The sequence below is a fragment of the Delftia sp. HK171 genome (assembly GCF_001886655.1).
Taxonomy (GTDB): Bacteria; Pseudomonadota; Gammaproteobacteria; order Burkholderiales; family Burkholderiaceae_C; genus Comamonas; species Comamonas acidovorans.
The window spans coordinates 5,744,796-5,974,206 of record NZ_CP018101.1 but is presented as its reverse complement, the minus strand read 5'-3'; the positions used below and the strand labels follow the sequence as shown (position 1 = coordinate 5,974,206).

Here is a 229,411-nt window from a genome sequence, read left to right as displayed (position 1 = left end):
GCTGCGCAGCGGCCGGTCTCCGTCGGCCGCAACGGCAACCTCAGCCGTGGCCTGGGACGGGCAGTGAGCACGGTCATGGCGTCCGACCACGCCCTGCAGGCCGGCCGGCTCTGGGACCTGTGGTGCGCCCTGGCGCTGCGCCATGTCGCGCTGGGCGGTGCCTGCGCCTGCGGGGCGGGCGGCATCAGCCTGCGGCTGGAGGACTTCGAGCTGGACATCGTGGACTACCTGCAGGACGGGGGCGAGCGCTGCGAGCAGCCCGAGGTGGCGGCCTGGTTCCGTGCCCGGCCCGCACCCGAGCAGGGCGCGCAGCCGCTGCGCGGCCTGCTCGATGCGCTGGGCTCGGACGAAGTGCCGCAGGCCGTGGCGCAGTGGGCGCTGGCGCGGCTGGAGCGCACGCTGCGCTCGTTCGCCGAGGTGCATGGTGGGGTGCAGGGCGGGGTGGCGTCATGAGCGGGCATTTCTCCAGCCTGCTGGCCCTGCCCGAAGCGGCGGGCCAGCGCATTCCGGTCACCGTGCTCACGGGATTTCTGGGCAGCGGCAAGACCACGCTGCTCAACCGGCTGCTGGCACTGCCGGACCTGCACGGGACGGCCGTCATCGTCAACGAGTTCGGTGCGGTCGGCATCGACCAGGACCTGACCAGCCTGGCCTGCGAGGACACGGTGCTGCTGGCCAATGGCTGCCTGTGCTGCAGCGTGCGCGGCGATCTGGTGGAGGCGCTGGAGCGCCTGGCCCTGCGCGAACAGGGCGCGCCGCGCCGCGTGCTGATCGAAACCAGCGGCCTGGCGGACCCGGGGCCGATACTGCGCTCCTTCCTGGGCGAGCCCGCCGTGCGGGCGCGCTATGCGCTGGCCGGCGTGGCCTGCACGGTCGATGCCGTGCTGGGCAGCGCCACGCTGGCAGGCTATCCCGAAGCCGTGCGGCAACTGGCTGTGGCTGACCTGGTGCTGCTGACCAAGACAGATTTGCTGGGCGGCGCACAGCCCGCTGCGCAACTGCTGGCCCAGGTGCAGGCCATCAACTGCGAGGCGCCGCAAGGCATGGACCCCTGCCACCATGTGGCGCTGCTGCAGCGGCTGATGTCGGAAGGCGCGACGGGGCAGCAGGACGCCGCTGCGGGCATGCTCCAGACGCCCGGCTACCGGGCCATGGCTCCGGTGACAGCTCCGGTGACAGCGCCGGCAGGCACGCACCGCGACGGCATCTCGTCCTTTGTGCTGCAGCGCGACGAGCCCCTGCCCGCGCAGGCGTTCGGCGAATGGATGGACTGGGTCACGGCCATGCGCGGCGATGACCTGCTGCGCGTCAAAGGCATCGTGCACCTGCAGGAGCACCCGGACCAGCCCCTGGTCATCCATGGCGTGCAGCACCTGTTCGCCCCGCCGCAGACGCTGCCCCGCTGGCCGGGTGCCGACCGGCGCACGCGCATCGTCTTCATCACGCGGGGGCTGGATGCCCAGGCCCTGGACGACACGCTGAGCGTGCTCGTGCGCAGGCACAGGCGGCGCGCGCCGAACCAGGACCCGGGCTGAGCCACGCAACGGCCGGCCCATTTTCAAAAGAAACAGGAGACAAAGCATGAAAACTCTGACACGGCTGAAGGGGCCGGTGCTGGGCGCCTTACTGGGTGCGCTGGCTGCCTTGCCCATCGCCAGCATGGCCTCGTCCAGTGCGCCCGCCGCCTTTCCCGAGCCGGGCAAGATGGTCAAGGTCATCGTCCCGTTCGTGGCGGGCGGCGGCGTGGACAGCGCCGCGCGCCTGTTCGCCGAGCAGTTGCGCAAGCAGCTGGGCACGACGGTCATCGTCGAGAACCGCGTGGGCGGCAGTGGCGTGGTGGGCGGCCGCGCGGTGCTGGCGGCTGCCCCCGATGGCTACACCTTGCTGTTCTCGGCCGCCACGCATGTGCTGGCCAAGCAGGTGCTGGCCCATCCGCCCTATGACCCGCAGACCGACTTTGTCCCCGTGGCGCGCGTGGGCGAGGCGCCGCTGATGCTGGTGATCTCGCCGCAGCTGCCCCATAGCAAGCTGGGCGAGGTGCTGGCCGCAGGCGCCAAGAGCACGTGGACGGCGGCCATTCCCGCCGTGGGCGCACCCAGCCACCTGGCCACGCTGCTGCTGGCCCAGCAGGGCCGCATGCGCCTCGAGTACGTGCCCTACAAGGGCACGCAGCCCGCGCTGGTGGATGTGGGCGGCGGCCATGTGGACCTGCTGCTCGACTCCATGGTCTCCGTGCTGCCGCTGGCCAAGGCCGGCAAGGTGCGGCCGATTGCGATCACCTCCGGCAAGCGCAGCCCGCTGGCGCCCGAGGTGCCCACCATGCAGGAAAGCGGCCTGCCGCGGTTTGCCTACACCTCCTGGTACGGACTGTGGGCGCCCAAGGACACGCCTGCCGACCGGGTGCAGCGGCTGAACCAGGCCTCCAACGCGGCGGTGGCCGAGCTGGCCAGGTCCGGCGCCTTCGCGAGCCTGGGCATCGACACGGTTTCGGAGAGCACCGAGCAGTTCAAGCGCTTCATCGCCGCCGATGTGGCGCAGAGCGCCGCGCTGCTCAAGGGCGCGGGCTTCAAGCCCGAGTAGCCGGGCAGACACCGGCCCACGCCCGAAAAAAAAGAGCAAAGAGCAAAGAGCAAAGCAAAAAACCACAAGGAGACAACATGCAGGTTTTCATACGCCAGGCCCTGGCCGCCTCGCTGGGGCTGGCCGCCGCGCATGCGGGCGCGCAGTCCTCGGTATCGATCTCGGGCACCGTCGATGTGAGCGTCAGGCAGGTGCGCAACCAGGGCCTGGGCACGGTCACCTCGCAGGCCAGCGGCGCCAACTCCACCAGCAAGCTGGTATTGCGGGGGCAGGAGGACCTGGGCGACGGCCTGAGCGCGGGCTTCTACCTGGACGGCAGCCTGCTGGCCGACACCGGCGCCATGGGCGCCAGCGGCCCGTTCTGGGACCGGCGCTCCACGGTCAGCCTGGCCTCGCGGCAATGGGGCGAGCTGCGGCTGGGGCGTGACTGGGTGCCCACGCACTTGGTGTGGAGCGGCTTCGATCCGTTTGCCACGCTGGGCATCGGCAGCGCCAATGGCTTTCGCTCGTTCACGGCATCCCGCGCGCTGGGCCAGGCCTTCGGCACGGCGCCGGAGTCGCAGGCTGCCAATCCCACGCTGCGCGTGAGCAATGCGGTGGAGTATTTCCTGCCGGCCGGCCTGGGCGGGCTGCAGGGCGTGTCGGGCAGCCTGATCGCCACCCTGGGCGAGAAGGGCGCCACGGCGGCAGGCCAGACGCGCGGCAACGGCTTTCGGCTGGGCTGGGCGGGCGCGGGCTGGAACGTGGCGGGCGCGCAGTTCACCACGCGCAACACCCTGAGCGGCATCCATTTCAAGGACCAGAGCTACGGCGTCTCCTACGACTTCGGCTGGCTCAAGGCCAGCCTGGCCCAGCGCCGCTGGGTGCATGGCGTGGACCGCACGGTCAACACCCTGGTGGGCATGAGCGTTCCCGTGGGCAGCGGGGTGGTCAAGCTCAGCTATGTCAAGGCCGACCAGAAGGGCGCAACGGCGGCGCAAAGCGCCAGTGATGCCGACCTGTGGGCGCTGGGCTATGTGCACTCGCTGTCGCGGCGCACGGCGCTGTACGCGCATGCGGCCCGCATGTCCAACCGCAATGGGGCGGCCTTCGCCATTGCCGGGGGTGCGGCAGTCAGCGGCAATCCGGCCGCGGCCAATTACTTTGGCGGGCGCGCCTCCACGGCCTTCGAGCTGGGCATCCGGCACGACTTCTGACGGGGGGCGTGGGCAGCGTGCGCGCTGGTTCGTGGTCATTGCTGCACCCCATGCAGCAGTGAACTGCACGCCGGCCTATTGCTGCCGTCAATCGCTTCTTCTACGCTGCACCCATTTCACGGAGCAGCGAGATGAATCCATTGATCAAGGTCCGCATGGACGCCGCAGGCACCCCCGACACCATGCGCCTGGAGCCGGTCGAGGTGCAGGCGCCCGGCCCCGGCCAGGTCTGGCTGGAGCAGACGGCCATCGGCGTGAACCCGCTGGACGTGAGCCAGCGCAAGGGCGCTGTCGCCATCGCCTTTCCCTCGGGCCTGGGGCTGGAGGGCGCGGGGCGGGTGGTCGCCGTGGGCGAGGGCGTGACGAATGTGGCCGTGGGCGAGCGCGTGGGCTACGCCACGGGGCCGCTGGGCGCCTATGCCAGCGCCCGCCTGTATCCGGCCGAGCGCCTGGTGAAGCTGCCCGATGCGCTGCCTGACGATGCGGCGGCGGCCGTGCTGTTCAAGGGCATCACGGCGCAGTACCTGCTCAAGACCACCCATGCCGTGGGCCCCGGCAGCCGCATCGTGATCTATGGCGCCGCCGGTGCGCTGGGCCAGTTGATGTGCGCCTGGGCCAGGCACCTGGGCGCCCTGGTGATCGGCGTGGTGTCCAAGGCGGCCAGCGTGGAGCGCGCGCGGGCGGCCGGCTGCGACGAGGTCTTCGTGTTCGATGCGGCCACGCTGCCGGGCCAGGTGCTGCAGGCCACCGGGGGCCTGAAGGCCGACGTGGTCTACGACCCCATCGGCCGCACGACGCTGGGCGCCGCGCTGGACTGCCTGCGCCCGCGCGGCCTGCTGGTGTCCTTCGGCGCGACCTCCGGCCTGCCCGATCCCATCTCGGTGGCCACGCTCAATGCCAAGGGCTCGCTGTTCCTCACGCGCCCCTCGCTGGCCGCGCACACGGCCACGGCGGCCGAGTACCAGGAGCGCGCACGGGACGTGCTGGCCGCCGTGGCGGCCGGCATCATCGTGCCCGGCGTCTGGCGCCGGTATGCGCTGGCGGAGGTGGCGCAGGCGCATGGCGATCTGGAGCAGGGACGCTCCCAAGGTGCGATCATCCTGACCCCATGAACCTTCTGGACAGCCAGCACGCCGATGAACTGGCGGCCTTGGTGGCGCTGCATGAACAAGGCTCCTTCGCTGCGGCGGGGCGGGCCTTGCTGCGCCATCCGTCCGTGCTGTCCAAACGCCTGAACGCGCTGGAGACCCGGCTGGGCGTGCGGCTGGTGGAGCGCAGCACACGCCATCTGCACCTGACCGACGAGGGCCTGCGCCTGGTGGACAAGGTGCGCCAGGCGGCCGGCCTGATCGCCGATGCCCAGAAGGAGGCGGCCCAGGGCGCCTCGCAGGCGCGGGGCCGGCTGCGGCTGTCGCTGCCGGCCGCCATGGGACGGCGCTGGCTCAGCCCGCTGCTGGCCGAGTTTGCGCTGGCCCATCCGCAGATCGTGCTGGAGGTGGAGTATGCGGACCGCTTCGTGGACATCGTGGGCGAGCGCTTCGACGCGGCGGTGCGCATAGGCCGGCTGGCGGACAGCCGGCTGGTGGCGCTGCGGCTGGGCGGGCACCAGCGCATTCTGGGCGCCGCGCCCGCCTATCTGCAGGCCCACGGCACGCCGGTGCACCCCGAGGACCTGGCGGCGCACCGCTGCCTGGGCTTCACGGGACTGCAGTCGTTTCCGCAATGGGAGCTGGTGCACGGTGGCGCATCGGGCGATGTACCGCAGGGCCAGGCCCGGCACACCGTGCTGGTGCGCGGCCCCATGGTCAGCAATGACAGCGAGGCACTGCTCACGGCCGCCGTCATGGGGGTGGGCATTCTGGCCGGCGGCGACTGGCTGATGAGCGAGCACATGGCCGCAGGCCGGCTGGTGCGGGTGCTGCCGCAATGGCGCCTGGATGGCGCCTCGGGCATCTACTTCGTGCGGCCCTCGGCGGCGTTCAGCAGCGCGGCCATGACGGCGCTGCGCGACTGCCTGGTGCGGTGGTTTGCCACGCGCAGCCCCTGGCGCACGGGGCATGACACACTGGCGCCGCCCCTATCGTCTTGCGCATCCGCTCCATGACCCAAAAAACCTCGCCGCCCGCCATGGCGGCCGCCTTGCTTCCCTGGCTGTTCGTGCTGCTGTGGAGCACGGGCTTCATCGGCGCCAAGTTCGGCCTGCCCTATGTGGAGCCGCTGACCTTTCTGACGCTGCGCTATGCCATCGTCCTGGTGCTGATGGCGGCGGTGGCCCTGGTGCTGCGCGCGCCCTGGCCGCGTTCGGCACGGCAGTGGCTGCACATTGGCGTGTCAGGGCTGTTCGTGCATGGCGTGTACCTGGCCGGGGTGTTCACGGCCATCGCCCATGGCCTGCCTTCGGGCGTGACGGCCCTGGTGGTGGGGCTGCAGCCGCTGATCACGGCCCTGGTGGCTGGCACCTTGCTGGGCGAGTCCGTGCGGCCCCGGCAGTGGGCCGGGCTGGCGCTGGGCTTCACGGGCGTGGCCCTGGTGGTGGCGGGCAAGATCGCCTCGGTTCCGGTCCATGCCCTGCTGGCCATGCTGGTGCCGGCCGTGGTGGCGCTGGCCGGCATCACGGCCGGCACGTTGTACCAGAAGCGGTTCTGTCCATCGTTTGATCTGCGCACGGGCTCGGTCATCCAGTACCTGCCCTGCCTGGTGGCGACGGGGGCGCTGGCCCTGGCCACCGAAACCATGCAGGTGCGCTGGAGCGGCGAGTTCCTGTTCGCGCTGGGCTGGCTGGTGCTGGTGCTGTCCGTGGGCGCGGTCAGCCTGCTCAACCTGCTGATACGCCGCGGCGGCGCCGTACACGTGGCCAGCCTGTTCTACCTGACGCCACCGGCCACGGCCCTGATCGCCTGGGCCATGTTCGGCGAGACGCTGGGCGGCCTGGCGCTGGCAGGCATGGCCTTGACGGCAGCCGGCGTGTGGCTGGCGCGCCAGGGGCGCTAGCTTGCCCCACAAGCCGCGGGCAGGGCATGCGCAAAGGCGGGATACTGCGGCACTGTCAGCCCACGAATACCGGATTTCCGCACCATGCCCATCAATGAACTGCGCGCCATCGCCACCTTTGCCAAGGCGGTCGAGCTGGGCAGCCTGCGCCAGGCGGCGCTGTCCCAGGGCGTAAGCCCCCAGGCCGCCAGCCAGGCGGTGGCCCATCTGGAGCAGCACCTGGGCGTGCGCCTGCTGCACCGGACCACGCGCAGCCTGGCGCTGACCGAGGAGGGCCAGCGTTTCCTGCAGGACACCCAGCCGGCGCTGGCCGCGCTGGACCGCGCACTGAACCTGGCACGCGACAGCCGCGAGGGCATTGCGGGGCCGTTGCGCATCGTGGGCCCCAAGTCCTGCTTTGCGCCCGTGCTGATGCCGCTGCTCGATGAGTTCTGCCGCCTGCACCCGGGCATCGTCCCCGATGTGCGGCTGGACGACGGCATAGGCAACTGGGTGCTGGACCGGGTCGATGCGGGGTTTCGCATCGGCGCCTCGCCCGATGAAAGCGTGATCGGGCGGCGGTTGTTTCCCGTGCAGCTCATCGTCTGCGCGGCGCCGCAGTACCTGCAGCGCCATGGCGTGCCCCGGTCGCTGGACGAGCTGGCCGCGCATCGCTGCAGCATGTTCCGCCATGCGGCCACGGACACGGTGATGCCCTGGTACCTGCCGGTCGATGGCGAGCTCACGCACCGCTACCTGCAGCCGGCCCTGTCCACCAACGATGCCGAGCTGGAGCTGCATGCCGTGCTGGCCGGCCAGGTGCTGGGCCAGCTGTCCAACATCTGCGCGGCCGCGCACATCCGCGCGGGGCGCCTGGTGCCCGTGCTGCTGGCGCATGTCAGCGAGCACATCGGACTGCATGTCTACTACGGCAGCCGCGACGCGCTGCCCCGGCGCGTGCGTGCCTTCATCGACCTGGCCGTGCAGCGGCTGCAGGACTGCCCGGACTATGTGCTGACCATGGAAGAACTGGAAAGGGCGGCGGCCGCAGGTGCCGCCGCCCTTTCCGGGGGCTGACCGGGATCAGGTCCGGTCGTTCAGGCCAGATCGATCACGCCAGATCGATCACGCCAGGTCGAACGGCAGCTTGCGCACGGGCTTGCCCGTGAGCTGCGCCACGGCGTTGGCGAAGGCCGGTGCCAGCGGCGGCAGGCCGGGCTCGCCCATGCCCGTCGGCGGCTCGGCGCTGGGCACGACGTGGACGGCGATCTCGGGCATGTCGGTGATGCGCGGCACGGCGAAGTCGCCGAAGTTGCTCTGCTCCACCACACCGTCCTTGAGCGTGATCGCCGCGCCGGGCAGGCACATGGACAGGCCCATCAGCGCCGCGCCCTGCACCTGCGCCTCGATGGTGCGCGGGTTCACGGCCAGGTTGCAGTGCACGCCGGCCGTGGCCTTGTGCAGCACCGGGCGGCCGTCCTTGACCGAGGCCTCCACCACATAGGCCACCACCGTGTCGAAGGACTCGTGCACGGCCACGCCCCAGGCGCGGCCCGCGCGCAGCTGGCGCTTGCCGTAGCCGCTCTTGTCCACGGCCAGCTGCAGGGCCAGGCGATGGCGCGGGTGCTTGTCGCCGAACATCTGCATGCGGTAGGCCACGGGGTCCTGGCGGCTGCTGCGCGCGATCTCGTCGATCAGCGTTTCCATGACGAAGGCCGTGTGGGTCGATCCCACGCTGCGCCACCACAGCACGGGCACGTTGACCTTGGGGTGGTGCACGGTCAGGCGCATGGGCAGCGGATAGGGCTCGCGCATGCCCTCCACGGCCGTGGCGTCGATGCCGTTCTTGATCATGCCGCCCTCGAACATGGTGCCCGCCGTGATGGACTGGCCCACGATGGCGTGGTCCCAGGCCAGCACCTTGCCGCGTTCGTCGAAGCCGATCCTGGCGCGGTGCAGGTGCATGGGGCGGTAGTAGCCGCCCTTGATGTCGTCCTCGCGGCTCCAGACCATGCGCACGGGGGCGTTCAGGCCGGCGCGGCGCGCGGCCAGCGCCACCTGGCAGGCCTCGACCACGTAGTCGCTGGTGCCCACGCCCCGGCGGCCAAAGCCGCCGCCGGCCATCTGCACGTGCACGCGCACCTGTTCGGGCTTGAGGCCCAGCACACGCGCGGCGGCCATGCCGTCCACGCCCGCGAACTGCGTGCCCAGGTAGAGGTCGGCTCCCGCCTCGCCGGTCGCGCCCATCTGCACCGTGCAGTTGAGCGGCTCCATGGGCGCATGGGCCAGGTAGGGGAAACTGAACTCGGCCTCGATATGGCGCGGCGCCTTGTCCAGCGCCGAGATATCGGCGTCGAAGTGGCGCGCGCCGGGCTGCGCGGCCAGTTCGCGGTACTGGGCCAACTGGCGTTCGCTGTCCACCTTCTCCACGGCGTCGGTGTTCCATTGCGCCTTGAGCGCCTCGCGGCCCTTGCGCGCAGGCCAGTAGCCGGTGGCGATCACGGCCACGCCTTCGCCGCCACCGTCCACGGGCACGCGCAGCACGGCCTTGACGCCGGGCACGGCACGCGCCGCAGCGTCGTCCAGCGAGGCCAGCTGTGCCTTGAACACGGGCGGATGTGCAATCACCGCCGTCAGCTGGCCCGGCAGGTGCATGTCGATGCCGAAGCTCTGCTGGCCGCTGCTCTTGGCCCGGGCGTCGATGCGGCCCGTGGGCTTGCCGATCAGGCGGAAGTCCTTGGGATTCTTCAGCACGACGGTGGCGGGCACGGGCTGGGCCATGGCGGCCTGGGCCAGCTCGCCATACGACAGCTTCTTGCCGTTGGGGCCGAGCACGAAGCCCTCGCGCGTGCGCAGCGTGGCGGCGTCCACCTTCCACTGCGCGGCGGCGGCGGCCACCAGCATGGCGCGCGCACGGGCGCCCAGCTCGCGGTACTGGGTGTAGCTGTGCTTGAGGGCGGTGGAGCCGCCCGTCATCTGGATGCCGTAGCGCGGATCGGCATAGGCCGCATCGTTGCCGCCCAGGCGGGCGCGGACCTTGCTCCAGTCGGCGTCCAGCTCCTCGGCCAGCACCAGGGGCAGGGCGGTGTGCACACCCTGGCCGAACTCCAGGCGGTTGATGGCCACGGTGACTTCGCCGCTGGGCGAGATCTCCACGAAGGAGGCGGGCTGCTCGGTGGGCTTGAGGCCGGCGGCCTCGCCCTTGGCCGGCGCCTGCGCCATGGCGGGAAACACGCCCAGGGCCAGCGAACCGGCACCGGCGATCTTGAGGAAGCTGCGGCGGGGTATCTGTGCAAGGGTGGGCGCGTCGGCGATGGCCGCAGTGGCCTCGTCACGGTCCAGGATGTGCTGCAGGGCGCGCGGCAGTTCGGCGGGGTTGAAGGTGGTCAGCATGCGGCGTTCTCCGTTCAGCCCAGGGTGCGCGCGGCATCGGCCACGGCCGTGCGGATGCGCGCATAGGTTCCACAGCGGCAGATGTTGCCGGCCATGGCCGCGTCTATCTCCTCGCCGCTGGGCTTCTTGCCCTTGGGCAGCGACTTGAGGAAGGCCGTGGCGCTCATGATCTGCCCGCTCTGGCAGTAGCCGCACTGGGCCACGTCGTGGCGAACCCAGGCATCGCGCACGGCGGTGCCCACGCGGTCGGAGCCTGAGGTCATGGCCTCGATGGTGGTGATCTTCTGGCCCGCGGCCGCCGAGATCGGCGTCACGCAGGAACGTATGGCCTGGCCATTCATGTGCACCGTGCAGGCGCCGCACAGCGCCGCGCCGCAGCCGAACTTGGTGCCGGTCATCTCCAGCGTGTCGCGCAGGGCCCACAGAATGGGCGTCTCGGGGTCCAGGTCCATGGAAACGGTCTTGCCGTTGATGGTGAGATCGGTCATCGCAGTCTCTCCTTGTTGTGGGTCAGTCAGGCAGGGGTGGGGTCCCCGCAGTAGTGTCGTGCGCAGCTGCGGCCCATGGAAGCCGGGCGCCGTCGAGGCGCGAATATAGAAAGAGGCCTTGCTTGCAACTAGTCCTGATTTGCTTGATGCATTGGCAAGTGCAAGTTGCGAATGGGATGGCGATGGTCCATCCCGGTCCGGGGCCAAGGGGCGAGCGCCTGCAATGGCGGGATCATTGGTCGTATGATTTGAGAATAATTCTCATTCATATATTCGCAACGTGTTCCAGTGGAATTCCAGATTCGACAACCAGCTGTGCCTTGCGGCCGGCTGCCGCATGACGCAGGAGCCTGTGGAGGTCCGCGCGCCGGTGTTCCAGGGCCTGCAGATCATCGTGGCCCTCAACAGCAAGGTGCAGGCCGGGGTCAACGGCCGTCTGATGGAGGTGTCCGATGCCGGGGTCTACCTGGTGCTGGCCACGGGCCTGCATGAGGGACTGGACCGCTATGAATCCCACAGCCTTCAGCGCTATGTGCGCATAGGCTTTGACGCCGAGGCGGCGGAGCGCCAGGGCTTCGGGCTCGATCTCATCGCGCGCAGCGGCCACCACTGCTTCAACGACAACGATCTGCTGGTATTGCGCCAGGGGCTGTCGGCCACGGCGCGTGCGCTGGCCACACAGATTCTGGTCTGCCCCTATCAGGGGCCCATGCGTGATCTGTTCCTCAATGCCAAGAGCCTGGAACTGTCGGCTGCCGTGCTCCAGCAGTGCCTGCCGGCGGCGGGCGCGCAGGGGGCTGGCGCCGAGCTGTCACGCGCCGATGTGGAGCGGCTTTGGCATGCGCGCGAGGTGGCCACGGCGCACGCTCGCAGTCCCCTGTCGCTGGCCGAGCTGGCGCGCGAGGCCGGCATCAACGAGCGCAAGCTCACGGCCGGCTTTCGCCAGCTGTTCGGCATGAGCGTGTTCGAGCACCTGCAGCAGCACAGGCTGGAGCAGGCCTACGGCCTGCTGACTTCGGGCGGCTGCTCGGTCACGCAGGTGGCGCTGGAGGTGGGCTACAGCATTGCGCATTTCTCGACGGCCTTTCGCAAGCGCTTCGGCATCGCGCCCAGCGAGTTGCTGCGCTGAGCCGTCTCCGGCTAGCGAAAGCCAAACTCCGGCCAGCGAAAGCGGCGAGCCTTCCTCTTGCCTACAGTCGAATGCAATTGATTTTCATTTGCTTCGAGAGGGTTGAATGTCGCTGCCAGATTCTGCGGACCGGGATGCCGGCCCGCCCCGTTTTTCCATCACATCGATCGCGCTGGCCGTCTGCGTCCTGGGCCAGTGCGCCCTGGCCCGGGCGGCCGAGGAAAGGCTGCCCGAGGTGCAGGTCACGGGCCAGGCGGTCAAGGACCGGCCCACCGAGCTGACGGGTGGCTACGCGGCCCCGGGCGTCTCGGTGGGAACCAAGCTGCCTGCCACGCTCAGGGAGACGCCGCATTCGGTCTCCGTCATCACGCGCCAGCAGATCGAGGACCAGAACCTGCACACGCTGGACGAGATCATGGCGCAGACCCCCGGCGTGACTGTGGACCTGTCGGGCACGGGCGTCATTCCGGCCTTCTATGCGCGCGGCTATCCCATCGAGTACTTCCAGTACGACGGCCTTCCCGTGCAGACAGGCGGCGCTTCCTGGAGCCAGCCTGACATGGTGATGTTCGACCATGTGGAGACGCTGCGCGGCGCCGCGGGCCTGTTCAATGGCGCGGGCCAGCCCGGCGGCGTGATCAATCTGGTGCGCAAGCGTCCCACGGGCGACCGGCGCTTCACGGGCTCGCTGGGCCTGGGCTCCTGGAATGCGGCCCGTGCCGAGATCGACTACAGCACCCCGCTGAACGCCGATGGGTCGGTGCGTGCCCGCCTGGCGGCCGCGCACGACCAGCGCGACTCCCATGTGCGCTATGCCAGCAGCCGGCGCGATTCGCTGTACGGCATCGTCGAGGCCGACCTGGGATCGGCCACCACCGTCTCCTTGGGCGCCGGCCACCAGACGCGCGACTGGGTGCCGCCCATGATGGGCGTGCCGCGCTACGCCGACGGCGGCGACCTGGGGCTGGCACGCAGCACCTTCCTGAGCACGCCCTGGACGCACTGGGACTTCGAGACCACCCAGGTCTTCGCCGACCTCAGCCATTCCATCAATGCAGACTGGCAGTTCAAGCTGGCGGCGGTCTCCGACCGCGAGTCCAGCGCGCTCAAGTACGCCTATGTCTCGGGCGCGGTGGACCGCGCCACGGGCCTGGGTCCCCGCCTGATGGGTGGCGCCAATGACTACGACAACGAACAACTGTCGCTGGACGCCATGCTCAGCGGGGCCTGGCAGGCCTGGGGCCGGCGCCACGAGGTGGTGCTGGGCGCCAACTGGTACGACCGCGACGCGCGCTCGCAAGGCGGCAGCCTCCCGGGCTTTGGCGGCATTCCCGTCAATGTGTTCGACTTCGACCCCGCTGCCTACGCCGATCCGGGCGCCGTGCAGTGGACATCGGACTCGCGATCGCGCACGCGCCAGTACGGCATCTATGGCGCCGCGCGGCTGAAGCTGGCCGATCCGCTGACCCTGCTGCTGGGGGGGCGCTGGAGCTGGTGGCGCACCGACTCCGTTAACCAGCGCACGGGCGCGCAGACGGCGGACTACCGGCAGGACGGCCGCTTCACGCCCTACGCGGGCCTGGTCTTCGATCTGGACTCCCGCTGGTCGCTCTACACCAGCTATGCCGACATCTTCCGCGTGCAGAGCAACTACCGGGGCGAGGATGGCGGCGGACTGCCGCCCGTGGTCGGCGCCAACTACGAGGCCGGCATCAAGGGCTCGCTCAACGATGGCCGGCTGCAGGTGGCGCTGGCGGCCTTCCGCATCGTGGAGAGCAACCGCGCCGTGGCCGTGTCGCCCGTCATCGTGGACAGCTGCTGCTACGCCGCGCAGGGCAAGGTGCAGAGCCAGGGCTTCGACGCCGAGCTGGCGGGACAGATCGCCCCGGGCTGGCAGGCCATGGCCGGCTACACCTACAACACCAGCGAATACAAGCGCGATCCCAGCTATCAGGGCCAGTCCTTCAGGACCTTCAGTCCCCGGCATCTGCTGCGGCTGTGGACCACATACCGGCTGCCGGGCGCGCTCAACGCCTGGGATGTGGGCGGCGGCATCAACGTCCAAAGCGGCACCTACAGCGAGGGCGGCAAGCCCCTTGTTCGAGCCACCCAGGGCGGCTACGCCACGGCCAGCCTGCGCGTGGGCTACCGCATCAGCCCGCAGTGGAGTGCGGCGCTGAACGTCAGCAACCTGTTCGACCGCAGCTACTACATGCGCCTGGGCAGCGGTGGATTCGGGCCGGCCAACTTCGGCAATGTCTATGGCGAGCCACGCAATGTGCAGGTGAGCTTGCGCGGCCGGTTTTGACCCCCTGAGCCGCTTTGCGGCGTCTCCCTGAGGGAGACGGCAGCCTCGCTGCGGGGCGTTGCGGCCGGCTCAGGCCCTTGCTTGCTGTCCCAGGCTTTGGGGCGCGTCGGTTGCATTGGATATGCCGGTAACGACTGAGAGAAGAAAACAGATGCAAATACGGACAGGAATGCGGCGCGGGTTGCGCGCTGCGGTGGCGGCGCTGGCGCTTTGGAGTGGGCTGGCCCAGGCCTTGACCGTGACGGACATGGCGGGGCGCAGCGTGCAGGTGCCGGACCGCGTGCAGCGCGTGCTGTTGGGCGAGGGACGCATGGTCTACACCATGGCCCTGCTGGAAGGCCGGCAGGCCGTGGAGCGCGTGGCGGGTTGGCAGGGGGATTTCCGCCTGCTCGATACCCAGGGCTATGCAGCTTTCTCCAAGGCCTTTCCTGCCATGGAGAAACTGCCGCTGGTCGGCGGTGCCACGCCCGAAAGTTTCAACGTGGAACAGGCCCTGGCCGTGCGTCCCGATGTGGCCTTCATGGCCGTCTCGGGCGGTCACGGGCCCGCGCCCGACAGCGAGGCCGTGCGCCAGCTGCAGGCGGCGGGCGTGCCCGTGGTCTTTGTGGATTTCAGCCAGCATCCGCTGACCCATACCGTGCCCAGCCTGCGCCTGATGGGCCAGGTGCTGGGCCGCCAGCAGCGCGCCGAGGACTTCATCGCCTTCTACGAGCAGCGCATCGAGCGCGTGCGCCAGCGTGTCGCGGCGGCGCGCAAGAAGGAAGGGTTCCAGCGGCCCGCCATCTTCATCGACATGCTGGCCGGTCTGCGCGACTGCTGTGGCTCGCCGGGCAAGGGCAATTTCGGGGAAATGGTGGAGCTGGCCGGTGGCGACAACATCGGCGCCGGCCGCATTCCCGGTCCCATCGGTACGCTGAACCTCGAATATGTGCTGTCGCGCGATCCTGCCGTCTATGTGGCCACGGGCGTCTTCGCCAGCGGCCATGGCGGCGTGACGCTGGGCTACCAGGCCACGCCTGCCCAGGCGCAGGCCAGCCTGGCGACGGTGGCGCAGCGTGCCCAAACGCGCGAGCTGTCCGCCGTCCGAAAGGGGCGCGTGCACGGCCTGTGGCACATCTTCTACGACTCGCCGGAGCATGTGATTGCCGTCGAGGCGCTTGCCAAGTGGCTGCATCCCGAACTCTTTGCCGACATCGACCCGCTGCGCACGCGGCGTGAGCTGTACGAGCGCTTCATGCCGATTCCGATGACCGGCGTGCTGCTGACCGACCTGCCTTCCGGGGCCGGCCGATGAGCGCGGCCATTGAGGCCAGTGCCGTGGCGGCAGAGACGGGCGCTGCGGCGGCCGGTGCCGCGCAGCGCTACCGCCGCCGCCATGCCCGCCACGGGCTGGTGCTGGCGCTGCTGGCCCTGGCGCTGCTGGCCAGCCTGGCACTGGACGTGGCCACCGGCCCGTCGGGCATGGGGCTGGCACGGCTGTGGCAGGTGCTGGGAGATCCGGGCAGCGTGTCGCGCGTGGAGGCCGTCATCGTCTGGAACGTGCGCCTGCCCTATGCGCTGATGGCCGTGCTGGTGGGTGCGGCGCTGGCGCTGGCTGGCGCGGAGATGCAGACCGTGCTGGCCAATGCGCTGGCCAGCCCGTTCACGCTGGGCGTGTCGGCGGCCGCCGCCTTTGGCGCGGCCCTGGCCATCGTGCTGGGACTGGGCGTGCCGGGCGTGCCGGCGCAGTACGTGGTGTCTCTCAACGCCTTCCTCTTCGCGCTGCTGTCGGTGGGCCTGCTGTACGGGCTGGCCATGTGGCGCGGATTTGGCGTGCAAAGCCTGGTGCTGTTCGGCATCGCCCTGGTGTTCAGCTTCAACGCCCTGGTGGCACTGCTGCAGTTCGTGGCCGACCAGAACACCTTGCAGCAACTGGTCTTCTGGACCCTGGGCAGCCTGGCACGCGCCTCCTGGGACCGGATTGCCGTCATGGCCGCCGTGCTGGCGCTGTGCCTGCCCTGGTCCTGGAGCCAGAGCTGGTCGCTGACCGCGCTCACGCTGGGCGAGGACCGCGCGCGCAGCCTGGGCGTGCCGGTCACGGCGCTGAGAGGCTGGGCGCTGCTGCGCATCAGCCTGCTGTCGGGCGTGGCCGTCTCCTTCGTGGGCACCATAGGATTCGTGGGGCTGATCGCACCACACATCGCGCGCATGCTGGTGGGCGACGATCACCGCGTGCTGCTGCCGGCCTCGGCGCTGGCGGGGGCACTGATCCTGTCCATGGCCTCGGTGGCCAGCAAGACGCTGATCGAGGGCGTGCTGGTGCCCGTGGGCATCGTGACCTCGCTGGTGGGCATTCCCTTTTTCATGGCCATCGTTGCCCGCACGGGCCGGCAGGAGCGCTGAGCATGCCATTCCGCAACGCGCTGCATGTCAGCGATGTGCACATGGGCTATGGCGCAGCACCCGTGCTGCGCGGTGCCACTCTGGGGCCCTTGGCTGCGGGTTCGGTCAACGCGCTGGTGGGGCCCAATGGCGCAGGCAAATCCACGCTGCTGCGCGGCATTGCAGGCTTGCAGCGCATGCGCGGCGAGGTGCGCCTGGGCACGGCGCTGCTGTCTTCCCAGCCGCCGGTGCAGCGCGCGCGCCAGGTGGTCTATGTACCGCAAAGCCTGCCCGAACGCTCGCGACTGGCGGTGTTCGAGTCCGTGCTCAGCGCGGCCATGGCCGGCGAGCCCGCACAGGCGGCCCGTGGCTGGCCGTTGGCCGGCACGCATGAGGCCGAGACCGCCGTGGAGCAGGTGCTGCAGCGCCTGGAGCTGACGGCCCTGGCCGACCGGCCGCTGGCTGCGCTGTCGGGTGGCCAGCGCCAGATGGTGGGTCTGGCCCAGGCCCTGGTGCGCCGTCCGCGCCTGCTGTTGCTCGACGAGCCGACCAGCGCCCTGGACCTCTACCACCAGCACCGCGTGCTGGACGTGGTGACCGAGATCGCACACGAGCGGCAACTGGTGGTGCTGGCCGTGCTGCACGACATCAACCTGGCCATGGGCTGGGCAGACCGGATCATGGTGCTGGACCAGGGCCGCGTGGTGCGTGCCGGCAGCCCTGTCGAGGTGGTGGACAGCGCCCTGCTGCACGAGGTCTACCGCGTGCAGGCTGTCGTGGAAACGGTCAACGGCCGGCGTCTGGTCGCCGTGAGGCACGCGCTGGGCGGCCGTGGGCAGGAGCCGTCATGAGCACCTCGCTGGAACGTTGGATGGTGTCGCGCTCGCGCGCGCAGCTGGCGGCCACGGTGGCCTGCGGGCTGCTGGCCCAGGCCATGCTGGTGGTTCACGCGCTGTGCCTTGCTCGACTGCTGGCCCAGGCCATGGAGGGGGCGTCGCTGCATCCCTGGCTGGCGATCGGTCTGGCGGCCCTGGTGCTGCGCGGCGTCCTGGTGTGGCTGGAAGAGTGGTGGGCGCAGCAGGTGGGCATGCGCACGCGCGCCGTGCTGCGCGAACGCCTGCTGGCCCGGTTGATGCGCCTGGGGCCGGCCTGGGCTGCGGCCCGCCCCACGGGTGAGCTGCAGGCCACGCTGGTTGCGGCTGTCGATGCCGTGCAGGTCCATGCCAGCCGCCATGTTCCCAGCCTGCTGGGAGCCGTGCTCGGCTGCGCGCTGGCGCTGGGCGCCCTGGCCTGGGTGGACGCGGGCTGCGCGCTGCTGCTGGCCGTGTTCGTGCTGGGCCAGCCGCTGCTGGACCGGCTGTGGCTGCGCCGGCACATGCCCGGGGCCAGCGGCGTCATGGCGGCCCTGGCTGCCTTTGGGGCGCAGCTGCTGGACAGCCTGCGCGGTATGGAGACCCTTTGGGCCTTTGGCGCCGCGGCGCGCTGGCGCATGCGTCTGGCCGAACGGGCCGCCCGCCTGCGTGCCGAGTCCATGCACACGCTGCGCGCCACCTTGCTGCGCACCGGCCTGACGCGTTTCGTTGGCCTGGCCGGCATGGCCAGTGTCCTGGGGTGGGGCAGCTGGCAACTGGGCCAGGGCCGGCTGGATGCGGCATCGCTGCTCGCCGTGCTGCTGCTGTCGCGTGAGGCCTTCAGGCCGCTGGAGAGGCTGGAGAGAGCCTTTCATGCGGCCTGGGCCGCGCGCGACGGCCTGCATGCCATCGACGCGCTGCTGCACGCGCCGCTGCCCGTGCCTGAGCCGCAGCGGCCCGGACCTGCTCCTGCAGACGGCCGCATCTCGCTGAGCGGGGTGTGCTTTTCCCATGACCGGGGGCAGGAACCGGGGCGGCCCGAGGTGCTGCACGGACTGGACCTGGATATCGCCGATGGTGAATGGGTGGCGCTGGTGGGGCCTTCGGGCGTCGGCAAGTCCACGCTGCTGTCGCTGCTGTGGCGCGCCGCCGATCCCCGGCGCGGCATGGTCTGCCTGGGCGGCCGGGACCTGCGGGAGCTGAGCCTGGCGCAGTTGCGCTCCAGGGTCGCCCTGGTCGCCCAGGACACACTGCTGTTCAGCGGCAGCCTGGAGGACAACCTGCGCATGGCCAGCCCCCAGGCCTGCCTCCGCGACATCGAGGCTGTCCTGCGTGATGTGCAACTGGCCGATCTGGTGGACAGCCTGCCCCAAGGCCTGCAGACCGAGGTGGGCGAATTCGGCGCGCACCTGTCGGGCGGGCAGCGCCAGCGGCTGGCCCTGGCGCGTGCCCTGCTCAGGCGTGCGGCCGTGCTGCTGCTGGACGAGCCCACCTCCAGCGCAGATCCACGCACGGAGCAGGCCTTGCTGCAGGTGTTGCGGCCATTGCGGGGCCGCCGCACTCTCGTCATGGCCGCGCACCGCCTGGAGACGGCGCGCGAGGCGGATCGCATCGTGGTATTGGAAAACGGCCGGGTGGCCGAACAGGGCACGCACGATGATCTGCTGCGCCGCGGCGGCCGCTATGCACGGCTCTGGGCGGCGTCGCAGGCCAACAGGACGACGGAGGAGGCCGCATGATCCGCGATGAACCCCGCAGCTGGGCCGGCTTGCTGGCGCCGGTGGCGTCGCACAAGCGCCTGCTGGCAGCGGCGTTGCTGGCCGCCGCGCTGGCGCAGGCTACCGTGGTCGGCGCCTGGGTGCTGGCTGCCTGGATTGCCGGACAGGCCGCCATGGGCGCGCCGTGGACTGCGCTGCAACCGGCACTGGGTGCATTGGCCTTGACGGCGCTGGTGGCCGCGCTCAGCCAATGGTGGCAGACCCATGCCTCCCATGCGCTGGCGTTTGCGTTGATAGAAACACTGCAGCTGGGCATCTACGACGGGCTGGAGCGGGGCGCAGGCAATGCGGCCGGCCCGCAGCGCAGCGGCGACATCGCCGCCACCGCCACGGCCGACGCCGAGCTGATGGAGCACTTCTACGCCCACATGCTGGGCGAGCTGTCCGGCGCCCTGTGCGTGCCGCTGGCGGCGCTGGGCCTGCTGGCCTGGCTGCATCCGCTGCTCGCCCTGGCCTGGCTGCCCTTTGTTGCCTTGCCAGTGCTGCTGTCCTGGTGGCTGGCCGGCAAGGCGCAGCGGCAGGCCAGGGCGCTGGCAGCGGCCCAGGGGGAACTCAATGCCGATGTGGTGGAAGGCCTGCGCGGGCTGCGTGAACTGGCGCTGCTGGAGGCCGGCCCGCGCTGGCTGGCACGCATGCGTGACAAGGCTGCGGCGCTGTCCCCGCAGGTGCGCAGGCATGCGTCGCTTGCTGCGGGCCAACTGGCCACCGCGGACCCGCTGCCGGCCGTGTCGGCCCTGGCCATGGCTGCCGTGGCCGCCTGGCTGCTGGACCAGGGGCATATCGATGCCGCTTGGCTGCCGGCCGTGGTGGTGCTGGCCGGCATGGCGCTGGCGCCGCTGGCCGAAGTGGCGCAGGCCGCGCGCAGGCTGGGCGATGTGAAGGCTGGTGCCGACCGCATCGTGCAACTGCTGCGCCAGCCCCGGCGCATTGCGGACAGTGGAACCCGTGAGGCGCCGGCCACGGCGTCGCTGGACTTCTGCGGTGTGCATTGGCAGCGTGGCGGCGTACCCGTGCTGCGCGGACTGGACCTGTCCCTGCGGCCTGGCGAAATGGTGGCCCTGGCCGGCGCGTCCGGCGCCGGCAAAAGCAGCTGCGTGCAGCTGTTGCAACGCCTGGGCGAGCCTGACGCCGGCAGCCTGCGCATGGGCGGCATGGACATTCGTGAATTGCCGCTGGCCGTGCTGCGGCAGCAACTTGCCGTGGTCCGCCAGGAGGTGCATTTGTTCGACATCTCCATCGCCGACAACATCCGCCTGGGCCGGCCTGACGCCAGCGACGACGAGGTACAGCAGGCCGCCATGCTGGCGCAGGCCCATGGCTTCATCAGCGGGCTGCCGCAAGGCCATGCCACGCGCTGTGGCGAACAAGGCATGCGCCTGTCGGGTGGCCAGCGCCAGCGCATCGCCCTGGCGCGCGCGCTGCTGACCGGTGCTCCCGTGCTGGTGCTGGACGAGGCTTCCTCCCATCTCGACAGCGAAAGCGAGCAAGCCCTGCTGCGTGCGCTGGACGCCTTGCGCGAGCACCGTACCGTGCTGCTCATCGCCCACCGGCCCGCCATGCTGGCCCGCGCCGACCGCGTGGTCCTGCTGGAGGGCGGCCGCATCGTGGAGCAGGGCACCCACCGGGAGTTGCTCGCGCTCCAGGGCGCCTATGCCAGCCTCATGGCGGCGGATGCCTGATTCCTCAGTGCACAAACCCACCCTTGATGAACCGCACGGGTTCGGCATCCATGCGAGCGATCAGGGCCCCGAGGCCATCGGATGAGCCATCGGACGGGCCGGCGGTTGCCGCAGCGGCCGTCGTCGCCTCGACCGTCGTCCTCGCGGGCGTGTCCGTGCGGCAGACCAGGTCGTCCTCCGACCAGCCCTGGGCGCCCGGACGCGATAGCGCGCGCAGCCAGCCGCTGCGGTCGCCCAGCCATTGCATGCCCTGCAGCTGCTCCGAGCCGCTGAGCAGGGCCATGGCCTGCCAGGCGCGCGGGTCGTTGACGGTGCAGTCCAGGGCGCTGGCGGCGCGGTTGCCACCATCGGGCGACAGCTGCAGGCTGACCAGGCGCGGGTCTTCCTGCACCGGGCCGCTGCCTGCCACCACCCTCAGCCGCTGCTGGCGGCTTTGCCAGGTGCTCAGGCGGCGTGCGGGCTGGCCTGCGCACTGAACGGCCATGTCGGGAAGGCCCACGGGATAGGGCCAGTTGCCGGCGATCTGCAGCATCTGGCCTGCGGCGCGGGCCTTCATGAAGTCGATCAGGGCCCAGGCGTCGTCGCTGGACAGCCGGTCGGCCTGGCCGTGTGCCCGTGCGCCGTCGCCAGACTCCACGGGGCGGCGGTCATGAAGAATGGCCCAGAGCAATTCCCCATCGGCGCGGCGCCACAACAGCGGGCTGGTGAAGTTGGGGGGCCAGACCGGCTGGCTGGCGGCCAGCGGGCCGTGGCCCCGGCCATCGGCACCGTGGCAGGCCGTGCAGTGCTGGGCATAGACCGCGCTGCCGCGCGCAATGCTCTCCACGCTGAAGCCCGTGGGCGAGGCATGGAAGCTGGTGGCATGCGCGGGCACCAGGATCAGGTCGGCACGCGGCCAGGGGGCCAGCAGCAGGGCGAGCGCGGCCAGCGCGGTCAGCACCAGGGCCGGCAGGCGGATGCGACGCAGAACCAGTATCAGCGCCAGGGCCAGCACCAGCAAAACGATGGCGGTGGCCACGGCCGCCAGCGACCACAGCAGGCCCCGGGCCTGGCCCAGGTCGATCACCAGGTTTTCGCCGGACAGGCGCAGGGCCCAAGGCCAGGCGGGCTGCCCATCCACCATGCCGGCCAGGCCCAGGCCATGCAGCAGCTGCAGCAGGCCGACCTGGGCCTGCTGCATGGCGCCGATCAAGGGGTTGAGCCAGTCGGGGGAGTCGCTGCGTTGCATCGGAGGCGGGCGCTACCAGGTCTGGTCCAGGCCCAGGTGGCGCAGGGCCTCGTGGCGCAGCTCGGACAGGCGGGCGTGGCCGCGCTGGCGCGGGTAGGGCAGGTCCACATCGATCTCGGCCACGATGCGGGCGGGCCGCTGGCTGAAGACCAGCACACGGTGGGCCAGGAAGAGGGCCTCTTCCACATCGTGGGTGACCAGCAGCACGGAAAAGCCTGCGCGCTGCCAGATCTTGAGGATCTCGCTTTGCATGGCCAGCCGCGTCAGCGAGTCGAGCTTGCCCAGCGGCTCGTCCAGGATCAGCAGGCGCGGGTCGTTGACCAGGGCGCGCGCCAGGGCCGCGCGCTGGGCCATGCCGCCCGACAGCTGGTGGGGATGGCTGTCCGCGAAATCCTCCAGTCCCACCAGGCGCAGGGCCTCGTCGATGCGGTGGGCCTGGCTGTCCAGCAGTCCGCGTGCCTGCAGGCCCAGGGCCACGTTGCCGCGCACCGTGCGCCAGGGAAACAGCGTGGGGTCCTGGAAGACGACGATGCGCGAGGGATCGGGCTCGGTGATGGCCGTGCCGTCCTGCGCCACGGCGCCGGCCGTGGGCGCGTCCAGCCCGGCCACCAGGCGCAGCAGCGTGGACTTGCCGCAGCCGCTGGGGCCCAGCAGGGCGACGAACTCGCCGGGCCGCACCTGCAGGCTGACCTCGTCGAGCACCTGCAGCGCGCCCTGCCCCTGGCCGAACCAGTGGCTGACGGCCTGCACATCGATGGCCGCGCCGGCTAGGGCCGCCCCGGCGATGGCGGGCGTGGCTGCGGCGTTGGCGGCGTGTTCTGCGGCAATCACCATTTGACGGTTCCCTTCTGCCACGACAGCGTGCGGTCGCGCACGGTGAACAGCAGCGTGATCAGGCCCGAGCACAGCACGGCCATCACCAGCAGCGCCGTGTACATGTTGGCGTAGGCTGCCCAGCCCTGGGCCCACTGCAGATACCAGCCCAGGCCGGCCTTGACGCCCATCATCTCGGCCGTGATCAGCACCGAGAACGAGGCGCCCAGCCCCATGAACAGGCCCACGAAGACCTGGGGCAGGGCGGCCGGGATGGCCACGCGCAGCACCAGGAACCAGGGCGATGCGCCCAGCGTGCGCGCCACGTCGTAGTAGCTCTTGCTGACCGATGCCACGCCCGACCAGGTCAGCACGGCCACCGGAAAGAACGTGGCCAGCGCCACCAGGAACACGGCTGCCGAGTAGCTCGACGGCGCGAAGAAAAAGGCCAGCGGCAGCAGGGCCGAGGCCGGCACCGGCCCCAGGAAGCGCAGCAGCGGATGCACCCAGTAGCCCGCGATGCGCGACCAGCCTATCCACACGCCCGTGAGAAACCCGATCACCGCGCCGAACACGATGCCGTTGAGCAGCAGCCGCAGCGAATACAGCGTGGACAGGCCCAGGCGCTGCCAGTCCTCGTGCACCACGTCGATCAGGCTTTGCGGTGGCGCGAAGAACGGCGGCGGCAGCGCGCCGAGCTTGGCCGTCAGCGTCTCCCACAGCGCCAGCAGCAGCGGCGCGGCCACCAGCCAGGCACCGGCCGGGCGCAGCCAGCGGTCGATGCGCCGTGCTGCCCGTACGGGTCGCACAGGCAGCGCGGCCGAGGCCAGCAGCAAAAGGGACACGGCCAGGGCGGCAATGCCGAACTCCTGCGTGAACGCCCATTCGCTGAAGCCGATCTCCTTGTTGGGCCACAGCAGGGTCAGCATGCCCAGGCCGGCCCAGGCGGCGGCGGCCAGCAGGCCGGTGCGCCAGGGGCCTGCCTTGCGCGTGCCCTGCGCCTGTTCCCGCTCCAGGCCGGGTGCGGCATCCGTGGCGCCCAGGCGCCAGCGTGGTCTTGCGGTGCTCATGCGAGGACGTCCAGCGTGATGTGGCTGGCAAAGCGGCCAGGGTCGGTCTGCTTCTTGAGCACGCCGGCCGTGCGGAAGTCGGCCGCAAAGGCCTGGACCTCGTCGCGCAGCGGCTTGCCGTGCGGATGGTGCTTGAAGGTCAGCTCGGCCAGCAGGCGTTGCAGGTCCTCGACAGGCACCTTGGGCGAGTACTTGGCAAAGATCTTCGCCGTTTCGTTGGGGTTCTCGGCGATGTAGTCCGAGGCCTGGGTCAGCGCGCGCACCACGCTGGCCGCTGCGGGCTTGTTGGCCCGGGCGAACTTTGCGCCTGCGCCGATCACGCAGCAAATGCTTTCGGCGTACTCGTTCTTGGCGCTGTTGCCCAGTTCGAGGAAGGTGCCGGGGTTGCGTTTCTCGATCAGGTAGAGATTCGGGTCGCCGTCGGCAATGGCCTGGATCTCGCCCTTCTTGGCGGCCACATCCAGCAGGTCGGCCGGGTAGACGCGCCATTCGATGTCCTTGTCCACATCCAGGCCGCGCTTGGCCAGGTGGATGGAATAGAACTGCTTGGCCGGGCTGTTGAGATCGGCCACGCCGATGGTCTTGCCCTTGAGCGTGCTGGGGTCCAGCGTGACGCCGGCCGACTTCAGGCCGACCAGGCGCAGGCAGCCGCCGTGCACGCTGCCGATGAGCTTGACATCCAGCCCCGCCTCCAGCGGCTTGATCCAGCGGTGGATCAGGCCCGCGCCCGCATCGGCCTTGCCCGTGGCCAGCGCCTCCAGCAACTGGTCGGCCGAGCCGCCCCAGTTCAGCAGTTCCACGTCCAGGCCGTTGCGCTCGAAGAAGCCGCGCTCCAGCGCCACGGGAATGGGCGAATGGCAGAAGCTGGCCTGGCTCCAGGCAAAGGTGATCTTCTGGCGCGGCTGCGCCCCGGCGCGGCCGCTGAACCAGGCGGCCGAGCCCAGCGCGCCGGCTGCGGCGCCGGCGCGGATCAGGGTGCGGCGCGAGAGCGAGGGCTCGGCCGCCTCGGGAGCATCGAGCGCTCCGAAAGCACCGCAATCGGCGCCATGGGCGCAGCGGCTGTCCTGGGTCCTGTCGATCTCGGTCTGGGTCTTGCGGGTCATGGAACTCCCTCCAAAGCAGTTTCGGGACTGCCGATGCTGTCCGCTGAGTGCCGTGTTTCCAACGACGCAAAACGCGCATCCATATGTGCGTGGCAACTAGGAAGGGCGCGGCCCGGCGACATGCGCAAACCGAATAAGCGAACGCGTTTTTCTTCGTAGTGCGCAGGGCGCGGGCTTCGAATAATGGGCTGCATCGACCACTCATACGGAGTCCATGCATGACCTCAGCGACCGGCACCGAGTCCGCCCCGCACGACGCAGCCAGCGATGCGCTGTGGCAGCAGGACACCCAGGCCCTGCACGCCGGCTACCGGGGGCGAGAGCAGCAGCGCAGCGCGGCCGTGCCCATCTACCAGAGCACCTCCTTCGTGTTCGACAGCGCCCAGCACGGCGCCAACCTGTTCGGCCTGGTGGAGGAGGGCGATGTGTACTCGCGCACGGCCAACCCCACGCTGGCGGTGCTGGAGCAGCGCATTGCGGCTCTCGAAGGCGGCGTGGCCGCGCTGGCCCTGGCCTCGGGCATGGCCGCCATCGATGTGGCGCTGGCCACGCTGGCCAGTGCGGGCGACCATGTGGTCGTGGCCTCGCAGCTGTATGGCGGCACGCACAACTTCATCGCCCATGTGCTGGCCTCGCGCGGTGTGCAGAGCACGGCCGTGGCCAAGGATGATTTCCAGGCGTTGCGCCGGGCGATAGGGCCGCGCACCAAGGCCGTGTTCGTGGAGTCCGTGGGCAATCCATCGGGCGGCATTGCCGACCTGCGCCAGCTGGCCGATATCAGCCATGCGGCGGGCGTGGCCCTGGTGGTGGACAACACCGTGGCTTCGCCGCTGCTGCTGCGGCCCTTCGACTGGGGCGCCGACATCGTCGTGCATTCGGCCACCAAGGCCATCGGCGGACACGGCAATGTGCTGGGCGGGCTGATCGTGGACAGCGGCCGCTTCGACTGGGTGGCGCACGCGGGGCGCTACCCGCAGTTCAGCGCGCCTGAGCCGGCCTACCAGGGCTTTGTCTTCACCGAGAAATTTCCCGACCGGGCCTTCATCGCGCGGGCCCGTGCCGTGCTGCTGCGCAACTGCGGCGCGGCGCTGGCGCCGCACAGCGCCTTCCTGCTGCTGCAGGGCCTGGAGACACTGGGCCTGCGCCAGGAGCGCGCCAGCCGCAACACGCTGGCCGTGATCGATTTCCTGCAGCGCCATCCGCTGGTGGAGCGCATACACCACGCCAGCCAGAGCAGCCACGCCGACCACGCGCTGGCCCTGCGCCAGCTGCGCGGCGGGCATGTGCCGGCGCTGCTGGGCTTCGAGCTGCGCGGTGGCCGCCCGGCGGCGCGCGCCTTCTATGACGCGCTGCGCCTGTTCCTGCGCCTGGTCAACATCGGCGACAGCAAGTCGCTGGCCGCCATTCCTGCCGAGACCACGCACAGCCTGCTCAGCGACGACGAACTGGCGCGCGTGGGCATTGCGCCCGGGCTGGTGCGCCTGTCCATCGGCATAGAGCACCCGCAGGACCTGCTGGCCGACCTGGCGCAGGCGCTGGAGCAGGCGCAGGGCCAGGCGGTGTCGGCTGCCGAACGCGAACAAGACCGCAAACAAAACCGCGAGCAAGACCGCGATCAGCGCCTGGCGGCCTGAGCGCCCCTTCCTTCCCACTTCCCTGGCAGCACAGCATGAGCACCTTGACAGCATCCACCCTCGACGCGCCCGCCGCCACAGCGGCAACCGCGGCCCTGCCCGTCATCGATCTGCAGGCCCTGCGCGACCCGGCCACGCAGGCCCAGGCGCTGCGCCAGCTGGCGCGCACGGCGCGCGACACCGGCTTCTTCTACCTGGAAGGGCACGGCATAGGCCGGGAGGCATGGCAGGGCATACAGCGGCGCGCGCGTGAATTCTTTGCGCAGCCGCTGGCGGACAAGCAGGCGCTGGCCATTGCCAACACGCGGCACTTCCGGGGCTATACGGCCGTGGGCATGGAGATCACGCGCCAGCGGCCCGACCAGCGCGAGCAGATCGACCTGGGCGAGGAGTCGCCCGAGATTCCTGCAGGCCCCGGCGTGCCGGACTGGAAGGGGCTGCAAGGCCCCAACCAGTGGCCGCAGGCCTTGCCCGGGTTCCGCGAGGAGGTGCTGGCCTGGCAGGCGGCAGCGCATGGCGTGGCGCTGGAGCTGCTGCGCCACTTCGTGGCCGCGCTGCAGTTGCCCGAGGGCGCGCTGGACGCCCTGGTCAGCGGCCTGCCTGCGCACCGCATCAAGATCATCCACTACCCGGGCAGCGAGCTGGGCGCAGCAGGCCAGGGCGTGGGCGCGCACAAGGACGGCGGCCTGCTGACCCTGCTGCTGCAGGACGAGGTGGGCGGGCTGCAGGTGGAGACGCCGGCCGGCTGGGTCGATGTGCCGCCGCGCGACGGGGCCTTCGTCATCAACATCGGCGAGATGCTGGAGCTGGCCACCAACGGCTATCTGCGCGCCAACGTGCATCGCGTGCTGGTGCCGCGCGCGGGCGTGCAGCGCTACTCCATCGCCTACTTCCTGGCGCCGCGCCTGGACCTGGGCCAGGTCCCGCTGCTGACCCTGCCGCCCGAGCTGGCCGTGCTGGCCACGGGGCCGCAGAGCGACCCGGACAACCCGCTGTTCAGCCATGTGGGCGAGAACGCGCTCAAGGGCCGCGTGCGCTCCCACCTGGATGTGGCCCAGCGCTTCTATCCCGAGCATTTCGCCCGCCTGCAGGCCCAGGCCCGCGCGGCCGGCCGTGAGTTGCACCCCGGTACCTATTGATCGATTCCTATTGATCGGTGCCTGTTGATCGGTGCCTGTTGATTCTTGAAAGGACTGTGCGATGGACAAGCGAGTATTTCTGCGGGGACTGGCGGCGGGGGCCTCGGTGGCGGCGATGTCAGGCGCCATCCGGGCCGCGCAGGCCGGCCCGCTGCGCGTGGGCGTGCGCGGCGGCGTGGACGAGGAAATCTGGGAGGTGGTGACGCGCGTGGCGCGCGAGCAGGGGCTGCAGGTCAAGCCCGTGGTCATCAGCGGCGCGGCCAGCCCCAACGAGGCGCTGAACAACGGCGACATTGAGGCCAACTCCTTCCAGCATGTGCCGTTCCTGCGCGACCAGAACCAGCAGCGCGGCTACAGGCTGGTGGCGGCCGGCGATACCTACATCTCGCCCATCGCCTTCTATTCGAAAAAACACAAACGCCTGGCCGACCTGCCCGCTGGCGCGCGCCTGGGCATTCCCAACGATCCCAGCAACCAGACGCGCGCGCTGGTGGTGCTGCAGGACCAGGGCATCCTGAAGCTGCGCGAGGGGTTCGACCCCTTCAAGGGCACGGCGGGCCTGGCCGACATCGCCAGCTACCAGAAGAAGGTGCAGCTGGTGGAGGCGGCCTCGGTGGTGCTGGCGCGCTCGCTGGACGATCTCGATGCCTCGGCCATCGTCAACAGCTTTGCCTACCAGGCGGGGCTGATCGCCACGCGCGATGGCATTGCCGTCGAAAGGCGCGAGCGCAATCCCTACGTGAACATCATTGCCGTGCACGAGCGCGACCGCGCTGCACCCTGGGTCGCGGCCCTGCTGCGCGCCTACCAGTCCGAGCCCGTGCGCCAGTTCATCGTGAGCAGGTACCAGGGCTCGGTGCTGCCGGCCTTCTGAGGCGTGTAAGGCAATGAAGGTGGAACAGGCGGCGGCCGGCGAGCCCCATGCAATTGATGCGCTGCAGCGGCCGCACATCGTCTTCGAGGGCGTGCGCAAGCACTACCCGGGCACGGGCACGGGAAGGAGCGCGGGCGAGCCCGTGCACGCACTGCAGGCGCTGAGCTTCGAAGTGGCGCGTGCCGAGGTGTTCGGCATCATCGGCCGCAGCGGCGCCGGCAAATCCACGTTGCTGCGCACCATCAATGCGCTGGAGCGGCCCAGCAGCGGCCGCGTGCTGGTGGACGGCACCGATGTCGCCACGCTGGGCGAGGACGCGCTGGTGGCGCTGCGCCGGCGCATCGGCATGATCTTCCAGCACTTCAACCTCCTGTCCTCGCGCACGGTGTACGAGAACGTGGCCCTGCCGCTGCAGGCCGCGGGCTGGCGGCCCGCGCTCGTGCGCGCGCGGGTGGACGAGCTGCTGGCCCTGGTGGGGCTGGCGGACAAGAGCGGCGCCTATCCGGCCCAGCTCTCGGGCGGGCAAAAGCAGCGCGTGGGCATTGCGCGCGCGCTGGTGCACGAGCCCGAAATCCTGCTGTGCGACGAGGCCACCTCGGCCCTGGACCCCGAGACCACGCAGTCCATCCTGGAGCTGCTGCGCGAGATCAACCGCAAGCTGCAGCTGACCATCGTGCTCATCACGCACGACATGGCCGTGATCCGCGAGGTCTGCGACCGCGTGCTGGTGCTGGACCAGGGCCGGCTGCAGGAGATCGGCGAGGTCTGGAAGCTGTTTGCGGCACCGCGCTCGGAGGCTGCGCGTGCGCTGCTGCGGCCGCTGCGGCAGGCCTTGGCGGCGGACCTGGAACTGGTGGCGGCGGCCGATGGCCTGGAGGCCATCGCCGTGCTGGCCATCGGATGGGCCGACGGCGGCAGCCAGCAGGGCCTGCCGCTGGCGCAGCTTCAGGTGCTGGGCCCGCGTGCCCGTTTGCTGCAGGGTGGGCTGGACTGCATGCGCGGGCGTTCGCAGGGCCGCCTGCTGGTGGGCGTGCCGGTGCAGGATCTGCCGTCGTCGCTCTCCCCGCTCTCGCCGGCCGCGCTGTCTTCCCTTCAACAGGCGCTGGGCGCCGATTCACTGCAACTGCTTGGCCATGTCCCTGCCCCCGCTCGATAAATACCTGCAGGCCTTTCTGGAAACCTTGCTGATGGCGGGCGCGTCCTCGCTGATCGCCATCGTTGCCGGGTTGGCGCTGGCCATCGTGCTGCACACCACGGCGCCGGGCGGGCTCTACGCCAGGCCGCGCCTGTACCGGGGGCTGTCGGCGGCGGTGAACATCGGCCGGGCCATTCCCTTCATCATCCTGCTGGTGGCCCTGCTGCCGGTGACGCGCGCCATCGTGGGCACCACGCTGGGCACCTGGGCGGCGGTGGTGCCGCTGTCGGCCAACCTGATTCCGTTCTTTGCGCGCATCGCCCAGGTGAGCCTGGGCGAGGTGGACGGCGGCCTGGTGGAGGCGGCGCGCGCCATGGGCCTGCGCCGCCCGCAGATCGTGCGCCAGGTGCTGCTGCCCGAGGCGCTGCCGGGCCTGATCGGCGGCATGACCGTGAGCGTGATCGCCATGGTCAATGCCTCGGCCATGGCGGGCGCCGTGGGGGCGGGCGGCCTGGGCGACCTGGCCATCCGCTACGGCTACGAGCGCTATGAGACGCGCGTGATGTTTGAGGTCATCGTCATCCTGGTGGCCCTGGTGTCGGTGCTGCAGTTCGGCGGCGAGTGGCTGGCGCGCCGTGCCGACCACCGGCGTTCGATTTCTTGAGATGATTTGGAAATAACAGACTGAATTTTTATTATTTTTGGTTTTTTCGACTTGTCTCGACAATGGCCTGCAGCAGCATTCGGGCTGCTGATTCTTTTCCGAGACGCTTCGATGACCCACACCACACGCCCCGCCTGGCCTTCCCCTCTTGCCGGCCGCACTGCCATGAAGCCGGGCGTGGCCATCGTCTGTGGCGTCCACCATGTCCAGCTGTCCTTCCCGGCGCGCGCCCAGGCGGCCATGGAGCGCTTTTATGGCGAAGTGCTGGGCCTGTCTGCCCTGACCGTTGCCGGGCGTCCGGGCCTGAGCTTTCTGGCCGGCGGGCAGCGCATTGATCTGGTGCCCTACAAGGGGCAGTCCGGCGGCACCGAGCGCGCGGCGGGCAACCTGGTGCACCTGGCGCTGACGGTCAGCGACGTGGATGCGCTGCGCCAGCAGTTGCTGGTGCACGGCGGCCTGGCGCTGGAGGTGGCGCCCGTGAGCGAGGGCCGGCGCTGCTATGCGCGCGACCCTGCAGGCAATCTGATCGAGCTGCTGGAGCTGCCCCGCGAGGCAGCGGCCGATGCCCCGGATGAGCCGGCCGTGGCCTGCCCGGCCTGAAAGCCTCTCGCCGTCCCCCTCTCTCTTTCCTTTCTGCTTTTGCCTTCCACAGGCCCGGGCCGCACCGGCCCCGGGCGGAGCCTTGCCCATGAACTTCCAGCAACTGCGCTATGTGCGCGAAACCGTGCGCCGCGGCTACAGCCTGACCGAGGTGGCCCACACGCTGCACACCTCCCAGCCTGGCGTGAGCCGGCAGATCCGCGAACTGGAGGAAGAGCTGGGCGTGGAGATCTTCATCCGCGCAGGCAAGCGGCTGACCGGGCTGACGCCGCCCGGCGAGGCGCTGCTGCCCATCGTCGAGCGCCTGATGCTGGAGGCCGACAACCTGCGCCGCGTGGGCGCCGACTTCAGCGCCAGCGAGCAGGGCCGGCTGTCGATTGCCGCCACCCACTCCCAGGCTCGCTATGCACTGCCCCATGTGGTGCGCGACTTCCGCCAGCGCTATCCGCAGGTGCGCCTGCACCTGCACCAGGGCTCGCCCGAGCAGGTGGCGCAGATGCTGCGCAGCGGCGAGGCCGACATCGGCGTGGCCACCGAGGCGCTGGCCGGCTATGAAGGCCTGGTGGCGCTGCCCTGCTACCGCTGGACGCACGGCGTGGTCGTGCCGCCCGGCCACCCGCTGCTGCAGTCGCAGCAGGCGCTGACGCTGGAGGCGCTGTCGCGCTTTCCCATCATCACCTACGAACAGGGCTATACGGGCCGCGCCCACATCGACGAGGCCTTTGCGCGCGAGGGCCTGGAGCCCGACGTGGTGCTCACGGCCATGGATGCCGACGTGATCAAGACCTATGTGGAGCTGGACATGGGCGTGGGCATCGTCGCCTCGGTGGCACTGGATGCCGAGCGCGACCAGGGGCTGCGCACCCTGGACGCCGGCCACCTGTTCGAGGTCAACACCACGCGGCTGGGCCTGCGCAAGGGCGCCTGGCTGCGCGGCTATGCCTATGCCTTCATCGAGACCTTCGTGCCCACGCTGACGCGCGAGGTGGTCGAGCAGGCCGTGCGCCAGGGCGTGGAGCCCGAGTAGGCAGACGAAGGGGGCCGGCCTCAGCCCGGCTCGCGCGCCATCTCCAGCAGGGTGTCGCCGGTCACGCGGTAGCGGATCCACTCGGTCTGGGGCAGGGCGCCCAGGCGGTCGTAGAACTCGATGGAGGGCAGGTTCCAGTCGAGCACGCTCCACTCGAAGCGGCCGCAGTCCTTCTCGACGGCGATCTGCGCCAGGCGGCGCAGCAGCGCCGTGCCCGCGCCCAGGCCGCGCGCCTCGGGCGTGACGTAGAGGTCTTCGAGGTACAGGCCGTGGCGGCCCTGCCAGGTCGAGTAATTGAAGAAGTAGACCGCAAAGCCCACGGGCTGGTCGCCATGCAGGCAGATCAGGCCGAAGACGGCGGGGTTGTCGCTGAACAGGGTGCGCTTCACATGCTCTGGCGTGGCCAGGACTTCATGCTCGGCTTTTTCATAGACGGCGAGTTCGCGCACGAAGCGGACGATGAGCTCGGCGTCATCGGGGGTGGCGGGTCGGATCTGTAGGGTGGTAGTCATTCAAACGCGGGGGAACACGGGAAACACGGTATTGCGGCGCAAGATGGCGCCGCAATCTCCGGTTTTAGCCGATTTTCACGCCCGTGTCCGCCAGGGGCTGTTGCACCGGAAGGGGCAGGAACTGGCGCAGGATCTGGAAATGGTCCTCGAAGAACGCGCTTTCCATGGCGGGCAGGTCGCAGACGGCCACCCAGCGCGCCAGTGCCGCATCGTCGCCGCCCTGCACGGGCGGCAGCGAGGGCAGCACGCCCAGGTCCAGATAGTGCACATGGGTGATGGTGCGCCCGCGCAGGCTGCGGTCGGGGTGGTCGAAGACCTGCACGGACTGCAGGGCGGCCTGCAGGTCGGCCTCGCTGAGCGTGGAGCAGGTCTCCTCGCGCAGCTCGCGCAGGCAGGACTGCCACAGCGTGTCGCGCGGCTCCAGGAAGCCGCCCGGCAGCGCCCACAGGCCCAGGCCCGGGGCATGGCCGCGGCGTATCAGCAGGATGTGGTCCTGTTGCGCGTCTTCGTGCGGCACACGGCAGCGCAGCAGCGCATCCACGGTCACGAAGACGGGCGGGTAGGGCGCCGCAGCCCAGGCCTTGCGGTACCGGGCCAGCATGCGCCATTCCTCGCACATCTGCGCATGGACGGGCGTGGTGGCCCATTGGCGCAGGAACTGCAGGGTGGCGGGCGGCACCTGGGCGGCCAGGGCCTCGAAGTCCACGCCGGATTCGCCGAAGTAGATGTCGCGCAGCGGCGTGGCGTCGAACTGGCCCAGGCGCGGCAGGCTGATCAGCTGCCAGCGCGGAAAGCGCGCAAGGTAGCCGCTGGTCGCGTCCTTGAAATGGCCGACCAGGGCCACGCTGGCGCCTTCGGGCACGCAGGACTGCACGGCCTGCTGCACGGCCTGTACCCACAGCGGCTCGTTGTAGTAGTCGCGCACGGGCACGCAGTGCAGGCGGGCCGCGTCGGCCGGCGGCAGCGCCTCGCGCAGCATCTGCGCGCGCTCCTGCCAGCTGAAGGGGTTCTTGGGATTGGGCGCCTGGCAGGCGCTACCCAGCACGACGACGATCTGCTCGGCACGCTCCAGCGCCGCACGCAGCAGTGCCATGTGGCCGTTGTGCAGCGGCTGGAAGCGCCCGATCAGCACGGCGGTGTGCACGCGCTCGCTGGTGGCCGGGGTTTCGGTGGGGGCGTCCATGGCGGCAGTCTCTTGCATAAACAGGCTCGGTGGCTTCACTCTGGCTTCATTCGTAGTGGGCGGCAATGGGCATCTGGCGGCCCGTGCCGAAGGCGCGCGGGCGCACGCGCAGTATGGGCGGGGCCTGGCGGCGCTTGTACTCGCTGCGGAAGATCATGCGCTTGACGCGGTCAACCAGCTCGGCCCCGCCGGGTTGGCCCAGCAGCTGGGTCACAAAGCGCTCGGCCGTACCGTATTCGGCGGTGGACAGGTGCCGGCCCTCGATGGCGTATTTGAGGATTTCGTCCAGCACAGCATAGGGCGGCAGGCTGTCCTCGTCCTTCTGGTCGGGCGCCAGCTCGGCCGACGGCGGCTTGTCGATGATGGCCTGGGGAATCAGCTCTCGGCCTGCACTGCGGTTGATGTGGCGCGACAGCTCGAAGACCTCGGTCTTGTACAGATCGCCCAGCAGGCCCAGGCCGCCGTTGGTGTCGCCATACAGCGTGCAGTAGCCCACCGAGATCTCGGACTTGTTGCCCGTGGTCAGCAGCAGGTGGCCGAAGGCGTTGGAGTACTCCATCAGCGTGGTGCCGCGGATGCGTGCCTGCAGGTTCTCCAGCGGCAGGCCCTGCAGCGGCTGGCCGAAGCTGGCCTCGAACTGGCGCGCATAGCCGTCGACCAGCTCGCGGATCGGGTGCTCATGCAGCGTGATGCCCAGGTTGCGGCACAGGATCACCGAGTCATCGACCGAGCCGCTCGACGAAAAGCGCGAGGGCATGGTGACTGCCACCACGTTGTCCGCGCCCAGGGCCTCGGCCGCCAGGGCCAGGGTCAGCGCGCTGTCGATGCCGCCCGAGCTGCCGACGACGGCGCGCGTGAAGCCGCAACGGCGCGCATAGTCGCGCAGGCCCAGCACGATCTGGCGGCGGTAGAACTCCATGGTGGGCAGGCCTTCGGCCGTCACGCTCATGCAGGGCTGGCCGGCTGCGTCGAGGAAGCGCCCGTCGTCGAACTGCAGCGTGCGCAGGTCTTCGACAAAGCGCTCGGCCTCGAAGACCACGCCGCGCCCGGGCTCCACCGCGAACGAGGCGCCGTCGAACACGATCTGGTCCTGGCCGCCGATCTGGTTCACGTAGAGGATGGGCAGGCCGTGGCGCGTGGCCGCCTGGCCGAAGATCTCGTGGCGCTGCTCGCGCTTGCCCAGGTGGCTGGGGCTGGCGTTGATGCTGACCACCAGGTCGGGCGCGGCGTCGGCCATGCGCGCGAAGGGGTTGGTGGCGTAGTCGGCACCGGCGTCGTTCCAGCCGTCCTCGCACACCAGAAAGCCCACCTGGGCCTGGCCTATGCGCAGCACCTTGGCCGCGTCGGGACCGGGCTCGAAGTGGCGGCGTTCGTCGAAGATGTTGTAGGTCGGCAGCAGCTGCTTGTCGTAGCGCAGGCGCACCGCGCCGTCCTTGAGCACCAGCAGGCTGTTGTGCAGCGGCTTGCCCGGCCCGCTGGCGCGCGTGGGCGCGCCGATGACCCAGTGCAATTGCGGCCACTGGCGCGTGGCCTGCAGCAGCTGATGCAAGCCTTGCTCCAGGCGCTCGCGAAAGGCGGGCTCGTCCAGCAGGTCGCCAGGGTAGTAGCCGCACAGCGACAGCTCGGGAAAGACCAGCAGGTCGGCCTGCGCGTGCGCGGCGCGGGCAGCGGCCTCGGCCATGCGGGCCACGTTGCCGGCGATGTCGCCGACGGTGGGGTTGAGTTGGGCGATGGTGATGCGCAGCATGAATGGAGCCTTGGCGGTGTCAGGCGGTGTCAGACGGCGACAGGCTGGGCCAGGCCGAAGACCTGGCGCAGATAGGCCAGATAGGTTTCGTCGTTGCACAGCGTCTTGCCCGGCGAGTCCGAGATCTTGGCCACGGGCTGGCCGTTGGCATGGGTGAGCTTCATCACGATGTTGATGGTCTCCAGCCCCATGTCGTTGGTCAGCCGCGTGCCGATGCCGAAGCCCAGCTGTATGCGGTCGGCAAAGCGCTGGTACAGGGCCAGGGCCGTGTCCAGGTCCAGTCCGTCGGAGAACACCAGGCGCTTGGCCTGGGGGTCTATGCGCAGCTTCTGGTAGTGGGCGATGGCCTTCTCGCCCCAGGCATACGGGTCGCCCGAATCGTGCCGCAGCCCGTCGAAGAGCTTGGCGAAGTACATGTCGAAATCGGCCAGGAAGGCATCCATGCCCACGGTGTCGGTCAGGGCCACGCCCAGGTCGCCCCGGTACTCCTGCACCCAGTCCTCCAGCGCGGCGATCTGGAAGTCGCGCAGGCGCACGCCCTGGGCCTGGTAGCTCTGCAGGTACTCATGGGCCATGGTGCCGATGGGCACGATGCCGAAGTCGCGCGCCAGCAGCACGTTGGACGTGCCCTTGAACCACTGCGCCGTCTGCGTGGCAAAGGCCTGGACCACCTCGCGCTGCCAGGCGCCCGAGAAGCGCCGGCGCACGCCGAAGTCGAACAGCTCGAACGGGTTGCGCAGCCTGGCCTCGCAGGCCAGGTGGCGCAGGCGCTCGATCTTGCCGGCCAGGCGCCTGCGGCCTTCGGCCAGTGCCGCATCGGCGTCGAAGCGCCGGAAATACAGCTCGTTGACGATGGCCAGCACATAGATCTCGAAGCCCATCACATGGACCTGGGGGCCCTTGGCCTCGATGTGCAGGGTGTCGCCATCGGCCCAGGCACGGATGAAGGCGCGCTGGAACTGGAAGATGCGCAGAAAGTCGATGAAGTCGCTCTTCATGAAGCGCAGCCCGCCCAGGTAGGCCAGGTCTTCGGGCGTGAAGCGCAGCGCGCACAGGGCGTCCAGCTCGCGCTCCACCTCGGGCAGCAGCTCGGCCAGCGGGAAGGCCGTCTTCGTGCGGCAGACGAATTCGTACTCGGCCTCGGTCTGGGGATTGCGGTGCAGCATGGCCTGCCACATCGTGAATTTGTAGAGATCGGTGTCGAGCAGGCTGGTGATGATGGGAGCCATGGTGCGATGCTGGGGAAACAGGAAAGGGGGCTGCGCGCGGGAAGGCGGTCGGGCCCCTACAGGTGGAGTTCTTGGCTGGAGGCCAGCCGCAATCCGCGGGCCTGCATGGCTGCAAGGAAATCATGGTGCGCGGACTCGAAGCCCGGCACCGGGCTCATGGCGTCGTGCATCAGCACGATGCGCTCAGGATGGGGAAGGTGCTCGACCAGATGCTCGACCGTGGAGCGCACGCAGTGACTGCTCGCCTCGCCCGCGACCACCAGCAGCCCGGCGCGGTCCAGCCGCTCCAGCAAACCGGTGTTCAGCAGGGTCGCCGGATCGGCAGGGTCCGGCACCTCGGCCTGCAGGGCGCTGTAATGCTCGGTCCAGGGATTGAGCCCCTTGAAAACGTTGTACACGGCGCGCTGGCGCTGCTGCTGCCAGTCGCCGCAGGCCGCCAGCACATCGGCATGGATACCGTGGCCCCAACTGCCCACTTCGCAGTGCACGGGCCAGACCATCAGCGTGTAGCGGCTGTTGGCTTCGAGTGCATCCAGATAGTCCAGGCTGCGCTGCAGCGCCTCGGCGTTGCACGGCCGGAACACCCCCGCCCGCACCTGCGCAGCCGTGATCGCGGTGAACGGCGCCACATCGCCGCCGTCACCCTGTTGCCAGAAGGCGGGGTGGGCAATGTCATAGCGCTGGTGCGAGTCCAGCGTCACCGTGATCTCGTCGATCCGCGCTCCCTCGCGCCGTATCCAATCGGCAAGCCGCTGCATGTCGGCATGGGCGCCCGCCACGGGAAGGCTGGGGCGTAGTCCGCCAGGACACCAGCCCTCAGGCAGATCGCAGAAGTCGTTCTGGGGGTCTATGACCAGGAGGTGGGTGGTGGCAGATGGCATGGGTGAGTGCACGAAAGCAACAGCGCGGACATGTATCAGGTGAGTGCTTCAGTGTAGTGCTGCCAGAACCCCGTCTGCATTCAAGGCTGTGATCCTGGATGTCTGGTTTTTTGGCGAAGGAATGCCGCGATTCCCTGTCATGGGGCAAGGCGGGGCAAGCAGGGCCCGTTTGTTCCGAACATGATGCAGAGAGCTGCAATAGGAGGTTTCACGTATTTCGCGAATGGTTTGGCTTGTCTCAGACCGCCACTGCGCTGCTTTCAGGCGTGCCCTGCTTCAACCGAACAGACTCATTCGGTGGCTCTTGATTATCAATATGGCATCCCTTCAGGTAACAACAACTTTTATGGGTATGGGTTTGGCTGCGCTGATTCTGTACCTGATCCGGCGCGACCATCTCTACCTCATGCACGGGCTGCTCTGGGTGATCGTTGCCGTGGCTGCCGTCGTGCTGGGCGTCTGGCCCGGGATGATCAACCGCCTGGCAGCGGTGCTGGGCATCAGCTATCCACCAGCCATGCTGCTGCTGCTGGTCAGCATCGTCCTGCTCATCAAGGCCCTGCATGCCGACATGGTCAACACCCGCATTGAGCGCGATGTGCGGCGGTTGAATCAGCGGTTGGCGATGGTGGAGGCTGATGCTGAGGATTTGCACCAGTCTCTTTCCAACAAGACCCCGTCATGAGCACACCCTTGCTTCCCGTCATCTTTTGTGGCGGATCTGGAACCCGCCTGTGGCCACTGTCCCGTGAGAGCCACCCAAAGCAATATCTGGCGCTCCACGGGGACGGAATCTCCATGTTGCAGAAAACTGCCAGGCGCTTGGATGGCATGGCCGAACATATCCCGAAGGCTGCTCCCGTCGTGATATGCAATAACGAGCACCGCTTTTTGGCGGCGCAACAGCTGCAGGAGGCCGGAATAGAAGGCTCCAAGCTGGTGTTGGAGCCCGTTGGTCGAAACACTGCCCCGGCCTTGACCCTGGCGGCACTGGTCGCAGAGCCTGAAACCGTCATGCTGGCCATGCCTGTAGATCACGTCATTACCAGGCTATCGGACTTTCACAAGGCCGTGGCTGTGGCTTGGCAACTTGCCAAGGATGGCGCCATGGTCACGTTTGGCATTACACCCAGCCGTCCAGAGACTGGGTATGGCTATATACAGAAAGCAGAAGCCGTCGATTGCGGCGCGTTCGCGATACGCAGCTTTACTGAAAAGCCCAGCCGTGAATTGGCCGAAAATTATCTGCGAAGCGGCGACTATCTTTGGAACAGCGGCCTTTTCATGGTGCGGGCAGACCAATGGCTCAAGGCTGTCGCAGAGCTGCAGCCGCAGATGCTGCATGCTTGCCAAGCCTCGTTAATCCAGAGCAGCCAAGATATGGACTTCATCCGTCCCCATGGCGAGCTCTTCGCCAGTTGCCCTTCCAAATCGATCGACTACGCAGTAATGGAACATCTACCAGGCAACAAAGCTCTGGGAATTCTTGCTTCGGTGGTTCCGATGGATGCGGGCTGGTCCGACCTGGGGGCCTGGGACTCTCTTTGGGACGTGTTGCCGCGTGATGCATTTGGCAATGCCCATGTAGGCCACACGCTGGCCATTGATACTAATGACAGCCTTCTCTTCTCGGAGAACTGCCTCGTGACTACCGTTGGAGTGGACAACCTTATCGTTGTAGAAACTCCAGATGCCATCCTAGTGGCTGACAAGCGCAGGAGTCAGGATGTGAAAAAGATAGCCACAGAATTGAAGGCCCAAAGGCGTGAACTCGGCGCCTCGCGTCGCAAGGTGCATCGTCCTTGGGGTTGGTACGGCAACATAGACCGCGGTGAGCGTTTTCAAGTCAAGCGCATTGTTGTCAACCCAGGAGCCAGGCTCAGTCTGCAGATGCACTATCACCGGGCTGAGCATTGGATCGTAGTGAAGGGCACTGCCGAAGTGACCAATGGAGACAGGACTTTCTTGCTGGGAGAAAACGAGTCCACCTTCATCCCTCTTGGCAAGGTTCACCTTTTAGCAAATCCAGGGAAATTACCGCTTGAGATCATCGAAGTGCAATCGGGCGCCTATTTGGATGAGGACGATATTGTTCGTATTCAAAGCGAATATTAGCCTTGCAAGAGTCAATCATGTATGCGTAAAGACAGTATCGATATGCTCGCTCCCCTAAAAATATTATTGAATTATCGATTGCTTATCGTAGATCTGGCTAAGAGGGAAGTGGTCAGTCGTTACAAAGGGTCGATTGCAGGCTTGCTTTGGTCTTTTCTAAATCCACTATTAATGCTGGCTGTCTACACGTTTGTATTTGGCATGGTATTTCAATCCCAATGGCCAGGTGGTAGTGGATCAAAAGCAGAGTTTGCATTGGTGTTGTTTGCTGGGTTAATAATATTTGGCTTATTCTCGGAAGTGATCAGTCGTGCACCGGTGCTTATTGTAGGTAATATTAATTACGTCAAGAAGATAATTTTCCCAATTGAAATATTTCCATATATCGCTTTGGCCTCAGCTTTTTTTCAATTTTTGGTGAGTACTTTGGTGTGGCTGATATTTTATATGTTGTTCTTTGGAGTTCCGCACGCAAGTATTGTGTTGTTGCCAATTACTCTTTTGCCATTGATGTTGCTCACTTTGGGGGTCTCGTGGACGCTTGCATCACTAGGGGTCTACATACGAGACATGCCGCAGTTTGTTGTCGTCATGGTTACAGTATTAATGTTCCTGTCCCCTGTTTTTTATTCGACTGCTTCAATTCCTGTTGAGTACCGGAAATTGCTAGAAATAAATCCGCTGACATTCTCAATAGAAACTGCTCGTGACGTGATGCTGTGGGGTAAATCCATTAAATGGGTGGCATGGATTCAGCAAACTTTCGTGTCCGCATTTGTGTTCTGGATGGGATTTGCTTGGTTTCAAAAAACCAAGGGGGGATTCTCTGATGTCCTTTAAATCCATCATCGAAATTGAAAATGTCAGCAAGTGCTACGAGATTTATAAAAAGCCGATTGATCGATTGAAGCAATATGCCGCATTGGGAATGGAGGCTATTAATCAATGTCCTGCCAAAAAACATTATCGTGAGTTTTGGGCGCTGAAAAATGTTTCTTTTAAAATTGGCAAAGGTGAAACGGTTGGTATTATTGGCCAGAATGGCAGTGGAAAATCCACCTTGTTGCAAATTATTTGCGGCACATTAAAACCAACCAGTGGTCGCATTAAAGTGAATGGCCGCATTGCTGCGCTGTTGGAACTGGGTGCTGGATTCAATCCGGAGTTTACTGGGCGCGAGAATGCGTATTTGAATGCGGCAATTCTAGGGATTCCTCGTGAGGCCATGGAGTCGCGAATGCAAGATGTTCTGGAATTTTCGGAGTTAGGGGATTTCCTTGAGCAACCAGTCAAAACCTATTCCAGCGGCATGTACGCACGCTTGGCCTTTGCAGTTGCTATTCATGTGGATCCTGAGATCTTGATTGTCGACGAGGCATTGGCTGTTGGAGATGCCCGCTTCATTGCTAAATGCATTCGTCGCATCAAGGATATACAAGCGCAAGGCGCTTCCATCTTGTTCGTGAGCCACGATGTTGGCTCTGTCCGAACCTTGTGCCAGCGAGCTATTTGGATCAATCAGGGTAAGCTGATTGATGATGGAGATGTTTTTCCAGTTACTGGCCAGTATATGGCCTATATGTTTCGCGATGATGTGACTGAAGAGCAAGAAAAAATGCAGGATGAAGGTATTGCTGCAGGCATACCTAAATTATCAAATAAAATAGCCTTTCCTTGTTTCAATAAAGATGATTGTCTAAAGCCCATCAACCATTGGGGTTCTGAGGTCGGTATTGTGAAATACGCAGAGCTTCTAGATGACAGTCACGTAAGAAAGAATGTTTATACTTGGGGCGAGTCACTAAAGGTTGTTATAGAAATAGCACTACCTTCTCATTTGCCTAAAGAGAATATCAGCTTGGCATTTTCGATCAAAGATCTAAAAGGAACAGATTTGATCGTGTCTACCACGCATGATTTCACCAAGCTTGATTTCTCAACAGGAGAGCACTTTAGGGTATCTTTTGATTTTACCAATCACCTTACAGCGGGAAAATATCTCTTGGTTGTGGCTGTGGAAAATAGGGAAAACAGAGATATTCACTACTATGAATATATAGAGGGAGTACAGTACTTTGCCTCCGAATCAGATCGGCGCCTATTTGGGGTATTTCAGCCATCTGTCACACAATCGTCCATCCAGCTAGCACCATGACTACAGATGAGAAAATCAATTCTCAACATTATTGGGATATGCGTTTTTCCACTGATTGGGAGAAAATGAGTGGCCCTGCCCAATCAAGAGAATTTTCTTGGCTTGCTGTAAAACAATTGCCGGAATGGATTTTTCTAACCCTGCAGCGAGATGCTCTGACATTGGTAGATTGGGGGTGCGCACAAGGAGATGGTGCCGACGTATGGGCGAGCCATATGCCAGTCGAAAATATCTGTGGAGTGGATTTTTCTGCTACAGCGATAGAACAGGCGTGCAAGAGATATCCTGCCATCAATTTCAAGTGCCAGAACTGGCTCGGCTCAAGCCAAGACTCTTTTGAGACTTACGATATCGTTTTTTCATCGAATACGCTGGAGCATTTCTCCAGTCCCTATGACGTATTGCGGCGTCTAACTGAGCGAGCCAGAAAAGCTGTGGTGCTGTTACTTCCTTACCAGGAGGTCCATAGAATTGATGAGCATGAGTTCACTTTTCTCGCGAAAAATATCCCAAATAAACTGCCCAACGATTTCTCGCTGGTATGGAGTAAGGTTTCTGGACCTCATCAATTTTGGGCAGGGGAGCAAATACTATTAATTTACGGGCAAGACCAATGGATTGCCGAGCAGAAGCTGACGCTACATGATGTTTTTATAGATAAGAATAATGTAAATAATCCAAGCGATGAAATATACCGCCACTACCAAGAAATTGCTGAACTGAAGCAGCGTTTAAAAAATCTTGAAGAAAGTAGCCAACGCGCACAGGCCGAAGCTGAAAGGCGATTGGCTGATGTCATCCACATCAGTCAAGAAGCACAAGCTGAACTTGAGAGGCGGTTAATGAATGCGACCCATACCAGTAAAAGTGCACAAGCTACTATCGAAATACTTGAAAAATCCATCGTTGAACACTTAGATCAATCTGAGAAATATCAAAAAATAGTTGCGAATCATGAAATAGAGATAAATTCCACAGCCTTAGCTGCAGAGGAGACGCATCAAGCGATGCGCCAAGCCAATGATGAATTGCAAAAGTGTCTTGTTTCATGTGATGCCGAAATTGAGAAACTGCAAAAGGAACTCCGAAATTTCAGGACATCTGCTTCTTGGCGTATCACCCGGCCATTACGAGCGACTTATTCACATATTAGCAAACTAGGGACGCCATTTTTTCTCAAGTTACCTCCGGATATCAGGCGCAATATCTTGCATAAGATCAATCCAACAGCACACCCTATTGATCTACAGCAGCAGATATCGTTGGCAACGGCATCCACGTCAGTTCTTTCAAGATATCCAAAGCAGAACCATAAGGGGTGTTATATAGCAGATCAAGCCCTTTTAGAGGATGATTTGGTTATCATTGCTGGGGTACCTTTTGATGATATCGGTGGTGGGCAGCGTTCAGCACAACTGGCTCGCTGTGCTTTGAAAACTGGGCGCCGAGTCACCTATATATATATCCATAAGAAGTTTGATTTCGAATTCAATGCCTATGTTGAATCCGATATTTCTCTTTATGGATTGAATCATGTGCATATAGAAGAAATTTCTCCAGATGCACTGCTTAAAAATATTTCCAGTAATGCAACTCTTTTGGTGGAGTTGCCTCATTATGCTGCTTTGGGATATCTTGATATATTCAACATCTGCGGTATGCGCACTGTATTTGAATTAATAGATGATTGGGAGACAAGTCTTGGCGGTGATTGGTTTAATAGGGATGTTTACTGCGAGTTTGTAAATAAATCTCAAATTGTGGTTGGTACTGCAAAGCTCTTGGTTTATCGCCTCAATAATTTAGGTCGTGACGATGCCTTGTATCTGCCCAACGCTGCGAATGAGTATCTTTTCGATCGGTATAAAAATTATGCATGCCCTGATGATCTTCCGAGAAATGGAGGTGTAGGACTATATTTTGGATCGCTTTATGGTGAGTGGTTTGCTTGGGATTTCCTTGAAGAAGCTGCGCGCAAAAATCCCAGTATCAACTTTGTGCTGATCGGTGATCGTCCACAAAGAGAGAATCTTCCAGAAAACATTTGCCTTTTGGGCTCTAAGCGCATTGAGGATTTGCCTGCGTATTTGGCGTACTCGGATTTCTGCTTGCTTCCATTTACTCCGGGGAAGATCTCTGATGCTGTATCTCCCATTAAAGTCTTTGAATATTTGTTTGCCGGTAAGCCTGTCATTTCCACTGATTTACCGGAAATAAATGGATACCCTGGATTGATGATTGAGAAAAATCCAGAAGATTTTGCCCTGGCTTGCGCTAAGGTCATGCATCTGGATGATCGTGTGTTCAAAGAACATGGGGATCGGTTTGTTTGGGAGAATTCATGGTTTTCTCGGCTCGATGCCATCACTGCAAAGCCGGAATTTTCAAATTTTCGACATTCAGTTAGCGTTGTCGTTCTTATACATAACAATCGAAAAATTATCGAGCGGACACTAACTTCTTTGCTATACCATTGCTCTGCATATATCAAAGAATTGATTGTTGTAGACAACTGCAGTACTGACAATGGAGCTGAATTTGTTCGAGAAAAATTCCCCTCGATACGAGTCATTCCGAACCCCGTAAATGGTTGTGCATCCGGACGTAATTTGGGAGTCGCGGCTGCGACCGGAAAATATATTTCCTTCTTTGATTCTGATCAGTGGTTTACGTCGTCAAGCTGCTTTGAAGAGGCGCTCTCTATTCTGAATCGTGACGCCAATATCGGTGCTGTTGGATGGGCTGCAGGTTGGTTCGATGCTAATCGAACGGATTTTGGTGGAATGATCACAGACTACTGCCCAAATCGTGCCATGAATGAGAAGGCTATTCGTGAAGGCTATCGATCAGATATTGCATATTTGGGTACTGGAGGATTTTTTACGCGAACGGCAGTGATTAGATCTACCCAAGGGTTTGATACCGCTTACGACCCAACTTGCTTTGAAGATACAGACATTTCACTCCAAATAAAGCAACTGGGTCTGGATATTTGTTATCGCGACCTGACCGGCATTCGCCATCAACCCCATCAAACTACAAACGCCAGTGCTGGCTCTGATTATTATGCAAATCTCTTTAAAAGAAATGCTGACTATTTCAGAGAGAAGTGGAAGCATCGAAGCGATTTTTTTATTGATTACACCGAGTGAAATTGTCTAATATTGATGCGTCGAAAAAGAATATTCTTTGTGTCGTAGGAACTCGTCCGGAAGCTATTAAGATGGCCCCAGTTATCATTGCTCTTAAAAAAGAGCCGTGGGCACGGGTCCGCGTATTAGCTACGGCACAGCACCGCCAGATGCTAGATCAGGTATTGGACTTTTTCGGGGTGAAGCCTGATATCGATTTGAATATTATGCGGCCAAATCAAGCGCTGACAGAACTCACGGGGCGTTTGCTCTTGGAGTTGGATGTGGTGCTAAAAGAAGAGAAGCCTGACGTCGTATTGGTTCAAGGGGATACGACTACGGTAATGACTGTTGCCTTGGCTTGTTTTTATCATGGAATTTCAATTGGGCATGTTGAGGCCGGTCTACGTACATGGGATATACGGAACCCTTTCCCAGAAGAAGCAAATCGTATAATTGCTGGAAAACTTGCCCGCTGGCATTTCGCTCCAACAGAAGAATCAAGAAAGAATCTTCTTAGGGACGGGATCGCGGATAACGATATTATCGTGACAGGCAATACGGTCATCGATGCACTGTTGGAGACCGCTGAAAAGAAATTGGAGATGGGTTTACCTGTAGATCCTGAGAAACGTGTTGTGCTTGTTACTTCGCATCGCAGAGAAAATTTTGGTGAACCATTTAGGAGTATTTGTCGTGCCTTGAAGATATTGGCTCGAAGAAATCCTGAGGTTCAATTCCTTTTTCCTGTTCATCCAAATCCAAACGTAAAAGATATTGCTTACGAGTTTTTGAGTCAAGAACCCAACTTCCTTCTTTGCGAGCCATTGGATTACGCGCCTTTTATTGCAGCAATGAAGAGATCGATCCTAATCTTGACTGATTCCGGAGGAGTTCAGGAAGAGGCTCCTGCACTTGGAAAGCCTGTGCTTGTGTTGCGTGAGGAAACAGAGCGCCCTGAAGCCGTTGCTGAAGGAGTTGTGGAATTGGTGGGATCTGATAGTGAGCATATTGTTCAAAGAGTGCAGTGCTTGCTAGATGATGAAACGGAATACAAGAAAATGGCACGAGGTGTTTCTCCATACGGAGATGGAAAGGCCGCTCAAAGAATAGTTGCCGTTCTGAGAGAGCAAGCTTAGTGAAAGTATTGCTTATTGCATATGAGTTTCCTCCAATATTGGCTGCCCAGGCATTGCGTTGGTTTTATTTGTCTAATGAGCTAGTCGATATTGGTGTAGACATCCATGTCGTATGTCCAGATATTTCGACAGAAAACGCGTTTCCCATGGATATGGATGCGCGTATTACTATCCATCGAGTCTGGCCGGGGCCTTTTATCGGATTTAGCCAGAGATTGGCAGGAAATGTCTGGAGAAATAGTAAAGCTGGGAATGGCCGAAATGCGTCAAAGCCATCTCGGCTATTTCAGGTTTATCGAATAGTCCGATCGATTTTGAATGCTATTTTTTATCCGGATGTGAGGTCTGAATGGTATCCTTTCGCACTTCGAAAGATAAAGAAGTTGTTGAGGGATGAGAAATTCGATGCCGTAATAAGCTCACATGAGCCGGGTGTTGATATTTTTGTTGGAAATTATGCCCGTAAATTGGGGATTCCTTGGGTTATTGACATGGGTGATCCATTGCTAACCCCATACTCGCCAAAATGGAGGCGAGGAATTGATCTGAAAGTGGAGCGAAAGGTTATTCACTCAGCCTCTTCCATCTGGGTCACGGCTGGCAGTGTGTTGGACTTGTTGATAAGTCGTCATGGTGCCAGTGTCGAGAGAAAAATATCGGTATTGCCTCAAGGTTTTTCGTATAGGCGAGTAGGTCGGAAAACTAAAGAGGATGAACAACGCTTTCTTCTGGTGTTTACAGGAAATTTCTACAGAGATTTCAGGAATCCGATAGAGTTGGCAAAGGCACTTGTTGGATTACAGGATCTGGCAATATCTTTTGTAATTGCTGGGGATAATTCTGAATTTGAGCCCATGTTTCAAAGAATTTCCGGTGTTGAATTTGCCGGGAAAAAAAGTCATTTTGAGTGTCTTGAGTTGCAAAGACAGGCAGATGTACTAGTGAATATTGGGAATGTCCAAAGCTACCAGATTCCAGGAAAAATATATGAATATCTGGGTGCTGAGAAGGCCATACTACACATAAAGACTGCTGAAGATTTTGACCCTGGTGTCGAACTTTTGGAAGAGACAGGTTCAGGGATTGTTGTGAAAAATTGCAGCAGACAAATTGAGGCTGTGCTAAGAGATATGTATAGGCAATGGACAGATAATCCAGAGCAACTGACTGATGGGCGAAAAGAAGATTTTATTAAGGCTCATTCTTGGAGTCATCGAGCTCGCACTTGTGAGGAACTATTGAAAGAAATATTGCATTGACACTGATTGCTCTGATGGGGTAATAGATTTTTAATATATTCTGGCGTCAGATAATGCTCTTATGAGACTTGATGTAATTTTTGCTGCTGATGCGCTTCGCCCGCCACTGACTGGTATAGGGCGATATACCTATGAGCTGGCGAAGCGGCTGAGTTGTCATGAGGGTATTGATAGATTACGGTATTTTTCTTCCGGGCGGTGGGTTGATGATCCCATGGCCGCTTTGGAAACCCCCGCCCCTTTGAAATTATCCTTGATTAAGACCAAAGCGGCGCTGCGGGATAGGGTTGCGGGAAGTAGATTGGCTGTTCGTTTATACAAAAGGATCACTCCTGCCCTTTTTGGATGGCGGCTGCGTGGAAATGAAGGGTGTGTATATCATTCGCCTAATTATATTGTTCCGAATTTCAGTGGTAGGACTGTAAGCACGATACACGATCTATCTCATATCCTTTATCCGAATTTTCATCCCCAGGCTCGTGTTGAATATATGAATATGGCTTTGGGTGAAAGCTTGGCGAGGACAGATCATGTAATTACGGTATCCGAGACTGTTCGCCAGGAAGTGCTGGCGCATGGACTGATGTCACCAGAACAAGTGACCGCTATACATTTGGCGGCGGGTAGTGATTTTCGACCTTATACATCAGAGATGCTAGAATCTGTAATGAATGCGTTGGGGCTTAGGTCTGGGAGGTATAGCCTATTTGTCGGGACCATAGAGCCACGGAAAAATATCCAACGCCTTGTTGAGGCGTATGGAATGCTACCCAAAGAGGTGCGGCACAATTGGCCTTTGGTGATTGCGGGGGGCAGTGGCTGGAACTCTAATGCGATTCACTTGTGCCTTGCAAAAGCACGGGCCCAGGGTTGGTTGCAATACATATCCTATGTTGACCAAAGTTGGCTTCCGGCATTGTATGCTGGGGCGCGATTGATGGTCTATCCATCACTTTATGAAGGTTTTGGATTACCTATTGTGGAGGCAATGGCGAGTGGCACCCCAGTGCTCACATCCAACGTTTCCTGCATGCCAGAGATTGCCGGAGGTGCCGCTAGACTGGTGAATCCCTTGAATCTGGAAGAAATATTATTTGGCCTTCAGGGCTGCCTGACTGATGAACACTGGCAAAGGCAGGCGCGAACCTTAGGGTTGGCGCGATCTGGTCAAATGTCTTGGGCTCAATGCTCTGAGCGAACAATAGAAATTTATGCCAAGGTGGCTCAATTGGTTCAATAAATCAGCGGGAGGGATGAAGTGGATTTCACGTATCCCTGCCATGTGCAATACTCAGTAATGAAGATACAGCTACATATCTCACTGCATTGCCCCATGATCTGAAGATTTTCGACCGATTGATTTTTGCAGTATGTAGTGGCAGTGCAACCTCTGCAACCTGTAGTCCCTGTCTGCGCATAAGCAGCAGCGCGCCGATGTCTTGATAGTCAAGCATCGTGGCCTCCGTAGAGGCTGCTACCTCCAATGCTGGACGGTTGTACAACCGGAACCCGGACACAAAATCGCGCAGGCCCAAACCCGTCAACCAGCGAAACCATTGCCACGCGATGCGGCGCGCAAGGCTGTTTTGTTCAGCAAAGTAGGCAACGACCATGTCTGCCTTCTGGCGCATGGCCAGAAGTGCGGGAAGTTCCTCCACCTCGTAGCGGCCCTCGGCGTCGATGGTGACGACGGTCTGGAAGCCATGGGTCTGCGCATAGCGCAATCCTGTCTGCAAACTGCCCCAATTGGTCATGGCCAGCAAAGGGCGCAGCACCCGGGCGCCGCATTGCTCGGCTTCATGGCAGGTGGCATCGGTGCTGCGGTTGTCCACGACAAGCACGGTTGCATCGACCAGGGCATGGACCCTGCGGATGAGATGGGTTATTTCGGCCTCGTTGTTGCGCGTGGAAATGACGACCAGCAGGTCCTGGCCCACTCTGGCCGGGCGGTTGTCGGGTGCCAGGCTGCGATAGTGACGCGCCACACTGCGCTCACAGGGGCCAATGCTGAAAAACCGATGCAAGGCCTTGTGGCCTGATTGGCCCAGTCGCTGCCTCAGCTCTTTGTCGTGCTGCAGGCGAGCAATGCTGCTGCGCCAGGCATCGATGTCTTCAAAGGGCACATGCAGGCCGGCGTGGGCATGGCCGACCACCCAGGGCATGCCGGAACCGGGAAGGTCTGTGACCAGGCAGGGTTTGGCGTGCAGCATGGCCTCCAGCAACACGATGCCGAAAGCTTCCGTGCGTTCGCGTGAGGCAAGGCAGAAGATGTCGCACTCTGCAAACAAGGCATGTTTTTCCTCGTCTGACACCGAGCCCACCAGTCGCACACAGGCCTGTCTGCCCTCGGGAGTGCGTTGGCGTATCAGGTTTTCCAGGGATGCACGTAGTTCGCCTTCTCCCGCAATCAGCAGTTCCACGCCGGGCATGGCCGAGGCGGCTAGGATCAGGGTCTCGAAGCCTTTGTAGTACGTCAACCGTCCTATGGACAACAGGCGCAACCGGGTGTCGGGCCGCCAGCCTTGACCGTGTTGCAGCGGTGCTGGTTCAGGAATGGTTTCGAGGTTCAGGCCCAGCGGAACGATCTCGCATTTGCTGCGCCAGGTGCGCAGGGCATTGCTGGCCTCAAGATAGGGCGGCGACGTGGCAAACACCTGCTGAGCGCGCTCCAGCAGGGCCTGTTCGAACGGCCTGTATAGCATGTAGGCCAGGGCCACGGACCACTTGATGTTGGAAACCACCACATCGGAGTGCCAGTGAATGACCCAGGGAACGCGCCTGGCTATCGGCAAGGTGAGGGCCCATAGCGCCGAGTTGTTGGGCAGGTGCAGGTGCAGTACGTCGGGCTGAATGCGTTCGATGGCGCGGCCCAGTGCGCGCCGGAATCCGATGGCCATGGGGGCGTAGACCAGATTGAATTGAACCGGCACGCGTTCCAGCCAGAGGGGATCATCTGGCTCCGGATCACCATGGACCAGGGCATGGGCATCTATGCCCTGAGACCGCTGCTCCTGGATCAAGTCGGCAAGAAAGACCTCCATGCCGCCCCGATAGGGCGGGAAGAATTTGCCGACGTGGAGTATGCGCAAAGCCATGGCGGAAGGTTTCTACTTCGCAGCCTGAGGTTTGGCCGTTGGTTGCGGATTGAGCTGGCTGCGGATTTGCCTGTATTGAGGATTCTGAGGCTCCCGACGAATGGCTTGGTCGAGGTACTTCAGCGCTTCCGCCATGTTTCCTTGACCGTGGTAGGCCATTGCAAGCCCGTACAGCGCGGGTGCACTGGGGTTTCGAGCGACCAACGGTGTCAGCAACTCCTTGGCTCTGACACTTTCTCCCTTGCCAACAAGGGCCAGGCCCAGCCCGACGATCAGGCGTGGTAGATCGGGCGAGGCATTCAGCAGAATCTGAAAATCGTCAACAGCCACTTGATATTGCTGAGCAGCGATGGCAGTTTCCGCGCGCTTGAGGCGCAAGGTTTGCTCCATCTGCTTGGCGTTTTCGGGGTCTTCCGCCGGAGCGGTGAGCGCGATGGTGTATTCCTTGAGCGCTTCACTAGGCTGGCCCATGGCCAAAAGCGCTTCGGCTTTCTGGTAATTCAGGGCCTGGCCCTTGAAACCCTTGGCCTCTGCCGCCCAGAAGGCATTCATCGCCTCGGCAAATTTCTTTTGCTGGGACAGAACGGCACCCATATTGAACAGTGCATTGCCTCCCAAGTCTCCAAGGGCGTTGGCCGTGGCGAAGTCCTGCAGCGCCTGGTCGAGCATGCCCTTGTCTGCATGTGCCGTTCCGACGTTCAGGAAGGCACGGCCGCGTCCCACGGCATTGGCGGGGGCTTTTTTGTCGATTTTTTCGACAGCATCGGCCCAGGATGTGCCTACATCCTGAAGAGAGAGCACGCGTTCGAAAGCGAGGGCTCCGAACACCACGCCGATGACGATGCCGGCGATGTAGATGGTGCGTGGTTTGACCCCCGTCAGCGCAATGGCCGCCAATCCCGGGATGGCCACAGCCCACAGATAGCTGCGATATAGAACGAAGGGGTCCTGCAGCCAGACCGTGGCGAATTCGGTCGCATACCAGAGCAGGGGAAACAGGAGGCAGAGCGCGACCAGGCCAATGACACCGGGACGCCTGAGCACGGCCCAGATTGAGCAGGCCAGCAGGGCCAGGTAACCGAGCGCGCCGGCTAGGTGCCAGATCGAGCCGAAGCCGAGAGGAAATGCCGGTCGCAGATCGATGGACATCCAGCCCGCATAGGGAACGATCCACAGAAAGCCGTAGGCAAAAAACAGGGCGGCTTCATTGAGGATGCTCAGGGGATAGATCCGAGAGGTGATGCCGGGTTGAAGGGCTTCCAATTGCCTTGCATAGCCCTGGGATTGCTCATCGAAAATCTGGCCCACCAGACTGCCGAAGAAATGAAAGACTGCCGCCGAGGCAACGGCCAGCAGCAGCAAGGCCATGCCCACAATGACCATGGCAGCCTTCAGGCCGGGGCGCCGCACAAAGATATAGAGCGGCACCACCATGGCGACTGTCAGAAAAGCATGCTCCTTGGACAGTACGGCAAGCACATAGCAGATGAATGCCGCGACATGCCACAGGGCGCGCCCGCTCTGAAGCCCGCGCACAAAGGCCCAGCATGCCAGCACCGCGAACAGCGTTGCCATGACGATGGAGCGCTGCACTAGGTATCCAACGGCGTAGACCGCGACAGGGTTCAGTGCAAAAAGGATCAGGCCCAACTGCAGGGCTGCATCGCGCGACGCGCGGAAGTGGGGCTGCTCCTCAATGTCCTGCGGAAAGCGGGTATGCGTCAGCAGGGCTTTGAACAGGGCATACAGAGCCGTCACGGTTGCGAGATGCAAGGCGATATTGAAGGCACGCTGCTTCCACCAGCCGGCTCCGAAAATCTGCTCGATCCAGACGAAGCTGCCATACGACAGCGTGCGCTGTTTGAAGTCCAGCAGGCTGCCGTAGTTGCCGAAAATGGTTGCATCCGCCAGACGCATATCGTCAAACAGCAGCCCGTTGTTCAGGCCGGGCAGATAAACCCCCAATATGGCCAGCGCAAGAAGGGCACTGAAGCAGTAAATCGCTTTGTAGGAGGCAGCCATCGCTTTTTGCCTTGTCTTGTCTTGGATGTGGCAGAGCTTGAGGTTGCCTTGCAGATTGCCTCTCTTGTGGAAAGGTGCAGTCAGTTTATCGGCCGTTAAACCCGATTACTTTGCCTGTTGCGCCAGTTTGGTGCGAGTATTGCGAGAAGGCCTGCGATGAAAAAAGCCCCATGTGCGGCACAGCGCAACATGGGGCCAAAGGCCATCCGTTAGATGGGCGCACGAGCGCCCCTGGCATTTTGCTTACAGGCCGGCTGCAGCGCGCAGCACGGCTGCCTTGTCCGTCCGCTCCCAGGTGAATTCGGGCTCTTCACGGCCGAAGTGGCCGTAGGCGGCGGTCTTGCTGTAGATGGGGCGCAGCAGGTCCAGCATCTGGATGATGCCCTTGGGACGCAGGTCAAAGTGGGCGGCCACCAGCTTGGCGATCTCGGCGTCGGGGATGACGCCCGTGCCTTCGGTGTAGACCGTGATGTTCATCGGGCGTGCCACGCCGATGGCGTAGGCCACCTGGATCTGGCACTGGCGTGCCAGGCCGGCGGCCACGATGTTCTTGGCCACGTAGCGCGCGGCGTAGGCGGCGCTGCGGTCCACCTTGGTCGGGTCCTTGCCGCTGAAGGCGCCGCCACCATGGGGGCAGGCACCGCCGTAGGTGTCGACGATGATCTTGCGGCCGGTCAGGCCGCAATCGCCCTGGGGGCCGCCGACAACGAAGCGTCCCGTGGGGTTGATCAGGTACTTGGTGTCCTGCAGCCACTCGGAGGGCAGCACGGGCTTGATGATTTCCTCGATGATGGCTTCGGTGAAGCTGGCCTTCATCTTGGTGGCGGTTTCCGACTGGTCGGGGCTGTGCTGGGTGGACAGCACCACGGTGTCGATGCTGTGGGGCTTGCCGTCCACATAGCGCATGGTCACCTGGCTCTTGGCGTCGGGGCGCAGGAAGGGCAGACGGCCGTCCTTGCGCAGCTGGGCCTGTCGCTCGACGAGGCGGTGCGCGTAGTAGATGGGCGCGGGCATCAGCTCGGGCGTCTCGTCGCAGGCGTAGCCGAACATCAGGCCCTGGTCGCCGGCGCCGGTGTTGAGCTCGTCATCGCTGGCCTTGTCCACGCCCTGGGCGATGTCCTGGCTTTGCTTGTCGTAGGCCACGAGCACGGCGCAGCCCTTGTAGTCGATGCCGTAGTCGGTGTTGTCGTAGCCGATGCGCTTGATGGTGTCGCGTGCGACCTGGATGTAGTCGACGTTTGCGCCGGTGGTGATCTCACCTGCCAAAACCACCAGACCCGTGTTGGTCAGCGTCTCGGCCGCAACGCGGCTGTACGGGTCTTGGGCGAAAATGGCGTCCAGGATCGCGTCAGAGATCTGGTCAGCCACCTTGTCCGGATGGCCTTCAGAGACGGATTCCGAGGTGAAAAGAAAATCGTTCGCCATATGAATAAACTCCTTGGTTGCAGCTTTTTTGCTGGGCGCTGCCCAAGCTGCAGGAGCTCTGGCGAACGCTTTAGCAGAAATTGTTTAACGTCGCTCTGCAAGTTGCTCAGTTAACTCAGCGACACCCATCATTTTAATGCCATCCCTGTTCCGACTGTTTGCTGCACTGCCTTTGTGGCTATTGCACCCCCTTGGCGCGCTGATGGGCTGGGTGGCGTTCGCCGCTTCGGCCACGTACCGGCGCCGCTTTCTGGCCAACGCCCGGCAGGCCGGCTACGGCCTCGGCGCCGTGGCGCCGGCCGTGGGACACGCGGGGCGCATGGTGGCGGAGCTGCCGCGCATGTGGATGGGCAGGCAGCCGAGCTGCGAGATGCTCAACGAGGAATGCGTGCGCCGGGCCTACGCGGCCGGGCGCGGCATCATCTTTCTGACGCCGCATCTGGGCTGCTTCGAGCTGTCGGTGCAGCATGCAGCGCGGCAATGGTCGGCCGAGCATGGCGAGATCACCATTCTCTACCGCCCCGCGCGCCAGCCCTGGCTGGCCCGCGTCATGGAGACGGCGCGCAACCGCCCCGGCGTGCAGGCTGTGCCTACCACGCTGGCTGGCGTGCGCCAGATGATCAAGGCGCTGCGCAAGGGCGCGGCTGTGGGGCTGCTGCCAGACCAGGTTCCGCCCGAGGGGCAGGGCGTCTGGTCGCCGTTCTTCGGCCGTGATGCCTATACGATGACGCTGGCGGCGCGCCTGGCGTTGCAGACGGGGGCCGCGGTGATCGTGGCCCGTTGTGAGCGCTTGTCCTGGGGGCGGGGCTATGCGCTGTATCTTGAGGAGTTGCCCGTGCCCTTGTCCGAGAATCTGGAAGCTGCGGTGCAGCAGATCAACGAGGCGATGGAACACACCATCCGCCAATGCCCGCAGCAGTACCTGTGGGGCTATGCGCGCTACAAGCAGCCGCGCCGTGAAGCAGCTGCCGGCGAGGTGGGTGCATGAGCGGGCGCATCGGCGTGTGGCTGATGCGGTCGCTGGCTTGGATGCCGCTGCCGTGGCTGCGGGGGCTGGGTGCGTTTCTGGGGCGTGTGCTGTTCGTGCTGGCGGCGCCGCGCCGCAAGGTGGCGCTGCGCAATCTGGAACTGTGCTTTCCAGAGCTGACCGAGGCGCAGCGCGTGGAGCTGGCGCGCAGCAACTTCATCGTTTTTTGCCAGACCTGGCTGGACCGCAGCTGGCTGTGGGCCGCGCCGCGCGAGGTGGTGGCCGAGCGCGTGAAGCTGCAGGGCGCCGTGCATGAGCTCGACGGCGATACGCCCACCATCCTGTTCGCGCCGCATTTCTACAGCATGGACGCGGGTGGCCTGGCGCTGCCGCTGCACACCACGCGGCCCTTCACCTCGATTTTCTCCACCCACCCGGACCCTGCGGTCGATGAGTGGTTCATGTCGGGGCGCCAGCGCTTTGGCGACGTGCGCATGCTCAACCGCGCCGACGGGGTCAAGCCCATTATCTCCAGCCTGCGCAAGGGCGGGCTGCTGTACCTTTTGCCCGACATGGACTTCGGCCGCAACGACTCGGTCTTCGTGCCCTTCTTCGGCGTGAACGCGGCCACCATCCCCTCGCTGTCGCGCTTTGCACGCCTGGGCCGGGCCAAGGTGCTGGGCATGTATACGCGCATGACGCCCACGGGCTACGTGGCCGAGATCACGCCGGCCTGGACGGACTTTCCCACCGACGATGCCGAGGCCGACACGGCACGCATGAACCGCGAGTTGGAAGCGGCGATTCGCACCATGCCCGACCAGTACTACTGGGTGCACAGGCGCTTCAAGACCCGGCCCGAGGGCGAGCTTTCGGTCTACTGAACGGGGCGGGACAGGAACTGCTCCAGCGCTTGCCGCACCGCATCGGGCTGCTCGTGCACGACCCAGTGCGAAGTGCCTGCCAGGTGCTGCACCGTCAGGCGCGGCACCCACGGCTCCAGACCTTCGACCAAGGCAGGCTGCAGCGCCGGGTCGCTGTCGCCCCAGAGCACATGCGTGGGCACGCCGATGTCCAGCATCTCGGGCGGCAGCCTCAGGTTGCGCAGTGCGTCGGCTGAGTCCGGATCTTCGGGCCGGGGCGGCACCAGGGGACTGGCGCCGTAGTAGTGGCAGGAGCCTTGCACGCCCAGGTCCCAGTGCTCGCGGTAGCGCTGCTTCAACTGCGGCGTGAGCCATCCGGGCAACTCGCCCTGCGGTGTGCGGAAAAATCCCAGCATGCGCTGCCAGCCGTTGTCGGCCAGCAGGGCGGGCGCGTCGGGGCGGCGCAGGAAATGCATGTACTGGCTTGCGGCCTGCTGCACGGGGTTGTCCAGCAACTCGCGCAGAAAGGCGCCTGGATGCGGGGCGTTGAGGATCATCAGCCGCTGCATCAGCCCGGGATGGCGATTGGCCAGACCCCAGGCCAGGGCACCGCCCCAGTCGTGGGCGATCACGCAGGCTGCGGGTGCGCCAGGGCTTTCGATGGCGATCAGCGCCGCCAGATCCTGCAGCAGGTGCTTGGCCTTGTACTGCTCCACGCCGGCGGGCTGGCTGGAATGGCCAAAGCCCCGCAGATCGGGGGCGACGCAACGCCATTGCGTGCCGAACTGCTCCAGCATGCCTTCCCAGATGAAGCTGCCCTCGGGAAAGCCGTGCAGGAACAGCAGCAACGGCCGGCCGGGTTCGCCGCTGACGCGGCAGTGCAGATGGATGCCGTGAGGCAGCTCACGAATGCAGGTGGTCACCATGTTGCGCTCCTTGCGGGGCGCTGGCTACACGAGCGCCTCCGGGCGCTAATCTTGGGGGCTGTCGCTCTCGCCGGGCGTCGCGGCTGCGACGTCCGCCTGCGGTGCAGCAGCGGCCGGCTGGGCCAGCCCTTCGGGATGGCTCCAGTGCCACAGCAGCTGGGCCACCTCGTCCACACCCTGCTTCTTCAGCGCGGAGAACATGCGCACCTCGCCACCGCCGGCATTGAGCCGCGTGATGGACAGCACCTTGGCCTGCTCGGCGCGCGTGAGCTTGTCGGCCTTGGTCAGCAGCACGAGGAACTTCAGGCCCTCCTGCACGCGCGGGCGCAGGGCATCGAGCAAGGCTTCGTCGAGTTCGGTCAGGCCCAGTCGCGGATCGCACAGCAGCACGATGCCCGTCAGGCTCTCGCGGCTGACCAGATAGTTCAGCATCACGCGCTGCCAGCGCTGCTTGTCCGTGCGCGACACGGCGGCGTAGCCGTAGCCGGGCAGATCGGCCAGCACGGCGTCGGTCACGCCCTGCTTGCCCAGGGAGAACAGGTTGATGTGCTGCGTGCGGCCGGGCTTCTTCGAGGCGAAGGCCAGCTGCTTTTGCTGCGTCAGCGTGTTGATGCAGGTGGACTTGCCGGCATTGGAGCGGCCCACGAACGCGATCTCGGGCACATCGACTTTGGGAAGATGGTGCAGTTGCGCAGCCGTCGTCAAAAAGCGCGTCGTGTGCATCCATCCCATGGCGAGCTTGGGATCGATCAGGGAGGAAGTGGGGGCGGCATCGGCAGCCGGCGCAGCAGGATTCATGGTGTGGTCAGTCTCTCGGGGCCTCATTGTAGGTTCCCCCATGATCCAGCGTTTCTCACGGGCCATATGCCAACTGCGTGGAACCATATGCAGGCGCGGCGCAGGAAGCTGGCGCTGTCAGGCGAGAGACGCCGAGCAAGAGCCGCCTCGCGGCGAGGGCGTCGTTCCCCTCCCTCGCGTAGCGAGTAGAGAGGGGGAAGGCGCGAAGCGCCTCAGGGGGTGCCTAAACCTCCTCGCTCCAACAAAACCCATCCCGCGCAATCATCGCGCTGGCCGCGCTGGGCCCCCAGCCGCCAGCCGCATAGCCGCGCGGCCCCGAGAGATCGTTGCGCCAGTGCTGCAGTATGGGTTCCACCCAGCGCCAGGCCTGTTCCTGCTCGTCGCTGCGCACGAACAGGTTCAGCCGCCCGGCGATCACGTCCAGCAGCAGGCGTTCGTAGGCGCCCACGCGCTTGGCGCCGAAACGCTGGTCGAAGTCCAGGTTCAGGTGCACGGGAGCCAGCGAAGGCTCGGCCTGCTGCTGGGTGGCGCCCTGGGCCAGCAGATGCAGCTCCAGGCCGTCCTTGGGCTGCAGGTTGATGACCAGCCGGTTGGCTTCGGACAGGGGCGAGCGGAAGATGGGATGGGGCACGGGCCGGAAGTTCACGACGATGCGCGCATCCCGTCCTGCCAGCCGCTTGCCGGTGCGGATGTAGAAGGGCACGCCGGCCCAGCGCCAGTTGCAGATCTCGGTGCGCAGGGCGACGAAGGTCTCGGTCTGGCTGCCGGCCGCCACGCCTTTCTCTTGCTGGTAGGCGGGCACGGGCTGGCCCTGGCTGGCGCCGGCCAGATACTGGCCGCGCACCACGTGCTGGCTCAGGGTTTCCGGCGTCCAGGGCTTGAGCGACTGCAGCACCTTGAGCTTTTCGTCGCGGATGGCGTGGGCCGAGGCGTTGATCGGCGGCTCCATGCCGATGGCGCACAGCAGTTGCAGGGCATGGTTTTGCACCATGTCGCGCAGCGCGCCGGTCTGGTCGTAGAAGGCGCCCCGGCTTTCCACGCCCAGTTCCTCGGCAATGGTGATCTGGATGTTGGCAATGGTCTCGCGCCGCCACAGCGGCTCGAACAGTGCGTTGCCGAAGCGCAGTGCCAGCAGGTTCTGGACCGAGGGCTTGCCCAGGTAGTGGTCTATGCGAAACACCTGCTCTTCGCGCAGGACCTTGCGCAGCGTGGCGTTGATGGCCTGGTTGGAGGCCAGGTCGTGGCCCAGCGGCTTTTCCAGCACCACGCGCGTCTGCGGGCCATTCAGGCCCACGGCGGCGATCTGCTCGCAGACCGTGGTGAACAGGCTGGGCGCAGTGGCCAGGTACATCACCACCGTCTCGGCACCGCGCGTGTTCAGCGCCGTGGCCAGGCGCTCGTAGTCGGCGGGTTGCGACAGGTCCATGCGCAGGTAGTGCAGCAAGGCCGCGAAACGCGAGAACTCCTCCGGACTGGGGCGCTTGGACAGTTCCACCTTTTCGAAGCGGCCCTGGATGAGAGCGCGGTACTGGTCGTCACTCAGATCATCGCGACCCACGCACAGGATGCGTCCCCCCTCGGGGAGGGTGCCGTGGCGGAACGCCTGGAACAGCGCGGGCATCAGCTTGCGCCATGCGAGATCACCCGTGCCACCGAACAAAACCAGATCGAAACCCATGCTGTCTCCACAAGTTGATGTGTCTATTTTTTGGTAACTTGGTTACCAAAATTTTGAAGAATCGGATAAATTATAGGAAGGTATTGAGGTTTTGTTCCAGAGATGTGTTGTCGATTTGGTAATCAGATTACTTTCATCCCATGCTGTCCGTCATTCCCCAGCCCCCGCGCTGCGACCATGCCACTGTCTGGCCTGCACTGCACCACCATGCCTTGGCCCTGCGCAAGGGCTTCGATCTGCGCCACGCCTTTGCCGATGATCCCGGCCGGTTCGCGCACTTCAGCCAGGAGGCGCCACACTGTTTTGCAGACCTGTCCAAGAACCTCTGGGATGCCCCGGCCGAGGCGCTGCTGTTGCGTCTGGCGCGCGAGTGCGCAGTGGAGCAGCAGCGCGATGCCATGTTCGCCGGCGAGCACGTCAACGGCAGCGAGGGCCGCGCCGTGCTGCATGCGCTGCTGCGCTGCCCGCGCGGCGAGTCGCCGCCGGGCCTTGCATGGGCCCTGGCCCAGGTGCACGAAACGCTGGATGCCATGCTGGCCTATGCCGAGCGCGTGAGGGCCGATGCCGGCATCACCGATGTGGTGTGCATGGGCATCGGCGGATCGGGCCTGGGGCAGCAGATGGCCGTGCAGGCGCTGCAGGGAATGTGCGATGCACGGCGGCGCATGCACTTCGTCTCCAACGTGGATGGGCATGAGCTGCAATCGGTGCTCGATGGGCTGCAGCCGCGCAGCACGCTGTTCATCGTGGCCTCCAAGGTCTTCAACACGCAGGAGACGCTGACCAATGCGCGCAGCGCACTGCAATGGTTCCATGCGCAGGGCGGTGAAGATGTGGCGCGGCATTTCGTGGCGCTGACGACCAATGCCTCGGCGGCTGCGCAGATGGGCATCACCACCACTTTCGGTTTCTGGGACTGGGTGGGCGGGCGCTATTCGCTGTGGTCGGCGATCGGGCTGCCCGTGGCCCTCGCCGTGGGAGCTGCGGCATTCCGCGACCTGCTGGCTGGCGCGCATGCCATGGACCACCATTTCCGCACGGCACCGCTGCAGGCCAACCTGCCCGTGCGCCTGGGCCTGCTCGATGTCTGGAACCGCAATCTGCTGGGCTTTGCCAGCCGCTGCATTGCGCCCTACCACGCAGGCCTGCGGCGCCTGCCGGCCTATCTGCAGCAACTGGAGATGGAGAGCAATGGCAAGCGCGTGGACCGCCAGGGCCGGCCGCTGGCGCTGGGCTCAGCCCCCGTGCTCTGGGGCGAGCCTGGTACGGATGGGCAGCATGCCTTCTTCCAGATGCTGCACCAGGGGACGGACATCGTGCCGCTGGAGATCATCGCCGTGCAGCGGCCGTCGCACGGCCTGCAGGGCCACCATGAGCAACTGCTGGCCAACGCCCTGGCCCAGGCCCAGGCCTTGATGCAGGGGCGTTCCTGCGATGATGGCCATCGCCACTTCCCGGGCAACCGGCCCAGTACCTTCGTACTGCTGGATGCGCTCACGCCGGCGGCGCTGGGTGCGCTGATCGCCTTGCAGGAGCACCGCGTGTTCGTGGCGGGCGCGCTGTGGGGCCTCAACAGCTTCGACCAGTGGGGGGTGGAACTGGGCAAGCTGCTGGCGAGGGACCTGCAGCAGCGCCTGGCCAGCGGCGATGTGGCGCAGCTCGATGCATCGACCGCAGGACTGCTGCAGCGCATGCGGGCCTGATGCCCCTGGCAACACGTTGCCGGGGTTGTGCAGGCTCAGGCTTCGTGGAAGCTGTTCACCGGCAGGCCCGGCACATCGACACGGCACTCCATCAGTGCGCCGGCAGGCACCTGCGCCGATCGCTCCGGATCGGGCCGGCCGTGTCCGGCCGAGGTGATGTACAGCGTGCGCAGGTCCTCCCCCCCAAAGCAGACCATGGTGGGGCAGCGCACGGGCGTGTCCAGGCGCTGCAGCACATCGCCCTCGGGACTCAGTTGCAGCACGCAGCCGCCTTCGTACATGGCCACCCAGTAGTTGCCCCGGACGTCGACGCTGGCGCCGTCGGGGCGGCCGCCATAGAGCCTGCCCTCGGCCTTGGGGGCGAAGGCCTTCCACAGAGAGCGCGTGCCCAGCGTGCCGGAGTCCAGGTCGAAGGCAAAGCGGTCTATGCGGTGGGCTGGCGTGTCTGCCCAGTACATCCAGTCGTCATCGGGGCTGAAGGCCAGGCCATTGGCCGTGGTGCAGTCGCCTGCCATGCGCTGAACGGCGTAGCCTCCGGCGCCGTCCGCGCGAAGGCACCACAGCGCGGCATCGGGCGCCGTCTTGGGCGAGAACAGTGACCCCGCCCACAGCCGCCCGGCGCGGTCGCAGCGCCCGTCGTTGAGCCGCAGCTGCTGCGGATCATGGTCCAGGCGGGCGATCATTTCGGTGTGTCCCGTGGCGGTGTCCAGCAGGCCGAAGCCGTCGCGCAGCCCCACCACGATGCGGCCCCGGTCCGTGGGAGCGCAGCAGCCCGGTTCGCTGGGCGTGGCCCAGCTGCGGTGCAGGCCTGTGGCGGGCTCCCAGGAATGGATGTGCCGGTCCTGGATATCGCACCAGTAGAGCCGGTGTTCCTGCGGGTGCCAGAAGGGGGACTCGCCGAGTGCACTCGGTGGAACAGGGATGCGCTGCACGGCCATGGTCTGCCTCGGAGATGCGGATGAGCGGAATTCTAGGAGTTCGGGACGCACCGCAGCAGCGGCAAATGGTTTGATGCATCGGCTAAGGGATATCACCGGCTTGGCTGCGCATAAAAGTATCGAAAGGCGCATCTGTCGTACCAGTCCAGGCACGAGGCCGTCGCCACAATGCCTCATCCGCAGCCGGGATGGGAGGCGCGGTGATCCAGCATTCGAAGACCAGGGAACAAGGAGACAAAAATGCACAGCTTGCTCAAGGCCAGCCTCACATGGGCCATGGCCACTGCCGCAGTGGGCGCACTCGCCGGCACCGAACTCGTGATCGCCACCGTGAACAACGGCCACATGATCGAGATGCAAAAGCTCACCCCCCGGTTCGAGAAGGCCCACCCCGACATCACGCTCAAATGGGTGACGCTGGAAGAAGGCGTGCTGCGCCAGCGCGTGACCACCGACATCGCCACCAAGGGCGGCCAGTTCGATGTGATGACCGTGGGCATCTACGAGGTGCCGATCTGGTCGAAGAAGGGCTGGCTGCAGCCCATTGCCACCGATGCCGCCTATGACGCGGCCGATTTGCTGCCCACCATCCGCGAAGGCCTGTCCTACGAAGGCAAGCTCTATGCCTCGCCCTTCTATGGCGAAGGCTCCATGCTCATGTACCGCAAGGACCTGGCCGACAAGGCGGGTTTTCAGATGCCGGACAAGCCCACCTGGGAGCAGGTCCGGGAGTTCGCCTCCAAGGTCCACGATCCCAAGGCCGGGGTCTACGGCATCTGCCTGCGCGGCAAGCCGGGCTGGGGGGACAACATGGCCCTGATCACCACCATGGCCAATACCTTCGGCGGCCAATGGTTCGACATGCAGTGGAAGCCGCAGATCGATACACCCGCCTGGAAGAAGGCCGTGGGTTTCTATGTGGACCTGATGAAGGCCTATGGCCCCCCGGGCGCCTCGGCCAACAGCTTCAATGAGAACCTGGCGCTGTTCAACGAGGGCAAGTGCGGCGCCTGGGTGGATGCGAGCATCGCCGCCTCCTTCGTGAGCGACCCCAAGCAATCCAAGGTGGCCGACAAGGTGGCCTATGCGGCCGCACCCATGGCCAGCACGCCCAAGGGATCGACCTGGCTGTGGACCTGGAACCTGGCCATTCCCTCCAGCTCGAAGAAGGCCGATGCGGCCCAGGTCTTCGTGAAGTGGGCCACCTCCAGGGAGTATGTGCAGTTGGTCGCGCAGGAGCACGGCTGGCGTGCCGTGCCCACAGGAACGCGCCAGTCCACCTATGCCAATGCCGAGTTCCAGAAGGTGGCGGGCTTTGCCGCAGCCGAGAAGCGGGCCATCGACAGCGTGAGCCTTACCGATGCGACCGAGCCCAAGTCGCCCTATGCCGGCGTGCAGTACGTCGCGATTCCAGAGTTCCAGGCCATTGGCATTGCAGTGGGCCAGCAGATGAGCGCCGCACTGTCGGGCAAGGTCACGGTGGAGCAGGCACTCAGTACCTCGCAGACGCTGGCCGAACGCGAGATGAGGAAAAGCGGCTACTACAAATGAGGGCCGATAGGACTCCCGACAGGGCAGCGTCCGCCAGGCGCCTGCTGCCCCGCGCCCTGATGGCGCCCGCCGTGGCCGTGCTGCTGTGCTGGATGCTCGTGCCCTTGTTGATGACGATTTATTTCTCGCTCGTCAACTACAACCTCATGCAGCCGGGCGAGCACCGCTTCGCCGGCTGGGACAACTACGTCTTCTTCATCACCGATCCGGACTTCCTGCCCGCCGTGTGGAACACGCTGAACTTCCTGGCCAGCGTGGTTCTGATCACCCTGGTGCTGGGCGTGCTGATCGCTTTGCTGATCAACGAGCCGTTTCCGGGGCGCGGCATCGTGCGGGTGATGCTGATCTCGCCGTTCTTCGTGATGTCCACGGTCAATGCGCTGCTGTGGAAGCACATGATGATGAACCCGATCTATGGCGTGCTGGCCAGCCTGTGGAGGGCCGTCGGACTGCAGCCCGTGGACTGGCTCACCGAGATGCCGCTGCTGTCCGTCATCGTCATGGTGTCCTGGCAATGGCTGCCCTTCGCCTGCCTGATCTTCATCACCTCGCTGCAGTCGCTGGACCGAGAACAGATGGAGGCGGCGCGCATGGATGGCGCCAACGCCCTGCAGCGCTTTTACTACCTCACGCTGCCCCATCTGGCGCGGCCCATGGCGGTGGTGGTGATGATCGAGATGATCTTCCTGCTCAGCGTGTTCGCCGAGATCGCCATCACCACGGCGGGCGGGCCCGGCAACGAGAGCACCAACCTGACCTACCTGATCTACAAGCAGTCGCTGATGAACTTCGACGTGGGCGTGGCCTCGGCCGGTGCACTGTTTGCCGTGGTGCTGGCCAACATCGTCTCCCTCTTCCTGATCCGCATCGTCGGCAAGAGCCTGGACTGAGGGCATGATGAAAACAAGTTCCTCCACCCTGGTGCGCGCCGCTGCCGCATGGGCCGTGGCACTGCTGCTGTTCTTTCCGCTGGCCTGGCTGTTCCTGACGGCCTTCAAGACGGAACTGCAGGCCATTGCCGTACCGCCGCTGTTCGTGTTCGAGCCCACGCTGGCCAACTTCGGCGAAGTGCAGCAGCGCAGCGACTACCTGCTGTATGCGCGCAATTCGCTGATCACCAGCCTGGCCTCGACCCTGATCGGCCTGGCCATCGCCGTGCCTGCTGCCTACTCCATGGCGTTCTTCCGCAGCCGCCACACGCGCGACGTGCTCATGTGGATGCTCTCGACCAAGATGATGCCGGCCGTGGGGGCCCTGCTGCCCATCTATGTGCTGGCGCAAGGGGCGGGCTTGCTGGATTCGCTCACCGTGCTGGTCATCGTCTTCACGCTGTCCAACCTGCCCATCATGGTCTGGATGCTCTACAGCGCGCTCAAGGACATCCCCAACGAGATCCTGGAAGCGGCGCGCATGGATGGCGCAGGCCTGTGGGCCGAGTTCCGCCATGTGGTGCTGCCGCTGGCGGTGGGCGGCATTGCCTCCACCGGGCTGCTGTGCCTGGTGCTGAGCTGGAACGAGGCCTTCTGGTCGCTGAACCTGAGCAGCGCCCGGGCCGGCACGCTGGCCACGCTGATCGCCTCGTATGCCAGCCCCGAAGGGCTGTTCTGGGCCAAGCTCTCGGCCGCTTCGCTGATCGCCATCGCCCCCATCGTGGTGTTTGGCTGGTTCAGCCAGAAGCAACTGGTGCAGGGCATGACCTTTGGCGCCGTCAAGTAGCCGTCCGGCATCCATTTCGCGGCTTTGTGCTGCACGAGGAAAACCATGGCCTATCTGCAACTTCAGGACATACGCAAGCGCTTCGGAGAGGCGCAGATCATCCGCGGCGTGGACCTCGCCATCGAGCGCGGCGAATTCATCGTCTTCGTCGGGCCTTCGGGCTGCGGCAAGTCCACGCTGCTGCGCCTGATCGCCGGGCTGGAGAGCATCACTTCGGGGCAGTTGCTGCTCGACGGGCGCGACATCACGCATGCGCCCTCGGGCGAGCGCGACCTGGCAATGGTGTTCCAGAGCTATGCGCTGTATCCGCACATGAGCGTGTACGACAACATGTCCTTCGCGCTGCGCCTGGCCGGCGTGCCGAAAGAGGAGATACGCCGAAAGGTCGGGCAGGCGGCCGAGACGCTCAACCTCACGCCCTATCTGGAACGCAAGCCGCGCGACCTGTCGGGCGGCCAGCGCCAGCGCGTGGCCATAGGCCGGGCCATCGTGCGTGCGCCCAAGGTGTTCCTGTTCGACGAGCCGCTGTCCAACCTCGATGCGGCTCTGCGCGGCAACACGCGGGTGGAAATCCACAAGCTGCACAAGGCGCTGGGCGCCACCACCATCTATGTCACCCATGACCAGGTCGAGGCCATGACCCTGGCCGACCGCGTGGTGGTGTTGCGCGATGGCTGCATCGAACAGGTGGGTGCACCCCTGGCGCTCTACGACCATCCGGCCAACCAGTTCGTTGCGCAGTTCATCGGCATGCCATCGATGAACCTGATCGCCGCCGGGGCACTGCCCGTGTTCTCCGGGGCCACGCAGGGCCGCCTGCCCGCCGACGGCACGCTGGGCATACGCCCCGAGGCCTTGCGCGTGGCCAGAGCGCAGGTCGCACCCGATGCCGCTGCACAGAGACAGGTCATGGGCCGCGTGGACCTGATCGAGGCCTTGGGTGCCGACACGCTGATCCATGTCAGCGTGGGCGGTGCGCAGCTCATCGCGCGCCAGGCCGAGCGCACGCCGCTGGCCGTGGGCGACGCGGTGTCCGTCGCGCTGGACACCGGCTGCGCACTGCACCTGTTCGACCGCCAGGGACGCACGCTGGCAGGCGCCTGAGCGCTTCGCTCCGAGAGGCTGCCCGGCGCAGTCATCCTTTCTTCCTCATCTCCCTCTGGTCACCATGAACGCGATTGTTCCGCATCTTTCCAGACCCACGGTGCTGCACCTGGGCCTGGGTTCCTTTCACCGTGCGCACCAGGCCGCCTATCAACAGCGGCTGATCGATGCAGGGGACACGCAATGGGAGCTGGTGGGGGCCAACCTGCGCTCCGACATGGCGCAGACGCTGGAGGCGCTGGCGCGCCAGGGAGGGGCTTACACACTGGAGACGATTGCGCCTGGCGGATCGGTGCGCTACCAACGCATCGAGGCCCTGCGCGAAGTGATCCCCCATGCGCCCGGGCTGGCCGCCGTGATTGCGCGCGGAGCCAGCCCCTGCACACGTGTCATCTCCCTCACCGTGACCGAGGCTGGCTACTACCTCGATGGCAGCGGCGTGCTGGACACCGGCAGCCCGGAGCTTGCAGCCGACATCGGCCGCATGCGCCAGGGGCAGGTCGGAGAGACGATCTATGGCGTGCTGTGCGCCATCCTGCAGTTGCGCCGCTGTGCACATGCCGGCCCGGTCACACTGCTGAGCTGCGACAACCTGCGCCACAACGGCGATCGCCTGTTGGCCGGCCTGCTGGCCTTCATGCAACTGGCGCAACTGCAGGAACTGGCCGAGTGGGCCGAGCACAACATCAGCTGCCCGAATGCCATGGTCGACCGCATCACCCCGCGCCCGCCGCCGGAGCTGCGCGAGCGCGTGCAGGCCGCGACGGGCTGGGACGATGCGGCCGCCGTGACGGCCGAAAGCTTTTCACAGTGGGTGATAGAGGACCGCTTCGTCGCAGGCCGCCCATCCTGGGAGCGCGTGGGCGTGGAGATGGTGCCCTCCGTGGCTCCCTACGAGGAGGCCAAGATCCGCATCCTCAACGCCAGCCACAGCTGCATTGCCTGGGCCGGCACGCTGGCGGGCCTGCGCTTCATCCACGAAGGCAGTGCCGTGCCGGCGATACGTCAGATGGCATGGGACTATGTGACGCAGGACGTGATTCCCTGCCTTGCAACACCCGGCAAGGCATCGGCCCTGGACCTGCCGGCCTACCGCGACACCGTGCTGGAACGCTTCGGCAACCCTGCGATACGCGACACCAACCAGCGCGTGGCGGCCGACGGCTTTGCCAAGATCCCGGGCTTCATCGCGCCCACGGTGCGCGAGCGCATCGCGCAGGGCGCGTCCATGGATGCCGTGGCCATGCTGCCGGCGCTGTTCCTGGTTTTTCTGCAGCGCTGGCACCATGACACATTGCCCTATGCCTACCAGGATCAGGCCATGGACCCCGCAGTGGCACACGCCATCTGCGCCGCCATCGACCCCGTGGCCGCGCTGTGTGCCGAAGTGCCCTTGTGGGGTGAGGCCGCGGGCCATCCGCATCTGGTGGAGGCGGTCCGCCGTGCCACAGACCGTGTCCATGCTTTTGTCCAACAGGCAGCGAGGTAGAACGCATGCGCATAGCCATCGCGGGCGAAGCCCTGATCGATTTCACCGCCACGGGCGGCCTTGCCTTCCAGGGCCATGAAGGAGGCGCGCCCGCCAACTGCGCCGTGGCCGCCGCGCGGCTCGGGCAGGCCACGGGCTTTGTCTCGCAACTGTCGCGCGATCTCTTCGGCGAGCGCCTTTTCGCGCACCTGCAGGGCAACGGCGTGGACATGCGCCTGGTGCAGCGCTGCGATGCGCCCAGCACGCTGGCCTTTGTCGAGCATGCGCAAGGCACCAACCGCTATGCCTTCTACACGCAGGCAACGGCGGACACGCTGTGGGCACCTGCCGAGCTGCCCGAGTTGCCGCCCGAATGCCGCTATCTGCAGTTCGGCTCCATCGCATTGCTGCACACCCCTGTCGGGCCGCGCATCCTGGACCTGGTGGCGGCTGAGCGCGGGCGGCGCATCATCGTCTTCGACCCGAACGTGCGGCCCACGCTGATCCGCGATGCCCAGGCCTTCCGGCGCGACTGCCTGGGCTGGCTGGCCCAGGCAGACCTGGTCAAGCTCAGCGATGAGGACCTGGCCTTTATCGCGCCCGGCGTTCCGGCGCTGGAGGCCGCCGCGCGCTGGCTGGCGCTGGGTCCCCGGGCCGTGGTGCTCACGCGCGGAGCGGCCGGCGCGACCTTGCTGCGTGCAGGACAGGCGCCTTTGTCGGTGCAGCCGCCGGCCGTGCAACTGGTGGATACCATCGGCGCGGGCGACACCTTTGGCGCGGCGCTGTCGGTTGCGCTGCTGGAGCAGGGTGTCGAGCAGCCGGGCCAGTTGCAGGAACTGCCCGAGAGCGCGTGGCGCCAGGTGCTGCGCTTTGCCGCAACGGCCGCAGCGCTCAACTGCACGCGCGCCGGTGCCCAGCCGCCCCGGCGCGCGGAACTCGATGCCGCGCTGGCAGCCCATTGCGGTGGATAGCCGCCGCTGGTGATACTGTTTGCCCATGGCCTCTCCAGAAACCTTCACGCCGCCATGACCAGCCCACGCCGCCGCACACCCCGCCAGCGTCACCCTGAACTGGAGCGCGATTTCGTGCGAACGCCCGCGCTGGGCTATGAGGATATGGAGGGCAGCGGCCTGGTGCGCTGCCTGGCACATGGTTTCCCAAGCCCCCTGGTGCGCTGGCATTTCCATGAGGAGTACGAGCTGCACCTCATCACCGACACCTCGGGCCGCGCCTTCGTGGGAGACTGGATAGGCCCCTTCGAGCCCGGCCACCTCGTGCTGTGCGGCCCGCGCCTGCCGCACAACTGGATCTCGTTCGATGCGCCCGATGGGGGCTCGCCTGCACGCGATTACGTGATCCTTTTCAACCACGACCCCATCGCCCGTGCGGCTGAGCAGATCCCGGAGATGCGCGAGGTGCTTCAACTGCTGGACCGTGCGCGCCATGGCATCGAGTTCTTCGGCTTGGCGCAGACGGCGCGCGCGCACTGGGATGCGGTCAGGAGTGCGCGCGGAATGCGCCGCTTCACGGCCTTTTGCGCGCTGCTGTCCGATCTGGCCGAGTGCACCGATTACCGGCTGCTGTCAGCCGTGCAGATGCAGGGCGCCCAGGGCGAGGCTCAGGTGGATCAGATCAACGAGGTGGTCAACCGCATCATGGCGCGCGTGAGCGAGCCGCTGAGCCTGGCCGACGTGGCGGCCGAGCTGGGCATGAGCGAGAGCCGCTTCAGCCGCTTCTTCCGCCGGGCCACGGGCAACAGCTTCACCGACTTCGTCAGCCGTGTACGCATCAACAGCGCATGCCACCTGCTCATGCAGACCGACAGCTTCATCGCCGACATCTGCTACCAGGTGGGCTTCAACAACGTGGCCAACTTCAACAGGCGCTTCCTGGAGATCAAGGGCATGACGCCCTCGGAGTTCCGCCGCCAGGCGGACAGCCGCTTCGGCGCGGGTTGAAGCGACGGGGAAGCGGAATCTGGCGCGCACGGGTGTGGTATTGCGCGCCACATGGGTAGAGCCCTTATTGCCGCGCTGGCACAGATCGATATGCTGGGCTGCGAAAAACATATGTTCAGCACCGAATCCGTGGCCAGTTTGTGACCACGATCAAGGAATATGTTTTCCTCTGTGCGCAGTGGCGAAACCAGGGTTCCTGACGATATCAATCACAGGGGACCCCATTGTAGAATCCGCCGAATTTTGCGCTTTCAACAACAGAACCACGCCCTCGATATGAAGTTGCTTGCCTCTTTGCTGACGGCTGCCATTCTTGCTGCAGCCCCCGCCTTTCCCGCTTTCTCCGCTGGCGAGGCACCTGCTGCCTCGGCACAGCCGAAGGCGGCCAAGGCCGACCTGGCGAAGGGCGAGGCCAGCTACACCGCCGTCTGCGCGGCATGCCATGCGGCCGACGGCAATTCCACCATCCCGCTGCAGCCCAAGCTGGCCGGCCAGCATCCCGAGTACCTGGTCAAGCAGTTGCTGGAGTTCAAGGGCGACAAGCGCAAGGACCCGGTGATGAAGGGCTTTGCCAGCATGCTCAGCGAGCCTGACATGAAGAACATCGCCGCCTGGCTGCACACGCAAAAGCCCAAGGACGGCTTTGCCAAGGACAAGGACCTGGTGGCCATGGGCGAGCGCATCTACCGCGGCGGCATCCAGGAGCGCAACATTGCTGCCTGCGCGGGCTGCCACAGCCCCAACGGCGCCGGCATTCCAGCCCAGTACCCGCGCCTGGCGGGCCAGCATGCCGACTACACCACGACCCAGCTCACGGCCTTCCGTGACGGCAAGCGCGGCAATAGCATTCAGATGACGCAGGTTGCTGCCAAGCTTAACGATCGCGAAATCAAGGCCGTGGCAGACTACATCGCTGGCCTGCGTTGATGCGATCCCGGGGCCGACGCGGTTCCCAGGGTAATCACCGGGAACCTATTGCTTTATAGACACCCCAAGCCAGGCGGGTCCATCGCATGAATGCAGATGGTCCCGCTTTTTTCATTCGGGTTTTGGCTTTTCGTTCTTCATGTCAGACAACTCTTCCGGTGCCGCTCTTGCTCCCTCCCGCCCGCAGGCCGCGCGCGCGACCCTGGAGCTGCTGGCATCGATGCGCTTCGCGATCTCGCTGCTGACGGTCATCTGCATTGCCTCGGTGATCGGCACCGTGCTCAAGCAGCATGAGCCGGTGGGCAACTACGTCAACCAGTTCGGGCCTTTCTGGGCCCAGCTGTTCCTCGCGCTCAAGCTCAATGCGGTCTACAGCGCCTGGTGGTTCCTGCTGATCCTGGCCTTTCTGGTGATCAGCACCTCGCTGTGCGTGGCACGCCATGCGCCCAAGTACCTGGCCGATCTGCGCAGCTACAAGGAAAACGTTCGCGAACAAAGCCTCAAGGCCTTCGGCCACCGTGCGCAGAACGTGGTGCCCGGCAGCACCGAAGAGGCCGCCAGGCGCCTGGGCCAGCAGCTGGTGTCGGGGGGCTGGAAGGTGCGGCTGCAGCAGCGCGATACGGCGGCCGGTCCCGGCACGGGCTGGATGCTGGCTGCCAAGGCGGGCGCGGCCCACAAGCTGGGCTATATCGCGGCCCACAGCGCCATCGTGCTGATCTGCCTGGGCGGGCTGTTCGATGGCGACCTCGTCGTGCGCGCTCAGATGTGGCTGGGAGGCAAAACACCTTATACCGGCGGTGGCCTGATCTCCGAGGTGTCCGAGCAGCACCGGCTGAGCGAGCGCAACCCCACCTTCCGAGGCAACCTGCTGGTGACCGAAGGCGGCACGGCAGGCACGGCCATCCTGTCGCAGTCCGACGGCGTGCTGCTGCAGGAGCTGCCCTTTGCGGTGGAGCTCAAGAAATTCATCGTGGAGTACTACTCCACGGGCATGCCCAAGCTGTTTGCCAGCGAGGTCGTCATCCACGACAAGGCCACGGGCGAGAAGGTGGAAAAACGCATCGAGGTCAACCACCCGGCCAGCTACCGTGGCATCGAGATCTACCAGTCCAGCTTTGACGACGGCGGCTCGTCGGTGAAGCTGCGCGCCGTGCCGCTGGAGGCGGGAGCCAAGCCCTTTGATGTCGAGGGCGTGATAGGCGGATCGGACCAGTTCGTGCGCAAGCTCCCGGACGGCAAGGACGAGACAGTGACGCTGGAGTTTGCCGAACTGCGCACCATCAACGTGGAGAACTTCGGCGGTGGCGGCGGGGCCAATGGCAGCGGCACCGATGTGCGCAAGGTGGACCTGAAGCAGGCCATCGACGAGCGCCTGGGCGCGGCACACAAGACCGTGACCAAGAAGGAGCTGCGCAACATCGGCCCCAGCATCCGCTACAAGCTGCGCGATGCCTCGGGCCAGGCGCGCGAGTTCCAGAACTACATGCTGCCCGTGGACACGGGCGACGGCCAGCGCGTGTTCCTGCTGGGCGTGCGCGACAACCAGGCCGATGCCATGCGCTACCTGCGCATTCCCGCCGATCCCGAAAGCGAGATGGACACCTTCCTGCGCCTGCGCAGCGCGCTGCAGGACCCAAGGCTGCGCGAGCAGGCGGCCAAGGCCTATGTGGCCAAGGCCATCGACTCCTCGCGTTCCGAGCTGAGCGGCGCGCTGGCGCAGTCGGCCACCAAGGCGCTGGAATTGTTCGCGGGCCAGACCGACAAGAAGGGGCCGGACGGCAAGCCGCTGGGCGGGCTGCAGGCCATCTCGGACTTCATGGAAAGCAATGTGCCTGCCGCCGAGCGCGAACGTGCGGGCGAGGTGCTGGTGCGCATTCTCAACGGCGTGCTGTTCGAGCTGGCCCAGATCGTGCGCACGCAGGCGGGCCAGGCGCCCCTGGAGCCCAGCGAGCAGACGCAGTCCTTCATGACCCAGGCCGTGTTCTCGCTCAGCGATGCGCAGTTCTACCCCATGCCCATGGTCTTCATGCTGCAGGACTTCAAGCAGGTGCAGGCCAGCGTCTTCCAGGTGGCGCGCGCCCCGGGCAAGAACGTGGTGTATCTGGGCTGCCTGTTCCTCATCATCGGCGTGTTCTGCATGCTGTACGTGCGCGACCGCCGCCTCTGGATCTGGCTCACGCCCCGCGATGGGGAAAGCCATGCCGAAATGGCCTTGTCCACCAATCGCAAGACACTCGATGGTGATAGAGAATTCGCCATGCTGGCCGGCAAGCTGATAGGCGCCGAGCCCATCCACAAGAAATCCCCCGGAGGTTCCGCATGAACACCGCCACTACCACGACGACTTTGACGCTCAACGAGGGCTTCTTCGCCCGCCGCAACTGGTTCGACTGGGTGTTCGCGGCCCTGGTGGCGGCGGGACTGCTGTATGCGCTGCAGCGCTATGGCGAGTACATGGATGTCTACGAAAAGTGCATCCTGGTCGGCACCATTCCCTCGGCCATCTGGCTGGGCTGGTTCTGGCGCCCGCTGCGCGGGCTGATGCTGGTGGTGGCCGGGCTGTCGCTGCTGGCCATCGGGCTCTACCAGGGGCCTGAAGGGGCGCAACTGGCGCGCTCGGACACGGTGTTCGGCCTCAAGTACTTCCTGTCCAGCCAGTCGGCCATCCTCTGGATGAGCATGGTGTTCTTCATGAGCACCGTCTTCTACTGGATCGGCATGTTTGCGCGGGGCGAGGGCACGGCGCTGTCGCTGCTGGGCTCGCGCCTGGCCTGGCTGGCCGTGACGCTGGCGCTGGTGGGCACCATGGTGCGCTGGTACGAGAGCTACCTGATCGGCCCCGATGTGGGCCACATCCCTGTCAGCAATCTCTATGAAGTGTTCGTCATGTTCTGCTGGATGACGGCGCTTTTCTATCTCTACTACGAACAGCACTACGACACGCGCGCCCTGGGCGGCTTCGTGATGCTGGTGGTCAGCGCGGCCGTGGGCTTTTTGCTGTGGTACACGCTGGTGCGCGAGGCGCACGAGATCCAGCCGCTGGTACCGGCACTCAAGAGCTGGTGGATGAAGCTGCACGTGCCGGCCAACTTCATCGGCTACGGCACCTTTGCGCTGGCAGCCATGGTCTCCTTTGCCTACCTGATCAAGCAGCAGGCCACGGAGACCCGCTGGTACAAGCTCGCACCGCTGTGGATGCTGGGTGTGGTGCTGTGCTTCGAGCCCATCGTCTTCCGCCAGGGCGCGACCCAGAACGGCGGCAGCTACTGGATGGTCTACTTCGGCATCTCGGCGCTGATCGTGGCCGGCATCCTGCTGGCGCGCAAGCGCATCGCCGAGCGCCTGCCCAGCTTCGAGCTGCTGGACGATGTGATGTACAAATCCATCGCCGTGGGCTTTGCCTTCTTCACCATCGCCACCGTGCTGGGCGCGCTGTGGGCGGCCGAGGCCTGGGGCGGCTACTGGAGCTGGGACCCCAAGGAAACCTGGGCGCTGATCGTCTGGCTCAACTACGCGGCCTGGCTGCACATGCGCCTGGTCAAGGGCCTGCGCGGCACGGTGTCCGCCTGGTGGGCACTGGGTGGACTGGCCATCACCACCTTCGCCTTCCTGGGGGTGAACATGTTCCTGTCGGGGCTGCACAGCTACGGCGAGCTTTGAGCCACGGCAGTGGCAGTGACAGTGGCAAGATAAGGACAGCGGCATGCGTTCAGGCGCATGCCGCTTTTTCGTGCACCATCGCATCGGTGCCGCAGGGAACTTGCACGCGCCTGCGAGGCTCCCAATCGCCATATCGCCAGCAATAGCGCCCCGTGCCCGCCGGCACACCAGGAGATTCCCATGCTGATCCGCTCCCACGACAACGGCTTCCAACACCCGCAAGGCAGCGATATCACGCCCCGGGCCGGCTACCTCAAGCGCCGTGCCTGGCTGCAGTACCTGGCCGCAGGCTCGGCGGGCGCGGCCTTGCCCGGCTGGGCGGCGGGCGTGCAGCGCCCCGGCAAGCTGGCGGCACTGGCCACCGTGCCTTCCCAGGTAGTGGGCGCAAACACCATGGACCGTGTCACGGCCTATGCCGATGTGTCCCAGTACAACAATTTCTACGAATTCGGGCTGGACAAGGACGATCCTGCCAAGAACGCCCACACGCTCAAGACCCGCCCCTGGACGGTGAAGATCGAGGGCCTGGTCCAGCAGCCGCAGACGCTGGACCTGGATGCGCTGCTCAAGCTCGCGCCACAGGAAGAGCGCATCTACCGGCTGCGCTGCGTGGAGGGCTGGTCCATGGTGATTCCCTGGGTGGGCTATTCCCTGGCCGAGCTGCTGCGCAAGGTGCAGCCGCTGGGCAGTGCCAAGTATGTGGAATTCGTGACCCTGGCCGACAAGGCGCAGATGCCGGGCCTGCGCAGCGGCGTGCTGGACTGGCCTTACACCGAGGGGCTGCGCCTTGATGAAGCCATGCACCCGCTGACGCTGCTGGCCTTTGGCATGTATGGCGAGGTGCTGCCCAACCAGAATGGCGCGCCCGTGCGGCTGGTGGTGCCGTGGAAGTACGGCTTCAAGAGCGCCAAGAGCATCGTCGCCATCCGCCTGACCGACAAGGAGCCGGGCACGGCCTGGAACAAGGCGGCGCGCACCGAGTACGGCTTTTATTCCAATGTGAACCCCGACGTGCCGCACCCGCGCTGGAGCCAGGCCACGGAGCGGCGCATTGGCGAAGACGGCCTGTTCGCCAAGAAGCGCAAGACGCAGCTGTTCAACGGCTACGAAGCCCAGGTGGGCCAGCTTTACGCGGGCATGGACCTCAAGAAGTTCTATTGATGTGGCCCATGCAATGACGGCGGTGCAGCGTTTTTTGCTGCACCGGACGGCCAAGCCGCTGGTGTTTCTTGTGTGCCTGCTGCCGTTTGCGTGGCTGCTGGCTGGAGCCATTCTGAACACGCTTGGCGCCAATCCGGCCGAGGCCTTGCTGCGCTCCACCGGCGACTGGACCTTGCGCTTTCTGTGCGTGGTGCTGGCCGTGACACCGCTGCGCCAGGCGCTGGGACTGGCGGCGCTGGCGTGCTTCAGGCGCATGCTGGGTCTGTATGTGTTCTTCTACGCGCTGCTGCACCTGCTGTGCTATGCATGGTTCGACATGGGGCTGGACTGGGGCGAGATCGTGCTCGACATCCCGAAGCGCCCATTCATCCTGGTGGGCTTTGCGGCGCTGCTCTTGCTGACCGCTCTGGCGGTGACTTCACCGCACCGTGTCATGCGCGCCATGGGCGGCAGGCGCTGGCAGTGGCTGCACCGCTGTATCTATGCGGTCGCGCCGCTGGCCCTGTTGCATTTCTTCTGGATGCGCGCAGGCAAGAACAACTTTGCGGAGGTCGGCGTGTACGCCGCCATTCTTGCGCTGCTGCTGGCCTGGCGCGTGGTCCAGGCACTGCGCCGCCGGCGCGCCAGAAGCTAGCCGGCCACGGCGCGCAGGGCAGGGCGCAGCTGGCGGGTCACGGGGTCGATGTCCGCCATGGGCAGCTGGTAGTTGCGCTGGTCGAACAGGTCGATGCCGCACTGCAGTCCTTCGAGCCAGTTGAACAGGTCGGCAATCGCCTTGGCGCCCATGATGGGCGCGCCATGCTGGGGCACGATCATGTCGATAGGCAGCTGGCGCGCCATCTGCACCCACAGCCGCAGGATCTTGTTGGAGACCATGTATCGACGGTGAAAACCTTCCATGCGGGCGATGTGCGGCACGAGGTCGGTCACGGGCACCTGCGCCTCGATGCCGTTCATCAGGGACACGCCCAGATCGCCCGTGAAGAGGATGCGGCTGACCGGGTCGTAGAAGTGGAAGTTGCCTTCGGCATGCAGGAAGTGAGCGGGCAGCAGGTGCAGTTCATGGCGGCCCAGCGGCAGCCGGCCACCGGCGTCCGGCACGCCGATCACGCGGTTTTCAGTCTTGCCGACCTTGGTGAAGTGGGGCGCGAAGCGCTCCCAGATGCGCGAGATCACCAGCTGTGCCTTGGTGCTGGTCATCCAGCGATCCAGCGAGGCAATGATGTCTGGATCGGCGTGGGAAGCGATCAGATAGGACAGCTTGTGCGGCGCGAAATGCCGCGACATGCCCATGAACAGCTCGTTGAATGCGAGATTGCCGCCCGGGTCGATGATGGCGCCCGTGTCGTCATCGACGATGAGGAACTGATTGGCCTGTATGGCCTGTCCATCTTCCTCGATGAGGTCGGTGAACATCAGGCAGGCGTGGTTTTTGTCTCGGTAGAGCTCTACGGGCATGGCGGGTTGTCGAGGGACAAGAGAAAGTCACTCTAAGCGCCATGCCTGGCAGCGGTGTTGATGTGTATCAAGCCGCAGCGCGGCCACCGGCTCAGTCGGCCTGCTGCTTGCGGGAGTCCGTGGCGCCGGTGGGCGTCGAGCTTTCCTCGACGGCGGCACTTGACGGGCCTGCGGGCAAGGTGGTGGGTGCAGGCGCGGGCGTTGCACGCTCGGCCGGGCTGGAAATGCCCAGGGTCTGCGGCAGCGTGGCGCGGTGGCTGGCCGCAGGCGAGCTGGGCAGAAACAGCGGGCCTTTCTGGCCGCAGGCGGCCAGGGACGCCGCACAGGCGCCAAGGGCAATGCACCTGACTAGAATTTGCGAGGCTTTCAACATAAGCGAATTGTAATGACCGACCAAGAATTTCTGGACCTTGCCGAACGACTGCTGCTGGCGGTGGAGCAGGACTGCGATCGCATCAACGATGAAACCGATGCCGACCTCGATGCCCAGCGCGTGGGTGGCATGGTGACCCTGGTCTTTGCCAACCGCAGCCAGATCGTGATCAACCAGCAAAAACCGCTGCACGAGATCTGGCTGGCGGCCAAGGCCGGTGGCTTTCACTACCGCTACGACGCGGCGCAGGGCGCCTGGCTCGATACCAAGGGCGCGGGCGAATTCTTCGCCAACCTGAGCCGCTACGCCACCGAGCAGTCGGGCCTGGCGCTGCAGTTCTCGGCACGCTGATCCGCCGTTATCGGCAGGCTCCATGAAGAAAGCCCGGCATGGCCGGGCTTTCTTGCGTGGTCAACCGCTTGTGTGGCGGTCAGTTGCGGAAGAGGTCGAGGATGCGGTTGCGCTCCTCGGTGGCGGGCGGGGGCGTGGCGCCTGCAGCGCCGCCCGTGGAAGCGCTGTCCATGCCCAGGCTGCTGACGCCGCCGTTGCGCGCGTTTTCCTCGTAGTACCACTCGCCGCCCATGTTCACGACGCCAGGGGGCACAGGCATCTCTGCCACCGGCACGCCCTTGAGGGCATGCTGCATGAAGCCGATCCAGATGGGCAGGCTCAGGCCGCCGCCCGTCTCGCGGCTGCCCAGGTTGCGCGGCGTGTCGTAGCCGATCCAGGACACGGCGGCCAGCGTGGGCTGAAAGCCTGCGAACCAGGCATCCACCGAGTCGTTGGTCGTGCCCGTCTTGCCGTACAGGTCGGGACGCTTGAGCGTGGACTGCGCGCGTGCTGCCGTGCCCACGCGCGCCACGTCCTGCAGCAGGCTGTCCATGATGAAGGCGTTGCGCGCGTCGATGGCCTGGGGCAGTTCCTGCACCGGGGGCGGCGTGAATTCAGACAGGATGCGGCCCTTGTGATCAGTGACACGGGCAATCAGCCAGGGGTTGACGCGGTGGCCGCCATTGGCGAACACGGAGTAGCCAGCTGCCAACTGCAGCGGCGTGACCGCTCCGGCACCGAGCGCCATGGTCAGGTAGGCCGGATGCTTGGCGGCGTCAAAGCCGAAGCGCGTGACCCACTCCTGGCCCTGCTTGGGTCCCACGGCCTGAAGCAGGCGGATGGAGATCATGTTCTTGGACTTGTTCAAGCCCGTGCGCATGGTCATCGGCCCGTCGTAGCGGCTGTCGTAGTTCTTGGGCTCCCATGGCTGGCCACCCGTCACGCCGGCGCTGAAGAACAGCGGCGCGTCATTGATCATGGTGGAAGGCGAGAAGCCTTTTTCCAGTGCCGCAGAGTAGATGAAGGGCTTGAAGGCCGAGCCGGGCTGGCGCCAGGCCTGGGTCACATGGTTGAACTTGTTCTTCTGGAAGTCGAAGCCGCCGATCAGGGCGCGCAAGGCGCCTGTCTGGGGGACCAGGGCCACGAAGGCACCTTCCACCTCGGGCAGCTGCGTGATTTCCCAGGTGTTCTTGGGCGTCTTGACCACGCGGATCACGGCGCCGGGACGGATCTTGATGTTGGGCGGTGCCTTGGGGTTCAGGCCCGATTCGGCGGGTTTCAGGCCTTCACCCGTGATCTCGATCTGTTCGCCGTCGGCGCGTGCCGCCAGGATCTTGCGCGGATTGGCATCCAGCACCACGGCGGCGAGCACATCACCGTTGTCGGGGTGGTTGGCCAGGGTGTCGTCGATGGCGTCTTCACGGTCTTCGGCGTCGGCCGGCAGGGCCACGAACTTTTCGGGGCCGCGGTATTTCTGGCGGCGCTCGTAGTCCATGATGCCGCGGCGCAGCGAGGCGTAGGCGGCTTCCTGTTCGCCGGCATTGATGGTGGTGTAGACGTTCAGGCCGCGCGTATAGGCTTCGTTGCCGTACTGGGCAAAGATCAGCTGGCGTGCCATCTCGGCCACGTATTCGGCATGCACGCGGGTGTTGAAGGAGCCCGTGCGGATCTTCAGCGGCTCGGCCTTGGCTTCAGTGGCCTGGGCGGAGGTGATGAAGCCGTTTTCCTCCATGCGCTCGATGATGTAGAGCTGGCGCGAGCGGGCGCGCTTGGGGTTGCTGATCGGGTTGTAGGCCGATGGTGCCTTGGGCAGGCCTGCCAGCATGGCGGCCTCGGCCACCGTGATGTCCTTCAGTGGCTTGCCGAAATAGGCTTCACAGGCAGCAGCAAAGCCATAGGCCCGATTTCCCAGATAAATCTGGTTCATGTAGATCTCGAGAATCTGGTTTTTGCTCAACAGATGCTCTAGCTTAAAAGTCAGTAAGACTTCGTAAATTTTGCGTGTAAAGGTTTTCTCGGAAGACAGATAGACGTTGCGCGCCACCTGCATGGTGATAGTCGATGCGCCCTGGCTTTTCACGCGGCCCAGATTGGCCAGCGCGGCGCGGGCCATTCCCTTGTAGTCCACGCCGCCATGCTCGAAAAAGCGAGTGTCTTCAATGGCCAGCACGGCGTCGGTCATCACCTTGGGGATGTCCTGGATGGGGGTCAGCGTGCGCCGCTCCTCGCCGAATTCACCCAGCAGGGCGCCTTCGCTGGAGTACACGCGCAGCGGCAGCTTGGGCCGGTAGTCGGCCAGCTCGGACACGTCGGGCAGGTTGGGATAGGCCATGGCCAGGGCCACGGCCACGGTCAGCATCAAGGCCAGCGCGCCGGCGACGGCGATGCCCGCCAGCCATAGCAAGGCCTTGGGAAACCAGTGCATGGGCTTGGATGGGGCGGAGCGAGGCTTTGCAGCCTGGGGTTCTCGGGAGTCTGAAGACGGCATGTCGCAGGGAGTGCTGAGGAGTGCCGCATTATAAAAATGCGTGCCCCAGAAGGTCGGTAGGAGACGGCTGCACACGGTTGCCAGCATGGCCGCAAGCCACGCATCCTAAGCCAGGCGTGCAGGCCGACATGCAAGCAGGGGTGCATTCATGTCGCATTTGATGGCCCGCAATAATGTCTGTTTTTGGCCACTAGCGCCTAGCGTGCTCCGGTTGGCATGGTGAGCTGCGCGCAGTCTTGCTGATAGCATTCAACCTATATGTGAAGGTTTGTTGCGTTCTTTACATACACAAGAAGAGGGAGGGCAAGTTGATTGCTATGGGATCCTTATTCAGTCGCCAGCCCGCACCTTTGCTAGGCATCGACATCAGTTCTTCGAGCGCCAAGCTCGTTGAGTTGTCTCGTGCCAAGTCGGGCGAACTGTTGCTGGAGCGCTGTGCCATCGAACCGCTGGAGCGGGGATGGATCACGGACGGCAACATCGAAAAGTTCGATGAAGTGGCAGAGGCTGTACGGCGACTGGTCAAAAAAAGCGGCACGCGGACCAAGAACGTGGCCATGGCCTTGCCGGCCTCGGCCGTGATCACCAAGAAGATTTCGCTGCCGGACGGCATGAGCGAGCAGGAATTGGAGGTCCAGGTCGAATCCGAGGCCAATCAGTACATTCCTTTCTCGCTCGATGAAGTGAGTCTGGACTTCTGCGTCATAGGCCCGTCATCGAATTCACCCGGCGATGTGGACGTGCTCATTGCCGCATCGCGCCGCGAGAAGGTCCAGGACCGCCAGGGCCTGGCCGAGGCGGCCGGCCTCAAGCCGACGGTCATCGACATTGAGCCCCACGCCTCCCGCATGGCGGCTGCACGGCTGATCGAGCGTCTGCCCAATCAGGGCAACAACGCCCTTGTGGCCTTGTTCGAGTTGGGCGCCATGACGACCAGCATGCAGATCCTGCGCGATGACGAGGTGCTGTATGACCGGGACCAGGCCTTTGGCGGCGCACAGTTGACGCAACTGATCGCGCGCCAATATGGTTTCTCGCTCGAAGAGGCCGAGTCCAAGAAGCGCAGCGGTGAACTTCCGGAGGACTACGCGTCCGCCGTGCTCAAGCCCTTTGTACAAAGCATGACGCAGGAAGTGTCGCGCGCACTGCAGTTCTTTTTCACCAGTACGCCCCACAACCGCATAGACCACATCCTGCTGGCAGGCGGCTCGGCCCCACTTTCCGGCCTGTCCGAGGCCATCACGCAGCAAACGGGTTTTGCCTGCAGCCTTGCCAATCCCTTTGATGGAATGGAAGTCGGCAGCGGCGTACGCCTCAAGCGCATGTCGCGCGAGGCCCCCGCCTACCTGACCGCCTGCGGACTGGCCATGCGGAGGTTTGTCTCGTGATCCTGATCAATCTGCTTCCTCACAGAGAAGCAACACGCAAGCGCCGCAAGGAAGCATTCCAGGCCACCATGGTCCTGTCTGCCCTGGTGGGGCTTTTGATCATTGGCGCGGTCTACTGGTGGTACCAGATGATGATCGAGGCCCAGCAGGCAAAGAACACCATGCTGCGCGCCGAGATCACCGTCCTTGAGTCCCAGATCAAGGAAATCGCCGGGCTGGAAAATGAGATCACGGCCCTGCGTGCACGCCAGAAGGCCGTGGAGGATCTGCAGTCCGACCGCAATCTTCCGGTGCACATGCTCAACGAGCTGGTGGCGCAGTTGCCCGATGGTGTCTACATCACCAGCATCAAGCAGGAAGGTCTGGCCGTGACCATGCTGGGCACGGCACAGTCCAATGAGCGGGTGTCTGAAATGCTGCGCAATCTCTCGGAGGGGACACCCTGGATTTCAAAGCCTGAACTGGTGGAAATCGTGGCCAAGACGGTCAATGTCACGCCCAAGGACCAGCGCCGCGCCGCTGCGTTCAATCTGCGCTTTCAACTGACGCGTGCCAGCGTGGCGGAGAAGAGCCTTTCGACGGCGGCCAACCCAGGAAAGTCCCAGTGATGGCCAAGAAGAAAAAGAACGACATCGACTTCTCCGCGCTGCAGGAGAACATACAGCGCCAGTTCCGTGGTCTGGATCCCAATGATCCGTCGCGGTGGCCTGTGCTGCCGCGGACACTGTTGTGCGTGGCCATTGCGCTGGCTGTGGCTGCCGTGCTTTGGTATGTGCTGATCAAGGACTACGAAGACACCCTGGAGCAGGAGCGCAATACCGAGGTCACGCTGCGGCAGGACTTCAGCCAGAAGCTGTCCAAGGCCGTCAGCCTGGATGGCCTGAAGAAACAGCGAGAACAGGTGCAGCAGTATGTGACGCAGCTGGAAAAGCAATTGCCCAGCAAGGCGGAAATGGCAGCCCTGCTCTCGGACATCAATCAGGCCGGCCTGGGCCGCAGCCTGCAGTTTGAAACCTTCCGGCCTGGTGCGATGGTGGTCAAGGAGTACTACGCCGAACTGCCCATTGCGTTGAAGGTCACGGGCCGCTTCCATGACATCGGATCCTTTGCTTCCGACGTGGCCTACCTGTCACGCATCGTGACCTTGAACAATCTGTCGATCGTCCCCGTGGGCAAGGATGGCAGCGAGGTCTTGAGCATGGAGGCGACGGCACGGACCTTCCGCTACCTGGATGCGGACGAGGTGCAGGCGCAACGCGCAGCTGCAGGGAAGGGCAAGAAGTAATGAGACACATGCGTTTCAGCGGCTGGCTCATGCTGGCAGCCTGCCTGGCCGCTTCGGGCTGCTCTTCCTCTGATCAAGAGGAACTGCAGACCTGGATGGCGCAAGAGAAAGCCAATGCAAAGCCCCGTGTCAAGCCTTTGGAGGAGCCCAAAGCTTTTACGCCCCAAGCCTACCTGGGAGCTGATGGCATGGATCCTTTCAATCCCTTGAAGCTGATGCAGGTGCTGCGCAAGGAATCCGCGCAGACCAATGCGAATACCACCCTGATCGCCTCCGAGCTCAATCGCCGCAAGGAACCCCTGGAGGCCGAGCCTCTGGATGCGATGACCATGGTGGGCAGCCTGGACAAGAAGGGTGTGCCCACGGCGCTGATCAAGGTAGGGGCCCTGTTGTACCAAGTTCGCTCAGGAAATTACCTGGGACAGAACTACGGAAAGATCACCCGGATCACGGAGACTTCCATCCAGTTGCGGGAAATCGTCCAGGATGGCAGCGGCGACTGGATAGAGAGAACTAGCACACTGGAGTTGCAGGAGGGAAGGAAATGATGGGCACACATCGAAGCATGTTGCACAAGGCTCGCTGGGGAATCGCCGTAGGCGGTTGGCTGCTGGGCTCCTTGGCATGGGCGCAGTCCGCGATAGAGTCGGTCTCCGGCTCGATTCAAGGGGGCACCGAGGTGGTGCGCATCGAGCTTTCCGAAGCGCTGGCCGCCGATCCTACGGGATTTGCGATCCAGTCTCCGGCGCGCATCGCACTGGATTTTCCTGGCGCCACCAATGGCACGGGCAAATCGGTGGTCGAGCTCAATCAGGGCAACCTGCGCTCCATCAATATCGTCGAGGCTTCAGGCCGCGCACGCCTGGTGCTGAACCTGAAGATGGCGACCTCCTACCGTACTGAACGCCAAGGCAAGGCGCTGCTGATCCTGCTGGATCCGGTGGCGGCCGCATCTGCAAGCGCAAAGCCTTCCGCACAGCAAGGCGTGTTTGAGAACAAAGCGGCCACCAATAGCGATAGCCAGCCGATACGCAATGTCGACTTTCGCCGTGGAAGCGACGGCTCGGGCCGTATCGTCGTGGGCCTGAGCAATAGCCAGGTCGGCGTGGATCTGCGCCGCGAAGGCAAGGAACTGGTGGTCGATTTCCTGCGCTCTTCTTTGCCTGAAGGGCTGCGGCGCAAGCTGGATGTTGCTGATTTCGGTACGCCGGTACAGACAATCTCTTCGTTGCAGCAGGGTGAGTCAGTCCGCATGCGCATTGCGCCCACGGGTGATTGGGAGCACAGTGCCTATCAAAGTGACAGCCAGTTTGTGATTGAAGTTCGCCAGAAAAAGGTGGACGTGAGCAAACTGACTCAGGGCCCTGGCTACAGCGGTGAGAAACTCTCCCTGAATTTCCAGAATATCGAAGTGCGATCTCTGCTTCAGGTGATTGCCGATTTCACGAACTTCAATATCGTGACTTCGGACACGGTTTCCGGGGCACTGACCCTGCGCCTGAAGGATGTTCCCTGGGATCAGGCGCTGCAAATCATCATGGATGCCAAGGGCCTGGGCATGCGCAAGTCCGGATCTGTGCTCTGGATTGCGCCCAGAGATGAAATCGATGCGCGCACCAAGCGGGACTATGAGGCCGCAATGGAGATTCAGAAACTGGAGCCTCTGAGAACTCAGGGCTTCCAGCTGAATTATGCGAAGGCGGCCGATATTCTTCAACAGATCAGTGCAAGCTCAGGTGGCGGTGGCTCGGGTGGAGCTTCGACCAGGTTCCTGTCGGAGCGTGGGTCTGCGATTTCGGAGCCTCGCACCAATCAGTTGTTCGTGACCGATACATCCACGAAGCTGGAGGAGATGAAGGCGCTGCTGGCGACACTGGATGTACCTGTTCGTCAAGTGCTGATTGAAGCCCGCATTGTGGAAGCTCGCGACACGTTTGGCCGGGCTCTGGGTGTGCGACTTGGCGGTGGGGATTTACGTGCTCAGCGCGGTGGAGATGGAGGATACAGCATCGGTGGAGACAACCGTGTTGCCATCGGAACGGGATTTGACAATGCCAATGCTTCCGCAGGAGCGAGCGGGCAGGCAGTCAATACCTCTGGGAGTTTTGTCAATCTGCCTGGAAAACTGTCGAATGTCGCAAACTCCGGCACGTTTGCCATGTCGATCTTCAATGCTGCTGCGAACCGATTCCTGACCCTTGAACTTTCTGCGATGGAATCCGACGGTCAGGGCAAGATCATTTCCAGCCCGAGGTTGGTGACGGCCGATCAGACCAAGGCATTGATTGAGCAAGGTACTGAGTATCCGTATTCTGTGACGGCGCCTAATGGTGCGACGACCATTGCCTTCAAAAAGGCCGTTTTGAAGCTGGAGGTTACGCCTCAGATCACTCCTGAAGGCGATATCATCCTGGACCTGGATGTCAACAAGGATTCGCGTGGCGAGAGCACGCTGCAAGGTGTCGCTATCGATACCAAGCATGTGCGTACCCAGGTTCTTGTTCAGAATGGCGGAACTGTTGTGATTGGCGGCATCTTCGAGATGGAGGAGACCAACACGGAAAACAAGATTCCATTGTTGGGTGATGTTCCTGTGCTGGGATACCTCTTCAAAAGTCGTGTGAGAGAGTCCCAAAAGCGGGAGATGCTGGTATTTATTACACCGAAGATGTTGGCTGACATCCGAAGTGCTCGTTGAATGTAGTAGGAGATTGATAATCATGCAAAAAATCATGTTCGGTGCCATGCTGGCACTCGGTCTGGCCGGGTGTGGTGGTGGTGGAGGGAGTGCTGGTGAGACAAATCAGCCGTATACCATTTCGCTGCGCGCAGATAAGACGCAGCTTCCCGTGAATATTGGAAATGCCGGCCCTGGTATTGGTGCGAATGCGGCATATACGACAACAATGTATGTCGAGGCGCGTCAAGGGAATATGCCTATTCCTGGTGGAGACGGTATTTTTCAATGTGCCGTGACTGCAGGCCTTGATTCGGCAGTTCTGTATTATCTGGACGGAACAGATAAGAAAGACGATCAAGGAAATATATCGGCCAGCCGTTCCATTGTGTTGGGCTCCAATTCTGGCAGTGCCACTTTCCATTTGCACGCAATCGACAAGGCTGGTGTGGCGAGCGTGACCTGCACGGTAACCGATCCTCGCGATAAGCGTCAGGTGAGCGCTGTTGCCAGTGTCAATGTCGGCGGTGCAGCGCAGGGAATTCCCGCAAGCACGCTGGCCGTGACCCAGACGCCTGGCTATCTGGGTTCCCGAGACAACCTCTCCAATCTGCGAAACAACGTCGCACTGGAAGTGAAGGTGGTCGACGACCGCAATCAGCCGGTCACTGGCACCAGTCCCAATGTGCAGGTTCGGATTTTGCCCAGCTCGGCTTATGAAGGTGCGCGCCTGATCTCTGGATCCAAGGCTGGCTCTTCGTTGCAAGTCAATTCGCTCAACGGCATTGCACAGCTGTCGCTTTCCAGTGGCCCCGATAGCGGCGCCATCGTGCTGGAAACGACCGTGGACCGACGGGACAATGATGTCAGCAATGGCATTCAGGATCCCATCAGGGCCTATACCGTCGTCGGTGTCTATCACGAGATCGCCAAGACTCCTCTGGCCCTGCCTGATGGCTTGAGCATCACGGGTGCCAAGGACCAGCCACTGGTGTACGGCTTTGCAGCAACAGGCGGCATTCCTCCTTATCGCTGGTCGACACTGGGTGGTGTTCCAGACGGTATGCGCCTGAGCAGCGACGGCGTGCTTTCCGGTACGCCGACGGTGGTCGGAACCTTCAACATGCTGGTACGTGTGCAGGACGCACAGGGCGCCGTGGTCGACAAGACCGTGACCGTGACCATTGCGGCCAAGGCACCTCTGGCCTTCACTGCACCGACCATCTCTGGCGTCCGTGGTGTGGCCCTGGCGTATGCATTGTCGGCAACCGGCGGTACTGCTCCCTACACGTGGGTGAGTCTGGGTGGCACACCCGAAGGGCTGGCGTTGTCCAGCGACGGCATCTTGTCGGGTACTCCGACAGCGGATGGCACCTTCAACATGATCGTGCGCGTCACGGATGCCGACAACACGGTGATCACGAGGAACATGACCATCACGGTGGCCAAGCCGGCAACCACGACGCCGTAAAGGCGATGCCGTTCGCGGCCATGGGAGATAATTTTGGTTTCCCATGGCCCGTGCGGTAACAGCAAATGGATGTTTCAGGCTTGGTAACCCGGGTGGCCCTGATCGGCCTGCCCGGCTCCGGCAAATCGACCATAGGGCGCCAGCTGGCGCGCCTGTGGTCGATGCGTTTTGTGGATTCGGACCATGTGATCGAGCAGCGTCTGGGCTGCAGCATCCGGGAGTTTTTCGAGCGCGAGGGCGAGCAGGCTTTTCGAGACATGGAGTCGCAGGTCATTGATGAGCTGTCGGCCTCCACATCCAGCCTGCTGCTGTCCACGGGTGGTGGCGTCGTGCTGCGCGAGCAAAACCGACGCCATCTGCATGCGCGCACCCAGGTCTTCTATCTGGACTGCACGCCAGAGGCCATCGCCGCGCGGCTGCGCAACGATGTGACGCGGCCCTTGCTGCAGGTGGAAGACCCGGCGCTGCGCCTGCGGGAGCTGCTGCTGCAACGCGAGCCGCTTTATCTGGAGACGGCTCACTTCGTGATCCAGACATCGGGTCTGTCTGTGGCGCAGGCCGCCCAGCGCATACGCATGCAGGCGGAACTGGCCTGAGCGGCAGCCCGCTGGAACACCAAAGGCCTCGGCACTTGCCGGGGCCTTTTTCTTTAAGATTGGCGGTTGCCGGGCGCGCTGCCGTGTCGCGCAATTCCTTTCACTCTTTCTGCCTTGGAGCGACACCATCTTGCCCACCGCTTCCTCCTTGCCTGCCGCCCAGGTCGTGACCATCGACCTGGGTGACCGTTCCTACCCGATCACCATCGGCACCGGCCTGCTGGACCAGGCCGCGACCTATGCCGCCCTGCCTTCTGCGGCCCAGGCAGTGATCGTCAGCAATGATGTGGTCGCACCGCTCTATGAGCCTGCACTGCGCCGCGTGCTGGAACAACGCTACCGCAGCGTGCGTACCGTGGTGCTGCCCGATGGCGAGGCCCACAAGGACTGGCAGACGCTGAACCTGATCTTTGACGACCTGCTGTCCGGCGGCTGCGACCGCAAGACCGTGCTGTTCGCGCTGGGTGGCGGCGTCATCGGCGACATGACCGGCTTTGCCGCTGCCAGCTACATGCGTGGCGTGCCGTTCGTGCAGGTGCCCACCACGCTGCTGTCGCAGGTGGACTCGTCGGTGGGCGGCAAGACCGCCATCAACCATCCGCTGGGCAAGAACATGATCGGCGCCTTCTACCAGCCGCAGCTGGTGGTTTGCGACCTGGCCTCGCTGGACACGCTGCCCGTGCGCGAGCTGAGCGCCGGCCTGGCCGAGGTCATCAAGTACGGGCCGATCGCTGACATGGACTTCCTGGCCTGGCTGGAGGAGAACATGGATGCCTTGCTTGCCCGTGACCGCACTGCACTGGCGCACGCGATCAAGCGCAGCGTGGAGATCAAGGCCTGGGTCGTGGGGCAGGACGAGAAAGAGGCTGGGCTGCGCGCCATTCTCAATTTCGGCCATACCTTCGGGCATGCGATTGAGGCCGGCATGGGCTATGGCAACTGGCTGCACGGCGAAGGCGTGGGTGCCGGCATGGTCATGGCGGCCGAGCTGTCGCAGCGCCTTGGCCTGGTGGATGCTGCCTTCGTGCAGAGGTTGCGTGTGCTGATCGCGCGTGCGGGCCTGCCCGTGCGTGGCGCCGTCCTGGACGAAGCCGACAATGCCGGGCGCTATCTGGAACTGATGCGCGTGGACAAGAAGTCCGAGGCGGGCGAGATCCGCTTCGTTCTCATCGACGGGCCGGGAAAGGCCGTCATGCGCTCGGCGCCCGATGCCTTGGTGCGCGAAGTCATAGACGCCTGCTGCGCCTGACGCGCGGCGCTGGGGGCAAGCCGGAACTGCTAGAGTGCCCTTGTCAGCATGATGAGGCGATCGAATGCAGAAACAGGCCCTGGCCCCCTATGCCTGCAACCCGGCGTTCAGCCGGGGGCGGCGTTTCCCGGAGGCGCCTGCGCCCACGCGCAGCGACTTCCAGCGCGACCGGGACCGCATTGTTCATTCATCGGCCTTTCGGCGCCTGGTCTACAAGACCCAGGTCTTCGTCAACCATGAAGGCGACCTGTTCCGCACACGGCTGACGCACTCGCTGGAAGTCGCCCAGCTGGGCCGCTCGGTGGCCCGGTCGCTGCAACTGGACGAGGATCTGGTCGAAGCCATCTGCCTGGCCCACGACCTGGGCCACACCCCCTTCGGCCATGCGGGCCAGGACGCACTCAATGCCTGCATGCAGCCGCATGGCGGCTTCGAGCACAACCTGCAAAGCCTGCGCGTGGTGGACCGGCTGGAGGAGCGCTATCCGGCCTTTGACGGGCTCAACCTTAGCTTCGAGACGCGTGAGGGCATTCTCAAGCACTGCTCGCGCACCAATGCCGAGCACATGGAAGCGCGGGAGCCCGGCGGTGTGGCCCAGCGCTTTTTGCTGGGCCGGCAGCCTTCGCTGGAGGCCCAGCTGTGCAATCTGGCCGATGCCATTGCCTACAACGCCCATGACGTGGACGATGGCGTGCGCTCCGGCCTGATCACCATGGCCCAGCTGTGCGAGGCCGTTCCCCTGTTCGCGCGCTATCACGACGCAACGCTGGCCGAGCATCCTCAGTTGGGCATGCCCCTGGCCGAGCGGCGCCTGCTGTACGAAAGCATCCGCCGCATGCTCAGCGACCAGGTCTATGACGTGATCGCCGCCACGCAGCAACGCATTGCTCAGGCGCGGCCCTGTTCGGTCGATGAGGTGCGCGCACAGGCTGGCCCCCTGGTGGGCTTCAGCGATACCATGAGGCAGCAGTCGCTGCAGCTCAAGCAGTTCCTGTTCCGCAATCTCTATCGCCATGAGCAGGTGAAGAAGACCATGGACGGCGCGCAGCAGGTGGTGGCCGAGCTGTTTGCGGCCTACATGGTGGAGCCCGATCGCATGAAGCCGCGCTTTGTGCAGCGGGCCATGCTGGCCGAGGACGTATCGGCGCGTGCGCGGGTGGTGGCCGACTTCATCGCCGGGATGACGGATCGCTACGCGGCCCGGGAGCATGAGCTGCTGACAGGCCTGCGCCTGCTGGGCTGAGAAATCCGAGCACCGGCATCGCCCGGGCGGCGCGGCTAGAATGCGGACCCTGCGTGACAGGGCAGGGAAGGGTTCCTGGACGGTTTCGCAATGTCTGGGGGCGCATTGCCCCCGTTCGCATTTTTGAAGGGCACAGCCATGACCGATACCAACCACGAGATTCGCGCGGCCGAGTTTCCGCCTGTCACCGTGATCGAGGATACGGTGCACTGGCTCGAAAAGGCCGTGATCGGCCTGAACCTGTGCCCCTTCGCCAAGGGCGTGCACATCAAGGGCCAGATCCACTACACGGTCAGCCAGGCCACCGACGCCGAGGGCGTGGCGGCGGATCTGCACCGCGAGCTGGAGGCGCTGGCCGAGGCCTCGCCCGAGAAGCGCGACACCACGCTGCTGATCCTGCCCCATGCGCTGCAGGAGTTCCTGGATTTCAACGACTTCCTCGAAGTGGCCGACGCCATGGTCGAGGAGCTGGACCTGGGAGGCATCCTGCAGGTGGCCTCGTTCCACCCGCAGTTCCAGTTCGAGGGCACCGAAGCCGACGACGTCACCAACTGCACCAACCGCTCGCCCTATCCCACGCTGCACCTGCTGCGCGAGGACAGCATAGACAAGGCGGTCGAAGCGTTCCCCGAGGCGGAGTCCATCTACGAGCGCAACATGGAGACGCTGGAGAAGATCGGCATCGAAGGCTGGCTGGACATGGGCGTGGGCGCGCGCTGCCCCGTGGCGCATGCAGCCAAGCCGGGCGCAGCCGAATGAAGGCGCGCCAAGGCAAGCCTGCCGCGAAACCCGAGCAGGATGTGACCGAGCAACTGGGCCTCAAGCCCGGCCAGTCCATCGAACTGCTCAAGGCGCTGCACATCCTCACGCGCGAAGGCAAGATCAACCAGGACTCGCGGCGCAAGCTCAAGCAGGTCTACCACCTGTACCAGTTCATCGCCCCCATCCTCGAAGAACTGTCGGCCGACGACCATGCAGTCACCCTGGCCGACCACGGCGCCGGCAAGTCCTATCTGGGCTTCATCCTCTACGACCTGTATTTCAAGCCGCTGGGGCGCGGCCACATCTACGGCATAGAAACGCGCGCGCCGCTGGTGGACGCTTCGCAGAAGCTGGCTGCCGAGCTGGGCTTCGAGCGCATGGGCTTCCTGAACATGTCGGTGGCCGAATCCACGCATGCCGACTTCATGCCTGCGCAATTCGACGTGGTCACGGCCCTGCACGCCTGCGACACCGCCACCGACGATGCCATCGCCTTCGGCCTGGAGAAAAAGGCCAAGGCCATGGTGCTGGTGCCCTGCTGCCAGGCCGAGGTCGCTGCCTGCCTGCGCCAGACCAAGGCGCTGAGCCTGACGCGCACGCCCCTGGCCGAACTGTGGCGCCATCCCATACACACTCGCGAAATGGGCAGCCAGCTCACCAACGTGCTGCGCTGCCTGTACCTGGAAGCCTGTGGCTACCAGGTCACCGTGACCGAGCTGGTCGGCTGGGAGCACAGCATGAAGAACGAGCTGATCATTGCGCGTTACACGGGGCAGAAAAAGCGCAGTGCGGTCGAGCGCATGCGCGCCATCCTGGCGGAGTTCGGCCTGCAGGATGCGATGGCACAGCGCTATCCGCTGCTGCAGGCAGCCTGAGCCGGCTGCCTGCAGCAGTCTCAGGCCCCCGCCACGGCGTGGTACCAGGCGATGCCATCGGCATCGATGCTGCGCTCTACCTGCCCTGCATGCATCAGGTGGTTGAGGCAGGCCAGGCTTTCGCCCGTGGCCATGCCCAGCAGGGCGGGGCTGGATTCGCTGATGGGGCGTGAGAACAGGGCGCCGAAGACATCGACGGCGCGACGCGGTTCGGCCAGTGCGGCCAGCAAGCGGGCGTTGGCGCGCTCCTGGCCTGCGGCCAGTGAATCGATTCGTGCATGCAGGCCGCGAAAGCAATCGCCATGCGCGGGCAGGACGAGCACATCGTCGGGCACTTCGCGCCTGACCTTTTCCAGAGAATCCATCCAGTCGGCCATGGGGTTGGCGTCTGGCTCCATGGCATGGACCGAGACGTTGGACGAGATGCGCGGCAGCACCTGGTCGCCCGAGATCAACAGCTTGAGATCGGGGCAGTAGAGGCTGGCGTGCTCGGGCGAGTGGCCGCTGCCGACCACCACGCGCCACAGGTGTTTTCCTATGCGCAGTTCCTCGCCGTCGTGCAGGCGGCGGTAACTGTCGGGCAGGGCGTGGATGTGCTTGCCGAAGTTGCCGAAGCGGGCGCGGTAGGACTCCAGCGCGCTGTCACTCCAGCCTGCGCGGCGGTAGAAGGCGATGGCGTCGGGCGGCGCCTCGCGGCTGCAGTCCGAGACCACGACGCGGCAGTTCAGATATTCCAGGCGCGTCATGTACAGCGGCACATGGAACTTGCGTGTCAGCCATCCGGCCAGGCCCACATGGTCGGGGTGCATGTGGGTGACCAGCACGCGCGTCAGCGAGCGGCCGTCGGTGGATTGGGAGAACAGCGCGCGCCAGGTGGCCACGCCTTCGTCGGTGCGCGCACCGGTGTCGACGATGGCCCAGCCCTGGCCGTCATCGATGGCCCAGAGATTGATGTGGTCCAGCGCATAGGGCAGGGGCATGCGTATCCAGAGCACGCCGGGTGCGACCTCCAGCGTCTGCCCGCGCTGCGGTGGCGCATCGAACGGGTAGTCGAGCACCGGCTTGGGCGGCGCATCCGTAGCGTGCGAGGCGTTCGGGGCTTGGGCTTTCTGGTCCATGGGGTTCCTTGTTCAGTCGCGGGGGTGGCCGGGTGCTCCCCGGCTGGCAGCGCATCCCCGCAACGATACGCCTGCCGCTGCTGCCTTGCTGTCACGGGCTCGTCACAGGTCGCTCCTACAGTGCACGGGTCAATCAACAGGGGGAGGGCGCGGCCGTGCTGCGGGGTCCCCTGCCTACAGAGGGATATCCGCATGAAATTGAAGATGTTGTGCAGCGCGCTGGCTGGTGCCTCGCTGCTGTTGAGCGCCTGTGGCGGTAGCGACGGTTCGTCCGCAGCCGCTCCGACCAAGAACGTGCTGTTCTTCCTGGGCGATGGCATGGGCATCACCACCATGACGGCCGCACGCATCTACAGCGTGGGCGAAGACGGTGAGCTGACCATGGACAAGCTGCCCGAGACGGCCTTCGTCCACACCTTCTCGAACGACGCCCAGGTGACGGACAGCGCGCCCTCGATGGCCGCCTACATGACCGGCGTGAAGATGAACAACGAAGTCATCTCCATGACGCCCGACACCAAGGCCACGGACGCTGCGGGCAAGGCCTATCACACCAACTACGACAGCACCTGCCCCAGCGGCAACGGCCAGGCCGTTCCCACGCTGCTCGAGCAGATGAAGTCCGCCGGCTACGGCACGGGCGTGGTCTCCACCGCGCGCATCACGCATGCCACGCCGGCAACCACCTATTCGCACGTCTGCCACCGCGATGCGGAGAACACCATCGCCGCGGCCCTGGTGCCCGGCGGCTCCGGCTACAACAGCAAGCTCGGTGACGGCGTGGACGTGATCCTGGGTGGCGGCTCCTACTACTTCACGCCCAAGGCCGACGGCGGCCGCCGCAACGACAGCCGCAACCTGATCGCCGAGTTCAAGACGCAAAAGTACAGCTACGCCGCCAACAAGAGCGAGTTCGACAAGCTGCCCGTGGACGGCAGCAAGATCGCCGGCCTGTTCACCAAGGACCACATGGCCTATGACTTGGACCGCGATGCGACCAAGGAGCCGAGCCTGGCCGAGATGACGGGCAAGGCCATCGACGCACTGTCGGCCAAGAAGAAGGGCTTCTTCCTGATGGTGGAAGGCGGCCGCATCGACCATGCGCTGCACGCCACCAACGCGCGCCGCGCGCTGCAGGACACCGTGGCCTTCGACAACGCCATCCAGACCGCGCTGGACAAGATGGCCAAGCTCGATCCGGGCCTGAAGAACACGCTGATCGTCGTCACCGCCGACCATGACCACACGCTGCACCTGAATGGCTATGCCGCGCGCACCGGCAAGACCGAGGCCGGCAAGCCCGGCGTGCTGGGCTTGGTCAAGAACTACGTGGACGGCAAGGCCTCCACCGATGTGGATGGCAATCCCTACACCATCCTGGGCTTCGGCAACGGTCCCAAGCGCCTGGCCACGCGGGGTCCCATCGACGCGGCCTCGCTGGAGAGCCCCGACTACCTGCAGGAGGCCGTGGTGCCCCTGGCCTCCGAAACCCACGGCGGCGGCGACGTGTTCCTGGGCGCGCAAGGCATGGGTGCCGATACGTTCTCGGGCGTGATCGACAACACCACCGTCTTCACGCTGATCAAGAAGAGCATCGGCTTGCAATGAAACACCCCCTGAGCGACTGCGTCGCTTCCCCCTCTCTCGCTTCGCGGGAGGGGGACGACGCCCTCGCTGCGGGGCGGCCCTTGCTCGGCGTCCGCCGCCTGGGCCACGCCGGTTTCATGCGGTCCTAGCACGCTGTACGACCAGGGTCTTGTACCGCAATCAAGGCATTCAAAGTATTCAAGGAATTCCACATGCATCCGATCCTCCAAAAGACCTCCCTCGCCCTGGCTGCGGCCGGCGCGCTGGCGCTGCTGGCACCTGCCGCCCATGCGGCTGGCGAGGCCAAGAACGTCATCTTCTTCCTCGGCGACGGCATGGGTCCGGTCACCGTGACCGCCGCGCGCATCTACAAGGGTGAGAAGCAGCTGGCTGCCAATCCCACGGCACTGACCAGCAGCGAGCGCGCCACGCTGACCATGCAGTCCCTGCCTTACGCCAGCCGCGTCAAGACCTTCTCGCGCGATGGCCAGACCACGGACAGCGCGCCTTCGATGGCGGCCTACATGACCGGCGTGAAGATGAACAACGAAGTCATCTCCATGTCGGCCGAGACCATGGCCTACGCGGCCAACGGCCAGCAATACATCAACGGCGAGGACACCACCTGCCCGGCCGGCAACGGCCAGCCCGCGCAGACCCTGCTGGAGTTGTCCAAGGCCAAGGGCCGTGCCGTGGGCGCCATCTCCACCACGCGCGTGGGCCATGCGACGCCTGCGGCCACCTACGCCCACATCTGCAACCGCAATGGCTACAACAGCATTGCCGAGCAGTCCGTGCCCGGCCATGCCAACTACAACGCCAGGCTGGGCGACGGCATCGACGTGCTCATGGGCGGCGGCCAGCGCAACTACCTGCCCAAGTCGGTCAACCCCAGCAGCAAGCGCACGGACACGGCCAACCTCGTGGACATGATGAAGGCCAAGGGCTACGCCTATGTCGCCAAGGGCAGCGAGCTGTCGGCTCTGGACGCGACCAAGGCCCCCAAGCTGCTGGGCCTGTTCACGCAAAGCGAAATGGCCTACGAGCTGGACCGTGTCAAGCAAAAGCTGGATGAGCCCAGCCTGTCCGACATGACTGGCAAGGCGCTGGACGTGCTCAGCCGCAATGACAAGGGCTTCTTCCTGATGGTGGAAGGCGGCCGCATCGACCACGCACTGCACGGCACCAATGCCAAGCGCGCGCTGGAAGACACGCTGGCGTTCGACCGCGCCATCGAGACCGCAATGGCCTACATGGAAAAGAAGGACCCGGGCCTGAAGAACACGCTGATCGTGGTCACGGCCGATCACGACCACAACATGGTGTTCAACGGCTACTCCAAGATCGGCAACCCGATCCTGGGCAAGGTGCAGGACTACCAGACCGGCCAGATGGCCAAGGCCCAGGACGGCAAGCCCTACACCACGCTGGCCTTCGGCAACGGCGGACGTCCCAACGCCACGGCCTCCAGCCAGGTCAATGCCGAAGATGGCAACAAGCCCTGGATCGCTCCCACGCGCGGCGCCTCGCGCGACGACGTGACGGCAGTGGACACCACGGACGACAACTACCTGCAGGAAGTCGGCCTGAACCTGGGCACGCCGGGCTCCGAGACCCATGGCGGCGGCGACGTGATGCTGTTCGCCGGCGGCGCGGGCGCCAAGATCTTCAAGGGCACGATGGACAACACCAAGGTGTTCTCCAAGGTCCGCGAAGCCGCTGGCCTGTAATTGTTTCTTCCTTCGTTGGCTGCTTGCCAACCCCTGGCCGGAGCCGTGGCACATGCGTGTGCCCGGCCCCGGTTTTTTCGCATTGGCTGGATTCCATGACGCTTTCCCTTCCGGCGCCGCGCGCGGCGCGCCACATCTACGCGGCCGCGCTGCTGGCCTGTTCCGTCTCCGCAGCATGGGCCGCCGAGCCGGCCAAGGCGGCGGCATCCGCACCCACGGCCGCAGTCCCCGCTGATTCCGTGGCGCGCACCACGGCCGCCGTGCAGGCCACGCCCGAAGCCGACCTGCGCATCACCTACGAAGCCATGAGCGTGGGCAGCGACGGCGTGCAGCGCAGCAGCGTCTATACCAACCGCGTCTACCGCCGCAAGGCCCAGCTGTGGATAGAGCGCGAAATGCCCGCCGCCCTGCGCCAGAGCCAGGAGCACGGCCACGACCATGCCCACGGCCCGCACGCCGGCCACGCCCATGACGAGGCCCGCGCCGCGCCCCTGTCCATCCGCCGTGCCGATGACGGCAAGGTCAGCGTGGAAGTCATCCTGGCCAAGCTGCGGCGCGTCATCAGCGTGGACCTGGCCCACCACGGCAACGTGGGCTACGGCGGCTCCTTCGATAACGTGTACTGGATCGTGCCTCCCACCGCGCTGCAAGGCATGGAACGCGTGGGCAAGCCGCACAACGGCGTGCAGCGCTACCGCGGCACGGCAGGCGAACAAACCACCGTCATCGACTGGGACGTGGCCAACCAGTTCGCCCGCCGCGTGGAGCGCAGCGACTCCCACGGCACCGAGCGCATCGTCGTCACCGCCACCAAGCTCCCCGCCCCGCTGGCCCAGCCCTGGAAGGCCATCGAAGGCTACGACAAGGGCGACTACTCCGATCTGCTGGATTGAGCACCTGACACCCCAATGCAAAGAGCTGCCCGGAGGCAGCTCTTTTTTATTCCCCATTTCAATGCTCAAACGCATGGCGCTGGAAACCGGCGCAGCCTGACACCAGGGGCGCCGAGCAAGAGCCGCCTCGCGGCGATGGCGCCGTCCCCCCTCAGGGGGAAGCCGCGCAGCGGCTCAGGGGGAGGCCAGTTACACCTGCGCTCCAGAGTCTTTTACGACCTTGCTCCACTTCGTCGATTCGGCCTTGATGTAGGCGAGGAATTCGGCCGGCGTGTCGATCACGACATCACCGCCCTGGTCGTTGATCTTCTTAACCACGGCCGGGTCCTTGAGCACCTTGGCAATGGCCGTGTACAGGCGCTGCTGCACGGCGGCGGGCGTCTTGGCCTGGGTCCACAGGCCGAACCACGAAGTGGCCTCGTAGCCGGGCACGCCGGCTTCAGCCACGGTGGGCACATCGGGCAGTTCGGGCGAGCGCTTGGCCGTGGTCACGGCGATGGGGCGCAGCTTGCCCGAGCGCACGTGCTGGATGGCCGAGGGCATGTTGTCGAACATGATGGCGATCTGGTTGCCCAGCAGATCGGTGATGGCCGGGGCGCTGCCCTTGTAGGGCACGTGCACCATGTCCAGGCCCGTCATGGAGCGGAACAGCTCGCCCGACAGGTGGATGGAGCTGCCGCTGCCCGAGGAGCCGTAGTTCAGCTTGCCGGGATTGGCGCGCGCGTAGGCGATCATTTCCTTGACGGTCTTGAACGGCTGGCTGGGGTGGGCCACCAGCAGGTTGGGCACGTTGGCCACGCGCGTCAGGGGCGAGAAGTCCTTGATGGGGTCGAAGCCGGGCTTGGCGTAGAGCGCGGCATTGATGGCATGCGTGCCCACGGTGCCCATGAACAGCGTGTAGCCGTCGGCCGGCGCACGCGCGGCGGCCACGGCGCCGATGTTGCCGCCCGCGCCGGGCTTGTTGTCCACGATCACGGTCTGGCCCAGTTCCTGCTGCAGCGCCTGGGCGACGATGCGCGCCAGGATGTCGGTGGTGCCGCCAGCGGCGAAGGGCACGAGGATGGTGATGGGCTTGCTGGGGAAGCTGTCCTGGGCCAGGGCGGCGGTGCCGGACAGGGCACCGAGGGCGGTCAGGGATGCGGCGGCCAGCGCCTGCAGGCCACGGCGGCGGGTGAAGTGGGTGGTTTGATCGGACATCGAGAGGTCTCCTGATTCGGCAATAAGGTGGATGGCCCAGCCCGGCAGCGCCGGGCTGGGCCAGGGCAAGGCCCTGTGTGGCGCCCGCCTGTGCAGGCGGGCGCTTCCAGTGGTTCTTCTTGAAGGGTGTTGTGCCTGGGAAGGCGTTCGGTCAGACGGGTGGTCAGACGGGCGCCACGCCCAGCGTGGTGCCGCCGCAGATGTAGAGCACCTGGCCGGTGACGAAGCCGTTGTCGGGCGACAGGAAGAACAGCGCGGCACGGGCCACGTCTTCCGGTGTGCCCATGCGGCCCACGGCAATGCTGTTGAGGATGCGCTGGGTCTGCGGCGCGCCCTCGGGGTTGCTCTTGGTGAACAGCTCGGTGGCGATAGGGCCGGGGCCCAGGGCGTTGACCGTGATGCGGTCGCGGCCCAGTTCCATGGCCAGGGTGCGCGTCAGGCCGATCAGGCCGGCCTTGGTCGCCGAGTAGACGATGCGGTCAGGCTTGCCCAGCGCGGCGCGCGAGGACATGTTCACAATGCGCCCCTCGCCGCAGGCACGCAGCGTGGGCAGGAAGGCCTGCACCAGCAGCATGGGCGCGCGCAGGTGCAGTCCCACCACGTCGTCGAGATGCTGGGTGCTGGCGTTGTCGATGGTGCCGGGGCGCGTGGCGCCCGCGTTGTTGACCAGGGCCACCACGTTGTGCGCGGCGGCAATGCGGGCCGCCGCCTCGGCGGTGGCCTGCTCGCTGGTCAGGTCGGCCTGGTAGCTCACCAGCAGAGGGTGGCTCCATCCGGGCAGCACATAGTCGAGGTTGACCACGGCGCGGCCCTGTGCCAGCAGGGCCTCGGCGATGGCGCGGCCGATGCCGTTGCTGGCGCCGCTGACCACGGTGACGGGTGTCTTGTTATCCACGGTGCTCATCGCAGTCTCAGACCTTTTCCAGGATCACGGCAATGCCCTGGCCCACGCCGATGCACATGGTGCACAGCGCGTAGCGGCCGCCCAGCGTGTGCAGCTGGTTCACGGCCGTGGTGGCCAGGCGGGCACCGGAGGCGCCCAGCGGATGGCCCAGCGCAATGGCGCCGCCCCATTGGTTGACGCGGCGGTCGTCGTCGGCAATGCCCAGATCGCGCAGCACGGCCAGGCCCTGCGCGGCGAAGGCTTCGTTCAGCTCGATCACGTCCATCTGCTCCAGCGTCAGGCCGGTCAGGGCCAGCACCTTGCGCACGGCGGGCGCGGGGCCGAAGCCCATGATGCGCGGGGCCACGCCGGCCACGGCCATGCCGACCACGCGGGCGCGCGGCACCAGGTTGTATTGCCTGGCGGCTTCCTCGTTGGCCAGCAGCAGGGCGCAGGCGCCATCATTCACGCCGCTGGCATTGCCGGCCGTCACCGTGCCATCCGGGCGCACCACGCCCTTGAGCTTGGCCAGCGCCTCGATGGTGGTGGCGCGCGGATGTTCGTCCTGGTTCACCACGATGGCGTCGCCCTTCTTCTGGGCAATGGACACGGACACGATTTCCTTGGCCAGGTAGCCGGCCGCGATGGCGGCGGCGGCCTTTTGCTGGCTGGCCAGGGCCATGCGGTCCTGGGCTTCGCGCTCGATCTTGAAGTCGTCGGCCACGTTCTCGGCCGTCTCGGGCATGGAGTCCACGCCGTACTGCTGCTTCATCAGCTTGTTGACGAAGCGCCAGCCGATGGTGGTGTCGTACACGGCGTTGCTGCGGCTGAAGGCGCTTTCTGCCTTGGGCATGACGAAGGGCGCGCGGCTCATGCTTTCCACGCCGCCTGCGATCATCAGGCGGGCCTCGCCCGCCTTGATGGCGCGCGCGGCCGTGCCCACGGCGTCCAGGCCCGAACCGCACAGGCGGTTGATGGTGGCGCCCGGCACATCGATGGGCAGGCCGGCCAGCAGGGCGGACATGCGTGCCACGTTGCGGTTGTCTTCGCCGGCCTGGTTGGCGCAGCCGTAGAGCACGTCGGCCACGGCTGTCCAGTCCACGCCGGGGTTGCGCTCCATCAGCGCCTTGATCGGCACGGCGCCGAGGTCATCGGCACGCACCGGGGACAGGGCGCCACCGTAGCGGCCGAAGGGGGTGCGGATGGCGTCGCAGATGAAGGCCTGGTTGGACTGGCTCATGGTGTCTCCTGGAAAAAGAATGAAGAGGTGCCGGGGTGCGCCGCAGCGCACCCACTGGGGGGAGCTGAGGGATCAGGCCGTGGCCGTCGCGTCCTTGATGGGCAGGCCCACGATGGACTGCAGCTCGGCGTGCGAGAGGCCGGGCACGGTGTCGATCAGGCGCAGGCCCTCGGGCGTGCATTCCAGCGTGCACAGGTCGGTGTAGATGCGCTTGACGCAGGACAGGCCCGTGAGCGGGTAGCTGCAGGCCTCGACGACCTTGCATTCGCCGGTCTTGGTCAGCAGGTCCATCATCACCCAGGTCTGGCGTGCACCCACGGCCAGGTCCATGGCGCCGCCCACGGCGGGAATGGCTCCGGCCTCGCCTGTGCTCCAGTTGGCCAGGTCGCCCGTGGCCGAGACCTGGAAGGCGCCCAGCACGCAGATGTCCAGGTGGCCGCCGCGCATCATGGCGAAGCTGTCGGCATGGTGGAAGTAGCAGCCGCCCGGCAGCAGGGTGACGGGCTGCTTGCCGGCATTGGTCAGGTCATAGTCCTCCTGGCCTTCGGCGGGCGCCGGGCCCATGCCCAGGATGCCGTTCTCGCTTTGCAGGATGACCTCGCGGCCGGTCGGGATGTGGTTGGCCACCTGGGTGGGCATGCCGATGCCCAGGTTGACATAGGCGCCGTCGAAGATGTCTTCGGCCACGCGCCGGGCCAGCTCTTGCTTGCTGCGTTTCTGGTAGCTGCTCATGCTCTTGCTTTCGGCGGTTGGGGCGCTCATGCGGTTTTCTTGAAGCCGCCGGCCTGGGTGGCCACGCGGTCGATCTTCACGATCTGGCTCACGTAGATGCCGGGCGTGACCACGGCCTCGGGGTCCAGCGCGCCCAGCTCCACGATCTCGTGCACGGTGGCGATCGTGTGCTTGGCCGCCGTGGCCATCACGGGCCCGAAGTTGCGGGCCGACATGCGGTAGGTCAGGTTGCCCCAGCGGTCGCCCTTCTCGGCCTTGACCAGTGCCACGTCGCCGTGGATGGGATGCTCCAGCACATAGTGCTTGCCGTTGATCTCGCGCGTTTCCTTGCCGTTGGCCAGCTCCGTGCCATAGGCCGTGGGGCAGAAGAAGCCGCCGATGCCGGCGCCGGCGGCGCGCAGGCGCTCGGCCAAGTTGCCCTGGGGCACGAGTTCCAGCTCGATCTTGCCGCTGCGGTACAGGTCGTCGAACACCCAGCTGTCCACCTGGCGGGGGAAGCTGCAGATGATCTTGCGCACCTGGCCGCTCTTGAGCAGCGCGGCCAGGCCCTGGTCTCCGTTGCCCGCGTTGTTGTTGACCACGGTCAGCTCGCGTGCGCCCTGGGCGATCAGGCCGTCGATGAGTTCGGTGGGATTGCCCGAGGTGCCGAAGCCCCCGATCAGCACGGTGGAGCCGTCCTGGACGCCCGACAACGCCTCGGCGATGGTGTCGGTGATTTTGTTGATCACTTGCTTGTCTCCGGTATGCAGGCCGCTGGCGCTGCGCTAAAATGTTCGTATGTAGAACAAAAGTTCGCAGAAAGAATTATAGAGCCATGGAAAAAAATGCCGCTTCCGTAATTTCCACAGGTGGGGTTGAAGAAGAGGGCGGCACGCCGCGCCCCGGCGACAGCTATGTGCAGTCCTTCGCGCGCGGCCTGGGCGTGATCCGCTCGTTCAGCGCCGAGGCGCCTGCGCAGACGCTCAGCGAGGTGGCGGCGCGCACGGGGCTCACGCGCGCCGGGGCCCGGCGCATCCTGCTGACGCTGCAGACGCTGGGCTATGTGAAGAGCGACGGCAAGCTGTTCCAGCTCACGCCGCGCATCATGGAACTGGGCTTTGCCTACCTCAGCTCCACCCCGGTCTGGAACCTGGCCGAGCCCGTGATGGAAAACCTGGTCGACGAGGTCAAGGAGTCCTGCTCGGCCGCCGTGCTCGATGGCGGCGACATCGTCTATGTGCTGCGCGTGCACACCCACAAGATCATGAGCACCAACCTCGGCGTGGGCTCGCGCCTGCCGGCCTGCTGGACCTCGATGGGTCGCGTGCTGCTGGCCGGCGAGAGCGATGAATCCCTGCAGGCCCTGTTGGATGCGCGCGAGCGCCGGCAGTTCACGGCCCTGACCGAGCAGGATGATGACCGCCTGCGCCAGCGCATTCTGGAGGTGCGCGCCCAGGGCTGGGCCCTGGTGGACCAGGAACTGGCCGAAGGCCTGATCTCCATCGCGGCGCCCGTGAAGAACGCGGCCGGGCGCACCGTGGCTGCGCTCAACATCAGTGGCCAGGCCAACCGCAACAGCGCCGAGATGATGCGCGGGCAACTGCTGCCCCGGCTGCTGGCCGCCACGCAGCTGGTGAGCCAGCTGCTGCGGGCCTCATCGCGGCTTTCCCTCTAGGGCGGCGGGCGGCGCAGCGCTCCATAATTGCCGATCCACGCCCCGCACTCGCACCATGGCCCGCCTGCCCCGACTCACCCTTGCGGATCTGCCGCACCACATCATCCAGCTTGGCAACAACGGCGGGGACATCTTCATCGATGCCCAGGACCGGGAAACCATGCTGGGGCTGCTGCGCGAGATGGCGCGCAGCTGCGAGCTGGCCGTGCATGCCTACGTGCTGCTGCCCAGCCAGTTCCACCTGCTGGCCACGCCCCGCACCAGCGATGGCCTGCCCAAGTTCATGCAGGCCGTGGGCCGGCGCTATGTGCGCTACTTCAACGACCGACACGGCCGCAGCGGCACGCTGTGGGAAGGCCGCTATCGCGGCACGGTGCTGCAGCCCAGCTGGCTGCTGCCCACCATGGTCTTCATGGACGACAGCCCCGTGCGCGCCGGCCTGGTCCAGCGGCCGGCCGACTGGCCCTGGTCCAGCTACGCGCACAACGCCGGCCTGCGCAGCGACGCGCTGATCCAGCCGCATGCCGTGTTCTGGGAGCTGGGCAACACCCCGTTTGCGCGGGATGCGGCCTATGTGGAAGCCGTGGAAGAGGGGGTTGGCGCCGATGACGCCGAACGCATCAGCCAGTCGGCACTGCGGGGCTGGGCGCTGGGCGATGAGCAATTCATTGCCGATTTACAACAGCGCACCGAGCGCCGTGTGACCCGCCAGCGCGCCGGCCGTCCGCCCGGACGGACCAATGAGCGCACCACAACAGTGCGTTAGTACCCACTGATAGCTTGCAAGTGCTTGATTCCTCACTGCAGGCCTTTGTGAAATAAATGTGTCCCTTATTAATTTCCGATTTTTTTGTTCTGGAATTAATTGGGATCTGACCCTTATATAAATTTATTGCATGAGGTGATGCCTTGCCTTAATCTTGCGTTCCCTGCGAAAAATTTGAGGATTCCGCCATGACGACGGCTGCCGAGATCAAGCATCTCCAAGACCACGGTCTGTACTCCAAGAGCAACGAGCACGACGCCTGCGGCCTCGGCTTTGTTGCACATATCAAGGGCGTCAAGCGCCATGACATCGTCACCGGCGCGCTCAAGATCCTCGAAAACATCGACCATCGCGGCGCCGTGGGCGCCGACAAGCTCATGGGCGATGGCGCGGGCATTCTGATCCAGATTCCCGACCAGCTCTACCGCGAAGAGATGGCAAAGCAGGGCGTGGCCCTGCCGCCGGCGGGCGAGTACGGTGTGGGCATGATCTTCCTGCCCAAGGAACACGCCTCGCGCCTGGCCTGCGAGCAGGAGATGGAACGCGCCATCAAGGCCGAAGGCCAGGTCCTGCTGGGCTGGCGCGATGTGCCCGTGAACCGCGACATGCCCATGTCGCCCACGGTCCAGGAAAAGGAACCCATCCTGCGCCAGGTCTTCATCGGCCGCGGCGCCGACGTGATCGTGCAGGACGCGCTGGAGCGCAAGCTGTACGTGATCCGCAAGACGGCCAGCGCCGCCATCCAGAACCTCAAGCTCAAGCACAGCAAGGAATACTACGTTCCCAGCATGAGCAGCCGCACCGTGGTCTACAAGGGCCTGCTGCTGGCCGACCAGGTGGGCGTGTACTACAACGACCTGTCCGACGAGCGCTGCGTCTCGGCCATCGGCCTGGTGCACCAGCGCTTCTCGACCAACACCTTCCCCGAGTGGCCGCTGGCCCACCCCTACCGCTACGTGGCCCACAACGGTGAAATCAACACCGTGCGCGGCAACTACAACTGGATGCTGGCGCGCGAGGGCGTGATGGCCTCGCCCGTGCTGGCCGAGGACCTCAAGAAGCTCTATCCCATCAGCTTTGCAGGCCAGTCCGACACGGCAACGTTCGACAACTGCCTGGAACTGCTGACCATGGCCGGCTACCCCATCAGCCAGGCCGTGATGATGATGATTCCCGAGCCCTGGGAGCAGCACGAGTCCATGGACGAGCGCCGCCGCGCCTTCTATGAATACCATGCCGCCATGATGGAGCCCTGGGACGGCCCGGCCTCCATCGTGTTCACCGACGGCCGCCAGATCGGCGCCACGCTGGACCGCAACGGCCTGCGCCCCTCGCGCTACGTGATCACCGATGACGACCTGGTCATCCTGGCTTCAGAGGCCGGCGTGCTGCCCGTGCCCGACAGCTCCATCGTGCGCAAGTGGCGCCTGCAGCCCGGCAAGATGCTGCTGATCGACCTGGAGCAGGGCCGCCTGATCGAGGACGACGAGCTCAAGGCCAACATCGTCAACACCAAGCCCTACAAGCAGTGGATCGAGAACCTGCGCATCAAGCTGGGCAGCGTGGGCGGTGACACCCATGCCGGCCCCGAGGCCGCCAGCCTGCCGCTGCTCGAGCGCCAGCAGGCCTTCGGCTTCACGCAGGAAGACATCAAGTTCCTGCTGGCCCCCATGGCCAAGAACGGCGAGGAAGGCATCGGCTCCATGGGCAACGACAGCCCGCTGGCCGTGCTGTCGGACAAGAACAAGCCGCTGTACAACTACTTCCGCCAGATGTTCGCGCAGGTGACCAACCCGCCGATCGACCCCATCCGCGAAGCCATCGTGATGTCGCTGGTGTCCTTCATCGGACCCAAGCCCAACCTGCTGGACATCAACCAGGTCAACCCGCCCATGCGCCTCGAAGTGCACCAGCCCGTGCTGGACTTCGCCGACATGGCCAAGCTGCGCGACATCGAACGCCACACGCAGGGCAAGTTCAAGAGCGCCACCATCGACATCACCTACCCGCTGTCCTGGGGCAAGCAGGGCGTGGAAGCCAAGCTGGCATCGCTGTGCGCGCAGGCCGTGGACGCCATCAAGGGCGGCGCCAACATCCTGATCATCAGTGACCGCCATGTGAGCGCCACCCAGGTGGCCATCCCCGCGCTGCTGGCGCTGTCGGCCATCCACCAGCACCTGGTGCGCGAGGGCCTGCGCACCACGGCCGGCCTGGTCGTGGAAACGGGCACGGCGCGCGAAGTGCACCACTTCGCCGTGCTGGCGGGCTACGGCGCCGAGGCCGTGCATCCCTACCTGGCCATGGAAACCCTGGCCGACATGCACAAGGAGCTGGGCGGCGACCTGTCGGCCGACAAGGCCATCTACAACTACGTCAAGGCCATCGGCAAGGGCCTGTCCAAGATCATGTCCAAGATGGGCGTGTCCACCTACATGTCCTATTGCGGCGCCCAGCTGTTCGAGGTGATCGGCCTGAACAGCGACACCGTGGACAAGTACTTCACCGGCACGGCCAGCCGCGTCGAGGGCATCGGCGTCTTCGAGATCGCCGAGGAAACCATCCGCAACCACCGCGCGGCCTTCGGTGACGATCCCGTGCTGGAGACCATGCTGGACGCCGGCGGCGAATACGCCTGGCGCGCCCGTGGCGAAGAGCACATGTGGTCGCCCGATGCCATCGCCAAGCTGCAGCATTCCACGCGCTCCAACAACTGGAGCACGTACAAGGAATACGCCCAGCTGATCAACGACCAGAGCAAGCGCCACATGACGCTGCGCGGCCTGTTCGAGTTCAAGTTCGACCCGGCCAAGGCCATTGCGCTGGACCAGGTCGAATCGGCCAAGGACATCGTCAAGCGCTTTGCCACGGGCGCCATGTCCCTGGGCTCGATCAGCACCGAGGCCCATGCCACGCTGGCCGTGGCCATGAACCGCATCGGCGGCAAGAGCAACACCGGCGAAGGCGGGGAAGATCCCCAGCGCTACCGCAACGAGCTCAAGGGCATCCCGATCAAGAAGGGTGAGACCCTGGGCTCCATCATCGGCGCCGACAAGGTCGAGGCCGACATCGAGCTGCAGGACGGCGACTCGTTGCGCTCCAGGATCAAGCAGGTGGCATCGGGCCGTTTCGGCGTCACGGCCGAGTACCTGTCGTCCTCGGACCAGGTGCAGATCAAGATGGCCCAGGGCGCCAAGCCCGGCGAAGGCGGCCAGCTGCCCGGCGGCAAGGTGTCCGACTACATCGGCAAGCTGCGCCACTCCGTGCCCGGCGTCGGCCTGATCTCGCCCCCGCCCCACCACGACATCTACTCCATCGAGGATCTGGCCCAGCTGATCCACGACCTGAAGAACGTGGCGCCGCACGCCGACATCTCGGTCAAGCTCGTGTCCGAAGTGGGCGTGGGCACCATCGCGGCCGGCGTGGCCAAGTGCAAGAGCGACCACGTGGTGATCGCGGGGCACGACGGCGGCACGGGCGCATCGCCCTGGTCGTCCATCAAGCATGCGGGCTCGCCCTGGGAAATCGGCCTGGCCGAGACCCAGCAGACCCTGGTGCTCAACCGCCTGCGCGGCCGCATCCGCGTGCAGGCCGACGGCCAGATGAAGACCGGCCGCGACGTCGTCATCGGCGCGCTGCTGGGCGCCGACGAGTTCGGCTTCGCCACGGCGCCCCTGGTCGTCGAGGGCTGCATCATGATGCGCAAGTGCCACCTGAACACCTGCCCCGTGGGCGTGGCCACGCAGGACCCGGTGCTGCGCGCCAAGTTCTCGGGCAAGCCCGAGCATGTGGTGAACTACTTCTTCTTCATCGCCGAAGAAGTGCGCCAGATCATGGCCCAGCTGGGCGTGGCCAAGTTCGACGACCTGATCGGCCGTGCCGACCTGCTGGACACCCGCAAGGGCCTGCAGCACTGGAAGGCCCAGGGCCTGGACTTCTCGCGCCTGTTCGCCCAGCCCGAAGTGCCTGCCGACGTGGCGCGCTTCCATGTCGAAAAGCAGGACCACCTGCTGGACAAGGCGCTGGACGTGAAGCTCATCGAGCGCTGCAAGCCGGCCATCGAGAACGGCGAGCGCGTGCGCATCATGGAAGTGGCGCGCAACGTGAACCGCTCCGTGGGCGCCATGCTCTCCGGTGCCGTGACGCGCGTGCATCCCGAAGGCCTGCCGGATGACACCATCCGCATCCACTTCGAGGGAACCGGCGGCCAGTCCTTCGGCGCCTTCCTGTGCAACGGCATCACGCTGAACCTGCGCGGCGATGCCAACGACTACACGGGCAAGGGCCTGTCCGGCGGCCGCGTGGTGGTGCATGCCAGCCATGAATTCCGCGGCGACACGACGACCAACACCATCGTCGGCAACACCGTGATGTTCGGCGCCACCAGCGGCGAGGCCTTCTTCGGCGGCGTGGCCGGCGAGCGTTTCGCGGTCCGCCTGTCGGGCGCCACGGCCGTGGTCGAAGGCGTGGGCGACCACGGCTGCGAATACATGACCGGCGGCACCGTGGTGGTGCTGGGCAAGACGGGGCGCAACTTCGCGGCCGGCATGAGTGGCGGCGTGGCCTATGTGTATGACGAGGATGGCCGCTTCGCCGAGCGCTGCAACAAGGCGTCCGTCTCGCTGGACCAGGTGCTGCCCCACGACGAGCACCTGGCCCAGGTCTCGCCCGCCGTCTGGCACCGCCGCGAAACCGACGAACGCCAGCTGCGCGCACTGATCGAGGCGCACAGCCGCTGGACGGGCTCCAAGCGCGCCCGCGACCTGCTGGACAACTGGGCGGCGGCCCGCTCCAAGTTCGTCAAGGTCTTCCCCAGCGAGTACAAGCGTGCCCTGTCCGAGATGTACGAGCGCCAGGTGATGGAAGAGCCCGCCACGCCCGAGGTCGAGGAACACGCCAAGGAAGCCGTGGCCGCCAAATAACAAGGAAGCGAAGGATGCGGGCAGCAGCCCGCATCCATCCCTGCACCCCACACATCAGGACAACGAATCATGGGAAAGACCACCGGCTTCATGGAATATGAACGCCTCGAGGAGGGCTACGCGCCCGTCGTCGAGCGCGTGAAGCACTACAAGGAATTCGTCATCGGCCTCGATGACAGCCAGGCCAAGATCCAGGGCGCGCGCTGCATGGACTGCGGCACGCCGTTCTGCAACAGCGGCTGCCCGGTCAACAACATCATTCCGGACTTCAACGACCTGGTCTTCCACGGCGGCTGGAAGAGCGCCAGCGCCGTGCTGCACAGCACCAACAACTTTCCCGAGTTCACCGGCCGCATCTGCCCCGCACCCTGCGAGGCCGCCTGCACCCTGAACATCAACGACGACGCCGTGGGCATCAAGTCCATCGAGCACGCCATCATCGACCGTGCCTGGGCCGAAGGCTGGGTCAAGCCCCTGCCCAGCAGCCGCAAGACCGGCAAGAAGGTCGCCGTGGTCGGCGCAGGCCCCGCAGGCCTGGCCGCATCGCAGCAACTGGCGCGCGCCGGCCACGATGTCACGCTGTTCGAGAAGAACGACCGCGTGGGCGGCCTGCTGCGCTACGGCATTCCCGACTTCAAGATGGAGAAGTCGCACATCGACCGCCGCGTCGAGCAGCTCGTGGCCGAAGGCGTCAAGATCCGTACCGGCGTGCTGGTGGCGGGCAAGGACGGCCTGGGCGAAGACTCCAAGGTCACCAACTGGGCCAAGGAAACCGTCAGCCCCGAGCAGCTCATGGCCGAGTTCGACGCCGTGCTGCTGACAGGCGGTGCCGAGCAGTCGCGCGACCTGCCCGTGCCCGGCCGTGAACTCAAGGGCATCCATTTCGCCATGGAGTTCCTGCCGCAGCAAAACAAGGTCAACGCGGGCGACAAGCTCAAGGGCCAGCTGCGGGCCGATGGCAAGCACGTCATCGTCATCGGTGGCGGCGACACCGGCTCCGACTGCGTGGGCACCAGCAACCGCCACGGCGCCGTCAGCGTGACCCAGTTCGAGCTGATGCCCATGCCGCCCGAGCAGGAGAACAAGCCCCTGGTCTGGCCCTACTGGCCGATCAAGCTGCGCACCAGCTCCAGCCACGAGGAAGGCTGCGAGCGCGAGTTCGCCATCGCCACCAAGGAGTTCATCGGCGAGAAGGGCCAGGTCACGGCCGTCAAGACCGTGCGCATCGAAATGAAGGACGGCAAGATGGTCGAGGTGCCCGGCAGCGAGCAGGTGCTCAAGGCCGACCTGGTGCTGCTGGCCATGGGCTTCGTCAGCCCCGTGCAGGCCGTGCTCGACGCCTTTGGCGTGGACAAGGACGCACGCGGCAACGCCAAGGCCACCACCGACTTCACAGGCGGCTACGCCACCAGCGTGCCCAAGCTGTTCGCCGCCGGCGACGTGCGCCGCGGCCAGTCCCTGGTGGTCTGGGCCATCCGCGAAGGCCGCCAGGCCGCTCGCTCCATCGATGAGTTCCTCATGGGCACGTCCGACCTGCCTCGGTGAGATGCCAACCCCGGAAGGGGCTTGGCCATAGACAAAGAAAAAGCCCTTGGTGATGAACCAAGGGCTTTTTATTACAGATTCCTCGTGTTTCAGCGTAGGCTCTTGAAACTGGCGCGCCCTAAAGCGAGGGACACCGAGGAAGGGCCTGGGCCGGCCGCGCCGCCCCGCACCGAGGGTGTCGTCCCCCTCTGGGGGAAGGCGCGAAGCGACTCAGGGGGAGGGTTTATCCTCTGCCGGCTTGTCCACTGCGGTGCCGGGTTCGGCTTCTTCTTCCGGCGCCTTGGAGACGCGGCTGAACCAGCCGGCGCCCAGGATGCCGATCTCGTAAAGAATGCACATGGGCACGGCCAGGGCAAGTTGGGAGATCACGTCGGGCGGCGTGACCACGGCGGCGATGATGAAGGCCACCACGATGAAGTAGCCACGGAAGGACTTGAGCTTGGCGATGTCCACCAGGCCGAAGCGCACCAGCAGCATGACCACGATGGGAACCTGGAAGGCCAGGCCAAAGGCCAGATACAGCGACAGGATGGCCTCCACATACGAGGCGATGTCCGGCGTGGCCGCCACGCTGTCCGGGGTGAAGCCCTGGATGAAGGCGAACATCTTGTCGAGCACGAAGAACTGCACGAAGGCGATGCCGATATAGGCCAGCAGGCTGCCGAAGATGATCAGCGGCAGCGCAAAGCGCTTTTCATGGCTGTACAGGCCGGGCGCCACGAAGGCCCACATCTGGTACATGATCCAGGGCAGCACGGCCAGCACGCCCACCATCATCAGCACCTTGAGCGGTACGAAGAAGGGCGTGAACACGCCCACCGCGATGAGCTTGGCATCGGGCGGCATGTGGGCCTTGATCGGATGGGCGATGAAGTCGATCAGCCCGTTGGGGCCGGGCCACACGGCCAGCACGGCGATCGCCAGACCGATGCCGTAGATGCAATAGAGCAGGCGGTCGCGCAGCTCCATCAGGTGCTGGACGAAAGGCTGCTCGGTGCCTGCCAGCTCGTCGTCTTTAGGTGGAATGTCGGACATGGTGCGAAACCGCGGCGGGCCGCAAGGGCATCCACGGACCTGGGGTGAAAAGCAGAAAGCCCGACGGATCGGGCAGGATTCGGCAATGGCGGGTGCCCGGGTGGCAGAGGCTGGGCTGGTTGCCTCGTGGCCCGCGGCGCGCCGGCATCTTCAGCGGGACTTCTGGGGGCGAAAGCGCGCCACGCGCGCCGCGCCCGACTGCGCCTTGGTGCGCACGCCGGCGCGGGCCTTGTACCACTGGGGCACGGCGGCACGCTTGAGGCGCCAGTTCTTGCCCGGGTGGCGGTAGGCCGGCGCCACGGCGCTGTACGTATCGCTGTCGGAGCCGTAGGAAGAGGAGTCGTACGAGGAAGACGTGCCGTTGAGCGATGCCGTGGACTCGTTCCAGTCCTTCTCGAAGTTGGCGGCCGAAGTGTGGATGGATTGCTCGACGTCTCGCGCCGCGCCTTCCACCGTGTCCTTCATCTTGCGCAACTCGTCGAGTTCCATCGAACGGTTGACCTCGGCCTTCACATCGGAGACATAGCGCTGGGCCTTGCCCAGCAGGGTGCCGACGGTACGCGCCACGCGCGGCAGCTTCTCGGGACCGATGACCACGAGGGCCACGGCACCGATGAGCGCCATCTTGGAAAGGCCAATATCAAACATGGAAGCTTGGCGTGCGGGCCATCAGCTCTTTTGCTTGGCTTCGACGTCGATGGTGGTCTTGTCGGCAGCCGTCTGGCCGGCGACCTGGCCGGGAGCGGCTGCGGGAGTGTCGGTGGAGGTCGAACCGTCCTTCACGCCGTCCTTGAAGCCCTTGACGGCGCCGCCGAGGTCGGAACCGATGTTCTTCAGCTTCTTGGTGCCGAACACCAGAACCACGATGGCCAGGACGATCAGCCAATGCCAGATGGAAAACGAGCCCATGAGAATCTCTCCTAAGAATTGCAGGTCATTTTAGACGCCGGGCCATGGCGGCAGTTCGCAAGGCCCCACAAAAGCCGTTTGGCCGACGCAAGAAACAGGGGGTGCCTCAAGCAAGAGACGGGCCACCTTGTGCCGGACGGCAGACGTCTGCTGCAGGCAGCGTGGCCGCTGCGGTGTTTTCAGCCCTTGAGTTTCAGCCCTTGAGCCAGGGGCGGGGGCCGCCCATGACGTGGATGTGCAGGTGGTGGACTTCCTGGCCGCCTTCGGTGCCCGTGTTGACCACCAGGCGAAAGCCGCCGTCGGGATACGGGTTGCAGCCTTGCTCGGCGGCCAGGCGGGGCGCCAGCGCCATCAGGCGGCCCAGCAGCGGGGCGTCCTCGGCCTGGACCTGGGCCATGGAGGGGATGTGCTTCTTGGGCACCATCAGGAAGTGGATGGGCGCGCCGGGATGGATGTCGTGGAAGGCGAAGACGTCTTCGTCCTCATAGACCTTGCGGGAAGGGATCTCGCCTTTGGTGATGCGGCAAAACAGGCAGTTCGGGTCGTGGTCGTGCATGGCGCTACAGGAATCCTGGGAAGCTGGCGGTAGGTTGGAAATCAGGCCGGATTGTCGTTGATGCGCAGCGTCTGGCGCACGCCGATGTCGCTGCGGTGCTGCTGGAGCCACTGCTGGCCCTGCTCGCGTCCGAGCTCGAACAGCTCGCGCACGAAGCGCATGTCGGAGCGCGTCTTGGTCGAGGCGCCATAGCCCTTGAGCACGGAGCCGCCGTCCACGCGGTGCAGCAGCACCTTTTTGTAGCGTGTCGGGTCCAGCTTGCCCTGCTCGAGCAGGCGCTTGACGAACTCGATGGCGCGCAGCTCGGCCAGCAGGCCGGCGTTGAATGTGACCTCGTTCATGCGGTCCATGATGTCGGCCGCCGTGTTGGGCAGATCGGTGTGCTCGATGGGGTTGATCTGCACCAGCAGGATGTCGCTGGACGCCGTGCCGTAGATCAGCGGGTACAGCGCCGGGTTGCCCGAAAAGCCGCCATCCCAGTACGGCTCGCCATCGATTTCCACGGCCTTGAACAGCTGGGGCAGGCAGGCCGAGGCCATGACCGCGTCGGCACTGAGTTTTCTGCCCGAAAAGATGCTTCCCCGGCCTGTGCGCACATTGGTGGCGCAGACAAAGACCTTGGGCACCACGCCTTCCACGGGCGGATGCGTCAGCGCCTCGAAATCCACGACCCGTTCGAGCAGCTTGCGCAGGGGGTTGATGTCCAGCGGGTTGGTCTGGTAGGGCGAGAAGAACTGGTTGAGCACGCCCATGAAGGGGCTGCCCGGCAGGGGCGCGCCCCACATCAGGCTGCCCATGGTGCCCACGCCTTCCCACAGTTCGGTCAGCGTGGCGCGGGCCAGCTCGGCCCCCAGCGCCTGGGCGGCCACCGGATCGCTTTCCTGGCGTGCAGCCTTGGCAAAGCCCTGGGCCAGGGCCACTGCATTCATGGCACCGGCGCTGGTGCCGCTGATGCCGTCGAAGACAAAGCTGCCGTCTTCCAGCAACGCATCGAGCACGCCCCAGGTCAGGGCACCGTGCGAGCCCCCGCCCTGCAGGGCGAGGTTGATCTTGCAGGTCGGGGTCGGAGTCATGGCGGTTTGCCCGGGACCGTCAGCGGTCCACGGCCTGGTTGCGGTTCATGGCGACCATGCCGCGCACGATGCGGTAGAGGAACCAGATGGAGATGACGGTCCAGGCGATCCAGCCGGGCACGAAGAACAGCAGCCACAGCGGCGCCGTGACCAGGTACAGGATGCCGGCCCAGATCACGCTGCGGATGCGCCACGAGAAGTGGTTGGCCATCCAGCTGCCTTCGGCGTCGCCGCGCTTGACCAGATCGATGATCAGGGCGATCACCAGCAGCGCAATGCTGGGCTGTGCGCCCGGCACGACGGCGGCCACGGCCACCACCAGGTGCAGCAGGTAGCTGACCCAGCCCCAGGCCTTGAGGCCCTCGATGCGGGACTGGTCCAGGGCACGGACTTCGATGTAATCGTCATTCATGGCAGCGGTCCTTTCTCGTTCACATCACGTTCCTGGGCCTTGCGCAGCGCCTTTTCCTCGATGCCGCTGGTGCCTTCGCGGCGTTCCAGCTCGGCAACGACCTGGGCGGGCGTCAGGCCATAGTGGGCCAGGGCGATCATGCTATGGAACCACAGATCGGCCACTTCGTAGAGGATTTTGCCGGCGTCTCCGCCATGGTCTGCGTCCTTGGCGGCCATGACCACTTCGGTGGCCTCTTCGCCGATCTTCTTCAGAAAGGCATCCGGGCCCTTGTGCAGCAGGCGGGCGACGTAGCTCTTGTCGGGGTCGCCGCCGTTGGCGGGCTTGCGGCTTTCGATGACGGCGGCCAGACGCGCCAGGGCGTCCAGCGAGGAAGTGTTTGCGGTGTCGTTCATGGTCGTGGAATTCATTTGTAGATCGATTCGGGGTCTTTCAAGACCGGATCGACGGCCTGCCACTGGCCGTTCTGCAGCACGCTGTAAAAGCAGCTGTGGCGCCCCGTGTGGCAGGCAATGCCGGGCTCGTGGCCGGTCTGGGTGATCTTGAGCAGGACCACGTCGTTGTCGCAGTCGATGCGCACCTCGTGCACGGTCTGCACGTGGCCCGATTCCTCGCCCTTGAACCACAGCTTGTTGCGCGAGCGGCTGAAGTAGACGGCGCGGCCGAGCTCGGCCGTCTTGGCCAGGGCCTCGCGGTTCATCCAGGCGAACATCATCACGTCGCCCGTGTCCTTTTCCTGCGCGATCACGGGCACCAGGCCCTGCGCATCCCATTTGACTTGATCTAGCCAGTTCATTGCCTGCATTGTGAATATCCTGGGTGGGCATCCCTGTGACAGGATTGTCAGGAATTGCCTGGATTGAAAATACACCCCCTGAGTCGCTTCGCGCCTTCCCCCTCTCTCGCTGCGCGGGAGGGAGACGACAGCCTTGCTGCGGGGCGGCCCTTGCTCGCTGTCCCTGGTCCCTTGGGCCGCGCCGGTTTCATGGGTTGTGGGCGGCGCGAGCGCCATGGAAAACTGAAATGAAGGAGTCCGCCGACGCGCCGTATCAGAGGCGCACGGGCACGCCGCGCTCGGCCATGCGCTGCTTGGCCTGGCCCACGGTGAATTCGCCGTAGTGGAAGATGCTGGCGGCCAGCACCGCGTCGGCGCCGCCCAGGGTCACGCCATCGGCCAGGTCGTCCAGCGAGCCCACGCCGCCCGAGGCGATCACGGGCACGGGCACGGCGTCGCTGACGGCGCGCGTGAGCTTCAGGTCGAACCCGGACTTGGTGCCGTCGCGGTCCATGCTGGTCAGCAGGATCTCGCCCGCGCCGCGGCGCGCCATTTCGGCGGCCCACTGCACGGCATCCAGGCCGGTGTTCTTGCGTCCACCGTGGCTGTACACGTCCCAGCCGGGGCCGGCAGCGCGGCCATCGGCGCCGATGCGCTGCTCGTCCTCGGCGGTGCGCCGCTTGGCATCGATGGCCACGACGATGCATTGCGCGCCGTACTTGTCCGAGGCCGCATTGATCACATCGGGATTGGCGATGGCGGCCGAGTTGAAGCTGGTCTTGTCGGCGCCCGCGTTGAGCAGGCGGCGCACGTCCTCGACGGTGCGCACACCGCCGCCGACGGTCAGGGGAATGAAGACCTGGCTGGCCACGGACTCGATGATGGGCAGGATCAGGTCGCGCCCGTCGCTGGTGGCCGTGATGTCCAGGAAGGTCAGCTCGTCCGCGCCCTGGGCGTTGTAGCGCGCGGCGATCTCCACCGGGTCGCCCGCATCGCGCAGTTCCACGAAGTTCACGCCTTTGACGACGCGCCCTCCCGTGACGTCAAGACAGGGGATGATGCGTTTGGCAAGCATGGGCAGACTCGTGGCTAGGGCGTGAAACAAGGGCGAAAAGATACCACGCCCTCGGCGCCCGCAGGCGCTGCGGGGTTCAGCGCTTGAGGCCTGCGGCCTGGCTTTGCCAACGCCATGCGTCCTCGCACATGCGATCGATATCCAGCGCAGCCTTCCAGCCCAGCAGCCGCTCGGCCTCGGCGGGGTCGGCCCAGCACTGGGCCACGTCGCCGGGGCGGCGCGCCACGATCTGGTAGGGCACGGGGCGGCCGCTGGCGCGCTCGAAGGCCTTGACCATCTCCAGCACCGAGACCGGGCGCCCCGTGCCCAGGTTCACGGTCAGCAGGCCCTGCTGCTCGCGCAGATAGCGCAGCGCCGCCAGGTGGCCGCGCGCCAGGTCGGTGACGTGGATGTAGTCGCGCACGCCCGTGCCGTCCGGCGTCGCATAGTCATCGCCATAGACACTGAGCTGCTGGCGCTGGCCGATGGCGACCTGCGACACATAGGGCATGAGGTTGTTGGGGATGTCGCGCGGGTCCTCGCCGATCAGGCCGCTTTCATGGGCGCCCACGGGGTTGAAGTAGCGCAGCCGTGCCAGGCTCCACTGGCCGGGCTCGGCGCGGTCCAGGTCGGCCAGCATTTCCTCGATCCACAGCTTGCTGCGGCCGTAGGGGTTGGTGGCGGACAGCGGAAAGTCTTCGCGGATCGGCAGGCTGGCCGGATCGCCGTAGACCGTGGCCGAGGAGGAGAACACCAGGCTGCGCACGCCCGCCGTTCGCATGGCCTGCAGCAGGGCCACCGTGCCGCCCACGTTGTGTTCGTAGTAGCGCAGCGGCTGGGCCACGGACTCGCCCACGGCCTTGAGCGCGGCGAAGTGGATCACCTCGCGGATGGAGTGCTCGGCAAACAGCCGCTCCAGCGCGGCGCGGTCGCGCACGTCGCCCTCGACGCACAGCGGGCGCCGGCCCGTGATGCGTTCCATGCGTTCGAGCACATCGGGGCTGCTGTTGCTGAAGTTGTCGTAGATCAGGTAGGGCTCGCCCGCAGCGGCGAGTTCCACGCAGGTATGCGAGCCGATGAAGCCGGCGCCGCCTGTGACCAGAATCATGAATACCTTTCATTGGTGATTTTTCTGCCTGCCTAGTATCGCCATAACCCAGCTTCCCCCGTGCTTCAAGGGCGCCGAGCACAAAAGTAGGGAGAAGACACGTTTGCAGACAAAAACCGGTATGCTCGCGCCCGCATTTCGTCGGACTGACGATAGCTTTTATCAAATCGACTAGAAATTTGATGTACAAAAACTATGAATTGACCGCGCGTGGCCACACCCCAAGGAGAAGGCCGTGAACGCTTTCCTGCGAACCTGCATGTTTTGCTGGGGGCTGTTGTGCGGCTGGGCGGTGCAGGCCGCCGAGCCAGCGGTTGCCGTCTATTACGGGAACAAGGCCTCGCTCAGTGAACTGAGCCTCTACGACATCGCTGTCGTGGAGCCGGGCCACGGCTACGACCCCGTTCAATTCCGCAAGCAGGCTCCGGGCAGCGAGCTCTACGCATATGCCTCCGTGGCCGAGGTGCTGCCCGAGCGCGCCTACTTCAGCAAGATTCCCGAGGCCTGGAAGATGGCGCGCAACGGCGCCTGGCAGTCCATCGTCCTGGACCAGACGCCTGCCCAGTGGCCCGCCTTCTTCGCCGACGAGGTGATCGCACCGCTGTGGAAGCAGGGCTTTCGCGGCTTCTTCCTGGACACGCTGGACTCCTACCGCCTGGCCGCGAATTTCGACGAAAAGGCCCAGCAGGACGGCCTGGTGCGCGTCATCGAGACGCTGCACCAGCGCTACCCCGGCATCCGCCTGATCCTGAACCGGGGCTTCGAGATCGTGCCGCGCGTGAGGGACAAGGTACAGATGGTGGCGGCCGAGTCGCTGTTGCGGGGCTGGGATGCCAGCCTCAAGCGCTATGTGAACGTGCCCGAGAAAGACCGCGAATGGCTGCTGCAGCAACTGCAGACCATCCGTGAGCGTGACCGCCTGCCGGTGCTGTCCATCGACTACGTGGCCCCGCACGACCGGGATGCCACGCGCGAGACGGCCCGCCGCATTGCGCAGCTGGGCGTCATTCCGTGGGTGTCGGATGCAGGCCTGCAGACCCTGGGCATAGGCCAGGTGGAGGCGGTGGCGCGCAGGGTGTTGATTCTCTACAACGGTGCCGACTATCCGTCCATCAACGGCGCATCGGCGCACCGCTTTCTGGAAATGCCCATCAACTACATGGGCTACGTTGCCGACTACGCCGATGTACGCGAGCCCCTGCCCGAAGGCGTGGCGCGCGACCGCTATGCCGGCGTGGTGAGCTGGTTCGGCGGCGCTGTGCCCGAGATGCGGGCCAAAAGCGTGCGGCAGTGGCTGGCGAATCAGGTGCAGCAGGGCATGCCGCTGCTGGTGCTCAATACGCTGGGCCTGTCCCAGGACCGCACCATGTCGGCCGCCCTGGGCACGCGCAGCACGGAAGCGGCACCCGTGTTCCCGCTGCGGCGCGCCGAAAAGGCGCCGCTCATGGGGTTCGAGATACAGCCGGCCGAGCCCGCGCACGACTACGAAGGCTGGGAGTTCACGCCGCAGATGGCCAAGGGCAGCCGCGAGCTGCTGTCCTTCGACGACAAGCGGGGGCGCCGCTTCGTCTCTGCCGCCATCACGCCCTGGGGCGGCTTTGCGCTCATGCCCTATGTGGTGGTGAGCATGCCGGGCACCGACCAGTCGCGCTGGGTGATCGATCCCTTCGCGCTGCTGCGCGAGGCGCTGCGCCTGAAGGATTTCCCCGCGCCCGATGTCTCCACGGAGAACGGCCGCCGCCTGTTGCTGGCCCATGTGGATGGGGACGGCTTTCCCTCCAGGGCCGAGCTGCCGGGCACGCCCTTCGCGGGCGAAGTGCTGCGCCGCGAGATCCTGGAGCGCTACAAGATCCCGCACACCATCTCGGTCATCGAGGCCGAGGTCTCGCCGCAGGGCCTGTATCCGCAGTGGGCCGACCAGCTGGAGGGCATTGCCAAGCGCATCTTCGCCATGCCCCATGTCGAGATCGCCAGCCATTCCTACTCGCACCCCTTCTTCTGGGAGCCCGGGGCAGCGCCCGACGGGGATGACAGCAAGGAGGTGAACCTCAACCTCCACATCCCCGGCTACCAGATGGACATGAACCGGGAGATCAATGGCTCGGTCGACTACATCCGCAAGCGCCTGGCGCCGCCCGGCAAGCCGGTGGACGTGTTCCTGTGGACCGGCAACACGGCGCCCAGCGCCGAGGCCCTGGCCATCTCCGATGCCGCCGGCCTGCTCAACATGAATGGTGGCGACACGGCCATCACGCGCAGCAATCCTTCGCTGACCGAGGTGCGCAGCTGGGGTCTGCGCAAGGGCGGCCACCTGCAGATCTATGCGCCCGTCACCAACGAGAACATCTACACCAACCTCTGGCACGGGCCGTTCTACGGCTTCGAGCGGGTCATCGAGACCTTCGAGATGACCGAGGCTCCCCGGCGCCTGAAGGCCGTGGACATCTACTACCACTCCTACTCCGCCAGCAAGCAGGCCAGCATCAAGGCGTTGCACAGGATCTACCAGTGGGCGCTGGCGCAGCGGCTGAACCCGGTCTACAGCTCCGAGTACATCCGCAAGGTGCAGGATTTCTACGAATTCGCCATAGGCCGCGACGCGCAGGGCTGGCGCCTGCGGGGTCCGGGCCAGCTGCGCACGCTGCGCATGCCGCCCGGCATGGCCCTGCCTTCAATGGCTGCCAGCAGCGGCATTGCCGGCTATGCCAAGGGGGCAGACGGCAGCTACCTGCACCTGGCCGGCAGCGCCGGATACCTGGTGCAACAGACGCAACAGGACGCTGCAGGCGCGGCCGCCCACGCGGCGCACCCCTATCTGGTGGATGCCAATGCCCGGCTCACGCAATGGCAGCCCCAGGCCGACGGCGGCGTGCGCTTCGCCCTGCAGGGCCATGTGCCGCTGGAGCTGCGCATGTACCTGCCTGCCGGCTGTTCGCTGAGTTCCGCGAACGCCGCCACGCCCCTCCTTGCCGTGGCGGGTGCCGATACCGGCAACGCCAACCTCCGTTCCTTCAGAAGTACCCAAAACAGTGTCGAACTCCAAGCGCAATGCCGGGGGCTCTGAGCGCCCCATCACGGTTCCCTTCTGGCTGATCGCGCTGCTGGCGGTACTGATCGGTGGCGCCCTGTGGATGCTGTTTCCCAAGCAGGATCTGGAGCGCCGGCTCTCCGTCACCGGAGATGACTCCGAGCTGTCCTACAACTACCTGAGCAACCTGCTCAAGAGCGATCCCGGCAACGAGAACCTGCGCGCCCTGCTCAAGGCCAAGGAAGAGCGCCTGCAGGCCATCAAGCTGGCGCGGGAAGAGGCGGCCAAGCAGGCACTGCCCAGCGCAGCCGTCCAGGCCTGGGACCACTGGCAGGCCGCCTACCAGGGCTATCTGGAGGCGCAAAAGCAGGACCACCGCGCGGGCGGCCAGGCCGAGGCGCTGGCGCCGCAGGTGATGCAGGCGTTGAAGGACGTGCCGCTGCAGGGGCTGACCCAGGAGCAGGCGCTGTACCTGGCCTCGTCGGCGCTGGTGCTCAAGGACGCACCGCTGGCCCTGGGCATCTACGACGACGTGGCAGAGCGTCAGGCCGATCCCGCGCGCAAGGCGCAGGTCTATGAATCCGCAGCGCGGCAGGCGCTGGGCATGTCCCTGTACGAGGAATCGGCCCGGCTGCTGCGCCAGGCCAGCGCCACGACTGAAGACGTCCAGCAGTCGCGCACCTACCTCTGGCAGGCCCTGCAGGTGCTGCAGTCCGGCAACCGTGCCAACGAAGCGCTGGCGCTGGCGCGCCAGCAGGAAGAGCTGCTGGGCAGCGACCCCGAGACGCTGCGAAAGCTCATCGGCCTGGCGCGCGCGGCCGGCAACCGGGCCGAGGCCGAGCGCTATGCCAAGCGGCTGCTGCAGCTGTCGCTGATGCAGCAATGGCAGACGCAGGTGGCCGGGGCTTCGGGCGCCGGTCCGGACCCGGTTGCCGACGACGGCGCCTGGGCGCTGCAGCCCGTGGCCTGGACCGCGCCGGGCTGGCGCATGCTGCGCACGGCCGATCCCGTGCGCAAGCCGCCGCCGGGCCTGCCCTTTGACGACAAGACTTACCTGCTGGGCTACGAGGTATTCCTCGAAAACCGCAACCTGGAAGATGCCTGGCGCGTGGCCACGGCTGCCGTGCGCCAGGCGCCGCAGGACATGGCCTGGCGCGAACGCCTGGCCCAGGTGTCCGAATGGATGGGACAGCAGCAGCAGGCCCTGGACAACTGGCTGGTCATTGCGCAGAACACGGGGCGCGAGGATGCCTGGAAGACGGTGATGCGCCTGGCGCCGGGCCTGTTCGACGACCGCGCCCTGATTGCCGGCCTGCGCCACCAGTTGAGCCGCCGTCCCCAGGATGCCGCGCTGCAGCAGGCGCTGGTCCAGGCCTACGAGCGCCAGGCCGAGCCCGGCGAGGCCATCGACTATCTGCAAAAGCACGGCAGCACGCCGCAGTCGCAGATTCTGCTGGCCCAGCTGGCCGAGCGCGCAGGCCGTTCGCCGCTGGCGCTGCAGGCATGGAAACGCGTGCTCAGCGATCCCGAGCAGCGCACGCCGGCCCATGTCATGCCCGCCGCCGTGCTCGCGCTGCTGCAGGGCGAGCCGGCCCTGGGCCTGCACTGGCTGGAGGATGCGCAGACGCGCATTCCCGCCGGCATGCAGGACGAGGGCGAGTACTGGCGCCTGCTGGGCGACCTGGCCCAGGACCAGCGCCAGGAAGCACTGACGCTGAAGGCCTACCGCCGCCTGCTGCAGACGCCGCACGCCGGCATCAGCGACTACGACGAGGTGATACGCCTGCTGCAGCGCGCCGATCGGCGCGAGGCGGCCCGGATGTCCCTGCACGCCTGGGAGCAGTTCCATGACGTGCGCCATCTGACGCAGGCCTTCTACCTGCTGGAGGACCTGGAGGACTGGACGCAGATCGGCAGCCAGGTCGAACGCATCTTGGCCGACCCGGCCCTGATCAAGCGCCTGCAGGGCCAGCCCACCTTCTTCCAGATACTGGGCGCCTACTACCAGCGCACGGCGCAATCGAAAAAAGCCATGGAGGCATTCGAGAAGGGCCTGGCGCTGGACCCCGGCTCCACGCCGCTGCGCCAGGGCCTGATGTGGCTGCTGATCGACACGCAGAATGCGGCGGCCCTCAAGCTGCTGCTGGCGGCTGCCGAGCCTGTCTGGGCGCGCGATGCCGACATGCACGGCGCCCTGGCGGCGGCCTACATGACGCTGTCGCGCCCGGCCGTTGCGCTGGAACGCTATCTGAAGCCGCACCGCGCCGAGCATGCCGACGACTTCCTGTGGATGATGCAGTACGCCGACGCGCTGGAGCAGAACCAGCAGGCCGATCGGGCCTGGAGCCTGAGGCAGCAGCTGTGGACGCGCGAGAAGGTGCGGGCACGCGCCCAGGACGGCGCAGCGGCCCTGGCCGCCCGCAAATGGCTGACGGCCGAGGGACTGGACGAGGTTCAGCGCCAGGCCCGCAGCCGGCTCATGCTCTTTCATACGCAGGGCGATGCCGAATTCGCCCTGATGCGCGAGCTGCTGCGCATGGACCTGGAAGGCGGGCGCCGCGAGCATTCCGCCGCGGCGGCCGAGTTGGCCATTGCCTGGCTGCAGGAGCGCGGCGAGTACCAGGCCGAGCGTGGCTACCTGTGGCAGCAGTACGCGCGCAGCCGCAGCAAGAGCACCAGCTCGCCGCTGTGGGCCGAGATCACGGTGGCTCTGGCGGAAAAGGATGTGGCCCAGGCCGGGCACCTGCTGCAGCGCCATGACGAGGCGCTGCCGCGCTATGACCGCATCAACGCGGCAGCCATGGTCGGCGATGTGCGGCTGGCGCAGACGGCGGCCTTCGAGAACATGGCCGACCAACCCGACGACGATCCCCTGCACCTGGCGCTGACCGAGCAGCTGCTGGCCTTCAGCGACTACGGCGGCCTGCAACTGCGCAACCGCCGCATGGACGCCATCGACGAGCAGGTCTCCCGACTGCGCTGGCATGTGGGCCTGAACCCCCGCTGGGCGCTGGACCTGGATGCCGAGGACGTGCGCCGCACGGTCAACAAAAACACCCTGGTGCGCGGCCCCTCGCAGGAGCGGGGCATCGGCCTGCGCCTGACGCGCAAGACGCAGTCGGCCTCCAGCGAATTCATGCTGGGCCGGCGCGAAAGCCTGGAGGACTACACGCCCATGCAGTTCACGCAGACCTACAACGTGGACAGCCGCTGGAGCCTGCAGGCGTCACTGGGCCGGCACCTGGCCACGCAGGAAACGCTGGCCATGCGCATGGGCGGCATGAAAGACCGCGTGTCGCTGGGCAGCAGCTACCAGCTCTCGCGCCTGGACCAGATCACGCTGGAGCTGGCATCGGAGCGCTACCGCGTGCAAAGCGGCGCACGCGTGGGCTCCGGCAACCATGCGACGCTGCAATACCTGCACACCTACCGCAGCGAGGCGCCCACCCTGCAGTTCGGCGCCTTCACCTCCTGGCACCGCTACAGCCGCAACGACCCGGCGCTGCTGCAGGGCCGGGATGCGGCCATCCTGGGTTACCTGCCGCCGTTCAACGATCCCACCATCGACTATCTGCTGCCGCGCAGTTTCCGCTTCTCGGGCCTGCAGATGATGTTCAACACGGGCTACGAGCAGCAGTACACGCGTGCGCTGCGGCCCTACGCCAGCCTGGCCCTGACGCACCACAGCGTCAACGGCGCGGGCTACGAGCTGGGCATGGGCCTGGCCACCAGCCTGTTCGGCGCGGACCACCTCGCGCTGGGCCTGAATCTGTCCAAGTCGGGCATCAACACCGTGGGCAATACCCGCGAGCTGTTGCTGACCTACCGCCTCCACTACTGATCCGAAGACTTCAAGGAGCCTCTCCATGACACACCGCACCACTTTCGCCTCCCGCCTTCGCGTGCTCACGGGTATTGCCCTTGTCGGCCTGCTGTCTGCCTGCTCGACCATCGACCGGGGCACGGCGCCCGCGCTGGAGACGAACGCCAGCTGGGCGGTGCTGCCCTTCGAGAACCACACCGAAACGCCCATGGCCGGCAACCGCGCCGCCGCCATTGCCACGGCGCTGATCAATGCGCGTGGCGTGGGCCAGGTCAAGCGCTACACGGGCGATGCACTGCAGGAAACCCTGTTCGACGGCCGCGAAGCCAAGCGCCGCGACGACGCCCTGGCCTGGGCGCGCGGCGAAGGCGTGCGCTATGCGCTGACGGGCGCGGTGGACGAATGGCGCTACAAGGTGGGCGTGGATGGCGAGCCGGCCGTGGGCGTGACCTTGGAGATCGTGGACGTGGGCACCGGCGCCACCGTGTGGAGCGGCGCGGGCGCGCAAAGCGGCTGGAGCCGCGAGGCCCTGGCCGCCGTGGGCCAGAAGCTGATCCGCAACCTGCTGGGCACAGGCCTGGCCAACGCCCGATAAGCGCATCCAGGGAACGACTCTTCATGCCAGACCAAGCCAGCACGCCCAAGGCGGCACCGCATTCCGCTGCACCGCGCCGCGCCGGCATTGCCGCGGAATTCAGAGGCTCGCCGCTGGGCCTGCTCGTGCAGACGAGCGCCAAACCCTGGGTGGTGGTGGGCGAGACGCTGCTGCTGCCGGTGCTGGCCGTTTTGATCGGCATGTGGGCCAACCCGGACAACCCCCTGTGGGTGGAGTCCGAGTTCCCCTGGGCCTGGCTGGCGCCCGTGGTGGTGGCTCTGCGCTACGGGCCGGTGGCCGGCCTGTCGGCGGCCGGCGTGCTGCTGCTGGCCTGGCTGGGGGTCAACCAGCGCGATCTGTCGCTGTTCCCGGAACAGTACTTTCTGGGCGGCCTGATCCTGGTCATGGTCGTGGGCGAGATCTCCAGCCTCTGGCGCGCACGCATACGCCGCGCGCGCACGGCGCAGAACTACATGGACCAGCGCACCGAACAGCTGATCCGCCAGCATTACCTGCTGCGCCTGTCGCATGACCGGCTGGAGCAGGAGCTCATAGGCCGCCCCGTGTCCATGCGCGATGCCATCAACGTGCTCAGCGGCCTCAGTGGCGCCGAGGGCGATGCGCAAAGCCTGCTCAACCTGCTGTCGCGCTTCAGCCAGATCAGCGTGGCCAGCCTGGTGCCCGTGCGCAATGAGGTGCTGGACCCCACGCCCATTGCCCAGCTGGGGGGCGAGCGGCCCATCCATGTCCACGATCCGCTGGTGCGCCAGGCGCTGGACAGCCATGTGCTGTGCCATGTTTCGCAAAGCATGGCGGAGGGCCAGCAGACGCAGTACATCGTCGTGGCGCCCATGCTGGACCTGGAGGGCGAGATCTACGGCCTGCTGCTGGTCGAGGAAATGCCTTTCTTCGCATTGCAGGAAGAGGCGCTGCAGACCATCAACCTGCTGCTGGGCTACTACACGGACAGCGTGGCCGCCAACAGCCTGGCTGCGCCGCTGCTGCAGGCCTATCCCGATTGCCCGCCGCATTTCGCGTTCGAGCTGCAGCGCATGCAGCATGTGAACCGCAGCGCGCGCCTGAGCAGCGTGGTGGTGGCGCTGGAGCTGTCGCCCTCGGCTGTGCAGGCCCAGATGGCCCAGCAGATCATGCGGCTGGAGCGCATGCTGGACCGCTCCTGGCTGCAGGAAAGCGATGGCCGGCAGCTGCTGGCCATCTTCATGCCGCTGGGCACCAACGCCACGGCCGAGGGCTACCTGAACCGCATCGAGGGCTGGCTGGCCCAGCGCGGCGTGGCCTCGCTGGCCGATGCGGGCATCTTCCCGCGCACCATCTTGCTGGACCGCTGCTCGGCCAGCAGCGTGCTGGAGCGGCTCCATCAGATGGGGCAGGGCCATGCTTAACCTCAAGCTGGCCCTGGGCGCGCTGGCCGCGGAAATCGCTTCCTGGAGCAGCCTGTGGCTGCTGCGCAGCCAATCGGACGCGGCCCTGCTGGGCTATCTCACGGCCCACGGGCTGGCCAGCGGCCTGCTGGCGCTGTGCCTGACGCCGTTCCTGGCCACCTCGGCCAAGTCGGTGCGCCAGCGGCTGGCGCTGGTGGTGCTGATGGGTTTGTTTGCCTATGCCGTGCCGGTGGCCGGCATTTTGGGCGCCGTGGTCGCCACCATTGCGCTGCACACCCAGCGCGGCCCGCGTGGCGGCCCGCGTTTCCCGGTGATGCCCCTGCCTGATTTCGACCCGCACCAGCAGGCCAGCACCAGCCGCCGCCAGGCGGGCCTGCAGTCCTTCCTGGCCAATCCCAATGTGCCGGTCGCCTCGCGCATGCGGGCCATGGTGGCGCTGGGCAGCGTGCCGGGGCGCATTGCCTCGCCCATGCTGCGCACGGCGCTGGGCGATTCCAGCGAAGACCTGCGCCTGCTGGCCTACAGCATGCTGGACGCCAAAGAGCGCGAGATCAGCAAGACCATCCACCAGGAGCTGCAGCTGTTCGAGCATGCCCGCCAGTCCGAGGGCGATGCGCCCTACGGGCCGCGTGGCCTTCAGGCGGCGCGGGCGCTGACCGACCTCTACGCGGAGCTGGTCTACCAGGGCGTGGCGCAGGGCGATGTGCGTGACCACGCCATCAAGCAATCCCTGCACTACTGCGACCTGGTGCTCGCACAGCGGCCCGACAACGCCTTGCTGCTGCTGCGCCGTGGCCGGCTGCTGCACATGCAGGGCAGGGCGGTGGAGTCGCTGGCCTGCTATGAGCGCTCGCTGGCGCTGGGCATGGAGCCGGCACGCGTCGTGCCCTACCAGGCCGAGCTGCTGTTCGATCGGCGCGAATTCGCCAAGGCGCAGGCCCTGATGCGTTCGCTGGACATCGAGCAAGCCCTGCCGCGCCTGAAGCCCAGCATCCGCTACTGGAGTGCCTCATGAGCCGTGCGAGCCAGTTCCCCACGGCGGCCGATGCGGACATCGCGCTGCTGCTGGAAGGCACTTTCCCTTATGTCAGCGGTGGTGTGTCCAGCTGGGTCAACCAGATCCTGCAGGCCTATCCCGAGCACCGCTTTGCCATCGTCTTCCTGGGCAGCCGGCGCGAGGACTATGGCGATTTCCGCTACGCACTGCCGCCCAACGTGGTGCACTTCGAGCAGCACTACCTGTTTGACGCGCTGCACTCCAATATCCAGCCCGCCCCTTCGCGCGGCCATCCCGAAGCCCTGGCCAAGGCCCAGGAATTCCTGGGTGCGCTGGAGGCGCATGACGGCAGTGCCGAAAGCCGGGCCAAGGTGCTGGCGGCCATGCGCTCCATTGCGCTGGAGCTGCAGCCCGGCGGCAGCCTGCCGCTGGAGGATTTCCTGCACAGCGAATTCGCCTGGGACCTGATCCGCGACAGCTACCGGCGCCACTGCACCGACCCGTCGTTCGTGGACTTCTTCTGGACCGTGCGCATCATGCTGCAGCCGCTGTGGCTGATGGCGCGCATCGCCCATGGGCTGATCCCGGTGCGCGTGCTGCATACCGTCTCGACCGGCTATGCTGGATTTCTGGGAGGCCTGCTGCACCATGCACGCGGCCTGCCGCTGGTGCTGTCCGAGCATGGCATCTACACGAAAGAGCGCCAGATCGACCTGCTGCAAAGCTCCTGGATCCGCGACAACCGCAACATCTTTCAGCGCGACCCCATGGAGGTGTCGTTCTTCCGGCAGATGTGGATACGGTTTTTCGACTGGATGGGGCGCTTTTGCTATGGCGCGGCCGATCCCATCATTGCGCTGTACGAGAACAACCGCCTGCGCCAGGTGGCCGATGGCGCGGCCGCCGAGCGTACGGTCAGCATCCCCAACGGCATCCGCATAGAACGCTTTGCGCCGCTGCGCACCCAGCGGCCCGCCGAGACGCCGCCCGTGCTGTGCCTGATCGGCCGCGTGGTGCCCATCAAGGACATCAAGACCTTCATCCGCGCCATGCGCCGCGTGGTCAACCGGATGCCCCAGGCCCAGGCCTGGGTGGCCGGCCCCACGGCCGAGGACCCGGCCTATGCCGAGGAATGCCAGAACCTCGTGGACAGCCTGGGCCTGCAGGCCAACGTCCGATTTCTGGGCATGCAGAAGGTGGAGGAGCTGCTGCCCAAGGTGGGCGTGGTCGTGCTGTCTTCCATCAGCGAGGCGCTGCCGCTGGTGATTCTCGAAGCACAGGCCGCCGGCGTGCCCGTGGTCAGCACCGACGTGGGCTCCTGCCGCCAGCTCATCGACGGGCTGGAGCCGCAAGACCAGGCCCTGGGCTCGTGCGGGCGCGTGGTCGGCATTGCCAACCCCGAGGCGCTGGCCGACGCCTGCCTGGAGCTGCTGAGCTCGCCCGCGCAGTGGCAGGCCGCCAGCGCGGCCGGGATTGCGCGCGTGGAGCGCTACTACTCCGACCGGCTGCTGTTCGAGCGCTACAGGCAGGTCTACGACAGGGCGCTGCAACAGTCCGAGGAAAAACACTGATGGCCGGCATTGGATTCGAACTGCGCCACCTGCTGCGCAAGAACACGCTGACCAGCGTGCTCCAGGCCTACGCCTATGCGGGCGTCATCGGCTCGGGGCCGTGGGTGTTCTCCATCATCGGCATCCTGCTGGTGGGGGTGTTCAGCGTCAGCGTGGTGGCGCCGCCGCTGCTGGTCACGCAGTTCCAGACCTCGGTGACCTATCTGGTGGCCAGCAGCCTGATCCTGACCGGGGCGGCGCAGCTGGCCTTCACGCGCTTTGTGTCGGACCAGCTGTTCCTCAAGAAGGACGAGAGCATCCTGCCCAACCTGCATGGCCTGCTGCTGGTGGTCGTGGCCACGGCCAGCGCGCTGGGCACGCTGGCGCTGTTCGTGGTGCTGCCGGGCCAGGGCCTGCTGTACCGCGTGCTGATGCTGGCCGGCTTCACGCTGATGTGCGTGGTCTGGGTCATGACCGTGCTGCTGTCGGGCCTCAAGCACTACCGGGCCATTGCCGGGCTGTTCGGCGCCACCTACCTGCTCATCGTGCTGCTGGCGCTGCCGCTGCGCTACTGGGGGCTGGAAGGGCTGCTGGCCAGCTTCGTGATCGGCCACGTGCTGCTGCTGGCCGGCATGTGGATGATCGTGCTGCGCAGCTTTCCGCTGCAGCAGCGCTGGATCGCCTTCGACTTCACGCAGCGCTCGCTGATCTTTCCGGCGCTGATCGGCATCGGCGTGCTCTACAACCTGGGCATCTGGATCGACAAGTTCATGTTCTGGTACTACCCGCCGACCTCGCAGCAGATCATCGGCGGACTCAGGGCCTCGCTGATCTACGACCTGCCGGTGTTCCTGTCGTACCTGTCCATCATTCCGGGCATGGCGGTCTTCCTGGTGCGCATCGAGACCGACTTCGTCGAGTACTACGACAAGTTCTTCGACGCCGTGCGCGGCGGCGGATCGCTGGAATACATCGAGTCCATGCGCAACGAGATGGTCTACGCCATCCAGGCGGGCCTGGGCGAGATCGCCAAGGTGCAGACGCTGGCCGTCCTCGTCACCCTGGTGGCCGGGCCGGCCATCCTGCAGTTGCTGGGCATCTCCCAGCTGTACCTGCCGCTGCTGCACGTGCAGGTGGTGGGCGCCGGCTTGCAGGTGGGTGTGATGGCCGTGCTCAACGTGTTCTTCTACCTGGACGAGCGGCGCATCGTGTTCATGCTCTGCCTGCTGCTGGTGGCGCTGAACATCGCCTTCACGGGCATCTCGCTGGCGCTGGGCGCCGCGTTCTATGGCTACGGCTTTTGCCTGGCCATGCTGGTGACGCTGTGCGTGGGGCTGTACCTGCTCTCGCGCGAGCTCAACCGGCTCGAATACAAGACCTTCATGCTGCAGTGACCGGCAGGCATCTCTCGCCATTTGCCGATTTGCACGGTCTTGATCCAGCGTGTTGGCGGGGGGCGCCGGTCTGCGCGACAATACGGGATTCGGCGCCGGCACCCAACCGAGACAAAGGTTCCGCCGAGGAACCATTCATTACAACGATTGCGCACCTTGCGTGCAGCGGCCGCCGCCTTTCGCTTTTTCCACTCCAAAGCTTTAAGCCATGAAAAAACGCACCCTCTTGGCCATGGTGGCCCTGTCTGCACTGCTGGCAGCCTGCGGCAAGAACGAGTCCGCATCGACCGCCGCCGCGCCGGTTGCCGCCCCCGTGCCGGCAGCCATGACCAAGTTGGTGATCGGCCTGGACGACAACTTCCCCCCCATGGGCTTTCGTGACGACAAGAACGAGATCGTCGGCTTCGACATCGACATGGCGCGTGAAGCCGCCAAGCGCATGAACGTGGAAGTGGACTTCAAGCCCATCGACTGGAGCGCCAAGGAGGCCGAGCTGGTCGGCAAGCGCGTCGACGCGCTGTGGAACGGCCTGACCATCACCGAAGAGCGCAAGAAGAACATCGCCTTCACCGCGCCCTACATGGAGAACCACCAGATCATCATCGTGCGCGCCAACTCCGACATCAAGGACAAGGCCGGCCTGGCAGGCAAGGTCGTGGGCGCGCAGGATGGCAGCTCGGCCGTGGACGCCATCAAGAAGGACGCCGCCGTGGCCGCCAGCTTCAAGGACCTGAAGACCTTCGGCGACAACATCACCGCGCTGATGGACCTGTCGGCCGGCCGCCTGGACGCCGTCGTGGTCGACGAGGTCGTGGGGCGTTTCCACGTGGCCAAGAAGGCTGGCGAGTACCTGGTGCTCGAGGACAACTTCGGCACCGAGGACTACGGCGTGGGCCTGCGCAAGGAAGACACCGAAGTTCTGGGCAAGCTCGAAGCCGCGCTGGCCGAGATGAAGAAGGACGGCAAGGCCGCCGAAATCGCCTCCAAGTGGTTCGGCAAGGACATCATCAAGTAAATCCGGCACACCATGCGACCGGCAAGGCCAGCCTGGCATTGCCGGTCTTTTGCGTTCTGGGACGCACGCGCCCGTGGCTGCCCGGATCCTGCCGATGCCGGCGGGGCCGCGCACCGCACTGAGGCCATTCGATGGAATATGTAATCTCGCTCATGGGGCCGCTGTCCGCCGGCGCCCTGGTCACCCTCAAGCTCTTCGTCATCACCCTGGCGCTGTCCATTCCCCTGGGACTGTCGCTGGCGCTGATGCGCATCTCCCGCTTTCCCGCCCTGAGCCGGCTGGTAGGCGGCTACATCTGGCTGATGCGCGGCACGCCGCTGATGCTGCAGATGCTGTTCATCTACTTCGCGCTGCCCTTCGTGCCCGTGATCGGCGTGCGCCTGCCCGATTTTCCTGCCGCCGTCGTCGCCTTCGCGCTGAACTACGCCGCCTACTTCGCCGAAATCTTCCGCGCGGGCATCCAGTCCGTGGACCGCGGTCAGTACGAGGGTGCCAAGGTGCTGGGCATGAGCTACGGCCAGACCATGCGCCGCATCATCCTGCCGCAGATGTGGGCGCGCATCATCCCGCCTGTGAGCAACGAGACCATCACCCTGGTCAAGGACACCTCGCTCATCTACGTGCTGGCCCTGAACGACCTGCTGCGCGCCGCGCGCGGCATCGTGCAGCGCGACTTCACCATCACGCCCTTCGTGGTGGCCGCAGGCTTCTATCTGGTCATGACGCTGGTGCTGACCTGGATCTTCCAATACCTAGAAAAACGCCATGCCAAATACGACGCGTGATAACGCGCCCGAGACCATGATCTCGGCGCAGAACATCTGCAAGGGCTTTGGCGGCGTGCCGGTGCTGCGCGGCGTTTCGCTGGAGCTGGCGCGCGGCGAGGTGGTGGCCGTCATCGGTCCTTCGGGATCGGGCAAGAGCACGTTCCTGCGCTGCCTCAACCACCTGGAAACCATTGACAGCGGCCGTGTCGCCGTCGAGGGCGAGGTGCTGGTCGACAGCGGCGCGGACGGCCGCGCCCACTACGTGCCCGAGGCGCAGATCCGCCAGATCGGCCGCAAGATGGGCATGGTGTTCCAGTCCTTCAACCTGTTCCCGCACCTCACGGTGCTGGAGAACATCATCGAGGCGCCGATCGTCGTCAAGGGCCTCAAGCGCGAGCAGATCGTGCCCAAGGCCGAGGCGCTGCTCCACAAGGTGGGCCTGCTGGAAAAGCGCGATGCCTATCCCAACCGGCTGTCGGGCGGGCAAAAGCAGCGCGTGGCCATCGCCCGGGCACTGGCCATGGAGCCGGACATCCTGCTGTTCGACGAGCCCACCTCCGCGCTGGACCCGGAGCTGACCGGCGAAGTGCTGCGCACCATGCGCGAGCTGGCCCAGGAGCACATGACCATGCTGGTCGTGACGCACGAGATGGGTTTTGCCCGCGAAGTGGCCAATCGCGTGATCTTCATGGACAAGGGCGAGATCGTCGAGCAAGGCCCGGCGGAAGCCTTTTTTGCAGCGCCGCAGCACGCCCGGACCCAGGCATTTCTGCAGAACATGTTGTAAAAAAACATCTGTCCAGTCCGGACTTTCCCCAGGTCCAGAGAGCGTGCAACGCTTGTGTAGCAAGCGAAGCATGCTCTTTTTTTTATGGCGTTTTCTGCCATGACTTTTTGAGAAACATACACGGATGTATGTTTATCTCAGGGGGTGATGAGCAGGCATCGGCACCTGTCTGCACAATAGCGGGCTTGCCTGCGAACATTTATCGACCGCACCACAGCATGATCCCAACCGCCTCTTTCGTGGAGTTGCGCAACGTCACCTTCGGCTATGGCGAACGTGTGATCCTGCGCGACTTGTCGCTGCAGGTGCCGCGCGGCAAGGTCACGGCCCTGATGGGGGCATCGGGCGGCGGCAAGACCACCGTGCTTCGCCTGATCGGCGGCCAGCAGCATGCCCAGCAGGGGCAGGTGCTGTTCGATGGCAAGGACGTCACCACCATGGACGCCGCAGGCCTGTACGCCGCGCGCCGGCGCATGGGCATGCTGTTCCAGTTCGGAGCGCTGTTCACCGACATGAGCGTGTTCGACAACGTGGCCTTCCCGCTGCGCGAGCACACCGATCTCCCCGACGAACTGGTTCGCGACATCGTGCTCATGAAGCTGCATGCCGTGGGCCTGCGCGGTGCGCGCGACCTCATGCCCAGCGAGATCTCGGGCGGCATGGCCCGCCGCGTGGCGCTGGCGCGGGCCATTGCGCTGGACCCCGAACTGATCATGTACGACGAGCCCTTCGCCGGGCTGGACCCCATCTCCCTGGGCACGGCCGCCCAGCTGATCCGCGAGCTCAACGATGCCATGGGACTTACCTCCATCCTGGTGTCCCATGACGTGGAGGAAACCTTCCACGTGGCCGACCATGTGGTCATCCTGGGCAACGGCGGCGTCGCCGCCCAGGGCTCGCCAGATGAGGTGCGGGCCAATCCCGACCCGCTGGTGCAGCAGTTCATCCACGCACGGGCCACCGGCCCCGTGCCTTTCCACTACCCCGGCGTGAGCGCCGAGGAAGATTTCGGCAACCCCGCAAGCTCCGGCAAGAGCAACGGCAGGAGGCACGCATGAACCGGCTGCATCCTGCGCGCATTGGCGCGGCGGTTCGCCAACAGCTGACGCAGCTGGGCATGGGCACGCGCCTGTTCGGCCGCCTGCTCGCCCTCATGGGGCCTGCGCTGGGCCGCCCGCGGCTGATCGGCGACCAGATCCATTTCCTGGGCAACTATTCGCTGGCCATCATTGGCGTGTCCGGCCTGTTCGTCGGTTTCGTGCTGGGCCTGCAGGGCTACTACACGCTGCAGCGCTACGGCTCGGCCGAGGCGCTGGGCCTGCTGGTGGCGCTGTCGCTGGTGCGCGAACTCGGCCCCGTCGTCACGGCGCTGCTGTTTGCCGGGCGTGCCGGCACGGCGCTGACGGCCGAGATCGGCCTGATGAAGGCCGGCGAGCAGTTGTCGGCCATGGAGATGATGGCCGTTGACCCGGTGCGCCGCATCCTGGCGCCGCGCTTCGTGGCCGGCCTGATCGCCATGCCGCTGCTGGCGGCCGTTTTCAGTGCCGTCGGCGTGATCGGCGGCTGGCTGGTGGGCGTGGTCATGATCGGCGTCGATGGCGGCGCCTTCTGGGGCCAGATGCAAAACGGCGTGGACTGGTGGTATGACCTGGGCAACGGCGTTCTCAAGAGCCTGGTGTTCGGCGTGGCGGTGACCTTCATCGCGCTGCTGCAGGGCTATGCAGCCAAGCCCACGCCCGAAGGCGTGTCCCGCGCGACCACGCGCACGGTGGTGATGGCCTCGCTGGCCGTGCTGGGGCTGGACTTCCTGCTCACGGCCACGATGTTCAGCCTTTGACCCGGCACCGGTGCCACCTCTCGCAAATCAAGGAAAAACAAACCATGCAGCAATCCAAGAGTGATGTCTGGGTCGGACTGTTCGTGCTGATCGGCGCTGCGGCGCTGGTGTTCCTGGCGCTGCAGTCGGCCAACCTGCTGAGCCTGAACTTCCAGAAGACCTATACGCTGACCGCGCGCTTCGACAACATCGGCGGACTCAAGCCCAAGGCAGCCGTGCGCAGCGCGGGCGTTGTCGTGGGCCGCGTGGAATCCATCACCTTCGACGACAAGGTCTTTCAGGCCAGCGTGACCATGGCCCTGGAAAACCGCTACGCCTTTCCCAAGGACAGCTCCCTGAAGATCCTGACCAGCGGCCTGCTCGGCGACCAGTACATCGGCATCGAAGCCGGTGCAGATGACCACAATCTCAAGGATGGCGACCGCGTCGTCGCAACCCAGTCGGCCGTTGTGCTGGAAAATCTGATCGGACAGTTCCTCTACGGCAAGGCCGAGCAGGGTGGCAGCTCCGGTGCAGGAGGCAAAGAATGACAACCAACCACCATGAACAGGCGACCGCGGGTCGCCCTGCCGCCCAGGCAGCCTCCTGGCAGCGCGCCGCCATGCTCGGCACGCTGGCCGCCGCTTCGCTGCTCGCCGGCTGCGCCACCGCCCCGGGCGAGGCCCGCAATCCCCAGGACCCGTTCGAGCCGTTCAACCGCAGCGTCTACTCGTTCAACGACGGCCTGGACCGTGCCGTCCTGAAGCCGGTGGCCACGGCCTACCGCGACGTCACTCCGCGTCTGGCCCGCGATGGCGTGAGCAATTTCTTCTCCAACCTCAGCGATGTCTGGTCCTTCGTGAACAACGCGCTGCAGGGCCAGGCCGAAGGCGCCTACAACTCCGTCGTGCGGTTCTCGGTCAATACGGTCTTCGGCCTGGGCGGCTTGCTCGACATCGCCAGCGAGGCCGGCATCGAGCGCCAAAAGCAGGACTTCGGCCAGACGCTGGGCCGCTGGGGCGTGCCCACGGGGCCGTACCTGGTGCTGCCGCTGCTCGGCCCGTCCACGGTGCGTGACACGGCGGCTCTGCCTGTGGATGCCTGGGGCAACCCCCTGACGGCGATCAACGACATCCCGGTGCGCAACAGCCTGTATGTGCTGCGACTGGTGGATACGCGTGCACGCCTGCTCAATGCCTCGGACACGCTGGACTCCGTCGCCCTTGACCGCTACAGCCTGACGCGTGACGTCTACCTGAACCTGCGGCGTGGCAAGTCCGGCGACGACGGCCGCATCGAGGACTACGACGAAGATGCCGGCAAACTGCCGCCCGAAGACGGCGCAAAGTAAGCAGTTCGTAACATCCCGAGATGAAAAACGGTCCGCGCCTGACACGGCGCGGCCGGAAAAATGTGCAATATCAACCCGGTCCGGGGCATTGAGGCCCTGCTGGGAAAGGAAGAGTGATGATCAATCGACGTGCCTGGAGCGCTGCCGCGGCAGCCGTGCTGGCCATGGGAACCTGGGGCGCTGCGCTGCCCGTCCACGCGGCCGACGAAACCCCTGATGCGCTGATCAAGCGTGTCTCCACCGACGTGCTGGAAACCATCAAGAAGGACCCCTCGCTGCGCGAGGGCGATGTCTCCAAGGTCAATGCGCTGGTCAATGACAAGGTCATGCCCTATGTGAATTTCCGCCGCATGACCTCGGCTTCGGTGGGCCCGGCCTGGCGCCAGGCCACGCCTGCACAGCGCGAGAAGCTGGAGACCGAGTTCAAGGCCCTGCTGATCCGCACCTATTCGGGCGCGCTGACCCAGGTCAGCAACCAGACCATCAATGTCAAGCCGGTGCGCGCTGCGCCCGGCGACATCGATGTGCTGGTACGCACCGAAGTGCTGGGCCGCGGCGAGCCCGTGCAGCTGGACTACCGGCTCGAGAAGTCCGGCGACGGCTGGAAGATCTACAACCTGAACGTGCTGGGCGTGTGGCTGGTGGAAACCTACCGCAACCAGTTCAGCCAGGAAATCAATGCCCGTGGCATCGACGGCCTGATCGAGACCCTGGCCACGCGCAGCAAGATGCCGGCCACGCCGCCCTCCAAGGGCTGACAGCCGCTGACGCACGCGCCATGTTGCAGCTCCCCCGTGAACTGACCTACCGCCAGGCGCGCAGCTGCCTTGTGCAGCTGCGGCCCCAGGTGCAGGCCTTCGATGGCGCCCAGGTGCGCGTCGATGCCAGCGGCGTCGAGGTCTTCGACTCGGCCGCCCTGGCCGTGCTGCTGGCCTGCCGCCGCACCGCGAAGGCGGCCGACAAGCAATTGGTGGTCGTGGGCCTGCCGCAGGGCCTGCAGTCCATGGCGGCGCTGTACGGCGTCGACGGGCTGCTGACCGACGCATCCTCCCCCTCCTGAGCCGGCGCAGCGCGCCGCTGCAAAGAGCCCTGCAAGGCAGGTTTGGCTGCAAGGGCCTAGAATCGCGCCTCGCATGTCTGCCGTCTCATTCCAATCCATCTCCAAGACCTACCAGACCCCCAAGGGGGCCTTCCAGGCGCTCAACCACGTGAGTCTGGACATCGAGGAGGGCGAGTTCTTCGGCCTGCTCGGTCCCAATGGCGCTGGCAAGACCACGATGATCAGCATCCTGGCCGGCCTGTCGCGCGCCACCAGCGGCCGCGTGCTGGTCCAGGGCAGCGACGTGCATGCCGACTACTCGGCTGCCCGGCGCAAGCTGGGCATCGTGCCGCAGGAGCTGGTCTTCGATCCCTTCTTCAACGTGCGCGAGGCGCTGCGCTTTCAGTCCGGCTATTTCGGCGTCAAGAACAATGACGACTGGATCGACGAGCTGCTGCACAGTCTGGGGCTGACCGACAAGGCCAACTCCAACATGCGCCAGCTGTCCGGCGGCATGAAGCGCCGCGTGCTGGTGGCCCAGGCCCTGGTGCACAAGCCGCCCATCATCGTGCTGGACGAGCCCACGGCCGGCGTGGACGTGGAGCTGCGCCAGACGCTGTGGCATTTCATCGCGCGCCTGAACCGCGAAGGCCATACCGTGCTGCTCACCACCCATTACCTGGAAGAGGCCGAGGCGCTGTGCAGCCGCGTGGCCATGCTCAAGCAGGGCAACATCGTCAAGCTCTCGACCATGTCGGATCTGCTCAAGTCCGCCTCCTCCAACGTGCTGCAGTTCAAGACCGATACCGCCTTGCCGCCGGCCCTGGCCGCGCGGGCACGGGTGACTGGCCGCATCGTGCAGATACCCGCCAACGACGCCAGCGATGTGGAGCGCCTGCTCGCCGCGCTGCGCGAGGGCTCCGTCGTCCCCGAGGACGTGGAAATCCGCCGTGCCGATCTGGAGGATGTCTTCATCCACGTGATGAACGAGCAAGGCCAGACCTCGCAGGGAGCCTCGGCATGAACGGCTGGCAGACCCTGCTCAAGAAGGAAGTGCTGCGTTTCTGGAAGGTCAGCTTCCAGACCGTGGCCGCACCCGTGCTCACGGCCGTGCTCTATCTGCTGATCTTCGGCCATGTGCTCGAAGGCCGGGTGCTGGTCTACGACCGCATCAGCTACACGGCCTTCCTGATCCCCGGCCTGGTGATGATGAGCGTGTTGCAGAACGCCTTCGCCAACAGCTCCTCCAGCCTGGTGCAGAGCAAGATCATGGGCTCCATGGTCTTCGTGCTGCTCACGCCGCTGTCGCACTGGGCGTGGTTTGGCGCCTACGTGGGCGCTTCGGTGCTGCGTGGGCTGCTGGTGGGCGTGGGCGTTTTCATCGTCACGCTGTACTTCGCCATTCCCGAATTCACGGCGCCGCTGTGGATTCTGGTCTTCGGCCTGCTGGGCGCGGCGCTGCTGGGCACGCTGGGCGTGATCGCCGGCCTGTGGGCGGACAAGTTCGACCAGATGGCGGCCTTCCAGAACTTCCTGATCATGCCCATGACGTTCCTGTCGGGCGTGTTCTATTCCATCCAGTCGCTGCCGCCTTTTTGGCAAAAAGTCAGCCATCTGAACCCGTTTTTCTACATGATTGACGGCTTTCGCTACGGCTTCTTCGGCCAGAGCGACGTGTCGCCCTGGGTCAGCCTGGCCATCGTTGGCTCGGCCTGGCTGGCGGTGAGCGCCCTGGCCGTGCACCTGCTGCGCATCGGCTACAAGATCCGCGGCTGAGGTTTTTCCACAGGCTGCGGCGGGCGCTGTGCCCGCATTGTTGAATCCACCCATGAACAGGCGGCCGGCGCCCGGCGCCGCCGCCAACCAAGGCCATGCCACGATGCATGGCAGGAAAGCTTCCCCCATGACTGCAGACCAACTCAAGGAACTGATCGCCACCGGCCTGCCTTGCGAACACATTGCGCTGGAAGGTGATGGACGGCACTGGTTTGCCACCATCGTCTCGGCCCAATTCGAGGGCCAGCGACTGCTGCAGCGCCAGCGCCTGGTCTACGCCACGCTGGGCCAGCGCATGCACACCGACGAGGTCCATGCCCTGTCCATGAAGACCTATACGCCCGCCGAGTGGGCTGCCCAGGCCGGCCAGGCCTGAGCCGGCGGTCAGGCACTTCAGACTCCTGCTGCACCGGTCGCCACGGCCCGTGCGGCATCTTCTTTTCCCCGATTTCCAGATTCAAGGCTGTCAGCCATGGACAAACTCCTGATTCGCGGTGGCCGAGCGCTGCATGGCGAGGTGACGGTCTCCGGCGCCAAGAATGCCGCCTTGCCCGAGCTGTGCGCCGCGCTGCTGTCGTCCGAGCCCGTCACCCTGCGCAACGTGCCGCGCCTGCAGGACGTGGCCACCATGCTCAAGCTCATCCGCAACATGGGTGTCAGCGCCGAGCACGATGACAGCGGCACCGTGCGCATCAACGCCGGCTCTCTGTCCAACCCCGAGGCACCCTACGAACTGGTCAAGACCATGCGCGCCTCGGTCCTGGCCCTGGGCCCGCTGCTGGCCCGATTCGGCCAGGCCCGCGTGTCGCTGCCCGGCGGCTGCGCCATCGGCTCGCGCCCCGTGGACCAGCACATCAAGGGCCTGCAGGCCATGGGCGCCGAGATCGTTGTCGAGAACGGCTACATGAACGCGTGCCTGCCCGGGCATCTCAAGCGCCTGCAGGGCGCCCGCATCACCACCGACATGGTGACCGTCACGGGCACCGAGAACTTCCTGATGGCCGCCGTGCTGGCCGAAGGCGAGACCGTGCTGGAAAACGCCGCCATGGAGCCCGAGATCGGCGACCTGGCCGAAATGCTCATCAAGATGGGCGCAAGAATCGAAGGCCATGGCACCGGCCGCATCGTCATCCAGGGCGTGGAGCGCCTGAGCGGCTGCGAGCACCAGGTGGTGGCCGACCGCATCGAGGCCGGCACCTTTCTGTGCGCCGTGGCCGCCACGGGCGGCAATGCGCTGCTGCGCAATGGCCGCGCCGACCATCTGGGCGCCGTCATCGACAAGCTCAAGGATGCGGGCGCCGAGGTGTCCGCCGAGGACGGCGGCATCCGCGTGCGCGCGGCCGGCAAGCTCAAGGCCCAGAGCTTTCGCACCACCGAATACCCGGGCTTTCCCACCGACATGCAGGCGCAGTTCATGGCGCTGAACCTGGTGGCCGAAGGCTGCAGCATGGTCACCGAGACCATCTTCGAGAACCGCTTCATGCACGTGGATGAAATGCTGCGCCTGGGCGCGCAGATCACCACCGACGGGCGCGTTGCCACCATCACCGGCAGCCAGTCGCTGTCGGGCGCGGCCGTCATGGCCACCGACCTGCGCGCTTCGGCCAGCCTGGTCATCGCCGGCCTCGTGGCCAAGGGCGAGACCCTGGTCGATCGCATCTATCATCTGGACCGCGGCTACGATCGCATGGAAGACAAGCTGCGCGGCCTGGGTGCCGACATCGAAAGAGTTTCCCAATGACCATCACGATTGCCCTGTCCAAGGGCCGCATCTACGACGAAACCGTGCCGCTGCTGGCCGCTGCCGGCATCTCGGTCAGCGAAGACATTGAAAAGTCGCGCAAGCTGATCTTCGAGACCAACAAGAGCGACGTGCGCGTGGTGCTGGTGCGCGCCTCCGACGTGCCGGTCTATGTGCAGTACGGCGGCGCCGATCTCGGCGTGGCCGGACTGGACTCGCTGATCGAGCATGGTGCCCAGGGCCTGTACCAGCCCCTGGACCTGAAGATCGCGCGTTGCCGCGTCAGCGTGGCCGTGCGCAACGGCTTCGACTATGCGCTGGCCGTCAAGCAAGGCGCCCGCCTGCGCATCGCCACCAAGTACCCCGAGATCGCGCGCAACTTCTTTGCCACCAAGGGCGTGCACGTGGACATGGTCAAGCTCTACGGCTCCATGGAACTGGCCCCGCTGACCGGCATGGCCGACGCCATCGTCGACTTGGTGTCCACCGGCAACACGCTCAAGGCCAATGACCTGGTCGAGGTCGAGCCCATCATGGAGATCAGCTCGCGCCTGGTGGTCAACCAGGCGGCGCTCAAGCTCAAGCGCGAGCCGCTGCGCCACATCATCGATGCCTTCGCCGAGGCGGTAAATGGCCCCAGGGGCTGAGCCCGGCGATCCGGCGAAGGAGGCGCTTGCGCTGTGTTTCGCCGCGCATGGCCTGCCCTGCGAGGAATACAACGGCTGGCTGCTGCCTGGCGGCCAGGCACCGGGCGTGCTGGCTGATTGGCGCGGTGCCTACCTCGGCCATCCCCTGGTCGGTTCCCTGGCCGTGGTGGTCCGCCTGCCGGACGGGCACGAGATCATCGAGAATTTCACGGGCCTGGGTGAAGGCCTGCAGGGAATGCACGACGCATTCGGCCACTTCGCTGTCAGCGACCTGCATGTGATGCTCTCCGCCCTGTGGACGGCGCGCGATGAGGATGCCGTGCCAGCCGAGGCCTGGCAGGCCCATGGCCGACAATGGCAGGCCTATCCGGGCCCCTGGCATCTTCGCAACGATGCCCCGCTGCCCGAAGGCATCACTGAGCGCCTGCGCGCCTTGATCGAGGCCGAGGCGCTGGACAAGGACGAGGACCTGCACTGGTTTCGCTTCTTTGTCGGGCAGAACAATGGTGATTTCACCATTGAAGCGCTCAAGGACAATCAGAAGTGGCCCAGCGCTGAAGCCCTGCTGCGCGACCAGGACTGGCCCCTGCGCGACGGCTACTACGGCGCGCGCCTGTTCTTGATACTGAAGCACGGCTGCGAGACGGCCTGCTAGACCCCAAGGAAACCACAATGGAATATGTAGCTGCCCCTGCCCGCCTGTCGACTGCGGATGCCAACTTCGAACACGATTTTGCGCAGCGCCTGCATTGGTCGGCAGACACGGACGCGGCCATCGAGCAGCGTGTGGCCGACATCCTGGCCGATGTGCAAAAGCGTGGCGATGCGGCCGTGCTGGAGTACACGGCGCGCTTCGACGGATTGCAGGTGGACGGCATGGCAGCGCTGGAGCTGACGCAGGCCGAGCTCAAGGCCGCCTTCGACAGCCTGGGCGACGAGCAGCGCGATGCGCTGACGGCCGCCGCCCAGCGCGTGCGCACCTACCACGAGGCACAAAAGCGCGCCAGCGGCGAGAGCTGGAGTTACCGTGACGCCGATGGCACCCTGCTGGGCCAGAAGGTCACGCCGCTGGACCGCGTGGGCATCTATGTGCCCGGCGGCAAGGCGGCCTATCCGTCCAGCGTGCTGATGAATGCCATTCCCGCCCATGTGGCTGGCGTGCAGGAAATCATCATGGTCGTGCCCACGCCACGCGGCGAGAAGAATGCCCTGGTGCTGGCTGCCGCCTATGTGGCTGGCGTCACGCGCGGTTTCACCATCGGCGGTGCCCAGGCCGTGGCGGCCCTGGCCTACGGCACGGCCACCATCCCGAAGGTGGACAAGATCACCGGCCCCGGCAATGCCTATGTGGCCAGCGCCAAGAAGCGGGTGTTCGGCACCGTGGGCATCGACATGATTGCCGGCCCCAGTGAAATCCTGGTGCTGGCCGACGGCAGCACGCCGCCCGACTGGGTGGCCATGGACCTGTTCAGCCAGGCCGAGCATGACGAACTGGCGCAAAGCATTCTGCTGTGCCCGGATGCCGACTACATCGCCGCCGTCCAGCGCGAGATCGACCGCCTGCTGCCCGAGATGCCGCGGCGCGCCATCATCGCCAAGAGCCTCAGCGACCGGGGTGCCCTCATCCTCACGCGCGACATGCAGGAGGCATGCGCCATCAGCAACCGCATCGCGCCCGAGCACCTGGAGGTCTCCAGCAACGATCCCCACCAGTGGGAGCCGCTGCTGCGCCATGCAGGCGCCATCTTCCTGGGTGCCTATACCAGCGAGAGCCTGGGCGACTACTGCGCCGGCCCCAACCATGTGCTGCCCACCAGCGGCACGGCGCGCTTTTCCTCGCCGCTGGGGGTCTATGACTTCCAGAAGCGATCCAGCCTCATCGAGGTCAGCGAGCAGGGTGCCCAGACCCTGGGCCGCATCGCCTCGGTGCTGGCGCATGGCGAAGGCCTGCAAGGCCATGCGCGTGCGGCTGAAATGCGTTTGAAGTAGACGCTCGCTTCCTGTTGGAAGAAGGCGCCGTCACCGAAAGGGGCGGCGCTTTTTGCTGCCTGAACGCCAGAGCAAGCGTGTCAAGAATTGACACGAAATCAGTGGAGCACGAATTTCGTGTAGACTTGCGCCCTGTGAAGAACCTCACCATCACCGTCGAAGACAGCGTGCTCGAATGGGCCCGCATCGAGGCCGCGCGCCGCGGCACCAGCGTCTCGCGCATGGTGGGCGACTTCATGGCCGAGATGCAGCGCCGCGAGGACGCCTACGAGCGCGCCTACCTGGCCTGGCGCACGGACGAGCGCGGCTGGGACGGGGGCCAGCCGTCATCTGCACAGCCCGCCCAGCGCAGTGCCGCGCTGCGCCGCGAGGGCCAGGAATGAACACCGTCTTCGTCGATACCTCCGTGCTGGTCGCTGCCGAAGACACGGGGCAGGGCGCCTTGCATGCCGCCGTGCTGCAGTGGCTGGACCTGTTGTGGCGCACGCGCAGCGGGCGCACCGGCAGCCAGTCGCTGTGCGAGTTCTATGAACAGGTCACCACGGCCGCCCAGCCTTTGCCGCAGGGCGATGCGCGCGCCGCCATCCGCCGCTACCAGACTTGGACGCCCTGGAAGACCGATGCCGCCACGCTGGAGACCGCCTGGGCCGTGCAATCGCGCCACCAACTGGCCTTTGGCGACTGCCTGGCCGTGGCCTGCGCCCAGCACAGCGGCTGCGAGCAGATGCTGACCCTGCACCTGCCGCACGGCACCCAGTTTGGCGGCGTCGCCATGGTGCACCCGCTGCACCAGGCGCCGCCGCAGCAGCAGGCCTGAGCGGCTTCGCTGATGGATTTCTTCTCCCACTGACTCGTGAAAGTGTGCATGCCATGACAGCTTCCATTCCGCAGGTTCAGGCCCTGGCCCTGGAGCGCATCCGCGCCGATGTCCGCTCCATGCATGCCTACCATGTGCAGCCCTCGCAAGGCCTGCTCAAGATGGACACGATGGAGAACCCTTTCCGCCTGCCCCCTGAATTGCAGGCCGCGCTGGGCGAGCGCCTGGGTCGGCTGGAGATCAACCGCTACCCTGGCGAGCGCCAGGAAGTGCTCAAGGACATGCTGGCCCGCTACGCGCAGGCGCCGGCCGGCAGCGCCGTGCTGCTGGGCAATGGCTCGGACGAGATCATCACGCTGCTGGCCCTGGCCTGTGCCCAGCCCCACGCCGAGGGCCGCGCCACCATGCTGGCGCCCATGCCGGGCTTCGTCATGTACCCCATGAGCGCCAGGCTGCAGGGCCTGGATTTCGTGGGCGTCAACCTGACGGCCGACTTCGAGCTGGACGTGCCCGCCATGCGCGCCGCCATTGCCGAGCACCGCCCCGCCATCACCTATATCGCCTATCCCAACAATCCCACGGCCACGCTCTGGGCCGAGGCCGATGTGCAGGCCGTGATCGACGCGGTCGGCGCCATTGGCGGCCTGGTCGTCATGGACGAGGCCTACCAGCCCTTCGCACGCCGCAGCTGGGCAGAGAACATGCGCGCCGACCCGGCCCGCAACGCCCATGTGCTGCTGATGCGCACGCTCAGCAAGTTCGGCCTGGCCGGCGCGCGCCTGGGCTACCTGATCGGCCCGGCCGCCATCGTCGGCGAGATCGACAAGGTGCGCCCGCCCTACAACATCAGCGTGCTCAACTGCGAGACGGCCATCTTCGCGCTGGAGCACGAGGCGCTGTATGCGCAGCAGGCCGTGGCCATCCGCGCCGAGCGCCAGCCGCTGATCGATGCGCTGGCCACGCTGCCGGGTGTGGAAAAGATCTGGCCATCCGAGGCCAACATGGTCTTGCTGCGCGTGCGCGATGCCGCGCGCGCCCAGGCCGAGATGAAGGCCCGGGGCGTGCTGGTGAAGAATGTCTCTGCCATGCACCCGCTGCTGGCCAACTGCCTGCGACTGACCGTGGGCACCCACGAAGAAAACGCCCAGATGCTGGCGGCCCTGAAGGAATCCCTATGAGCAATGTAGCTCCCGCACGCACCGCCGAAGTGCAGCGCAATACCGCCGAGACCCGGATCAAGGTCGCCATCAACCTGGACGGCACGGGCAAGGCCAGCCTGCGCTCGGGCATCGGTTTTCTGGACCACATGCTCGACCAGATCGCGCGCCATGGCCTGATCGACCTCGATATCGACTGCGAGGGTGACCTGCACATCGACGGCCACCACACGGTGGAGGACATCGGCATCACCCTGGGCCAGGCCTTTGCCAAGGCCGTGGGCGACAAGAAGGGCATCCGCCGCTACGGCCATGCCTATGTGCCGCTGGACGAGGCCCTGAGCCGCGTGGTCATCGATTTCTCGGGCCGCCCGGGCCTGCACATGGACGTGAAATTCACGGCCGGCAGCATCGGCCAGCTCGACACCCAACTGGTCTACGAATTCTTCCAGGGCTTCGTCAACCACGCGGGCGTGACCATGCACATCGACAATCTCAAGGGCTTCAACGCCCACCACCAGTGCGAGACCATCTTCAAGGCCTTCGCACGCGCCCTGCGCTTTGCGCTGGAGCATGACGAGCGCATGGCCGGCGTCATCCCCTCGACCAAGGGCGCTCTGTAAAGAGAAGCGATTGACTCCGGTCAGAGCTTGCTCTGACCGGGCAATCCAGCCGAAAATCCGACCGAACACGCGCCACACGCTATGAGTTTGACTGACAACACCGTCGCCGTCGTCGATTACGGCATGGGCAATCTGCGCTCGGTTTCCCAGGCCGTGCGCACGGCCGCCGCCGACTCCGGCTGGCAGGTCGTGGTGACCGCCGATCCCGAGGTGGTGCTGGCCGCCAACCGGGTCGTGCTGCCGGGCCAGGGCGCCATGCCCGACTGCATGCGCGAACTGCGCGAATCCGGCCTGCAGGACGCCGTGCTGCACGCCGCTGCCAACAAGCCCCTGTTCGGCGTCTGCGTGGGCATGCAGATGCTGCTGGACCACAGCGACGAGGGCGATGTGCCTGGCCTGGGCCTGATCCCCGGCAATGTGCGCAAGTTCGATCTGGCGGGCCGCGTCCAGGCCGACGGCAGCCGCTTCAAGGTGCCGCAAATGGGCTGGAACCGCGTGCACCGCAAGCACAATGCCGGGCAGTCCCACCCGCTGTGGCGTGGAATTCCCGAAGACAGCTTCTACTACTTCGTGCACAGTTTCTACGCCGTGGTGCAGCAGCCCCAGCATTGCGCTGCAGAGGCCGACTACGGTGGGCGCTTTGCCTGCGCCATCGCACGCGATAATATTTTCGCCACCCAGTTTCACCCCGAAAAGAGCGCGGACCAGGGCCTGGCCCTGTTCCGCAACTTTCTGGGCTGGAAGCCCTGAACCCTCTTTCCCTCCCCGCACCGGCCGCTGCATCCCAGGCCTTCATTGCTCGCAAACCATCATGCTGCTCATTCCTGCCATCGACCTCAAGGACGGCCACTGCGTACGCCTCATCCAGGGTGATATGGACCAGTCGACCACGTTCGGCGAAGACCCGGCCATCATCGCCCGCCGCTGGCTCGACGCCGGCGCACGCCGCCTGCACCTGGTGGACCTCAATGGCGCGTTTGCGGGCCAGCCCAAGAACCTGGTGGCCATCAAGGCCATCCTCAAAGAGGTGGACGGCCGGATTCCGGTGCAGCTCGGCGGCGGCATCCGTGACCTGGACACCATCGAGAAATACATAGACGCCGGCATCAGCTACGTGATCATCGGCACCGCCGCCGTGAAGAACCCGGGCTTTCTGCAGGACGCCTGCAGCGCCTTTGGCGGCCATGTGATCGTCGGGCTCGATGCCAAGGACGGCAAGGTGGCCATCGACGGCTGGAGCAAGCTCACGGGCCAGGACGTGCACTCGGTGGCCAAGCGCTTCGAGGACTGGGGCGTGGAGTCCATCATCTACACCGACATCGGCCGCGACGGCATGCTCACGGGCATCAACATCGACGCCACCGTCAATCTCGCGCAATCGCTGAAGATTCCCGTCATCGCCTCGGGCGGCCTGGCGGGCATGGCCGACATCGAGGCGCTGTGCAAGGTCGAGGACGAAGGCATCGAAGGCGTGATCTGCGGCCGCGCCATCTACTCGGGCGACCTTGACTTCGCCGCGGCGCAGGCCCGCGCCGACGAGCTCAGGGCCTGAACGGCCTGCGCCTTCCCTGTATTCGCGGGCGCCTGTGCTTCACAGGCGCCCGCGCTGCATTCAGCGCCAGGGATTCAGGCTTTCTTTACGAGCAGGCGGGCATGGCCTGCCCGGCATTGGTGGCGCGCACGGTCTGCACAAAGGCATCCCAGTAATTCGGCAGCCCGGCCCAGGGGTTGCCCACGCCGGTGCTGGGCTCGAACTCCAGCTGGGTCACATAGATCCATCCCGCCTGGTAGCGGGCCGAGGCGGCCGACTGCACGGCCGTCTGCATGGCCGCGCAGCCCGACACGTTGTGCACCAGCGAGGCCTGGTGGCTGTTGGGCAGCCCGTACAGCCAGTCAAAACTCGTCGTGCGCGGATCGTAGGTGGCGTAGGTGGAGCCCTTGCCCTCGAACGTGGTCAGCACATCGGCCACATCGGCATAACCGGCCACGGGCACGAGGCCCGGATTGCCGATCACGATCAGGTTGGGATTCTTGGCCTTGATGTACTGGTAGATGGTGCGGTAGAAGTCCAGCCGGTTGGTGGTGGCCGCCATCTCGTCAATGAAGAAGCCCTTGACCAGGCCCGCGCCGTAGTGCGTGAAATAGTTGTCGATATTGGCCTGGATGCTGGCCAGCGATCGCGTGCCCGTGCCATAGCTGGAGCTCACATAGCCCACCAGCTGCCCGCCCGCGTTGGCAAAAGCGGTGGCGGCGCGCGTGATGTTCGCGTCCGGGCCACTGAAAATGCCGTTGGCCGGATTCAGGATGGCCGTCATCTGCACGGTCGGATTCGCCTGTGCGCTGGCCGTCAGCGCATTCCAGGCCGTGGCGCCCGAGCCGGTGGGATAGAAGTACGTGGGCACCAGCACCCGCAGCGGTGCAGGCGCAGGACGCAGATAGAAGGTCTGGGAAGCGCTGCCCGTGCGGCCTGCCACGGTGGCGCTGGCCTGCACCTGCTGGCGGCCCGGCGTGGCGCCGGTCAGCGAAGCTGTTGCCACGCCGGAGCTTGTCAGCGCCGAGGTGCTGACGCCTGTGGCTGCGCTGAAGCTCACCACGGTTCCATCGGCGGCATTCACGCCATCGGCCAGAACACCTGCGCGCAGGGTCAGTGCCGAGCCTGCAGTCACCACATCCCTGGCGGCCGGGGCCGTCCATTGCACGGTGACCGAGGTCACTCCGGGCTGGCCGGTGCCGCCGTCACCCCCATTACCGCCATTGCCACCGCCAGCGTTGCTGTCACCACCGCCGCCTCCGCCGCAGGAGGCCACCGAGGCGGCCAGGGCGAGCATGCCGAGTCGCAGGACAAGAGGAGAGGGAGCGGGGGAACGTTGCATGACAGAGGAGGGCTGAGCGGGGGAAAGGCTATATTCAAGCATGAAAGTTACATCTTCCTTTCCCGCAGTAACAGCTTTACCTGCGGCCGCGCAAGCTCCCGGCGCCTGCGCTGATGCATGGCAGGGCCTGCCCGCCATCCGCCTGCGCCTGGCCTGCGGCGATACCGCCCTGGTGGCCTTGCAGGGCGCGCAGCTGCTGTCCTGGCAGGCAGGTGGCGAGGAGCAACTGTTCCTGAGCCCTCATGCCGCCCATGACGGCCACACACCCATACGCGGCGGTATTCCGGTCTGCTTTCCCCAATTCAACCAACGCGGCCCACTGGTCAAGCACGGCTTTGCGCGCACCCTGCCGTGGCAGGCTGATGCAGCACAGGCCGAGGTTCTTGCCGGCGATGGCTTGTTCCTGCGGCTCAAGCTTGCCGATACGCCGCAGACGCGCGCCGTCTGGCCGCACTCCTTCGAGACCTGGCTGGAGGTCACGCTGTTGCCCGGCCGGCTTGACGTGGAGCTGGTGGTGCACAACCGGGGCGACACGCCTTTGGCCTTCACTGCCGCCTTGCACAGCTACCTGCGCGTGGCGGACGTGGAGCAATGCCGGCTGCAAGGCCTCGATGGCCTGCCCTACTGGGATGCCGTGGCCGACACCCATCCCACGCAGCAAGGCGACGTGCGCTTTGGCCAAGAGCTCGATCGCGTCTACCCCCGGCCCGGGAAGAGCATGGAACTGGCCGCTCCTGCCGGAGGCTTGCGCATCTCGCAGGATGCTGCGTGGAGCGAGACCGTGGTCTGGAACCCCGGCCCTGAGCTGTGTGCCCGCCTGGCCGACATGCCGCCACAAGGGTGGCGGCAGATGCTGTGCGTGGAGGCCGCCGCCATCGATGCGCCCGTGCATGTGGCGCCCGGCGCGCATTGGCGCGCGGCGCAGCGTTTGCACAAGCGGTAGTCCGGCACCCGTTCTTGAACGAAAAAAGCGCCTGTGAACAGGCGCTTTTTTCATGGGTTCGTGAGCCGGGTCAGCGGCGCTGCATGCGTTGTGCCGACTGCGCAGGGCGCAGGCCCGGGGTGATCTGCAGCTCCACGGGGCCTTCGCCACGGCGCACATCGAATTTCGCAGCCTCGCCGGGCTTGAGCGCGGCCACGGCGGTCAGCAGCTCGGACACATTGCGGATGGGCTTGTCGCCCACCTGCACGATCACATCGCCCGGTCGCATGCCGGCCTGGGCAGCGGGGCCTGCCTGCAGCACGCCGGTGATGATCACGCCGGAGTCGGCCTTCACGCCAAAGGTCTCGGCCAGTTCCGGTGACAGTTCATTGGGCTCCACGCCGATCCAGCCGCGCACCACGCGGCCGTCCTTGACGATGCCGTCCAGCACCAGCTTGGCCGTGGACACGGGGATCGCAAAGCCGATGCCCATGCTGCCGCCCGAGCGCGAATAAATGGCGGTATTGATGCCCAGCAGATTGCCGCTGGCGTCCACCAGTGCGCCGCCCGAATTGCCGGGGTTGATGGCGGCGTCGGTCTGGATGAAGTTCTCGAAGGTATTGATGCCCAGCTGACTGCGGCCCAGTGCGCTGACGATGCCGCTGGTCACCGTCTGGCCCACGCCGAAGGGGTTGCCGATGGCCAGCACGCGGTCGCCCACGTCGATCTGGTCGGAATTGCCCAGAACGATGACGGGCAGCTTGTCCAGTGCGATCTTGAGCACGGCCAGGTCGGTCTCGGGATCGGTGCCGATCACCTGGGCCTTGGCCTGGCGGCTGTCGGTCAGCGTGACCTCGATGTCGTCCGCACCCTCGACCACGTGGTTGTTGGTCAGGATGTAGCCGTCGGTGCTGATGATCACGCCGCTGCCCAGGCCTGCCTGCTCCTGCGTGCCCTGGTCGCCGAAGAAGAACTGGAACCACGGATCGTTGCTGCGCGGATGGCGCACCGCCTTGCTGGTGTTGATGCTCACCACGGCCGGCGCTGCCTTCTTGGCGGCAGGTGCAAAGCTGCCGGGGCTGACTTCTCCAACGGGCGTGGCCGGCGCCTCCAGCAACGCAATGCCGGCATTGCTGCGCACGGCTCCACGGCGCAGCCAGTCCGGCTGCAGGGTGGCGACGACAAAGTAGGCAGCCACCAGGATGGTGACCACCTGCGAAAACAGCAGCCAGGTGCGTTTCATGAAGTGTGGTGTTCTGTGCGGGAGTACAAGGCCTCATTGTGAGGCATGTCGTGTAAGGCCTAGCACCGACAGACCGGCTCCCAAAGCCGCGCTCCCCACACAGCTACAGTACAAACCCTAGAATCCCCCGACGACTGCGCCACGCCGCGTTCGCTGTTGCGCCGGCCCACAAGCTGGCCCCAAGAGAGAGCCAAGTCCTCCGATCCCGAAGTCTTGCAGAACGATCTGCCGCTGCACGCTCATCCGTTGCCGTGGCATCCACCGCGCCGTCCTGCTGTTCGATCCCTGGAAAAAAACCATGACTACGCTTGACCAAGCGCAGCCGGGCATGGCCCCTGCTGTTGCGACCGCACGTCCTCTCAACCGACAGGACTACAAGACCCTGGGCCTGTCGGCCCTGGGCGGCACCCTGGAGTTCTACGACTTCGTCGTTTTCGTTTTCTTCGCCAACGTCATCGGCAAGCTGTTCTTCCCGGCCGAGATGCCGGACTGGCTGCGCCAGTTGCAGACGCTGGGCATTTTTGCGGCGGGCTACCTGGCCCGGCCCATCGGCGGCATTCTGATTGCGCACTTTGGCGACATCCTGGGCCGCAAGAAGATGTTCACGCTGTCCATCTTCCTGATGGCCGTGCCCACGCTGGTGATCGGCCTGCTTCCCACCTATGCATCCATCGGCATTGCCGCGCCGATTTTGCTGCTGGCCATGCGCGTGCTGCAGGGGGCGGCCATTGGTGGCGAGATGCCGGGCGCCTGGGTCTTCGTGGCCGAGCATGCGCCGGCGCGCCACTATGGCTTTGCCATCGGCTCGCTGACTTCGGGCATCACGGGCGGCATTTTCCTGGGCTCCATCATCGGTGTCTGGCTCAACAGCACCTACAGCGCCGAGGAGATCCACGACTGGGCCTGGCGCATGCCCTTCATCCTGGGCGGCGTGTTCGGCCTGGTGTCGGTGTACCTGCGCAAGTTCCTGCACGAGACACCCATCTTCCAGGAGCTGATGGCGCGCAAGCAGGCCGACCGCGAGCTGCCGCTCAAGACCATCGTGCGCGACCACCGCCAGGCCTGCGTGCTGGTGGCGCTGATGACCTGGGTGCTGTCCACGGCCATCGTGGTGGTGGTGCTGTTCACGCCGGCCTATCTGCAGAAGGTCTTCCACATCGACGCGGCCCTGGCCATGAAGGCCAATGCCGTGGCCACGGTGACGCTGACGCTGGGCTGTGTGTTCTGGGGCTGGCTGTCCGACCGGATGGGCACGCGTGTGGCCATGGTCACGGGCTGGCTGGGCATGACGGTGACGGCCTATGCGTTCTATCTGAACCTGCCGGGCACGGCGTCCTCGCTGGTGTGGAGCTACGCGCTGGTGGGCTTTTTCGTGGGCAGCATTGCGCTGCTGCCGGTGGTGGGCGTGCGCGCCTTCCCGGCCGAGGTGCGTTTCACGGGCCTGTCCTTTGCCTACAACATGGCCTATGCGGTGTTCGGCGGCATGACGCCCATGCTGGTGTCCGTGTGGCAGCAGGTGGATGTGATGGCGCCGGCCCACTATGTGGCGGCCATGGGCATCCTGGGCGCGGCCATCGGCTTCTGGCCCCTGGCCTGCCGTGGTTGGCAACCCAAGCGCGGCTGAGCTGGGCAGTGGAATGAAGGGCAGCATGGCTGCCCTTTTTCTTGGGCGCCGCATGGATCGCTGACAATCCTTTCATGAGCACCACGCGACAAGAACTCCTGGCCCACTTCGACGGTTTGCTGCAGCCCGAGCGCTTCAAGGACTATGGTCCCAACGGCCTGCAGGTGGAGGGGCGCGGCGAGATCCGCCGCATCGTCAGCGGGGTGACGGCCAGCCGCGCGCTGATCGAGGCGGCCATCGAGGCGCAGGTCGATGCCATCTTCGTGCACCATGGCCTGTTCTGGCGCGGCATGGATGGCCGCATCACGGGCTGGCTCAAGGAGCGCATCCGCCTGCTGCTGGCCCATGACATCAATCTCTTTGCCTATCACCTGCCGCTGGATGCCCATCCGCAATGGGGCAACAACGCGCAGTTGGGCGTGCAGCTGGGGCTTGAGGGCCAGGCAACGTTTGGCGAGCAGAACCTGGGCTGGATGGCCGCGGCGGAGTTTGCCGACGCGGCGGCGCTGGGCAGGCATGTGGAGCAGGCGCTGGGGCGCACGCCTGTCTGCGTGGGAGGAGAGCGACTGCGCCCCATTCGCCGCATTGCCTGGTGCACGGGCGGCGCGCAAGGTTTCTTCGAGGCCGCGATTGCCGCTGGGGCCGATGCCTTCATCACGGGCGAGATTTCCGAGCCGCAGGCGCACCTGGCGCGCGAGACGGGCGTGGCCTTCCTGGCTGCCGGCCACCATGCGACCGAGCGCTATGGTGCGCCGGCCCTGGCGGGGCAGGTGGCATTGGAGCTGGGGCTGGAGCACCGTTTCATCGAGATCGACAATCCGGCCTGATGCTGGCCTGTTAGTGGCCCACTATTGGCCCGCCCAGGGGGCGAGGCCTTTTGCTGCAAGCGCGGCGCGAATGACCGGCTTGCCTGATCCGGATACTGAAAATGCCTGATTCCACACAGTCCACGACTTTGATGGCCATCACCCAGGGCGACTCTGCCGGGGTGGGGCCCGAGACCATCGCCAAGGCGTTCATGGGCGCGCCCGAGCAGATGCGCGGCTGCTTCGTCGTCGGCGAGTTGCAGACGCTGCGCCGGGCAGCCGCCGTGGCGGCGCGTGCGCGCGATGGCGACAACGCCATTCCCATGCCCGTGGCCGTCATCGAGTCCGCTGAGCAACTGTGGCAGGTGCCGCCCCATTGCATCCCTTTGCTGGAGCTGCCCGGGCTGCCCGGTCCTGCGCCCTGGGGCCAGGTGAGTGCCAGCGCCGGTGACGCGGCTGCGCGCTGCGTGGTCTGGGCCGCGCGGGCTGCCTTGCGCGGCGAGATCGCGGCTCTTGTGACGGCGCCTCTGCACAAGGAGGCGCTGCATGCTGCGGGCGTGGACTTTCCTGGTCATACCGAGCTGCTGCAGTTCGAGGCTGCGCAGCATGCGGGTGTGGGCCTGGACCGCATGCCGGTGCGCATGATGCTGGCCAATGATGAGTTGCGGACGGTGCTGGTCAGCATCCATACCTCGCTGCGCAAGGCGATCGATGCGGTAACGAAGGACAACCTGCTGCAGACCTTGCGCATCACGCATGAGGCCCTGTCGCGCAGCCTGGGCCGCCCGCCGCGGATCGGTGTGGCAGGGCTGAACCCGCATGCGGGCGAGGGCGGCCTGTTCGGCAGCGAGGAGGTCGAGATCATCGCCCCGGCCATCGCCCAGGCGCGTGTTGAGGGCCTGGACGCCCACGGACCTTTTGCGCCCGATACGGTGTTCATGCGCGCCCGCAATGCGCCCGGCCACCCCGGCGAGTTCGACGTGGTGCTGGCCATGTACCACGACCAGGGACTGATTCCCGTGAAGTACCTGGGCGTGGAAAAGGGCGTGAATGTCACATTGGGGCTGCCGCTGGTGCGCACCAGCCCGGACCACGGCACGGCTTTTGATATTGCAGGGCAGGGTCTTGCAGAGGCGAGCAGTCTGATTGAGTCCGTGCGAATGGCGCGCAAATTGGCGGCTTGAATGGCTAGCCCAAGCATCGGGAGTCTGCAGTAATGGAAAACGCCCGTGGCAACCATGCCACGGGCGTTTTGATTTGCGTCAAAACACGAATTTCAGCGCTTGAGGCTGTCGCGAATCTCGCGCAGCAGCACGATGTCTTCAGGTGTGACGGGGGCCGGCGCGGGGGCGGCCGGGGCCTCGCGGCGCAGGCGGTTGATCTGCTTGACCATCATGAAAATGATGAAGGCCAGGATGATGAAATTCACCGCCACCGTGATGAAGTTCCCATAGGCAAATACGGGGACGCCGGCCTTCTTGAGGGCATCGAGCGTCATCGCTGTTCCGGGGGGCACGCTGCCCAGCACCACGAACAGATTGGAGAAGTCCAGCTTGCCGAAAACCAGGCCAACGACCGGCATGATCAGGTCGTTTACCACGGAATCGACGATTTTGCCAAACGCTCCGCCGATGATGACGCCCACGGCGAGATCTACCACGTTTCCCTTAACTGCGAACTCACGAAATTCCTGCATCATGCCCATGGCTGGCTCCATCTGGAAAGAGTTTGAGATAGCGCAGTATTGCGCGGCTTTGGAGCCTGTCAATGTCGGAGTCGGTATGGAATAACCATACTCGCCCCGCTACAATTTATTGTTGACCCCAACTCAAGCGACGTAGTTCGAGGAACCCCATGAGTGACACTCCAATCGACTCCAGCAAGCGGACGTGGATCATCACGTCGGCGTGTGCTGGCGCGGTGGGCGGCGTGGCGACAGCCGTCCCGTTCGTGAGCACCTTCCAGCCATCCGAGAAGGCCAAGGCCGCCGGGGCTGCAGTGGAGGTCGATATCTCCGCACTCAAGGACGGCGAGAAGCTCACGGTCGAGTGGCGCGGCAAGCCAGTCTGGATCATCAAGCGCACGCCGGAACAGATCAAGGAACTGCCCGAGCTGGACAGCCAGCTGGCCGATCCCCAATCCAAGCGCCACCCTGAAGAGTTCACGCCGCCCTACGCGATGAATGAAGCCCGCTCGATCAAGCCCGAAGTGCTGGTCGTCGTCGGCATCTGCACGCACCTGGGCTGCTCGCCTTCCGACAAGTTCCAGCCCGGCGCGCAGCCTTCGCTGCCCAATGACTGGAAGGGCGGCTTCCTGTGCCCCTGCCATGGCTCGACCTTTGACATGGCTGGCCGTGTCTTCAAGAACAAGCCGGCCCCCGACAACCTGCAGGTGCCACCGCACATGTACCTGTCGGAGACCAAGCTCCTCATTGGTGAAGACAAGGCTTGAGGGAGACAAGAACAATGGCCCACGAATTCAAGGACATCGATCCGAACGCGCCTGCGGGCGCCAAGCTCACGAACTGGTTCGAGAACCGTTTTCCAACGGCTTTCGACGCCTACCGTGTGCACATGTCGGAGTACTACGCTCCGAAGAACTTCAACTTCTGGTACATCTTCGGCTCGCTGGCACTGCTGGTGCTGGTGATCCAGATCGTCACCGGCATCTTCCTGGTGATGCACTACAAGCCGGACGCCGAGAAGGCGTTCGCCTCGGTCGAGTACATCATGCGCGATGTGCCCTGGGGCTGGCTGATCCGCTACATGCACTCCACGGGCGCGTCGGCCTTCTTCGTCGTGGTCTATCTGCACATGTTCCGCGGCCTTCTGTACGGTTCGTACCGCAAGCCGCGCGAACTGGTCTGGATCTTCGGCTGCGCCATCTTCCTGGTGCTGATGGCCGAGGCCTTCATGGGCTACCTGCTGCCCTGGGGCCAGATGTCGTACTGGGGCGCCCAGGTGATCGTGAACCTGTTCTCGGCGATCCCCTTCATCGGCCCTGACCTGGCGCTGCTGATCCGTGGTGACTATGTGGTGGGCGATGCCACGCTCAACCGCTTCTTCAGCTTCCACGTGATCGCCGTGCCCCTGGTGCTGCTGGGCCTGGTCGTGGCCCACTTGCTGGCGCTGCACGATGTGGGTTCCAACAATCCGGACGGCATCGAGATCAAGGGTCCCAACGCGCCCAAGGACGCCAAGGGCCACCCGCTGGACGGCATCCCCTTCCATCCCTACTACACGGTGCACGACATCTTCGGCGTGACGGTGTTCCTGTTCCTGTTCTCGGCCGTGGTGTTCTTCGCGCCCGAGTTCGGCGGCTACTTCCTGGAGTACAACAACTTCATCCCGGCCGATCCGCTGAAGACGCCTTCGCACATTGCGCCGGTCTGGTACTTCACGCCGTTCTACTCGATGCTGCGTGCCATCACCAGCGAGATGATGTATGTGCTGATCGCCTGCGTGTTGCTGGGTGCGGGCTTTGGCGTGCTCAAGTCGCGCCTGCCGGCGGCCGTCAAGGGCGTGGTCGCCATCGTGGCCCTGGGCGTCATCGCCATGATGCTGTCCATCGACGCCAAGTTCTGGGGCGTGCTGGTGATGGGTGGCGCCGTGATCATCCTGTTCGCGCTGCCCTGGCTCGATTGCAGCCCGGTCAAGTCCATCCGCTACCGTCCGAGCTGGCACAAGTACCTCTACGGCATCTTCGTGATCAACTTCGTGATCCTGGCCTATCTCGGTGTGCAGCCGCCTTCGCCCATCGGCGAGCGCGTGTCCCAGGTCGGAACGCTGTTCTACTTCGGCTTCTTCCTGCTGATGCCCTGGTGGAGCCGCCTGGGCAAGACCAAACCCGTTCCCGATCGTGTGACGTTCAAGCCGCACTGAAGCTGGAGAGAACAACAATGAAGAAACTGATTCTCACGTTGATCGCGGCCCTGGGCATCATGACCGGTGCACAGGCTTCCGAAGGCGGCATCGCCTGGGACAAGGCCCCGGGCAAGACCAATGACACGGCATCGCTGCAAAACGGCGCCAAGCTGTTCGTCAACTACTGCCTGAGCTGTCACTCGGCTGCATTCATGCGCTTCAACCGGCTGCAGGACATCGGACTGACCGAGCAGGAAATCAAGGACAACCTGCTGTTCACCACCGACAAGGTGGGCGAGACCATGAAGGCGGCCATCAACCCGAAGGAAGCCAAGGAGTGGTTCGGAGCCAATCCGCCGGATCTGACGGTGATCGCGCGCTCGCGCGCAGGCCACAACGGCACGGGCGCCGACTACCTTTACACCTTCCTGCGCACCTTCTACCGCGATGACACCAAGGCCACGGGCTGGAACAACCTGGCCTTCCCCAGCGTGGGCATGCCCCATGCACTGTGGCAACTGCAGGGCGAGCGCCGTGCCATCTTCGAAGAAGCCGAAGAGCACGGCGTGAAGACCCAGGTTTTCAAGGGGTGGGAGCAGGTCTCTCCCGGCTCCATGAGCCCAGTGCAGTACGATCAGGCAGTTGGCGATCTGGTGAACTACCTGCAATGGATGGGTGAGCCGGCACAGAACAGCCGCATCCGCATTGGCGTGGGCGTGCTGCTTTTCCTGGCGGTCTTCATCTTCATTGCATGGCGCCTCAACGCCGCGTTCTGGAAAGACGTCAAATAAAACCGTGACTGCAGAAGGTCGTGCAAGCGATTGCACGGCTGAACTGTGTGCAGAGTGGGCGCCGCGAGCGACCCACTCTTTTTGATTTTTAGGAGCCTCCACCATGATGGTGCTTTATTCGGGAACGACCTGCCCCTTTTCACACCGTTGCCGTTTCGTCCTGTTCGAAAAAGGCATGGACTTCGAGATCCGCGATGTGGACCTGTTCAGCAAGCCTGAAGACATCAGCGTGATGAACCCGTACGGCCAGGTGCCCATCCTGGTCGAGCGCGACCTGATCCTGTACGAATCGAACATCATCAACGAGTACATCGACGAGCGTTTCCCGCATCCCCAACTGATGCCCGGCGACCCGGTGGACCGCGCCCGCGTGCGCCTGTTCCTGCTGAACTTCGAGAAGGAACTGTTCGTGCACGTGAGCACGCTCGAGGAGCGCAACGTCAAGGGCAACGAAAAGGCCATCGAAAAGGCGCGCGCCCACATCCGCGACCGCCTGACGCAACTGGCTCCCGTGTTCCTCAAGAACAAGTACATGCTGGGCGAGAACTTCTCCATGCTGGACGTGGCCATTGCCCCGCTGCTGTGGCGCCTGGACTACTACGGCATCGAGGTGTCCAAGAACGCCGCCCCGCTGCTCAAGTACGCCGAGCGCATCTTCTCGCGCCCTGCCTACATCGAAGCGCTGACGCCTTCCGAGAAGGTGATGCGCAAGTAATTCGCATCGGTTGACGACTGATTGCGCGGGCAGGGAAGGCGGTCAACCGGTCGCCATCCTGCCCGTTTTCGTATTACGACCACTCTTTTCCTGGGATCGTCATGACTGCCCCCGAAGCAACTTCCACCCGCCCCTACCTGATCCGGGCCCTGTACGAGTGGTGCACCGACAACGGCTTCACACCCCACATCGCAGTGCGCGTGGACCGCAACGTGCAGGTGCCGCGCGAGTTTGTGCGCGACGGCGAGATCGTGCTCAACGTCAGCTACGACGCCACCAGCGGCCTGCAGATGGGCAATGACTTCATCAGCTTCACGGCCCGCTTTGGCGGCAAGCCACGCGAAATCATGGTGCCTGTCGAGCAGGTGATGGCCATCTACGCACGGGAGACCGGCCAAGGCATGGCTTTCCCGGCGCCGGAGTCGGATGCCGACAACGACAACGACAACGACAACGACAACGACAACGACAACGACAACGACAACGACAACGAAGTTTCGGTCGAGCAGGAATCCGATGAGCCCGTGTCGCAGGACGCAGTTGCTGAAGTGCCGGCTGAGCCCGCTGCCGACGAACGCGTGGTGCAGCTGGTGAGTATCCAGAACGAGGGCGATGATGAAGAGCCCCCGCGCACGCCGCCGCCATCGGGCACGCGGCCCTCGCTGAAGCTGGTGAAGTAGGTTTTTCGCACCCCGGGCCTGCGATCACGCGCGCAAGCGTGTTCGCAGACGCCGGGAACGGCTGAAGCAGTCTTTTTCTGCGCTAGAATTCGTGCTTCGCCGGTTTAGCTCAGTTGGTAGAGCACCCGCCTTGTAAGCGGTAGGTCGTCAGTTCGAATCCGACAACCGGCACCAAAAGGTCTCCTTCGGAGGCCTTTTTTCATTGCTTTCTTCATTTTTGGCCGCGTTTGTTTCAGCGGCCGATCAGGCCTGCACTTTGAGCCGGATCTCGGTCACATCCCATCCCTTGGTGCGCAGGTGGGCGGCCATGGCGGGCAGCAACTGGCGGATCTTGGCGGCGGCCGCATTGTTTCGCACCAGCAGGCACCAGGTGCTGCCCTCGATGGGGCCTGCCTGCAGGCTGGCGCGCAGCAGCGGCGGCACCAGGGGCAGGATGGCCGTCAGGCGATTGCTGGAGTCCCGGGTGAGCTGTGCGAGCCGCGCCAGCGTGGGCGAGTTCTCGACGGCGTGCAGGGCGGTGACGGCGTGGTGGCGGCGTGTGAAGGTCATGGGTTTGAAGGGCTGGACTGGCAGCGTTGGCATGCGCCGGCCCAGGGGGTCGTTATAGCAGCATCTGCGGGGTGGCGCGGGTCCGGGGATTCGGGTTCGGGGCTGTGCGGCTGCATGCGTCGGCCTGCCTGAGAGAGGGTTGGACAGAGGCAGTTAGAATCAATTGTTCGGTTCTCGCTTCGGCCCGGTCGCATGTGTTCTTCAGAAGAGCACTTGCAGGCAGGTGGAGCGGCCCCATCTGAAATCCAACAATCTAGGGATTCCAGGCACACCGCAGTCCGCTTCAGCGGGCGGCGGTGTGTCTTTTTCGCATGGCCACCAACTTCCTCACCAAACTATTCGGCAGCCGAAACGATCGGCTTCTCAAGCAATACCGCAAGACGGTTGTTCGCATCAATGCGATGGAGCCCGACTACGAGAAGCTCAGCGACGAGGCTCTGCGTGCAAAGACGCAGGAGTTCAAGGAACGTGTGGCCAAGGGCGAGTCGCTGGACGACCTGCTGCCCGAAGCCTTCGCCGTGGTGCGCGAGGGCTCCAAGCGCGTCATGAAGATGCGCCACTTCGACGTTCAGCTGCTGGGCGGCATGGCGCTGCACTACGGCAAGATCGCCGAAATGCGCACCGGCGAAGGCAAGACGCTGACCGCCACGCTGCCGGTCTACCTGAACGCACTGTCGGGCAATGGCGTGCACGTGGTGACCGTGAACGACTATCTGGCCAATCGCGATGCGACCTGGATGGCCAAGCTGTACAACTTCCTCGGACTGTCGGTGGGCATCAACCTGCCCAACATGCCGCGCGAGGAAAAGCAGGCCGCCTATAACAGCGACATCACCTACGGCACGAACAACGAATACGGCTTCGACTACCTGCGCGACAACATGGTCTACGAGTCGGGCGACCGCGTTCAGCGCGTGCTCAACTACGCCATCGTCGACGAGGTGGACTCCATCCTGATCGATGAGGCCCGCACGCCGCTGATCATCAGCGGCCAGGCCGAAGACCACACGGCCATGTACGTGGCCATGAACAAGATCGTTCCCAACCTGGTGCGCCAGGAAGGCGAGGCCGACCCGCGCACCGGCGAAGGCGTGACCAAGCCCGGCGACTTCACCGTGGACGAGAAGAGCCACCAGGTGTTCCTGACCGACCAGGGCTACGAGGCCGCAGAGCGCCTGCTGGGCCACGCCGGCATGATTGCCGAGGGTGCCTCGCTGTACGACCCGGCCAACATCACCCTGGTCCACCATCTCTACGCGGCGCTGCGTGCCAACAACCTCTACCACCGTGACCAGCACTATGTGGTGCAGAACGGTGAGATCGTCATCGTTGACGAGTTCACGGGCCGCCTGATGGCTGGCCGGCGCTGGAGCGACGGCCTGCACCAGGCGGTCGAGGCCAAGGAAGGCGTGACCATCCAGGCCGAGAACCAGACCATGGCCTCGATCACCTTCCAGAACTACTTCCGTCTCTACGGCAAGCTGGCTGGCATGACGGGCACGGCCGATACCGAGGCCTACGAATTCCAGGAAATCTATGGTCTCGAGACCATGGTGATTCCGCCCAACCGTCCCAGCAAGCGCGACGACCAGCTCGACCGTGTCTACAAGACCACGCGCGAGAAGTACGAGGCGGCGATCCGCGATATCCGTGAATGCCATGAGCGCGGCCAGCCCGTGCTGGTGGGCACGACTTCGATTGAGAACTCCGAAATCATCGACGAGCTGCTCAACAAGGAAAACCTGCCCCATCAGGTGCTCAACGCCAAGCAGCACGAGCGCGAGGCCGACATCGTGGCCCAGGCCGGCCGTCCCGGCATGATCACCATCGCCACCAACATGGCCGGCCGCGGCACCGACATCGTGCTGGGTGGCAACATCGAAAAGCAGGTGGCTGCTGTCGAGGCCGATGAATCCCTGTCCGAAGCCGAACGCCAGCAGCGCATCGAACAAATGCGCGCCGACTGGAAAATCGAGCACGACAAGGTCTCGGCCCTGGGTGGCCTGCGCATCATCGCCACCGAGCGCCATGAATCGCGCCGTATCGACAACCAGCTGCGTGGCCGTTCGGGCCGCCAGGGCGATCCCGGCTCCTCGCGCTTTTACCTGAGCCTGGACGATGCGCTGATGCGCATCTTCGCGGGCGACCGTGTGCGCGCCATCATGGACCGCCTGAAGATGCCCGATGGCGAAGCCATCGAAGCCGGCATCGTGACCCGCTCCATCGAAGGTGCGCAGCGCAAGGTCGAGGCCCGCAACTTCGACATCCGCAAGCAGCTGCTCGAATACGACGACGTGTCCAACGACCAGCGCAAGGTGATCTACCAGCAGCGCAACGAGATCCTCGACGCCTCGGACCTGTACGAGATGATCACGGTGATGCGCGACGACGTGGTGTCCGATCTGGTGCGCCAGTACGTTCCTGCCGAGTCCATGGAAGAGCAGTGGGACCTGGCCGGTCTGGAAAAGGCGCTGGAAAGCGAATGGCGCATCCAGCTGCCGCTGCAGTCGCAGGTGCAGTCCGCGCACGCCATCACCGACGAGGAAATCCTCGAAAAGGTGCTGCAGGCCGCCCGTGAAGTGTTCGATGCCAAGGTCGAGCTGATCGGCCGCGAGAACTTCACGCAATTCCAGCGCGCCGTCTTGCTGCAAAGCTTCGACACCAACTGGCGTGACCACCTGTCTGCACTCGACTATCTGCGCCAGGGCATTCACCTGCGCGGCTATGCGCAAAAGCAGCCCAAGCAGGAATACAAGCGCGAGGCCTTCGAGCTGTTCCGCCAGCTCATCGACCAGGTCAAGACCGAAGTCACGCGCGTGTTGATGACCGTGCAGGTGCAGTCGCGCGAACAGGTGGAGCAGGCCACCGAGGCCCTGGAGCAGCGCAGCGCCCACAGCCTGGAGCACATGACCTATGGCGCTCCGTCGGATGGCGACATCGGCGGCTCCGTCGAAGACGAGCCGCTGGAGCTGCCCGAAGGCGCTCGCGTGGGCCGCAATGATCCCTGCCCCTGCGGCAGCGGCAAGAAGTACAAGCAGTGCCACGGCAAGCTGTCGTGATGCGGCGGGCGTCGTAAGACACCGCAAGACACGGAAAACGGCACGGATGCACTCCGTGCCGTTTTCTTTTTTAAGGTCGATGAAATACGTGCCGCTCCGGTTTGTTCCGATAATGGAGCGCGTTTTTCTTTCACTGTAGGAAGCCCCTCAATGCCTGTGAATCTCTCCGCTCCCGTGCACGCCGACCTGTTGGCGATCGACGGCGTTCGCATCGGCGTCACCGAAGCCGGTGTGCGCAAGGCCAACCGCAAGGACCTGTCCGTGTTCCTGCTCGACGAGGGCGCTTCGGTGGCTGGCGTGTTCACACAGAACCGTTTCTGCGCAGCGCCTGTGCAGGTCAGCCGCGAGCATCTGGTTCAGACAGCGGGCGCCATCCGTGCCATGGTCATCAACACAGGCAATGCCAATGCAGGCACTGGCGCCGACGGCCTGGCACGTGCGCGCCGTACCTGCGCAGATCTGGCAGCGCTGCTGCAGCTCAAGCCCGAGCAGATCCTGCCGTTCTCCACTGGCGTGATCATGGAAGAGCTGCCTGTGGACCGCATTGCAGCCGGCCTGCCGGCCGCCATTGCCGCAGCCAAGGCCGACAACTGGGGCACGGCTGCCGAGGGCATCATGACCACCGACACGCTGCCCAAGGCCTTCAGCCGGGCCGTGGACATTGGCGGCAAGCGTGTGAGCATCACCGGCATCAGCAAGGGCGCGGGCATGATCCGCCCCAACATGGCGACCATGCTGGGCTTTCTGGCCACCGATGCGGCCATCGCTCCCGAGCTGCTGCAGCCCCTGGTCAAGGAACTGGCCGACGGCTCGTTCAACCGTGTGACCATCGACGGCGACACGTCGACCAACGATTCCTTTGTGCTGGTGGCCACGCACAAGGCCGGCAATGCGCCGATCACTTCGCTGACCAGCGCCGAAGGCCAGGCTCTGAAGACTGCATTGCTGGATGTGTCGCGTTTGCTGGCCCAGGCCATCGTGCGCGATGGCGAAGGTGCCACCAAGTTCATCACCGTCAAGGTGGAAGGTGGCAAGACCGAGGCCGAGTGCCGCCTGGTGGCCTACTCCATCGCGCATTCGCCCCTGGTCAAGACGGCGTTCTTTGCCAGCGACCCTAACCTGGGCCGCATCCTCGCGGCGGTGGGCTATGCTAGCATCGATGATCTGGACCAGACCAAGATCGACCTGTACCTGAACGATGTACATGTCGCAGTCAATGGCGGCCGCAATCCTGCCTATCAGGAGGAAGACGGCCAGCGCGTGATGAAGCAGCAGGAGATCATCGTGCGCGTGCTACTGGGCCGAGGGGAGGCCGAGCAGACCGTGTGGACCTGCGATCTGAGCCACGACTACGTGAGCATCAACGCCGACTACCGCTCCTGACTCTCCACCCACCGTGCCGCCGGCAGCCGCAGGCCTTGTGCCTGGCTGCTGCCAGCTTTCAATGGCGGCCGGCGCGCAAAAGCTCTGGCGTTGGCATGAGATCCATCTCGATTCCCGGGTATATCCAGCGTCGGCAGCCGTGAGATCCGTATTCGAGAGACATCCATGACATTGCCCACAGAAGCCGTCGCCGCCCCCTTGCTGCAACTCGTGCAGCGCGCCGAGCAGCTGATGCAGCGCATCGAGGCCATCCTGCCCCAGCCGCTGCAATCCCCCGCAGACTGGAATACCGCCATCGCCTGGCGCTATCGCAAGCGCGCCAACGGCTGCGGTTTGCTGGAGCCCGTGCGCCACGTCGGCGCCATGCAACTGTCCGACCTGCAGAACATCGATGTGCAAAAGGACAAGATTGCGCGCAACACCGAGCAGTTCGTGACCGGCCGCACGGCCAACAACGTGCTGCTCACCGGCGCGCGCGGCACGGGCAAATCCTCGCTGATCCGTGCCTGCCTGCATGCCTTTGCTGCGCAGGGGCTGCGCCTGATTGAGGTGGACAAGGCCGATCTGACCGACCTGCCCGACATCGTCGATGTGGTGGCCGGCCGGCCCGAGAAGTTCATCATCTATTGCGATGATCTGAGCTTTGAGGAAGGCGAGCCTGGCTACAAGGCCCTGAAGTCCATTCTGGATGGATCGGTCAGCGCCGCCAGCCCGAACGTGCTGGTCTATGCGACCAGCAATCGCCGCCATCTGCTGCCGGAGTACCAGTCCGAGAATCTGACCTACCAGCGCGGCGAGGATGGGGAGCTGCATCCCGGCGAGGTGATTGAGGAAAAGATCTCCCTGTCCGAGCGCTTCGGCCTGTGGGTGAGCTTCTATCCCTTCAGCCAAGACGAGTACCTGCGCGTGGTGGCGCAATGGCTGGAGGCCCTGGGACTGGACCAGGCCACGATCGAGGCCGCGCGTCCTGAGGCCCTGGTCTGGGCGCTGGAGCGTGGCTCGCGCAGCGGCCGTGTGGCCCATCAGTTCGCCCGTGACTATGCGGGCCGCGCCGAGCGCCCGAACCAGCGCCAGACCGGCATCGCCGATGTCCATGGGCTGGCCGAAGAGGCCGAGCTCTGACAAGCCTGCTGCCCGGCCTTGGGGCCGGGCGGTTTTTTGCGAAAGATCAAGTGACTGAAAAAGAAATCTCCCTGAACACCGGCGCCGATGCTGCCCAGTCTCAACCGCCGTCTCAAGCGCCGGCCCAGCGCAAGCACACCGAAGTCGCCGTTGGCGTGCTCCTGCGCGAGTCCGATGGCGCGCTGCTGATCACCAGCCGGCCGCCTGGCAAGCCCTATGCCGGCTATTGGGAGTTCCCTGGCGGGAAGATCGAATCCGGCGAGACCGTGGAGCAGGCATTGCGTCGCGAGCTTCAGGAAGAGCTGGGCGTCGAGATCGCAGCAGCCCCCGTCTGGAAGGTGACCGAGCATGACTATCCGCATGCCCTGGTGCGCCTGCACTGGTGCAAGATCACGCGTTGGAGCGGGGAGTTCGAGATGCGAGAAGGCCAGCAGATGGCCTGGCAGCAACTTCCGCTGCAGGTGCAGCCGGTGCTGCCTGGCGCCTATCCGGTGCTGCAATGGCTCAGCGAGGAACGCGGGCTGCCTTTTGATGCCGGCTTCTACGAGGCAGGCCAACCGAAAGTCTGAACAGGCCTGATCAGGGTTCAGTGCGAGGATCGCCGAAGGGCGAATCCTCGGGAGGCATGGGCGCAGGCACGCGGAATTCCTCGTTGGCCCAGGCTCCCAGGTCGATCTGGTAGCAGCGCTCGCTGCAAAAGGGCCGAAAGCGGTTGGCCGGCGCGAACAGGCTGGGGCCGCTGCAGGTCGGGCAGCGCACCGTGGGCCCTGCGGATGTGGATGATGCATCGACAGAGGGCGTGGCTTTCGTGGACATGCCGGCAGTCTTTTTCATCAGCTGCAAAGCGTGACCTCGAACGAGGCATCTTCGCTGCAAGGCTGGGGTTTGGCGCCGCTCTCGGGGCGAAGCAGGCGCACCGAAACCAGCAGGCGGTTGCCGCTGATTTCCGGAACAAGATTCAATGCCGGGTCTATGCGAAGGCGCAGCAGCTGAAAGCTGCGACCGGGCGGCATGGCCTGCTGGAACACGCCCTTTTCTGCGGCCACCCATTGCGGCACGCCGGTTTCGCGCAGCATCTTGAGCAGCAGCTGCAGCGACTGACCCAGCGGGGTCAGTGTGCTGGCCCAGTCCTCAAGATCACGCAGGCGCACCTGGGGGTCATGGAACTGCCAGGCGTGATAGGCCGGCAAATCGAAACCGCAGGTGCCGCCAGGGATGCCGATGCGGCTGCGCACGGCCATCAGCCATTCGTTGTCGGTCAGGGACTGGCCGGCCTTTCCGTTCTGGGCATTGAGCTGGGCAAAGCACTGCTCCACATGGCGGGACACCTGGTCGAGCATGTGCTCGGCGATATCGGGGTTGCCGCGCAGGCTGTCGAGCAGGCTCTTGTGGCGTTCGAGGTCTTTGAGCACGTCCGTCTTCAGGTCGGTGCGTGCTGCCACGTCCATGATCTCGAAGATGGTGACCAGCGCGAAATGGTGATCGATGGAATGAGCACGCGACAGCAGCTCGCCCAGGCGGCGATACAGCTGCTCCAGCCTGAGGTAGGTCCTCAGGCGCTCATTGAAAGGATATTCGTACAGGATCACGCTTGCTGGGCTCCTCGGGGTGCTCAGGAATCAGCTGTCTACGTCGTGCACATGCTGAATTACACGCACAGGCCAAGCCATGGCGTGCATCATAGCCCGAACCATGCCGAGATTCGATCGGTGCAGGCGTGCAAAGCCTCTATCGTCATGGCTTCGTCGTTGTAGATCACCCAGTCAGCAGCCGCCAGCCGTGCCGCGCGGGTGGCCTGGGCGGTGATGATGGCTTGCACGGCATCGCGGGGCAATCCGTTGCGGGCCATGACGCGTGCGATCTGCGTTTCCGTCCGGCAGTCCACAACCAGCACGGCATCGAGCAGGGCAGGCCAGCGGCCGGATTCCACAAGCAGCGGGATGTCATGCACGATGAGCGCGCATCCGGCATCGGTGGCCTGCTGGACTTCAAGGGCCGTTTGCCGAGCCACCAGGGGGTGGATGATGGCTTCCAGCTGCTGGCGTGCGGCAGGCTGCTGGAAGACCAGTTCGCGCATGCGCGCACGGTCCAGAGCACCGTTCGCGTCGATCAGTTCAGGTCCGAAGCTGCGCGCAATCTCGGGCAATGCGGCGCCTGCCGGGGCGGTGAGGCTGCGCGAGATCTGGTCGGCATCGATGATGCTTGCTCCGCGCAAGGCAAGCTGTGCGGCCACGGTGCTCTTGCCGCTGCCGATGCCGCCGGTCAGGCCCAGCCGGAACGGGCGCGGGTTCGGACGTGGTGGCAGGGCGTTGCTGGATTCCATGCCGCAGTGTCGGATCAAAGACCGATGGCCGCCAACAGGGATTGCAGCATCTGCTGGGGTCCGAACACCATGGCGGCAAAGCCGGCGCCCGCAAGAAAGGGGCCAAAGGGAACATAGCCACCTTCGCGCAGGCGGCTGTTGATCTTCAGCGCAATGCCCACGATGGCGCCAATCACGGACGAGAGCAGGATGATGGGCACAAGAGCCTGCCAGCCGAACCAGGCCCCCAGCGCGGCAAACAGCTTGAAGTCGCCGTAGCCCATGCCTTCCTTGCCGGTGACCAGCTTGAAGGCCCAGTAGACCAGCCATAGCGAGAGATAGCCCGCTGCGGCACCCCAGACCGCGTCGGCCAGAGGCACGGCGGTCCAGTGCAGTGCCGATGAAAGCAGCCCGGCCCACAGCAAGGGCAGGGTGATGTCATCGGGGAGCAGTGTGGTATCCCAGTCGATCAATGCCAGGCTCAGCAAGGCTGCACTGAAAAGGCACCAGGCAGCGCCTGTGGGCGTGATGCCCCATTGCATCGTGCAGTAGGCGAATAGCGCAGCGCAGGCCAGTTCCACCAGCGGGTAGCGGATGCTGATCGATGCCTTGCATTCCGAGCACCGGCCCCGCAGTGCCAGATAGCTGAGCACGGGAATGTTCTCGTACCAATGGATGGCATGGCCGCAATGCGGGCAGCGCGAGCGGGGGCGGCTCAGGCTCAGGGGAGCCTCGGCAGGGTCAGTCGCAGCAGCAGAGGGAGGTACAGCACCGGACTGCTCCTGTGCCCATTGGGCGCATTCCGCGTTCCATTGCTGTTCCATCATGCGTGGCAGCCTGTGCACCACCACGTTGAGAAAGCTGCCGACCAACAGGCCCAGCAGGCCGCCCAATGCAGCCTGCATCCAGAGTTCCAAAACCATCAGACCACCTGACCCAGCTTGAAGATGGGCAGATACATCGAAACCACGATGCCGCCGATGAGGGTGCCCAGGAAAACAATGATGATGGGCTCCATCAGGCTGGACAGGCCAGCCACCATGTCATCGACCTCCTCCTCGTAGAAATCGGCCGCCTTGCCAAGCATGTGGTCGATGGAGCCGGATTCCTCGCCGATGGCGCACATCTGCAGCACCATGGAGGGAAAGACGTTGGCATTGGTCATGGCTACCGTGAGGCTGGTGCCGGTGGAGACTTCCTGCTGGATCTTCTCGGTGGCATTGGCGTAGACGGCATTCCCGGAGGCGCCGCCGACGGAATCCAGTGCCTCGACCAGCGGAACGCCTGCCGCAAACATGGTCGACAGCGTGCGCGTCCAGCGCGCAACGCAGGACTTTTCGATCAGCACGCCAAAGACCGGCATCTTCAACATTGCACGATCCATGAACTGCTGCATGCGCTCATTGCGCTTCCAGGCCTGCATGAAGAAGTAGAAGCCGCCTCCGATCACGCCGAAGATCACCCACCACCATTGAACAAAGATGTCGCTGATGCCCATGACGAACAGCGTCGGTGCCGGCAGATCCGCGCCGAAGGAGGTGAACACTTCCTTGAAGGCGGGAATCACGAAGATCATGATGATGGTCACGACGACGAAAGCCACGACGACCACCGAAATCGGATACATCAAGGCGGACTTGATCTTGGACTTGATGGCCTCGGTTTTTTCCATATAGGTGGCCAGCCGATCGAGCAGGGCCTCCAGGATACCGGCCGCTTCCCCGGCCTCCACCAGATTGCAGTAGAGGCTATCGAAGTACATGGGGTGCTTGCGATAGGCCGCATTCAGCGAGGTGCCTGTCTCCACGTCGGAGCGGATATCGGCCAGCAGGCGCGTCACACTGGGGTTGGTGTTGCCGCGCCCGACGATGTCGAAGGCCTGCAGCAGCGGGACACCAGCCTTCATCATCGTGGCCATCTGGCGCGTGAACAGCGCGATGTCCTTGGGCTTGATTCTTTTGCCACCGCGCGTACGGCGCTTCTTGATCTTGCTGGGGAGCACGCCCTGGCGGCGCAGCATTGCCTGGACCTGGTTGATGCCTCCGGCCCGGGTTTCGCCTCGAATGATCTTGCCGTTGCGATCCTTGCCTTCCCACTCGAAGACAAATTCCTTGATTCCCTTGGACGCGGCTGTGGCCATCGTGCTCCCTCTTTTGTTGTCTGCGCTGTCCGCGCTATTTACTCATTGGTGACTGCCAGCACTTCTTCGAGCGAGGTCAGTCCTAGTCTGGCCTTGTGCAGTCCGGATCCGCGCAGAGACCGCACGCCTTCACGCTTGGCCTGTGCCGCGATCTCCAGCGCGCTGCCGTCCTGCAGGATGATGCGCTGGATTTCCTCGCTGATCGGCATCACCTGGTAGATGCCGACGCGTCCCTTGTAGCCGTTGTTGCATGCCTGGCAGCCCACGGGCTTGTAGGTGACCCAGCTGCCATCAATGTCCGCCTCGTCATAGCCCGCATCCAGCAGCGCCTCCCGCGGGATATCCGCAGGCTCCTTGCACTGGGGGCACAGGCGCCTGGCCAGCCGCTGGGCGGTGATCAGGATCACGCTCGATGCGATGTTGAAGGGGGCAATGCCCATGTTGCGCATGCGCGTCAACGTGGTCGGTGCGTCGTTGGTGTGCAGCGTGGACAGCACCAGGTGACCGGTCTGCGCGGCCTTGATCGAGATGTCGGCGGTTTCCAGGTCGCGGATTTCACCGACCATGATGATGTCGGGATCCTGGCGCAGGAAGGCCTTCAGCGCCGTCGCAAAGGTGAGGCCTGCCTTTTCGTTCACGTTGACCTGGTTGACGCCGGGCAGGTTGATTTCCGAGGGGTCTTCTGCCGTCGCGATGTTCACCCCGGCCTTGTTCAGCATGTTCAGGCAGGTGTACAGCGACACCGTCTTGCCCGAGCCGGTGGGGCCTGTCACCAGAATCATTCCGTAGGGGCGCCCGATGGCTTCGATCAGGCGAGCCTTTTCCTCTGGTTCGTAGCCCAGGGCATCAATGCCCATCTTGGCCGAGCTCGGGTCAAGGATACGGATCACGATCTTCTCGCCGAAGAGCGTGGGCAGGGTGCTCACGCGAAAGTCGATGACGCGGTCCGGACCCACCTTGAGCTTCATGCGCCCGTCTTGCGGAACCCGCTTTTCCGAGATGTCCATGCGCGAGATCACCTTGATGCGCGAGGCCAGCTTCTCCTTGATCGCAATGGGGGGCGATGCAATCTCACGCAACTCGCCGTCAATCCGGAAGCGTACGCGGTACTGATGTTCGTAGGGCTCGAAATGCAGGTCCGACGCGCGCATGTTGAAGGCGTCGAGCAGCATTTTGTGCAGGAACTTGACGATGGGCGCGTCCTCGACGTCCGTTGCCGCCGTGTTGTCCTTCTCCTCGGCAACCTCGTCGGGCTTGAGGTCGCCGAACTCGAAATCGCCGCCCCCGCTGTAGCTCTCCATGGTTTCGCTGGCGCTTTTGCTCTGCTGAGCTATCAGACGTTCCAGCTTGTCGGCCTCGACGATGATCCAATCCACGCCTAGCTGGGTGGTGAACTTGATCTGCTCTGCAGCTTCCTGCTGTGTCGGGTCGGCCGTGGCCACCGTGATGCGGTTGCCGCGCTTGCTCAAGGGGAGGACGCGATAGGAGCTGATGATCTTGGCGTCCAGCAAGTCATTCGGCAGGCGCGCGGCGTTGATGGCATCAAGATCGAGCAGCGGCGCGCTGAACATGGTGGAGACCGTCTCGGCCACTTCCAGGGCCGAGAGGATGCCCGCGTTGCTCAACTCGGCAATGAACGAGGTGCGGTTGGCGCCGGCCTTGCTGGCGGCGGCTTCCGCTGCCTGCTGCGATACCTTGCCTGCTGATATCAGGGCTCGCCCGATGCCGGGAAGCGATGCAACAGCGGAAGCATTCTTGAGCGAGGAGTCAGCAACAGCCATGTAGCAAGACGTTTGAGAGGAAAGGACATTTATCCTATCATCCCTGAAGGCTTGAAAGGCCAGACGCACTGCTGCGCACCCAGGTCTTGAACCTGGCTCAATGGTGACGTGGTGATGAAGTGACCAGAAATGGTCGGGGTGAGAGGATTCGAACCTCCGGCCTCTACGTCCCGAACGTAGCGCTCTACCAGGCTAAGCTACACCCCGTTGCTTTTGTAGACAAAGCAATACAGCCTGAAATCAGGTGCGTCGCTCCAAAAGCTGAGAGGCTAATTGTAGCAAACTTGCCGTATGCAAATTGCTCGGGAGCACATTTATTGCGTCGATGGCGCGGCGTGCCTCGGCATGGGCGGCTTCGCGTGCCACATCCAGCGCGCCTGTGCTGCGCACGATATCCACCACGGCAGACAACTGCTCGGTTGAGCCCTGCTCGATGGCGTTGCGCACGATGGCAGCCTGCTCCGGAGTGCCGCGCTGCATGGCGGCAATCAGCGGCAGGGTGCACTTGCCTTCGCGCAGGTCGTCGCCCAGGTTCTTGCCCATTTCCTGGGTGTCGCCTGTGTAGTCGAGCACGTCGTCAATGATCTGGAAGGCGGTGCCCAGGGCCTGGCCATAGATGGCGCAGGCCTGTTCGATCTCGCGGGGGGCGTCGGCCAGCACGGCGCCCAGCTGCGCGCTGGCCTCGAACAACTGGGCGGTCTTGGAGCGGATGACGTGCAGGTAGCCAGCTTCGTCCAGCGAGGCATCGTGCGTGTTGATGAGCTGCTGCACCTCGCCCTCGGCGATCACGTTGGTGGCGTCCGAGAGGATCTTGAGCACACGCATGCTGCCCACTTCCACCATCATCTGGAAGGAGCGCGAGTGCAGGAAGTCGCCGACCAGCACGCTGGCCGGATTGCCGAAGGTCTCGTTGGCCGTCGGGCGGCCACGGCGCAGGGTGGACTCGTCCACCACGTCGTCGTGCAGCAGAGTGGCGGTATGAATCAGCTCGACCACGGCCGCCAGGACATGCCTGTCCCTGCCTTCGTAGCCCAGCGCATTGCAGACCATGAGCAGCAAGGCCGGGCGAAGGCGCTTGCCGCCGGCAGCGATGATGTACTGGGAGATCTGGGCAATCAGCGGGACGGTGGTCGTCAGGCGCTGGGCGATCACATGATCCACCTCGCGCATGTCGTCAGTGATCAGGGCAAGCGGATTGGGAGTGGAGAGAGCTGTGGTCAAGGTACTGTGGCCGCCAAGTGGATCGGCAATTATAGGAAGAGCGATCCCGCCTGCGGCCCGCCCTGACGGTTGTTTGGGCGCGGGGTGGGAGCGCTTCATGCAAAGAATGTGAGTGCGTGCTAGAATCCTCGGCTTCCGTGGAAATTCGTTCGCGGAACTCTCAAATTCAAGAGGTTTAAATGTACGCAGTCATAAAAACCGGCGGCAAGCAGTATCGCGTTGCAGCCGGCGAAAAGATCAAGGTAGAACAGATTGCTGCGGACGTAGGCCAAGAAGTTGTGATCGATCAGGTTCTGGCAGTCGGCAACGGCGCTGAAATCAAGGTCGGCACACCTCTGGTGTCCGGTGCGTCTGTCAAGGCAACCGTGGTTGCTCACGGCAAGCACGACAAAGTGCACATCTTCAAGATGCGCCGTCGTAAGCATTATCAGAAGCGCCAAGGCCATCGCCAGCAGTTCACAGAGCTGCAGATCGTGGCGATCGCTGCTTAATTCAGGAGCTGAGTCATGGCACAGAAAAAAGGCGGCGGCTCTACGCGAAACGGGCGCGATTCCAAGCCCAAAATGCTCGGCGTGAAGGCTTTCGGTGGTGAACTGATCACGGCCGGCTCGATCATCGTGCGCCAACGTGGCACCAAGTTCCATCCCGGCGACAATGTCGGCGTGGGCAAGGACCACACTCTGTACGCTCTGGTGGACGGCCACGTGTCGTTTGCTGTCAAGGGTGCACTGTCCAAGCACACGGTCAATGTGACGGCTGCCTAAGCCCTGTCACTTCGACGCTCGAAGCCCCGACCTGTCGGGGCTTTGTCGTTTCAGGAGGGTTGTGCATCGTGCCTTCGCCCTCTTTTCCGTCTCTGAGGTGTGGCCTGGGGCTGTCTGGTGCACACTGCTTTTTGTAAACTGGATGCCTCATGAAGTTCGTCGACGAAGCTTATATCGACATTTCCGCCGGTGACGGCGGCAATGGCTGCGTGTCATTCCGGCACGAAAAATACAAGGAATTTGGCGGTCCCGATGGTGGAGACGGTGGCCGTGGCGGCCATGTCTACGCGGTGGCCGATGTCAACCTCAACACCCTGGTGGACTACCGCTTCTCGCGCCGGCACGATGCCACGCGCGGTGAGCATGGCAAGGGCTCGGACATGTTCGGTGCGGCGGGCAACGACATCACGCTGCGCATGCCGGTCGGTACCATCATCAGTGATGCCGAAACCGGCGAGGTGCTCTACGAGCTGCTGACGGCCGGTGAGGTGGTCACCATTGCCAAGGGTGGCGACGGCGGCTACGGCAACCTGCGCTTCAAGAGCGCCATCAACCGCGCGCCTCGGCAAAAGACTCCGGGCTGGCCTGGCGAGCGCAAGAATCTCAAGCTGGAGCTCAAGGTGCTGGCCGACGTGGGCCTGCTGGGCATGCCCAATGCGGGCAAGTCCACCTTCATTGCCGCGGTCTCCAATGCGCGTCCCAAGATTGCCGACTACCCATTCACCACGCTGCATCCCAATTTGGGCGTGGTGCGCGTCGCTGCCGAGCAGAGCTTTGTGGTGGCCGACATCCCTGGCCTGATCGAAGGCGCCTCGGAAGGTGCGGGCCTGGGTCACCAGTTCCTGCGCCATCTGCAGCGCACCCGATTGCTGCTGCATGTGGTGGACCTGGCGCCGTTCGATGACAGCGTGGATCCTGTGGCCCAGGCCAAGGCCATCGTGGGCGAACTGCAGAAGTACGACGCCGAGCTGTACAACAAGCCGCGCTGGCTGGTGCTCAACAAGCTGGACATGGTGCCGGCCGAGGAGCGCGCCGCACGCGTCAAGGACTTCGTCAAGCGCTTCAAGTGGAAGGGGCCGGTCTTCGAGATTTCCGCCCTGACGCGCGAAGGCTGTGAAGTGCTGATCCGCACCATCTACAAACATGTGCATGAGCAGCAGCAGATCGAGGCCGGACCCAAGGAAATCGATCCGCGCTTCGTCGAAATCGAGGGTGATGGCGTGGATCTCACCGATCCGCGTTTTGCCCCCCGCGATTCCGAGTAAGAGTCGCCTGCCGCTCCCATCGCCTTGATCACAACAGCGGCGCGGCCTGCCTGGGCCTGCGCTGCAAGAATCACTATCCATCCATGTCTTCCAACTTGTTGCGTGATGCCCATCGCATCGTGGTCAAGGTCGGCTCCAGCCTGGTGACCAATGAAGGTCGCGGTCTTGATGAGGCCGCCATCCAGGAGTGGAGCCGCCAGTTGGCGGCCCTGGTGCGCGGGGATGAGAGCCATGGCGGTCAGCGGCGCGAGGTGATCATGGTCTCCAGCGGCGCGGTGGCTGAAGGCATGAAGCGCCTTGGCTGGGCCGCGCGGCCCAAGGAGATCCATGAGCTGCAGGCCGCTGCAGCCGTGGGCCAGATGGGGCTGATACAGATGTACGAGTCCAAGCTGCGCGAGCAGGGCATGGGCAGTGCCCAGGTGCTGCTCACGCATGCCGACCTGGCGGACCGCGAGCGCTATCTGAATGCGCGCAACACCTTGCTGACGCTGCTGGAGCTGGGCATCGTGCCGGTGATCAACGAGAACGACACCGTGGTCAACGATGAGATCAAGTTCGGCGACAACGACACTCTGGGTGCTTTGGTGGCCAATCTGATCGAAGCCGATGCCCTGGTCATCCTGACCGATCAGCGAGGCCTTTACAGCGCCGATCCGCGCAGCAACCCCGATGCGCGTTTCATCGACGTGGCAAATGCCGGCGATCCTGCGCTGGAGGAGATGGCGGGCGGCGCGGGCTCGTCCATCGGCAAGGGTGGGATGATCACCAAGATCCTCGCGGCCAAGCGCGCGGCGGGCTCGGGTGCTTCAACCGTCATCGCCTGGGGTCGTGAACAGGACGTGCTGGTGCGTCTGGCTGCGGGCGAGTCCATCGGCACGCTGCTCGTGGCGCAGACCCACAAGAACCAGGCGCGCAAGCAGTGGATTGCCGACCATCTGCAACTGCGCGGTTCCGTGTCCGTGGATGCCGGTGCCGTGGCCAAGCTGCGCGACGAAGGCAAGAGCCTGCTGCCCATCGGCATGGTGAATGTGGATGGCGAATTCGCCCGCGGCGATGTGATTGCCGTGCGCGATGCGCTGGGCATCGAGGTGGCGCGTGGTCTGGCCAACTATGCAAGTGCCGAGGCGCGCCTGCTTTGTCGTAAGAGCTCGGTGGAGATCGAGCGCCTGCTGGGCTACTCCGCAGGCCCGGAGATGGTGCACCGCGACAACATGGTGATTGCCGGGCACTGATACCCGCGCAATCGGGGCAAAGAAAAAGCGCACCCTCGGGTGCGCTTTTGCATGGACCCTTTGGCTTCAGGCCTTGCCTGGATCGGGGTGCAAGACCTGCTGCTGCCCTGACTGTGGATCAGGGTCGAAGCAGGCACCAGGCGGCAACTCCATGCCGGGATTGACGCGAAAGCTGCCTGAGCGCGCCGGATGCAAGCCTGGGGCGCCATAGGTCTCGGGGCCTGTTTCATGGGCTTCCCTGGGGCGCATGCCGCTGCGAAGATAACGGTTGCGCTGCTGCTCGCCCCGTGGCAGAAAGCGTGCCAGCTCGGTCAGGGCCATCTCGTAGACGCCGCGTTTGAACTCCACCACCACATCCAGTGGCACCCAGTAGTCGTTCCAGCGCCAGGCGTCGAATTCGGGGTGGTCGGTGGCACGCAGGTTCAAATCCCAGTCGTGACCCATGAGTTGCAGCAAATACCAGATCTGCTTCTGGCCTTTGTAGTGTCCGCGCGCATCGCGGCGGATGTACCGGTCTGGCACCTCGTAGCGCAACCAGTCCCGGGTGCGGGCGACCACGCGAACGTGGTTGGGCATCAACCCCACTTCCTCATGCAGTTCCCGGAACATGGCCTGTTCGGGTGTCTCCCCCCGGTCAATGCCGCCCTGTGGAAACTGCCAGCTGTGGGTGCGGATGCGCTTGCCCCAGAACACCTGGTTCTTTTGGTTGAGCAGGATGATGCCGACGTTCGGGCGAAATCCGTCCCGGTCAAGCATAATCGAACCCCAATTTTCTGAATTGTGTCCATTATGCACGGTGCCTTGCCAGCGGCAAGCACGCTGCCCCGATTCCCGCGAAGCCCCTGATCCATGAAAGCCTCCCAATTTTTCATCTCCACCCTCAAGGAAGCTCCGGCCGACGCCGAAGTGGTCAGCCACAAGCTCATGACGCGGGCCGGCCTGATCAAGAAGCTGGGCGCAGGCATCTATAACTACATGCCCATGGGGCTGCGCGTGATCCGCAAGGTCGAGGCCATCGTGCGCGAGGAAATGAACCGTGCCGGTGCCGTGGAAGTGACCATGCCCGTGGTCCAGCCTGCCGAGATGTGGGAGGAGACGGGCCGCTTCGAGAAGATGGGCCCTGAGCTGCTGCGCATCAAGGACCGCCATGGCCGCGACTTCGTGATCCAGCCCACCAGCGAAGAGGTGGTGACGGACATTGCGCGCCAGGAGCTCAAGAGCTACAAGCAGCTGCCCAAGAATTTCTACCAGATCCAGACCAAGTTCCGCGACGAGCGCCGCCCGCGCTTTGGCCTGATGCGTGGCCGCGAATTCATCATGAAGGACGCCTATTCCTTCGACAAGGACCGCGACACCGCCCAGATCAGCTACCAGACCATGCGCGCGGCCTACAAGCGCATCTTCGATCGCTTCGGCCTGCAGTACCGTGCCGTGCGTGCCGACAGCGGCGCCATCGGCGGTGATCTGAGCGAGGAATTCCAGGTGATCGCCTCCACGGGCGAAGACGCCATCGTCTACTGCCCCAGCAGCGACTACGCCGCCAATATCGAGAAGGCCGAGGCCCTGGCGCCTGCAGGCCCCCGTCCCGCTGCAGCCCAGGCCATGGCCCGTGTGGCAACGCCGGGCAACAGCACCTGCGAATCCGTGGCTGCCCAGCTGGGCCTGCCGCTGTCGCAGACGGTGAAGTCCCTGGTGCTGGCCACCGACAAGCTCGACGACAAGGGCGATGTGGCGGGAAGCCAGGTCTGGTTGCTGCTGTTGCGTGGCGACCATGAGATGAACGAGATCAAGGTGGCCAAGGTGCCTGGCCTGGACGTGGGCTTCCGCTTTGCCACCGTGGCCGAGATCGAGGATCACTTCGGCTGCCAGCCCGGCTACCTGGGGCCCATCGGCCTGAAGAAGCCCGTGAAGCTGGTCGTGGACCGCGAGGTCGCCGTGATGGCCGACTGGGTCTGCGGCGCGAACGAGGCCGACTTCCACATCACCGGCGTGAACTTCGGCCGTGACCTGCCTGAGCCTGATGTCGTGGCCGACCTGCGCAATGTGGTGGCCGGCGACAAGTCCCCCGATGGCGCGGGCGAGCTGGCCATCGAGCGCGGCATTGAAGTGGGCCATGTGTTCTACCTGGGCACCAAGTACTCCCAGGCCATGAACGCCACCTTCCTGGCCGAGAACGGCAAGCCCTCGCTGTTTGAAATGGGTTGCTACGGCATTGGCGTGACACGCCTGCCGGCTGCCGCTATCGAGCAGAACCATGATGAGCGCGGCATCATCTGGCCCGACGCGATTGCACCCTTCACCGTGGTGGTCTGCCCCATCGGCATGGACCGCAGCGAGCCCGTGAAGGAAGCCGCCGAGAAGCTGCATGCCGAGCTGCTGGCACTGGGCGTGGACGTGATCTTGGACGACCGCGGCGAACGCCCGGGCGCCATGTTTGCCGACTGGGAACTGATTGGCGTGCCGCACCGCGTGGTGCTGTCCGACCGCGGCCTCAAGGAAGGCCAGGTCGAGTACCAGCATCGCCGCGACACGGAAGCGACCAAGATGGCCGCTGCCGATGTGCTGGGCCATCTCAAGCAGAGGCTGGGTCTGTGAGCCAGGCCCCCGTGATGGCGCGCCGCGATTGCCTGCGCCTGGCGGCTTCGCTGGGTGCTGCGCCGTTGCTGGGCGCGGTGGCCGCGCCCGCCTGGGCCGGCGGGCAGCTGGAAGAGCCGCTGGCCGATTCGGTGCGCACCGCGCTGAGTTCGGCCGTCACGGGATCGGCGCCGCCCGAGCTGCGCTTTGCCTCCACCGAGGCCCGCATGGACTACCTGCGCTGGCTCACGGCCAGCAGCGAGCGCCTGCGCTCACGCAAGCCCGAACTTGCAACACGGCTGGAGTTCCTGCAGACCGTCTGGTACGAGGCCAAGCGCGCCGGCCTGGAAGTCTCGCTGGTGATGGGACTGGTGCAGGTGGAGAGCGCGTTCCGCAAGTTCGCCATCTCCAGCGTGGGCGCGCGCGGCTACATGCAGATCATGCCGTTCTGGATGCGGCTGATCGGCGATGGCGACATCGGCAAGCTGTTTCACATGCAGACCAATCTGCGCTTTGGCTGCGTGATCCTGCGCCACTATCTGGACCGTGAAAACGGCGATGCCTACATGGCGCTGGGCCGCTACAACGGCAGCCGCGGCCAGCCCCAGTATCCGAATGCTGTGTTTGCTGCGCAGCGCCGCTGGGAGATCGAGCCTTCGCGCTCGGCCTGAGGGCCGCAGGCTGGCGCCTGGCGGCAGGCCTGCCTTGCTGCGTTTTCAGGACGACGTGTCCGGCGACATGCTGGACACCTTGGCCACGGCGGCGGCCGTGTCGCCTGGGTTAGGCGGGGCGGCCGGGCTGCTGCCGGACATGCGTGTGACCAGCACCTGGTCGATGCGGTAGCTGTCCACGTCCATGACCTCGAAGCGGTAGCCGCCCCATTGCACGGTGTCCGTGCGCCTGGGAATGCGGCGCAGCATCACCATGAGAAAGCCCCCCAGGGTTTCGTAGTCCTCGGAATGCGGCAACTCGTCGAGCTCCAGGGCCTGCATCACATCCTCGACCGGCGTGACGCCATCGATCAGCCAGGAGTTCTCGTCGCGGCGCAGGATCTGCTCCTCGTCGCCCGGGCTGACGAGGCCGCCCATCACCGTGCTCATCACGTCATTGAGCGTGACCACGCCGACCACCAGGCTGTATTCGTTGACGATGACGGCAAAGTCCTCATGCACCTGGCGGAACTGCTCCAGTACTTCGGCCAGCGTCAGGCGGTCCGGCACGACCAGCACCTTGTGGACCAGCGAATCGTCCATGAGCGACAGGGACTGGTTGTTCAGCGCGCGCTGGAACAGGTCCTTGGCATCGACATAGCCGACGATGTGGTCGATGTCGCCGTCGCACACGGGGTAGGTGGAAAAAGGCTCCTCGGCAATGCGGACCCGGATCAGTTCATCCGGGTCGTCGCGGTGGAAGTAGGCGATGCGGTCGCGCTGCGTCATGGCCGAGCCGATGGTGCGCGAGTCCAGCTCGAACAGGTTGGCGATCACCTGCTGTTCTTTTGCGGCCAGCACGCCTGCGCGTGCGCCGGCTTCGGTCATGGCTAGGATGTCTTCGTGCGTGATGCGGTCATCGCGCACCGTGGGCAGGCCGAACAGCTTGGCAACGGCGTCGGCCAGATGGTTGAAGCACCAGACCAGGGGCTTGAGCACGGCCATGCACCAGAGCATGGGGCGCAGCACGCGGATGGCCAGGGCCTCGGGCTCGGCCATGCTCAGGCGCTTGGGCAGCAGGTCGGCGAACAGGATGAACAGGGAGGTGACGCTGGCGAACGAGAGCAGGAAGCCCACGGTCTGCGCACGGCTGTCGGGCAGCCAGAGCATCAGCAGCTCGGCCAGATAGGGGGTCAATGCCCCTTCGCCCACCACGCCGCCCAGGATGGCGACGGCATTGAGTCCAATCTGCGTGACCGTGAAATATTCGCCCGGCTGGGCCTGCATCTTCATGACCAGTTCGGCGCGGGGTTCGCCGTCCTCCATCATCTGCCGCAGTCGCAGGCGCCGCGAGGCGGCCAGCGAGATCTCGGCCACCGAGAAGAAGGCACTGGTCAATATCAGCGCGACGATCAACAGCAGACTTTGGGACAGACTCATAGGCAGGGCGGAGAAGCGGGCGCAGGCGCGCTTTTCCGGATGTGAAAGATGTGACCATTCGACCACACATCGCATGCCCCTGGCCCTGAGGCATGCCCGGGGAGTCCGCCGGCAGCGCGGCACAGGCGTAAAAAAGCCACCCGAAGGTGGCTCGATGCTGCGCCGAAGGCGCGTGGTGCGATAAGCCTCAGGCCTTGGGTGCCAGCAGTTGCTGCAGCTCGCCCGACTCGTACATCTCCATCATGATGTCCGAGCCGCCGATGAACTCGCCCTGCACGTAGAGCTGGGGGATCGTGGGCCAGTTGCTGTAGTCCTTGATACCCTGGCGGATTTCCTGGTCTTCCAGCACGTTGACGGTGGAGATGTCCTTGGTTTCCACGCCGCAGGCCTTGAGGATCTGGATGGCGCGGCCAGAGAAACCGCACATGGGAAAGCTGGCGCTGCCCTTCATGAACAGCAGGATGTTGTTGCTCTTGACCAGTTGGTCGATGCGTTGCTGGGTGTCGCTCATCTGTGTGGTGCTCCGGGGTCGTGGTGGGCGCCGCAGGCGCGGCGGCATGGATGGGATTATTTCACTCTCGGCGCGGACTTTGAAAGCATGCGGGATTGCTGCGCCCAGGCCAGAGCTCAGGTCAGAGCTCTGGCCTGCCCTTGCCATTGCCCGCCCGTGCAGCGGGCAATGCCGCCCAGGTCGTGGCGATGCTGCACGTCGCCAAAGCCGGCATGGCACAGCAGGGCGGCCACGGCATCGGCCTGGTCCCAGCCATGCTCCATCAGCAGCCAGCCGCCGCGGGCCAGCAGCGCGGGCGCCTGGGCGATGATGGCGCGGATATCGGCCAGGCCATCGGCACCGCTGGCCAGCGCCGACAGCGGCTCATGCGCCAAGGCCTGCAGATGCGGATCGTCATCGCGGATATAGGGCGGGTTGCTGACGATGAGGTCGAACGGTGCCTGCCCTGCCAGCGGCTGGAGCCAGCTGCCATGCGCGAACTGCACGTCCAGTTGCAGACGCGTGGCATTGGCGCTGGCAACGGTCAGTGCGTCGGCGCTGGCATCCACGGCCCAGACCGTGGCGCCGGGGCGCTGGCTTTGCAGGGCCAGGGCTATGGCGCCGCTGCCGGTGCCCAGGTCCACCACGCGGCAAGCGGGGCCTGCCTGGGTCTGGATGGGCATGAGCTCCAGCGCCCAGTCCACCAGGGTTTCGGTATCGGGGCGTGGGTCGAGCACACGCGCGTCCACGGTCAGATCGAGCCCGTAGAACTCCTTGTGGCCGAGCAGGTAGGCAACGGGTTCCGCGCCAAGGCGGCGTGCGCACAGCGCGGCATAGGCCTCGGCCTGGGGGGCGGTCAGCATGTCCTCGTCATGGGTCAGCAGCCAGGCGCGGCCGCCAGACTGGCGCCCGAGCACGTGCAGCAGCAGCATTTGCGCGTCGATGCGCGCAAGCCCCAGGGCCTGGGCCTGCTGCAGCGCTTCTTTGACGATGGGTGGATTGGCCATGGCCCGGGCCTCAGTTGTTGACCTGCAGCTCGGCCAGCAGTTCGGCCTCGCGTGCGGCCTGCAGCGCGTCGAGCACATCGCCCAGGTCGCCTTCCATCACGGCCAGCAGTTTGTAGATGGTGAGGTTGATGCGGTGGTCGGTGAGCCGGCCCTGCGGGAAGTTGTAGGTGCGGATGCGGTCGCTGCGGTCGCCGCTGCCGATCAGGCCCTTGCGCAGTGCGGCCTCCTTGGCTTCGCGCTCGCTGCGTTCCTTCTCCTGCAGGCGCGCCTGCAGCACCTGCAGTGCCTTGGCCTTGTTGCTGTGCTGGCTGCGGCCGTCCTGGCACTCGGCGACGATGCCCGTGGGCAGGTGGACCACACGCACGGCCGAGTCGGTCTTGTTGATGTGCTGGCCTCCGGCGCCGCTGGCGCGGAAGGTGTCGATGCGCAGGTCGGCCGGGTTGAGCGTGATGGCCTGGGTTTCGTCCGGCTCTGGCATGACGGCCACGGTGCAGGCGCTGGTGTGGATGCGGCCCTGGGTCTCGGTGGCCGGCACGCGCTGCACGCGGTGGCCGCCGGATTCGAAGCGCAGGCGACCGTACACATCCGTACCTTCCACGCGCAGCACCACTTCCTTGTAGCCACCCAGCTCGCTCTCGTTGGCGCTCATGATCTCGACCTTCCAGCCCACGGCGTCGCAGTGGCGCGTGTACATGCGGGCCAGGTCGCCTGCGAACAGGGCCGATTCGTCGCCGCCCGTGCCTGCGCGGATTTCGAGGTAGGCGTTGCGCGCGTCATCGGGGTCCTTGGGCAGCAGCAGGCGCTGCAACTCGTCCTCCAGCTGGATCAGCTCGGCCTCGGCGCTGGCGATTTCCTCCTGCGCCATGTCGGCCATGTCGGGGTCGGAGAGCATGTCCCGCGCAGCGGCCAGATCGGCCTCGCGCTGGCGGTGGCGGGCATAGCGGCCTGCAATGGCGGTGACGTCCGCGTGCTCGCGCGAGATGGCGCGGTACTGCTTCATGTCGCCCATGATGTCTTCGCGCGAAAGCAGGAAGTTGAGTTCTTCAAGGCGCTGGGCGTAGCGCTCCAGTTGTTGGCGCAGAAAGTCTTGCATGGTGTGGGGCGGTGGTGCGAAGGGCTGCTCGGGCAGCACTGCGGCGGGAAACGTGGGGGCCTGGAAGGGCGGATGGGCCTTAAAAACCGGGAGAGGCGGGGGCCGCAAGTGCAGCCGGGGCGCCACAGGCCCGCTGGCGCGCGGCCCTGCGCAGGGGCGGCGAGCGCCGCTAGAGCGCCTTGTCGGGGGCCGTGCCGCGCGGGCCGCTTTGGGCCGAGCGCAGGAACAGGCGCGAGACCGTGTCCATGGTCTGGCTGCGCTGGTCGGCATCGCCCTTGTGCAGCTCGGCCAGGGTGCCGTGCAGCATTTTCTGCGTGAGGCCGCGCGACAGGGCCTCCAGCACGGTGTCGATGTCTTCGCCCTTGGCCAGCAGCTTCTTGGCGCGCGCAATCTCCAGCGCACGCCATTCATCGGTCTGGGTATTGAGCTGGCGGATCAGCGGCACCACACCGGCCTGCGGGCGGCGCTGGTCCAGCCAGTGCATGAAGCTTTGCACGCCGTGGTCGATGATGACTTCGGCCTGCTCGACCGCTGCCTGGCGCTGGGCTTGGCCCGTGCGCACCACGGTGGCCAGATCGTCCACGGTGTAGAGGTAGACGTCGCGCAGGTCCTTGACCTCGGATTCGATATCGCGCGGCACGGCCAGATCGACCATGAACATGGGGCGGTGCTTGCGCTTCTTGAGCGCGCTCTCGACGGCGCCCAGGCCGATGATGGGCAGGCTGGACGCCGTGCAACTGATCACGGCATCGTATTCATGCAGATGGTCGGGCAGGTCGGCCAGCCGCATGGTGCCGGCGCCGAACTGGGCAGCCAGCTTCTCGCCGCGCTCCAGCGTGCGGTTGGCGATCATGATCTGCTTGGGGTGGCGGGCCGCGAAGTGGGTGGAGACCAGCTCGATCATCTCGCCCGCGCCCACGAACAGCACGCGGATCTGGGACAGGTCTTCGAACAGCTGGCCGGCCAGCCGCACGGCGGCAGCGGCCATGCTGATGCTGTGGGCGCCGATCTCGGTGGAGCTGCGCACTTCCTTGGCCACCGCGAAGCTGCGCTGGAACAGCTGGTTCAGCGTGCTGCCCAGGGCGCCTGCGTTCTCTGCGGCGCGCACGGCATTCTTCATCTGGCCCAGGATCTGGGCCTCGCCCAGCACCATGGAGTCGAGCCCGCTGGCCACGCGGAAGGCATGGCGCGCCACATGGCCGTCTTCCAGCAGATAGGAGTGCGAGCGCAGCAATTCGGACGAAATACCGCCGCTGTTGGCCAGCCAGTGCAGGGTATGGTCCATGGCCGGCATTTCGGCCGCGCAGTAGATCTCGGTACGGTTGCAGGTGGAGAGAATGGCGGTCTCGACGGCGCTGTGCTGGCGGCCGGGGCCGGTCAGCGATTCGCGCAGGCCCTGCAGCGTGGGCACGATCTGGTCAAGCGCGAACGCGAAACGTCCCCGCATATCAAGCGGAGCCGTGTGGTGGTTGATGCCGAGTGCCCAGACTGCCATAACCCGGGATTATAAAATTTCGCGCAGTTTCAGGCATCCCTGATCACAACACCCTGGAATCGGAGCCCGCACATGGGATGGATTGCGAGTACGAATCATTGGCTGAACTTCCTGGCGCCTGCACTTTTCCTGTCGCCGGCCCTGATGTTGTGCGCGCTTTTGATCTATGGAAAATCGCAGCAATCCCTTGCCTGGTGGTTGCAGGTTGCTATCAATTTGGTTGTTGGTGCGCTGGTGTTGCTGGCCGGTTTGTGGTGGTTCGGGCGCGATGCAAAGATGGCCACCTACACCGCCCTGGTCCTCGTGATGGCGCTTTGCCAGTGGGTGCTTTCGCGCGGCTGGCGCTGATGGCTGACAGCAAAGATTGATGCAGATCAACGGAAGAGGGCGTTTCTCCCGGCGATCAGGGGCCTGAGACTGCGGCTGGAGGCACGGCACCCGGCGCGGCCTGCTCCAGCAGCCATGCGCGGAACTGCACAAAGGCTTCGGAAGGCATCCGCGCAGCCGGCCGGCACAGAAAGTAGCCGCGTTCGATGTGGACGGGTGCAGGCAAGGCAAGGGCCACGCGGCCGGCGGCCAGGTCTTCCTCCACCAGGCAGCGCTGCACCAGGGCCACGCCCATGCCGGCGGCCACGGCCTGGACCAGCAGGGCCACCAGTTCGAAGTCCGCCGCAGGCGCGGGGCAGGGCCCGGGCAGGCCGAGGTGGCTCATCCAACGCGCCCAGTTGCCAGGGTAGTTGGTGTGAAACAGCAAGGGGCGCGCAAGCACATCCGCTGCGCTGCGAATGGCTTGCGGGCCCTGCAATTCGCGCGGATGGCAGATGGGCACCAGATCGCGGCCCACCACATAGTCGGCCACCACATGGGCGGGCCAGGGCTCGCTGCCCACGCGCAGCCAGCCGTCTATCTCGGCGGCGGACAGCGGGTCATCGCGCCGGTAGGGGGCAAACGAAAGGACGATGCCCGGATGCAGGGCGTTGAATCGCGGCAGGCGTGGAATCAGCCAGTGGCTGAACAGCGTGGGAACGACCGACAACCGCAGTTGCGGGCCGAAGTGGCGCCTGCGTGCGGCGGCCGAGGCCGATTCGATGGCGTGTACGGAGGGCTCCACGGCTTGCAGGTATTCACGGCCAGCCTCGGTCAGCACGCTGCGCCGGCCCTGGCGCTCGAAGAGGGCAAAGCCCAGGTGCTCTTCCAGCCGGGCGATGGCGCGGCTGATGCCGCCCTGGGTGACATACAGCTCCTGGGCTGCCAGCGAGTAGCTGCCCAGGCGCGCCGCCGCCGCAAAGGCGTGCAGCTCGGAAAGCGAGGGAGAGTGCATGCGCATGACGGACGCAATTATGACGGTTTGTCATAGTTGCTTGCCGTCTTGTCTCTTTTCGCGCGTGCGGCGGCTGTCCAGAATCGGCGCCTGTTCCGCGAAGCCCTGCCCTGCCGCAGGCCGCTCTTTCATCCATCACGAGAGGAAACACACCATGGCAATGCGCCGCACCCTGTTGTCCAGCCTGGCCGCCTGCGCCGCCACTGCTCTTTTGGCTCCCGTCGCCTGGGCCCAGGGCCCGGCTGCCGACTATCCCAGCCGGCCGATCCGCCTGGTCGTGCCGTTTGGTGCGGGCGGCTCCACCGACATGGTGGCGCGTCTGCTGGCCGAGAAGATGAGCGTGATCCTGGGCAAGTCCGTGGTGGTGGACAACCGGGGCGGGGCGGGCGGCTCCATTGGCGCCTCCGAAATTGCGCGTGCTGCGGCCGATGGCTACACCATCGGCATGGCCACGGTGAGCACGCATGGCTCCAACCCGGCCATCTTCCGCAAGCTGCCCTACGACCCGATCAAGGACTTCGCGCCCATCACCAATGTGATGTCCGTGCCCAGCGTGTTCGTGATCAACGCCAGCGTGCCCGCCAAGACCATGAAGGAGTTCATCGCCCTGGCCAAGGCCAACCCGGGCAAGTACAGCTTTGCCTCGCCGGGCACGGGTTCCCTGGGCCACGCCAACATCGAGAATTTCATGAACCTGGCCGGTATCGACCTGCTGCACATCCCCTACAAGGGCGCGGGCCAGGCCATCACCGACGCGCTGGGTGGCCAGGTCAATGCCATGACGGACAACCTGCCCTCCACGCTGCCCCACATCAAGGACGGCAAGCTGCGCCCGCTGGCCGTGCTGGCCTTCAAGCGCGCCGACGTGCTGCCCGACGTGCCCACCTACACCGAGCTGGGCTTCCCGCAGATGGGCGACGGCGGCTGGTTCGGCCTGGTCGCACCTGCCGGCACGCCGCGCCCCATCATCGACAAGCTCAATGCGGCTGCGCACAAGGCCATGGCCATGCCTGACTACCTGGAAAAGCAAAAATCCATCTCGGGCGAGTCCATGGGCAACACGCCCGAGGAATTTGCCAAGCAGATCAAGGCTGCCATCGAGCGCTACACGGCCGTGGCCAAGCGCGCCAACATCAAGCTCGACTGATGGACCGCATGGCACAGACCGATTTTCTGCGCCCCCGGCCGGACACCCCGGTCGTGGTGCATCCCGCCGCCGGCGAGGTGCTGCCCATCGTCTGCGACTCGCCGCACAGCGGCACGTCCTATCCCGAGGATTTCGGCCATGCCGTGCCCATGTCCCTGCTGCGCCGTGGCGAGGACACGCATGTGGCCGCGCTCTGGGACCAGTGGCCCGCGCATGGCGCAACGCTGATCGAGGCCACCTTTCCGCGCACCTACATCGACCCCAACCGCAGCGAGGCCGACCTGGACCCCGCCCAGATCGACGGCCGGTGGCCCGTGCCCCTGGCGCCCAGCGTCAAGACCCGCCAGGGCCTGGGCCTGATCTGGCAGCGCATCAGCCGGGACGGCGTGGCCACGCCGCTGTATGAACGCCCGCGCACGGTGGCCGAGGTGGAGCACCGCATCGCGCGCTACTGGCGTCCCTACCATGCGGCGCTGGCGCAGGCCATCGATGACAGCGTGCAGCGCTTTGGCGGCGTCTGGCACCTGAACCTGCACTCCATGCCCAACGATGTCTACAAGCGCCTGGGCCGCACCGACGCGCCGCCGCTGGCCGACTTCGTGCTGGGCGACCGCGACGGCACGACCTGCGCGCCCGAGTTCATCCAGCTGGTGGGCGAGACGCTGGCGGGCTTCGGCTACAGCGTGGCCTACAACGAGCCCTACAAGGGCGTGGAGCTGATCGGCCGCATAGGCCAGCCGCACCTGGGCCGGCACAGCCTGCAGATCGAGATCCGCCGCCCGGTCTACATGGACGAGGACACGCGCGAGCCCAACGCGGGCTTCGAGCCGCTGCGCGGCCATCTGCGTGAGCTGATGGCCGTGGTCGCGGCGCATGTGCGCGCTGAAATGGCCGGGCGAGGCTAGGCCGGGCTGGCGGGGTCGCCGGGCATGGGCGGCGTGCCTGGCGTGCCCGGCATGCCTGTCACCACCGGCGCCGCCACCGAGGTGGTGGCCGGTGGCGACAGGTACAGGCCCGCGCCCTTGAGCGATGCCAGGATGCTGAACAGCACATCGCTGCGCACCCCGCCCGCATTGCGCGGGTTGCCCACGTAGCCGATGGCCAGGAAGGTCAGCGTGCCGTTGGCAATGCCTTCGAGCTGCACCAGAGGCTCGGGCGTGTCCAGGATGCCTTCATGCGTGCGAAAGGCCTCCAATATCAGGGTCCGCATGCGTTCGGCATCGGTGTCCAGCGGCGCGGGCAGGCGCAGCAGCACGCGCCCGGGCGCGCCGGCCAGCGTCATGTTGCGCACGGTCTTGGTGATGAATTCCGAGTTGGGCACGATGACGGTGGAGCGGTCGCCCAGCTGGATCTCGGTGGCGCGCACGTTGACGCGGCGCACGTCGCCCTCGGTATCGCCCAGCACCACCCAGTCGCCCACTTTCACGGGCCGCTCGGCCAGCAGGATCAGGCCCGAGATGAAGTTCTGCACGATGGCCTGCAGGCCAAAGCCAATGCCCACCGACAGCGCGCTGGCCACCCAGGCAATGCGCTCCACGCTGATGCCCAGCCCCGCCAGCGCCACGGCCACCACGAAGATGCCGCCCACATAGCCCAGCAGCGTGGTGATGGAGCTGCGCATGCCCGGCTCCAGCGAGGTGTTGGGGAAGTAGCGGTCCGTCAGCCAGCGCTTGATCACGCGGATCACGATCAGGCCCGTGACGATCACGGCGAATGCCGTGAACAGGGCCTGCGGCGCCATGGTGAAGTCGCCCACCTTGAGGCTGTGGTTCACCGTGCTGCCGCGGCGAAACACCTCGTCCGGCCCCGTGCCCAGCGGGGCCAGCAGGGCGATCACCATGTAGAACAACAGGGCCACGCGCAGCAGGCCCGAGACCAGCACCGAGGCCTGGTCGAGCAGCCGGCCCTCGATGCCCAGGCTCTGGTTCAGCCGGGTGCCGAAGCTGCCCTTGGACGACAGCAGGGCCTCGCACAGATCGTCGCCCAGCTGGAACAGCAGGTAGGTGGTGGCGAACACCACGCCGGTCCACACCATCTGGCGCGCCAGCGTTCCGGCCAGCGCCACATAGCCGGTCACGGCCAGCGCAATGGTGGCAATGCTGGCCACCGCCGCACAGGCCACGAGCAGACCCACCCACAAGGGCCGTGGCGGCACGGGCTCTGCCTGGGCGCCGTCTTCCTGCGCGACCGGCGCCGGCGCACGCAGATGCCGCAGGGCCAGCATGACCACGGCCGAAATCAGCAGGGCCGACAGGGCGTGCACCGTGACCTCGGCGGCCAGGCTGGCGCCGATGATGGCGTTGACCTCGGTCACCAGGCCGTTGAGCGCGGCTCCGGCGGCAATCCACCAGGGATAGGGACTGAGCCGCTCGGCCAGCTCGTCCGACACGCCGGGCAGGCGCCAGGAACTGCGTCTGCGCGACAGCAGGGTCTGGCCCAGCGACACCACGAAGGCGCCGAACAGCGTGACCTGCACACTGGCCTTGGCCAGCGCGTCCAGCGATTCGCTGAAGCCATCGCCGGCCTTGAGCGCGCTCCAGGCCAGTTGCGCTGCCAGGCCGATCAGCAGCGTGTTGATCAGCACGGTGGCCGCCGCGCGCAACGAGCGGCGCAGGCGGCCGCTGGGCAGGCGCGCGGGCGCGGCGCGCACCAGCAGACGCTCGGCCAGCCAGGGGCCGAGCAGGGCGATCAGCAAGGCGGCGGCCAGGCTGGCGATGAAGCCGCCTCGGCGATCGGATGCCATGGTGGAGGCGACGGCCTGGCGCAGCTCGCGCCCCAGGCCCTGCAGGCGCGCCGCGTCCAAAGGCGCGGCAGCACGCAGGTTGCGCCAGAAGGGCCGGCCCAGCGGCGAGTCGGTGCGGGCCGTCAATGCGGCCTGGAATTGTTCGCGGCGCTGGCGTATCAGCTCGTTGCCGCGCTGGTCGGCATCGACCGACACCAGCCGCGCGAGCTTGAGTTCGGAATCCACGGCACTGCGCTGCCTGGCCAGGCTGGCGCGCTGCTCCGCCACATCGGGCGCATCGGCAGGGGCGCCTTTTTCGGGCGCGGGGCCCAGGCCGGCCAGGCGCGAATCGATGTCGGCCAGTTCCTCGGTGCGGCGGGCCGCCACCTGGTCGGCCGCCGTGCCAATGGCCGCAGCCTCGTCCAGCAGCTTGCGGCCGTCATCGTCCTCGGCCAGCTTGCGGGGAATGGCGTCCAGCTGCTTGCGCAGATCGTCCACGCTGGGCAGGGCGGGCCGGCCGTCGGGCGCCGCCGTGGCCGCCGCTGCCGTGCGGTCCTGCGCATGGGCCGGAGCGGGCGCAGTGAGGACCAGCATGGCCAGGACCATCAGGCCAGTGGCCAGGCATTGGCGCAAGGCCTGCGCCCACGTAGGGCGCAGCGGGAGAGGGTACGGGCGGGGCGGTGTCATGGACGCACATTGTGCTGCGGGCCGCCGCGACGGTTGTTTCCAAAGGTCCGGCCCCGCCAGCCGGCAGCCGTCTCAGCGCGATGCGGGACTGAACATATCGACACGGTCGGTGATGACGCCGTCCGTGCCCAGGTCGATCAGGCGCTGCGCGGCCCATTCATCGTTGACCGTATAGCTGCTGCAGCGCAGGCCCGCGCCATGCACCTTGGCGACCAGGGCGGCATCCCACAGCGCATGGTTGAGCACCATGGCTGCGCAGCCCAGGTCCAGCGCGGTGCGCAGGTCGGCATCGCCCGTGGCATCGGCCAGCTTGTCCACCAGCAGGCCCCGCGGAATGTGCGGTGCCGTGTCGCGTGCGCCCTTGAGCGCATCGGTCTTGAACGAAGTGAACAGCGGCTGGATGCGGTCCCTGGGCCAGATGCGGTTCATCAGCTCGCCCGTGGCGCGGCCCGTGGCCTCTTCCTGGCCGGGCGTGGGCTTGATCTCCACGTTCAGGAAGAAGTGGTTGGCCAGGCACCAGCGCGCCAGGGCTTCCAGTGTGGGCAGGGCCTCTCCCGCAAAGGCGCGCGAGTGCCAGCTGCCGGCGTCCAGCTGGGCGATCTCGCCCATGGACAGGTCGCCACCCGTGCCGTGGCCGTTGGTGGTGCGCTCCAGCGTGGCGTCGTGCATCAGGAACAGCACGCCGTCGGCAGACAGCTTGGCATCGCACTCGAACATGCGATAGCCGTGCGCGGCGCCCAGGCGGAAGGCGGCCATGGTGTTCTCGGGCGCCAGCTTGCCGGCGCCACGGTGGGCCACCCACAGGGGGTAGGGCCAGGATTTCAGGTTCTCGGTCATGGCGAGTCCGTCAAAAGAAGGGAGCTTGGATGGAAAAAGAGAGCCTCTGGGGCTCTCTTGGAAAAGGTCGGAGATCCGGCCTTCAGGGGATCAGATCCGCTTTCCGGATTCTGCGTCGAACCAGTGCAGGCGACGCTCTTCGGAAGGACGCACGCGCATGGTCTCGCCGGACTTGGGGAAGGGCGCGCCTTCGTCGATGCGCACCGTCATCGTCTCGCCATTGAGCGAACCATAGACCAGGCGCTCGGCACCCAGCATTTCAACGGTGTCCACCTTGATTTCCCAGCCGCCTTCGCTGACGACGACCAGGTGCTCGGGGCGGATGCCCAGGATGCGGCCGGCCGTGCCGCCGGGCGCGTTCTTGAGCAGGTTCATCGGGGGCGAGCCGATGAAGCTGGCCACGAAGGTGGAGGCGGGCGTGTGGTAGACCTCTTCGGGCGTGCCGAACTGCTCCATCACGCCGCCGTTCATGACGATCATGCGCTGGGCCAGGGTCATGGCCTCGACCTGGTCGTGGGTCACGAACAGGCTGGTGATGCCCAGCTCGGCGTGCAGTTTCTGGATCTCGATGCGGGTCTGGCCGCGCAGCTTGGCGTCCAGGTTGGACAGCGGCTCGTCGAACAGGAAGACCTTGGGCTGGCGCACGATGGCGCGGCCCATGGCCACGCGCTGGCGCTGGCCACCCGACAGCTGGCGCGGCTTGCGGTCCAGCAGGTGCGACAGCTCCAGGATCTTGGCGGCCTTGTCCACGCGGCGCTTGATCTCCTCGGGCGGCACCTTGGCGATCTTCAGGCCGTAGGCCATGTTCTCGTAGTTCGACATATGCGGGTACAGCGCATAGTTCTGGAACACCATGGCGATGTCGCGCTTGGCCGGTTCCACGTCGTTGACCACCTTGTCGCCGATCAGCAGCTGGCCATCGGAGATCTCCTCCAGGCCCGCCACCATGCGCAGCAGGGTGGACTTGCCGCAGCCCGAAGGGCCGACGATGACGACGAACTCGCCGTCCTTGATTTCGGCGTTGACGCCGTGCAGTACCTGGTTGGCCGACGGGCCCTGGCCGTAGCGCTTGATCAGGTTGCGAAAGGAAATGGATGCCATACGAAGATTCTGGTTGAGTCGCAGAGCGAAGGGCGCTGGCGCTTGCTCTGCGGGGTTCTATACGGTGGGTTGGGGCGGCGGCGGGCGGTTTACTTTTCGGTGTCCACCAGGCCCTTGACGAACCAGCGCTGCATCAGGATCACCACGGCGGCGGGCGGCAGCATGGCCAGCAGGGCCGTCGCCATCACCACGTTCCAGTCATTGCCGGTATCGCCGCTGGCCACCATGCGCTTGATGCCGATGACCACGGGGTACATGTCTTCCGAGGTGGTCACGAGCAGCGGCCACAGGTACTGGTTCCAGCCGTAGATGAACTGGATCACGAACAGCGCCGCGATCGAGGTCTTGGACAGCGGCACCAGCACATCCTTGAAGAAGCGCATGGGGCCTGCGCCGTCGATGCGGGCGGCCTCCACCAGCTCGTCCGGCACCGTCAGGAAGAACTGGCGGAACAGGAAGGTGGCCGTGGCCGAGGCGATCAGCGGAATCGTCAGGCCGGCGTAGCTGTTGAGCATGCCCAGCGTGGAGACGACTTCGTAGGTGGGGCCGATGCGCACTTCCACGGGCAGCATCAGGGTCACGAAGATCAGCCAGAAGCAGATCTTCTTGAACGGGAAGCGGAAGTACACCAGCGCGAAGGCCGACAGCAGCGAGATCGCGATCTTGCCCACGGTGATCACCATGGCCGAGACGAAGCTGATCCACATCATGCGTGCCACGGGCGCGCTGGAGCCGGGGCCCGAGCCGCCGAACAGCGCGGCCTTGTAGGTTTCCCAGAAGTTGCTGCCGGGCACCAGGGGCATGGGCACCTGGATGATGTCCTGCGGCGTGTGCGTGGAGGCCACGAAGGCCAGGTACAGCGGAAAGCCGACGATGATCACGCCCAGCACCATGATCAGGTGCGAGAAAAAGGAGAGAAGGGGACTGCGTTCAACCATGATCAGTACTGCACTTTCTTCTCAACATAGCGGAACTGGATCACGGTCAGTGCAACCACGATCACCATCAGCACGACGGATTGGGCAGCCGAGCCGCTCATGTCCATGGCCTTGAAGCCATCGTGATAGACCTTGTAGACCAGGATGGAGGTGTCCTGTCCCGGACCGCCCTGGGTCGTGGCGTCCACGATGCCGAAGGTGTCGAAGAATGCGTAGACCACGTTCATCACCAGCAGGAAGAACGTGGTGGGCGACAGCAGCGGGAACTGGATGTCCCAGAAGCGGCGCATGGGGCCCGCGCCGTCGATGGCGGCGGCCTCGATCAGCGACTTGGGGATGGACTGCAGGCCCGCAAGGAAGAACAGGAAGTTGTAGGAAATCTGCTTCCAGATCGCGGCGATGACGATCAGCGTCATGGCGTTGCCGGAGTTCAGCAGGTGGTTCCAGTCATAGCCGATCATGCGCAGCGCATAGGCCACGACGCCGATGGACGGCGAGAACATGAACACCCACAGCACACCCGCCACGGCGGGCGCAACGGCATAGGGCAGCAGCAAGGCGGTCTTGTAGGCAAGCGCGCCCTTGATCACGCGGTCCGCAAAAATGGCCAGCATCAGCGACAGCGCAATGCCGAACACCGCCACCAGCACGGAAAAGATGGCCGTGGTCTTGAACGAGGCCAGGTAGGCGGGGTCATCCAGCAGGTGCTGGAAGTTGGCAAACCCCACCCATTCGGTGGAGAAGCCAAACGTATCCTGCGCCTGGAACGACTGCACGATGGCCTGGCCTGCGGGCCAGAAAAAGAAGACCAGCACGATGACCATCTGTGGTGCTATCAGCAACCACGGCAGCCAGGCGGATCGAAAAAGAACGCGTTTTTCCATGACGGAACTCGGTAGAACAAAACAGCCCGCAAACCGGATGGCCGTGGGGCCGCCGGTTGCGGGCCTGTGATGCACGGTGCGGGCTGCCTGCGCAGCGGCCACACCGCAAATCACATGGGAGGATTACTTGTTGGCCCGGGCGAAGCGGCCCAGTTGCTCGTTGCCACGGGTGACAGCGGTGTCCAGGGCTTGCTGGGGAGTCTTCTTGCCAGTCCAGATCTGTTCGGTTTCCTCATCGATGATGGTGCGGATCTGAACGAAGTTGCCCAGGCGGATGCCGCGCGACTTGTCGGTGGTCTTGCGGATCATCTGCGTCACGGCGGTGTCGGTGCCGGGATGCTTTTCGTAGAAGCCCGAAGCCTCGGTCAGCTTGTACGCAGCGGTGGTCACGGGCAGGTAGCCGGTGCGCTGGTGGCTGGCGGACTGGATCTTGGTGTTGTTCAGGAAGTTGAAGAAGTCAGCCACGCCCTTGTAGCGTTCGGCGCTCTTGCCGGCCATCACCCACAGGGAGGCACCGCCGATGGCCGTGTTCTGGGGCGCGCCCTTCACATCGGCGTAGTAGGGCAGTTGCGACTGGCCGAAGGCGAACTTGCCTTCCTTGACCACGCGGGCATACAGGCCGGAGGAGCCGGTGATCATCGCGCACTCGCCGGAAGCGAAGGCGGCGTCAGGCACGTTGCCGCGGCCCTTGTAGACGAAGCTGCCATCCTTGGCGGCCTTGGCCAGGTTCTCGAAATGCTTGACGTGCAGCGGCGAGTTGAACACCAGCTTGGCATCGGTGCCGTCAAAGCCGTTGTTCTTGGTCGCGTACAGGGTGTTGTGCCACAGCGAGAAGCTCTCCAGCTGGGTCCAGCTCATCCAGCTCGTGGTCAGTGCACAGCGGTGGCCCGAGGCCTTGAGCTTTTCGGCGGCGGCGAACACTTCGGGCCAGGTCTTGGGCGGCTTGTTCTCGTCCAGGCCTGCCTTCTTGAAGGCGTCCTTGTTGTAGTAGAAGATGGTGGTCGAGCTGTTGAGCGGATAGCTCATCATCTGGCCGTTGGGGGCGGTGTAGTAGCCGGCCACGGCGGAGATGTACTCGCCCTGGTCGAACTTGAAGCCGCCGTCGTTCATGATCTTGGTGACGGGCACCACGGCGCCCTTGGAGGCCATCATGGTGGCCGTGCCCACTTCGAAGACCTGCAGGATGTCAGGCGCGTTGCCGGCGCGGAACGCGGCGATGGCGGCCGTCATCGACTCGTCATACTGGCCCTTGTACGTCGGCACGATCTTGTACTGGGTCTGGCTGGCGTTGTACTCCTTGGCCAGGTCGTTCACCCAGTCGCCCAGGGCTGCGCTCATCGAGTGCCACCACTGGATTTCGGTTTGGGCTTGTGCCGAGATGGTGGTGGCCGCGATCGCGGCTGCCATGGCCAGTTGCTTCAGTTGCATGAGGACTCCTCTAGTTCGGTGACGGTTTCAGACCGCTGCCACGGTAAGGCAGGGGCATGACATGTCTGTGTCATTGTTTTCGGATGCTTCGTACCGCACTACAGGCCAAACCCGGTGAGCCGCTGGTCCCGTATGTCAGTCGTGTGACAAAAAATGACACGCGAAGCGGCGCTATTTTAGGTCAATACCATTTCGTTTCAAAAGCCGGGTTGTTCGTATTGGCTCGTTTGTGCTCTTTCTGTATAAGGCACCTTCACCGGGCTACGCAAGATCCCGCCACGTTGGCGAGGGCTGGCTTCGCGGGCCAAGACGGCGCGCCGTCCAGAGCCCCGTGGGAAGCGCATCCTCGGGGCGCTCGCTTAAAATTGCGCTCCCACTTGGCTTAGCGGCGCCCCGAGAGCGCCAGACACGGTCTACCCCATGAATGTACCGATTGCGTTGGCAGCCCTGCAGGCACAGGCTGCCGAACCTGCACGTCTGCGAGAGATTCCCTACAACTACACCTCGTTTTCCGATCGCGAGATCGTGATCCGCCTGCTGGGCACGTCCATGTGGGATGTGCTCAACCAGCTGCGCCAGGAGCGGCGCACGGGCCGCTCCGCCCGCATGCTCTACGAGGTGCTGGGGGACATCTGGGTCGTTCAGCGCAATCCCTACCTGCAGGACGACCTGCTGCACAGTCCCGACCGCCGCAAGTCGCTGGTGGAGGCCCTGGAGCACCGCCTGGGCGAGATCGACAAGCGCCGTGCTCCGCAGCAGGACCCCGTGCGCGATGCGCTGGTGGGCCAGCTGGTGGATGCAGCGCGCCGCGCCGTGCATGAGTTCAACGCCACCTTCGTCGAGGCCGAGCAACTGCGCCGCCGGGTGCAGAAAAGCCTGGGCCGCCACACGGCCAAGGACAACATCAAGTTCGACGGCCTGTCGCGCGTGGCCCATGTGACGGATGCCACCGATTGGCGCGTCGAATACCCCTTCGTGGTGCTCACCCCCGATACCGAAGCCGAGATGGCCGCCCTGGTGCGCGCCTGCATCGAGTTGCGCCTGACCATCATTCCGCGCGGCGGCGGCACGGGCTACACGGGCGGTGCGATCCCGCTGACCTGGCGCAGCGTGGTGATCAACACCGAAAAGCTCGAAGCCATGACCGAGGTGGAGATGCGCCGCATTCCCGGCGTGGACCACGAGGTGCCCACCATCTTCACCGAAGCCGGCGTGGTCACGCAGCGCGTGGCCGATGCGGCCGAGCGCGCGGGCTTCGTCTTCGCCGTGGACCCCACATCGGCCGAGGCCTCTTGCATCGGCGGCAACGTCGCCATGAATGCGGGCGGCAAGAAGGCCGTGCTCTGGGGTACGGCGCTGGACAACCTGGTGTCCTGGCGCATGGTGACGCCCGATGCACAGTGGCTGGAAGTCACGCGCGTGGGCCACAACCTCGGCAAGATCCATGACGCCGAGATGGCCAGCTTCGAGCTGCAGTACTTCGAGGCAGACGGCAAGACCCCCATCCGCAGCGAGCGGCTGGACATTCCCGGCCAGAAATTCCGCAAGGAAGGCCTGGGCAAGGACGTGACCGACAAGTTCCTGTCGGGCCTGCCGGGCATCCAGAAGGAAGGCTGCGACGGCCTGATCACCAGCGCGCGCTGGGTGGTGCACCGCATGCCCGAGCACACGCGCACGGTCTGCATGGAGTTCTTCGGCAACGCCAAGGACGCCGTGCCCAGCATCGTCGAGATCAAGGACTTCATGTTCGCCGAGCAAAAGCGCTCGGGCGTGCTGCTGGCCGGCCTGGAACACCTGGACGACCGCTACCTGAAAGCCGTGGGCTACGCCACCAAGAGCAAGAAGGGCAACGGCCATCTGCCCAAGATGGTGCTGCTGGGCGACATTGCCGGCGACAACGCCGACGATGTGGCCCGCGTGGCCGCCGAGGTGGTGCGCATTGCCAACTCGCGCAACGGCGAAGGCTTCACGGCCGTCAGCGCCGAGGCGCGCAAGAAATTCTGGCTGGACCGCAAGCGCACGGCCGCCATCTCGCGCCACACCAACGCCTTCAAGATCAACGAAGACGTGGTGATCCCGCTGCCCCGCATGTGGGAGTACACGGACGGCATCGAGCGCATCAACATCGAACTGTCGCTGCGCAACAAGCTCAAGCTGTGCGATGCGCTGACGGACTTCTTCCAGCACGGCGACCTGCCGCTGGGCAAGCAGGACGATGCGGGCGACATCCCCTCGGCCGAGCTGCTGGAGGACCGCGTGCAGCAGGCCCTGGCCCTGGTGGCCGACGTGCGCACGCTGTGGCAGGGCTGGCTCGACGATGTCGAGAACCTCTTCGCGCAGCTGCAGGACCACACGCTGCGCGCCAGCTGGAAGACCCAGCTGAAGGCGCCCATGGCCCAGATCTTCGCGGGCGCGGCCTTCCAGCCTCTGCTGGCCGAAGTCAACGCCATCCACCAGCGCGTGCTCAAGGGCCGTGTCTGGGTGGCGCTGCACATGCACGCCGGCGACGGCAACGTGCACACCAACATTCCGGTCAACAGCGACGACTACGAGATGCTGCAGACCGCCCATGAGGCCGTGGCGCGCATCATGGTGCTGGCGCGCCATCTGGACGGCGTGATCTCGGGCGAGCACGGCATCGGCATCACCAAGCTGGAGTTCCTCAGCGACGACGAGCTGGCGCCCTTTGCCGCCTACAAGCAGCGCGTGGACCCCGAAGGCCGCTTCAACAAGGGCAAGCTGATCCGCAACGAGAAGCTGCAGGCCGTGGTGGGCCAGAGCCATGACGGCCGCTCGCCGCGCGAATCGCTGATGTTCGCCGACCTGACCAACGCCTACACGCCCAGCTTCGGCCTGATGGGGCACGAGTCGCTGATCATGCAGCAGAGCGACATTGGCGCCATTGCCGACTCGGTCAAGGACTGCCTGCGCTGCGGAAAGTGCAAGCCCGTGTGCGCCACCCACGTGCCGCGCGCCAACCTGCTGTACAGCCCGCGCAACAAGATCCTGGCGACCTCGCTGCTGGTCGAGGCCTTCCTCTACGAGGAGCAGACGCGCCGCGGCGTGTCGCTGCGCCACTGGCAGGAGTTCGAGGACGTGTCGGACCACTGCACGGTCTGCCACAAGTGCTTCAACCCCTGCCCGGTGAAGATCGACTTCGGCGACGTGACCATGAACATGCGCAACCTGCTGCGCAAGATGGACAAGAAGAGCTTCAGGCCCGGCAACAAGCTGGCCATGGCCATGCTCAACGCCACCAATCCGGACACCATCAAGTTCATGCGCTCGGCCATGGTCGGCGTGGGCTTCAAGGCCCAGCGCCTGGCCTCCGACGTGCTGCACAGCCTGGCCAGGAAGCAGACCCAGCGTCCGCCGGCCTCGGTGGGGCGCGCTCCCCTCAAGGAGCAGGTGATCCACTTCGTCAACAAGAAGCTGCCGGGCGGCCTGCCCAACAAGACGGCGCGCGCCCTGCTGGACATCGAGGACAAGGACTACGTGCCCATCATCCGCAGCCCGCAGACCACGAGCGCGGACACCGAGGCGGTGTTCTACTTCCCCGGCTGCGGCTCCGAGCGCCTGTTCAGCCAGGTGGGCCTGGCCACCCAGGCCATGCTCTGGCATGCCGGCGTGCAGACCGTGCTGCCACCCGGCTACCTGTGCTGCGGCTATCCCCAGCGCGGCAGCGGCCAGTTCGACAAGGCCGAGAAGATGATCACGGACAACCGCGTGCTCTTCCACCGCGTCGCCACCACGCTCAACTACCTGGACATCAAGACCGTGGTGGTCAGCTGCGGCACCTGCTACGACCAGTTGCAGGGCTACGAGTTCGGCAAGATCTTCCCGGGCAGCCGCATCATCGACATCCACGAATACCTGCTGGAAAAGGGCGTGACGCTGCAGGGCAAGGAGGGCTACCTCTACCACGACCCCTGCCACTCGCCCATGAAGCTGCAGGACCCGATGAAGACCGTCAAGGCGCTGGTGGGTGAGGGCGTGGTCAAGAGCGAGCGCTGCTGCGGCGAATCGGGCACGCTGGGCGTCACGCGCCCCGACATCTCCACGCAGATCCGCTTCCGCAAGGAAGAGGAACTCAAGAAGGGCGAGGCCGCGCTGCGCGCCAGCGGCGCCCTGGCCGAGAAGGACAACGTGAAGATCCTCACCAGCTGCCCCAGCTGCCTGCAGGGCCTGTCGCGCTACGGTGGCGACATGAACAACGGCCTGCTGGAAGCCGACTACATCGTGGTCGAGATGGCGCGCCAGATCCTGGGCGAGAACTGGATGGCCGAGTACGTGCAGCGCGCCAACGCCGGCGGCATCGAACGGGTGCTGGTCTGATGGCTGCTCCCGCTTCCTGCCCCCTGTGCGCCACAGAAGGCGGCGTGCCCGTCTGGCGCGGCCGGCGCCTGCGAGTGATCCGCGCGCAGGAGGAGGGCTTGCCGGCCTTCTACCGCGTGGTCTGGAATGCGCATGCGGCCGAGTTCTCCGACCTGGACGCCGCCGACCGCCAGCACTGCATGGATGCCGTGGTCGTGGTCGAGCGCGTCTTGCGTGAGCGCCTTGCTCCGGCCAAGATCAACCTGGCGGCACTGGGCAACATGGTGCCGCACCTGCACTGGCATGTGATTGCGCGCTTTGACTGGGACAGCCATTTCCCGGGCGCGGTCTGGGCCCCGGCCCAGCGCCCGCGCAATGCCGAGCGCGAGGCCGAGGTGGCAGCGTGCTTGCCAGCCATAGACACGGCGCTGGTCCAGGCCCTCGATGCCTGGCAGCAGCACCCCGCCACTGAATGAGGAGCACCGCATGGCCGGCCTGACCCCTGACACCCCAACCCCAGAAGCCCTGACCGTGCACGGCGCATCGCGCGTGCTGGAAGTCGCCTACTCCGACGGCGCAAGCTTTCGCATCCCCTTCGAGCTGCTGCGCGTCTACTCGCCCTCGGCCGAAGTCCAGGGCCATGGCCCGGGCCAGGAAGTGCTGCAGACGGGCAAGCGCGAGGTGTCCATCACGGCCATCGAGCCCGTGGGCAACTACGCCATCAAGCCCTTCTTCAGCGACGGGCATGAAAGCGGCCTGTACACCTGGGAATACCTCTACGAACTGGGCCGCCGCCAGGACGAGTTCTGGGCGCAGTACCTGGACCGGCTGCAGGAGTCCGGCATGGACCGCGACACGCCCATGCCCGGCAAGGCCAGCGGCGGCGGACACGGCTGCGGCAGCCACTGACGCCGCGCACGGGTGCGCGCTGTATGGCGCCGTTCCCCTCGCACCACATTCCGGACCTCTGTACGGCACAGGGTTATTGGGGGTGGTGCTATATTTAAAATAGCTTGAAAGTCTTTGTTTGAAGGCGTTTCAAGCTGTTTGTTCTTGATAACCCTTGCCCGGCAAAGCCCGTGGCCACACGGGGTTGTCGCTGTACGCATTACTACTGCTTGCTTAGCATCGTTGTTATGAGCACCACACATTTCGGATTCCAGTCGGTGGACGAGCGCGAGAAGGCCAGCCGCGTGCGCGGCGTGTTCGACTCGGTCGCTTCGCGCTACGACGTCATGAACGACCTGATGTCGGGTGGTCTGCACCGTGCCTGGAAGGCCTATACGGTAATGGTGGCCAACCTCAAGGAAGGCGATAAGGCACTGGACATCGCGGGTGGCACCGGCGATCTGGCCCTGGCCTTCGCCAGGAAGGTCGGCTCCACCGGCCAGGTGGTGCACACCGACATCAACGAAGCCATGCTGCGCGTGGGCCGCGACCGCCTGATCGACAAGGGCGTCATCCTGCCCACCATGGTCTGCGATGCCGAGGCCCTGCCGTTTCCCGACAACCATTTCGATCTGGTCAGCGTGGCCTTCGGCCTGCGCAACATGACCCACAAGGATGCGGCGCTCAAGGAAATGAACCGTGTCCTGCGCCCCGGCGGCAAGCTGCTGGTGCTGGAGTTCTCCAAGGTGGCCAAGCCCCTGGAGAAAGCCTACGACTGGTATTCCTTCAAGATTCTTCCGGCCATGGGCAAGCTCGTGGCGGGCGATGACGCCAGCTACCGCTATCTGGCCGAGTCCATCCGCATGCACCCCGGCCAGGAGGATCTCAAGCGCCTGATGCAGGAATGCGGCTTCGGCCATGTGGACTATCACAACATGACGGGCGGCATTGCGGCCCTGCATGTGGGAATCAAGTGCTGAGCGCGCGAGGCGTTCGGTGAGGTGACGGCAACACGATTATTCGAGGAGATGACATGAAAAAGCTATGGTCTATGGTCTTGGTCGCGATGCTGGTGGTCGTCCACGGCACGGCCGACGCCAAGCGCATGGGCGGTGGCGGATCGGTGGGCAAGCAGTCGAGCAATGTGACGCAGCGTGAAGCTACGCGCGCGCCGGCGCAGAACACGCCGCCGCAGAACGCCGCCACACAGAACGCTGCGGGCAAGCCTGCCACGCCGCCTGCGGCCGCTCCTGCCAAGAAGCCCTGGGGCGCCATGCTCGGCGGCCTGGCCGCCGGCCTGGGTCTGGCATGGCTGGCCCACTCGCTGGGTCTGGGCGCCGCCTTCGGCCAGTTCCTGCTGATCGCCCTGCTGGCCCTGGTCATCATGGTCGTGGTGGGCATGGTCATGCGCTCGCGCCGTGCAGCGGCCGGCGCGCAGCAGGCATCGTCCAGCCCCTTCGCCTTCCAGAATGCGGCCCCTGCGGGCGCGGGCAACATGGGTGGCAACGTGGACAGCGCACCGCTGGCACGCCAGTACAACCCCGAGAAGGTCGGCAACGACGCCTCGGCCCGTCCCTGGGAGCAGAACCACCAGCCGGCCGCCCTGGCCTCGGGTTCCGGCGTGCAGATCGGCTCTGCCCTGGCAGGCTCGCAGAACTGGGGTGTGCCTGAAGGCTTCGACACCGAAGGCTTCCTGACGGCTGCCAAGCGCAACTTCGTCACCCTGCAATCGGCATGGGACCGCTCGGACATCGCTTCGCTGCGCGCCATGATGACCGACGAGATGCTGACCGAGATCCGTGGCCAGCTCAGCGAGCGCGAGGTGCAGCGCCCTGGCCAGCCCAACCAGACCGACGTGGTCATGATCGATGCCCAGTTGCTGGGCATCGAGGATCTGGGCAATGACTACATGGCCAGCGTGGAATTCTCCGGAATGATCCGCGAGGACGCCTCGGCAGGCCCCACGCCCTTCCGCGAGGTCTGGAACATGACCAAGCCCAAGAGCGGCAGCAGCGGCTGGCTGGTCGCTGGCGTCCAGGCACTGCAGTAAGTAATTTGCAGAGGACCGGCGCAAGCCAGGGATGCGACAGGGGGTCACGCCATGGGCTGGCCACTTGTCTCGACCGGATTTGCGTCGGCCGCATCCTCTCACTTCGGGAATAATCGGGGACTATGGCAACACAGTCCCCTTTTTCTTTTCTGAACGGTCTCATGGAACGCGTGATGGCCGGTCCGCAACCGCCGCAATGGCTGGTCAGCGAGGTGCATCAGCGCCTCGTGCTGTTCCTCAACCATGTGCTGATGCAGGAGAAAGAGGCGATGGAGCGCCTCGTGCGGCAAAAGGGCCGCGTGGCGCGCGTGCAGTGGCGCGGCTACTCCATGGCCCTGCAGATCACGCCCGCCGGCCTGTTCAACGTGGCGCCCGAAGGCGCGCAGCCCGACCTGCTGCTTGAAGTCACCGAGACCTCCCCGCTGGCCCTGGCCCAGGTGGCCCTGCGCGGCGACAAGCCCTCCATCCGGATCGAGGGCGACGTGCAACTGGCCGCCGACATCAACTGGCTGGTGGACCACGTCGAATGGGACGTGGAGGAAGACCTGGCCCGCATCATCGGCGATGCCCCCGCGCACACCGTGGCCAAGGTCGCGCGCAGCGCCGCCCAGGCGCTGCGCCAGTTCGTGGGCGCCCGCATGGCCGGCAAGCCCGATGCCGATGCCCCCGCCCCCGAGGCCGCACGTGCGGCAGCGCCCGCCAGCGCGCCCGTTGGTTCCCCCGTGGTATCCCTGCCCGGTTTCGAGAACGACAAGCCATGAGCCGGTTTCTTCGCGGGCTGACCATCCTCTGGGTGGTGTTCCGCTACGGACTCGACGAACTGGTGCTGTCGAGCTTCGAGCATCCCTGGATGCGCCGCGCACGCGCGGTGCTCACGCTGGGCCGGCGGCTGGACAAGCCGCGCGGCCAGCGCCTGCGCGAGGCCCTGGAGGAGCTGGGGCCCATCTTCGTGAAGTTCGGCCAGGTGCTGTCCACGCGCAGCGACCTGATGCCGCCCGACGTGGCCGAGGAGCTGGCCCGGTTGCAGGACCGCGTGCCGCCCTTCGATTCGCAGATTGCGGTGGACACCATCGAGCGCGCCTTTCGCAAGAAGCTGGCCCAGATCTTCGTGAGCTTCGAGCGCGAGCCGGTGGCCAGCGCCTCCATCGCCCAGGTGCACTTTGCCGTGATCAGCGACCGCAACGGCGTGCAGCGCGACGTGGCCGTCAAGGTGCTGCGTCCGGGCATGAAGACCGTGATCGACAAGGACCTGGCGCTGATGCACATGATGGCGCGCTGGGTCGAGCGCCTGTCGGCCGACGGCAAGCGCCTCAAGCCCCGCCAGGTCGTTGCCGAATTCGACAACTACCTGCACGATGAGCTGGACCTGATCCGCGAAGCCTCCAACGCCGCGCAGCTGCGCCGCAACATGGAAGGGCTGGACCTGGTGCTGATCCCCGAGGTGTACTGGGATTTCTGTCGCAACGACGTGATGGTCATGCAGCGCATGACCGGCGTGCCCATCAGCCAGGTCGAGCGCCTGCGCGAAGCCGGCGTGGACATCCCCAAGCTGGCACGCGATGGCGTGACCATCTTCTTCACCCAGGTCTTTCGCGATGGCTTCTTTCACGCCGACATGCACCCGGGCAACATCATGGTCAGCCTGGAGCCCGAAACCTTCGGGCGCTACATCTCGCTGGACTTCGGCATCGTCGGCACGCTGACCGAGTACGACAAGGAATATCTGGCGCAGAACTTCACGGCGTTCTTCCGCCGTGACTACAAGCGCGTGGCCGAGCTGCACATCGAAAGCGGCTGGGTCCCGCCGAGCACGCGCGTGGACGAGCTGGAGGCCGCCATCCGCGCCGTCTGCGAGCCGTACTTCGACCGTCCGCTGGCCGAGATTTCGCTGGGCATGGTGCTGATGCGCCTGTTCCAGACCTCGCGCCGCTTTCAAGTCGAGATCCAGCCGCAACTGGTGCTGCTGCAAAAGACGCTGCTCAACATCGAAGGCCTGGGGCGCCAGCTGGACCCCAACCTGGACCTGTGGAGCACGGCCAAGCCCTTCCTCGAAAAATGGATGCTGGACCAGATGGGCCCGCAACGGCTGTGGCGCGAACTGCTGGCCGAGGCGCCGCGCTATGCCAAGCTCATTCCCGAGCTGCCGCGCCTGATCCATCGCCGGCTCACGCGCAACTCCGGCGAGCACGATGAACTGCTCAAGGAGCTGCTGCAGCAGCAAAAGCTCACCAACCGCCTGTTGCAGGCCATCGTCAGCGCCGGCATCGGCTTTGTCATCGCGCTGATCCTGCTGCAACTGGTGGTGCGGCTGCGCTGGTACTGAGAACACTGACGGGTTTCCGGACCTCTCCCTTTTCCCACTTTGAAACAGGAGTGCCAGCGTGCTGCTCTCTATGGTGATCGCCTACCTGTTCGTGACCATCGCCATCGGCCTGTGGGCGGCCAGGCGGGTCAAGAACACGGCCGACTTCGCAATTGCCGGGCGCCATCTGCCCATGTACATGATCATCACCACCACGTTTGCCACGTGGTTCGGCTCGGAGATCGTGCTCGGCGTGCCCGCCAAGTTCATCGAGGGCGGCCTGCGCGGCGTGGTCGAAGACCCGTTCGGCGCTGGCATGTGCCTGATCCTGGTGGGCCTGTTCTTCGCGGGCAAGCTGTACCGCATGACGCTGCTGACCATCAGCGACTACTACCGCCACCGCTATGGCCGGTCCATCGAGATCGTCTGCTCGCTGATCATCATGCTCAGCTACCTGGGCTGGGTCTCGGCCCAGGTCACGGCCCTGGGCCTGGTGTTCAACCTGCTGTCGGGCGGCACGGTCAGCATTCCCGTGGGCATGGCCATCGGCGTGGTGTCCATCCTGGCCTATACGCTGTTCGGCGGCATGTGGTCGGTGGCGGTGACGGACTTCCTGCAGATGATCATCCTGGTCGTCGGCCTGGTGGTGCTGGCCTGGTTTGCCAGCGACATGGCTGGCGGTGCCGGCAAGGTCATCGACCTGGCCGTGAGCCGCGATCTGTTCCAGTTCTGGCCCGAGCCCAGCTGGCATGAAATCCTCTTCTTCTTTGGCGCGGCCATCACCATGATGCTGGGCTCCATTCCCCAGCAGGACGTGTTCCAGCGCGTGATGTCGGCCCACAGCGAGAAGGCCGCCACGCGCGGCACCGTCATCGGTGGCTCGGCCTATATCTGCTTCGCCTTCGTACCCATGTTCCTCGTGGCCAGCGCGCTGATCATCATGCCGCAGGAGGCTGCGGAACTGCTCAAGCAGGACCCGCAGAAGGTGCTGCCCACCCTGGTCATGGACAAGATGCCCTTCGTCATGCAGGTGCTGTTCTTCGGCGCGCTGCTGTCGGCCATCAAGTCCTGTGCCTCGGCCACGTTGCTGGCGCCCAGCGTGACCTTCACCGAGAACATCTGGCGCCAGTTCCGCACCCAGGCCAGCGACCGGGAAATGCTGCTGGCCATGCGCATCAGCGTGCTCGTCTTCAGCATCTGCGTGCTGGCCTACTCGATCAAGATGGAAGGAACGCCCATCTATGAGCTGGTCTCCAGCGCCTACCAAGTGCCGCTGGTCGGCGCCTTCGTGCCCCTGGTCTTCGGGCTGTACTGGAAGCGCGCCACCACGCAGGGCGCCATTTGCGCCGTGGCACTGGGCATTGGCGTGTGGGTGGTCTTCATGGCCACTCCTGCTTTGCACGAGGCATTTCCGCAGCAATTGGCGGGCCTGCTGGCGGCTGTGACGGGGATGGTGGCCGGGTCACTGGCACCGCAGTGGCTGGCCAATCGCAGCGCAGACATTCTTGAATTCAGCCCCGAAAGGTAAGCGCTGCTGTTCATCATTTGCAAAAACAATTGATGACAATCATCAATAGTTATTAACTATATAGTCGGCAGCTGGGATTGTGGAGGTCCCGGAATGCTGACTTGGGTGGTGTGAAGCACAGGTCGTGACAGTACGGCGGACCTCCGAATAGCAAACGCTTGGGAGGAAGCACCGTCATGAAAACACTCAAACTGATTGCGAGGGCTCGCCGGCTGAAGCTGCGGCCTGTCGCTGGCGTCCGGTTCCGATGGAGTTGGCTTGGAGGCGCCTTGCTTGTGCCAGCCCTGTGCGGCCAGGTGGCAATGGCTGCGCCGAGGATCCCGGTCGCTCCGGTCATTGTCTGGAGCGAGGACTTCGAAAACCCGCAGACACCCCCCATCGGCACGGAGGGGCGGGATCTGCTGGCCTACCAGGGCGCGGACCCTGCGGGGCAGACGTACACCGCCGACCCCCTGTACCGGATGAGCGCCAACCAGTGCAATGGCATAGTGACGTCCTTCAGCCAGGCTCCAGGTTCGACGGTGATGATTGCGGCCTGCTCGGACCATGGCAATTGGAACAACCTGCAGCAGATGGCCGAGGTCGCCGGGCGCTATCAGGGCCAGAGTGCGGCGGCTGCACGCAACAATCACGTCATGGCAATGCTTACAGCGAATGGGACCTTTCCTGCTGGCGCAATTGCCTTTCGCACCGCCACCAATATTGCACAAAGTGCCAGCAGCAGATTCCTCACGGCCCGTACCGATGTGGTGGCGACCTTCTGCTCGTCGGGATTTGTTGCCCCGCTACTGCGTTTTTCCCTGATCAATGACGCTGGTACGGAGCTGCCCATCTCCACGAACGCGATCAATCCATGCGTGGGTGGACAGTCATTCAATACAACACCTATCGGTATTGCCGGCACCCAGACCGCTGTGGCCCAGACGGTGACTTCTCCGGGAGCACTGCTCTTCAGCGGGACCTCTGTCGGGTTTGTTCTGCACAACGACCAGACCAGCTCCATGGGCAACGATTCGTCGATCGACAACGCGCAGATCATCGATGTCACGCCGCAGCTGGACAAGGCCTTCTCGCCTGCCAGCATCCAACTCGGCCAGGTCTCCCGGCTGACCATGACCATCACCAATACGACCGATCTGCTGCGCAAGCGAGGCTGGTCGTTTACCGACAACCTGCCGGCAGGACTGGTCGTCGAGGGCAATGCCAGCAGCACCTGCCCCGGCACGACCGTGCAGGCTGCAGCAGGCGGCAGCACCGTGACCGTGTCCAACGGAGACCTGGCCCAGGGCGCCGCCTTCTGCGAGGTGAGCCTCGACGTGCGTCCGACCGCGACAGGCAGCTTCACCAACGGTCCTTCCAACCTCAGTCTTATTGGCCTGAACCAGCCGGCCACACTGGCTGTGCTGGCGGTTGCGCCAGCGGCCGACATGCAGGCCACCTCCATCACGCTTCCCACGACCATGACGGTGGGCGTGCCGGTGTCCGGCAGTTTCAGCTGCACCAATGCCGGCCCCAGTGCGGCGACGGCGGCTTCGTGCGTGATCTCCGGCCTGCCAGCCGGGGCGACCACGTCCTGCACGCCCAGCGTCCCCACGGCCTCGCCATTGGCATCGGGCGGCAGCATCGCCTGCACAGTGCAGTTCACGCCCACCACAACGGGCACCATCGCGGCCTTGGTGACGGCGAGCAGCAGCACGGTGGATCCGGTGCCGGCCAACAACACCAAGGCCCACCCCTTCAACCCCGTGGAGCGGGCCGACATGCAGGCCACCAGCGTCACGCTGCCGGCCACCGCCAACGTGGGTGTTCCCGTGAAGGGATCGTTCGTCTGCACGAATGCCGGCCCCAATGCGGCGGCCTTTGCCAATTGCTCCATCGCAGGGCTGCCGGCAGGTGCCAGCACCTCATGCACGCCTGCGGTGCCGACTGGCGCGCCGCTGGCCTCGGGTGCCAGCATTTCCTGCACGGTGAGCTTCACGCCCACCACGCAGGGCAGCCTGACAGCCACCGTGACGGCGGTCAGTGGAACCACGGACCCGGAGCCGGCCAACAATTCGCGTGACCAGGAGTTGGTGGTTGCTGCCGCATTGACGCCGGAGCCGGTCCCCGCCACCGGGGTGCCTGCCCTGGTGCTGATGGGCCTTGCCGTCATGCTGGCCGGTATGGGGATGCAGCGGCGCCGGGCACGGCGCTGAACATGGACGCGGCAGGCGCCCCGGCAGCGGGGCTTGCCGGCACCGCCCTGATGGAATGCCAGTCCGCGCGACTGGCATTTTGCATTTCGGGCCATCAGGTACCGACTGATGCATGCGGCTTGCGGCTCTCCGGCCTGGGCCTTTGGGGGCAAGGCAGCCGCAGTATCGGGCGGATGCCTATAATCGAAAGTTTTGCATCTTCTCTCGTATAAGCATTAGCGCCATGCCTATTTATGCATACAAGTGTGGCTCCTGCGGTCATGCCAAGGACGTGCTGCGGAAAATCTCGGACGCTCCGCTGACGACCTGCCCGGCCTGTGGTGCCGAGGCCTTTTCCAAGCAGCTGACGGCTGCCGGCTTCCAGCTCAAGGGCTCGGGCTGGTACGCGACCGACTTCAAGAACAGCGGCAGCAAGAGCGCCGCCACGCCGGCTCCAGCGGCAGACACCCAGGCCTCGGATACATCTGCCGCACCTGCGGCAACTGCGCCTGCTGCGGCCCCCGCATCTGCTCCCGCACCCTCCACGGGCCATTAATCAAGGCTTGCATTTCTCATGTCCGCTCTGCGCAAATGGCTGTTCGCCGGCCTGCTGGTGATTGTTCCTCTGGTGATCACGCTGGGCGTGCTCAACTGGATCATCGGCACGCTGGACCAGACGCTGGCCATCCTGCCCGAGGCCTGGCATCCGGACCGGCTGCTGGGTTTCCACATTCCCGGCTTCGGCGTGGTGCTCACGCTGCTGATCCTGCTGGTGGTTGGCGCTGCGGCCAGCAACTTCATCGGCCGCAAGCTTGTCTCCTGGGGCGATGCGGTGGTCAGCCGCATTCCCGTGGTGCGCTCCATCTATTCCAGCGTCAAGCAGGTGTCCGACACCGTCTTCTCGGACAGTGGCAATGCGTTTCGCACCGCCGTGCTGGTGCAGTGGCCGCGCGAAGGCGTCTGGACCGTGGCCTTCGTCACCGGCTCGCCCAGCGGAGAGGTCGCCGCCTATCTGCGTGACGAATACCTGAGCGTCTTCGTGCCGACAACGCCGAACCCGACGGGCGGCTATTTCGTCATCGTTCGCAAGAGCGATTGCATCGAGCTGGAAATGAGCGTGGATGCCGCGCTCAAGTACATTGTTTCGATGGGCGTGGTGACTCCTCCGGATCTCACACTGCCCGCGGAATCCAAATAACAAACTGTCGCGCCCATCCCGGGCGCAGGAAGCTTTTCATCATGGCCATGCGCTCCCATTACTGCGGTCTAGTGACCGAAGCCCTGATGGGCGAAACCGTTACCCTGTGCGGCTGGGTGAACCGTCGCCGCGACCATGGCGGCGTGATCTTCATCGACCTGCGCGACCGCGAAGGCTATGTGCAGGTGGTCTGCGACCCCGACCGTGCCGAGATGTTCAAGACTGCCGAAGGCCTGCGCAACGAGTTCTGCGTGCAGGTCAAGGGCCTGGTGCGCGCACGTCCCGAAGGCACGACCAACGACAAGCTCAAGAGCGGCCAGATCGAAGTGCTGTGCCACGAGCTGAACGTGCTCAACGCCTCGGTCACGCCCCCGTTCCAGCTGGATGACGAGAACCTGTCCGAGACCGTGCGCCTGACCAACCGCGTGCTGGACCTGCGCCGCCCCTACATGCAGCGCAACATGATGCTGCGCTACCGCACGGCCATCCAGGTGCGCAACTTCCTGGACAAGGAAGGCTTCATCGACATCGAAACGCCCATGCTGGGCAAGAGCACGCCCGAAGGCGCGCGCGACTACCTGGTGCCCAGCCGCGTGCACGATGGCGAGTTCTTCGCCCTGCCGCAGTCGCCCCAGCTGTACAAGCAGATGCTGATGGTGGCCGGCTACGACCGCTACTACCAGATCACCAAGTGCTTCCGCGACGAAGACCTGCGCGCCGACCGCCAGCCCGAGTTCACGCAGATCGACTGCGAGACCTCGTTCCTGGGCGAAGAGGAAATCCGCGCCATCTTCCAGCGCATGATCACCGAGGTCTTCAAGACCCAGCTGGACGTGGATCTGGGCGAGTTCCCGATGATGACGTACCAGGATGCGGCCTTCCGCTTCGGCTCGGACAAGCCCGACCTGCGCGTCAAGCTCGAGTTCACCGAACTGACCGAAGTCATGAAGGACGTGGACTTCAAGGTGTTCTCCACCCCCGCCACGACCAAGGGCGGCCGCGTGGTCGCGCTGCGCGTGCCCGGCGGCTCGCAGATCTCGCGCGGCGAGATCGACCAGTACACCGAATTCGTCAAGATCTACGGCGCCAAGGGCCTGGCCTGGATCAAGGTCAACGAAGTGGCCAAGGGCCGCGATGGCCTGCAGTCTCCCATCGTCAAGAACCTGCATGACGCGGCCATTGCAGAGATCCTCAAGCGCACGGGCGCACAGGACGGCGACCTCATCTTCTTCGGCGCCGACAAGGAAAAGATCGTCAACGACTCCATCGGCGCGCTGCGCCTGAAGGTGGGCCACAGCGAATTCGGCAAGGCCAACGGCCTGTTCGAGAACCGCTGGGCGCCGCTGTGGGTGGTGGACTTCCCCATGTTCGAGCACGACGAGGAAAACGACCGCTGGGCGGCCGTGCACCATCCCTTCACCTCGCCCAAGGACGGCCACGAGGAACTCATGGTCACCGACCCGGCCAACTGCCTGGCCAAGGCCTACGACATGGTCCTGAACGGCTGGGAGCTGGGTGGCGGCTCGGTGCGTATCCACCGCGCCGACGTGCAGAGCAAGGTGTTTGACGCGCTCAAGATCTCGCCCGAAGACGCTCGCGCCAAGTTCGGCTACCTGCTGGACGCGCTGCAGTACGGCGCGCCCCCGCACGGTGGCCTGGCCTTTGGCCTGGACCGCCTGATCACGCTGATGACGGGTGCCGACTCCATCCGTGACGTGATCGCCTTCCCCAAGACCCAGCGTGCCCAGGACCTGCTGACCCAGGCGCCTTCGCCCGTGGACGAAAAGCAGCTGCGCGAGCTGCACATCCGCCTGCGCAACCCGCTGGCGGCCACCCAGGGCTGAGGACCGGGCCTGGCGGCTTGATACGGACGGCAGAAGCTGGCAAAGCTTCTGCCGTTTTTCTTTTTGCGGAGAGCTTTCATGCGTTTTCAAGGCATTGCATCGCTGGCGCTGGCTGTGCTGGCAGGGCTGGGCCTGTCCGGCTGCGGGGAAAAGAAGACCGAGCTGGGGCAGGGCGGCTCGGAGATCACCGGCTCCGCCGGGCCCCTGGGCGCGAACAATGGCTCGCGCGAACTCGTGCGCTGCGACGCGCCCGTGGCCACGCTGGCCCTGGCCGAGAATCCCAACGGCTACGTCATGGGGTCGGGCTACCAGCTGCCTGCCTCGCCCGTGCCGCTGATCAAGCTGCTGGCCCAGCAAAGCGGCTGCTTTCGTGTGGTGGATCGGGGCGCGGGCCTGCGCGGCACGGTGCAGGAGCAGGACCTGAAGAACGCCGGCGTGCTGCGCGAGAGCTCCACGGTGCGCAAGGGCCGTGGCTATGAGGCGCAATACACGCTGACGCCCAGCCTGACCTTCAGCGAGCAGGACGCGGGCCGGGGCCTGGCCGGCGTGGTTGCCATGATTCCGGTGCTGCGGGACATCGCGGGGCTGGCCGGCATGGTCGAGCAGGTCAAGTTCAAGGAGGCGCAGACCGCGCTGCTGCTGTCGGACAACGAAACCACCGAGCAGGTGGCCGCTGCCACGGGCGCCGCCCGCACCACCGATCTGGGCGTGGGCGGCATGGTGCTGGGCCGCCTGGGCGCGGCGGGCGCGGGCTGGAGCAATACCAACGAGGGCAAGGTCATCGCCGCCGCCTTTCTGGATGCGCACAACCAGCTCGTGCATCAGGTGCGCGCGCTGCAGGCCAAGGAGCTGCCACCGCCCGTGGCGACCAAAGCGGTCCAGGGCAAGGGCTGATGCCTGCCATGCCAGGCTACAAGATCCCTGAATCGGTGCTGGTCGTCATCTACCGCGATGACGGGCAGGTGCTGCTGATGCGCCGCACGGCACCGGCGCCTGAGGGCGGGGAGTTCTGGCAGTCGGTGACGGGCAGCAAGGACCATGAAGGCGAGTCCTGGCGCGAGACCGCAGTGCGCGAGGTGCGGGAAGAAACCGGCATCGATCCCGAGGCGCCCGGCTGCCTGCTGCAGGACTGGGCGCTGGAGAACATCTACACCATCTACCCGGCCTGGCAGCACCGCTATGCGCCCGGTGTATGGCACAACCGCGAGAGGGTTTTCGGCCTGCGGATTCCGTCCTACACCCCTGTGTTCTTGAATCCGAGGGAACATACCGCATCTGCTTGGCATCATTGGCATGACGCTGCCGAGCGCTGCTACTCCCCGTCCAATGCGGAAGCCATCCTGATGCTGCCGCGATTCGCTTCACTGGAGCTGGACTGATCCCGATCCCTGTGTTCCTGACCGCCTATGACTGACAACGTGAAATCCTCCCACGAGGTGGACCCCGGCCCGTCCATACTGCGCGTCGCGACCTACAACATCCACAAGGGCGTGCAAGGCATGGGTCCCGTGCGCCGCCTTGAGATCCACAACCTGGGACACGCTGTGGAGCAGCTCGATGCCGACATCGTCTGCCTGCAGGAAGTGCGCAAGATGAACCACAAGGAGGCCGCCTACTTCGAGCGCTGGCCCCAGGTGTCGCAGGCGGAGTATCTGGCTCCCCTGGGATACGAGGCCGTCTACCGCACCAATGCCTACACGCGCCATGGCGAGCATGGCAACGCGCTGCTCACCCGCTGGCCCGTGGTGGGCCACCAGCACGAGGACATCTCAGACCACCGCTTCGAGCAGCGGGGCCTGCTGCATGTGGAGGTGGAAGTGCAGAACCGGCGCGTGCACACCATCGTGGTGCACCTGGGCCTGATCCCCGGCAGCCGCGTGCGCCAGGTCTCACAGCTCAAGCGCTTCATCGAGCGCGAGGTGCCGCCCGGCGCGCCCGTGGTGGTGGCTGGCGACTTCAACGACTGGGGTGGCCAGATCAAGCGCATGCTCGGCGGTTTCGGCCTGTACGAATACGACGAATTGCCCAGCGTGCCCACCTATCCCTCGCGCCTGCCGCTGGCCCAGCTGGACCATGTCTACGTGCGCGGCCTCACCCCGCTGGGACTGCATGTGCCCAAGGGACGCATCTGGTGGCGCATGTCCGACCATCTGCCGCTGATTGCCGAATTCCGCCTCTAGCCCCGGGTTCTGTCACACAAGCCATTCTTTTGCTATTGAAATGATAGCTTTCAGCGCGGGCAGAACCTGCGTTTGGGTGGAAAATCCCTTGCGTGCCATGCCGCGGGTTTCGCTGTTACCATGCCAGCCATGTTCAGAGAACTCGTCGACATGAAACAAGACAGCCAGGCCGAGGGCACCCCCGTCTCGGTCAAGATCCGCGAACGGTTGAAGCAGGCGCAAAAGCGCTTTCATGCGAACGACAACATCTCCGAATTCATCGAGCCCGGTGAACTCGAGCTGTTGCTCGACGAAGTCCAGGACAAGATGCAGGGCGTGCTCGACAGCATGGTCATCGACACCACGCACGACCACAACACGCGCGCCACGGCGCGCCGCGTGGCCAAGATGTATGTCAACGAGGTGTTCCGCGGCCGCTATGTGGCGCAGCCCGCCATCACCGAGTTCCCCAACGCCGAGCACCTCAACGAGCTGATGATCGTCGGCCCGATCACGGTGCGCAGCGCCTGCAGCCACCATCTGTGCCCGGTGATCGGCAAGATCTGGATCGGCGTGCTGCCCAACAAGAACACCAATGTCATCGGCCTGTCCAAGTACGCGCGGCTGGTGGACTGGATCATGGGCCGCCCCCAGATCCAGGAAGAGGCCATCATCCAGCTGGCCGACCTGATCCTCGACAAGACCCGCCCCGACGGCCTGGCCGTGGTCATGGAGGCTTCGCACTTCTGCATGTCCTGGCGCGGCGTGCGCGAGATGGACAGCAAGATGCTGAACTCCGTCATGCGCGGCGCCTTCCTCACCAATCCTGAACTGCGCCGCGAGTTCCTCTCGCTGGTGTCCAGCCGCAGGTAACTCCCCGGGGTGGCGTCCCCGGACGCCTCAAGCAACACCCCAGGCTGCGCAGTGCGCGGCCTTTTTTCTTTCCCGCGCCACGCCCCGCTTTCCCCGGACCTGCCCATGTCGCTGCAAGCCTTTGCCCTGATCATCATTGCCGGCCTCATCCATGCAGGCTGGAACATCGTGGCCAAGAAGGCGGGCGGCGACTCGCGCTTCGCTTTCTTCACCTCGGTCATCATGATGGTGATCTGGGCACCGCTGGGCTGGTGGGTGGGGCGCGATGTGGTGCCCACATGGGGGCGCAACGAATGGCTGGTGGTGCTGGCCAGCGGCCTGCTGCACGTGGCCTACTACGTGACCTTGCTGCGTGGCTACCGCAGCGCGGACCTCACCGTGGTCTATCCGCTGGCGCGCGGCTCTGGGCCGCTGCTGTCGTCCATGGTGGCGGTGGTCTTCCTGGGGGAGCAGATTTCCTCGCTGGGCGTGCTGGGCATTGCCGGCGTGGTGGTTGGCGTGTTCCTGATCGCGGGCGGCCCCGGCCTGCTGCGCGCACGCCATGACCCCGAAGCGCGCGAGCGGCTGCGGCTGGGCCTGTGGTACGGCCTGCTGACGGGCGCCTTCATCGCCAGCTACACCGTGGTGGACGGCTACGGCGTGAAGATGCTGTTGATGTCGCCCATCCTCATCGACTACATGGGCAACTTCGTGCGCGTATTCCTGCTCGCTCCCGTGGTGCTGCGCGACCTGCCCACTGCGCGCAGCCTGTGGCGCACGCAGTGGCGCTTCGCGGCCCTGGTGGCGCTGATCAGCCCCATCGCCTATGTGCTGGTGCTCTACGCCATGCAGGATGCGCCCATGTCGCACGTGGCGCCTGCGCGCGAAGTCTCCATGCTGTTCGCGGCGCTGATCGGCGGCCACATGCTGCGCGAAGGCGACCGCCTGGCGCGCATTGCGGGCGCGGTGTGCATTGCCGTCGGCGTGACGGCGCTGGGCCTGGGCTGAGCGCCATGGCGGCAATGCGGGTGCTGGGCTGCGATTTCAGCAGCCGGCCTACGGCGCGCAAGCCCATCACCATGACCCTGGGCCGTCTGCTGGCTGGCGACACGGTGGTCCTGCAGGAGCTGCTGGAGTTCGCCTCGCTGGACGCATGGGCTGCCTGGCTGGCCCGGCCCGCCGATGCAGCGCAGTCGGCCTGGGTGGGTGGATTCGACCTGCCTTTCGGCCTGCCGCGCGAACTGGTGGAGCAACTGGGCTGGCCCACGGACTGGGCGGCCTGCATGGATCACTACGCCGGCCTCACGCGCCAGGCCATACGCGAGCAGTTCAGGGCCTTTTGCGCGGCGCGGCCCGCAGGCGGCAAGTTTGCGCACCGCGCCACGGACGGGCCTGCGGGGGCCAGCCCTTCCATGAAATGGGTGAACCCGCCCGTGGCCTACATGCTGCATGCCGGGCTGCCCTTGCTGCGCGCGGCCGGCGTGCATCTGCCGGGCCTGCAACGGCCAAGCGAAGGCGATGCGCGCCGCGTGGCGCTGGAAGCCTACCCGGGCATGCTGGCGCGCGCCGTGATCGGGCGCCTCAGTTACAAAAGCGACGAGCCCGCGCGGCAAACGCCCGAACGCCATCAGGCGCGTGTGCAATTGCTGGCGGCGCTGGAGAGCGGCGACAACCCGCTGGCGCTGCGCCTGCAGATTGATGGCGAAGAAGCCCGCAACCAGTTGCTGGCAGACGGCAGCGGAGACCGGCTGGACGCCGTGATCTGCATGCTGCAGGCCGCCTGGGCCGCGGCCCGCCATGCGCAGGGCGATGCGCTCTACGGGTTGCCGCACGACCTGGATCCGCTGGAAGGCTGGATCGTCACGGCGCAAGCCTGACCCAAGCCGCGCTGGAACATGCGATGAATCGAAAAGAGAGAAGCGATGCCGACCTTTGAAACCCTGCTGGCCTTTTTTGGCGTGGCCGTGCTGCTGGGCCTGAGCCCGGGGCCTGACAACCTGTTCGTGCTCATGCAATCGGCCCAGCGTGGCTGGGGCGTGGGCCTGTGCGTGGTGCTGGGCCTGTGCCTGGGGCTGGTGGTGCATACGGCGGCGGTTGCGTTGGGCTTGGCGGCGCTGGTGGCTGCATCGCCCCTGCTGTTCACCGCCATCAAGCTGTGCGGCGCGGCCTATCTGGCCTGGCTGGCCTGGGGCGCGCTGCGCGCCGTGGCCCGGCCGGGCGAGATGCCGCTGGCCGGCGCAGCCGACCCGCTGACCCCCGCACGGGCGCTGCGCTGGGTGGGGCGTGGCGTGGTGATGAACCTCACCAATCCCAAGGTGCTGATCTTCTTCCTGGCCTTTCTGCCGCAGTTCGCGGACCCCGCGCGCGGCAGCGTGGCCACCCAGGTGATGGTGCTGGGCTGCGTGTTCATGCTGGCGGCGCTGCTGGTGTTCGGCGCCATCGCCTGCTGTTCGGGCTGGTTCGGCGTGCTGCTCCAGCGCTCCGTGCGCGCCCAGAACTGGCTCAACCGCGTGGCCGGGCTGGTCTTTCTGGGCATGGCCGTGCGGCTGGCCCTGGTGCAGCGTTAGGAATACTCTGCTTTTCGCTGCGGGCCACGGCGCGAGGGCCGGGCCGTGGCACAGTCCACGCCATGCTTTCCCGATTGCGCAATCTTTCATGGCCTGCCGCCTTGCTGATGGCCGGATTGTCCGGACTGGCCCTGCTGATGGCGGCGGCCTGGCTGGTGGGCAGCCTGTTGAGCCAGCCGGACCACCAGCCTGTCGGCGCGCCGCCCGCGGACTGGCCGGTCCAGACGCTGCAGTTGCCCACCGACGAGGGCGGGCAGGTCCGGGGCTGGTTCGCCAAGGGGCAGCCGGGCCATGGTGCCGTGCTGCTGCTGCACGGCGTGTACGCAGACCGGCTGGCCATGCTGGCGCGTGCGCGCATGCTCCATCGGCAGGGGTACTCCGTCTGCCTGATCGACCTGCCCGCGCACGGCGAAAGCAGTGGCGAGCGCATCAGCTTCGGCATGGCCGAAGGCGCAGGCGTGCGTGCCGCCATGGCCTATGTGCGGCAACAGCTGCCGGGCGAGAAGGTGGCGGTGATCGGCACATCGCTGGGCGGCGCGGCCCTGCTTTTGTCCCATGTGGCCCCGGGGCCGGATGCGGTGGTGCTGGAGTCCGTGTTCCCCGACATCCGGCAGGCCATAGACAACCGCGTGCGCGCGCACATCGGCTGGCTGGCGGACGTGGTCACGCCCTTGCTGGCGTGGCAGCTGCCGCTGCGCCTGCATCTGGAGCTGGCGCAACTGCGTCCCATAGACCATGTGAAGGCGCTGGGCGCTCCCGTGCTGATCGCGGCCGGGCTGCAGGACCGGCACACCACGCCCGCAGAAACCCGCGAGCTGTTCGATGCGGCGCGTGAGCCCAAGGCGCTGTGGATGGTGGAGGGCGCCGCGCATGTGGACCTGTACGACTACGCGCCCAAGCCCTACGAGCTGCGGGTGCTGGGATTCCTGGATCGATATCTGGGCCATTGATGGAGACAATGGCTGGCAGGCCTTGACCTGCCCATCTGACGCCGTCTCCACCAAGCCCATGCCACAGACCACGGCCCACACCATTGCCATTGCCCAGGTCCTGCAGATCGTGCAGGGCGTGCAGCGCAATGGCATGGATGTGCCAGCCATCCTGCGCCGCGCCGGCATTGCGCCGGCCCTGCTGGATGCGCCGCTGTCGCGCGTGACCCAGGCGCAGTACGCGGCACTGATCCGCGTGCTGCGCCGCGTCTGCCGCGACGAGCTGTGGGGCCTGTGCCGCCATCCGCTGCCCGTGGGCAGTTTTGCCCAGGCCTGCCGCACCATGCTGCCCTGCCGCACGCTGGGCGAGGCATTGCAGGCCGGGCTGCGTTTCTACCGCCTGGTGCTGCGCGACTTCGCTCCCCGGCTGCAGGTGGTGGATGGCGTGGCCCGCATCGCCATGGTGTCGCTGCGCGAGCGTGATGCGCCGCTGGCCTATGCCGAGCGTTCCTTTTGCTTTCTGGGCTATGGCGTCATGTCCTGGCTGGTGTCGCGCAGGATTGAGCTGACGGGCGTGTGCGCGCCGGCCGGAGCCAGCATGCCGTATGGCACGGAGGCGCAGCGCCTGTTCCTGGCGCCGCTGCAGCGTGACCGCGACTTCACGGGGCTGGAGTTCGATGCGCGCTGGCTGGAGCTGCCCGTGGTGCAGACCCCGGAGAGCCTGGCCGAATTCCTGGACCAGGCGGCCATGGGCCTGGTGATCCGCTACCGCGACCGCACGCGCCTGGGCGAGCGCATCCGCCGCCTGCTGCGCCGCGATCTGGCGGGGGAGCTGCCTTCGCTGGAGCAGGTGGGCGCCGCGCTGTCCATGACACCGCAGACGCTGCGCCGCCGCCTGCGCGACGAAGGCCTGGGCTTCCAATCCCTCAAGGACGACCTGCGCCGCGACGCCGCCATCGAATTGCTGAACCGCCCGGATCTGACCCTGGCCGACATCGCGGCCCGCGTGGGGTTTGCGGAGGCCAGCACCTTTCACCGCGCCTTCAAGGGCTGGACCGGCCTGCCGCCGGGCGCCTACCGGCAGGCCCAGCATCGCGGCCGCTGATCTTTTTTGCCAATCATTTTGAGACGATCGGCGATTGGTGGCGGAAGGCCCGGTGGCCACACTGTCCATGGACCCTGCCACTGCGGCAGGGCACACCGCCCCGCCAACGAGGGCGGAGCACCGAAGGACAAGGAGACAAGCCATGGAATCGAGCCGACGCGGCTGCCTGCGGGCGGCGCTGGCATGCGCCGCCAGCGCCTCACTGGGTGCCGCCCTGGGAACGGCATCGCCGATCGCCTTTGCACAGCCTGCAGGCGGTGCCTATCCGTCCAAGCCGCTGCGCATGGTGATTCCCTACCCGGCAGGCGGCGGCACGGACATCATCGGCCGCATCATTGCCCAGCAACTGAGCCAGGCCTGGGGCCAGCCCGTGGTGGTGGAGAACCGGCCGGGCTCCAGCGGCATCATCGGCGGCGACGTGGTGGCCAAGTCGGCGCCCGATGGCTATACGCTGCTGCTGGGGATCACGGCCATGATCCAGTCGCCGGCGCTGTACGCAAAGATGCCCTATGACGTGCTCAGGGACTTTGCCCCCGTATCGCAGGTGGCCCTGTCCTCGGACTTGTTCGTGGTGCCGCGCGACGTTCCGGCCACGACGCTGCAGGAGTTCATCGCCCTGGTCAAGGCCCATCCGGGCAAGTACAGCAACGGCAACTACGGCAACGGCACCTCCTCGCACATGCATGGCGAACTGCTGCGTGCCAGGGCCGGGCTGGATCTGGCGCTGATTCCCTACAAGGGCGCGGCACCGCTGGTCAACGATGTGCTGGGCGGGCAGCTGTCGTCGGGCTTCATCGACGTGTCCTCGGCCAATGCGCACCTGAAGTCCGACAAGATCCGCATCCTGGCCATCACCGGCATGCAGCGCCATCCGGCGCTGCCCGATGTGCCCACCTTTGCCGAGCTGGGGCTGGCGGGCTTCGAGGCCAATGGCTGGTTCGCCACCTTCGTGGCGGCGGGAACGCCCCGGCCCATCGTGGACAAGCTCTCGGCCGAGGTTCGGCGCATCGTGGCCTCGCCCGAACTCAGCGGCCGCCTGGCTGCCATGGGGCTGCGCCCGGTGGGCGGCACGCCCGAGGAGCTGTCAGCGGCCATGGCGCGCGACCTGCCGCGCTGGGCGCGCATCGTCAAGGATGCGGGAATCAGGCTGGAGTAGCCGGCACTGCGCGTGCCCGCGCCTGTGCCCCGTCTTCGCTGTCGCCAGTGCCCCGGCCCGGCGGAAGGGGCTGTGGCCAGGCAGGCTGTGGCCAGGCAGGCTGCGGCGGCCGCAGCTGCTCCAGCACGCGGCTGAGCCGCAGCACGCCCAGGTCGTCAAAGCGGCGGCCCGCGATCTGCACGCCGATGGGCAGCTGCCCGTCATGCCCGCAGGGCACGGACGCGGCGGGCTGCTCGGACATGTTGTAGGGCACGGTGAAGGCAATGTGCTCCAGCGGTCGCAGCGGGTCGTTGGTGGGGCTGGGCAGGTGGGCCGGGAAAGCCGTGATGGGCGCCACGGGCGACAGCACATAGTCGAAGGCCGCCGTGGCCCGCACCGTAGCCACGCGCAGCAGGTGCGATTGCTGGCTGGCCACGAACAGCTGGGTGGCGGTGATGGACCCGGCACTGTCGGCCCAGTCGCGGATGAAGGGCAGGACCACGCGGCGCTGGGCGTCCGGCAGCGACTGCATTTCCACATGCGAGCGCATGCGCCAGAAATGGTCGAGGCCGTCGAGCATGTCGCGTGTGAGCCAGGGCTGGATGATCTCGATATGGGCGCCGGCCGATTCCAGCCAGGCCGCAGCCTGCTCCACCACGGCACGCACGCGGGGCTGCAGGGGCAGGCCGCAGCCGGCATCCAGCAGCAGGCCTATGCGCAGGCCGCGCACCTGGGCAGGGTCCATGTCGAAGCCGCTCCAGGCAATGTCCTGGTGCGGCAGGCCCATGCTGTCGCGCGCATCGGGCAGGGACAGGGCCTGCATCATCAGTGCGGCATCGGCCACGCTGCGCGTCATGGGACCGGCGCAGCGGCCGGTATAGGGCGGGTCGATGGGCACGCGGCCCAGGCTGGGCTTGAGGCCGAAGATGCCGCACCAGCCTGCGGGCAGGCGGATGGAGCCGCCAATGTCCGTGCCCACATGCAGCGGCCCGTAGCCGGCCGCCGCAGCGGCGCCCGCGCCTGCGCTGGAGCCGCCCGGCGTCTTGTCCGGATCCCAGGGGTTGAAGGTGTTGCCGTGCAGCGAGGACAGGCCCGAGGACAGCATGCCGTAGTCGGGCATGGTGGTCTTGGCGAAGAGGATGGCGCCCGCTTCGCGCAGGCGCGCAGCGGGTGGTGCGTCCAGCGGGGCGGCGACCTGGGGCGTGGCGGCCGTGCCCACGGGGGTGGGGTCGCCGCGCGTGGCGATGTTGTCCTTGACCGTGGCGGGGACGCCGTCCAGCAGGCCTGCCGGCTCGCCGCGCAGCCAGCGCGCCTCGCTGGCGCGTGCCTGGGCCAGTGCGGCCTCGGGGCGCAGCAGGTAGGTGGCGCCCAGGGCCGGCTCCCAGCGCTGCACATGGGCCAGCAGCTCGTGCATGACCTCGACGGGCGAGAGGCTGCGCTCCCGGTAGGCGCGCAGCAGCGCATGGGCGGGTAGGTCGTGCAGGGCCTGTGTCGTTCCAGTCATCGCGGCTTCCTTGAGGATGGCGGTTCCAGCGGCAGATCTGCCGCAGTGTGGACCGGGGCCACCGGCGCGCCTGTCGCCTGTGGCTCAGCCGGTGCGCGGCTCAGGTGGCCCAGGACAGTGCCGAGAGATCGTTGACGAAGATGGGCATGTCCTTCCACAGTCCGCGCAGGTTCTTGTTGGCCACGGTGACCCATTGCGGCGTGTAGAGGAAGGCGTGCACGCAATCCTGGGCCAGCAGGCGCTGGGCATCGCCCAGCAGGCGCGAGCGGTCGGCGGGGCGCGAGGCGTTCTTGATCTTGTCGTACAGCTCGTTGAACTGGGCGGACTCGTAGCCCCAGTAGTAGTCGGGCTTGGCGAAGTTGCCCAGATCGAAGGGCTCGACATGGGAGATCAGCGTCAGGTCGTAGTTCTTGAGGGTGTAGGTGCCCGACAGCCACTGCGCCCATTCGACGTTCTGCAGCTTGGCGCGGATGCCGATCTTGGCCAGCTGCGCGGCAATCACCTCGCCGCCCTGGCGCGCGTAGGGCGTGGGTGGCAGCGTCATGGTCAGCTCCAGCGGAGTCTTGACGCCGGCCTCGGCCAGCAGCGCCTTGGCCTTTTCCACGTCGAAGGGGTTGATGCCCGTGGTGTCCACATAGCCAAAGGCCGTGGGCACGTAGTAGCTGCCGATGGGCAGGCCGTAGCCGTCGCCCGCGCCGTCGATCACGGCCTTGCGGTCGATGGCCGCGGCGATGGCGCGGCGCACGCGCGCGTCGCCCAGGGGCTTGCGTGCGTTGTTCATGGCCAGGATGGTCTTGGCGCGCGAGCCGCTGACCACGACCTGGAAGCGCCCGTTGGCCTTGAACTGGGCCACGCTGCGCGGCGTCACGCGCGGGAAGGCATCGACGTCGCCAGCCAGCAGCGCAGCGACCTGGGCCGCAGGGTCCGAGATGAAGCGAAAGCTGGCGCGGCGAATGCGCAGGCCGGAGGCCATGCGGTGCTGCGGCCAGGCCGTGAGCGTGACCGAGGCGCCCTTGCTCCAGTTGCCCAACTGGTAGGGGCCCGTGCCCACGGGGCGCGTGGCGTTGGTGGCCGCGCTCTTGGGCTCGACGATGATGGAAGTCGCCTGGCCGAGCACGAAGAGGAAGTCGGGATCGATGTCCTTGTTGATCACGACCACGGTATGGTCGTCCACCACGCGCGTGGACAGGGAGGCGAAGGTCCGCTTGTCCTTGTTGGTGCTCTTGTCGTCGCCCGCCCGGTCGAAGGAGTACTTCACGCTGTGGGCGTTGCAGGGCTCGCCGTTCTGAAAACTCACGCCCTTGCGCAGGCGGAAGGTGTAGGTCTTGAGGTCGGGCGAGACCTCCCAGCTCTCGGCCAGCAGCGGCGAGACGCTGCCGTCCGGGTTGATCTTGGTCAGCGTCTCGAACAGGTTGTAGAGCACGATCTCGCCGATGGACGATGCGGCCCCGGCCGTGGGGTCCAGCCCCGGGGGCTCCAGCGTCATCGCCAGCGTGATGCTGTCCTTGCGGCTCTGGGCCAGCGCAGGCCAGGGCATCAGCAGGGGCAGGCCGGCAGCAGCGGAGCTGGCCAGCAGGGAACGGCGGTTGAACATGAACAGGTCTCCGGAAATTCTTGCAGATGGTTCTCGGGCCGCTGTCTGCGGCCTGCAGCAGTGTTTTTACACCACGGCGCACGGGTGCGTGGCCCTGGGGGCCTGGTCCGCGCGGGCGGCCGTCAGCTTTCAGGCCCGGTGCTGCAGGGCGATGCGCGGCACGGCCCGGACCAGGGCCTGCGTATATGGGTGCTGCGGGGCGTGGAACAGCTGCTGCGGCGCTCCGCGCTCGACGATGCGGCCCTCGCTCAGCACGATGGCGTCGTCGCACAGGTGCTGGACCACGGCCAGGTCGTGGCTGATGAACAGATAGGACAGGCCCAGCTGCTGCTGCAGATCGTGCAGCAGGTTCAGCACCTGGGCCTGCACCGATACGTCCAGCGCACTCACGGGCTCATCGGCCACGATGAGGCGGGGCCGTGTGATCAATGCCCGCGCAATGGCGATGCGCTGGCGCTGGCCGCCCGAGAACTCGTGCGGGTACTTGTCCAGGTCCTGCACGCGCAGGCCGACCTGTTCCAGCGTGGCGCGGGCCTGGTCGCGCCGGGCGCTGCGTTCGGGCGACGCAGGCTGGGCGAGCAGGGGTTCGCAGACGATGTGCTCCACCGTCATGCGCGGGTCCAGCGAGCCGTAGGGGTCCTGGAACACCATCTGGAAGTCGCGGCGTGCCGTCCGCAGTGCCTGGCGACCCAACTGGTGCAGATCCTGGCCCAGCAGCCGTACGCTGCCGGCGCTGGGCGTGTCCAGCGCCATGACCAGGCGTGCCAGCGTGGACTTGCCTGAGCCCGACTCGCCCACCACGCCCAGGCTGCGCCCCGCCGTCAGCGTGAAATCCACGCCACGCAGCGCATGCACCTGCTCCGGCGCGCGCCACAGCGACCGGCGCGGCAACTGGTAGCTGCGGGCCAGGCCTGTCACTTGCAGCAGGGGGGCATCGGAGGCCGGTGGCGTCTGGACCGGTGGCGCCTGGAGGGGGTGCCCTGTCATGCGCATTCCTGTGCAGGCAGGCCCTGTGCAATGGCCTCGGGGCGCAGGCAGCGCACCACATGCGGCTGTGCCCAGGCCTGCAGGGATGCGGGCGTGGGCCGCTGCGGGCGCTCCAGTACCACGGGGCGCGGGCGCTCGCTGTGGCAGGCCGGCTCGGTGAAGCTGCAGCGGCCCGCGAAGGCGCAGCCGGCCGGCAGGTCCACCAGCTCGGGCACGGTGCCGGCAATGGTGGGCAGCCGGGCCGGCGGCAGGCTGCCGGGGGCGGACAGGTCCAGCTGGGGCCTGGCCGCGAACAGGCCGCGTGTATAGGGATGGGCGCGGCGCGCGAAGATGGCCTCGGTCATGCCGCTTTCGACCACGCTGCCGCCGTACATGACCAGCAACTGCTCCACGTTCTGCGCGATCACGCCCAGGTCGTGCGAGATCAGCAGCAGGGCCATGGAATGCTCGGCCACCAGTTCCTGCAGCAGGTCCAGGATTTGCTGCTGAACGGTCACGTCCAGCGCCGTCGTGGGTTCGTCGGCAATCAGCAGGTCGGGCCCGCAGGCCAGGGCCATGGCGATGGTGATGCGCTGGCGCTGGCCGCCCGAGAACTGGTGCGGATAGTCGTCATAGCGCTGGGCCGCACGGGCAATGCCCACGCGCTCCAGCAGCGCCACCGCATGCGCTCGCGCGGCCTGGCGGCCCAGGCGCAGGTGATGGCGCAGCGGCTCGGCCACCTGGCGGCCGATGCCGTGCACGGGGTTCAATGCCGTCATCGGCTCCTGGAACACCATGGCCATGCGGTTGCCGCGCAGGCGGCACAGCGCGTTCTCGTCCATGTCCAGCAGCTCCTTGCCGTTGAGCTGGATGCTGCCGTCCACCTGGGCATGCTCTGGCAGCAGGCCCATCAGCGCCAGGGCGGTCAGCGACTTGCCGCAGCCCGACTCGCCGATCAGGCCCAGCGTGGCGCCGCGCTCCAGGATGAACTCCAGGTTCTGCACGGCGCGCGCGCGGCCGCGCGGGGTCTGCAAGGTGATGGTGAGGCCGGAGACTTCGAGCAGGGGCATGGGCGCGTGCCTTCCTCAGCGCTGGCGCGACAGGCGCGGGTCGAGCAGATCGCGCAGCCCGTCGCCCAGCAGGTTGAGCCCGAGCACCGACAGCGCAATGGCCAGGCCCGGCCACACGGCCAGCAGCGGTGCCTGGAACATGAGGGTCTGCGCCTCGCTGAGCATGCGGCCCCATGAGGCCTGGGGCGGCTGCGTGCCCAGGCCCAGATAGGACAGGGCGGCCTCGGCCAGAATGGCCAGCGCGAACTGGATGGTGGCCTGCACCACCAGCACCGGCAGGATGTTGGGCAGCACATGGCGCCAGGTGATGCTGGCGCGGCCATGGCCGCAGGCGCGTGCGGCCAGCACGTATTCGCGCGCCCACACGGCCTTGGCCGATGCCCGCGTGATGCGCGCGAAGGTGGGAATGTTGAAGATGCCGATGGCAATGATGGCGTTGACGATGCCTGCGCCGAACACGGCCGTGAGCATGATGGCCGACAGCAGCGCGGGAAAGGCAAAGCTGAAATCGGCCAGCCGCATGATGGCCTCTTCCACCCAGCCCCTGCAGGCTGCCGCGACCAGGCCCAGCGCCACGCCCATCGACAGCCCGATGCCCACGGCAATCACGCCGACCAGGATGGAGCTGCGCGCGCCCAGGAACAGCAGCGAGGCCACGTCCCGCCCATAGGCGTCGGTGCCCAGCCAGTGCAGGGCGCCCGGTGCAGCCAGCTTGGCGTCCATGTCCATGTCGTAGGCAGAGCCCGGCGTCCACCAGAAAGACAGCAGGGCCGTGAGCAGCAGCAGCGCGGTCAGCACCGCCCCCAGCAGGAAGCTGCGGTGGCCCAGCATGCGCCGGCCCGCTCCGGCGGGCGCGCGCAGGGTGACGGCCCGCGTGGGCCGGTGGCCCGCTGGCGAGGCGGAGGGCGGGGGCGAAGGAGGGCTGTGCGGCTGGCTCATACGTCGCTGGCTTCGATGCGCGGATCAATGGCCGCGTACAGCACGTCCACGATGAAGTTGATGACCACCACCATGGCCGCCAGCAGCAGCACGCAGTTGCGCACCACGATCAGGTCGCGGTTGGCGATGGACTGGAGGATCAGCCGGCCCAGGCCCGGCAGGTAGAACACGTTCTCCACCACGATGGTGCCGGCCAGCAACTGGGCGAACTGCAGACCCATGACCGTGAGCACGGGAATCATGGCGTTGCGCAGCACATGGCCCCAGAGCACGGCACGGCGCGACAGGCCCTTGGCGCGGGCCGTGCGCACGAAGTCCTCGCGCAGCACCTCCAGCACGGCCGAGCGCGTGATGCGCGCCAGGATGGCCGCCTGCACCACGGCCAGCGAGATGGCCGGCAGCAGCAGCGCCTGCAGTGCCTGCAGCGGGCCGCCGCCGTCGGCCTCGCTCCAGCCGGGAAAGCCGCCGGCGGAAAACCATTGCAGCTTCACCGAGAACACCAGGATCAGCAGGATGGCAAACCAGAAATTGGGGATGGCGATGCCGACCTGTGCCAGGCCCATGATGCCCAGGTCGCCCCAGCGGTTGTGGCGCGATGCGGCATAGATGCCGGCGGCCAGTGCCAGCACGGTCGTGATGAGCATGGCCATCACGGCCAGCGGCACGGTGACGGCCAGCCGCTCCAGCACCAGCTCGCTGACCGGTGTGCTGTAGGCGTAGCTCAGTCCCATGTCGCCGTGCAGCAGCCCCTGCAGCCACTGCAGGTAGCGCTGCCAGGCCGGCTGGTCCAGCCCCAGTTGCACGGCCAGCGCCTGCACCGCCTCGGGCGCGGCATCGGGGCCCATCAGCGTCTGGGCGGCATTGCCCGGCAGCACTTCCAGCACGCCGAAAACCACGGCCGATGCGCCCAGCAGCGTGGCTGCCAGCATCAGCAGGCGCTTGAGCAGAAAGATGCTCATGGGCAATCGGCCTCGGCAGGGTGGGTGGCGGTCACGTCGGCGGAGTGGGTGGGTTGTTCTTGGAAGGGCCCGAATGGTACTGCGCACGGCCCATGCTCGCAGCATAGCGGCCTTTGAAGCGGCAGGGCCCCGATGAACGGGGACGCGGCCATCGATTTCAGGGCGCCGGGCTTGCCCGTGCAGCCTCCATGCTTATGTGGCGGACAGGATAATGGCGGCATGACTGATGCCACCTTGCTGCAAGGCCCCTTCGGGGCGCATGGGCCCGCCCGGCCCGGAGCGTGGCTGGCACTTGCGAGGGACCTGCCATGGCTTTGATGATCACCGACGAATGCATCAACTGCGATGTCTGCGAGCCCGAGTGCCCGAACGATGCAATCTCCATGGGCGAGGAGTACTACGAGATCGAGCACAGCAAGTGCACGGAGTGCGTGGGCCATTTCGATGAGCCCCAGTGCGTGCAGATCTGCCCGGTGGCCTGCATTCCCGTGAATCCCGCCCATGTGGAAGACCGCGAGACGCTGATGCAGAAGTACCTGCGTCTGCAGTCCCAGGCTCCCGCTTCTTCCTGAACGTTCAGCCCTTGTCGCTCTCGGCCGTGGCCGGGCGTGCGGGCTTGGGGCGCGGCGGCTTGGTGGTGTGGATCAGCAAGGTTGCCTTGTCCATGTTGCCGGCCTGCAGTTCGGGCCAGGCCTTGAGGGAGTGGGCGATGCTGTCCTCGATCAGCTGGCGCTGGTCGGGCGCGGGCTTCTTGAGCACCCAGTTGGCGACTTCGGCCTTGTGGCCCGGATGGCCTATGCCGATGCGCAGCCGCCAGTAGTCGGCCGAGCCCAGCTGGGCATGGATATCGCGCAGGCCGTTGTGGCCGCCGTGGCTGCCGCCGCGCTTGAGCTTGACCTGACCGGGCTCGAAGTCCAGTTCGTCATGGACCACGAGGACTTCCTCGGGCAGGATCTTGAAGAAGCGCGCCAGCGCGCCCACCGACTTGCCCGACAGGTTCATGAAGGTCTGCGGCTGCAGCAGCCAGACGTTCTCGCCGCGCACGCTGGCACGGGCCATGAGGCCGAAGTAGCTGCGCTCGGGCACCAGATGGACCTTGAGTTCGCGCGCCAGCGCATCAATCCACCAAAAGCCCGCGTTGTGGCGGGTGTCCTCATACTCCGGCCCGGGGTTACCCAGGCCGACAAACAATTTGATCATCGGGCGATTATCTCCATGGCGGCCGCAGCAGGCGGGCGAGGGTGCTCCCCCATGCAAAAGGCCCACGCGAGGTGGGCCTTTTGCAGGTTTGCGGCAGCCGGGGCCACCGCAAGGGAAAGCCAAGAATTACTTCTTGCCCTTCTTGGCCGGAGCGGCCGGGGCTGCCACGGGAGCTGCCGATGCATCAGGAGCCACTTCGGGCAGCTTGATGGAGATCAGGGCGGGGTTCTTGTTGGAACCGCGCACCACGGCCTTCACGCCGTTGGGCAGCTTGACGCCTTGCAGGCCCAGGGTGGACTTGGAAGTCAGGCCGCTCAGGTCCACGGTGATGAACTCGGGCAGTTGGGCGGGCATGCACACCACGTCCAGTTCATGGACCAGGGGAGTGATCGTGCAGTTCTCGACCTTGACGGCCTGGGACTGTTCCATGCCTTCGAAGTGCAGCGGCACCTTCAGGTGAACCTTGGTCTTGTCGTCAACGCGCTGGAAGTCCACGTGCAGGATGAGCTGCTTGTAGGGGTGGAATTGCACGTCGCGCAGCACGACCTTGGAGGTCTGGCCGTTGACTTCCATGTCCAGGATGCTGGAGTGGAACACTTCCTTCTTCAGTGCGTGCCACAGGGCGTTGTGATCGATTTCGATCAGTTGGGCTTCGGCAGCACCGCCGTAGACGATGCCAGGGGCCTTGCCCGAATTGCGCAGACGGCGGCTCGCACCCGTACCTTGCTTGGCGCGCTCAAAAGCGACGAATTGCATAACTAACTCCTAGATGGATGGACCGCGACCAGCCTCATCCGTTGATAAAAGAACGCCTGTCCGATGCGGACCAGGCTGCTCTTGCGGTGTCCCGGGGTGGTCCTGAAACCACTCCGGAACGCGCAAACCTCCCGAAGGAGGTTTGCTGGGTTCCGACCACAGGGGCCGATATTTTATTCAGAGAACAGGCTCAGCACCGAAT

Annotated in this window: 209 protein-coding genes and 2 tRNA genes (2 of these 211 only partly in view); 140 read left to right on the top strand and 71 right to left on the bottom strand. The window is 65.3% G+C overall.

The genetic code is table 11. The features are described from left to right. The 9 genes from BO996_RS26735 to BO996_RS26695 form a co-directional block, all read left to right on the top strand. Positions 1-67, top strand: partial view of a hydantoinase B/oxoprolinase family protein gene (locus BO996_RS26735; RefSeq protein ID WP_071956804.1) — the 3' end only. Its footprint begins 1,724 nt before the window's first position; only the last 67 of its 1,791 coding nucleotides appear in the window; its start codon lies off the left edge, out of view; its stop codon occupies positions 65-67. Positions 68-75: 8 nt separating this feature from the next. Beyond that, positions 76-453 carry a hypothetical protein gene (locus BO996_RS26730; RefSeq protein WP_071957225.1) on the top strand — a complete coding sequence of 126 codons (378 nt, stop codon included), beginning with the start codon at positions 76-78 and terminating at the stop codon, positions 451-453. After that, a complete protein-coding gene (locus BO996_RS26725; RefSeq protein ID WP_071956803.1) occupies positions 450-1,535 on the top strand; it encodes a CobW family GTP-binding protein in 1,086 nt (361 codons plus the stop codon). Before BO996_RS26730 ends, BO996_RS26725 begins: the two co-directional genes overlap by 4 nt. A gap of 46 nt (positions 1,536-1,581) precedes the next feature. Beyond that, positions 1,582-2,580: a tripartite tricarboxylate transporter substrate binding protein gene (locus tag BO996_RS26720; RefSeq protein WP_012207426.1), complete on the top strand. Its 999-nt coding sequence runs from the start codon at positions 1,582-1,584 to the stop codon at positions 2,578-2,580. Between the two features lie 77 nt (positions 2,581-2,657). Beyond that, positions 2,658-3,776, top strand: a complete 1,119-nt coding sequence (locus BO996_RS26715; protein WP_046239867.1) for a porin — start codon at positions 2,658-2,660, stop codon at positions 3,774-3,776. Positions 3,777-3,907: 131 nt separating this feature from the next. After that, the gene (locus BO996_RS26710) at positions 3,908-4,888 is read left to right on the top strand and encodes a quinone oxidoreductase family protein (RefSeq protein ID WP_071956802.1); all 981 of its coding nucleotides are present in this window, start codon (positions 3,908-3,910) and stop codon (positions 4,886-4,888) included. Beyond that, positions 4,885-5,880 (top strand): LysR family transcriptional regulator, encoded by a 996-nt coding sequence (locus BO996_RS26705; RefSeq protein WP_043822138.1) that lies wholly within the window; start codon positions 4,885-4,887, stop codon positions 5,878-5,880. The genes BO996_RS26710 and BO996_RS26705 overlap by 4 nt, the downstream gene beginning before the upstream one ends. Next, entirely contained in the window at positions 5,877-6,767 is an 891-nt protein-coding gene (locus BO996_RS26700; RefSeq protein WP_012207422.1) for a DMT family transporter, read from the top strand. The genes BO996_RS26705 and BO996_RS26700 overlap by 4 nt, the downstream gene beginning before the upstream one ends. Positions 6,768-6,851: 84 nt before the next feature. Continuing rightward, complete coding sequence (locus tag BO996_RS26695) at positions 6,852-7,823, top strand: LysR family transcriptional regulator (RefSeq protein WP_071956801.1); 972 nt, start codon at positions 6,852-6,854, stop codon at positions 7,821-7,823. A 48-nt stretch (positions 7,824-7,871) separates the two neighbouring features. Here the strand turns inward: BO996_RS26695 and BO996_RS26690 are convergent, their stop codons facing one another. Both BO996_RS26690 and BO996_RS26685 read right to left on the bottom strand, forming a co-directional pair. Continuing rightward, positions 7,872-10,139: a xanthine dehydrogenase family protein molybdopterin-binding subunit gene (locus BO996_RS26690; RefSeq protein WP_071956800.1), complete on the bottom strand. Its 2,268-nt coding sequence runs from the start codon at positions 10,137-10,139 to the stop codon at positions 7,872-7,874. A gap of 14 nt (positions 10,140-10,153) precedes the next feature. Further along, positions 10,154-10,627, bottom strand: a complete 474-nt coding sequence (locus BO996_RS26685) for a (2Fe-2S)-binding protein (RefSeq protein WP_012207419.1) — start codon at positions 10,625-10,627, stop codon at positions 10,154-10,156. A gap of 280 nt (positions 10,628-10,907) precedes the next feature. On the opposite strand from BO996_RS26685, the gene BO996_RS26680 reads away from it, so the two are divergent. From BO996_RS26680 to BO996_RS26650, 7 genes are all read left to right on the top strand, one after another. Continuing rightward, entirely contained in the window at positions 10,908-11,756 is an 849-nt protein-coding gene (locus BO996_RS26680; protein WP_071956799.1) for a helix-turn-helix transcriptional regulator, read from the top strand. A 106-nt stretch (positions 11,757-11,862) separates the two neighbouring features. Beyond that, positions 11,863-14,064 (top strand): TonB-dependent siderophore receptor, encoded by a 2,202-nt coding sequence (locus BO996_RS26675; protein ID WP_071956798.1) that lies wholly within the window; start codon positions 11,863-11,865, stop codon positions 14,062-14,064. A 151-nt stretch (positions 14,065-14,215) separates the two neighbouring features. Continuing rightward, positions 14,216-15,358: an ABC transporter substrate-binding protein gene (locus BO996_RS26670; protein ID WP_071956797.1), complete on the top strand. Its 1,143-nt coding sequence runs from the start codon at positions 14,216-14,218 to the stop codon at positions 15,356-15,358. Beyond that, positions 15,355-16,446 (top strand): FecCD family ABC transporter permease, encoded by a 1,092-nt coding sequence (locus BO996_RS26665; protein ID WP_062794115.1) that lies wholly within the window; start codon positions 15,355-15,357, stop codon positions 16,444-16,446. The genes BO996_RS26670 and BO996_RS26665 overlap by 4 nt, the downstream gene beginning before the upstream one ends. 2 nt (positions 16,447-16,448) lie before the next feature. Beyond that, positions 16,449-17,276: an ABC transporter ATP-binding protein gene (locus BO996_RS26660; RefSeq protein WP_034397043.1), complete on the top strand. Its 828-nt coding sequence runs from the start codon at positions 16,449-16,451 to the stop codon at positions 17,274-17,276. After that, positions 17,273-19,015, top strand: coding sequence for an ABC transporter ATP-binding protein (locus BO996_RS26655; protein ID WP_071956796.1), 1,743 nt, complete (start codon positions 17,273-17,275; stop codon positions 19,013-19,015). The genes BO996_RS26660 and BO996_RS26655 overlap by 4 nt, the downstream gene beginning before the upstream one ends. Further along, positions 19,012-20,733, top strand: a complete 1,722-nt coding sequence (locus BO996_RS26650; RefSeq protein WP_071956795.1) for an ABC transporter ATP-binding protein — start codon at positions 19,012-19,014, stop codon at positions 20,731-20,733. Before BO996_RS26655 ends, BO996_RS26650 begins: the two co-directional genes overlap by 4 nt. A gap of 4 nt (positions 20,734-20,737) precedes the next feature. Here BO996_RS26650 and BO996_RS26645 read toward each other — a convergent pair whose 3' ends face one another. From BO996_RS26645 to BO996_RS26630, 4 genes are read right to left on the bottom strand one after another with little or no spacing between them, the layout of a single operon-like run. Beyond that, positions 20,738-21,961 carry a c-type cytochrome gene (locus tag BO996_RS26645; RefSeq protein ID WP_071956794.1) on the bottom strand — a complete coding sequence of 408 codons (1,224 nt, stop codon included), beginning with the start codon at positions 21,959-21,961 and terminating at the stop codon, positions 20,738-20,740. 12 nt (positions 21,962-21,973) lie between these two features. Continuing rightward, positions 21,974-22,795: an ABC transporter ATP-binding protein gene (locus BO996_RS26640; protein WP_016450923.1), complete on the bottom strand. Its 822-nt coding sequence runs from the start codon at positions 22,793-22,795 to the stop codon at positions 21,974-21,976. Beyond that, on the bottom strand, positions 22,789-23,844 hold the full coding sequence (locus BO996_RS26635) for an ABC transporter permease (protein ID WP_071956793.1): 1,056 nt from the start codon (positions 23,842-23,844) through the stop codon (positions 22,789-22,791). The genes BO996_RS26640 and BO996_RS26635 overlap by 7 nt, the downstream gene beginning before the upstream one ends. Continuing rightward, positions 23,841-24,947, bottom strand: coding sequence for an ABC transporter substrate-binding protein (locus tag BO996_RS26630; protein WP_071956792.1), 1,107 nt, complete (start codon positions 24,945-24,947; stop codon positions 23,841-23,843). The genes BO996_RS26635 and BO996_RS26630 overlap by 4 nt, the downstream gene beginning before the upstream one ends. Positions 24,948-25,165: 218 nt before the next feature. Here BO996_RS26630 and BO996_RS26625 point away from each other — a divergent pair, with 218 nt between their 5' ends. From BO996_RS26625 to BO996_RS26595, 7 genes are all read left to right on the top strand, one after another. Continuing rightward, a complete protein-coding gene (locus tag BO996_RS26625; protein WP_071956791.1) occupies positions 25,166-26,581 on the top strand; it encodes an O-acetylhomoserine aminocarboxypropyltransferase/cysteine synthase family protein in 1,416 nt (471 codons plus the stop codon). Positions 26,582-26,616: 35 nt separating this feature from the next. Then, positions 26,617-27,720 carry an isopenicillin N synthase family dioxygenase gene (locus BO996_RS26620; RefSeq protein WP_071956790.1) on the top strand — a complete coding sequence of 368 codons (1,104 nt, stop codon included), beginning with the start codon at positions 26,617-26,619 and terminating at the stop codon, positions 27,718-27,720. Positions 27,721-27,781: 61 nt separating this feature from the next. After that, positions 27,782-28,594 (top strand): MetQ/NlpA family ABC transporter substrate-binding protein, encoded by an 813-nt coding sequence (locus BO996_RS26615; protein WP_012207412.1) that lies wholly within the window; start codon positions 27,782-27,784, stop codon positions 28,592-28,594. Positions 28,595-28,607: 13 nt separating this feature from the next. Beyond that, positions 28,608-29,750: a methionine ABC transporter ATP-binding protein gene (locus BO996_RS26610; RefSeq protein ID WP_071956789.1), complete on the top strand. Its 1,143-nt coding sequence runs from the start codon at positions 28,608-28,610 to the stop codon at positions 29,748-29,750. After that, positions 29,728-30,393, top strand: a complete 666-nt coding sequence (locus BO996_RS26605; protein WP_013800725.1) for a methionine ABC transporter permease — start codon at positions 29,728-29,730, stop codon at positions 30,391-30,393. The genes BO996_RS26610 and BO996_RS26605 overlap by 23 nt, the downstream gene beginning before the upstream one ends. Positions 30,394-30,504: 111 nt before the next feature. Continuing rightward, a complete protein-coding gene (locus BO996_RS26600; RefSeq protein WP_198041259.1) occupies positions 30,505-30,993 on the top strand; it encodes a VOC family protein in 489 nt (162 codons plus the stop codon). A gap of 88 nt (positions 30,994-31,081) precedes the next feature. Beyond that, positions 31,082-32,020, top strand: coding sequence for a CysB family HTH-type transcriptional regulator (locus BO996_RS26595; protein ID WP_013800726.1), 939 nt, complete (start codon positions 31,082-31,084; stop codon positions 32,018-32,020). A gap of 20 nt (positions 32,021-32,040) precedes the next feature. Here BO996_RS26595 and BO996_RS26590 read toward each other — a convergent pair whose 3' ends face one another. The 5 genes from BO996_RS26590 to BO996_RS26570 form a co-directional block, all read right to left on the bottom strand. Next, positions 32,041-32,532 carry a GNAT family N-acetyltransferase gene (locus BO996_RS26590; protein WP_047326490.1) on the bottom strand — a complete coding sequence of 164 codons (492 nt, stop codon included), beginning with the start codon at positions 32,530-32,532 and terminating at the stop codon, positions 32,041-32,043. A gap of 64 nt (positions 32,533-32,596) precedes the next feature. Continuing rightward, positions 32,597-33,715, bottom strand: coding sequence for a bifunctional nicotinamide-nucleotide adenylyltransferase/Nudix hydroxylase (locus BO996_RS26585; protein ID WP_071957224.1), 1,119 nt, complete (start codon positions 33,713-33,715; stop codon positions 32,597-32,599). 46 nt (positions 33,716-33,761) lie between these two features. Continuing rightward, positions 33,762-35,462 (bottom strand): NAD+ synthase, encoded by a 1,701-nt coding sequence (locus tag BO996_RS26580; RefSeq protein WP_071956787.1) that lies wholly within the window; start codon positions 35,460-35,462, stop codon positions 33,762-33,764. A gap of 29 nt (positions 35,463-35,491) precedes the next feature. Then, positions 35,492-36,691, bottom strand: coding sequence for a nicotinate phosphoribosyltransferase (gene pncB, locus BO996_RS26575; protein ID WP_071956786.1), 1,200 nt, complete (start codon positions 36,689-36,691; stop codon positions 35,492-35,494). A 56-nt stretch (positions 36,692-36,747) separates the two neighbouring features. Further along, positions 36,748-37,572, bottom strand: coding sequence for a cysteine hydrolase (locus BO996_RS26570; protein WP_071956785.1), 825 nt, complete (start codon positions 37,570-37,572; stop codon positions 36,748-36,750). Positions 37,573-37,888: 316 nt separating this feature from the next. Here BO996_RS26570 and BO996_RS26565 point away from each other — a divergent pair, with 316 nt between their 5' ends. The 8 genes from BO996_RS26565 (at position 37,889) to BO996_RS29510 (ending at position 48,611) form a co-directional block, all read left to right on the top strand. Continuing rightward, a complete protein-coding gene (locus BO996_RS26565; protein WP_071957223.1) occupies positions 37,889-38,257 on the top strand; it encodes a DUF2304 domain-containing protein in 369 nt (122 codons plus the stop codon). Continuing rightward, positions 38,254-39,687, top strand: a complete 1,434-nt coding sequence (locus BO996_RS26560; protein ID WP_071956784.1) for a mannose-1-phosphate guanylyltransferase/mannose-6-phosphate isomerase — start codon at positions 38,254-38,256, stop codon at positions 39,685-39,687. Before BO996_RS26565 ends, BO996_RS26560 begins: the two co-directional genes overlap by 4 nt. Positions 39,688-39,708: 21 nt before the next feature. Then, complete coding sequence (locus BO996_RS26555; protein WP_071956783.1) at positions 39,709-40,527, top strand: ABC transporter permease; 819 nt, start codon at positions 39,709-39,711, stop codon at positions 40,525-40,527. Then, positions 40,517-41,842, top strand: coding sequence for an ABC transporter ATP-binding protein (locus tag BO996_RS26550; RefSeq protein ID WP_071956782.1), 1,326 nt, complete (start codon positions 40,517-40,519; stop codon positions 41,840-41,842). The genes BO996_RS26555 and BO996_RS26550 overlap by 11 nt, the downstream gene beginning before the upstream one ends. Next, positions 41,839-44,994, top strand: coding sequence for a glycosyltransferase (locus BO996_RS29345; protein ID WP_156898008.1), 3,156 nt, complete (start codon positions 41,839-41,841; stop codon positions 44,992-44,994). The genes BO996_RS26550 and BO996_RS29345 overlap by 4 nt, the downstream gene beginning before the upstream one ends. A 2-nt stretch (positions 44,995-44,996) precedes the next feature. Further along, positions 44,997-46,112, top strand: a complete 1,116-nt coding sequence (gene wecB, locus BO996_RS26530) for a non-hydrolyzing UDP-N-acetylglucosamine 2-epimerase (protein WP_071957222.1) — start codon at positions 44,997-44,999, stop codon at positions 46,110-46,112. Beyond that, on the top strand, positions 46,112-47,371 hold the full coding sequence (locus tag BO996_RS26525) for a glycosyltransferase (protein ID WP_198041258.1): 1,260 nt from the start codon (positions 46,112-46,114) through the stop codon (positions 47,369-47,371). The genes wecB and BO996_RS26525 overlap by 1 nt, the downstream gene beginning before the upstream one ends. Positions 47,372-47,432: 61 nt before the next feature. Continuing rightward, entirely contained in the window at positions 47,433-48,611 is a 1,179-nt protein-coding gene (locus BO996_RS29510; protein ID WP_071956780.1) for a glycosyltransferase family 4 protein, read from the top strand. Between the two features lie 25 nt (positions 48,612-48,636). Here the strand turns inward: BO996_RS29510 and BO996_RS26515 are convergent, their stop codons facing one another. From BO996_RS26515 to metK, 3 genes are all read right to left on the bottom strand, one after another. Then, positions 48,637-50,466 (bottom strand): glycosyltransferase, encoded by a 1,830-nt coding sequence (locus tag BO996_RS26515; protein ID WP_071956779.1) that lies wholly within the window; start codon positions 50,464-50,466, stop codon positions 48,637-48,639. Positions 50,467-50,478: 12 nt separating this feature from the next. Next, positions 50,479-52,488 (bottom strand): tetratricopeptide repeat protein, encoded by a 2,010-nt coding sequence (locus BO996_RS26510; RefSeq protein ID WP_071956778.1) that lies wholly within the window; start codon positions 52,486-52,488, stop codon positions 50,479-50,481. Positions 52,489-52,731: 243 nt separating this feature from the next. Further along, the gene (metK, locus tag BO996_RS26505) at positions 52,732-53,913 is read right to left on the bottom strand and encodes a methionine adenosyltransferase (protein ID WP_012207402.1); all 1,182 of its coding nucleotides are present in this window, start codon (positions 53,911-53,913) and stop codon (positions 52,732-52,734) included. Positions 53,914-54,049: 136 nt separating this feature from the next. On the opposite strand from metK, the gene BO996_RS26500 reads away from it, so the two are divergent. Together BO996_RS26500 and BO996_RS26495 are read left to right on the top strand one after the other, a co-directional pair. Further along, positions 54,050-54,901, top strand: a complete 852-nt coding sequence (locus BO996_RS26500; protein WP_071956777.1) for a lysophospholipid acyltransferase family protein — start codon at positions 54,050-54,052, stop codon at positions 54,899-54,901. Continuing rightward, entirely contained in the window at positions 54,898-55,764 is an 867-nt protein-coding gene (locus BO996_RS26495) for a lysophospholipid acyltransferase family protein (RefSeq protein WP_071956776.1), read from the top strand. The genes BO996_RS26500 and BO996_RS26495 overlap by 4 nt, the downstream gene beginning before the upstream one ends. On the opposite strand, the gene BO996_RS26490 is transcribed toward BO996_RS26495, so the two are convergent. From BO996_RS26490 to zwf, 3 genes are all read right to left on the bottom strand, one after another. Beyond that, entirely contained in the window at positions 55,758-56,669 is a 912-nt protein-coding gene (locus tag BO996_RS26490; RefSeq protein WP_071956775.1) for an alpha/beta fold hydrolase, read from the bottom strand. The two genes, BO996_RS26495 and BO996_RS26490, sit on opposite strands and share 7 nt — an antisense overlap. A 45-nt stretch (positions 56,670-56,714) precedes the next feature. Beyond that, positions 56,715-57,467, bottom strand: coding sequence for a ribosome biogenesis GTP-binding protein YihA/YsxC (yihA, locus tag BO996_RS26485; protein WP_013800744.1), 753 nt, complete (start codon positions 57,465-57,467; stop codon positions 56,715-56,717). A 223-nt stretch (positions 57,468-57,690) separates the two neighbouring features. After that, on the bottom strand, positions 57,691-59,145 hold the full coding sequence (gene zwf / locus BO996_RS26480) for a glucose-6-phosphate dehydrogenase (RefSeq protein WP_071956774.1): 1,455 nt from the start codon (positions 59,143-59,145) through the stop codon (positions 57,691-57,693). A 140-nt stretch (positions 59,146-59,285) separates the two neighbouring features. On the opposite strand from zwf, the gene pgi reads away from it, so the two are divergent. After that, positions 59,286-60,848, top strand: a complete 1,563-nt coding sequence (gene pgi / locus BO996_RS26475) for a glucose-6-phosphate isomerase (protein WP_071956773.1) — start codon at positions 59,286-59,288, stop codon at positions 60,846-60,848. Between the two features lie 35 nt (positions 60,849-60,883). Here the strand turns inward: pgi and BO996_RS26470 are convergent, their stop codons facing one another. Continuing rightward, positions 60,884-61,786: an SMP-30/gluconolactonase/LRE family protein gene (locus BO996_RS26470; protein ID WP_071956772.1), complete on the bottom strand. Its 903-nt coding sequence runs from the start codon at positions 61,784-61,786 to the stop codon at positions 60,884-60,886. Positions 61,787-62,026: 240 nt separating this feature from the next. Here BO996_RS26470 and BO996_RS26465 point away from each other — a divergent pair, with 240 nt between their 5' ends. The 12 genes from BO996_RS26465 to BO996_RS26410 all read left to right on the top strand — a co-directional run bounded on the left by BO996_RS26465 (position 62,027) and on the right by BO996_RS26410 (position 75,965). Beyond that, positions 62,027-63,337, top strand: a complete 1,311-nt coding sequence (locus BO996_RS26465; RefSeq protein WP_071956771.1) for an ABC transporter substrate-binding protein — start codon at positions 62,027-62,029, stop codon at positions 63,335-63,337. Continuing rightward, complete coding sequence (locus BO996_RS26460) at positions 63,334-64,227, top strand: carbohydrate ABC transporter permease (protein WP_071956770.1); 894 nt, start codon at positions 63,334-63,336, stop codon at positions 64,225-64,227. Before BO996_RS26465 ends, BO996_RS26460 begins: the two co-directional genes overlap by 4 nt. 7 nt (positions 64,228-64,234) lie before the next feature. Beyond that, positions 64,235-65,053 (top strand): carbohydrate ABC transporter permease, encoded by an 819-nt coding sequence (locus BO996_RS26455; protein ID WP_012207392.1) that lies wholly within the window; start codon positions 64,235-64,237, stop codon positions 65,051-65,053. Positions 65,054-65,098: 45 nt separating this feature from the next. Beyond that, positions 65,099-66,157: an ABC transporter ATP-binding protein gene (locus tag BO996_RS26450; RefSeq protein ID WP_063328283.1), complete on the top strand. Its 1,059-nt coding sequence runs from the start codon at positions 65,099-65,101 to the stop codon at positions 66,155-66,157. A 64-nt stretch (positions 66,158-66,221) separates the two neighbouring features. Next, positions 66,222-67,646, top strand: coding sequence for a D-arabinitol 4-dehydrogenase (gene dalD / locus BO996_RS26445; RefSeq protein ID WP_071956769.1), 1,425 nt, complete (start codon positions 66,222-66,224; stop codon positions 67,644-67,646). 5 nt (positions 67,647-67,651) lie between these two features. Beyond that, positions 67,652-68,596 carry a carbohydrate kinase family protein gene (locus BO996_RS26440; protein WP_071956768.1) on the top strand — a complete coding sequence of 315 codons (945 nt, stop codon included), beginning with the start codon at positions 67,652-67,654 and terminating at the stop codon, positions 68,594-68,596. A 54-nt stretch (positions 68,597-68,650) separates the two neighbouring features. Then, positions 68,651-69,583, top strand: a complete 933-nt coding sequence (locus BO996_RS26435; RefSeq protein WP_016450966.1) for an AraC family transcriptional regulator — start codon at positions 68,651-68,653, stop codon at positions 69,581-69,583. Positions 69,584-69,859: 276 nt separating this feature from the next. Then, the gene (locus BO996_RS26430) at positions 69,860-70,510 is read left to right on the top strand and encodes a c-type cytochrome (protein ID WP_034397008.1); all 651 of its coding nucleotides are present in this window, start codon (positions 69,860-69,862) and stop codon (positions 70,508-70,510) included. A 139-nt stretch (positions 70,511-70,649) separates the two neighbouring features. Beyond that, entirely contained in the window at positions 70,650-72,833 is a 2,184-nt protein-coding gene (locus BO996_RS26425) for a cytochrome c biogenesis protein ResB (RefSeq protein ID WP_071956767.1), read from the top strand. Next, entirely contained in the window at positions 72,830-74,170 is a 1,341-nt protein-coding gene (gene ccsB / locus BO996_RS26420) for a c-type cytochrome biogenesis protein CcsB (RefSeq protein ID WP_012207385.1), read from the top strand. Before BO996_RS26425 ends, ccsB begins: the two co-directional genes overlap by 4 nt. 180 nt (positions 74,171-74,350) lie before the next feature. Further along, complete coding sequence (gene msrP / locus BO996_RS26415) at positions 74,351-75,331, top strand: protein-methionine-sulfoxide reductase catalytic subunit MsrP (RefSeq protein WP_071956766.1); 981 nt, start codon at positions 74,351-74,353, stop codon at positions 75,329-75,331. 13 nt (positions 75,332-75,344) lie between these two features. After that, a complete protein-coding gene (locus tag BO996_RS26410) occupies positions 75,345-75,965 on the top strand; it encodes a sulfite oxidase heme-binding subunit YedZ (protein WP_071956765.1) in 621 nt (206 codons plus the stop codon). Here BO996_RS26410 and BO996_RS26405 read toward each other — a convergent pair. Then, positions 75,962-76,789, bottom strand: a complete 828-nt coding sequence (locus BO996_RS26405; RefSeq protein WP_012207382.1) for an MBL fold metallo-hydrolase — start codon at positions 76,787-76,789, stop codon at positions 75,962-75,964. The genes BO996_RS26410 and BO996_RS26405 overlap by 4 nt on opposite strands. A 91-nt stretch (positions 76,790-76,880) precedes the next feature. After that, positions 76,881-77,162, bottom strand: a complete 282-nt coding sequence (gene lptM / locus BO996_RS28855; protein ID WP_083571199.1) for an LPS translocon maturation chaperone LptM — start codon at positions 77,160-77,162, stop codon at positions 76,881-76,883. A 12-nt stretch (positions 77,163-77,174) separates the two neighbouring features. Between lptM and cyaY the strand changes: the two genes are divergently transcribed. Continuing rightward, entirely contained in the window at positions 77,175-77,513 is a 339-nt protein-coding gene (gene cyaY / locus BO996_RS26395) for an iron donor protein CyaY (protein ID WP_012207381.1), read from the top strand. Positions 77,514-77,592: 79 nt separating this feature from the next. Here the strand turns inward: cyaY and BO996_RS26390 are convergent, their stop codons facing one another. Beyond that, positions 77,593-79,917, bottom strand: a complete 2,325-nt coding sequence (locus BO996_RS26390; protein ID WP_013800758.1) for a penicillin-binding protein 1A — start codon at positions 79,915-79,917, stop codon at positions 77,593-77,595. Between the two features lie 371 nt (positions 79,918-80,288). On the opposite strand from BO996_RS26390, the gene BO996_RS26385 reads away from it, so the two are divergent. The 11 genes from BO996_RS26385 (at position 80,289) to BO996_RS26335 (ending at position 91,526) form a co-directional block, all read left to right on the top strand. After that, complete coding sequence (locus tag BO996_RS26385) at positions 80,289-81,368, top strand: pilus assembly protein PilM (protein WP_043795715.1); 1,080 nt, start codon at positions 80,289-80,291, stop codon at positions 81,366-81,368. After that, complete coding sequence (locus BO996_RS26380) at positions 81,365-81,976, top strand: PilN domain-containing protein (RefSeq protein ID WP_071956764.1); 612 nt, start codon at positions 81,365-81,367, stop codon at positions 81,974-81,976. The genes BO996_RS26385 and BO996_RS26380 overlap by 4 nt, the downstream gene beginning before the upstream one ends. Further along, complete coding sequence (locus BO996_RS26375) at positions 81,976-82,653, top strand: type 4a pilus biogenesis protein PilO (protein ID WP_071956763.1); 678 nt, start codon at positions 81,976-81,978, stop codon at positions 82,651-82,653. The genes BO996_RS26380 and BO996_RS26375 overlap by 1 nt, the downstream gene beginning before the upstream one ends. Continuing rightward, on the top strand, positions 82,653-83,201 hold the full coding sequence (locus tag BO996_RS26370) for a pilus assembly protein PilP (protein WP_071956762.1): 549 nt from the start codon (positions 82,653-82,655) through the stop codon (positions 83,199-83,201). Before BO996_RS26375 ends, BO996_RS26370 begins: the two co-directional genes overlap by 1 nt. Further along, positions 83,198-85,351, top strand: coding sequence for a type IV pilus secretin PilQ (gene pilQ / locus BO996_RS26365; RefSeq protein WP_083571198.1), 2,154 nt, complete (start codon positions 83,198-83,200; stop codon positions 85,349-85,351). Before BO996_RS26370 ends, pilQ begins: the two co-directional genes overlap by 4 nt. 22 nt (positions 85,352-85,373) lie before the next feature. Further along, the gene (locus BO996_RS26360; RefSeq protein ID WP_071956761.1) at positions 85,374-86,801 is read left to right on the top strand and encodes an Ig domain-containing protein; all 1,428 of its coding nucleotides are present in this window, start codon (positions 85,374-85,376) and stop codon (positions 86,799-86,801) included. A gap of 65 nt (positions 86,802-86,866) precedes the next feature. Further along, the gene (locus BO996_RS26355) at positions 86,867-87,397 is read left to right on the top strand and encodes a shikimate kinase (RefSeq protein WP_071956760.1); all 531 of its coding nucleotides are present in this window, start codon (positions 86,867-86,869) and stop codon (positions 87,395-87,397) included. A gap of 130 nt (positions 87,398-87,527) precedes the next feature. Then, complete coding sequence (gene aroB / locus BO996_RS26350; RefSeq protein WP_071956759.1) at positions 87,528-88,646, top strand: 3-dehydroquinate synthase; 1,119 nt, start codon at positions 87,528-87,530, stop codon at positions 88,644-88,646. A gap of 64 nt (positions 88,647-88,710) precedes the next feature. Next, positions 88,711-89,889, top strand: a complete 1,179-nt coding sequence (locus BO996_RS26345; RefSeq protein ID WP_071956758.1) for a deoxyguanosinetriphosphate triphosphohydrolase — start codon at positions 88,711-88,713, stop codon at positions 89,887-89,889. Positions 89,890-90,027: 138 nt separating this feature from the next. Then, positions 90,028-90,648 carry a DUF1415 domain-containing protein gene (locus BO996_RS26340; protein ID WP_012207370.1) on the top strand — a complete coding sequence of 207 codons (621 nt, stop codon included), beginning with the start codon at positions 90,028-90,030 and terminating at the stop codon, positions 90,646-90,648. Then, a complete protein-coding gene (locus BO996_RS26335) occupies positions 90,645-91,526 on the top strand; it encodes a class I SAM-dependent methyltransferase (RefSeq protein ID WP_034396999.1) in 882 nt (293 codons plus the stop codon). The genes BO996_RS26340 and BO996_RS26335 overlap by 4 nt, the downstream gene beginning before the upstream one ends. A 20-nt stretch (positions 91,527-91,546) precedes the next feature. Here the strand turns inward: BO996_RS26335 and BO996_RS26330 are convergent, their stop codons facing one another. After that, complete coding sequence (locus BO996_RS26330; protein WP_071956757.1) at positions 91,547-92,644, bottom strand: MBL fold metallo-hydrolase; 1,098 nt, start codon at positions 92,642-92,644, stop codon at positions 91,547-91,549. A gap of 192 nt (positions 92,645-92,836) precedes the next feature. Between BO996_RS26330 and BO996_RS26325 the strand changes: the two genes are divergently transcribed. The 3 genes from BO996_RS26325 to BO996_RS26315 all read left to right on the top strand — a co-directional run bounded on the left by BO996_RS26325 (position 92,837) and on the right by BO996_RS26315 (position 96,854). Beyond that, on the top strand, positions 92,837-94,252 hold the full coding sequence (locus BO996_RS26325; protein WP_071956756.1) for an alkaline phosphatase: 1,416 nt from the start codon (positions 92,837-92,839) through the stop codon (positions 94,250-94,252). Between the two features lie 191 nt (positions 94,253-94,443). Then, positions 94,444-95,961 carry an alkaline phosphatase gene (locus BO996_RS26320; RefSeq protein WP_071956755.1) on the top strand — a complete coding sequence of 506 codons (1,518 nt, stop codon included), beginning with the start codon at positions 94,444-94,446 and terminating at the stop codon, positions 95,959-95,961. A 95-nt stretch (positions 95,962-96,056) separates the two neighbouring features. Next, positions 96,057-96,854 (top strand): hypothetical protein, encoded by a 798-nt coding sequence (locus BO996_RS26315; protein ID WP_071956754.1) that lies wholly within the window; start codon positions 96,057-96,059, stop codon positions 96,852-96,854. 189 nt (positions 96,855-97,043) lie between these two features. On the opposite strand, the gene BO996_RS26310 is transcribed toward BO996_RS26315, so the two are convergent. From BO996_RS26310 to BO996_RS26290, 5 genes are all read right to left on the bottom strand, one after another. Continuing rightward, positions 97,044-98,051, bottom strand: a complete 1,008-nt coding sequence (locus BO996_RS26310; RefSeq protein WP_071956753.1) for a Bug family tripartite tricarboxylate transporter substrate binding protein — start codon at positions 98,049-98,051, stop codon at positions 97,044-97,046. A gap of 163 nt (positions 98,052-98,214) precedes the next feature. Further along, entirely contained in the window at positions 98,215-98,955 is a 741-nt protein-coding gene (locus BO996_RS26305) for an SDR family NAD(P)-dependent oxidoreductase (RefSeq protein WP_071956752.1), read from the bottom strand. A 7-nt stretch (positions 98,956-98,962) separates the two neighbouring features. Then, a complete protein-coding gene (gene pcaF, locus BO996_RS26300; protein WP_071956751.1) occupies positions 98,963-100,174 on the bottom strand; it encodes a 3-oxoadipyl-CoA thiolase in 1,212 nt (403 codons plus the stop codon). A gap of 72 nt (positions 100,175-100,246) precedes the next feature. After that, complete coding sequence (locus BO996_RS26295; RefSeq protein ID WP_198041306.1) at positions 100,247-100,906, bottom strand: 3-oxoacid CoA-transferase subunit B; 660 nt, start codon at positions 100,904-100,906, stop codon at positions 100,247-100,249. Between the two features lie 26 nt (positions 100,907-100,932). After that, positions 100,933-101,634: a 3-oxoacid CoA-transferase subunit A gene (locus BO996_RS26290; RefSeq protein WP_012207359.1), complete on the bottom strand. Its 702-nt coding sequence runs from the start codon at positions 101,632-101,634 to the stop codon at positions 100,933-100,935. Positions 101,635-101,720: 86 nt separating this feature from the next. Here BO996_RS26290 and BO996_RS26285 point away from each other — a divergent pair, with 86 nt between their 5' ends. The 4 genes from BO996_RS26285 to BO996_RS26270 all read left to right on the top strand — a co-directional run bounded on the left by BO996_RS26285 (position 101,721) and on the right by BO996_RS26270 (position 109,790). Beyond that, positions 101,721-102,560: an IclR family transcriptional regulator domain-containing protein gene (locus tag BO996_RS26285; protein ID WP_043822246.1), complete on the top strand. Its 840-nt coding sequence runs from the start codon at positions 101,721-101,723 to the stop codon at positions 102,558-102,560. Positions 102,561-102,615: 55 nt separating this feature from the next. After that, positions 102,616-103,326 carry a transposase gene (locus tag BO996_RS26280; RefSeq protein ID WP_043822249.1) on the top strand — a complete coding sequence of 237 codons (711 nt, stop codon included), beginning with the start codon at positions 102,616-102,618 and terminating at the stop codon, positions 103,324-103,326. A 188-nt stretch (positions 103,327-103,514) separates the two neighbouring features. Continuing rightward, positions 103,515-108,245 (top strand): glutamate synthase-related protein, encoded by a 4,731-nt coding sequence (locus tag BO996_RS26275; RefSeq protein WP_013800777.1) that lies wholly within the window; start codon positions 103,515-103,517, stop codon positions 108,243-108,245. Positions 108,246-108,314: 69 nt separating this feature from the next. Beyond that, positions 108,315-109,790, top strand: a complete 1,476-nt coding sequence (locus tag BO996_RS26270; RefSeq protein ID WP_013800778.1) for a glutamate synthase subunit beta — start codon at positions 108,315-108,317, stop codon at positions 109,788-109,790. A 210-nt stretch (positions 109,791-110,000) separates the two neighbouring features. On the opposite strand, the gene tatC is transcribed toward BO996_RS26270, so the two are convergent. The 10 genes from tatC to galE all read right to left on the bottom strand — a co-directional run bounded on the left by tatC (position 110,001) and on the right by galE (position 116,712). Beyond that, complete coding sequence (gene tatC, locus BO996_RS26265) at positions 110,001-110,825, bottom strand: twin-arginine translocase subunit TatC (RefSeq protein WP_012207354.1); 825 nt, start codon at positions 110,823-110,825, stop codon at positions 110,001-110,003. Positions 110,826-110,975: 150 nt separating this feature from the next. Continuing rightward, a complete protein-coding gene (gene tatB, locus BO996_RS26260; protein ID WP_012207353.1) occupies positions 110,976-111,473 on the bottom strand; it encodes a Sec-independent protein translocase protein TatB in 498 nt (165 codons plus the stop codon). Positions 111,474-111,494: 21 nt separating this feature from the next. After that, positions 111,495-111,734, bottom strand: coding sequence for a Sec-independent protein translocase subunit TatA (tatA, locus tag BO996_RS26255; protein ID WP_013800780.1), 240 nt, complete (start codon positions 111,732-111,734; stop codon positions 111,495-111,497). A gap of 193 nt (positions 111,735-111,927) precedes the next feature. Then, the gene (locus BO996_RS26250) at positions 111,928-112,290 is read right to left on the bottom strand and encodes a histidine triad nucleotide-binding protein (protein ID WP_012207351.1); all 363 of its coding nucleotides are present in this window, start codon (positions 112,288-112,290) and stop codon (positions 111,928-111,930) included. Between the two features lie 41 nt (positions 112,291-112,331). Next, positions 112,332-113,363 carry a patatin-like phospholipase family protein gene (locus BO996_RS26245; protein ID WP_071956749.1) on the bottom strand — a complete coding sequence of 344 codons (1,032 nt, stop codon included), beginning with the start codon at positions 113,361-113,363 and terminating at the stop codon, positions 112,332-112,334. Positions 113,364-113,382: 19 nt separating this feature from the next. Continuing rightward, positions 113,383-113,775: a DUF4870 family protein gene (locus BO996_RS26240; protein ID WP_013800783.1), complete on the bottom strand. Its 393-nt coding sequence runs from the start codon at positions 113,773-113,775 to the stop codon at positions 113,383-113,385. After that, positions 113,772-114,185, bottom strand: a complete 414-nt coding sequence (locus BO996_RS26235) for a phosphoribosyl-ATP diphosphatase (protein ID WP_071956748.1) — start codon at positions 114,183-114,185, stop codon at positions 113,772-113,774. Before BO996_RS26235 ends, BO996_RS26240 begins: the two co-directional genes overlap by 4 nt. Beyond that, a complete protein-coding gene (gene hisI, locus BO996_RS26230) occupies positions 114,182-114,580 on the bottom strand; it encodes a phosphoribosyl-AMP cyclohydrolase (protein WP_013800785.1) in 399 nt (132 codons plus the stop codon). Before hisI ends, BO996_RS26235 begins: the two co-directional genes overlap by 4 nt. Positions 114,581-114,824: 244 nt before the next feature. Next, complete coding sequence (gene hisF / locus BO996_RS26225) at positions 114,825-115,625, bottom strand: imidazole glycerol phosphate synthase subunit HisF (RefSeq protein WP_013800786.1); 801 nt, start codon at positions 115,623-115,625, stop codon at positions 114,825-114,827. A gap of 76 nt (positions 115,626-115,701) precedes the next feature. Continuing rightward, entirely contained in the window at positions 115,702-116,712 is a 1,011-nt protein-coding gene (gene galE / locus BO996_RS26220) for a UDP-glucose 4-epimerase GalE (protein ID WP_043822260.1), read from the bottom strand. Between the two features lie 235 nt (positions 116,713-116,947). Between galE and BO996_RS26215 the strand changes: the two genes are divergently transcribed. The 29 genes from BO996_RS26215 (at position 116,948) to hisA (ending at position 146,579) form a co-directional block, all read left to right on the top strand. Continuing rightward, entirely contained in the window at positions 116,948-119,776 is a 2,829-nt protein-coding gene (locus tag BO996_RS26215) for a bifunctional glycoside hydrolase 114/ polysaccharide deacetylase family protein (RefSeq protein WP_071956747.1), read from the top strand. Then, positions 119,742-123,581, top strand: a complete 3,840-nt coding sequence (locus BO996_RS26210) for a tetratricopeptide repeat protein (protein WP_071956746.1) — start codon at positions 119,742-119,744, stop codon at positions 123,579-123,581. Before BO996_RS26215 ends, BO996_RS26210 begins: the two co-directional genes overlap by 35 nt. A 25-nt stretch (positions 123,582-123,606) precedes the next feature. After that, on the top strand, positions 123,607-124,158 hold the full coding sequence (locus tag BO996_RS26205; RefSeq protein ID WP_043822266.1) for a transporter: 552 nt from the start codon (positions 123,607-123,609) through the stop codon (positions 124,156-124,158). Between the two features lie 23 nt (positions 124,159-124,181). Then, positions 124,182-125,561, top strand: a complete 1,380-nt coding sequence (locus BO996_RS26200) for a PelD GGDEF domain-containing protein (protein WP_071956745.1) — start codon at positions 124,182-124,184, stop codon at positions 125,559-125,561. Next, positions 125,554-126,576 carry a hypothetical protein gene (locus BO996_RS26195; protein ID WP_071956744.1) on the top strand — a complete coding sequence of 341 codons (1,023 nt, stop codon included), beginning with the start codon at positions 125,554-125,556 and terminating at the stop codon, positions 126,574-126,576. The genes BO996_RS26200 and BO996_RS26195 overlap by 8 nt, the downstream gene beginning before the upstream one ends. Continuing rightward, the gene (gene pelF / locus BO996_RS26190; RefSeq protein ID WP_071956743.1) at positions 126,573-128,129 is read left to right on the top strand and encodes a GT4 family glycosyltransferase PelF; all 1,557 of its coding nucleotides are present in this window, start codon (positions 126,573-126,575) and stop codon (positions 128,127-128,129) included. The genes BO996_RS26195 and pelF overlap by 4 nt, the downstream gene beginning before the upstream one ends. Further along, positions 128,129-129,502, top strand: a complete 1,374-nt coding sequence (pelG, locus tag BO996_RS26185) for an exopolysaccharide Pel transporter PelG (RefSeq protein ID WP_012207338.1) — start codon at positions 128,129-128,131, stop codon at positions 129,500-129,502. The genes pelF and pelG overlap by 1 nt, the downstream gene beginning before the upstream one ends. 208 nt (positions 129,503-129,710) lie before the next feature. Next, entirely contained in the window at positions 129,711-130,517 is an 807-nt protein-coding gene (locus BO996_RS26180) for an amino acid ABC transporter substrate-binding protein (protein ID WP_012207337.1), read from the top strand. Between the two features lie 131 nt (positions 130,518-130,648). Continuing rightward, positions 130,649-131,302: an amino acid ABC transporter permease gene (locus BO996_RS26175; RefSeq protein ID WP_012207336.1), complete on the top strand. Its 654-nt coding sequence runs from the start codon at positions 130,649-130,651 to the stop codon at positions 131,300-131,302. Further along, positions 131,283-132,071, top strand: coding sequence for an amino acid ABC transporter ATP-binding protein (locus tag BO996_RS26170; RefSeq protein WP_373681080.1), 789 nt, complete (start codon positions 131,283-131,285; stop codon positions 132,069-132,071). The genes BO996_RS26175 and BO996_RS26170 overlap by 20 nt, the downstream gene beginning before the upstream one ends. 218 nt (positions 132,072-132,289) lie before the next feature. After that, positions 132,290-133,129, top strand: coding sequence for an ABC transporter ATP-binding protein (locus BO996_RS26165; protein ID WP_013800794.1), 840 nt, complete (start codon positions 132,290-132,292; stop codon positions 133,127-133,129). After that, positions 133,126-133,908 carry a lipid asymmetry maintenance ABC transporter permease subunit MlaE gene (gene mlaE / locus BO996_RS26160; RefSeq protein WP_012207333.1) on the top strand — a complete coding sequence of 261 codons (783 nt, stop codon included), beginning with the start codon at positions 133,126-133,128 and terminating at the stop codon, positions 133,906-133,908. Before BO996_RS26165 ends, mlaE begins: the two co-directional genes overlap by 4 nt. 44 nt (positions 133,909-133,952) lie before the next feature. Next, a complete protein-coding gene (gene mlaD, locus BO996_RS26155; RefSeq protein WP_012207332.1) occupies positions 133,953-134,438 on the top strand; it encodes an outer membrane lipid asymmetry maintenance protein MlaD in 486 nt (161 codons plus the stop codon). Then, positions 134,435-135,238 (top strand): MlaA family lipoprotein, encoded by an 804-nt coding sequence (locus BO996_RS26150; RefSeq protein ID WP_071956742.1) that lies wholly within the window; start codon positions 134,435-134,437, stop codon positions 135,236-135,238. The genes mlaD and BO996_RS26150 overlap by 4 nt, the downstream gene beginning before the upstream one ends. A gap of 116 nt (positions 135,239-135,354) precedes the next feature. Beyond that, positions 135,355-135,996 (top strand): MlaC/ttg2D family ABC transporter substrate-binding protein, encoded by a 642-nt coding sequence (locus BO996_RS26145; RefSeq protein ID WP_065345575.1) that lies wholly within the window; start codon positions 135,355-135,357, stop codon positions 135,994-135,996. A 20-nt stretch (positions 135,997-136,016) separates the two neighbouring features. Next, positions 136,017-136,298: an STAS domain-containing protein gene (locus tag BO996_RS26140; RefSeq protein WP_012207329.1), complete on the top strand. Its 282-nt coding sequence runs from the start codon at positions 136,017-136,019 to the stop codon at positions 136,296-136,298. 73 nt (positions 136,299-136,371) lie between these two features. After that, positions 136,372-137,301 carry an ABC transporter ATP-binding protein gene (locus tag BO996_RS26135; protein WP_017405469.1) on the top strand — a complete coding sequence of 310 codons (930 nt, stop codon included), beginning with the start codon at positions 136,372-136,374 and terminating at the stop codon, positions 137,299-137,301. Beyond that, positions 137,298-138,053, top strand: a complete 756-nt coding sequence (locus BO996_RS26130; RefSeq protein ID WP_012207327.1) for an ABC transporter permease — start codon at positions 137,298-137,300, stop codon at positions 138,051-138,053. Before BO996_RS26135 ends, BO996_RS26130 begins: the two co-directional genes overlap by 4 nt. 127 nt (positions 138,054-138,180) lie before the next feature. Next, positions 138,181-138,429 carry a BolA family protein gene (locus tag BO996_RS26125; RefSeq protein ID WP_012207326.1) on the top strand — a complete coding sequence of 83 codons (249 nt, stop codon included), beginning with the start codon at positions 138,181-138,183 and terminating at the stop codon, positions 138,427-138,429. 96 nt (positions 138,430-138,525) lie between these two features. Beyond that, positions 138,526-139,794 (top strand): UDP-N-acetylglucosamine 1-carboxyvinyltransferase, encoded by a 1,269-nt coding sequence (murA, locus tag BO996_RS26120; protein WP_071956741.1) that lies wholly within the window; start codon positions 138,526-138,528, stop codon positions 139,792-139,794. Continuing rightward, positions 139,791-140,441 carry an ATP phosphoribosyltransferase gene (gene hisG, locus BO996_RS26115; RefSeq protein ID WP_012207324.1) on the top strand — a complete coding sequence of 217 codons (651 nt, stop codon included), beginning with the start codon at positions 139,791-139,793 and terminating at the stop codon, positions 140,439-140,441. Before murA ends, hisG begins: the two co-directional genes overlap by 4 nt. Further along, positions 140,425-141,096 (top strand): DUF6348 family protein, encoded by a 672-nt coding sequence (locus tag BO996_RS26110; RefSeq protein ID WP_071956740.1) that lies wholly within the window; start codon positions 140,425-140,427, stop codon positions 141,094-141,096. The genes hisG and BO996_RS26110 overlap by 17 nt, the downstream gene beginning before the upstream one ends. Before the next feature lie 17 nt (positions 141,097-141,113). Further along, positions 141,114-142,430, top strand: a complete 1,317-nt coding sequence (hisD, locus tag BO996_RS26105) for a histidinol dehydrogenase (RefSeq protein ID WP_013800800.1) — start codon at positions 141,114-141,116, stop codon at positions 142,428-142,430. Between the two features lie 134 nt (positions 142,431-142,564). Beyond that, positions 142,565-142,813, top strand: coding sequence for a DUF6364 family protein (locus BO996_RS26100; RefSeq protein ID WP_071956739.1), 249 nt, complete (start codon positions 142,565-142,567; stop codon positions 142,811-142,813). Next, positions 142,810-143,247, top strand: a complete 438-nt coding sequence (locus tag BO996_RS26095) for a PIN domain-containing protein (RefSeq protein ID WP_012207320.1) — start codon at positions 142,810-142,812, stop codon at positions 143,245-143,247. The genes BO996_RS26100 and BO996_RS26095 overlap by 4 nt, the downstream gene beginning before the upstream one ends. 53 nt (positions 143,248-143,300) lie before the next feature. Next, positions 143,301-144,425 carry a histidinol-phosphate transaminase gene (hisC, locus tag BO996_RS26090; RefSeq protein WP_043822285.1) on the top strand — a complete coding sequence of 375 codons (1,125 nt, stop codon included), beginning with the start codon at positions 143,301-143,303 and terminating at the stop codon, positions 144,423-144,425. After that, positions 144,422-145,027 (top strand): imidazoleglycerol-phosphate dehydratase HisB, encoded by a 606-nt coding sequence (hisB, locus tag BO996_RS26085; RefSeq protein WP_071956738.1) that lies wholly within the window; start codon positions 144,422-144,424, stop codon positions 145,025-145,027. The genes hisC and hisB overlap by 4 nt, the downstream gene beginning before the upstream one ends. Before the next feature lie 81 nt (positions 145,028-145,108). Continuing rightward, entirely contained in the window at positions 145,109-145,777 is a 669-nt protein-coding gene (gene hisH, locus BO996_RS26080) for an imidazole glycerol phosphate synthase subunit HisH (protein WP_013800802.1), read from the top strand. Between the two features lie 61 nt (positions 145,778-145,838). Next, positions 145,839-146,579, top strand: a complete 741-nt coding sequence (hisA, locus tag BO996_RS26075; protein WP_012207316.1) for a 1-(5-phosphoribosyl)-5-[(5-phosphoribosylamino)methylideneamino]imidazole-4-carboxamide isomerase — start codon at positions 145,839-145,841, stop codon at positions 146,577-146,579. 85 nt (positions 146,580-146,664) lie between these two features. Here the strand turns inward: hisA and BO996_RS26070 are convergent, their stop codons facing one another. After that, positions 146,665-147,855 carry a spherulation-specific family 4 protein gene (locus tag BO996_RS26070; protein WP_043822289.1) on the bottom strand — a complete coding sequence of 397 codons (1,191 nt, stop codon included), beginning with the start codon at positions 147,853-147,855 and terminating at the stop codon, positions 146,665-146,667. An 85-nt stretch (positions 147,856-147,940) separates the two neighbouring features. On the opposite strand from BO996_RS26070, the gene BO996_RS26065 reads away from it, so the two are divergent. Next, positions 147,941-148,843, top strand: a complete 903-nt coding sequence (locus tag BO996_RS26065) for a D-hexose-6-phosphate mutarotase (RefSeq protein ID WP_071956737.1) — start codon at positions 147,941-147,943, stop codon at positions 148,841-148,843. 70 nt (positions 148,844-148,913) lie between these two features. Here the strand turns inward: BO996_RS26065 and BO996_RS26060 are convergent, their stop codons facing one another. Beyond that, positions 148,914-150,065: a S1C family serine protease gene (locus tag BO996_RS26060; protein ID WP_013800805.1), complete on the bottom strand. Its 1,152-nt coding sequence runs from the start codon at positions 150,063-150,065 to the stop codon at positions 148,914-148,916. 298 nt (positions 150,066-150,363) lie between these two features. On the opposite strand from BO996_RS26060, the gene BO996_RS26055 reads away from it, so the two are divergent. The 3 genes from BO996_RS26055 to pdxA all read left to right on the top strand — a co-directional run bounded on the left by BO996_RS26055 (position 150,364) and on the right by pdxA (position 153,679). Beyond that, the gene (locus BO996_RS26055) at positions 150,364-151,689 is read left to right on the top strand and encodes an MFS transporter (RefSeq protein ID WP_071956736.1); all 1,326 of its coding nucleotides are present in this window, start codon (positions 150,364-150,366) and stop codon (positions 151,687-151,689) included. Between the two features lie 74 nt (positions 151,690-151,763). Further along, positions 151,764-152,516 carry a Nif3-like dinuclear metal center hexameric protein gene (locus BO996_RS26050; RefSeq protein WP_071957220.1) on the top strand — a complete coding sequence of 251 codons (753 nt, stop codon included), beginning with the start codon at positions 151,764-151,766 and terminating at the stop codon, positions 152,514-152,516. 101 nt (positions 152,517-152,617) lie between these two features. Next, positions 152,618-153,679, top strand: coding sequence for a 4-hydroxythreonine-4-phosphate dehydrogenase PdxA (gene pdxA / locus BO996_RS26045; protein WP_071956735.1), 1,062 nt, complete (start codon positions 152,618-152,620; stop codon positions 153,677-153,679). Between the two features lie 92 nt (positions 153,680-153,771). Here the strand turns inward: pdxA and mscL are convergent, their stop codons facing one another. After that, entirely contained in the window at positions 153,772-154,200 is a 429-nt protein-coding gene (gene mscL, locus BO996_RS26040; protein WP_012207302.1) for a large conductance mechanosensitive channel protein MscL, read from the bottom strand. Between the two features lie 149 nt (positions 154,201-154,349). Here mscL and petA point away from each other — a divergent pair, with 149 nt between their 5' ends. The 6 genes from petA to BO996_RS26010 all read left to right on the top strand — a co-directional run bounded on the left by petA (position 154,350) and on the right by BO996_RS26010 (position 158,718). After that, positions 154,350-154,946 carry a ubiquinol-cytochrome c reductase iron-sulfur subunit gene (gene petA, locus BO996_RS26035; RefSeq protein ID WP_012207301.1) on the top strand — a complete coding sequence of 199 codons (597 nt, stop codon included), beginning with the start codon at positions 154,350-154,352 and terminating at the stop codon, positions 154,944-154,946. Between the two features lie 14 nt (positions 154,947-154,960). Next, entirely contained in the window at positions 154,961-156,376 is a 1,416-nt protein-coding gene (locus BO996_RS26030; protein ID WP_013800811.1) for a cytochrome b, read from the top strand. A 17-nt stretch (positions 156,377-156,393) separates the two neighbouring features. Further along, positions 156,394-157,149: a cytochrome c1 gene (locus BO996_RS26025; protein WP_012207299.1), complete on the top strand. Its 756-nt coding sequence runs from the start codon at positions 156,394-156,396 to the stop codon at positions 157,147-157,149. Positions 157,150-157,252: 103 nt separating this feature from the next. Beyond that, entirely contained in the window at positions 157,253-157,864 is a 612-nt protein-coding gene (locus tag BO996_RS26020) for a glutathione S-transferase N-terminal domain-containing protein (RefSeq protein ID WP_012207298.1), read from the top strand. A 101-nt stretch (positions 157,865-157,965) separates the two neighbouring features. Next, entirely contained in the window at positions 157,966-158,544 is a 579-nt protein-coding gene (locus tag BO996_RS26015; RefSeq protein ID WP_071956734.1) for a ClpXP protease specificity-enhancing factor, read from the top strand. Positions 158,545-158,642: 98 nt separating this feature from the next. Continuing rightward, positions 158,643-158,718: transfer RNA gene (locus BO996_RS26010), tRNA-Thr, on the top strand. 69 nt (positions 158,719-158,787) lie between these two features. Here BO996_RS26010 and BO996_RS26005 read toward each other — a convergent pair. After that, on the bottom strand, positions 158,788-159,093 hold the full coding sequence (locus BO996_RS26005) for a hypothetical protein (RefSeq protein ID WP_034396930.1): 306 nt from the start codon (positions 159,091-159,093) through the stop codon (positions 158,788-158,790). A 311-nt stretch (positions 159,094-159,404) separates the two neighbouring features. Between BO996_RS26005 and secA the strand changes: the two genes are divergently transcribed. The 4 genes from secA (at position 159,405) to BO996_RS25985 (ending at position 165,226) form a co-directional block, all read left to right on the top strand. Further along, entirely contained in the window at positions 159,405-162,152 is a 2,748-nt protein-coding gene (gene secA / locus BO996_RS26000; protein ID WP_013800813.1) for a preprotein translocase subunit SecA, read from the top strand. Between the two features lie 150 nt (positions 162,153-162,302). Next, positions 162,303-163,535: a bifunctional glutamate N-acetyltransferase/amino-acid acetyltransferase ArgJ gene (gene argJ / locus BO996_RS25995; RefSeq protein ID WP_043822311.1), complete on the top strand. Its 1,233-nt coding sequence runs from the start codon at positions 162,303-162,305 to the stop codon at positions 163,533-163,535. 165 nt (positions 163,536-163,700) lie between these two features. Continuing rightward, positions 163,701-164,657 carry an ATP-binding protein gene (locus tag BO996_RS25990; protein ID WP_071956733.1) on the top strand — a complete coding sequence of 319 codons (957 nt, stop codon included), beginning with the start codon at positions 163,701-163,703 and terminating at the stop codon, positions 164,655-164,657. A 50-nt stretch (positions 164,658-164,707) separates the two neighbouring features. Next, positions 164,708-165,226: a (deoxy)nucleoside triphosphate pyrophosphohydrolase gene (locus tag BO996_RS25985; protein WP_065345741.1), complete on the top strand. Its 519-nt coding sequence runs from the start codon at positions 164,708-164,710 to the stop codon at positions 165,224-165,226. A gap of 10 nt (positions 165,227-165,236) precedes the next feature. Here the strand turns inward: BO996_RS25985 and BO996_RS25980 are convergent, their stop codons facing one another. From BO996_RS25980 to BO996_RS25945, 8 genes are all read right to left on the bottom strand, one after another. Beyond that, positions 165,237-165,473, bottom strand: a complete 237-nt coding sequence (locus tag BO996_RS25980) for a DNA gyrase inhibitor YacG (RefSeq protein ID WP_156898007.1) — start codon at positions 165,471-165,473, stop codon at positions 165,237-165,239. A gap of 17 nt (positions 165,474-165,490) precedes the next feature. Next, a complete protein-coding gene (zapD, locus tag BO996_RS25975; RefSeq protein ID WP_012207290.1) occupies positions 165,491-166,246 on the bottom strand; it encodes a cell division protein ZapD in 756 nt (251 codons plus the stop codon). 89 nt (positions 166,247-166,335) lie between these two features. Next, positions 166,336-166,980, bottom strand: coding sequence for a dephospho-CoA kinase (gene coaE / locus BO996_RS25970; protein ID WP_071956732.1), 645 nt, complete (start codon positions 166,978-166,980; stop codon positions 166,336-166,338). 14 nt (positions 166,981-166,994) lie between these two features. Then, positions 166,995-167,882, bottom strand: coding sequence for a prepilin peptidase (locus tag BO996_RS25965; RefSeq protein ID WP_071956731.1), 888 nt, complete (start codon positions 167,880-167,882; stop codon positions 166,995-166,997). Continuing rightward, entirely contained in the window at positions 167,882-169,099 is a 1,218-nt protein-coding gene (locus BO996_RS25960; RefSeq protein WP_071956730.1) for a type II secretion system F family protein, read from the bottom strand. The genes BO996_RS25965 and BO996_RS25960 overlap by 1 nt, the downstream gene beginning before the upstream one ends. A 38-nt stretch (positions 169,100-169,137) precedes the next feature. Then, positions 169,138-170,880, bottom strand: coding sequence for a type IV-A pilus assembly ATPase PilB (pilB, locus tag BO996_RS25955; protein WP_071956729.1), 1,743 nt, complete (start codon positions 170,878-170,880; stop codon positions 169,138-169,140). Between the two features lie 130 nt (positions 170,881-171,010). After that, positions 171,011-171,087: transfer RNA gene (locus tag BO996_RS25950), tRNA-Pro, on the bottom strand. A gap of 33 nt (positions 171,088-171,120) precedes the next feature. Further along, complete coding sequence (locus tag BO996_RS25945) at positions 171,121-172,050, bottom strand: polyprenyl synthetase family protein (RefSeq protein ID WP_034396917.1); 930 nt, start codon at positions 172,048-172,050, stop codon at positions 171,121-171,123. Between the two features lie 230 nt (positions 172,051-172,280). On the opposite strand from BO996_RS25945, the gene rplU reads away from it, so the two are divergent. From rplU to proB, 4 genes are all read left to right on the top strand, one after another. Beyond that, a complete protein-coding gene (gene rplU, locus BO996_RS25940; protein ID WP_012207284.1) occupies positions 172,281-172,592 on the top strand; it encodes a 50S ribosomal protein L21 in 312 nt (103 codons plus the stop codon). 15 nt (positions 172,593-172,607) lie between these two features. After that, positions 172,608-172,865: a 50S ribosomal protein L27 gene (gene rpmA / locus BO996_RS25935; protein WP_012207283.1), complete on the top strand. Its 258-nt coding sequence runs from the start codon at positions 172,608-172,610 to the stop codon at positions 172,863-172,865. A gap of 149 nt (positions 172,866-173,014) precedes the next feature. Further along, positions 173,015-174,130, top strand: coding sequence for an Obg family GTPase CgtA (cgtA, locus tag BO996_RS25930; protein WP_071956728.1), 1,116 nt, complete (start codon positions 173,015-173,017; stop codon positions 174,128-174,130). Positions 174,131-174,213: 83 nt separating this feature from the next. Further along, entirely contained in the window at positions 174,214-175,362 is a 1,149-nt protein-coding gene (proB, locus tag BO996_RS25925) for a glutamate 5-kinase (protein ID WP_012207281.1), read from the top strand. A gap of 66 nt (positions 175,363-175,428) precedes the next feature. On the opposite strand, the gene BO996_RS25920 is transcribed toward proB, so the two are convergent. After that, on the bottom strand, positions 175,429-176,118 hold the full coding sequence (locus BO996_RS25920) for an RNA pyrophosphohydrolase (protein ID WP_012207280.1): 690 nt from the start codon (positions 176,116-176,118) through the stop codon (positions 175,429-175,431). A 93-nt stretch (positions 176,119-176,211) separates the two neighbouring features. On the opposite strand from BO996_RS25920, the gene BO996_RS25915 reads away from it, so the two are divergent. Together BO996_RS25915 and BO996_RS25910 are read left to right on the top strand one after the other, a co-directional pair. Further along, positions 176,212-177,957 (top strand): proline--tRNA ligase, encoded by a 1,746-nt coding sequence (locus BO996_RS25915; RefSeq protein WP_071956727.1) that lies wholly within the window; start codon positions 176,212-176,214, stop codon positions 177,955-177,957. Then, a complete protein-coding gene (locus tag BO996_RS25910; RefSeq protein WP_071956726.1) occupies positions 177,954-178,607 on the top strand; it encodes a lytic transglycosylase domain-containing protein in 654 nt (217 codons plus the stop codon). The genes BO996_RS25915 and BO996_RS25910 overlap by 4 nt, the downstream gene beginning before the upstream one ends. A gap of 45 nt (positions 178,608-178,652) precedes the next feature. Here BO996_RS25910 and BO996_RS25905 read toward each other — a convergent pair whose 3' ends face one another. The 5 genes from BO996_RS25905 to hemA form a co-directional block, all read right to left on the bottom strand. Beyond that, positions 178,653-180,026 (bottom strand): hemolysin family protein, encoded by a 1,374-nt coding sequence (locus tag BO996_RS25905; protein WP_071956725.1) that lies wholly within the window; start codon positions 180,024-180,026, stop codon positions 178,653-178,655. Positions 180,027-180,213: 187 nt separating this feature from the next. Further along, positions 180,214-180,537, bottom strand: coding sequence for a Grx4 family monothiol glutaredoxin (gene grxD / locus BO996_RS25900; RefSeq protein WP_012207276.1), 324 nt, complete (start codon positions 180,535-180,537; stop codon positions 180,214-180,216). Positions 180,538-180,653: 116 nt separating this feature from the next. After that, positions 180,654-181,523: a peptide chain release factor N(5)-glutamine methyltransferase gene (gene prmC, locus BO996_RS25895; RefSeq protein ID WP_071956724.1), complete on the bottom strand. Its 870-nt coding sequence runs from the start codon at positions 181,521-181,523 to the stop codon at positions 180,654-180,656. A gap of 10 nt (positions 181,524-181,533) precedes the next feature. After that, positions 181,534-182,616 carry a peptide chain release factor 1 gene (prfA, locus tag BO996_RS25890; protein ID WP_071957218.1) on the bottom strand — a complete coding sequence of 361 codons (1,083 nt, stop codon included), beginning with the start codon at positions 182,614-182,616 and terminating at the stop codon, positions 181,534-181,536. 169 nt (positions 182,617-182,785) lie between these two features. Then, entirely contained in the window at positions 182,786-184,111 is a 1,326-nt protein-coding gene (hemA, locus tag BO996_RS25885) for a glutamyl-tRNA reductase (RefSeq protein WP_012207273.1), read from the bottom strand. A gap of 72 nt (positions 184,112-184,183) precedes the next feature. Between hemA and BO996_RS25880 the strand changes: the two genes are divergently transcribed. Then, positions 184,184-184,459, top strand: a complete 276-nt coding sequence (locus tag BO996_RS25880; RefSeq protein ID WP_013800828.1) for a hypothetical protein — start codon at positions 184,184-184,186, stop codon at positions 184,457-184,459. Positions 184,460-184,514: 55 nt separating this feature from the next. On the opposite strand, the gene BO996_RS25875 is transcribed toward BO996_RS25880, so the two are convergent. Further along, positions 184,515-185,438, bottom strand: coding sequence for a LysR substrate-binding domain-containing protein (locus tag BO996_RS25875; protein WP_071956723.1), 924 nt, complete (start codon positions 185,436-185,438; stop codon positions 184,515-184,517). 148 nt (positions 185,439-185,586) lie between these two features. On the opposite strand from BO996_RS25875, the gene BO996_RS25870 reads away from it, so the two are divergent. Beyond that, positions 185,587-186,579: a tripartite tricarboxylate transporter substrate binding protein BugE gene (locus BO996_RS25870; protein ID WP_012207270.1), complete on the top strand. Its 993-nt coding sequence runs from the start codon at positions 185,587-185,589 to the stop codon at positions 186,577-186,579. After that, positions 186,579-187,484 (top strand): N-formylglutamate amidohydrolase, encoded by a 906-nt coding sequence (locus tag BO996_RS25865; RefSeq protein WP_071956722.1) that lies wholly within the window; start codon positions 186,579-186,581, stop codon positions 187,482-187,484. The genes BO996_RS25870 and BO996_RS25865 overlap by 1 nt, the downstream gene beginning before the upstream one ends. Here the strand turns inward: BO996_RS25865 and BO996_RS25860 are convergent. The 6 genes from BO996_RS25860 to ugpB all read right to left on the bottom strand — a co-directional run bounded on the left by BO996_RS25860 (position 187,481) and on the right by ugpB (position 195,176). After that, positions 187,481-189,907: a DUF3772 domain-containing protein gene (locus BO996_RS25860; RefSeq protein ID WP_071957217.1), complete on the bottom strand. Its 2,427-nt coding sequence runs from the start codon at positions 189,905-189,907 to the stop codon at positions 187,481-187,483. The two genes, BO996_RS25865 and BO996_RS25860, sit on opposite strands and share 4 nt — an antisense overlap. 153 nt (positions 189,908-190,060) lie before the next feature. Next, positions 190,061-190,825 carry a glycerophosphodiester phosphodiesterase gene (gene ugpQ / locus BO996_RS25855; protein WP_012207267.1) on the bottom strand — a complete coding sequence of 255 codons (765 nt, stop codon included), beginning with the start codon at positions 190,823-190,825 and terminating at the stop codon, positions 190,061-190,063. A 90-nt stretch (positions 190,826-190,915) separates the two neighbouring features. Next, positions 190,916-191,926: a sn-glycerol-3-phosphate ABC transporter ATP-binding protein UgpC gene (gene ugpC / locus BO996_RS25850; protein WP_034396898.1), complete on the bottom strand. Its 1,011-nt coding sequence runs from the start codon at positions 191,924-191,926 to the stop codon at positions 190,916-190,918. Positions 191,927-192,015: 89 nt separating this feature from the next. Further along, positions 192,016-192,864: a sn-glycerol-3-phosphate ABC transporter permease UgpE gene (gene ugpE, locus BO996_RS25845; RefSeq protein ID WP_012207265.1), complete on the bottom strand. Its 849-nt coding sequence runs from the start codon at positions 192,862-192,864 to the stop codon at positions 192,016-192,018. 2 nt (positions 192,865-192,866) lie between these two features. After that, positions 192,867-193,748 (bottom strand): sn-glycerol-3-phosphate ABC transporter permease UgpA, encoded by an 882-nt coding sequence (gene ugpA / locus BO996_RS25840; RefSeq protein WP_012207264.1) that lies wholly within the window; start codon positions 193,746-193,748, stop codon positions 192,867-192,869. 123 nt (positions 193,749-193,871) lie between these two features. Continuing rightward, positions 193,872-195,176, bottom strand: a complete 1,305-nt coding sequence (gene ugpB, locus BO996_RS25835; RefSeq protein WP_013800834.1) for a sn-glycerol-3-phosphate ABC transporter substrate-binding protein UgpB — start codon at positions 195,174-195,176, stop codon at positions 193,872-193,874. Between the two features lie 420 nt (positions 195,177-195,596). Here ugpB and BO996_RS25830 point away from each other — a divergent pair, with 420 nt between their 5' ends. From BO996_RS25830 to BO996_RS25725, 22 genes are all read left to right on the top strand, one after another. Beyond that, the gene (locus BO996_RS25830; protein WP_071956721.1) at positions 195,597-199,511 is read left to right on the top strand and encodes a DUF3683 domain-containing protein; all 3,915 of its coding nucleotides are present in this window, start codon (positions 195,597-195,599) and stop codon (positions 199,509-199,511) included. Further along, positions 199,511-199,966: an HIT family protein gene (locus BO996_RS25825; protein ID WP_071956720.1), complete on the top strand. Its 456-nt coding sequence runs from the start codon at positions 199,511-199,513 to the stop codon at positions 199,964-199,966. The genes BO996_RS25830 and BO996_RS25825 overlap by 1 nt, the downstream gene beginning before the upstream one ends. Before the next feature lie 10 nt (positions 199,967-199,976). Beyond that, the gene (locus BO996_RS25820; protein WP_013800837.1) at positions 199,977-200,399 is read left to right on the top strand and encodes a gamma-butyrobetaine hydroxylase-like domain-containing protein; all 423 of its coding nucleotides are present in this window, start codon (positions 199,977-199,979) and stop codon (positions 200,397-200,399) included. Between the two features lie 227 nt (positions 200,400-200,626). Then, positions 200,627-201,358, top strand: coding sequence for a bifunctional demethylmenaquinone methyltransferase/2-methoxy-6-polyprenyl-1,4-benzoquinol methylase UbiE (gene ubiE / locus BO996_RS25815; protein ID WP_071956719.1), 732 nt, complete (start codon positions 200,627-200,629; stop codon positions 201,356-201,358). A gap of 53 nt (positions 201,359-201,411) precedes the next feature. Next, complete coding sequence (locus BO996_RS25810) at positions 201,412-202,428, top strand: Tim44 domain-containing protein (RefSeq protein WP_012207258.1); 1,017 nt, start codon at positions 201,412-201,414, stop codon at positions 202,426-202,428. A 122-nt stretch (positions 202,429-202,550) separates the two neighbouring features. Continuing rightward, positions 202,551-203,189 carry a ubiquinone biosynthesis accessory factor UbiJ gene (locus BO996_RS25805; RefSeq protein WP_065345757.1) on the top strand — a complete coding sequence of 213 codons (639 nt, stop codon included), beginning with the start codon at positions 202,551-202,553 and terminating at the stop codon, positions 203,187-203,189. Further along, positions 203,186-204,751 (top strand): ubiquinone biosynthesis regulatory protein kinase UbiB, encoded by a 1,566-nt coding sequence (ubiB, locus tag BO996_RS25800; protein ID WP_071956718.1) that lies wholly within the window; start codon positions 203,186-203,188, stop codon positions 204,749-204,751. Before BO996_RS25805 ends, ubiB begins: the two co-directional genes overlap by 4 nt. Positions 204,752-204,809: 58 nt before the next feature. Continuing rightward, positions 204,810-206,258: a sodium:solute symporter family protein gene (locus BO996_RS25795; protein WP_013800841.1), complete on the top strand. Its 1,449-nt coding sequence runs from the start codon at positions 204,810-204,812 to the stop codon at positions 206,256-206,258. Between the two features lie 176 nt (positions 206,259-206,434). Next, on the top strand, positions 206,435-208,453 hold the full coding sequence (locus BO996_RS25790) for a DUF7933 domain-containing protein (protein WP_071956717.1): 2,019 nt from the start codon (positions 206,435-206,437) through the stop codon (positions 208,451-208,453). Between the two features lie 223 nt (positions 208,454-208,676). Continuing rightward, positions 208,677-208,988 carry an FmdB family zinc ribbon protein gene (locus BO996_RS25785; protein ID WP_034396889.1) on the top strand — a complete coding sequence of 104 codons (312 nt, stop codon included), beginning with the start codon at positions 208,677-208,679 and terminating at the stop codon, positions 208,986-208,988. A gap of 18 nt (positions 208,989-209,006) precedes the next feature. After that, positions 209,007-209,630, top strand: a complete 624-nt coding sequence (locus tag BO996_RS25780) for a DUF502 domain-containing protein (RefSeq protein ID WP_012207252.1) — start codon at positions 209,007-209,009, stop codon at positions 209,628-209,630. Positions 209,631-209,671: 41 nt separating this feature from the next. Continuing rightward, the gene (aspS, locus tag BO996_RS25775; RefSeq protein ID WP_043824963.1) at positions 209,672-211,474 is read left to right on the top strand and encodes an aspartate--tRNA ligase; all 1,803 of its coding nucleotides are present in this window, start codon (positions 209,672-209,674) and stop codon (positions 211,472-211,474) included. A gap of 78 nt (positions 211,475-211,552) precedes the next feature. Then, positions 211,553-212,368 carry a CsgG/HfaB family protein gene (locus BO996_RS25770; RefSeq protein WP_063328218.1) on the top strand — a complete coding sequence of 272 codons (816 nt, stop codon included), beginning with the start codon at positions 211,553-211,555 and terminating at the stop codon, positions 212,366-212,368. A gap of 8 nt (positions 212,369-212,376) precedes the next feature. Then, positions 212,377-212,853 carry a dihydroneopterin triphosphate diphosphatase gene (gene nudB / locus BO996_RS25765; protein WP_034398928.1) on the top strand — a complete coding sequence of 159 codons (477 nt, stop codon included), beginning with the start codon at positions 212,377-212,379 and terminating at the stop codon, positions 212,851-212,853. A gap of 27 nt (positions 212,854-212,880) precedes the next feature. Continuing rightward, positions 212,881-213,654, top strand: a complete 774-nt coding sequence (locus BO996_RS25760) for an endonuclease/exonuclease/phosphatase family protein (RefSeq protein ID WP_012207248.1) — start codon at positions 212,881-212,883, stop codon at positions 213,652-213,654. A 129-nt stretch (positions 213,655-213,783) separates the two neighbouring features. After that, positions 213,784-214,506: a GTP cyclohydrolase I gene (gene folE / locus BO996_RS25755; protein WP_013800846.1), complete on the top strand. Its 723-nt coding sequence runs from the start codon at positions 213,784-213,786 to the stop codon at positions 214,504-214,506. 105 nt (positions 214,507-214,611) lie between these two features. Further along, positions 214,612-215,493, top strand: coding sequence for an EamA family transporter (locus BO996_RS25750; RefSeq protein WP_013800847.1), 882 nt, complete (start codon positions 214,612-214,614; stop codon positions 215,491-215,493). 14 nt (positions 215,494-215,507) lie between these two features. Continuing rightward, positions 215,508-216,362, top strand: coding sequence for a DUF429 domain-containing protein (locus BO996_RS25745; RefSeq protein ID WP_071956716.1), 855 nt, complete (start codon positions 215,508-215,510; stop codon positions 216,360-216,362). A 45-nt stretch (positions 216,363-216,407) separates the two neighbouring features. Beyond that, the gene (locus BO996_RS25740) at positions 216,408-217,052 is read left to right on the top strand and encodes a LysE family translocator (protein WP_071956715.1); all 645 of its coding nucleotides are present in this window, start codon (positions 216,408-216,410) and stop codon (positions 217,050-217,052) included. 62 nt (positions 217,053-217,114) lie between these two features. Beyond that, a complete protein-coding gene (locus tag BO996_RS25735) occupies positions 217,115-218,002 on the top strand; it encodes an alpha/beta hydrolase (RefSeq protein ID WP_083571197.1) in 888 nt (295 codons plus the stop codon). A gap of 58 nt (positions 218,003-218,060) precedes the next feature. After that, the gene (locus tag BO996_RS25730; RefSeq protein ID WP_012207242.1) at positions 218,061-219,086 is read left to right on the top strand and encodes an AraC family transcriptional regulator; all 1,026 of its coding nucleotides are present in this window, start codon (positions 218,061-218,063) and stop codon (positions 219,084-219,086) included. Positions 219,087-219,228: 142 nt separating this feature from the next. Continuing rightward, on the top strand, positions 219,229-220,242 hold the full coding sequence (locus BO996_RS25725; protein ID WP_071956714.1) for a Bug family tripartite tricarboxylate transporter substrate binding protein: 1,014 nt from the start codon (positions 219,229-219,231) through the stop codon (positions 220,240-220,242). Here the strand turns inward: BO996_RS25725 and BO996_RS25720 are convergent. From BO996_RS25720 to BO996_RS25695, 6 genes are all read right to left on the bottom strand, one after another. Beyond that, a complete protein-coding gene (locus BO996_RS25720; protein ID WP_071956713.1) occupies positions 220,229-221,725 on the bottom strand; it encodes an amidase in 1,497 nt (498 codons plus the stop codon). The two genes, BO996_RS25725 and BO996_RS25720, sit on opposite strands and share 14 nt — an antisense overlap. 100 nt (positions 221,726-221,825) lie before the next feature. Then, the gene (locus BO996_RS25715) at positions 221,826-223,319 is read right to left on the bottom strand and encodes an ABC transporter substrate-binding protein (RefSeq protein ID WP_013800854.1); all 1,494 of its coding nucleotides are present in this window, start codon (positions 223,317-223,319) and stop codon (positions 221,826-221,828) included. Positions 223,320-223,448: 129 nt separating this feature from the next. Beyond that, positions 223,449-224,306, bottom strand: a complete 858-nt coding sequence (locus BO996_RS25710; protein ID WP_071956712.1) for an ATP-binding cassette domain-containing protein — start codon at positions 224,304-224,306, stop codon at positions 223,449-223,451. Beyond that, entirely contained in the window at positions 224,303-225,355 is a 1,053-nt protein-coding gene (locus BO996_RS25705) for an ABC transporter ATP-binding protein (protein ID WP_063328213.1), read from the bottom strand. Before BO996_RS25705 ends, BO996_RS25710 begins: the two co-directional genes overlap by 4 nt. 15 nt (positions 225,356-225,370) lie before the next feature. Beyond that, complete coding sequence (locus BO996_RS25700; RefSeq protein ID WP_071956711.1) at positions 225,371-226,294, bottom strand: ABC transporter permease; 924 nt, start codon at positions 226,292-226,294, stop codon at positions 225,371-225,373. After that, on the bottom strand, positions 226,291-227,253 hold the full coding sequence (locus tag BO996_RS25695) for an ABC transporter permease (RefSeq protein ID WP_071956710.1): 963 nt from the start codon (positions 227,251-227,253) through the stop codon (positions 226,291-226,293). The genes BO996_RS25700 and BO996_RS25695 overlap by 4 nt, the downstream gene beginning before the upstream one ends. Positions 227,254-227,561: 308 nt before the next feature. Between BO996_RS25695 and BO996_RS25690 the strand changes: the two genes are divergently transcribed. Next, positions 227,562-227,825: a YfhL family 4Fe-4S dicluster ferredoxin gene (locus BO996_RS25690; protein WP_012207234.1), complete on the top strand. Its 264-nt coding sequence runs from the start codon at positions 227,562-227,564 to the stop codon at positions 227,823-227,825. 4 nt (positions 227,826-227,829) lie between these two features. On the opposite strand, the gene pth is transcribed toward BO996_RS25690, so the two are convergent. The 3 genes from pth to BO996_RS25675 all read right to left on the bottom strand — a co-directional run. Then, complete coding sequence (pth, locus tag BO996_RS25685) at positions 227,830-228,453, bottom strand: aminoacyl-tRNA hydrolase (protein WP_071956709.1); 624 nt, start codon at positions 228,451-228,453, stop codon at positions 227,830-227,832. A 126-nt stretch (positions 228,454-228,579) separates the two neighbouring features. Beyond that, positions 228,580-229,209: a 50S ribosomal protein L25/general stress protein Ctc gene (locus tag BO996_RS25680; RefSeq protein WP_013800859.1), complete on the bottom strand. Its 630-nt coding sequence runs from the start codon at positions 229,207-229,209 to the stop codon at positions 228,580-228,582. 173 nt (positions 229,210-229,382) lie between these two features. Continuing rightward, positions 229,383-229,411, bottom strand: the 3' end of a protein-coding gene (locus tag BO996_RS25675) for a ribose-phosphate pyrophosphokinase (protein ID WP_071956708.1). The gene runs 931 nt beyond the window's last position; the window shows 29 of its 960 coding nt (coding positions 932-960); the start codon falls outside the window, past its right edge; the stop codon is at positions 229,383-229,385.

Coding starts and splice junctions, on each gene's coding strand:
- BO996_RS26355 (WP_071956760.1), top strand. CDS start 86,867: ATGGATGTTTCAGGCTTGGTAACCCGGGTGGCCCTGATCGGCCTGCCC.
- grxD (WP_012207276.1), bottom strand. CDS start 180,537: ATGAGCGACACCCAGCAACGCATCGACCAACTGGTCAAGAGCAACAAC.
- ugpB (WP_013800834.1), bottom strand. CDS start 195,176: ATGCAACTGAAGCAACTGGCCATGGCAGCCGCGATCGCGGCCACCACC.
- BO996_RS26250 (WP_012207351.1), bottom strand. CDS start 112,290: ATGCACGACCACGACCCGAACTGCCTGTTTTGCCGCATCACCAAAGGC.
- cgtA (WP_071956728.1), top strand. CDS start 173,015: ATGAAGTTCGTCGACGAAGCTTATATCGACATTTCCGCCGGTGACGGC.
- mlaE (WP_012207333.1), top strand. CDS start 133,126: ATGAACCGGCTGCATCCTGCGCGCATTGGCGCGGCGGTTCGCCAACAG.
- BO996_RS26425 (WP_071956767.1), top strand. CDS start 70,650: ATGTCAGACAACTCTTCCGGTGCCGCTCTTGCTCCCTCCCGCCCGCAG.
- BO996_RS26715 (WP_046239867.1), top strand. CDS start 2,658: ATGCAGGTTTTCATACGCCAGGCCCTGGCCGCCTCGCTGGGGCTGGCC.
- BO996_RS26205 (WP_043822266.1), top strand. CDS start 123,607: ATGACACACCGCACCACTTTCGCCTCCCGCCTTCGCGTGCTCACGGGT.
- BO996_RS26720 (WP_012207426.1), top strand. CDS start 1,582: ATGAAAACTCTGACACGGCTGAAGGGGCCGGTGCTGGGCGCCTTACTG.
- BO996_RS26615 (WP_012207412.1), top strand. CDS start 27,782: ATGGACAAGCGAGTATTTCTGCGGGGACTGGCGGCGGGGGCCTCGGTG.
- BO996_RS26345 (WP_071956758.1), top strand. CDS start 88,711: ATGCAGAAACAGGCCCTGGCCCCCTATGCCTGCAACCCGGCGTTCAGC.
- BO996_RS26660 (WP_034397043.1), top strand. CDS start 16,449: ATGCCATTCCGCAACGCGCTGCATGTCAGCGATGTGCACATGGGCTAT.
- BO996_RS26685 (WP_012207419.1), bottom strand. CDS start 10,627: ATGACCGATCTCACCATCAACGGCAAGACCGTTTCCATGGACCTGGAC.
- BO996_RS26460 (WP_071956770.1), top strand. CDS start 63,334: ATGAGGGCCGATAGGACTCCCGACAGGGCAGCGTCCGCCAGGCGCCTG.
- secA (WP_013800813.1), top strand. CDS start 159,405: ATGGCCACCAACTTCCTCACCAAACTATTCGGCAGCCGAAACGATCGG.
- BO996_RS25905 (WP_071956725.1), bottom strand. CDS start 180,026: ATGAGTCTGTCCCAAAGTCTGCTGTTGATCGTCGCGCTGATATTGACC.
- BO996_RS26195 (WP_071956744.1), top strand. CDS start 125,554: ATGCTTAACCTCAAGCTGGCCCTGGGCGCGCTGGCCGCGGAAATCGCT.
- hisA (WP_012207316.1), top strand. CDS start 145,839: ATGCTGCTCATTCCTGCCATCGACCTCAAGGACGGCCACTGCGTACGC.
- BO996_RS26570 (WP_071956785.1), bottom strand. CDS start 37,572: ATGCCATCTGCCACCACCCACCTCCTGGTCATAGACCCCCAGAACGAC.
- BO996_RS26315 (WP_071956754.1), top strand. CDS start 96,057: ATGACGCTTTCCCTTCCGGCGCCGCGCGCGGCGCGCCACATCTACGCG.
- BO996_RS25790 (WP_071956717.1), top strand. CDS start 206,435: ATGAAAACACTCAAACTGATTGCGAGGGCTCGCCGGCTGAAGCTGCGG.
- pelF (WP_071956743.1), top strand. CDS start 126,573: ATGAGCCGTGCGAGCCAGTTCCCCACGGCGGCCGATGCGGACATCGCG.
- BO996_RS26625 (WP_071956791.1), top strand. CDS start 25,166: ATGACCTCAGCGACCGGCACCGAGTCCGCCCCGCACGACGCAGCCAGC.
- ugpE (WP_012207265.1), bottom strand. CDS start 192,864: ATGGTTGAACGCAGTCCCCTTCTCTCCTTTTTCTCGCACCTGATCATG.
- BO996_RS26310 (WP_071956753.1), bottom strand. CDS start 98,051: ATGTCCGATCAAACCACCCACTTCACCCGCCGCCGTGGCCTGCAGGCG.
- BO996_RS26095 (WP_012207320.1), top strand. CDS start 142,810: ATGAACACCGTCTTCGTCGATACCTCCGTGCTGGTCGCTGCCGAAGAC.
- BO996_RS26280 (WP_043822249.1), top strand. CDS start 102,616: ATGGCCCGCCTGCCCCGACTCACCCTTGCGGATCTGCCGCACCACATC.
- BO996_RS25980 (WP_156898007.1), bottom strand. CDS start 165,473: ATGTCCACGAAAGCCACGCCCTCTGTCGATGCATCATCCACATCCGCA.
- BO996_RS26305 (WP_071956752.1), bottom strand. CDS start 98,955: ATGAGCACCGTGGATAACAAGACACCCGTCACCGTGGTCAGCGGCGCC.
- BO996_RS26655 (WP_071956796.1), top strand. CDS start 17,273: ATGAGCACCTCGCTGGAACGTTGGATGGTGTCGCGCTCGCGCGCGCAG.
- BO996_RS26285 (WP_043822246.1), top strand. CDS start 101,721: ATGGAAAAAAATGCCGCTTCCGTAATTTCCACAGGTGGGGTTGAAGAA.
- BO996_RS26125 (WP_012207326.1), top strand. CDS start 138,181: ATGACTGCAGACCAACTCAAGGAACTGATCGCCACCGGCCTGCCTTGC.
- BO996_RS26560 (WP_071956784.1), top strand. CDS start 38,254: ATGAGCACACCCTTGCTTCCCGTCATCTTTTGTGGCGGATCTGGAACC.
- hemA (WP_012207273.1), bottom strand. CDS start 184,111: ATGGCAGTCTGGGCACTCGGCATCAACCACCACACGGCTCCGCTTGAT.
- BO996_RS26130 (WP_012207327.1), top strand. CDS start 137,298: ATGAACGGCTGGCAGACCCTGCTCAAGAAGGAAGTGCTGCGTTTCTGG.
- BO996_RS26665 (WP_062794115.1), top strand. CDS start 15,355: ATGAGCGCGGCCATTGAGGCCAGTGCCGTGGCGGCAGAGACGGGCGCT.
- aspS (WP_043824963.1), top strand. CDS start 209,672: ATGGCCATGCGCTCCCATTACTGCGGTCTAGTGACCGAAGCCCTGATG.
- ccsB (WP_012207385.1), top strand. CDS start 72,830: ATGAACACCGCCACTACCACGACGACTTTGACGCTCAACGAGGGCTTC.
- BO996_RS26165 (WP_013800794.1), top strand. CDS start 132,290: ATGATCCCAACCGCCTCTTTCGTGGAGTTGCGCAACGTCACCTTCGGC.
- BO996_RS26110 (WP_071956740.1), top strand. CDS start 140,425: ATGGCCCCAGGGGCTGAGCCCGGCGATCCGGCGAAGGAGGCGCTTGCG.
- yihA (WP_013800744.1), bottom strand. CDS start 57,467: ATGAATCCTGCTGCGCCGGCTGCCGATGCCGCCCCCACTTCCTCCCTG.
- BO996_RS26550 (WP_071956782.1), top strand. CDS start 40,517: ATGTCCTTTAAATCCATCATCGAAATTGAAAATGTCAGCAAGTGCTAC.
- BO996_RS26325 (WP_071956756.1), top strand. CDS start 92,837: ATGAAATTGAAGATGTTGTGCAGCGCGCTGGCTGGTGCCTCGCTGCTG.
- BO996_RS26555 (WP_071956783.1), top strand. CDS start 39,709: ATGCGTAAAGACAGTATCGATATGCTCGCTCCCCTAAAAATATTATTG.
- rplU (WP_012207284.1), top strand. CDS start 172,281: ATGTACGCAGTCATAAAAACCGGCGGCAAGCAGTATCGCGTTGCAGCC.
- BO996_RS26580 (WP_071956787.1), bottom strand. CDS start 35,462: ATGCTGCGCATCACCATCGCCCAACTCAACCCCACCGTCGGCGACATC.
- petA (WP_012207301.1), top strand. CDS start 154,350: ATGAGTGACACTCCAATCGACTCCAGCAAGCGGACGTGGATCATCACG.
- BO996_RS26070 (WP_043822289.1), bottom strand. CDS start 147,855: ATGCTCGCCCTGGCCGCCTCGGTGGCCTCCTGCGGCGGAGGCGGCGGT.
- BO996_RS25945 (WP_034396917.1), bottom strand. CDS start 172,050: ATGCGCGAGGTGGATCATGTGATCGCCCAGCGCCTGACGACCACCGTC.
- lptM (WP_083571199.1), bottom strand. CDS start 77,162: ATGTTGAAAGCCTCGCAAATTCTAGTCAGGTGCATTGCCCTTGGCGCC.
- cyaY (WP_012207381.1), top strand. CDS start 77,175: ATGACCGACCAAGAATTTCTGGACCTTGCCGAACGACTGCTGCTGGCG.
- BO996_RS25780 (WP_012207252.1), top strand. CDS start 209,007: ATGTCCGCTCTGCGCAAATGGCTGTTCGCCGGCCTGCTGGTGATTGTT.
- BO996_RS26450 (WP_063328283.1), top strand. CDS start 65,099: ATGGCCTATCTGCAACTTCAGGACATACGCAAGCGCTTCGGAGAGGCG.
- BO996_RS26645 (WP_071956794.1), bottom strand. CDS start 21,961: ATGCAACGCAGCGACTCCCCCGACTGGCTCAACCCCTTGATCGGCGCC.
- BO996_RS26675 (WP_071956798.1), top strand. CDS start 11,863: ATGTCGCTGCCAGATTCTGCGGACCGGGATGCCGGCCCGCCCCGTTTT.
- BO996_RS26490 (WP_071956775.1), bottom strand. CDS start 56,669: ATGGTGACCACCTGCATTCGTGAGCTGCCTCACGGCATCCATCTGCAC.
- BO996_RS26245 (WP_071956749.1), bottom strand. CDS start 113,363: ATGACTCCGACCCCGACCTGCAAGATCAACCTCGCCCTGCAGGGCGGG.
- pilQ (WP_083571198.1), top strand. CDS start 83,198: ATGATGGGCACACATCGAAGCATGTTGCACAAGGCTCGCTGGGGAATC.
- BO996_RS26595 (WP_013800726.1), top strand. CDS start 31,082: ATGAACTTCCAGCAACTGCGCTATGTGCGCGAAACCGTGCGCCGCGGC.
- BO996_RS26410 (WP_071956765.1), top strand. CDS start 75,345: ATGACGGCGGTGCAGCGTTTTTTGCTGCACCGGACGGCCAAGCCGCTG.
- BO996_RS26455 (WP_012207392.1), top strand. CDS start 64,235: ATGAAAACAAGTTCCTCCACCCTGGTGCGCGCCGCTGCCGCATGGGCC.
- BO996_RS26170 (WP_373681080.1), top strand. CDS start 131,283: ATGCCAAATACGACGCGTGATAACGCGCCCGAGACCATGATCTCGGCG.
- metK (WP_012207402.1), bottom strand. CDS start 53,913: ATGGCGAACGATTTTCTTTTCACCTCGGAATCCGTCTCTGAAGGCCAT.
- BO996_RS26335 (WP_034396999.1), top strand. CDS start 90,645: ATGAAGGCGCGCCAAGGCAAGCCTGCCGCGAAACCCGAGCAGGATGTG.
- BO996_RS26175 (WP_012207336.1), top strand. CDS start 130,649: ATGGAATATGTAATCTCGCTCATGGGGCCGCTGTCCGCCGGCGCCCTG.
- BO996_RS25730 (WP_012207242.1), top strand. CDS start 218,061: ATGCCACAGACCACGGCCCACACCATTGCCATTGCCCAGGTCCTGCAG.
- BO996_RS26065 (WP_071956737.1), top strand. CDS start 147,941: ATGAAAGTTACATCTTCCTTTCCCGCAGTAACAGCTTTACCTGCGGCC.
- BO996_RS25805 (WP_065345757.1), top strand. CDS start 202,551: ATGGCAACACAGTCCCCTTTTTCTTTTCTGAACGGTCTCATGGAACGC.
- BO996_RS26235 (WP_071956748.1), bottom strand. CDS start 114,185: ATGAATTCCACGACCATGAACGACACCGCAAACACTTCCTCGCTGGAC.
- dalD (WP_071956769.1), top strand. CDS start 66,222: ATGAACGCGATTGTTCCGCATCTTTCCAGACCCACGGTGCTGCACCTG.
- BO996_RS25960 (WP_071956730.1), bottom strand. CDS start 169,099: ATGGCCACAGCCGCGTCCAAGGGAATCAAGGAATTTGTCTTCGAGTGG.
- coaE (WP_071956732.1), bottom strand. CDS start 166,980: ATGGAATCCAGCAACGCCCTGCCACCACGTCCGAACCCGCGCCCGTTC.
- pgi (WP_071956773.1), top strand. CDS start 59,286: ATGCTGTCCGTCATTCCCCAGCCCCCGCGCTGCGACCATGCCACTGTC.
- BO996_RS26565 (WP_071957223.1), top strand. CDS start 37,889: ATGGCATCCCTTCAGGTAACAACAACTTTTATGGGTATGGGTTTGGCT.
- folE (WP_013800846.1), top strand. CDS start 213,784: ATGTTCAGAGAACTCGTCGACATGAAACAAGACAGCCAGGCCGAGGGC.
- tatA (WP_013800780.1), bottom strand. CDS start 111,734: ATGGGCTCGTTTTCCATCTGGCATTGGCTGATCGTCCTGGCCATCGTG.
- BO996_RS26710 (WP_071956802.1), top strand. CDS start 3,908: ATGAATCCATTGATCAAGGTCCGCATGGACGCCGCAGGCACCCCCGAC.
- mscL (WP_012207302.1), bottom strand. CDS start 154,200: ATGGGCATGATGCAGGAATTTCGTGAGTTCGCAGTTAAGGGAAACGTG.
- BO996_RS25680 (WP_013800859.1), bottom strand. CDS start 229,209: ATGCAATTCGTCGCTTTTGAGCGCGCCAAGCAAGGTACGGGTGCGAGC.
- BO996_RS25965 (WP_071956731.1), bottom strand. CDS start 167,882: ATGGTTTTGGAACTCTGGATGCAGGCTGCATTGGGCGGCCTGCTGGGC.
- BO996_RS26670 (WP_071956797.1), top strand. CDS start 14,216: ATGCAAATACGGACAGGAATGCGGCGCGGGTTGCGCGCTGCGGTGGCG.
- galE (WP_043822260.1), bottom strand. CDS start 116,712: ATGATTCTGGTCACAGGCGGCGCCGGCTTCATCGGCTCGCATACCTGC.
- BO996_RS26695 (WP_071956801.1), top strand. CDS start 6,852: ATGCCCATCAATGAACTGCGCGCCATCGCCACCTTTGCCAAGGCGGTC.
- BO996_RS26145 (WP_065345575.1), top strand. CDS start 135,355: ATGATCAATCGACGTGCCTGGAGCGCTGCCGCGGCAGCCGTGCTGGCC.
- BO996_RS26005 (WP_034396930.1), bottom strand. CDS start 159,093: ATGACCTTCACACGCCGCCACCACGCCGTCACCGCCCTGCACGCCGTC.
- prfA (WP_071957218.1), bottom strand. CDS start 182,616: ATGCAAGACTTTCTGCGCCAACAACTGGAGCGCTACGCCCAGCGCCTT.
- tatB (WP_012207353.1), bottom strand. CDS start 111,473: ATGTTTGATATTGGCCTTTCCAAGATGGCGCTCATCGGTGCCGTGGCC.
- BO996_RS26470 (WP_071956772.1), bottom strand. CDS start 61,786: ATGGCCGTGCAGCGCATCCCTGTTCCACCGAGTGCACTCGGCGAGTCC.
- BO996_RS25720 (WP_071956713.1), bottom strand. CDS start 221,725: ATGACTGGAACGACACAGGCCCTGCACGACCTACCCGCCCATGCGCTG.
- BO996_RS26500 (WP_071956777.1), top strand. CDS start 54,050: ATGCCATCCCTGTTCCGACTGTTTGCTGCACTGCCTTTGTGGCTATTG.
- BO996_RS26060 (WP_013800805.1), bottom strand. CDS start 150,065: ATGAAACGCACCTGGCTGCTGTTTTCGCAGGTGGTCACCATCCTGGTG.
- hisB (WP_071956738.1), top strand. CDS start 144,422: ATGAGCAATGTAGCTCCCGCACGCACCGCCGAAGTGCAGCGCAATACC.
- ubiE (WP_071956719.1), top strand. CDS start 200,627: ATGAGCACCACACATTTCGGATTCCAGTCGGTGGACGAGCGCGAGAAG.
- hisH (WP_013800802.1), top strand. CDS start 145,109: ATGAGTTTGACTGACAACACCGTCGCCGTCGTCGATTACGGCATGGGC.
- BO996_RS29345 (WP_156898008.1), top strand. CDS start 41,839: ATGACTACAGATGAGAAAATCAATTCTCAACATTATTGGGATATGCGT.
- BO996_RS26630 (WP_071956792.1), bottom strand. CDS start 24,947: ATGACCCGCAAGACCCAGACCGAGATCGACAGGACCCAGGACAGCCGC.
- proB (WP_012207281.1), top strand. CDS start 174,214: ATGTCTTCCAACTTGTTGCGTGATGCCCATCGCATCGTGGTCAAGGTC.
- BO996_RS26405 (WP_012207382.1), bottom strand. CDS start 76,789: ATGCCCGTAGAGCTCTACCGAGACAAAAACCACGCCTGCCTGATGTTC.
- BO996_RS29510 (WP_071956780.1), top strand. CDS start 47,433: ATGAGACTTGATGTAATTTTTGCTGCTGATGCGCTTCGCCCGCCACTG.
- BO996_RS25875 (WP_071956723.1), bottom strand. CDS start 185,438: ATGCGCATGCACTCTCCCTCGCTTTCCGAGCTGCACGCCTTTGCGGCG.
- BO996_RS26180 (WP_012207337.1), top strand. CDS start 129,711: ATGAAAAAACGCACCCTCTTGGCCATGGTGGCCCTGTCTGCACTGCTG.
- BO996_RS25745 (WP_071956716.1), top strand. CDS start 215,508: ATGCGGGTGCTGGGCTGCGATTTCAGCAGCCGGCCTACGGCGCGCAAG.
- BO996_RS26515 (WP_071956779.1), bottom strand. CDS start 50,466: ATGGCTTTGCGCATACTCCACGTCGGCAAATTCTTCCCGCCCTATCGG.
- zwf (WP_071956774.1), bottom strand. CDS start 59,145: ATGGGTTTCGATCTGGTTTTGTTCGGTGGCACGGGTGATCTCGCATGG.
- BO996_RS25750 (WP_013800847.1), top strand. CDS start 214,612: ATGTCGCTGCAAGCCTTTGCCCTGATCATCATTGCCGGCCTCATCCAT.
- BO996_RS25740 (WP_071956715.1), top strand. CDS start 216,408: ATGCCGACCTTTGAAACCCTGCTGGCCTTTTTTGGCGTGGCCGTGCTG.
- ugpA (WP_012207264.1), bottom strand. CDS start 193,748: ATGGAAAAACGCGTTCTTTTTCGATCCGCCTGGCTGCCGTGGTTGCTG.
- BO996_RS25735 (WP_083571197.1), top strand. CDS start 217,115: ATGCTTTCCCGATTGCGCAATCTTTCATGGCCTGCCGCCTTGCTGATG.
- BO996_RS25695 (WP_071956710.1), bottom strand. CDS start 227,253: ATGAGCATCTTTCTGCTCAAGCGCCTGCTGATGCTGGCAGCCACGCTG.
- BO996_RS26635 (WP_071956793.1), bottom strand. CDS start 23,844: ATGAGCACCGCAAGACCACGCTGGCGCCTGGGCGCCACGGATGCCGCA.
- BO996_RS26330 (WP_071956757.1), bottom strand. CDS start 92,644: ATGGACCAGAAAGCCCAAGCCCCGAACGCCTCGCACGCTACGGATGCG.
- pth (WP_071956709.1), bottom strand. CDS start 228,453: ATGATCAAATTGTTTGTCGGCCTGGGTAACCCCGGGCCGGAGTATGAG.
- BO996_RS26610 (WP_071956789.1), top strand. CDS start 28,608: ATGAAGGTGGAACAGGCGGCGGCCGGCGAGCCCCATGCAATTGATGCG.
- pilB (WP_071956729.1), bottom strand. CDS start 170,880: ATGGCTGTTGCTGACTCCTCGCTCAAGAATGCTTCCGCTGTTGCATCG.
- BO996_RS26295 (WP_198041306.1), bottom strand. CDS start 100,906: ATGAGCAGCTACCAGAAACGCAGCAAGCAAGAGCTGGCCCGGCGCGTG.
- BO996_RS26690 (WP_071956800.1), bottom strand. CDS start 10,139: ATGCTGACCACCTTCAACCCCGCCGAACTGCCGCGCGCCCTGCAGCAC.
- msrP (WP_071956766.1), top strand. CDS start 74,351: ATGCTGATCCGCTCCCACGACAACGGCTTCCAACACCCGCAAGGCAGC.
- BO996_RS26025 (WP_012207299.1), top strand. CDS start 156,394: ATGAAGAAACTGATTCTCACGTTGATCGCGGCCCTGGGCATCATGACC.
- BO996_RS26495 (WP_071956776.1), top strand. CDS start 54,898: ATGAGCGGGCGCATCGGCGTGTGGCTGATGCGGTCGCTGGCTTGGATG.
- BO996_RS25690 (WP_012207234.1), top strand. CDS start 227,562: ATGGCTTTGATGATCACCGACGAATGCATCAACTGCGATGTCTGCGAG.
- BO996_RS26585 (WP_071957224.1), bottom strand. CDS start 33,715: ATGGACGCCCCCACCGAAACCCCGGCCACCAGCGAGCGCGTGCACACC.
- ubiB (WP_071956718.1), top strand. CDS start 203,186: ATGAGCCGGTTTCTTCGCGGGCTGACCATCCTCTGGGTGGTGTTCCGC.
- BO996_RS26370 (WP_071956762.1), top strand. CDS start 82,653: ATGAGACACATGCGTTTCAGCGGCTGGCTCATGCTGGCAGCCTGCCTG.
- BO996_RS26055 (WP_071956736.1), top strand. CDS start 150,364: ATGACTACGCTTGACCAAGCGCAGCCGGGCATGGCCCCTGCTGTTGCG.
- hisD (WP_013800800.1), top strand. CDS start 141,114: ATGGAATATGTAGCTGCCCCTGCCCGCCTGTCGACTGCGGATGCCAAC.
- BO996_RS25860 (WP_071957217.1), bottom strand. CDS start 189,907: ATGGTCCTGGCCATGCTGGTCCTCACTGCGCCCGCTCCGGCCCATGCG.
- BO996_RS26390 (WP_013800758.1), bottom strand. CDS start 79,917: ATGCACTGGTTTCCCAAGGCCTTGCTATGGCTGGCGGGCATCGCCGTC.
- pdxA (WP_071956735.1), top strand. CDS start 152,618: ATGCCTGATTCCACACAGTCCACGACTTTGATGGCCATCACCCAGGGC.
- BO996_RS26440 (WP_071956768.1), top strand. CDS start 67,652: ATGCGCATAGCCATCGCGGGCGAAGCCCTGATCGATTTCACCGCCACG.
- ugpC (WP_034396898.1), bottom strand. CDS start 191,926: ATGGCATCCATTTCCTTTCGCAACCTGATCAAGCGCTACGGCCAGGGC.
- BO996_RS26015 (WP_071956734.1), top strand. CDS start 157,966: ATGACTGCCCCCGAAGCAACTTCCACCCGCCCCTACCTGATCCGGGCC.
- murA (WP_071956741.1), top strand. CDS start 138,526: ATGGACAAACTCCTGATTCGCGGTGGCCGAGCGCTGCATGGCGAGGTG.
- BO996_RS25700 (WP_071956711.1), bottom strand. CDS start 226,294: ATGAGCCAGCCGCACAGCCCTCCTTCGCCCCCGCCCTCCGCCTCGCCA.
- BO996_RS26140 (WP_012207329.1), top strand. CDS start 136,017: ATGTTGCAGCTCCCCCGTGAACTGACCTACCGCCAGGCGCGCAGCTGC.
- BO996_RS25865 (WP_071956722.1), top strand. CDS start 186,579: ATGGACCGCATGGCACAGACCGATTTTCTGCGCCCCCGGCCGGACACC.
- BO996_RS26030 (WP_013800811.1), top strand. CDS start 154,961: ATGGCCCACGAATTCAAGGACATCGATCCGAACGCGCCTGCGGGCGCC.
- BO996_RS25760 (WP_012207248.1), top strand. CDS start 212,881: ATGACTGACAACGTGAAATCCTCCCACGAGGTGGACCCCGGCCCGTCC.
- BO996_RS26340 (WP_012207370.1), top strand. CDS start 90,028: ATGACCGATACCAACCACGAGATTCGCGCGGCCGAGTTTCCGCCTGTC.
- ugpQ (WP_012207267.1), bottom strand. CDS start 190,825: ATGACCGAGAACCTGAAATCCTGGCCCTACCCCCTGTGGGTGGCCCAC.
- BO996_RS25880 (WP_013800828.1), top strand. CDS start 184,184: ATGGGATGGATTGCGAGTACGAATCATTGGCTGAACTTCCTGGCGCCT.
- BO996_RS25990 (WP_071956733.1), top strand. CDS start 163,701: ATGACATTGCCCACAGAAGCCGTCGCCGCCCCCTTGCTGCAACTCGTG.
- BO996_RS25785 (WP_034396889.1), top strand. CDS start 208,677: ATGCCTATTTATGCATACAAGTGTGGCTCCTGCGGTCATGCCAAGGAC.
- BO996_RS26360 (WP_071956761.1), top strand. CDS start 85,374: ATGCAAAAAATCATGTTCGGTGCCATGCTGGCACTCGGTCTGGCCGGG.
- BO996_RS25820 (WP_013800837.1), top strand. CDS start 199,977: ATGGCCGGCCTGACCCCTGACACCCCAACCCCAGAAGCCCTGACCGTG.
- pelG (WP_012207338.1), top strand. CDS start 128,129: ATGGCCGGCATTGGATTCGAACTGCGCCACCTGCTGCGCAAGAACACG.
- rpmA (WP_012207283.1), top strand. CDS start 172,608: ATGGCACAGAAAAAAGGCGGCGGCTCTACGCGAAACGGGCGCGATTCC.
- BO996_RS26510 (WP_071956778.1), bottom strand. CDS start 52,488: ATGGCTGCCTCCTACAAAGCGATTTACTGCTTCAGTGCCCTTCTTGCG.
- BO996_RS25825 (WP_071956720.1), top strand. CDS start 199,511: ATGGCTGCTCCCGCTTCCTGCCCCCTGTGCGCCACAGAAGGCGGCGTG.
- argJ (WP_043822311.1), top strand. CDS start 162,303: ATGCCTGTGAATCTCTCCGCTCCCGTGCACGCCGACCTGTTGGCGATC.
- BO996_RS26605 (WP_013800725.1), top strand. CDS start 29,728: ATGTCCCTGCCCCCGCTCGATAAATACCTGCAGGCCTTTCTGGAAACC.
- BO996_RS25770 (WP_063328218.1), top strand. CDS start 211,553: ATGCGTTTTCAAGGCATTGCATCGCTGGCGCTGGCTGTGCTGGCAGGG.
- BO996_RS26730 (WP_071957225.1), top strand. CDS start 76: ATGGCGTCCGACCACGCCCTGCAGGCCGGCCGGCTCTGGGACCTGTGG.
- BO996_RS25915 (WP_071956727.1), top strand. CDS start 176,212: ATGAAAGCCTCCCAATTTTTCATCTCCACCCTCAAGGAAGCTCCGGCC.
- prmC (WP_071956724.1), bottom strand. CDS start 181,523: ATGGCCAATCCACCCATCGTCAAAGAAGCGCTGCAGCAGGCCCAGGCC.
- BO996_RS26640 (WP_016450923.1), bottom strand. CDS start 22,795: ATGGTGATTGCCGCAGAACACGCCGCCAACGCCGCAGCCACGCCCGCC.
- BO996_RS26700 (WP_012207422.1), top strand. CDS start 5,877: ATGACCCAAAAAACCTCGCCGCCCGCCATGGCGGCCGCCTTGCTTCCC.
- BO996_RS25830 (WP_071956721.1), top strand. CDS start 195,597: ATGAATGTACCGATTGCGTTGGCAGCCCTGCAGGCACAGGCTGCCGAA.
- pcaF (WP_071956751.1), bottom strand. CDS start 100,174: ATGAGCCAGTCCAACCAGGCCTTCATCTGCGACGCCATCCGCACCCCC.
- BO996_RS26705 (WP_043822138.1), top strand. CDS start 4,885: ATGAACCTTCTGGACAGCCAGCACGCCGATGAACTGGCGGCCTTGGTG.
- BO996_RS25870 (WP_012207270.1), top strand. CDS start 185,587: ATGGCAATGCGCCGCACCCTGTTGTCCAGCCTGGCCGCCTGCGCCGCC.
- BO996_RS26270 (WP_013800778.1), top strand. CDS start 108,315: ATGGGAAAGACCACCGGCTTCATGGAATATGAACGCCTCGAGGAGGGC.
- BO996_RS26240 (WP_013800783.1), bottom strand. CDS start 113,775: ATGAATGACGATTACATCGAAGTCCGTGCCCTGGACCAGTCCCGCATC.
- BO996_RS25705 (WP_063328213.1), bottom strand. CDS start 225,355: ATGCCCCTGCTCGAAGTCTCCGGCCTCACCATCACCTTGCAGACCCCG.
- BO996_RS25715 (WP_013800854.1), bottom strand. CDS start 223,319: ATGTTCAACCGCCGTTCCCTGCTGGCCAGCTCCGCTGCTGCCGGCCTG.
- BO996_RS25725 (WP_071956714.1), top strand. CDS start 219,229: ATGGAATCGAGCCGACGCGGCTGCCTGCGGGCGGCGCTGGCATGCGCC.
- tatC (WP_012207354.1), bottom strand. CDS start 110,825: ATGTCCGACATTCCACCTAAAGACGACGAGCTGGCAGGCACCGAGCAG.
- pncB (WP_071956786.1), bottom strand. CDS start 36,691: ATGGCTCCCATCATCACCAGCCTGCTCGACACCGATCTCTACAAATTC.
- BO996_RS26375 (WP_071956763.1), top strand. CDS start 81,976: ATGGCCAAGAAGAAAAAGAACGACATCGACTTCTCCGCGCTGCAGGAG.
- BO996_RS26320 (WP_071956755.1), top strand. CDS start 94,444: ATGCATCCGATCCTCCAAAAGACCTCCCTCGCCCTGGCTGCGGCCGGC.
- mlaD (WP_012207332.1), top strand. CDS start 133,953: ATGCAGCAATCCAAGAGTGATGTCTGGGTCGGACTGTTCGTGCTGATC.
- BO996_RS26600 (WP_198041259.1), top strand. CDS start 30,505: ATGACCCACACCACACGCCCCGCCTGGCCTTCCCCTCTTGCCGGCCGC.
- BO996_RS26275 (WP_013800777.1), top strand. CDS start 103,515: ATGACGACGGCTGCCGAGATCAAGCATCTCCAAGACCACGGTCTGTAC.
- hisC (WP_043822285.1), top strand. CDS start 143,301: ATGACAGCTTCCATTCCGCAGGTTCAGGCCCTGGCCCTGGAGCGCATC.
- hisI (WP_013800785.1), bottom strand. CDS start 114,580: ATGCAGGCAATGAACTGGCTAGATCAAGTCAAATGGGATGCGCAGGGC.
- BO996_RS25810 (WP_012207258.1), top strand. CDS start 201,412: ATGAAAAAGCTATGGTCTATGGTCTTGGTCGCGATGCTGGTGGTCGTC.
- BO996_RS26725 (WP_071956803.1), top strand. CDS start 450: ATGAGCGGGCATTTCTCCAGCCTGCTGGCCCTGCCCGAAGCGGCGGGC.
- BO996_RS26135 (WP_017405469.1), top strand. CDS start 136,372: ATGTCTGCCGTCTCATTCCAATCCATCTCCAAGACCTACCAGACCCCC.
- BO996_RS25710 (WP_071956712.1), bottom strand. CDS start 224,306: ATGACAGGGCACCCCCTCCAGGCGCCACCGGTCCAGACGCCACCGGCC.
- BO996_RS26620 (WP_071956790.1), top strand. CDS start 26,617: ATGAGCACCTTGACAGCATCCACCCTCGACGCGCCCGCCGCCACAGCG.
- BO996_RS26435 (WP_016450966.1), top strand. CDS start 68,651: ATGACCAGCCCACGCCGCCGCACACCCCGCCAGCGTCACCCTGAACTG.
- BO996_RS26200 (WP_071956745.1), top strand. CDS start 124,182: ATGCCAGACCAAGCCAGCACGCCCAAGGCGGCACCGCATTCCGCTGCA.
- BO996_RS26465 (WP_071956771.1), top strand. CDS start 62,027: ATGCACAGCTTGCTCAAGGCCAGCCTCACATGGGCCATGGCCACTGCC.
- BO996_RS25920 (WP_012207280.1), bottom strand. CDS start 176,118: ATGCTTGACCGGGACGGATTTCGCCCGAACGTCGGCATCATCCTGCTC.
- BO996_RS26150 (WP_071956742.1), top strand. CDS start 134,435: ATGACAACCAACCACCATGAACAGGCGACCGCGGGTCGCCCTGCCGCC.
- BO996_RS26650 (WP_071956795.1), top strand. CDS start 19,012: ATGATCCGCGATGAACCCCGCAGCTGGGCCGGCTTGCTGGCGCCGGTG.
- BO996_RS26590 (WP_047326490.1), bottom strand. CDS start 32,532: ATGACTACCACCCTACAGATCCGACCCGCCACCCCCGATGACGCCGAG.
- BO996_RS26430 (WP_034397008.1), top strand. CDS start 69,860: ATGAAGTTGCTTGCCTCTTTGCTGACGGCTGCCATTCTTGCTGCAGCC.
- hisF (WP_013800786.1), bottom strand. CDS start 115,625: ATGCTTGCCAAACGCATCATCCCCTGTCTTGACGTCACGGGAGGGCGC.
- hisG (WP_012207324.1), top strand. CDS start 139,791: ATGACCATCACGATTGCCCTGTCCAAGGGCCGCATCTACGACGAAACC.
- BO996_RS26020 (WP_012207298.1), top strand. CDS start 157,253: ATGATGGTGCTTTATTCGGGAACGACCTGCCCCTTTTCACACCGTTGC.
- nudB (WP_034398928.1), top strand. CDS start 212,377: ATGCCAGGCTACAAGATCCCTGAATCGGTGCTGGTCGTCATCTACCGC.
- BO996_RS26050 (WP_071957220.1), top strand. CDS start 151,764: ATGAGCACCACGCGACAAGAACTCCTGGCCCACTTCGACGGTTTGCTG.